The 181,028-nt window shown below is 70.1% G+C and carries 162 protein-coding genes, 2 tRNA genes and 4 pseudogenes; 103 read left to right on the forward strand and 65 right to left on the reverse strand.

The features are described 5' to 3' along the window. Positions 1-98 precede the first annotated feature (98 nt). From H295_RS0105795 to H295_RS0105805, 3 genes are all read left to right on the forward strand, one after another. The gene (locus H295_RS0105795) at positions 99-629 is read left to right on the forward strand and encodes a SigE family RNA polymerase sigma factor (protein WP_020134392.1); all 531 of its coding nucleotides are present in this window, start codon (positions 99-101) and stop codon (positions 627-629) included. Then, positions 626-1,417 (forward strand): hypothetical protein, encoded by a 792-nt coding sequence (locus H295_RS0105800; RefSeq protein WP_020134393.1) that lies wholly within the window; start codon positions 626-628, stop codon positions 1,415-1,417. Before H295_RS0105795 ends, H295_RS0105800 begins: the two co-directional genes overlap by 4 nt. 85 nt (positions 1,418-1,502) lie before the next feature. Next, positions 1,503-4,007: a non-reducing end alpha-L-arabinofuranosidase family hydrolase gene (locus H295_RS0105805; protein ID WP_106960766.1), complete on the forward strand. Its 2,505-nt coding sequence runs from the start codon at positions 1,503-1,505 to the stop codon at positions 4,005-4,007. A gap of 56 nt (positions 4,008-4,063) precedes the next feature. Here the strand turns inward: H295_RS0105805 and H295_RS0105810 are convergent, their stop codons facing one another. Continuing rightward, positions 4,064-5,773, reverse strand: a complete 1,710-nt coding sequence (locus tag H295_RS0105810; RefSeq protein WP_020134395.1) for an RICIN domain-containing protein — start codon at positions 5,771-5,773, stop codon at positions 4,064-4,066. A 275-nt stretch (positions 5,774-6,048) separates the two neighbouring features. On the opposite strand from H295_RS0105810, the pseudogene H295_RS48545 reads away from it, so the two are divergent. Further along, a pseudogene (locus H295_RS48545) lies at positions 6,049-6,166 on the forward strand (VapC toxin family PIN domain ribonuclease); the annotation flags it as partial. A gap of 192 nt (positions 6,167-6,358) precedes the next feature. Here the strand turns inward: H295_RS48545 and H295_RS47795 are convergent. From H295_RS47795 to H295_RS0105830, 3 genes and pseudogenes are all read right to left on the reverse strand, one after another. Continuing rightward, positions 6,359-6,551 (reverse strand): annotated as a pseudogene (locus H295_RS47795) (amidohydrolase family protein); the annotation flags it as partial. 765 nt (positions 6,552-7,316) lie between these two features. Next, positions 7,317-7,781 carry a DUF5990 family protein gene (locus H295_RS0105825; protein ID WP_234021567.1) on the reverse strand — a complete coding sequence of 155 codons (465 nt, stop codon included), beginning with the start codon at positions 7,779-7,781 and terminating at the stop codon, positions 7,317-7,319. 142 nt (positions 7,782-7,923) lie between these two features. Continuing rightward, a tRNA-Gly gene (locus H295_RS0105830) sits at positions 7,924-7,997 on the reverse strand. Positions 7,998-8,513: 516 nt separating this feature from the next. Here H295_RS0105830 and dcd point away from each other — a divergent pair. Both dcd and H295_RS0105840 read left to right on the forward strand, forming a co-directional pair. Then, entirely contained in the window at positions 8,514-9,089 is a 576-nt protein-coding gene (gene dcd, locus H295_RS0105835; protein WP_020134399.1) for a dCTP deaminase, read from the forward strand. Continuing rightward, on the forward strand, positions 9,086-9,601 hold the full coding sequence (locus H295_RS0105840) for a phosphoribosyltransferase (protein ID WP_020134400.1): 516 nt from the start codon (positions 9,086-9,088) through the stop codon (positions 9,599-9,601). Before dcd ends, H295_RS0105840 begins: the two co-directional genes overlap by 4 nt. 493 nt (positions 9,602-10,094) lie before the next feature. On the opposite strand, the gene H295_RS0105850 is transcribed toward H295_RS0105840, so the two are convergent. Continuing rightward, positions 10,095-11,054: a Yip1 family protein gene (locus H295_RS0105850; protein ID WP_078616576.1), complete on the reverse strand. Its 960-nt coding sequence runs from the start codon at positions 11,052-11,054 to the stop codon at positions 10,095-10,097. Positions 11,055-11,314: 260 nt separating this feature from the next. Between H295_RS0105850 and H295_RS0105855 the strand changes: the two genes are divergently transcribed. Then, the gene (locus H295_RS0105855) at positions 11,315-11,806 is read left to right on the forward strand and encodes a nucleotidyltransferase domain-containing protein (RefSeq protein ID WP_020134403.1); all 492 of its coding nucleotides are present in this window, start codon (positions 11,315-11,317) and stop codon (positions 11,804-11,806) included. 95 nt (positions 11,807-11,901) lie between these two features. Here H295_RS0105855 and H295_RS0105860 read toward each other — a convergent pair whose 3' ends face one another. Further along, positions 11,902-14,184: a (Fe-S)-binding protein gene (locus tag H295_RS0105860; protein ID WP_020134404.1), complete on the reverse strand. Its 2,283-nt coding sequence runs from the start codon at positions 14,182-14,184 to the stop codon at positions 11,902-11,904. A 233-nt stretch (positions 14,185-14,417) separates the two neighbouring features. On the opposite strand from H295_RS0105860, the gene H295_RS0105865 reads away from it, so the two are divergent. From H295_RS0105865 to H295_RS0105885, 5 genes are all read left to right on the forward strand, one after another. Beyond that, on the forward strand, positions 14,418-15,461 hold the full coding sequence (locus H295_RS0105865; protein WP_020134405.1) for an MraY family glycosyltransferase: 1,044 nt from the start codon (positions 14,418-14,420) through the stop codon (positions 15,459-15,461). Between the two features lie 94 nt (positions 15,462-15,555). Beyond that, complete coding sequence (gene dnaK, locus H295_RS0105870) at positions 15,556-17,397, forward strand: molecular chaperone DnaK (protein ID WP_020134406.1); 1,842 nt, start codon at positions 15,556-15,558, stop codon at positions 17,395-17,397. After that, positions 17,394-18,041 carry a nucleotide exchange factor GrpE gene (grpE, locus tag H295_RS0105875; RefSeq protein ID WP_020134407.1) on the forward strand — a complete coding sequence of 216 codons (648 nt, stop codon included), beginning with the start codon at positions 17,394-17,396 and terminating at the stop codon, positions 18,039-18,041. The genes dnaK and grpE overlap by 4 nt, the downstream gene beginning before the upstream one ends. Before the next feature lie 36 nt (positions 18,042-18,077). Beyond that, complete coding sequence (gene dnaJ / locus H295_RS0105880) at positions 18,078-19,259, forward strand: molecular chaperone DnaJ (RefSeq protein ID WP_020134408.1); 1,182 nt, start codon at positions 18,078-18,080, stop codon at positions 19,257-19,259. A 6-nt stretch (positions 19,260-19,265) separates the two neighbouring features. Further along, entirely contained in the window at positions 19,266-19,712 is a 447-nt protein-coding gene (locus H295_RS0105885) for a heat shock protein transcriptional repressor HspR (protein ID WP_020134409.1), read from the forward strand. A gap of 62 nt (positions 19,713-19,774) precedes the next feature. On the opposite strand, the gene H295_RS0105890 is transcribed toward H295_RS0105885, so the two are convergent. Genes H295_RS0105890 through H295_RS47800 form a run of 3 tightly spaced genes read right to left on the reverse strand, consistent with a single transcriptional unit; the run spans position 19,775 to position 25,658 of the window. Next, positions 19,775-22,207, reverse strand: a complete 2,433-nt coding sequence (locus tag H295_RS0105890) for a PA14 domain-containing protein (protein WP_028809086.1) — start codon at positions 22,205-22,207, stop codon at positions 19,775-19,777. Positions 22,208-22,212: 5 nt separating this feature from the next. After that, the gene (locus tag H295_RS0105895) at positions 22,213-23,961 is read right to left on the reverse strand and encodes a PA14 domain-containing protein (protein WP_020134411.1); all 1,749 of its coding nucleotides are present in this window, start codon (positions 23,959-23,961) and stop codon (positions 22,213-22,215) included. Beyond that, positions 23,958-25,658 (reverse strand): PA14 domain-containing protein, encoded by a 1,701-nt coding sequence (locus tag H295_RS47800; protein ID WP_020134412.1) that lies wholly within the window; start codon positions 25,656-25,658, stop codon positions 23,958-23,960. Before H295_RS47800 ends, H295_RS0105895 begins: the two co-directional genes overlap by 4 nt. A 240-nt stretch (positions 25,659-25,898) precedes the next feature. On the opposite strand from H295_RS47800, the gene H295_RS0105905 reads away from it, so the two are divergent. Next, a complete protein-coding gene (locus H295_RS0105905) occupies positions 25,899-27,005 on the forward strand; it encodes a sugar ABC transporter substrate-binding protein (protein WP_078616577.1) in 1,107 nt (368 codons plus the stop codon). A gap of 49 nt (positions 27,006-27,054) precedes the next feature. Here H295_RS0105905 and H295_RS0105910 read toward each other — a convergent pair whose 3' ends face one another. From H295_RS0105910 to H295_RS0105920, 3 genes are read right to left on the reverse strand one after another with little or no spacing between them, the layout of a single operon-like run. Continuing rightward, positions 27,055-27,894 (reverse strand): transglutaminase family protein, encoded by an 840-nt coding sequence (locus H295_RS0105910; RefSeq protein WP_020134414.1) that lies wholly within the window; start codon positions 27,892-27,894, stop codon positions 27,055-27,057. Next, the gene (locus H295_RS0105915; RefSeq protein WP_020134415.1) at positions 27,891-28,829 is read right to left on the reverse strand and encodes an alpha-E domain-containing protein; all 939 of its coding nucleotides are present in this window, start codon (positions 28,827-28,829) and stop codon (positions 27,891-27,893) included. Before H295_RS0105915 ends, H295_RS0105910 begins: the two co-directional genes overlap by 4 nt. After that, a complete protein-coding gene (locus tag H295_RS0105920; protein WP_028809087.1) occupies positions 28,826-30,367 on the reverse strand; it encodes a circularly permuted type 2 ATP-grasp protein in 1,542 nt (513 codons plus the stop codon). Before H295_RS0105920 ends, H295_RS0105915 begins: the two co-directional genes overlap by 4 nt. Positions 30,368-30,675: 308 nt before the next feature. Here H295_RS0105920 and H295_RS0105925 point away from each other — a divergent pair, with 308 nt between their 5' ends. Next, positions 30,676-31,707 carry a helix-turn-helix transcriptional regulator gene (locus H295_RS0105925; RefSeq protein ID WP_020134417.1) on the forward strand — a complete coding sequence of 344 codons (1,032 nt, stop codon included), beginning with the start codon at positions 30,676-30,678 and terminating at the stop codon, positions 31,705-31,707. On the opposite strand, the gene H295_RS0105930 is transcribed toward H295_RS0105925, so the two are convergent. The 3 genes from H295_RS0105930 to H295_RS0105940 all read right to left on the reverse strand — a co-directional run bounded on the left by H295_RS0105930 (position 31,670) and on the right by H295_RS0105940 (position 35,398). Then, entirely contained in the window at positions 31,670-32,683 is a 1,014-nt protein-coding gene (locus H295_RS0105930; protein ID WP_020134418.1) for a helix-turn-helix transcriptional regulator, read from the reverse strand. The two genes, H295_RS0105925 and H295_RS0105930, sit on opposite strands and share 38 nt — an antisense overlap. Beyond that, positions 32,680-33,675: a helix-turn-helix transcriptional regulator gene (locus H295_RS0105935; protein WP_020134419.1), complete on the reverse strand. Its 996-nt coding sequence runs from the start codon at positions 33,673-33,675 to the stop codon at positions 32,680-32,682. The genes H295_RS0105930 and H295_RS0105935 overlap by 4 nt, the downstream gene beginning before the upstream one ends. Positions 33,676-34,357: 682 nt before the next feature. Further along, the gene (locus tag H295_RS0105940; protein ID WP_420706191.1) at positions 34,358-35,398 is read right to left on the reverse strand and encodes a helix-turn-helix transcriptional regulator; all 1,041 of its coding nucleotides are present in this window, start codon (positions 35,396-35,398) and stop codon (positions 34,358-34,360) included. Positions 35,399-35,526: 128 nt separating this feature from the next. Here H295_RS0105940 and H295_RS47125 point away from each other — a divergent pair, with 128 nt between their 5' ends. Together H295_RS47125 and H295_RS0105950 are read left to right on the forward strand one after the other, a co-directional pair. Continuing rightward, positions 35,527-35,688 (forward strand): hypothetical protein, encoded by a 162-nt coding sequence (locus H295_RS47125; RefSeq protein WP_181412588.1) that lies wholly within the window; start codon positions 35,527-35,529, stop codon positions 35,686-35,688. A gap of 1 nt (position 35,689) precedes the next feature. Beyond that, positions 35,690-36,025 carry a hypothetical protein gene (locus H295_RS0105950; protein WP_028809089.1) on the forward strand — a complete coding sequence of 112 codons (336 nt, stop codon included), beginning with the start codon at positions 35,690-35,692 and terminating at the stop codon, positions 36,023-36,025. Positions 36,026-36,172: 147 nt separating this feature from the next. Here the strand turns inward: H295_RS0105950 and H295_RS0105955 are convergent, their stop codons facing one another. Then, complete coding sequence (locus H295_RS0105955; RefSeq protein ID WP_020134423.1) at positions 36,173-36,586, reverse strand: pyridoxamine 5'-phosphate oxidase family protein; 414 nt, start codon at positions 36,584-36,586, stop codon at positions 36,173-36,175. A gap of 167 nt (positions 36,587-36,753) precedes the next feature. Here H295_RS0105955 and clpB point away from each other — a divergent pair, with 167 nt between their 5' ends. Then, a complete protein-coding gene (gene clpB / locus H295_RS0105960; protein ID WP_020134424.1) occupies positions 36,754-39,351 on the forward strand; it encodes an ATP-dependent chaperone ClpB in 2,598 nt (865 codons plus the stop codon). Between the two features lie 67 nt (positions 39,352-39,418). On the opposite strand, the gene H295_RS0105965 is transcribed toward clpB, so the two are convergent. Beyond that, on the reverse strand, positions 39,419-39,907 hold the full coding sequence (locus H295_RS0105965) for a hypothetical protein (protein WP_028809090.1): 489 nt from the start codon (positions 39,905-39,907) through the stop codon (positions 39,419-39,421). Between the two features lie 141 nt (positions 39,908-40,048). Here H295_RS0105965 and H295_RS0105970 point away from each other — a divergent pair, with 141 nt between their 5' ends. Then, positions 40,049-40,576 carry a YbjN domain-containing protein gene (locus H295_RS0105970; protein WP_020134426.1) on the forward strand — a complete coding sequence of 176 codons (528 nt, stop codon included), beginning with the start codon at positions 40,049-40,051 and terminating at the stop codon, positions 40,574-40,576. 64 nt (positions 40,577-40,640) lie between these two features. Here H295_RS0105970 and H295_RS0105975 read toward each other — a convergent pair whose 3' ends face one another. Beyond that, a complete protein-coding gene (locus H295_RS0105975; protein ID WP_028809091.1) occupies positions 40,641-41,825 on the reverse strand; it encodes a membrane protein in 1,185 nt (394 codons plus the stop codon). 109 nt (positions 41,826-41,934) lie between these two features. Then, positions 41,935-42,180: pseudogene (locus H295_RS0105980) on the reverse strand (aminotransferase class I/II-fold pyridoxal phosphate-dependent enzyme); the annotation flags it as partial. A gap of 145 nt (positions 42,181-42,325) precedes the next feature. Between H295_RS0105980 and H295_RS0105985 the strand changes: the two are divergent. Continuing rightward, a complete protein-coding gene (locus H295_RS0105985) occupies positions 42,326-42,577 on the forward strand; it encodes a toxin-antitoxin system, toxin component, PIN family protein (RefSeq protein ID WP_234021577.1) in 252 nt (83 codons plus the stop codon). A 116-nt stretch (positions 42,578-42,693) separates the two neighbouring features. Here H295_RS0105985 and H295_RS0105990 read toward each other — a convergent pair whose 3' ends face one another. Both H295_RS0105990 and H295_RS0105995 read right to left on the reverse strand, forming a co-directional pair. Next, positions 42,694-44,700, reverse strand: coding sequence for a hypothetical protein (locus H295_RS0105990; protein ID WP_020134429.1), 2,007 nt, complete (start codon positions 44,698-44,700; stop codon positions 42,694-42,696). A 217-nt stretch (positions 44,701-44,917) separates the two neighbouring features. Further along, a complete protein-coding gene (locus tag H295_RS0105995) occupies positions 44,918-46,117 on the reverse strand; it encodes a pyridoxal phosphate-dependent aminotransferase (protein ID WP_020134430.1) in 1,200 nt (399 codons plus the stop codon). 129 nt (positions 46,118-46,246) lie between these two features. Here H295_RS0105995 and H295_RS0106000 point away from each other — a divergent pair, with 129 nt between their 5' ends. The 8 genes from H295_RS0106000 (at position 46,247) to H295_RS0106035 (ending at position 54,316) form a co-directional block, all read left to right on the forward strand. Beyond that, entirely contained in the window at positions 46,247-46,606 is a 360-nt protein-coding gene (locus tag H295_RS0106000; RefSeq protein WP_028809095.1) for a hypothetical protein, read from the forward strand. Positions 46,607-47,006: 400 nt separating this feature from the next. After that, positions 47,007-47,531 (forward strand): DUF2617 family protein, encoded by a 525-nt coding sequence (locus H295_RS0106005; protein WP_020134431.1) that lies wholly within the window; start codon positions 47,007-47,009, stop codon positions 47,529-47,531. Between the two features lie 130 nt (positions 47,532-47,661). Further along, a complete protein-coding gene (locus tag H295_RS0106010; RefSeq protein ID WP_020134432.1) occupies positions 47,662-49,299 on the forward strand; it encodes a polyamine aminopropyltransferase in 1,638 nt (545 codons plus the stop codon). A 92-nt stretch (positions 49,300-49,391) separates the two neighbouring features. Next, a complete protein-coding gene (locus H295_RS0106015; RefSeq protein ID WP_043217072.1) occupies positions 49,392-50,240 on the forward strand; it encodes an SRPBCC domain-containing protein in 849 nt (282 codons plus the stop codon). Between the two features lie 13 nt (positions 50,241-50,253). Continuing rightward, on the forward strand, positions 50,254-51,051 hold the full coding sequence (locus H295_RS0106020; RefSeq protein WP_020134434.1) for an aldose 1-epimerase: 798 nt from the start codon (positions 50,254-50,256) through the stop codon (positions 51,049-51,051). Between the two features lie 5 nt (positions 51,052-51,056). After that, positions 51,057-51,605: an orotate phosphoribosyltransferase gene (gene pyrE, locus H295_RS0106025; RefSeq protein WP_020134435.1), complete on the forward strand. Its 549-nt coding sequence runs from the start codon at positions 51,057-51,059 to the stop codon at positions 51,603-51,605. Positions 51,606-51,752: 147 nt separating this feature from the next. Further along, on the forward strand, positions 51,753-52,784 hold the full coding sequence (gene fbaA, locus H295_RS0106030) for a class II fructose-bisphosphate aldolase (RefSeq protein WP_020134436.1): 1,032 nt from the start codon (positions 51,753-51,755) through the stop codon (positions 52,782-52,784). 65 nt (positions 52,785-52,849) lie between these two features. Further along, positions 52,850-54,316 (forward strand): MFS transporter, encoded by a 1,467-nt coding sequence (locus H295_RS0106035; RefSeq protein WP_020134437.1) that lies wholly within the window; start codon positions 52,850-52,852, stop codon positions 54,314-54,316. A 135-nt stretch (positions 54,317-54,451) separates the two neighbouring features. Here the strand turns inward: H295_RS0106035 and H295_RS0106040 are convergent, their stop codons facing one another. Next, a complete protein-coding gene (locus tag H295_RS0106040) occupies positions 54,452-54,871 on the reverse strand; it encodes a DUF3151 domain-containing protein (RefSeq protein ID WP_020134438.1) in 420 nt (139 codons plus the stop codon). Positions 54,872-55,376: 505 nt separating this feature from the next. Here H295_RS0106040 and H295_RS0106045 point away from each other — a divergent pair. From H295_RS0106045 to H295_RS0106060, 4 genes are all read left to right on the forward strand, one after another. Continuing rightward, positions 55,377-55,580, forward strand: coding sequence for a cold-shock protein (locus tag H295_RS0106045; protein ID WP_020134439.1), 204 nt, complete (start codon positions 55,377-55,379; stop codon positions 55,578-55,580). A gap of 178 nt (positions 55,581-55,758) precedes the next feature. Continuing rightward, positions 55,759-57,228 carry a DEAD/DEAH box helicase gene (locus tag H295_RS0106050; protein WP_020134440.1) on the forward strand — a complete coding sequence of 490 codons (1,470 nt, stop codon included), beginning with the start codon at positions 55,759-55,761 and terminating at the stop codon, positions 57,226-57,228. 158 nt (positions 57,229-57,386) lie between these two features. Then, a complete protein-coding gene (locus H295_RS0106055) occupies positions 57,387-57,638 on the forward strand; it encodes a CBS domain-containing protein (RefSeq protein ID WP_324606051.1) in 252 nt (83 codons plus the stop codon). Between the two features lie 73 nt (positions 57,639-57,711). Further along, the gene (locus H295_RS0106060; protein ID WP_020134442.1) at positions 57,712-58,023 is read left to right on the forward strand and encodes an SCO5918 family protein; all 312 of its coding nucleotides are present in this window, start codon (positions 57,712-57,714) and stop codon (positions 58,021-58,023) included. A gap of 46 nt (positions 58,024-58,069) precedes the next feature. Here the strand turns inward: H295_RS0106060 and H295_RS0106065 are convergent, their stop codons facing one another. Then, a complete protein-coding gene (locus tag H295_RS0106065; protein ID WP_028809096.1) occupies positions 58,070-58,444 on the reverse strand; it encodes a hypothetical protein in 375 nt (124 codons plus the stop codon). Positions 58,445-58,657: 213 nt separating this feature from the next. Here H295_RS0106065 and H295_RS0106070 point away from each other — a divergent pair, with 213 nt between their 5' ends. The 6 genes from H295_RS0106070 (at position 58,658) to H295_RS0106095 (ending at position 65,240) form a co-directional block, all read left to right on the forward strand. After that, positions 58,658-59,500 carry a tryptophan 2,3-dioxygenase family protein gene (locus tag H295_RS0106070; RefSeq protein ID WP_020134444.1) on the forward strand — a complete coding sequence of 281 codons (843 nt, stop codon included), beginning with the start codon at positions 58,658-58,660 and terminating at the stop codon, positions 59,498-59,500. Then, positions 59,493-60,698 carry a kynureninase gene (gene kynU / locus H295_RS0106075; protein WP_028809097.1) on the forward strand — a complete coding sequence of 402 codons (1,206 nt, stop codon included), beginning with the start codon at positions 59,493-59,495 and terminating at the stop codon, positions 60,696-60,698. The genes H295_RS0106070 and kynU overlap by 8 nt, the downstream gene beginning before the upstream one ends. 174 nt (positions 60,699-60,872) lie before the next feature. Then, the gene (locus H295_RS0106080; protein ID WP_020134446.1) at positions 60,873-61,787 is read left to right on the forward strand and encodes an alpha/beta hydrolase; all 915 of its coding nucleotides are present in this window, start codon (positions 60,873-60,875) and stop codon (positions 61,785-61,787) included. Positions 61,788-61,918: 131 nt separating this feature from the next. Further along, positions 61,919-63,310 carry a histidine kinase gene (locus tag H295_RS0106085; RefSeq protein WP_020134447.1) on the forward strand — a complete coding sequence of 464 codons (1,392 nt, stop codon included), beginning with the start codon at positions 61,919-61,921 and terminating at the stop codon, positions 63,308-63,310. Next, positions 63,307-63,972, forward strand: a complete 666-nt coding sequence (locus H295_RS0106090; protein WP_020134448.1) for a response regulator — start codon at positions 63,307-63,309, stop codon at positions 63,970-63,972. Before H295_RS0106085 ends, H295_RS0106090 begins: the two co-directional genes overlap by 4 nt. A 62-nt stretch (positions 63,973-64,034) precedes the next feature. Further along, a complete protein-coding gene (locus H295_RS0106095; RefSeq protein ID WP_020134449.1) occupies positions 64,035-65,240 on the forward strand; it encodes a cytochrome P450 in 1,206 nt (401 codons plus the stop codon). Positions 65,241-65,281: 41 nt separating this feature from the next. On the opposite strand, the gene H295_RS0106100 is transcribed toward H295_RS0106095, so the two are convergent. Genes H295_RS0106100 through H295_RS0106110 form a run of 3 tightly spaced genes read right to left on the reverse strand, consistent with a single transcriptional unit; the run spans position 65,282 to position 68,016 of the window. Next, entirely contained in the window at positions 65,282-65,521 is a 240-nt protein-coding gene (locus H295_RS0106100) for a hypothetical protein (protein WP_020134450.1), read from the reverse strand. Between the two features lie 33 nt (positions 65,522-65,554). Continuing rightward, the gene (locus H295_RS0106105; protein WP_020134451.1) at positions 65,555-67,123 is read right to left on the reverse strand and encodes an ABC transporter permease; all 1,569 of its coding nucleotides are present in this window, start codon (positions 67,121-67,123) and stop codon (positions 65,555-65,557) included. Then, the gene (locus H295_RS0106110; RefSeq protein ID WP_020134452.1) at positions 67,120-68,016 is read right to left on the reverse strand and encodes an ABC transporter ATP-binding protein; all 897 of its coding nucleotides are present in this window, start codon (positions 68,014-68,016) and stop codon (positions 67,120-67,122) included. The genes H295_RS0106105 and H295_RS0106110 overlap by 4 nt, the downstream gene beginning before the upstream one ends. Positions 68,017-68,090: 74 nt before the next feature. Here H295_RS0106110 and H295_RS0106115 point away from each other — a divergent pair, with 74 nt between their 5' ends. Next, complete coding sequence (locus H295_RS0106115) at positions 68,091-68,582, forward strand: GbsR/MarR family transcriptional regulator (protein ID WP_020134453.1); 492 nt, start codon at positions 68,091-68,093, stop codon at positions 68,580-68,582. Positions 68,583-68,604: 22 nt separating this feature from the next. Here the strand turns inward: H295_RS0106115 and H295_RS0106120 are convergent, their stop codons facing one another. Beyond that, a complete protein-coding gene (locus H295_RS0106120; protein WP_020134454.1) occupies positions 68,605-70,113 on the reverse strand; it encodes an APC family permease in 1,509 nt (502 codons plus the stop codon). A gap of 149 nt (positions 70,114-70,262) precedes the next feature. On the opposite strand from H295_RS0106120, the gene H295_RS0106125 reads away from it, so the two are divergent. Together H295_RS0106125 and eutC are read left to right on the forward strand one after the other, a co-directional pair. Beyond that, a complete protein-coding gene (locus tag H295_RS0106125) occupies positions 70,263-71,654 on the forward strand; it encodes an ethanolamine ammonia-lyase subunit EutB (protein ID WP_020134455.1) in 1,392 nt (463 codons plus the stop codon). Continuing rightward, positions 71,651-72,493, forward strand: a complete 843-nt coding sequence (gene eutC, locus H295_RS0106130; protein WP_020134456.1) for an ethanolamine ammonia-lyase subunit EutC — start codon at positions 71,651-71,653, stop codon at positions 72,491-72,493. Before H295_RS0106125 ends, eutC begins: the two co-directional genes overlap by 4 nt. Positions 72,494-72,521: 28 nt before the next feature. Here eutC and H295_RS0106135 read toward each other — a convergent pair whose 3' ends face one another. After that, a complete protein-coding gene (locus H295_RS0106135; protein WP_020134457.1) occupies positions 72,522-73,367 on the reverse strand; it encodes a hypothetical protein in 846 nt (281 codons plus the stop codon). Positions 73,368-73,555: 188 nt separating this feature from the next. On the opposite strand from H295_RS0106135, the gene H295_RS0106140 reads away from it, so the two are divergent. The 4 genes from H295_RS0106140 to H295_RS0106155 all read left to right on the forward strand — a co-directional run bounded on the left by H295_RS0106140 (position 73,556) and on the right by H295_RS0106155 (position 77,918). After that, positions 73,556-74,839, forward strand: coding sequence for an adenylosuccinate synthase (locus H295_RS0106140; protein WP_028809099.1), 1,284 nt, complete (start codon positions 73,556-73,558; stop codon positions 74,837-74,839). 132 nt (positions 74,840-74,971) lie between these two features. Beyond that, positions 74,972-75,541, forward strand: a complete 570-nt coding sequence (locus H295_RS0106145) for a DUF4328 domain-containing protein (RefSeq protein WP_020134459.1) — start codon at positions 74,972-74,974, stop codon at positions 75,539-75,541. 129 nt (positions 75,542-75,670) lie between these two features. Next, positions 75,671-77,479, forward strand: coding sequence for a bifunctional metallophosphatase/5'-nucleotidase (locus H295_RS0106150; RefSeq protein WP_028809100.1), 1,809 nt, complete (start codon positions 75,671-75,673; stop codon positions 77,477-77,479). Between the two features lie 145 nt (positions 77,480-77,624). Continuing rightward, the gene (locus tag H295_RS0106155; RefSeq protein ID WP_028809101.1) at positions 77,625-77,918 is read left to right on the forward strand and encodes a hypothetical protein; all 294 of its coding nucleotides are present in this window, start codon (positions 77,625-77,627) and stop codon (positions 77,916-77,918) included. A gap of 24 nt (positions 77,919-77,942) precedes the next feature. Here the strand turns inward: H295_RS0106155 and H295_RS0106160 are convergent, their stop codons facing one another. From H295_RS0106160 to H295_RS0106170, 3 genes are all read right to left on the reverse strand, one after another. After that, on the reverse strand, positions 77,943-78,593 hold the full coding sequence (locus H295_RS0106160; protein ID WP_020134462.1) for a hypothetical protein: 651 nt from the start codon (positions 78,591-78,593) through the stop codon (positions 77,943-77,945). A gap of 149 nt (positions 78,594-78,742) precedes the next feature. Beyond that, complete coding sequence (locus tag H295_RS0106165) at positions 78,743-79,444, reverse strand: GntR family transcriptional regulator (protein ID WP_020134463.1); 702 nt, start codon at positions 79,442-79,444, stop codon at positions 78,743-78,745. Positions 79,445-79,536: 92 nt separating this feature from the next. Further along, positions 79,537-80,892: an aspartate aminotransferase family protein gene (locus H295_RS0106170; protein ID WP_020134464.1), complete on the reverse strand. Its 1,356-nt coding sequence runs from the start codon at positions 80,890-80,892 to the stop codon at positions 79,537-79,539. Between the two features lie 234 nt (positions 80,893-81,126). Between H295_RS0106170 and H295_RS0106175 the strand changes: the two genes are divergently transcribed. After that, complete coding sequence (locus tag H295_RS0106175) at positions 81,127-81,390, forward strand: hypothetical protein (protein WP_020134465.1); 264 nt, start codon at positions 81,127-81,129, stop codon at positions 81,388-81,390. Between the two features lie 8 nt (positions 81,391-81,398). Here the strand turns inward: H295_RS0106175 and H295_RS0106180 are convergent, their stop codons facing one another. Further along, a complete protein-coding gene (locus tag H295_RS0106180) occupies positions 81,399-82,124 on the reverse strand; it encodes an SLATT domain-containing protein (protein WP_020134466.1) in 726 nt (241 codons plus the stop codon). Between the two features lie 250 nt (positions 82,125-82,374). Here H295_RS0106180 and H295_RS0106185 point away from each other — a divergent pair, with 250 nt between their 5' ends. The 4 genes from H295_RS0106185 to H295_RS0106200 all read left to right on the forward strand — a co-directional run bounded on the left by H295_RS0106185 (position 82,375) and on the right by H295_RS0106200 (position 84,651). After that, positions 82,375-82,722 carry a YbaB/EbfC family nucleoid-associated protein gene (locus H295_RS0106185; RefSeq protein ID WP_028809102.1) on the forward strand — a complete coding sequence of 116 codons (348 nt, stop codon included), beginning with the start codon at positions 82,375-82,377 and terminating at the stop codon, positions 82,720-82,722. 109 nt (positions 82,723-82,831) lie between these two features. Continuing rightward, positions 82,832-83,431, forward strand: coding sequence for a recombination mediator RecR (recR, locus tag H295_RS0106190; RefSeq protein ID WP_028809103.1), 600 nt, complete (start codon positions 82,832-82,834; stop codon positions 83,429-83,431). Beyond that, positions 83,424-84,086 carry a DUF5063 domain-containing protein gene (locus H295_RS0106195; protein ID WP_020134469.1) on the forward strand — a complete coding sequence of 221 codons (663 nt, stop codon included), beginning with the start codon at positions 83,424-83,426 and terminating at the stop codon, positions 84,084-84,086. The genes recR and H295_RS0106195 overlap by 8 nt, the downstream gene beginning before the upstream one ends. Positions 84,087-84,234: 148 nt before the next feature. Then, a complete protein-coding gene (locus H295_RS0106200) occupies positions 84,235-84,651 on the forward strand; it encodes an SsgA family sporulation/cell division regulator (RefSeq protein WP_020134470.1) in 417 nt (138 codons plus the stop codon). A 57-nt stretch (positions 84,652-84,708) separates the two neighbouring features. On the opposite strand, the gene H295_RS0106205 is transcribed toward H295_RS0106200, so the two are convergent. Then, on the reverse strand, positions 84,709-85,425 hold the full coding sequence (locus H295_RS0106205; protein WP_043217158.1) for a sulfite exporter TauE/SafE family protein: 717 nt from the start codon (positions 85,423-85,425) through the stop codon (positions 84,709-84,711). A gap of 186 nt (positions 85,426-85,611) precedes the next feature. Here H295_RS0106205 and H295_RS0106210 point away from each other — a divergent pair, with 186 nt between their 5' ends. Continuing rightward, on the forward strand, positions 85,612-86,112 hold the full coding sequence (locus H295_RS0106210) for an SgcJ/EcaC family oxidoreductase (protein ID WP_020134472.1): 501 nt from the start codon (positions 85,612-85,614) through the stop codon (positions 86,110-86,112). Here the strand turns inward: H295_RS0106210 and H295_RS0106215 are convergent. Further along, positions 86,078-87,418, reverse strand: coding sequence for a sensor histidine kinase (locus tag H295_RS0106215; protein WP_020134473.1), 1,341 nt, complete (start codon positions 87,416-87,418; stop codon positions 86,078-86,080). The two genes, H295_RS0106210 and H295_RS0106215, sit on opposite strands and share 35 nt — an antisense overlap. Beyond that, the gene (locus H295_RS0106220) at positions 87,415-88,101 is read right to left on the reverse strand and encodes a response regulator transcription factor (protein WP_020134474.1); all 687 of its coding nucleotides are present in this window, start codon (positions 88,099-88,101) and stop codon (positions 87,415-87,417) included. The genes H295_RS0106215 and H295_RS0106220 overlap by 4 nt, the downstream gene beginning before the upstream one ends. 227 nt (positions 88,102-88,328) lie before the next feature. Between H295_RS0106220 and H295_RS0106225 the strand changes: the two genes are divergently transcribed. From H295_RS0106225 to H295_RS0106240, 4 genes are all read left to right on the forward strand, one after another. Further along, positions 88,329-89,606: an aspartate kinase gene (locus H295_RS0106225; RefSeq protein ID WP_020134475.1), complete on the forward strand. Its 1,278-nt coding sequence runs from the start codon at positions 88,329-88,331 to the stop codon at positions 89,604-89,606. Continuing rightward, positions 89,603-90,655 (forward strand): aspartate-semialdehyde dehydrogenase, encoded by a 1,053-nt coding sequence (locus tag H295_RS0106230; protein ID WP_020134476.1) that lies wholly within the window; start codon positions 89,603-89,605, stop codon positions 90,653-90,655. The genes H295_RS0106225 and H295_RS0106230 overlap by 4 nt, the downstream gene beginning before the upstream one ends. 353 nt (positions 90,656-91,008) lie before the next feature. Further along, a complete protein-coding gene (locus H295_RS0106235) occupies positions 91,009-91,665 on the forward strand; it encodes a SigE family RNA polymerase sigma factor (protein WP_078616578.1) in 657 nt (218 codons plus the stop codon). A 107-nt stretch (positions 91,666-91,772) separates the two neighbouring features. Further along, positions 91,773-92,795, forward strand: coding sequence for a hypothetical protein (locus tag H295_RS0106240; protein ID WP_020134478.1), 1,023 nt, complete (start codon positions 91,773-91,775; stop codon positions 92,793-92,795). A gap of 15 nt (positions 92,796-92,810) precedes the next feature. Here H295_RS0106240 and H295_RS0106245 read toward each other — a convergent pair whose 3' ends face one another. Continuing rightward, positions 92,811-93,611: an SURF1 family protein gene (locus H295_RS0106245; RefSeq protein ID WP_020134479.1), complete on the reverse strand. Its 801-nt coding sequence runs from the start codon at positions 93,609-93,611 to the stop codon at positions 92,811-92,813. Positions 93,612-93,675: 64 nt separating this feature from the next. Next, entirely contained in the window at positions 93,676-94,050 is a 375-nt protein-coding gene (locus tag H295_RS0106250; RefSeq protein WP_020134480.1) for a nuclear transport factor 2 family protein, read from the reverse strand. A gap of 151 nt (positions 94,051-94,201) precedes the next feature. Between H295_RS0106250 and H295_RS0106255 the strand changes: the two genes are divergently transcribed. Then, positions 94,202-96,016 (forward strand): prolyl oligopeptidase family serine peptidase, encoded by a 1,815-nt coding sequence (locus H295_RS0106255; RefSeq protein WP_020134481.1) that lies wholly within the window; start codon positions 94,202-94,204, stop codon positions 96,014-96,016. A gap of 148 nt (positions 96,017-96,164) precedes the next feature. On the opposite strand, the gene H295_RS0106260 is transcribed toward H295_RS0106255, so the two are convergent. Continuing rightward, positions 96,165-98,081, reverse strand: coding sequence for an NAD-binding protein (locus H295_RS0106260; RefSeq protein WP_043217159.1), 1,917 nt, complete (start codon positions 98,079-98,081; stop codon positions 96,165-96,167). A 222-nt stretch (positions 98,082-98,303) separates the two neighbouring features. On the opposite strand from H295_RS0106260, the gene H295_RS0106265 reads away from it, so the two are divergent. The 3 genes from H295_RS0106265 (at position 98,304) to H295_RS0106275 (ending at position 101,796) form a co-directional block, all read left to right on the forward strand. Further along, complete coding sequence (locus H295_RS0106265; protein ID WP_020134483.1) at positions 98,304-99,350, forward strand: permease; 1,047 nt, start codon at positions 98,304-98,306, stop codon at positions 99,348-99,350. Next, positions 99,347-100,135, forward strand: a complete 789-nt coding sequence (locus H295_RS0106270) for a TIGR03943 family putative permease subunit (protein WP_020134484.1) — start codon at positions 99,347-99,349, stop codon at positions 100,133-100,135. Before H295_RS0106265 ends, H295_RS0106270 begins: the two co-directional genes overlap by 4 nt. A 425-nt stretch (positions 100,136-100,560) precedes the next feature. Continuing rightward, positions 100,561-101,796: an amidohydrolase family protein gene (locus H295_RS0106275; protein WP_020134485.1), complete on the forward strand. Its 1,236-nt coding sequence runs from the start codon at positions 100,561-100,563 to the stop codon at positions 101,794-101,796. 10 nt (positions 101,797-101,806) lie between these two features. On the opposite strand, the gene H295_RS0106280 is transcribed toward H295_RS0106275, so the two are convergent. After that, positions 101,807-102,772, reverse strand: coding sequence for a helix-turn-helix transcriptional regulator (locus H295_RS0106280; RefSeq protein WP_028809104.1), 966 nt, complete (start codon positions 102,770-102,772; stop codon positions 101,807-101,809). Positions 102,773-102,865: 93 nt separating this feature from the next. On the opposite strand from H295_RS0106280, the gene H295_RS0106285 reads away from it, so the two are divergent. Further along, positions 102,866-103,231 carry a VOC family protein gene (locus H295_RS0106285; protein ID WP_020134487.1) on the forward strand — a complete coding sequence of 122 codons (366 nt, stop codon included), beginning with the start codon at positions 102,866-102,868 and terminating at the stop codon, positions 103,229-103,231. 138 nt (positions 103,232-103,369) lie between these two features. On the opposite strand, the gene H295_RS0106290 is transcribed toward H295_RS0106285, so the two are convergent. The 3 genes from H295_RS0106290 to H295_RS48350 all read right to left on the reverse strand — a co-directional run bounded on the left by H295_RS0106290 (position 103,370) and on the right by H295_RS48350 (position 109,252). Continuing rightward, a complete protein-coding gene (locus H295_RS0106290; RefSeq protein WP_051135511.1) occupies positions 103,370-103,915 on the reverse strand; it encodes a GNAT family N-acetyltransferase in 546 nt (181 codons plus the stop codon). A 253-nt stretch (positions 103,916-104,168) separates the two neighbouring features. Continuing rightward, entirely contained in the window at positions 104,169-104,912 is a 744-nt protein-coding gene (locus tag H295_RS0106295; protein ID WP_020134489.1) for a glycosyltransferase family 2 protein, read from the reverse strand. Positions 104,913-105,070: 158 nt separating this feature from the next. Further along, entirely contained in the window at positions 105,071-109,252 is a 4,182-nt protein-coding gene (locus tag H295_RS48350) for an AAA family ATPase (RefSeq protein ID WP_028809106.1), read from the reverse strand. 392 nt (positions 109,253-109,644) lie between these two features. On the opposite strand from H295_RS48350, the gene H295_RS0106305 reads away from it, so the two are divergent. Both H295_RS0106305 and mgtA read left to right on the forward strand, forming a co-directional pair. Continuing rightward, a complete protein-coding gene (locus H295_RS0106305; protein ID WP_020134491.1) occupies positions 109,645-110,016 on the forward strand; it encodes an ArsR/SmtB family transcription factor in 372 nt (123 codons plus the stop codon). 151 nt (positions 110,017-110,167) lie between these two features. Beyond that, on the forward strand, positions 110,168-112,789 hold the full coding sequence (mgtA, locus tag H295_RS0106310) for a magnesium-translocating P-type ATPase (RefSeq protein WP_020134492.1): 2,622 nt from the start codon (positions 110,168-110,170) through the stop codon (positions 112,787-112,789). 98 nt (positions 112,790-112,887) lie between these two features. Here the strand turns inward: mgtA and H295_RS0106315 are convergent, their stop codons facing one another. Continuing rightward, complete coding sequence (locus H295_RS0106315) at positions 112,888-113,127, reverse strand: hypothetical protein (protein WP_020134493.1); 240 nt, start codon at positions 113,125-113,127, stop codon at positions 112,888-112,890. Positions 113,128-113,218: 91 nt separating this feature from the next. Here H295_RS0106315 and H295_RS0106320 point away from each other — a divergent pair, with 91 nt between their 5' ends. Beyond that, positions 113,219-113,722, forward strand: coding sequence for a hypothetical protein (locus H295_RS0106320; protein WP_020134494.1), 504 nt, complete (start codon positions 113,219-113,221; stop codon positions 113,720-113,722). A 25-nt stretch (positions 113,723-113,747) separates the two neighbouring features. Here the strand turns inward: H295_RS0106320 and H295_RS0106325 are convergent, their stop codons facing one another. The 3 genes from H295_RS0106325 to H295_RS0106335 all read right to left on the reverse strand — a co-directional run bounded on the left by H295_RS0106325 (position 113,748) and on the right by H295_RS0106335 (position 117,626). Then, a complete protein-coding gene (locus H295_RS0106325) occupies positions 113,748-115,772 on the reverse strand; it encodes a glycosyl hydrolase (RefSeq protein ID WP_020134495.1) in 2,025 nt (674 codons plus the stop codon). Between the two features lie 618 nt (positions 115,773-116,390). After that, entirely contained in the window at positions 116,391-116,897 is a 507-nt protein-coding gene (locus H295_RS0106330) for an SMI1/KNR4 family protein (protein ID WP_028809108.1), read from the reverse strand. A gap of 255 nt (positions 116,898-117,152) precedes the next feature. Next, positions 117,153-117,626, reverse strand: a complete 474-nt coding sequence (locus tag H295_RS0106335) for a lamin tail domain-containing protein (protein ID WP_020134497.1) — start codon at positions 117,624-117,626, stop codon at positions 117,153-117,155. A 545-nt stretch (positions 117,627-118,171) separates the two neighbouring features. On the opposite strand from H295_RS0106335, the gene H295_RS0106340 reads away from it, so the two are divergent. The 10 genes and pseudogenes from H295_RS0106340 to H295_RS47130 all read left to right on the forward strand — a co-directional run bounded on the left by H295_RS0106340 (position 118,172) and on the right by H295_RS47130 (position 128,861). Beyond that, positions 118,172-118,489, forward strand: coding sequence for a hypothetical protein (locus H295_RS0106340; RefSeq protein ID WP_020134498.1), 318 nt, complete (start codon positions 118,172-118,174; stop codon positions 118,487-118,489). A 190-nt stretch (positions 118,490-118,679) separates the two neighbouring features. After that, positions 118,680-119,282, forward strand: a complete 603-nt coding sequence (locus H295_RS0106345) for a hypothetical protein (RefSeq protein WP_020134499.1) — start codon at positions 118,680-118,682, stop codon at positions 119,280-119,282. A 1,178-nt stretch (positions 119,283-120,460) separates the two neighbouring features. After that, positions 120,461-121,729, forward strand: coding sequence for a DUF4041 domain-containing protein (locus tag H295_RS0106350; RefSeq protein WP_020134500.1), 1,269 nt, complete (start codon positions 120,461-120,463; stop codon positions 121,727-121,729). 269 nt (positions 121,730-121,998) lie between these two features. Continuing rightward, positions 121,999-122,385, forward strand: a pseudogene (locus H295_RS47820) (replication initiator); the annotation flags it as partial. Beyond that, positions 122,382-122,570, forward strand: coding sequence for a helix-turn-helix domain-containing protein (locus H295_RS0106360; RefSeq protein WP_020134501.1), 189 nt, complete (start codon positions 122,382-122,384; stop codon positions 122,568-122,570). The pseudogene H295_RS47820 and the gene H295_RS0106360, both read left to right, overlap by 4 nt. Then, the gene (locus tag H295_RS0106365; protein ID WP_020134502.1) at positions 122,570-123,736 is read left to right on the forward strand and encodes a site-specific integrase; all 1,167 of its coding nucleotides are present in this window, start codon (positions 122,570-122,572) and stop codon (positions 123,734-123,736) included. Before H295_RS0106360 ends, H295_RS0106365 begins: the two co-directional genes overlap by 1 nt. Positions 123,737-125,147: 1,411 nt before the next feature. Next, positions 125,148-125,951 (forward strand): hypothetical protein, encoded by an 804-nt coding sequence (locus H295_RS45270; protein WP_158691023.1) that lies wholly within the window; start codon positions 125,148-125,150, stop codon positions 125,949-125,951. Then, a complete protein-coding gene (locus H295_RS45275; protein ID WP_158691024.1) occupies positions 125,948-127,891 on the forward strand; it encodes an NACHT domain-containing protein in 1,944 nt (647 codons plus the stop codon). Before H295_RS45270 ends, H295_RS45275 begins: the two co-directional genes overlap by 4 nt. Then, a complete protein-coding gene (locus H295_RS48710; protein ID WP_158691025.1) occupies positions 127,888-128,283 on the forward strand; it encodes a cytidine deaminase in 396 nt (131 codons plus the stop codon). The genes H295_RS45275 and H295_RS48710 overlap by 4 nt, the downstream gene beginning before the upstream one ends. Before the next feature lie 56 nt (positions 128,284-128,339). Further along, a complete protein-coding gene (locus H295_RS47130; RefSeq protein ID WP_063741182.1) occupies positions 128,340-128,861 on the forward strand; it encodes a hypothetical protein in 522 nt (173 codons plus the stop codon). 87 nt (positions 128,862-128,948) lie between these two features. Here H295_RS47130 and H295_RS0106370 read toward each other — a convergent pair whose 3' ends face one another. Both H295_RS0106370 and H295_RS0106375 read right to left on the reverse strand, forming a co-directional pair. After that, a complete protein-coding gene (locus H295_RS0106370) occupies positions 128,949-130,199 on the reverse strand; it encodes a hypothetical protein (protein ID WP_020134503.1) in 1,251 nt (416 codons plus the stop codon). A gap of 158 nt (positions 130,200-130,357) precedes the next feature. Further along, a complete protein-coding gene (locus H295_RS0106375; protein ID WP_063741184.1) occupies positions 130,358-130,729 on the reverse strand; it encodes a GntR family transcriptional regulator in 372 nt (123 codons plus the stop codon). Between the two features lie 489 nt (positions 130,730-131,218). Between H295_RS0106375 and H295_RS0106380 the strand changes: the two genes are divergently transcribed. From H295_RS0106380 to H295_RS0106450, 16 genes are all read left to right on the forward strand, one after another. Continuing rightward, a complete protein-coding gene (locus H295_RS0106380; protein WP_020134505.1) occupies positions 131,219-131,992 on the forward strand; it encodes a DUF4097 family beta strand repeat-containing protein in 774 nt (257 codons plus the stop codon). Between the two features lie 158 nt (positions 131,993-132,150). Next, positions 132,151-132,441, forward strand: a complete 291-nt coding sequence (locus H295_RS0106385) for a hypothetical protein (protein WP_020134506.1) — start codon at positions 132,151-132,153, stop codon at positions 132,439-132,441. Continuing rightward, positions 132,438-133,433: a DUF2637 domain-containing protein gene (locus H295_RS0106390; RefSeq protein ID WP_028809110.1), complete on the forward strand. Its 996-nt coding sequence runs from the start codon at positions 132,438-132,440 to the stop codon at positions 133,431-133,433. The genes H295_RS0106385 and H295_RS0106390 overlap by 4 nt, the downstream gene beginning before the upstream one ends. After that, positions 133,433-133,804 carry an RRQRL motif-containing zinc-binding protein gene (locus tag H295_RS0106395; protein ID WP_020134508.1) on the forward strand — a complete coding sequence of 124 codons (372 nt, stop codon included), beginning with the start codon at positions 133,433-133,435 and terminating at the stop codon, positions 133,802-133,804. Before H295_RS0106390 ends, H295_RS0106395 begins: the two co-directional genes overlap by 1 nt. A 90-nt stretch (positions 133,805-133,894) precedes the next feature. Beyond that, positions 133,895-136,120 carry a cell division protein FtsK gene (locus H295_RS0106400; protein ID WP_020134509.1) on the forward strand — a complete coding sequence of 742 codons (2,226 nt, stop codon included), beginning with the start codon at positions 133,895-133,897 and terminating at the stop codon, positions 136,118-136,120. Between the two features lie 141 nt (positions 136,121-136,261). After that, positions 136,262-136,519, forward strand: coding sequence for a hypothetical protein (locus H295_RS0106405; protein WP_028809111.1), 258 nt, complete (start codon positions 136,262-136,264; stop codon positions 136,517-136,519). A 13-nt stretch (positions 136,520-136,532) separates the two neighbouring features. Then, the gene (locus H295_RS0106410; protein WP_020134511.1) at positions 136,533-136,727 is read left to right on the forward strand and encodes a hypothetical protein; all 195 of its coding nucleotides are present in this window, start codon (positions 136,533-136,535) and stop codon (positions 136,725-136,727) included. A 12-nt stretch (positions 136,728-136,739) separates the two neighbouring features. Further along, a complete protein-coding gene (locus H295_RS0106415) occupies positions 136,740-137,201 on the forward strand; it encodes a hypothetical protein (RefSeq protein ID WP_020134512.1) in 462 nt (153 codons plus the stop codon). Positions 137,202-137,339: 138 nt separating this feature from the next. After that, positions 137,340-138,047: a DNA cytosine methyltransferase gene (locus H295_RS0106420; protein ID WP_028809112.1), complete on the forward strand. Its 708-nt coding sequence runs from the start codon at positions 137,340-137,342 to the stop codon at positions 138,045-138,047. Beyond that, positions 138,044-138,934: a bifunctional DNA primase/polymerase gene (locus H295_RS0106425; protein ID WP_020134514.1), complete on the forward strand. Its 891-nt coding sequence runs from the start codon at positions 138,044-138,046 to the stop codon at positions 138,932-138,934. The genes H295_RS0106420 and H295_RS0106425 overlap by 4 nt, the downstream gene beginning before the upstream one ends. Continuing rightward, positions 138,931-139,287 carry a hypothetical protein gene (locus tag H295_RS47825; protein ID WP_234021569.1) on the forward strand — a complete coding sequence of 119 codons (357 nt, stop codon included), beginning with the start codon at positions 138,931-138,933 and terminating at the stop codon, positions 139,285-139,287. The genes H295_RS0106425 and H295_RS47825 overlap by 4 nt, the downstream gene beginning before the upstream one ends. Next, positions 139,284-140,450, forward strand: a complete 1,167-nt coding sequence (locus tag H295_RS0106430) for a DUF3631 domain-containing protein (RefSeq protein ID WP_028809113.1) — start codon at positions 139,284-139,286, stop codon at positions 140,448-140,450. Before H295_RS47825 ends, H295_RS0106430 begins: the two co-directional genes overlap by 4 nt. 191 nt (positions 140,451-140,641) lie before the next feature. Next, positions 140,642-140,962: a helix-turn-helix domain-containing protein gene (locus H295_RS0106435; RefSeq protein WP_020134516.1), complete on the forward strand. Its 321-nt coding sequence runs from the start codon at positions 140,642-140,644 to the stop codon at positions 140,960-140,962. A gap of 70 nt (positions 140,963-141,032) precedes the next feature. After that, entirely contained in the window at positions 141,033-142,547 is a 1,515-nt protein-coding gene (locus H295_RS0106440; protein WP_020134517.1) for a LacI family DNA-binding transcriptional regulator, read from the forward strand. A gap of 154 nt (positions 142,548-142,701) precedes the next feature. Continuing rightward, a complete protein-coding gene (locus tag H295_RS0106445; RefSeq protein WP_234021570.1) occupies positions 142,702-143,919 on the forward strand; it encodes a DNA cytosine methyltransferase in 1,218 nt (405 codons plus the stop codon). Positions 143,920-143,943: 24 nt separating this feature from the next. Beyond that, positions 143,944-144,777: a hypothetical protein gene (locus H295_RS0106450; RefSeq protein ID WP_020134521.1), complete on the forward strand. Its 834-nt coding sequence runs from the start codon at positions 143,944-143,946 to the stop codon at positions 144,775-144,777. A 124-nt stretch (positions 144,778-144,901) separates the two neighbouring features. Here H295_RS0106450 and H295_RS0106455 read toward each other — a convergent pair whose 3' ends face one another. The 4 genes from H295_RS0106455 to H295_RS0106470 form a co-directional block, all read right to left on the reverse strand. Further along, the gene (locus H295_RS0106455) at positions 144,902-146,128 is read right to left on the reverse strand and encodes a DNA sulfur modification protein DndB (RefSeq protein ID WP_020134522.1); all 1,227 of its coding nucleotides are present in this window, start codon (positions 146,126-146,128) and stop codon (positions 144,902-144,904) included. A gap of 669 nt (positions 146,129-146,797) precedes the next feature. Continuing rightward, positions 146,798-146,871 (reverse strand) — tRNA-Pro (locus H295_RS0106460). 34 nt (positions 146,872-146,905) lie between these two features. Continuing rightward, complete coding sequence (locus H295_RS0106465) at positions 146,906-147,691, reverse strand: Pr6Pr family membrane protein (RefSeq protein ID WP_020134523.1); 786 nt, start codon at positions 147,689-147,691, stop codon at positions 146,906-146,908. A gap of 113 nt (positions 147,692-147,804) precedes the next feature. Further along, a complete protein-coding gene (locus H295_RS0106470; protein WP_028809115.1) occupies positions 147,805-148,728 on the reverse strand; it encodes a metallophosphoesterase in 924 nt (307 codons plus the stop codon). 123 nt (positions 148,729-148,851) lie between these two features. On the opposite strand from H295_RS0106470, the gene H295_RS0106475 reads away from it, so the two are divergent. Beyond that, the gene (locus tag H295_RS0106475) at positions 148,852-149,316 is read left to right on the forward strand and encodes a GatB/YqeY domain-containing protein (protein WP_020134525.1); all 465 of its coding nucleotides are present in this window, start codon (positions 148,852-148,854) and stop codon (positions 149,314-149,316) included. A gap of 220 nt (positions 149,317-149,536) precedes the next feature. On the opposite strand, the gene H295_RS0106480 is transcribed toward H295_RS0106475, so the two are convergent. Continuing rightward, entirely contained in the window at positions 149,537-151,810 is a 2,274-nt protein-coding gene (locus H295_RS0106480) for a transglycosylase domain-containing protein (protein ID WP_020134526.1), read from the reverse strand. A 508-nt stretch (positions 151,811-152,318) separates the two neighbouring features. Here H295_RS0106480 and wblA point away from each other — a divergent pair. Further along, entirely contained in the window at positions 152,319-152,657 is a 339-nt protein-coding gene (wblA, locus tag H295_RS0106485; protein ID WP_020134527.1) for a transcriptional regulator WblA, read from the forward strand. 231 nt (positions 152,658-152,888) lie between these two features. On the opposite strand, the gene H295_RS0106490 is transcribed toward wblA, so the two are convergent. Together H295_RS0106490 and H295_RS0106495 are read right to left on the reverse strand one after the other, a co-directional pair. Beyond that, the gene (locus H295_RS0106490) at positions 152,889-154,244 is read right to left on the reverse strand and encodes an ArsA family ATPase (RefSeq protein WP_020134528.1); all 1,356 of its coding nucleotides are present in this window, start codon (positions 154,242-154,244) and stop codon (positions 152,889-152,891) included. After that, on the reverse strand, positions 154,241-155,218 hold the full coding sequence (locus H295_RS0106495) for an ArsA-related P-loop ATPase (RefSeq protein ID WP_020134529.1): 978 nt from the start codon (positions 155,216-155,218) through the stop codon (positions 154,241-154,243). The genes H295_RS0106490 and H295_RS0106495 overlap by 4 nt, the downstream gene beginning before the upstream one ends. A gap of 118 nt (positions 155,219-155,336) precedes the next feature. On the opposite strand from H295_RS0106495, the gene H295_RS46565 reads away from it, so the two are divergent. The 4 genes from H295_RS46565 (at position 155,337) to H295_RS0106515 (ending at position 157,945) form a co-directional block, all read left to right on the forward strand. Beyond that, positions 155,337-155,498, forward strand: a complete 162-nt coding sequence (locus H295_RS46565) for a DUF4177 domain-containing protein (protein WP_075033571.1) — start codon at positions 155,337-155,339, stop codon at positions 155,496-155,498. Further along, a complete protein-coding gene (locus tag H295_RS0106505; RefSeq protein ID WP_020134531.1) occupies positions 155,495-155,974 on the forward strand; it encodes a RidA family protein in 480 nt (159 codons plus the stop codon). The genes H295_RS46565 and H295_RS0106505 overlap by 4 nt, the downstream gene beginning before the upstream one ends. A gap of 274 nt (positions 155,975-156,248) precedes the next feature. Further along, positions 156,249-157,118 carry an NUDIX hydrolase gene (locus tag H295_RS0106510; RefSeq protein ID WP_028809116.1) on the forward strand — a complete coding sequence of 290 codons (870 nt, stop codon included), beginning with the start codon at positions 156,249-156,251 and terminating at the stop codon, positions 157,116-157,118. Then, complete coding sequence (locus H295_RS0106515; RefSeq protein ID WP_020134533.1) at positions 157,115-157,945, forward strand: MBL fold metallo-hydrolase; 831 nt, start codon at positions 157,115-157,117, stop codon at positions 157,943-157,945. The genes H295_RS0106510 and H295_RS0106515 overlap by 4 nt, the downstream gene beginning before the upstream one ends. A gap of 39 nt (positions 157,946-157,984) precedes the next feature. Here the strand turns inward: H295_RS0106515 and H295_RS0106520 are convergent, their stop codons facing one another. Then, positions 157,985-158,812: a nucleotidyltransferase domain-containing protein gene (locus H295_RS0106520; protein ID WP_020134534.1), complete on the reverse strand. Its 828-nt coding sequence runs from the start codon at positions 158,810-158,812 to the stop codon at positions 157,985-157,987. A 282-nt stretch (positions 158,813-159,094) separates the two neighbouring features. Next, entirely contained in the window at positions 159,095-159,769 is a 675-nt protein-coding gene (locus H295_RS0106525; protein WP_015658871.1) for a Crp/Fnr family transcriptional regulator, read from the reverse strand. A 336-nt stretch (positions 159,770-160,105) separates the two neighbouring features. Between H295_RS0106525 and nth the strand changes: the two genes are divergently transcribed. The 3 genes from nth (at position 160,106) to H295_RS0106540 (ending at position 163,392) form a co-directional block, all read left to right on the forward strand. Next, positions 160,106-161,089, forward strand: coding sequence for an endonuclease III (gene nth, locus H295_RS0106530; RefSeq protein ID WP_020134535.1), 984 nt, complete (start codon positions 160,106-160,108; stop codon positions 161,087-161,089). 400 nt (positions 161,090-161,489) lie between these two features. Then, positions 161,490-162,179, forward strand: a complete 690-nt coding sequence (locus H295_RS0106535; protein WP_028809117.1) for an NUDIX hydrolase — start codon at positions 161,490-161,492, stop codon at positions 162,177-162,179. A gap of 13 nt (positions 162,180-162,192) precedes the next feature. After that, a complete protein-coding gene (locus H295_RS0106540; RefSeq protein WP_028809118.1) occupies positions 162,193-163,392 on the forward strand; it encodes a MarP family serine protease in 1,200 nt (399 codons plus the stop codon). A 51-nt stretch (positions 163,393-163,443) separates the two neighbouring features. Here the strand turns inward: H295_RS0106540 and H295_RS47830 are convergent, their stop codons facing one another. The 5 genes from H295_RS47830 to acs form a co-directional block, all read right to left on the reverse strand. Further along, the gene (locus tag H295_RS47830) at positions 163,444-163,629 is read right to left on the reverse strand and encodes a hypothetical protein (protein WP_078616585.1); all 186 of its coding nucleotides are present in this window, start codon (positions 163,627-163,629) and stop codon (positions 163,444-163,446) included. A gap of 127 nt (positions 163,630-163,756) precedes the next feature. After that, complete coding sequence (locus H295_RS0106545) at positions 163,757-164,698, reverse strand: alpha/beta fold hydrolase (protein ID WP_020134538.1); 942 nt, start codon at positions 164,696-164,698, stop codon at positions 163,757-163,759. After that, positions 164,695-165,201, reverse strand: coding sequence for a phage holin family protein (locus tag H295_RS0106550; protein WP_020134539.1), 507 nt, complete (start codon positions 165,199-165,201; stop codon positions 164,695-164,697). The genes H295_RS0106545 and H295_RS0106550 overlap by 4 nt, the downstream gene beginning before the upstream one ends. A gap of 61 nt (positions 165,202-165,262) precedes the next feature. Beyond that, positions 165,263-166,681 (reverse strand): Na+/H+ antiporter NhaA, encoded by a 1,419-nt coding sequence (gene nhaA / locus H295_RS0106555; protein ID WP_020134540.1) that lies wholly within the window; start codon positions 166,679-166,681, stop codon positions 165,263-165,265. Positions 166,682-166,832: 151 nt separating this feature from the next. Next, positions 166,833-168,791: an acetate--CoA ligase gene (gene acs, locus H295_RS0106560; protein WP_028809119.1), complete on the reverse strand. Its 1,959-nt coding sequence runs from the start codon at positions 168,789-168,791 to the stop codon at positions 166,833-166,835. Between the two features lie 259 nt (positions 168,792-169,050). On the opposite strand from acs, the gene H295_RS0106565 reads away from it, so the two are divergent. Continuing rightward, entirely contained in the window at positions 169,051-169,653 is a 603-nt protein-coding gene (locus H295_RS0106565) for an RNA polymerase sigma factor (RefSeq protein WP_043217083.1), read from the forward strand. Then, positions 169,650-170,252, forward strand: coding sequence for a hypothetical protein (locus tag H295_RS0106570; RefSeq protein WP_020134543.1), 603 nt, complete (start codon positions 169,650-169,652; stop codon positions 170,250-170,252). The genes H295_RS0106565 and H295_RS0106570 overlap by 4 nt, the downstream gene beginning before the upstream one ends. A gap of 120 nt (positions 170,253-170,372) precedes the next feature. Here H295_RS0106570 and H295_RS0106575 read toward each other — a convergent pair whose 3' ends face one another. After that, complete coding sequence (locus H295_RS0106575) at positions 170,373-172,988, reverse strand: bifunctional SulP family inorganic anion transporter/carbonic anhydrase (RefSeq protein ID WP_028809121.1); 2,616 nt, start codon at positions 172,986-172,988, stop codon at positions 170,373-170,375. A 297-nt stretch (positions 172,989-173,285) separates the two neighbouring features. Between H295_RS0106575 and H295_RS0106580 the strand changes: the two genes are divergently transcribed. Beyond that, complete coding sequence (locus H295_RS0106580; protein ID WP_020134545.1) at positions 173,286-174,563, forward strand: hypothetical protein; 1,278 nt, start codon at positions 173,286-173,288, stop codon at positions 174,561-174,563. 46 nt (positions 174,564-174,609) lie between these two features. Here the strand turns inward: H295_RS0106580 and H295_RS0106585 are convergent, their stop codons facing one another. After that, positions 174,610-175,590 carry an ATP-binding protein gene (locus H295_RS0106585; RefSeq protein ID WP_020134546.1) on the reverse strand — a complete coding sequence of 327 codons (981 nt, stop codon included), beginning with the start codon at positions 175,588-175,590 and terminating at the stop codon, positions 174,610-174,612. A gap of 101 nt (positions 175,591-175,691) precedes the next feature. Between H295_RS0106585 and H295_RS0106590 the strand changes: the two genes are divergently transcribed. After that, on the forward strand, positions 175,692-176,516 hold the full coding sequence (locus H295_RS0106590) for a Fic family protein (protein ID WP_020134547.1): 825 nt from the start codon (positions 175,692-175,694) through the stop codon (positions 176,514-176,516). A 367-nt stretch (positions 176,517-176,883) separates the two neighbouring features. Here H295_RS0106590 and H295_RS0106595 read toward each other — a convergent pair whose 3' ends face one another. Next, complete coding sequence (locus H295_RS0106595; protein WP_028809122.1) at positions 176,884-177,717, reverse strand: HAD family hydrolase; 834 nt, start codon at positions 177,715-177,717, stop codon at positions 176,884-176,886. A gap of 617 nt (positions 177,718-178,334) precedes the next feature. Between H295_RS0106595 and ssd the strand changes: the two genes are divergently transcribed. Both ssd and H295_RS0106605 read left to right on the forward strand, forming a co-directional pair. Continuing rightward, the gene (gene ssd / locus H295_RS0106600; RefSeq protein ID WP_020134549.1) at positions 178,335-179,438 is read left to right on the forward strand and encodes a septum site-determining protein Ssd; all 1,104 of its coding nucleotides are present in this window, start codon (positions 178,335-178,337) and stop codon (positions 179,436-179,438) included. 83 nt (positions 179,439-179,521) lie between these two features. Continuing rightward, positions 179,522-180,787, forward strand: coding sequence for a TadA family conjugal transfer-associated ATPase (locus H295_RS0106605; RefSeq protein ID WP_020134550.1), 1,266 nt, complete (start codon positions 179,522-179,524; stop codon positions 180,785-180,787). Positions 180,788-181,028 lie beyond the last annotated feature (241 nt).

Here is a 181,028-nt window from a genome sequence, read left to right on the forward strand (position 1 = left end):
GTTCGCATCCCGGGCCGGGCGCTGTCAGGCTGCGCCCCCCGTCGTTGCCGAACGCGCAACCACCTCGCACGTCATGGCAAGGAGAGGGCGACCGGGGGATGCTCCTCGATGACGCGTCCGTGGAGTTCCACGAATTCTTCGAACGCCACTATGCCGAGCTCGCCCGTCTGGCACACCTCCTGACCGGCGAGACCGACGCGGCGGACGACCTCGCGGCCGATGCCCTGGTCGCCCTGTGGCAGCACTGGGACCGGTTGCGGGGGGCCGACCACCCGCTCGCCTACGCCCGCGGTGTGGTGGCGAACATGGCGCGGGGACGGATCCGCAGCGCGGTCCGGGAGCGACGCCGGATCACGCTGTTCTGGTCCCGCAGCCCCGAGAAGGTGGAAGGGCCGGACACGGCGGCCGTCCTGGACGTCCGCGCGGCGCTCGCCCGGCTGCCGTACCGCAAGCGCGCCTGCGTGGTGCTGAGACACGCCCTCGACCTGTCGGAGAAGGAGACGGCGGCGGCGCTGGGCATATCCGTCGGAACGGTGAAGAGCCAGACCTCCAAGGGAATGGCCGAACTGCAGAAGCTACTGGGCGCACACGCGGCCGGGGACCTGGTGCCAGGGAGGAGGAACCGGTGAACGAGGACATCGACCGTCGGCTGCGTGAGGCCGCCGAGGCCCACCGGCCCGACCGCGCACGGATGCTGGCCCGGGTGGAACGCGGCATGGCCGGCCCCGCCGTCCGGCACCGCGCGCGACCGTTCGCGAGGTCCGGGACGAGGATCGCCCTCGCCGGGCTCGCCGCCGGAGGCATCCTGACGACCGGCGGCCTCGCCGTCGCCGCCATCGTCGCGAACCCGCCGCTGCCCACCCTGACCACACCCGCCACTCTGGCCCCGGCCGTCAGCTCCCCGCCCCCGACGTCGGCCCGCCCCACCCCGGGCACGCCGCACCCGGCCACCACCCCGGGCGGTTCCCGCCCGACCCCGTCGGCCACCGGTCCCGCGCCCTCGCCGACCGCCGACGAGAGCCGGAACGGGCCGCTGCGGTCGGCCGGCTCGGTGGATCCGAAGAGCACCGTCTACTGGACGCAGAGCGACCTCCTCCTCGAGACGACGCAGCCGCTCACCGCGCTCACCGTCGAGATCCGGATCGTGCAGGCCGGCGGGGCGAAGAGCACCGGCACCTGGCAGACCCTGCCGGGCGACGACTTCACCGTCACCGTCCAGGAGGCCGGCGGCGCGCTGGTCTACCGCTGGGTCCTCAAGCCGGGCCGGACCGTGCCGGTCGGGAACCATGAGTTCGCCGCGCAGTTCAACAACGGCGCCGACGGCGCGCACAGTGGTGCGGGCGACGGCTACCGCGTCGACGCACAGGGTGCGGGCGGTTCCGCGTCGGTCCGGGGAGGGTTCGCCCCGACGCGGTGAACGCCGCCGCGCGGCAACCTTTGTGCGCGTGGCGGCAACTGGCGGGTGACCGGGACCGGATCAAGTCCCGCCGTGCCAGAAGGACATGCCGTTGTCAGATCAGAACCGCCCTCATCGCCGCCGACCGGCCACCCGCCGTGTGATCGCCGCCGCGGTGGTCCTCGCCGCCGCGGGCGCCGCCGTACCACTGGTCGCCCTGGCCGCACTCACGCCGGACGCCGCCGCACCGGCCACGGCCGCCGACGCGGCGGCCGGCAGCGGCCGTTACTTCGGCACGGCCGTGGCCGCGGGCAGGCTCGGCGACTCCACGTACTCCGCCCTTCTCGACCGGGAATTCAAGATGATCACCCCGGAGAACGAGATGAAGTGGGACGCCATCGAGCCCTCCCGTGGCACCTTCACCTTCGGGTCCGCCGACCAGATCGTCGACCACGCCACCGCGCACGGCCAGCGCCTGCGCGGCCACACCCTGGTCTGGCACTCCCAACTGCCGAACTGGGTCAAGTCCATCACCGACGCGGGCACCCTGCGCACGGTGATGAAGAACCACATCACCCAGGAGATGACCCACTACAAGGGCAAGATCTACGCCTGGGACGTGGTCAACGAGGCCTTCGCCGACGGCGGCAGCGGTCAGCACCGCAGCTCGGTCTTCCAGGACGTGCTGGGCGACGGCTTCATCGAGGACGCCTTCCGCACCGCCCGCACCGCCGACCCCGCCGCCAAGCTCTGCTACAACGACTACAACATCGAGAACTGGTCCGACGCCAAGACCCAGGGCGTCTACAAGATGGTCAAGGACTTCAAGGCTCGCGGCGTCCCCATCGACTGCGTCGGCTTCCAGAGCCACTTCGGCGCAGGCGGCCCGCCCGCCAGCTTCCAGACCACCCTGTCCAACTTCGCCGCACTCGGCGTGGACGTGCAGATCACCGAGCTCGACATCGCCCAGGCGTCCGCCACCGCGTACACCAACGCCGTCCAGGCGTGCATGAACGTCGCCCGCTGCACCGGCATCACGGTGTGGGGCATCCGGGACAGCGACTCCTGGCGCACCGGGGAGAACGCCCTGCTGTTCGACGCGGGCGGCAACAAGAAGCCCGCCTACAACGCCGTACTCACCGCCTTCGGCGGCAGCAGCAGTAGTAGCGGCAGCAGTAGTAGCGGCAGCGGTGGCGGTGGTACGCAGACCGGCGCCGGCATCACCTCCGGCACCGTCTACACGCTCTCCAACGCGGCCGCCGGACGCGTTCTCGACGAGCCCGCGGGACAGAACGGCAACGGCACCCCGCTCCAGGTGTGGGACGCCGGCGGCGCCGCCAACCAGCAGTGGAAGGCCACCCGGAACAGCGACGGCTCGTACACCCTGACCAACGTCGCCAGCGGCCGGGTACTGGACGAGCCGGCCGGCCGGACGGCCAACGGGACGAAGCTGACGGTCTGGGACTCCAACGGCGGCGCCAACCAGCACTGGAAGGCGAGCCGGAACAGCGACGGCTCGTACACGCTGACCAACGTCGCCAGCGGCCGGGCGCTGGATCTCCCCGGCGGCCGGACCGCCAACGGCACGCCCGTCCAGATCTGGGACTCCAACAGCGGCGCCAACCAGCGCTGGAACTTCAAGCCGACCACGGCGCCGAAGAGCGACACGACCGCGGTGCCGACGAGCAACGCGTGCGCTCTTCCGTCGACCTACCGGTGGACCTCGACGGACGCGTTGGCGCAGCCGGCGAACGGGTGGGCCTCGTTGAAGGACTTCACCACCGTGACGTACAACGGCAAGCACCTGGTCTACGGCTCGAACTACTCGGGATCGTCCTACGGCTCGATGGCGTTCAGCCCCTTCACCAACTGGTCGGACATGGCGTCGGCCCGCCAGACCGGCATGAGCCAGAACGCGGTGGCGCCCACGCTGTTCTACTTCGCGCCCAAGAAGCTCTGGGTGCTGGCGTACCAGTGGGGTCAGTGGCCCTTCAGCTACCGCACCTCCAGCGACCCCACAGACCCCAACGGCTGGTCCGCGCCGCAGCAGCTGTTCACCGGCAGCATCCCCCGCACCGACTCCGGCACCGGCCCGATCGACCAGACCCTGATCGCCGACGACAAGAACATGTACCTGTTCTTCGCGGGTGACAACGGCAAGATCTACAAGGCGTCCATGCCGATCGGGAACTTCCCCGGCAGCTTCGGCTCCTCGTACACGACGGTCATGAGCGACACGGTGAAGAACCTCTTCGAGGCGCCGCAGGTCTACAAGGTCAAGGGCCAGAACCAGTACCTGATGATCGTCGAGGCCCGGGGTGCGAGCGAGCAGCGCTACTTCCGTTCCTTCACCGCCGCCGGCCTGGACGGCCCGTGGACCCCGCAGGCCGCCACCGAGTCCAACCCGTTCGCCGGCAAGGCCAACAGCGGCGCCACCTGGACCAACGACATCAGCCACGGCGACCTGGTCCGCGACAACCCCGACCAGACCATGACCATCGACCCCTGCAACCTGCAGTTCCTCTACCAGGGCAAGTCCCCGAACACCCCGTCGAACACCTCGTACGACAACCTGCCGTACCGCCCCGCGATCCTCACTCTGAAGCGCTGAGCATGAACGAAAGGCGCCCCCCTCGAAGAGAGGGGGGCGCCTTTCGTCGTCTTCACCTACCGGAGTCGTGTACCACCCGAGTTGTAGTACGCGATCGTCTTGTTGATCAGGTTTCCGCCGTCGGTCTCCGGCGTCGTCTGCTCCGACCACCCCGCGCCGAACAGCAGCCCGGCGATGTGGGCGTTCGCCACCTGGTCCATGTGGCCGAAGAACCAGTCCACCTTGTCGTCCTTGAAGTGGCCGGGAGTGTTGTTGCCCGCCATGTTGCCCACGGGGATCTGCCACAGGACGACCGGCTTGCCCACGGACTCGGCCATCGTCTTCCAGAACTTCAGCGAAGCGGCGGCCTTCTGGTCGTTCCAGAAGTGGTCACTGCCGCCGTGGGCCGGCTGCGCGTACCAGCCCGCGTCGCGGTCCGACACGTCGGTGGCCAGGAAGTCGGCGTTCTTCGCACCGATGTCCGCGTAGTCCTTCACGCACTTCTGGAGGTTGCTCTCCCAGTCGAAGCAGGAGAGGTGCAGGCCCACGGCGGTGTTCGGCGCGTACTTGTGCGCCATCGAGATCAGGCACTGGGCGAGCCCGGCGGCGCTGTTCTCCTGCGATCCGCAGTCCGTCGGGTTGGCGCCCGTGACCTGCGCGGGAACCTGGTGCAGATTGCCGAGCGACCGGGCGAAGCCCCAGAAGTCGGGCTCCAGGTCGACCATGTCGTGCGAGTTGCCGATCTTCTGGAGGAAGAACCGGTAGTCGTTCAGGTACTTGGTGAGCAGGTCACGCCTGTCGATGGCCTTGACCTCGCCCGGGCCGTCACCCTCGCCTGCCATGTCCCCGAGGTCGCGCAACGAGTACCAGGTCCACAGGTACTTCTGCGGTCGCGACTTGCCCTGGTAGGTCGCCTTGGCCGCCACGCCGTCCTGCCAGGTCACCTGGTTTCCGGGCGCCGTGCTGGTGCCGCCCCAGCAGCCCCACCAGGCCGACCACTCAGCCTTGCAACGCGATGCCGTATAAGCGTCCGACGAGGGCGCGGGCTGGCTGTGGATGTAGGCGTAGCGCACGTCGAACGGCGCGGCGTTCGCCGAGGTGTCCGTCATCGAGCCGCCGATGAGCACCTTGTCGCCGCCCATGAAACGGGTCGTCGAGCTGCCGTTGGCCGGGGTTGACGGCGTCGGCGACGACGCCGGAGCGCTGCTGCTCGGAGCTGTGCTCGCCGGAGTGCTGCCGGCGGGCTTGGGCGTGCTGCCGGAGTTCCCCGGGTTCCCGGAGCCGCCGGCGACGCTGCCGACCGCGACGAGCTTCCACTGCTGGTTGGCACCGCCCTGGTCACGGTTCTGGACGATGCCGCCCCCGTTGGCCTTGGTGGCGTTGCGGACCCCGACAGCCATGCCACTGAAGCGATTGACCAGACGCACGAAGCCGTCCGCCGACTTGGCCGGCTTGAACTGCTGGTTGCTGCCGTTCTGGTCCTTCCACTGCACGAGGGCGGAGCCGGCCGTCTTCGACCAGCCGAGGTCGTCCAGCACCTTGCCGGAGGTCCGGTTCTGCAGCCGGTAGTAACCGTCGCCCGCGTCGATGAACCGCCACTGCTGGTTGGCCCCGCCGTGACGCGCCCACTGCACCACCGCCGCGCCGTCGTTCCTGGCGGAGCCGCGGTCGTCCAGCACCTTGCCGCTGTTGCGGTTGACCAGCACGTACCACTTCTTCAGATCCAGGGTCTTCTGGTCCGCCGAGGCCTGGCTGACCACGACGGCCGAGCCGGCCACGACCACCATGGTGAGACCCGCCCACAGACCCCGTCGCGCGAGCAACCGACGCCCACGGTGCCTCGGGCGACCACCGCGCGCGCCGTCGTCGGCACGGTGACCGCCGCCGCGGGACGCCCCCGGTGACGCGGGTGAACCGGGGACATGTCTGTGCTCTCGTTCCAGGGACATGCCTGAGCTCTCTTTCAGCTGATGCATCAGACCGGACCACATGGCCGGACAGCACTCAGTGGTCCGAGAGCCCGAAAAGGTTGCCGAGAAGATCCACGGATTTTCCGCCTGCAGCCGCCGACTACGACACGGACGCGATTCTCACCCTGGATTCGAGGAGACTTCCGGGCCTTGCGCCCGCTGGGCCGTCACAAGGTGTTCCGGGTGCTCCCCGAGGACCTACCGCTCTGAGGCAGGCTTCTCCTGGACCACCGGGGTGAACTTCGCCGCGCTGCCGGCGAAGCCCTCCGTGGCCAAGGAAGTGGGCGAGCTCGACAAGTCCTCCGGCCTGTCCCTGACCGGCAAGCTGACCGAACCCCGGATGAGTCCGTGTCATGGGATGTGGCTCCGCGGCAGTGGGTCTCGCCGCGGGCCCGGAGCGGGTCAGGCCCTCCGGGCGGTCGCGTCGCCCTTCGTGAAAACGGAGGCCAGGCCGTAGAACGGTCGCGGTGCCGGCGAGGGGCGCCTGGACGTCGTCGGCGCTCCAGCCGGTGAGCAGTTCGTCCACGGTGGCGGCCCACCGGTTCCAGCCCCCCGCCAGGTTGGCGACCGGCCAGTCCGAGCCGAACATGAGCCGTCGGCGGCATGACCGGATGCACCCTCCGCTCGGCGGCCTGTCGGTCGATCGGACGTATGCCTGGAACAACTTTTCCCGCGACGTCTGCGGCGCCGACGCGCCACACGCTGACATCAGTACGACGACCGGGAGCGCCCCCGCGGGCTCGCACCATGCACTTCCCCCTTCACGAGCCTGTCGGGCAATGCCTACCGCCACAGCGTCGGGAGGGGTCCCGGTGGCCCGTCCCGACAGGCTTTGACCTGCGGGAATACCCTCCTTCCGAGTGCGTGAGGGTGAAGCGTGGACCCACGCAGGTGCAGGAGAGGGTCATTTCGAGCGGGCGCGTGAGCGGGGTGCGTGGGGACACCGAGCGCCTGCACCAGGCGGAGAAGCACAGCCGGTGATGCCATCGACTCCTGCTACGTGCAGCGCGCCACGTTTCTCCACAGCGCCCGAACGGACGCGAGTACGACGAGATAGTGGAGATGCTCACCGGCCTCTACGGCTCTGTGCCTGGCTCGGCTGGTGGGGATGCCCACCTCGGCGACACCTCGCGCGTGGGCCTTCTGGCGCAACGCGTCCTGCTACGCGATGGACTCTCGCGCTCCCTCGAACAGCGCTCGTTCCTGGCTCGCTTGTCGACTTCGGGGCGTTACCACTGGAGCGCCGGGTCGGTGATGGCGGCGATGCACTCGAAGCCCCGGTCAGCGAAGGTCCGGCGCTGCAGTGCCGTCCTCCGTCATGCCGGCGCTGATGCCGGACGGGACGGTGTGCGACCCTCTCCTAGCCGACGCGTTCGGCGGTCCAGGTGATGTGTGGAGGCTGGACTCGTGCGCACAGAGGCCCGCCCTGTGCGTCGGTCAGGCCGAGGCGTCCGACCAGCAGTCCGTCGCGCGCGCCGCTGAGTACGTCAGCGGGGATGGCGTCGAGCATCAACTTGGCGCGGCGGAACATCGTGAAGGTGCCCGAATCGTCGACTGTGCCCCAGGACAGGTAGATGAACCGATGGCCCAGACGGTGCTGCACGTAGGGGCCTTTGATCTCGATGCCGGACGGCGAGACGCTCGTGGTGCACTCCAGGATCCAAGTCGCGGACCGCGCGTCACCGGGCTGTGGTGCGAGGAGTTCGGCCGGACGGTCGCGGCGTTGCACGGCGACATGGACGTTGCGGTACTCAGGAACCTTGTCGTGGGCTGGAGCCGGGCAGGTGAGGCCAGGCAGATCGACGGCGTCGATGCGGATGCGCATGCGGGCCATCATCCCGCCAATGTCCTCGCCGGGACCAGCCGACCATGAACTGGGGCGGGCCCGGGCAGCGGTGACCGCGTGCTTGATTGAGAGTGGTCCACGAAGACACAAAAGCCCAGGTCGATGACCTGGGCTTTGCTCATGGAGCGGGTGACGAGAATCGAACTCGCACTCTCAGCTTGGGAAGCTGATGTTCTACCACTAAACTACACCCGCGCGAGACGCCGGACCGGCCGGTGTCGAGACGCACTGTCACCTTACCTCATGCCAGGCCCCCGGCGCTGAAGCCGTGGGGCCTGAGTGCGTCTCAGGGGTGGGACGGGGCTGCGGGGGAAGGGAGTTGGGGCGTACGGTGGAGGCGTGGAAGAGGGTCCTGGCGGGACCGGAGTGCCGCCTGGAGGGCCGTCCCACCCATCCCGTAATGTGGCTTTTGTCGTCAGGTGAGCAGTAGCCCGACGCGGCTCTTGGGGAAGGGACTCTAGGACTTGATGGAGCGCACCGTCGTCCGTTGTGCCGATGGGCACGTGTTCAGTACCGCTTCGTTCCCGATGCAGCAGGCCGAGCGCCTCGGCCCCGGACGGCTCGTCCGCTGTCCGCGCTGTGCCCGGCTCAGAAGCGTCGTTCCGGTGGCCTTGGAGAAGCACTGACCTAGAAAGAAGCGCTGTAGGCAGGTACCAGGCGCGCGGACCGTCCGATTGTGGTCGGTCCGCGCGCCTTGCGTATCCTCGGGACGTGCTTCTCTCAGACAAGGACATCCGGACCGAGATCGACGCCGGGCGCGTGCGGATCGATCCCTACGACGAATCCATGGTGCAGCCGTCCAGCATCGACGTACGGCTGGACCGGTACTTCCGGGTGTTCGAGAACCACCGGTACCCCCACATCGACCCCGCCGTCGAGCAGTCCGACCTGACGCGGCTGGTGGAGCCGGAGGGCGACGAGCCGTTCATCCTGCACCCGGGCGAGTTCGTCCTCGCCTCCACCTACGAGGTCATCACGCTGCCCGACGACCTCGCCTCCCGCCTGGAGGGCAAGTCCTCCCTCGGGCGCCTCGGGCTCGTCACCCACTCCACGGCCGGCTTCATCGACCCCGGCTTCTCCGGGCACGTGACCCTCGAGCTCTCCAACCTGGCCACGCTCCCCATCAAGCTCTGGCCCGGGATGAAGATCGGCCAGCTGTGCATGTTCCGGCTCTCCTCGCCGGCCGACTTCCCCTACGGCAGCGAGCGCTACGGCTCCCGCTACCAGGGCCAGCGCGGTCCGACCGCCTCCCGCTCCTTCCTCAACTTCCACCGGACCCAGGTATGAGCGCCTCCGCCGCCCGCGAGAACCTCACCTACGAGGCGTTCGGCACCGCGGTCCGCGAGCTCGCGCAGACCATCGCCGACGACGGCTACGTGCCCGACATCGTGCTCTCCATCGCCCGCGGCGGAGTCTTCGTCGCCGGTGGTCTCGCCTACGCGCTGGACTGCAAGAACATCCACCTGGTGAACGTCGAGTTCTACACCGGCGTGGGGACGACCCTCGACATGCCCGTCATGCTCGCGCCGGTCCCCAACGCCATCGACTTCTCGTCCAAGAAGGTCCTGATCACCGACGACGTCGCCGACACCGGCAAGACGCTCAAGCTGGTCCGCGACTTCTGCCTCGACACCGTCGCCGAGGTCCGCTCCGCGGTCATCTACGAGAAGACCCAGTCCCTGGTGAAGTGCGAGTACGTCTGGAAGCGCACGGACGATTGGATCAACTTCCCGTGGAGCGTTCTGCCGCCCGTGCACAAGTCGGGCGAGGCACCCAGGGAGAACAAGGAAGCCCTGTGACACCGGTCGACCACTGATCGACTCGCTCCTCCGAAGATCCCGAAGGACGATGGAAACGAGCACGCCTCGGCATGAGGAGGAATGTGGTCATGACATCGACGGACGGACACGGGGGCGTCGTTCAGGCCGCGTGGCGGGATACCGCGGCGGACCTTCAGCAGGCGGTCGACGATCTGCGCGGCGTGTACGAAGCCGCGCGGAAGCGCGTGGCGGAGCTTCCGGCTGCCCATCGTGGACCCAGTGACAGCCGGTACTGCAAGTCGTGCGAGTGTCCCGGCTACGATCCCGGGCCGCACCAGGAGTGCGCGAGGTGGTACTGCCACCATCCGGACGGCAGGCACAACCACCCGATGTGAGCCCGCGGCCGGTGAGTCGTCGGGTGGGCGCGGGGAAGCGGTCACCGCCTGACCCGAGTTGGTTCGGCGACATGACGAGGGGGCTCCCGGTTCGGACCGGGAGCCCCCTCGTCGTACGTCCCGCAAGGGCCGCGTCGCTAGAACGTGCCCAGCTTCACGATCGACAGCAGGGCGATCAGCTGGATCGCCGAGGCGCCCAGGGCCTTCGGCCAGGGGAGGTCGTGGGACTTGGAGACCATCAGGGTGAGGAGCACGCCGGCCGCCACCCAGGTGGCCCAGCCGAGGAGCTGGACGAAGCCCGCGTCGCCGCCGAAGAACATGGCCACGATCAGGCGGGGCGCGTCCGTGAGGGACATGATCAGCATGGAGAGGCCGACCGTCGGCTGCCAGGCGCCGTCGCCGCCGAGCTGGCGGGCCAGGGCGTGGGTGACCACGCCCAGGACGAAGGCGGACAGGGCCATCGCGACGGCGGTCGTGAGGACGATCGGGATCGCGTTCGACAGGGTCGCGTTGATCGCGTCCTTGCGGGCGTCCTCGAAGCCGAAGACCGCGAGCAGGCCGTAGAGGAACGTCACGACGAGGGCGGGGCCCCACATCGAGTAGTCCCGCATCCGGAGGAAGGTCTGCTGGGGCGAGAGCACGATGCCCTTCAGCAGCTCCTTCCAGTGCAGCCGGGGGCCGATGGGGCCCGCCGGGGCCGAGCCGGCCCGGTAGGTGCCGCCCTGGTTGTAGGGGTCCTCGCCGACCGAGAACGCCTGGGTGTGGCCCGGGTTGTTCGCCGCGTACGGGTCATGGCCGCCCTGCGGGTGCGGGGCGCCGCCGTCGCCGAAGTACTCCGGCTCGTCGTAGCCCCGGCCGCCGCCCTGGGTCCACTGCCCCGGGTGGGGCTGCGGCGCGGGGGGATAGCCGTACGACGGCTGTCCCTGGGGCGCCTGCTGCTGCCCGTAGGGAGGTTGTTGCGGTCGCGTGTGAGGAGCGCCGTTGTCCCGGCCGCGTCCGATCCTGAATCCAGCCACGCCTTCGAACGTACCTGGTCCCGGAGAGCCGCGTGTCCGGCCCGGGGTCTCGGGGACGGCTTTGCTGCCGAGCTGTGACATCCCCTAAGGGACAGTCAGAGGGAAGCCGGGGGCCGCTCAGGGCAGTGCCGTACGCCTACCGGGACCCCGCCGGGCATCACCGGGTGTCGCCGGCACCCCGGCTCCCTTCTGCCACGCCACCTCAGCCGATGAGCCCCGTGCCGAAGGCGCCGTACACCTGCGGTCGCACCCCTCACCCCGTCAGCATCATCCACAACGCCCCCGGTAATGATGCCCGTGTCCGACAAGCGGCGACGGCCCGTACGACCAGGAGACAAGTGGTGGACGCGGACGAGGTGTTGCGCATCCTGGACCTGCTGCGGCGGGCCCGGGCGGAGGTCTGGGTCGGGGGCGGGTGGGGGATCGACGCCCTGGTCGGCGAGCAGAGCCGGGAGCATCGGGACCTCGACCTGATGCACCGGCAGGAGCAGGAGCCGGCCGTCGTGGCGGCGCTGGCGGCCGCCGGGTACGTGGAGAGCCTCGACCTGCGGCCGGTGCGGTTCGTGGTCACCGATCCCGGCGGACGGGAGGTCGATCTGCACCCGCTGGTCTTCGGCGGGGACGGTTCCGCCGTTCAGGCGTCCGGCGTGCCGGAGCGGCCCTTCGGCTACCCGGCCTCCGCCTTCGTGACCGGGACCGTCGGTGGCACGGCCGTCCCGTGTCTCTCGGCCGGGCAGCAGGTCTTCTTCCACCAGGGATACGAACCCACCGAGCGGGACCGGCACGACATGGCCCTGCTGCGGCGCGTCTTCGGGATCGCCACCCACTTCTGAGGCGACCGCCACCCACTTCTGATGCGGGCCGCAAAGACGACGGCGCCCCCGGGTCCGGTGGGACCCGGGGGCGCCGAACGGCAGCGCCGTGACCGCTACTTCACCGGCTCCGGCTCCGGAGCGCTCTCCGGTTCCGTCGAGTCCTGCGGGTCGGCCGGGGTCTTGACGGACTCCAGCAGCAGCTGGGCGACGTCGACGACCTGGATGGACTCCTTGGCCTTGCCGTCGTTCTTCTTGCCGTTGACCGAGTCGGTCAGCATGACCAGGCAGAACGGGCAGGCCGTCGAGACGATGTCGGGGTTCACCGAAAGAGCCTCGTCGACGCGCTCGTTGTTGATGCGCTTGCCGATCCGCTCCTCCATCCACATCCGCGCGCCACCGGCACCGCAGCAGAAGCCGCGCTCCTTGTGGCGGTGCATCTCCTCGTTCCGGAGGCCCGGGACGTTGGCGATGATCTCGCGCGGCGGCGTGTAGATCTTGTTGTGGCGGCCCAGGTAGCACGGGTCGTGGTACGTGATGATGCCCTCGACCGGCGTCACCGGGACCAGCTTGCCCTCGTCGACGAGGTGCTGGAGCAGCTGGGTGTGGTGGATGACCTCGTAGTCGCCGCCGAGCTGCGGGTACTCGTTGCCGATGGTGTTGAGGCAGTGCGGGCAGGTCGCGACGATCTTCTTCGCGACGCGAGGCTTCGCCGACTCCGGCACCACCTTGCCGTCGTCGTCCAGCTCCTCGCCGAACGCCATGTTCAGCGCCATGACGTTCTCCATGCCGAGCTCCTGGAACAGGGGCTCGTTGCCGAGGCGGCGGGCGGAGTCACCGGTGCACTTCTCGTCGCCGCCCATGATCGCGAACTTGACGCCCGCGATGTGGAGCAGCTCGGCGAAGGCCTTCGTGGTCTTCTTCGCGCGGTCCTCCAGGGCGCCCGCGCAGCCGACCCAGTACAGGTACTCGACCTCGGTCAGGTCCTCGATGTCCTGGCCGACGACCGGGACCTCGAACTCGACCTCCTTGAGCCACTCCAGGCGCTGCTTCTTCGCCAGGCCCCAGGGGTTGCCCTTCTTCTCCAGGTTCTTGAGCATGGTGCCCGCCTCGGACGGGAACGCGCTCTCGATCATCACCTGGTAGCGGCGCATGTCGACGATGTGGTCGACGTGCTCGATGTCCACCGGGCACTGCTCGACACAGGCGCCGCAGGTGGTGCAGGACCACAGGACGTCCGGGTCGATGACGCCGTTCTCCTCGGCGGTGCCGATCAGCGGGCGCTCGGCCTCGGCGAGAGCCGCGGCGGGCACGTCCTTGAGAGCCTCGGCAGACGCCTTCTCCTCGCCCTCCATGGTCTTGCCGCCACCCGCGAGCAGGTACGGCGCCTTGGCGTGCGCGTGGTCCCGCAGCGACATGATCAGCAGCTTGGGGGAGAGCGGCTTGCCGGTGTTCCAGGCCGGGCACTGCGACTGGCAGCGGCCGCACTCGGTGCAGGTGGAGAAGTCCAGCAGGCCCTTCCAGGAGAACTGCTCGACCTGGGAGACGCCGAAGACGTCGTCGTCACCGGGGTCGGTGAAGTCGATCGGCTTGCCGCCCGACGTCATCGGCTGGAGGCCGCCGAGGGCCGTCCCGCCGGTCGCCTCGCGCTTGAACCAGATGTTCGGGAAGGCCAGGAAGCGGTGCCAGGCCACACCCATGTTGGTGTTCAGCGAGACCACGATCATCCAGATGAACGAGGTGCTGATCTTGATCATGGCGACCAGGTAGATCAGGTTCTGCAGCGCGGAGACGCTCAGCCCCTTGAAGGCCAGGACCAGCGGGTACGAGGCGAAGTACGACGCGTCGTAGCCGTCCACGTGGTGGATGGCGCCCTCGAGGCCGCGCAGCACGTAGATCGCGAGGCCGATGGTGAGGATGACGTACTCGACGAAGTACGCCTGGCCCGCCTTGGAGCCCGCGAAGCGGGACTTGCGGCCGGGGCGGGAGGGCAGGCTCAGCAGGCGGATCGCGATGAGCACGACGATGCCGAGCACCGTCATCACACCGATGAACTCGGTGTACATCTCGAGGGGCAGCCAGTCGCCGACGACCGGCAGTGTCCAGTCGGCCTGGAAGAGCTGGCCGAAGGCCTGTGCGAGGGTCGGCGGCAGCGTCAGGAAGCCGACGGCCACGAACCAGTGGGCGAAGCCGACGATGCCCCAGCGGTTCATCCGGGTGTGGCCGAGGAACTCCTTCACCAGCGTCACACTGCGGGCGTAGGGGTTGTCGGTCCTGCTCCCGGCGGGCACGGGCTGGCCCAGCTTGAAGTACCGGACGAACTGGCCGATGGCGCGTGCGAGCAGCGCCACGCCGACCACGGTCAGTACCAGCGACACGATGATCGCGGCGAGTTGCATTTCGGGGCTCCTCGGGCCTGCGAGGGGTCTACGGGAGGTCCGTGAAGAGCGTGCGCGTCAGCACGGTCACTCTCGTCATTACTAAGCGGTAACTTATGCAGTCCGTCTGAGACTACCCCCATCCTGCGCCGCACTGTAGCCGGGGGCCGGGTGATCTGAATCGCTGAGGGTTACCTTAAAACCCGATCGTGTTATTCGTGCTGAATTGGTGCATACGGCGCTAATTTGGCCTCGTGCTCTATGGGATCCTCGCCGCCACCTCCGCCCTGCTCCTCGCCGCCGTGCTCACCGGCCTGCTGCGGATGCCCGCCCTGCGCCTCGGGATCGTCGACCGGCGGTGGCGGCGCCCCATGCCGCTGTCCGGCGGGGTGGCGGTGGTGGCGGCCACCTGTGTGGTCGCGGCCGTCGGCGACCGGCAGGGGTCCACCCCTCTCGGCCCCGAGGCCGGGCGCCTCCTGATCGCCGGGGCCGCCGTCGCCCTGCTGGGGCTCGTCGCCGACGTACGGCGGGTCAAGGCACGGTTCCTCGTCGGCGGTACGGCCGTGGCGGCGGCCTGTGTCGTGCCGTACGAGGAGACCGGGGTGCCCGCCGGGATCCTCGCCGTCGGCTGGATCGTGTTCGTCGCCGTGGGGTTCAAGGCGCTCGACCACGCCGACGGGCTCGCCGGGACCGTCGGCGTGGTCACCGCCTTCGGCGCGGCGGCCTGTGCGGCGGCCGAGGTGATGGACGGGCTCGCCGTGCTGCTGAGCGTGCTGGCCGCCGCGCTGACCGGGTTCCTGATGCACAACTGGCATCCCGCGCGCGCGGGGCTCGGCGCCTGCGGGGCCCTGTTCACCGGGTTCGTGCTGGCCTCGGCGGCCGTCACCACCCGCGCGGGACAGGGGCTCGGGTCCAATGCCGCGGTGCTGTTCGCGCTGAGCGCCCTGGTGGCCGCCGACGTCGTCCTCGTCGTCCTCGCCCGGCGGCTGTCCGGACGTTCGCTGCTGCGTCCCGGGCCGGACCATCTCGCCCACCGGCTGCGCAGGCTGGGACTCACCCCGCAGGGCGCCGCCGTCCTCCTGGGTGTCACGGCCTTCGGCGGGGTACTCGTCGCGGTCCTCGTGCACCTCGGGTGGATCCCCGTGAGCGGGGTGCTCTGGGTGGCCGGCGGTGTGCTGGTCCTGGTGGTGGGACTGCTGCTGGTGAGGCCGAGAGTGAAGCCCGCCGCACGGTCCGGCGTGGTCCCGCGTCCCGCATCTCCGCAGGTCACGACCCAGTTGCGTGTAAGGAACGGATAAGAGTTGAGCCTCCATGACTCAGGTCTGTTGACCGAGGCGTCGGCGTCATGCACACTTGAGTCCGTTCCACTCAAGTCAGCTGGAGGAAATCACCATGGCACGTGCGGTCGGCATCGACCTGGGCACGACTAACTCCGTCGTCAGCGTTCTTGAAGGCGGCGAGCCCACCGTCATCACCAACGCCGAGGGTGCCCGGACCACGCCGTCCGTCGTCGCCTTCGCGAAGAACGGCGAAGTGCTCGTCGGCGAGGTGGCCAAGCGCCAGGCGGTCACCAACGTGGACCGGACCATCCGGTCCGTGAAGCGCCACATGGGCACCGACTGGAAGACGGAGCTGGACGGGAAGCCGTTCAACCCGCAGCAGATGTCCGCGTTCATCCTTCAGAAGCTGAAGCGGGACGCCGAGTCCTACCTGGGCGAGAAGGTGACCGACGCGGTCATCACCGTCCCGGCGTACTTCAACGACTCCGAGCGCCAGGCGACGAAGGAGGCCGGCGAGATCGCGGGCCTGAACGTCCTGCGCATCGTCAACGAGCCCACCGCGGCCGCGCTCGCGTACGGCCTCGACAAGGACGACCAGACGATCCTCGTCTTCGACCTCGGTGGCGGCACCTTCGACGTGTCCCTCCTGGAGATCGGCGACGGCGTCGTCGAGGTGAAGGCCACCAACGGTGACAACCACCTCGGTGGTGACGACTGGGACCAGCGCGTCGTCGACTACCTGGTGCAGCAGTTCAAGTCCGGTCACGGCGTGGACCTCGCCAAGGACAAGATGGCCCTCCAGCGCCTCCGCGAGGCCGCCGAGAAGGCCAAGATCGAGCTGTCCTCCTCCACCGAGACCTCGATCAACCTGCCCTACATCACGGCCTCCGCCGAGGGCCCGCTGCACCTGGACGAGAAGCTCACCCGCGCCCAGTTCCAGCAGCTGACCGCGGACCTCCTGGAGCGCTGCAAGACCCCGTTCTTCAACGTCATGAAGGACGCCGGCGTCTCCATCAACGAGATCGACCACGTCGTCCTCGTCGGTGGCTCCACCCGTATGCCCGCCGTCGCCGAGCTCGTCAAGGAGCTGACCGGCGGCAAGGACGCCAACAAGGGCGTCAACCCGGACGAGGTCGTCGCCATCGGCGCGTCCCTCCAGGCCGGTGTCCTCAAGGGTGAGGTCAAGGACGTCCTGCTCCTCGACGTGACCCCGCTGTCCCTCGGCATCGAGACCAAGGGCGGCATCATGACCAAGCTCATCGAGCGCAACACCACGATCCCGACCAAGCGGTCCGAGATCTTCACCACGGCCGAGGACAACCAGCCGTCCGTGCAGATCCAGGTCTACCAGGGCGAGCGCGAGATCGCGGCGTACAACAAGAAGCTCGGGATGTTCGAGCTGACCGGTCTGCCGCCGGCCCCCCGTGGCGTGCCGCAGATCGAGGTGTCCTTCGACATCGACGCCAACGGCATCATGCACGTGACCGCCAAGGACCTGGGCACGGGCAAGGAGCAGAAGATGACCGTCACCGGCGGCTCCTCGCTGCCGAAGGACGAGGTCGACCGGATGCGCCAGGAGGCCGAGCAGTACGCGGACGAGGACCACCGTCGCCGCGAGGCCGCCGAGACCCGCAACCAGGGCGAGCAGCTCGTCTACCAGACGGAGAAGTTCCTCAAGGACAACGAGGACAAGGTCCCCGGCGAAGTCAAGACCGAGGTCGAGGCCGCCGTCGAGGAGCTGAAGGCCGCGCTCAAGGGCGAGGACACCGCCGAGATCCGCACCGCGACCGAGAAGGTCGCCGCGGTCTCCCAGAAGGTCGGCCAGGCCATGTACGCCGACGCCCAGACCGCGCAGGCCGCCGGCGGCGACGCCGGTGCCGAGGCGCCGAAGGCGGACGACGACGTGGTGGACGCCGAGATCGTGGACGACGAGCGCAAGGACGGTGCCGCGTGACGGAGGAGACCCCGGGCTTCGACGAGAAGCCCGACGTCCCCTCCGGCGCCACCGACGACGCCGAGCCGAAGGCCGCCGCCTCCTCCTCGGAGGCGGGGGCGGCCCCGGCCGGGGACGCAAGTGCCCAGATCGCAGGCCTGACGGCCCAGCTGGACCAGTCGCGCAAGGCGCTCGACGAGCGCACCGCGGACCTCCAGCGGCTCCAGGCCGAGTTCCAGAACTACCGCCGCCGGGTGGAGCGGGACCGGATCACGGTCAAGGAGATCGCCGTCGCGAACCTCCTGACCGAACTCCTGCCCACCCTCGACGACATCGGCCGCGCCCGGGAACACGGTGAGCTGCTCGGCGGGTTCAAGTCCGTCGCGGAGTCGCTGGAGACCGTCGCGGCGAAGATGGGTCTGCAGCAGTTCGGCAAGGAGGGCGAGCCCTTCGACCCGACGATCCACGAGGCCCTGATGCACAGTTACGCGCCCGACGTCACCGAGACGACGTGCGTGGCGATTCTCCAGCCGGGGTATCGCATCGGCGAGCGCACCATCCGCCCCGCGCGGGTGGCGGTCGCCGAACCGCAGCCGGGCGCGCAGGCGGCCAAGGACGAGTCCGAGGCCGGCGAGGAGAAGGACAACAGCTCTGAAGAGGGCTGAAGCCGTGGCCGGTGACCGAAAGGAGGGGCGTCGGGGATGAGCACCAAGGACTTCATCGAGAAGGACTACTACAAGGTCCTCGGCGTCCCCAAGGACGCCACCGAGGCCGAGATCAAGAAGGCGTACCGCAAGCTCGCGCGCGAGTTCCACCCGGACGCCAACAAGGGCAACGCCAAGGCCGAGGAGCGCTTCAAGGAGATCTCCGAGGCCAACGACATCCTCGGCGACCCCAAGAAGCGCAAGGAGTACGACGAGGCCCGCACCCTGTTCGGCAACGGCGGTTTCCGTCCGGGTCCTGGCGGTGCGGGCGGCTCCTTCAACTTCGACCTGGGCGACCTCTTCGGAGGCGGCGCCCAGGGCGGGAGCCAGGGAGCCGGCGGCTTCGGCGGCGGACTCGGAGACGTCTTCGGGGGCCTGTTCAACCGGGGCAGCTCGGGCACTACGCGCGTCCAGCCGCGGCGCGGGCAGGACATCGACACCGAGGTCACCCTCAGCTTCACCGAGGCGATCGAGGGCGCGACCGTCCCGCTCAGGATGTCCTCCCAGGCCCCCTGCAAGGCCTGTTCGGGCACCGGTGACGCCAACGGCAACCCGCGCGTGTGCCCGACCTGCGTCGGCACCGGTCAGGTGGCCCGGGGCTCCGGCGGCGGCTTCTCGCTCACGGACCCCTGCCCGGACTGCAAGGGCCGCGGCCTGATGGCCGAGAACCCCTGCGAGGTCTGCAAGGGCTCCGGGCGGGCCAAGTCCTCCCGGACCATGCAGGTCCGCATCCCGGCCGGGGTGTCGGACAGCCAGCGGATCCGGCTGCGCGGCAAGGGCGCGCCCGGTGAACGCGGCGGCCCGGCGGGCGACCTGTACGTCACCGTGCATGTCGCCACGCACCCCGTCTTCGGCCGCAAGGGCGACAACCTCACCGTGACGGTCCCGGTGACCTTCACGGAGGCGGCGCTCGGCGGCGAGGTGCGGGTGCCGACGCTCGGCGGCCCCCCGGTGACCCTGAAGCTGCCGCCGGGCACCCCCAACGGCCGCACCATGCGGGCGCGGGGCAAGGGCGCGGTCCGCAAGGACGGCACCCGGGGCGATCTGCTGGTCACCGTCGAGGTGAGTGTCCCGACCGAGCTGTCGGGGAAGGCTCGTGACGCGCTGGAGGCGTATCGCGAGGCGACCGTGGGGGAGGACCCACGGGCGGAGCTGTTCCAGGCCGCGAAGGGAGCATGATTCGAGATGGACGGTCGTCGACGCAATCCGTATGAACTGACCGAGGAAACCCCGGTCTACGTCATCTCGGTGGCGGCCCAGCTCTCCGGCCTGCACCCGCAGACCCTCCGTCAGTACGACCGCCTCGGCCTGGTCTCCCCGGACCGCACGGCCGGGCGGGGCCGCCGCTACTCGGCCCGCGACATCGAACTGCTCCGCCAGGTGCAGGCCCTGTCGCAGGACGAGGGCATCAACCTGGCCGGCATCAAGCGCATCATCGAGCTGGAGAACCAGGTCGTGGCGCTCCAGCAGCGGGTGGCCGAACTCCAGGCCGCCGTCGAGGGCGCCGCCGCGGCGATGCAGCAGCGGGAGGCCGCGGTGCACGCGTCGTACCGCCGCGACCTGGTGCCGTATCAGGAGGTCCAGCAGACCAGCGCGCTGGTGGTGTGGCGGCCGAAGAAGGCCAGGGACTAGACGCACTGACCCAGACGCACTGACGACGAGAAGGGGCCCGGAGAGATCTCCGGGCCCCTTCGTCAGTACTCCCAGATGCCGTACGCCATCGGTGAGGTCGCGGCCTCCGCGCCGGCGGCGTCCAGGCGGACGACGCGGTAGTAGTACAGGCCCAGCGTGTCGTCGTGGACCGTCTTGTCCATGAAGAACACGGCGTCGTCCATCGTGCCCTCGCTCAGGGTCGTATAGGCGGCCGCGGCCGGGTCCCAGCGCTCCACGCGGTAGCTCTTGAACCGGCCGCAGTCGCCGAGGCCGGAGCTCTCGGAGCAGCCGACGTACAGCTCCGGGTACCGGTCCTCACGGATCTCGGTGCCCGTCCAGCCGGGCGGCCGGGTGTCGGGCAGGGCGACGGAGAGCTCGGCGGGGTGGTAGGCCTCGGGGCCGGCCCACCAGGGGATCAGGGGGGAGTTGTCCGTGGCGGCCACCTTGTAGGTGTGCGTGGCGCCGTCGGGGACCGTCGGGCAGAGGATCTCGGTCGGGGCCAGGGACTCGCCCGTCCAGCAGTTCTGCTGCCACTCCGTCTCGCCGGTCTCCGGGTCGGTGACGCCCTGCCACACCTTGTAGCCCGTGACGTCGTCGTCGGCGGGCGGTGTCCAGGTCAGGCGCACACCGAGCGGGATCTGCTCGGCGGTCAGGTTCTCCACCGGGGCCGGGCGCACGGTGTCCGGCGTGGTCGCGGTGGCGGCGGGGCCGGGCTGCGACTCGTGGCCGTACGGGTCGATCGTCACGACCGTGTAGTCGTACGTCGTCTCGGAGGCGCCGGAGACGTCCCAGCAGACGCCGTTGATCTGCCGGGGGCCGGCGTAGTCGGGGGCGTCGCCGGTGTTCCAGGTCCAGTACGTCTGCGGGTCCGTCAGCGGCAGGTCCTGCGAGTTGTTGGGCTTGCAGCCGGTCACCGCGCTCCTCTCACCGGTCGCCTTGTCGGTGCGGGTGATCCGGTAGGTCAGCAGCGGCCTGTCCTCGCCGAAGGTCCACGGGTCGGCGCTGCTCCACTCGATCATCACCCCCTCGTCGAACCTGGTCGCGGTGGTGCTGAACGGCGCGATCGCCTCGGGCCGGCCGGCCATGGCGAGGGTGACCTCCACCGGGGCGGCGGCGTTGCCCTTCGCGTCCACCGAGCGGACCGCGTAGCGGTAGCTGTCGGCCACCGCGACCAGTTGGCGCGACACGACGTCGGTCCCCGTGGTGGTGGTCGGGGTGTTGCCCGTGGCGCCGGGCAGCGCGTCGAGCCAGCCGCCGGTCGCCGGGTCGTACTGGAGGACCTGGTACGAGGCCGCCCCGTCGACGGCCGACCACACCACGTGCGGGATGCCCGACCGGTACTCGACGCGGGCGTCGGCGGCGGCGGCGGGCGGTGTCAGGTCGGATGTGGTGAAGGTGGTGGCCGCCGAGTACGCGGACCAGTTCCCGACGGCGTCCCGGGCCCGGCCGCGGTAGGTGACCTTGCTGCCGTCGGCGGCGTAACCGGTGTCGCAGATCGCTCCCTTGGTCCCGGTGTACACGGTGGTCCAGGTGCGGGTGACGGGGTCGAGCCGCTGCATCTCGTAGAGGGCGATGTCGGCCGCGTTCTCCGCGGTGGTCACGAGCTCCGGGGCCGCGTAGGGCTGGTCCACCGGGCACGCGTCCATCTCCAGGAACGGCGCCGCGGGCGGCGTCGTGTCCACGGTGGTGACGGGCTGGTCGGCGGTGCCGCCCGAGGTGTTGCCGGCCTTGTCGTGGGCGCGGACCTCGAAGTAGTAGGTGGCGCCGGTGGGCGGCGTGCTGTCGGTGTACGAGGTGCCGGTGGTCGTGGCGAGCGGCGCGGCCGGGAACGAGGCCCCCTTCAGCCGCCGGTAGACCTTGTACCCGGCGAGGTCCATCTCCTTGTTCTTCGCCCAGGTGACCTTGGTCTTGCGGGTGGTCTTGTCGTACGTCACCGAAGTGCCCGTCGGGACAAGGGGTTTGACCTTGTCGACGGTGGCGGTGGTGCGGGGGGTGTAGGTGACTTTGACCTTGGCGGCGCCGGTCCAGTTGGCGTAGTCGATGCGCAGGGTGTGCTTGCCGGCGGGGATGGTGACGTTGGCGGTCTTCTTGACCGTCGTCGAGACGTTCTTCCAGAGGTCGATCTTGCGAATGCCGTCGAGGTAGACGCGGATCCCGTCGAGGCCGGTGGCGTTGAGGGCGAAGGGGCCGCCGGAGCCGAAGTCGCGGGTCAGGGTCCAGCGGACGCCGAAGTTGTCCTTCGGGAGCCCGGAGACCGGGGCGCCGCTCCAGGACTGGTCGATCGCGTCGTCGCAGTCCGATTTCTTCGGGGCCCCGGAGAAGGACGTGTTCGCGTAGAACTGGCGCTGGAACACCGGGGAGGCGCAGTTCACGGCCGCGGAGGCCGAGGGCGCCGTCACGGCGAGCAGACCACCCGAGGTGGTGAGCACGACGGCGGTCGCGGCCGCCGCGGTCGTGCGTCTGGCTGACTTCATGAGGATCACGACTCGCTGGAGGAGGAGAGGGTTGTACCGCGGGCCGGGGCGGTGACCGCCCAGCCGTCCGCGGGCAGGGTCTCGGTGCCGTCGGCCAGGACGCCGGTCACCCAGTAGTAGGAAGTGGTGCCGCGCCGCACTCCGGTGTCGACGTACTGCGAGGCGGTGCCGGCGAGCTCCGCGATCCGCTCGTACGAGGAGGTGGCGGGGTTCCACCGATAGACGCGGAAGCCTTGCGCGGACTGCCCCGACCACGTGAGCTGGTTGCCCTCGTCGCCCCGGGCACCCTGTACGGAGAGGTCCAGCGGCGAACCCTCGGGGGTCGCCACACTCGGCGTCATGTCGAGCTCGGTGACGACCACGGCACGGGGTCCGTCCTGACTCCACTGGTCGGCGGAGTTGTACTCGTCGTCCACGGCGTCGACGAAGAAGCAGACCTCGTCGCCGTCCGGGAGCGTGGTGTACGAGTAGGACGTCGTATCGGGCAGGACGTACTTCACCAGGTTGCCGTAGCAGACTCGCTCGTCCCCGCCGTCCTCGTCGCCCACGAGCTCGCCCCGGTAGACCGTGTAGTACCGCAGGTCCGTCGCCGGGCTCTTGTCCCAGTTCAGTTCGAAGCCGTACTCGGTCGGGGTCACGTCGAGGCCGGTGACGAGCGGCGGCGGGTCGTTGTCCCAGATCCGGCCCTCGTACGGCGCGGACCGGGCGGACTCGTTGCCCGCCGCGTCGACGGCCGAGACCCGGTAGTGGTACACGGTGCTCTCGGCGGCCGTGGTGTCCAGGTAGGAGGGCTGCCCGGTGCGGCCGACGGCGGTGTACGTGCCGTTCTCGGTCGTCGCCCGGAAGACGCGGTACGCCGTCGCGCCCGTGACGGCGTCCCACCCGACCTCGAGACCGCCGGTTCCGGTGCCACCCGGCCGCACCTCGCCGGTCGCGCGCGTGATGGTGGGTACACCCGGCGCGACCCGGTCCACGGTGGTCACCGGCTGGTCGGCGCTGCCCGACGACTCGTTGCCCGCCTTGTCGTAGGCGCGGACCTCGTAGTAGTAGCTCTCGCCGGTCACCGGCAGCGTGCTGTCGGTGTAGGAGGTGAAGGCTGTCGTCGCGAGCGGAGTGGCCTGGAAGGAGGTGCCCTTGAGCCGCCGGTAGATCCGGTACCCGGCGAGGTCCATCTCCTTGTTCTTCGCCCAGGTCAGTTTCGCCTTGCCGGTGGTCTGGTCGTACGTCGCCGAAGTGCCGGTCGGTGTGAGGGGCTTCACCTTGTCGACGTCGGCGGTGGTGCGGGGCTTGTAGTCGAAGGAGACGTTCGCGGCGCCGGTCCAGTTGACGAAGTCCACGCGGAGGGTGTGCCTGCCGGACGGGACGGTGATGTTGACGGTCTTCTTCTGGGTCGTGGAGACGTTCTTCCAGAGGTCGACCTTGCGGCTGTCGTCGAGGTAGACGCGGATGCCGTCCTGCGCCGAGACCGGCAGCGCGAAGGGCCCACCGGAGCCGAAGTCACGGGTCACGCTCCAGCGCACTCCGAAGTTGTCCTTCGGCAGCCCCGAAGCGGGCGCACCCGTGCCCCAGTTCTGGTCGATCGCGTCGTCACAGTCCGTCTTCTTCGGGGTGCCGGAGAAGGACGTGTTCGCGTAGAGCAGGCGCTGGAACACGGGGGACGTGCACGACACGGCCGCGGACGCGGGGGGCGCGGTCAGGGTGAGCAGGGTGCCGGCGGTGGCGAGGACCACGGCGGTGGCGGCCGTGCGGATCATGCGAGGTTCTCCGGGGTGACGGGAGGTTCGACGACGGTGACGTACGAGAAGTCGTCACCGGTGAGGGGGAGGCTGTTGCCGGCCTTGTCCACGGCCACCACGGCCCAGCGGACGGTCTCGCCCTGGGGCGTGTAGCCCACGAGGTTGTGGGTGATGTTCGGTTCGTCGGCCCAGTCCTGAAGGAAGTCACCCACAAGGTCGTAGCGCCAGACACCGTCTACGAGTGTGCCGTAGTAGATGTCGTAGCGGCCGACGTCCTCCTCGGGGCTGCGCTGCCACGAGAGGAACATGTCGCCGTCCTCGTCCAGCCAGCCGCGCAGTCCCGTGACGGCGGCCGGTGCGAGCCCGGTGGCGGGCGCGGTGCCGGTGACCGGAGCGGAGGGGACGGACTCCTGGTTCTGGGTGTCCAAGGCGGTCACCGTGTAGGCGTAGGAAGTGCCCTGGACGACACGGGTGTCGGTGTAGGACACGTGGGACGCGCTCACCTCGCCGACGCGCCGGCCGTCGCGGTAGATCCGATAGCGGCCCAGGTCCTGCGCGACGGGTGAGGTCGGCGCCTGCCAGGTCAGCGTGACACCGTCGGCCATGGTCGTGGCCGTCACGGCGGTGGGCGCGGAGGGAGCCCAGTCGCCGCGCTCCTCGGTGGCGGGGACCGACTTGGCGGACCGGTTGCCGGCGGCGTCGAGCGCGGTGACCCAGTAGGTGTAAGTGAGGCGGTCCTCGACCTTGCCGTCGAGCCAGGAGGTGCCGGTCACCCGCGCGACCTGCGTGACCGGGTTGTCCTGCCCGTCGTCCTCCCACCGCCGGTGCACCAGGTACTCCGTCGCACCCGCGGTCGTGCTCCAGCTCACCGTGACCCCGGCCTGGCCGTCTGCCGTCGTGACGCCGGAGGGTGCGGCGGGGGCGGTGCCGTCGGGTGGGGTGACGGGCTGGTCGGCGGTGCCGGTCGATTCGTTGCCCGCCCGGTCACGGGCGCGCACCTCGTAGTAGTAGGTCTCGCCGGTCGCGGGTGGAGTGTCGGTGGCGGAGGTCGAGGTGGTCGTGCTCACCTTCTGCCAAGTGCCGCTCCCCTTGAGCCGCCGGTACACGCGGTACTCCGCGAGGTCCATCTCCTTGTTCTTCGCCCAGGTGACCTTGGTCTTGCGGGTGGCCTTGTCGTACGTCACCGAAGTGCCCGTCGGGACAAGGGGTTTGACCTTGTCGACGGTGGCGGTGGTGCGGGGGGTGTAGGTGACTTTGACCTTGGCGGCGCCGGTCCAGTTGGCGTAGTCGACGCGCAGGGTGTGCCTGCCGGACGGGATCGTGACGTTGGCGGTCTTCTTGACCGTCGTCGAGACGTTCTTCCAGAGGTCGATCTTGCGGACCCCGTCGAGGTACACCCGCATTCCGTCGAGGCCGGTGGCGTTGAGGGCGAAGGGGCCGCCGGAGCCGAAGTCGCGGGTCAGGGTCCAGCGGACGCCGAAGTTGTCCTTCGGGAGCCCGGAGACCGGGGCGCCGCTCCAGGACTGGTCGATCGCGTCGTCGCAGTCCGTTTTCCTCGGGGTGCCGGAGAAGGACGTGTTCGCGTAGAACTGGCGCTGGAACACCGGGGAGGTGCAGGCAGTCGCTGCCGAGGCGGGGGACGCCGTCGCCGTGAACAGGGTGCCGGCGGTGGCGAGGACGAGCGCCGTGGCGGTCGTACGGCTGGCTGACTTCATTCGATCCTCTGGTCGGACGTGGAACAGCAGTTGTGGGGCTGCTGTGATCACGACACCTGAGGTGTGAATTTGGTTGTACTAGTGTTCGCGCCAAGTCTTCACACCGTCGGCGGAGAGTGGCGTTGCGCACTCGTTAAGTGATTCCGCTTGACGCCGGTGGTCGGCCCCGCGTTGTCTTTTCAGACACATGGGCCGCAATGCCGCGCCCGCGTCCGGAGAGCATCAGAAGTGAGCAGCCCCATGCGTCGTCGTATCGCCATAGCCGTGGCAGCGTCCACGATGTCCTTCTCGCTGGCCGCCTGCGGGGCGCTCGGTGCCGCGAGCGGGAGCGAGGCGAGTCCGACCAAGGGCGACGACGTCACCGTGGGTGTGCTGATGCCGGAGAAGACGAACACCCGCTACGAGGAGTTCGACTACCCGATCATCAAGAAGAAGGTCGCGGAGCTCACCGACAAGAAGGGCCGGACGCTCTACGCCAACGGCGAGGCCAACGCCAAGAAGCAGGCCTCGCAGATGCAGGAGATGATCGACGAGAAGGTCGACGTCATCCTGCTGGACGCGGTCGACTCGCACGCCATCGCGGGCATGGTGCAGAAGGCCAAGGACGCGGGCATCCCGGTCATCGCCTACGACCGGCTCGCCGAGGGCCCGATCGACGGGTACGTCTCCTTCGACAACGAACTCGTCGGCGAGGTCCAGGGCCGCTCCCTCATCGAGGCGCTCGGTTCCGGTATCGACAGCTCCGACAAGATCGTCATGATCAACGGCTCGCCCTCCGACCCGAACGCCGGACAGTTCAAGGCGGGGGCGATGTCCGAGCTCAACGGCAAGGTGACGATCGCCGAGACGTACGACGTCGACGGCTGGAAGCCGGAGATCGCGCAGAAGAACATGGCCGAGGCGATCAACGCGATCGGCAAGGGCAACATCAAGGCCGTGTACTCCGCCAACGACGCGATGGCAGGCGCCGCCATCCAGGCGATGGAGAGCGCGGGCATGACGAAGCTCCCGCCGATCACCGGCCAGGACGCGGAGCTGTCCGCGGTGCAGCGGATCGTCTCCGGCGAGCAGTACATGAGCGTCTACAAGCCCTACCCCGACGAGGCCGAGGCCGCCGCCGAGATGGCCGTGACCAAGATCCAGGGCAAGGACATCCAGTTCGACGCCCTCGCCACGGACAGCGTCGACAGCCCCACCAACAAGGACATCCCGGCCCAGCTCGTCCAGGTCGTCGCGCTGACGAGGGACAACATCAAGAGCACGGTCGTCAAGGACGGCATCTACTCCGTCAAGGACATCTGCACCTCGGACTACAAGAGCGCCTGCGCGGCGGCGGGTCTGTCGTAGCCGGTCGGGGGAGGGGCCGCGGGACTCGTCCTGCGGCCCCTCCCGCCGTTCAGGCCACCCTCGTGAACTCCACCGTCACCTCCGGCGGTCCGCCCGGCACCCCGCGGTAGATCCCCTTGTGCGGGGTCACGTCGTCGTAGTCGCGCCCCCGGGCCACCACCACGTGGGACTCGTCGGCGCGCACCCCGTTGGTGGGGTCGTAGCCGCACCACTCGCCCGCCCAGTACTCGATCCAGGCGTGGCTCTGCCCCGCGACGGGCCGGTGCAGTTCGGCCTCGCGCTCCGGGTGGAGGTAGCCGGAGACATAGCGGGCCGGCAGGCCGACGGCCCGCAGCAGGGCGATGGTCAGGTGGGTGATGTCCTGGCACACGCCCGCGCCCTGCTCCCAGGCCTCCACCGGGGAGGTGTTCACGCTGGTCGCGCCGGGCAGGTACGACACCCGGTCGGCGACCAGCGTCGACACCGCGAGGGCCGTCTCGTGCGGGTCCAGGCCCGCCGCGGCCTTGCGGGCCTTCTTGGCCAGCTTCGCCGGGACCGTCGTACGTCCCGTCGGTCCTGCGAACTCCAACAGGCGGGAGCCCGCGACGCGCTCGGCCACCTCGGCCCAGGTGGGCGCGGTGGGCAGCGGTCCCGGCGGGACCGTCTCGACGAGGCTGGTGGCCGTGATGGTGAGCCTGCCGTGCGGGTCCATCAGGTCGAAGCCGGTGACCTGGGTGCCCCAGTAGTCCCAGTACGACCAGGTCGGGGTGGCCGGGCTGACGGTGACCCGGGCGTCCAGGGTGGTCTGGGCGGGCAGGGTCAGCGGGGTCATGCGGACCTCGTTGTGGGACGAGGAGGCGGGCTGGGCGTACGCCACCTCGGTGATGTGCTTGATCCGGAGGCGGGTCATCGTCCGGCTCCTTCCTGGGCCCACTCGACGGGCCCCTGGTACGGGAAGAACCGCTCCGCCACCGCCTCCGCGGAGGCCATGCACGCGGTCTGCAAATCCCTGAGCAGCGAGGGGAGTTGCTCCTCCAGGGCGTGCAGGTCGAGATATTCGAGCCGGGTGCGCATCCCGCCGATCGGGCGGCGCGCGGGGTCCTGACGGGGGCGGCCGAGCGCGGTCAGGCACTCCTCCGCCGTCGTCAGCGCGTGCAGTGCCGAGCGCGGGAAGTCCCGGTCCAGGAGCAGGAATTCCGCCACCCGCGGGGTGTCGCCGAAGCCGCCGTACACGCGCGCGTACGCCTCGTCGGCGCCCGAAGCGCTCAGCAGGGTCGGCCAGTCGGGCGCGTGGGCCGCGTCGAGCACCCGGACCGACAGCAGCCGTACGGTCATGTCCACCCGCTCCAGGCTCCGGCCGAGCACCACGAAGCGCCAGCTGTCGTCGCGGCTCATGGTGGAGTCGGCGAGCCCGAAGAAGAGGGCCGCGCGCCGCCGTACGAGTTCCAGATAGCCGTAGGGGCCGGTACGGCGGGCCGCGAGCCGCTGGTCGGCGAGCGCGTGCCAGGTGGAGTTGAGGCACTCCCACATCTCGGAGGAGACGGCCTCACGGGCGCTGCGGGCGTTCAGCCGGGCGGCACCGAGCGCTCCCTCGATGGAGCAGGTCGAGCGGGCGTCGAAGGCCAGCTGGTCCAGGACCTGCTGCATGTCCACCCGGGTGGCGCCCGCGTCGACGCCGAGGATCGCGTACAGCGACCGGCAGGCCGCGTCCTCGTCGCGCCAGGGGTCCTCCAGCATCCGGTGGAGGTAGGCGTCGAGGATCCGCCCGGTGGCGTCCGCCCGCTCGACGTAGCGGCCGGTCCAGATCAGGGCCTCGGCTATCCGGGAGAGGATCACGTCGTTCACTGCTGTGCCCCTTCCTGTACGACGGTGGGGGAGCCGTCGGGACCGTGCTGGCGTGGCGCGATGTCGAGCGGGGCGGTGCCGTGCGCGGGCGGCGGCGGGTCGGCGGGGCCCTCGGCGAGCACCCAGGTGTCCTTGGAGCCGCCGCCCTGGCTGGAGTTGACGATCAGGTTGCCCTCCTGGAGGGCGACCCGGGTCAGGCCGCCGGGCAGGACCCAGATGTCGGTGCCGTCGTTGACGGCGAAGGGGCGCAGGTCGATGTGGCGGGGCGCCATGCGTTCACCCGCGAGGGTGGGGGAGGTGGACAGGGCGACCGGGCGCTGGGCGATGAAGCCGCGGGGGTCCCGCCGGACCGCCTCCCGGGTTCTCTCCAGGGTCTCGCGGTCCGCCTTGGGACCGATCACGATGCCCTGCCCGCCGGCCCCGTCGACCGGCTTGACCACCAGCTGGTCGATCTGGTCGAGGACGGCCTCCAACTGCCCGGGCTCGTCCGGGCGGAACGACTCCACGTTGGGCAGAATCGGTTCCTCGGAGAGGTAGTAGCGGATCAGGTCCGGGACGTAGGTGTAGAGCAGCTTGTCGTCCGCGATGCCGTTGCCGACCGCGTTGGCGAGGGTGACATGGCCCGCCATGGCCGCGCCGAGGATGCCCGGGCAGCCGATCACCGAGTCCGGGCGGAAGTGCAGCGGGTCGAGGAAGTCGTCGTCCAGGCGCCGGTATACGACATGCACCGGCACCTCGCCGCGGGTGGTGCGCATCCACACCCGGTTGCCCCGGCACACCAGGTCATGGCCCTCGACCAGCTGCACGCCCATCAGCCGTGCGAGCAGGGCGTGTTCGAAGTAGGCGGCGTTGTTGGGCCCGGGGGTCAGGACGACCACCCGGGGGTCCTGGACCCCGTCGGGAGCGGCCGCGCGCAGGGCGGCGAGCAGCCTCTGCGCGTAACCGTCGACGGGCAGCACGTGCTGCTCGGCGAACAGGGACGGGAAGACGCGGGTCATCGCCCGCCGGTTCTCGATGACGTACGACACCCCGCTGGGCACCCGGACATTGTCCTCCAGGACCCGGAAGTCGCCCTGCTCGTCCCGGACCAGGTCGATGCCGGCGACGTGGATGCGCACCTGGTTGACCGGTTCGATCCCGTGGGCGGCGCGGTGGAAGTGCGGGGAGCTCAGCAGCAGCCGCCAGGGCACGACCCCGTCCTCGAAGGCGCGGGCGTGCCCGTAGGCGTCGGCGAGGTAGGCCTCCAGGGCTCTGACCCGCTGACTCACCCCGCGTTGTATGAGATCCCATTCCAGGGCGTCGAGGATCCTCGGCACGAGGTCCAGCGGCCAGGGCCGCTCCTCGCCCGCGAAGGCGTAGGTCACGCCCCTGTCGGTGAACGCCCTGGCCATCTGGTCGGCCCTGAACCTGAGTTCACTCGGTTCGATCGGCTGAAGCGCCGCCAGTACCGGCTCGTAGGCGGTCCTGACCTCACCCGGCCGCTCGAACATCTCGTCCCACGCGTCGGCCAACGCGTACGCGTCAAATATGTCCGCCATGACCTGACGTTAAGTGCGGCTCGTAACGAACTGATCACCGTGTGATTTCCGCACGTTGACGCGCGGAGGGAGTTGTTCCGCGCGGGGTGGGGGCCGACCCGGCGAGGGAGCAGCTTCCTGCAACCGGGTCGGCGGAGCCCGGGAAGTAGTGGGGCATACCCGCGCTTTTCCCCGCGCGTGGCGCGCGGAGCCGTGTTGCGGAGCGGGTCCGGGCCGCGCATAGTTGCGGAGCCGAGGGGGCTTCGGGGCCCCGAAGGGGAAACAGGACAAGAGGGCGGTAGACGCTGGAACCGGGGGTGGGATGGGCAATGACCGGCTACGGGGCGGACGACCATCCACACGGCGCTGACCGGCTGTGCGAGGCCGCGGACCGGGTGTACTCCCGTGCCGTACGGCGCGGGAGGGTGCCGCGCGTCGACGCCGAACCGGTGCCCTGTCTGCTGGAACTGGCCCTGCTGCACCCGGACCCCGACGACATGGACTGGCTGGTGCCCACCGCCCCGCAGGAGGTCATGACCCGGCTGCTGCGCGAGGTCCACGACGAGGTCAGCGCGAGCCAGCGCCGGGTCGGCGCCGCGGTCGCCGCCGTCGAGCGGTACGCGGGCCTGGCGCCCAGCGTCGTCGCGGGCGCCGCGGGGGAGGGCACCGCGATCCGCGTCCTCGACGGGCTCTCCCGCATCCAGGCCGCGATGGACGAGGCGACCGAGGCCTGCACGACGGAGGTCCTCACGGTCCAGCCGGGCGGCATCCGCCCCGAGCACGAACTCACCGAGGGGCTGCACCGGGCGCTGGCGCTGCGCGGCCGGGGCGTGCGGATGCGGGACCTGTACACGCACGTGGCCCGGCACGGCCAGGGACTGCTGAACTACCTGGAGCTGATGGGCGGTTCGGTCCAGGCCCGCACCCTCGACGAGGTCATCGACCGGCTGATCCTCTTCGACCGCACGGTCGCCTTCATCCCCGCCAACGCCGACCGCACCCTCGCCCTGGAGCTACGGCACCCCGCGCTGGTGGAGTACCTGGTGACCGTCTTCGAGCGGCTGTGGCGCCTCGCGATCCCGCTGACCGCCCCGCTCCCCGACACCGGCATCGAGGGCATCTCCCACCGAGAGCAGTCCATCGCGGCACTGCTCGCGGAGGGCCACCAGGACGCGGTGATCGCGGAACGGCTCGGCATAAGCGTGCGCACCTGCCGGGCCCACATCGCGCGCCTGTCGGAGACGCTGGGGGCGGCCAGCCGTACGCAGTTGGGGGTGCGGATAGCGCAGGTGGGCCTGGACGGCCCGGCCTCCGTCGCCCCGCTCACGCTTCCCGATCAAGGATCCCGGACCGTCCGATGAGGTAGCCGAGCTGGGCGCGGCTCTCGCTGCCCAGCGTCGCCGCGAGCTTGGCGATGTGGACGCGGGCGGTACGGATGTTCATGCCGAGCCGGTCGGCGATGACGGCGTCGGTGTGCCCCTCCACCAGCAGTCCGGCGATGGCACGCTGACGGGGCGTGACACCGTTCAGGCTGGGCCGGTGGACGGTCTGCGGGTACAGGGGCGTGGCCTGCCACCACAGCCGGTCGAACGTGGCGGCCAGGAACTCCACCAGCGCCGGGTGCCGGACCTCCAGCGCCACCGTGCCGTCCGCACCGGCGGGGACGAACGCCACGTCCCGGTCCACGACGATGAGCCGGTCGGTGACCTCGTCCAGGGAGCGTGCCTCGGCGTCGCCGCTCAGCTGCTCGTAGCGGGCGACGACGAGCGGCATCTGCCGCTGGGTGTGCTGGTAGAGGGTGCGGATCCGGCCACCCCGGTCCAGCAGCGCCTGGTCCCGGTCCATCGCCACGGCCTGGGCGGCGGCGCCCCTGCTGTCGCTGTAGTGCAGATTGGGCTGCACGCACAGGAGTTCGCTCACGGCGCCGGCCATCGCCCCGGTGATGGCCTCGTTGATCCGTCCGGTCCCGCTGACCACCCTGATCGCCGGGCTCCGGTCGGCCTCCCTCGCACTCCGTCCGCCGATCCGCGTCAACGGGGCGAAGGCCTCGGCCAGGCGGGCGCCGCGCCGTCGCTCCTCGAGCACGCGGTCGCTCGTGGCGCGGAGCAGGCGGTGGAGGACGAGGGCGGGGGGTACGGGGGTCAGGCGGGCGGGGTCCTGCCGCGCGGGCTCGAGCAACCCGCTCTCGACGAGGCACGGGAGGGAGGAGACGTCCCGCCTGCCGATCCCGCCCTCCCGCAGGGCGCGTTCGTAGAGCTCGACGGCGCGCGGGCACGGGTCCTGGGGGTCGTGCGGGTCGTGCGGGTCGTGTGCCGGGTGAGCGGCCGTACCGGTCACTCGCCCGTCTCCTCCTGTTCGAGGATCCCGGACTGCCCTATGAGGTAGCCGAGTTGGGCGCGGCTCTCGCTGCCCAGGGTGGTCGCGAGCTTGGCGATGTGGACGCGGGCGGTGCGGATGTTCATGCCGAGGCGGTCGGCGATGACGGCGTCGGTGTGGCCCTCGACGAGGAGGGCGGCGATGGCGCGCTGGCGGGGCGTGACGCCGTTCAGGGTGGGCTGGTGCACGGCCTGCGGATGCATGGGGGTGGCGAGGCGCCACAGCCGGTCGAAGGCGGTGACGAAGAAGGACACGAGCGAGGGGTGCCGGACCTCCAGGGCCAGCGTGCGGTCCTTGTTGGCCGGGACGAAGGCCACGGTCCGGTCCACGATGATCAGACGCTCCGTCACCTCGTCCAGGGTGCGGGCCTCGACGTCGCCGTGCAGGTGCTCGTAGCGGGCCTGGATGCTGGGGGCGTGGCGCAGGGTGTGCTGGTAGAGGGTGCGGATCCGGCCACCCCGGTCCAGCAGGGCCTGGTCGCGGTCGAGCGCCTTGACATGCATGTACGGCGGCGGCTCGGTGTGTCTGTCGCTGGTGTTGGGCTGGATCGACAGCAGTTCGGAGCTGTCGCTCATGGCCTGCCCGATGACCCGGCTGATGAGCTCGGTGCCGCTGAGCACGGCGATCATCGAGGAGTCGTCGGCGCCCGTACGACCGGCGTCGATCCGCATCAGCGGCTCGAAGGTCTCGGCCAGCCGGGCCTCACGCCGCCGTTCGTCCGCGACGCGCTCCTCCGCGATCCGCAGCAGGCGGTGCAGGGCGACGGCGGGGGCGACCGGCTCCAGCCGGCCCGGGTCCGTGACGGCGGGATGCAGCAGCCCGAAGTCGAGCAGACAGGGCGCGTCCCGGGCGTCGTCCCCGAGGACGTACCCCTCGCGCAGGGCACGCGTGTACAGCTCCGTCCCCACCGCGCACAGGTCCTCCACGCCGTGCTCGGGATGCGACGGGCTCATGGTGCGGCTCCTTCCTGCTCGGGGACGCGGGACGGCCCGATGAGACGTCCGAGACGGCCGCGGCTCTCACTGAGGCGTGCATGGAGGGCGAGGGCGCGGGACGCCCGGCGCCCTGGGCTCGGCATCTCTCTTGAGGCGTGCGGAGCGGCCGGGGTGCGCAGGGGGCTCGGAGCGTGCGTAGCGTCCGGGGTACGCAGGGCGCTCGAGGCGGGCGTGGCGTCCGGGGTGCTCGAAGTGGCCGTAGGGCCAGGGGTGCTGGAAACGGCCGTAGCGCCAAGGGCGTTCGGATCGGCCGTGGTGTTCGGGGTGTTCCGAGCGGCCGTCGCGTCGGCGGGGGTGCTTGAAGTGGTCGTGGCGTCCGGGTTGCTCGGAAGGGTCGTAGCGCCCAGGTTGTTCGGATCGGCCGTGGTGTTCGGGGTGTTCCGAGCGGCCGTCGCGTCGGCGGGGGTGCTTGAAGTGGTCGTGGCGTCCGGGTTGCTCGGAAGGGTCGTAGCGTCCGGGGTGCTCGGATCGGCCGTGGCCTCCAGGGCGTTCCGAGCGGCCGTCGTGCCAAGGGTTCTCGTAGTGGCCGGGACGCCAGATGCGGCTGTCAGGGGTCGCTTCGGCGGCTCGGCGACGGGCCGGGCGGATGCCGTCGGTGGCCGCTCCTCACGGCGTCGCGGGCCGGGCGGGTGGGCCGCGGTCACGGACGGCCGTCCCCCTGCGCCGCCGTGTGGCCCTGGTCGAGGATGCCCGACTGGGCGATGAGGAAGCCGAGCTGGGCGCGGCTGCCGCTGCCGAGGGCGGTCGCGAGCTTGGCGATGTGGGCCCGGCACGTGCGCACGTTCATGCCCAGGCGGCGGGCGATGGCCTCGTCCACATGGCCCTCGACGAGCAGCTTGGCGATGGAGTGCTGGATGTCCGTGATGCCGTCCGGCGCGGTCTCGTAGGGGGCGCCGGCGCTCAGCGGGACCGCCCGGCTCCACATGAACTCGAAGACCTTGACCAGGTAGCCCACGAGACCCGGGTGCCGCAGTTCCAGGGCGACCTGCCGGTCGTCCCGGACCGGGATGAACGCCACCGTCTCGTCGCAGATGATGAGCCGCTCCACCAGCTCGTCGATGGTCCGGTACTCCACCTTCCCGTCGGCGAACTGCTCCATGTAGGCCAGCCGCTCGGGGCTGTACCGGGCGACGTGCTGGTACAGGGTCCGGATCCGGACGCCCCGTTCGATGAGGGTCCGGTCCCGCTCCAGCCCCTCGATCAGCCGGTTCTCGGGGCGCTGGCCCCGGCTCGGCTGGACGGTGAGCACCTCCGACTGGCACTGGGAGGTCGCGAGGTCGAGCGCCGTGTTGATCCGGTCGAGCCCCTCCAGGACCGTGATGGAGTGCGCCGGCGCCACCTGCTGGGCGCTCAGCGTCATGAACGGCTCGAAGGCGTCGGCCAGCTCGATCGACATCCGTCTGCGCTCGGTGATCTCGTGCTCCAGCGGGTTGAGCCGCTGGGCGAGCGCGACCGACGGGGGAACCGGAAGCATCCAGTTCGCGTCGTCCGGGTCGGGGTGCAGAAGGGCGAACTCCAGCAGACAGGGAACCGACTCCACGTCCGCCCGCGCGACACGGCCTGTCCGCAGAGCGTTGGCGTAAAGACGGCCACCTTCCTCACACAACTCGGTCACCGCATGGGGATGTGTCGCCTTAGTCCCATTCGATACCAAATTTCCACCCCCCAGGGTCCTGAACATGCAGGAACATGATGCACCGTTCGTGTGGCCATGACGTGCCCGAATGAGCCATCGTCTTACTCGACGGGGGAAAAGGGGACCTTCAAGTGAGGACGAAGCCGACTATGCGTAACAGAATGCTTCGCTCGGTGCTTGTCGCCGCCTTCTCCGCCGTTGTGGCTCTCGGCGCCGTCGCCGGCCTTTCCGGCGCGAAGAGCGACGTTCATGGAGTGGGTGGCACCAAGACCGCGCAAACCGTGGTCGCCGGTGACGAGACGCAGGCATTCCCGGCGGACACGGTCTGGGACTGACATGACTACTCCACCCGACGACCGCTCCTTCCGCAGGGAGATGGCCACCGCCTACCGCTCCGGCTGGCACTTCATCGACCTCGTCACCGCGATCCCCCACCCCGGTGACTCGTTGATGGTGACCGTCTTCGGCGAACCGGTGGTCGTCACCCGCGACGAGGACGAGGACGTGCGGGCGTACCGGTGTCTGCGGCGGCCTCGGGGGGCGCCGCAGCCCGTTCGGTGTGCCATTCGGTACGGAATGATCTTTGTGAACCTGGACCAACGAGACCATCGGCTGGTGGAACCGGAAACCCCCACCCCGCGGACCATCTCAGCCACCCCCCGCAGTGCCTGACGCGATTCCCCCGTCGTAACAGATCGCTCAGGTGCTTCCCCCCGCAGCGGCGTCACCGTGACCTGAACACGGTGACGCCGCTGTGTTGTGGGCGACATTTCCGGGTATCGGACGATCGGTCCCCGGCTCGGGCGATCGACTCGTGGCTCAAAAACGGCCCATCGCGCCCGTCAGCGAGATCTCGATGACCACCCGCAGCGGGTTCGGCGCCGGGGTCCGCTCGTAGCGCTCGGCGTAGCGCCGCACCGCCTCCGCGATCCGCTCCGGGTCGGTGCTGACCCGCGCCCTGCCCTCCAGCGTCGCCCACCGCGGCCCCGCCACCTGGCACACCGCCACCGCCGCCCCCTCCTCGCCGGCCGCCAGCACGTGCCGCACCTTCGCGCTGGTCCGGCTCGCGATGACCCGGGCGAGCCGGCCCTCCGGGTCGTATGTCACCCCGACGGGGACCAGGTGCGGGGTGCCGTCCGGGCGCGGGGTGGTGAGCGTGCACAGATGCCGTTCCCGCCAGAAGCTGAGATACGACGGGTCCGGGGCACCCGGATCCTGGGCGTAGGAGGTCATGCCGGGACGTTAGCCCCCCGAGTCCCCCCAAGTCCGCCCGAGTCCTCCCGGAAGTCCTCCCGAGTCCTCCCGAGAATTGCCTTGAGTGGAATAGACTCAACTTTATGTACGCTGACTGAGTCAGTGCAGGAGTCGCAGGAGCTGACACCGAGGAGGAGTACGGACACGTGGATGCCGAGCTGACCAACCGGAGCCGGGACGCGATCAACGCGGCCAGCAACCGGGCCGTGACCGAGGGACACCCGGACCTCACCCCCGCCCACCTGCTCCTCGCTCTGCTCCAGGGGCAGGACAACGCGAACATCACCGACCTGCTGGCCGCCGTCGACGCGGACCAGGCCGCCGTGCGGGCGGGCGCCGAGAAGGCCCTGGCCGCGCTGCCCAGCGTGACCGGGTCCACCGTCGCGCCCCCGCAGCCCAACCGCGACCTGCTCTCCGTCATCGCCGACGCGCAGGCCCGTGCCAAGGACCTCGGAGACGAGTTCCTCTCCACCGAGCACCTGCTCATCGGTATCGCCGCCAAGGGCGGACCGGCCGCGGAGGTGCTGACCCAGCAGGGCGCCACCCAGAAGAAGCTGGTCGACGCCTTCCAGAAAGCCCGGGGAGGGCGCCGCGTGACCACCGCCGATCCCGAGGGCCAGTACAAGGCCCTGGAGAAGTTCGGAACCGACTTCACCGCCGCCGCCCGGGACGGCAAGCTCGACCCCGTCATCGGCCGTGACCAGGAGATCCGCCGGGTCGTCCAGGTGCTGTCCCGCCGTACCAAGAACAACCCCGTCCTCATCGGCGAGCCGGGCGTCGGCAAGACCGCCGTCGTCGAGGGGCTCGCCCAGCGGATCGTCAAGGGGGACGTGCCCGAGTCGCTCAAGGACAAGCGGCTCGTCGCCCTCGACCTCGGGGCCATGGTCGCGGGGGCCAAGTACCGGGGTGAGTTCGAGGAGCGGCTGAAGACCGTCCTCGCGGAGATCAAGGACTCCGACGGGCAGATCATCACCTTCATCGACGAGCTGCACACCGTCGTGGGCGCGGGCGCCGGCGGCGACTCCTCGATGGACGCCGGCAACATGCTCAAGCCGATGCTCGCCCGCGGTGAGCTGCGGATGGTCGGTGCCACCACGCTCGACGAGTACCGGGAGCGGATCGAGAAGGACCCCGCCCTGGAGCGGCGCTTCCAGCAGGTGCTGGTCGCCGAGCCGACCGTCGAGGACACCATCGCCATCCTGCGCGGGCTCAAGGGCCGCTACGAGGCCCACCACAAGGTCCAGATCGCCGACAGCGCCCTGGTCGCGGCCGCCACGCTCTCCGACCGGTACATCACCTCCCGCTTCCTGCCCGACAAGGCCATCGACCTCGTCGACGAGGCGGCCTCCCGGCTGCGGATGGAGATCGACTCCTCGCCCGTGGAGATCGACGAACTCCAGCGCGGGGTCGACCGGTTGAAGATGGAGGAGCTGGCGCTCGAGAAGGAGACCGACCCGGCCTCCCGGGAGCGTCTGGAGCGGCTGCGCCGCGACCTCGCCGACAAGGAGGAGGAGCTGCGGGGCCTGACCGCCCGCTGGGAGAAGGAGAAGCAGTCCCTCAACCGCGTCGGTGAACTCAAGGAGAAGCTCGACGAGTTGCGCGGTCAGGCCGAACGCGCCCAGCGCGACGGCGACTTCGACACCGCCAGCAAGCTGCTCTACGGCGAGATCCCCACTCTGGAGCGGGACTTGGAGGCAGCCTCGGAGGCCGAGGAGGAGGCCGCCAAGGACACCATGGTCAAGGAGGAGGTCGGCTCCGACGACATCGCCGACACCGTCGCCGCCTGGACCGGCATCCCGGCGGGCCGTCTCCTGGAGGGCGAGACCCAGAAACTCCTGCGCATGGAGGAGGAGTTGGGCAAGCGGCTCATCGGGCAGACCGAGGCCGTGCAGGCCGTCGCGGACGCCGTACGGCGCACCCGGGCCGGGATCGCCGACCCGGACCGGCCCACCGGCTCCTTCCTCTTCCTCGGCCCGACCGGCGTCGGCAAGACCGAACTCGCCAAGGCCCTCGCCGACTTCCTCTTCGACGACGAGCGGGCGATGGTCCGCATCGACATGTCGGAGTACGGCGAGAAGCACAGCGTGGCCCGGCTGGTCGGCGCGCCCCCCGGCTACGTCGGCTACGAGGAGGGCGGCCAGCTCACCGAGGCGGTGCGCAGGCGGCCGTACAGCGTCGTGCTCCTCGACGAGGTGGAGAAGGCGCACCCCGAGGTCTTCGACGTGCTCCTCCAGGTGCTGGACGACGGGCGGCTGACGGACGGTCAGGGCCGTACGGTCGACTTCCGCAACGCGATCCTGGTGCTGACGTCCAACCTGGGCAGCCAGTTCCTCGTCGACCCGATCACCAGCGAGGAGGAGAAGAAGGAGCAGGTCCTGGAGGTCGTGCGGGCCTCCTTCAAGCCGGAGTTCCTCAACCGGCTGGACGACCTGGTCGTCTTCTCGGCCCTCAGCAAGGACGAGCTCGGCCGGATCGCCCGGCTCCAGATCGACCGGCTGGCCAAGCGGCTCGCCGAGCGCCGGCTCACCCTGGAGGTCACCGACGCGGCCCTGGACTGGCTCGCCGACGAGGGCAACGACCCGGCCTACGGCGCCCGGCCGCTGCGCCGGCTCGTCCAGACGGCGATCGGCGACCGTCTCGCCAAGGAGATCCTCTCCGGCGAGGTCAAGGACGGCGACACGGTCCGCGTGGACGCGTTCGGGGACGGTCTGATCGTGGGGCCGGCGACGGGCAAGACGCTCTGATCCGACAGGTGCGGCGGGGCTTCCCTCAGATGCGGCGGGGGCTTCCCTGCGGGGCCCCCGCCGCGTCTCACGGGGTGAACGCCTTGTACCGCACCTCGGACCACTTGTCGCTGTAGTGGGCGATCGCCATCTGCACGGAGCCGCTCTGCCCGGCGGCCGGGCCCCGGCTCATGCAGGCGTAGACGTCGGTGCCGTCGCACTGCACATTGCGCAGTGCGGGTCCGTCCGGGTAGTTCGCCGCCACCCAGGCGCTCACCTCGGCGCTCCGCATCAGGAAGCGGGCCTCGTACCGGAAGCCCTGGCCGGCCTCCAGCGCGCACGTGAGGTCGCGCACCCCGGTCGGGGGTTTCGCCCCGCCGTAGGCGAACGCCTCGGCGCACGATGCCTTCCGGACCCCCGTGTCGACCGAGTCGTCCGTGAAGAGCCAGGCGATCAGCAGCGCGAGCAGGGCCGCCACCACCAGCGTCGGCACGGCCAGGATCGCCAGGAAGACCCCCCATCTGGTCCTGCCCGGCACGTCCTGTTCCGGCATGGTTTCGGTCTCTGTCTGTGTCATCCGTTCCCCCAATGGTCGGACCCCGTTCTACCGGAGCTGTCCGGATCATGTCAGCCCTGGGAGGACAGGGTCCGTCTGGGCTTGCCACCCCCCTCCCCGGATGGGGGAGGATGGCGGAATCCGTACGAAGGGAAATTCACGGTGACCATCGACCCGTCCTCGATTCCGAACTTCGGGGGCCAGCCCGAGCCGCAGCCCCAAGGACCGGCGGGCCCCGTCGTCCCGGATCAGGATCTCGTGAAGCAGCTCCTCGACCAGATGGAGCTGAAGTATGTCGTCGACGACGAGGGTGACCTCGCGGCGCCGTGGGAGCAGTTCCGTACGTATTTCATGTTCCGCGGCGAGGCCGACCAGCAGGTCTTCTCGGTGCGGACGTTCTACGACCGGCCCCACCAGATCGACGAGAAGCCGCAGCTGCTGGAGTCGATCGACGACTGGAACCGCCGCACCCTGTGGCCCAAGGTCTACAGCCACACCCACGACGACGGCACCGTCCGCCTGATCGGTGAGGCGCAGATGCTGATCGGCACCGGCGTCGCCCTGGAACACTTCGTGTCCTCCACGGTCAGCTGGGTGCGCGCCGCCATCGAGTTCGACAAGTGGCTCGTCGAGCAGCTCGGCCTCGAGGAGGAGGTCAACGACGCGGAGAAGCCCGAGGACGACGAGTAGGCGTTCCCCGGGTGTTCCGGGGGTCCCGGATGCTCCGGGTGCTCCGGATGTTCCGGCTGTTTCGCTACAGGGGCGTACCGGCCAGCACGACCAGGTACGCGCCGTAGCCGAACGAGAGCCCGGCCAGGGCAGCGGTCACCACGGCCGCATGCCAGGGCCGGGCTCTCGCCGTCCGCACCAGCGCCCGCGCGAGCGGCAGCAGCAGCGGGAACGCGGGCAGCAGGAACCGCGGCTTGGACGCGAAGAACCCCGACCCGCCGAGCGCGACCAGCAGCAGGACCCCGCTGTAGACCAGCAGCGGCAGCGGGGCGCGGTCGGCGAGCAGCAGGGCGAACAGGAGTACGGCGGCGGCGACCAGCAGCAGGGCCACCGGGAAGACCATCCGGTCGCTGTCCAGCGCCAGGTGCCGCACGAAACGCAGGGACCCCGCGCCCAGGTCGAAACGGGAGCCCCAGCGGCGCTGCACCGCGAAGTAGCCGCCGAGCAGATCACCCTCGCGGTGGCCGACCCACAGCACGTACCCGAGCCAGCCCAGCGGGGCGAGCGCGGCGCCCGTCCACAGCCTGTGGGTAACTTTTCGCTTCGCCCGGACACACCGCACGATCTCGTACGACGCCGTCGCGAGGACCGCCGCCGCGGCCGCGACCCCGTTGGGCCGGGCCAGCCCGGCGAGCGCGGCCAGGGTGCCCGCCCACACCCACCGCCCGGTCAGCACGGCGTACAGCGACCAGGCGGCGAAGGCCGTCAGGACCGGTTCGGTGTACGCCAGGGACAGCACGACCGAGTGCGGCAGCAGGCCCCACAGCAGCACCAGGGCGGTGGCCACGGCCCGTCCGTGCAGGCGCAGGGCGAGGGCGTGGATGCCGGCGGCGGCCACCGCGGCGGCGGTCCACGACACCACGAGGCCCGCCGCGCCCCCGCCGAGCGGGGTCAGCGCGGTCACCGTCCGGACCAGGGCCGGGTAGAGCGGGAAGAACGCCAGGTCGCTGAAGACGGTGCCGGGCCGGATGTGCAGGGTGCGGACGTAGCCGTGCGCGGCGATCCCCAGGTACCACCGGGAGTCCCAGGACCGCCCGAGCAGCGTGAGCGGCCCGTGGCCGGTGGCCCAGGCGGTCGCGGCGAGCACGGCGAGCCCGGCGATCCGCGCGACGGCGAACAGCCCGAGCGCGGTCACCAGGGGCGGAGCGGCGCGACCACGAGTAGCGGGCCGCGTGACACTGGAGGGCGTGAGCGTGCTGGCGTGGGTCACATCAGCACATTGCAGAAGAAGTCGGTCATAAGCGAGCATCGCGGGCGCCATGTCCGACCGGACAACCCGGCCACCAGTACTTCGGTGCGCTTGCGGAACGCGAACCGTGACAGAAGGCGAAGCCGTCGGTCTCGCCCTGGGAGCGGATGCCGGTGGTGATGAAGTAGGTGCCGGCTGTCCTGAAGACCTCGAAGCCGGCCTCCGTCAGGCCGCTTGCCAGCAGGTCCCGCTTGGCGCGCATGTCCTCGCGGAAGGCGGTGAAGTAGCTCTCCGGCAGGGCGAGGGCCTCGGCGACCGCGTACTGGAACGGGCCCGAGGAGACGTACGTCAGGAACTGCTTCGGACGGACCGCCGAGCGCGTCGACCTCATCTCGACCGCCATCGACAACGCCCCACGAACGCTGTCGCCGTACACCCAGACTGGGAGCACCACACCACGGAGTAACCGCATCGGAGATGTCTTCCCCGACGACGGTCAGGACGTTCCGGACGAGGAGTGGATCACGTACGGCCTCGACCGGGCCTGGGTACCGCTGTCGAAGGACGGGCGGATCAAGACCCGCGATCTGGAGATCCAGCCCGTCCTGGAGCGCGAGGCGGTGCTGTTCTGTCTGGACAACCAACAGCTTCGCAGCGTCGAGATGGTCGAGCGTCTCGTCGCTTGCCGTGATGCCATCCACCGGGCCGTCGAGAAGGGTGGCCCGGCGGCTTACGCCGTACGGCAGGACCGTGTTGAACGCACCTGGCCGTGACGGGAGGGCGCCCTGTGGCACCCGCCGCTGCTGGAAGCACAGTTGGGACTGCCCAAGGGCGACTGCGTACTGGAACGGCCCCTCGGACCGGCCCCCCAGCCCCGACGGCCTCCGGATCAGGTGACCTTGACCGTCCAGGACGAGGAGTACGTGTCCGTCAGAGTGGTGGTGCCGGGGCGGTAGACCCGCACTGTCCACGTGCCCGTGTGCGAGAAGGCGATCTTCGCGGTCGCCTTGCCCGTGGTGGCGAGGGTGGCGCTGGTGAGGGTCACCCATCTGCCGTCCTTCTGGCGGGCCTGGAAGCGCAGCGCGGTCCCCTTGACGTAGGGGGAGCTGGCCGCGGTGCAGGACACGGGCCTGCCGTGGATCGCGGTGGTGGCCGGCGTGCCGACCGTGAGGACGGCCTTGACATGTGAGGTGAAGGTTTTGCTGGTCGAGGACGTCCACGTCAGGTTCCTGGCCTCGGTGACGGCACGCCAGGCGCCGTTGTACCGGGCGGTCGTGACGTAGGACGCCTTGCCAGTGCCGTCCGCAGTGAGGGTCGCCCGCGTCTTCCAGGTGGTGGTTCCTGCCTGCTTGTACTGGAAGCTGACCTTGGCGCCGGCCGCGGGCTTGCCCCCGCTCTGGGCCACGGTGGCGGTGAAGGCCGCCTTACGGCCGTAGGTGCTGGTGGCGGGGCCGGTCAGCTGGGTCGTCGTGGCGGCCACGACGCGCAGCGGCATGCTGCGGACGGTGGTGTCGCCGAACTGCGAGCCGATGGTCAGCCTGACCTCGTGCACCCCGGTGGCCGCGGCCTTCCAGGCACCGGAGGGCTGCGCGGGATAGCTGCCGGTCGCGACCGCCGTACCGTCGACATCGACGGTCCAGTGCTCGGCCCGGCTGACGCCGTCGGCCGCGGATGTCGTGGCGGTGAACTTCCAGCTGCTGCCCACCACCGGGAAGTCCTCGAAGCCTTCCGTCCAGGTCGGCGTGACCTCGGAGACCACCCGTACCGGCAGGTCCACCCGGCCGTGGGCGCCCCGGTTGTCCACCGAGTCGAACGTCAACGTGTGGGCGCCGTACGGGAGTCGGCCGAGGTCGGCGAGGAAGCCCGCGGTGTTTCCCTGGTAGGTGTAGGCGTCGACCGGGGTCGTCGCCTGTGCCGTGCCGTCGAGCGACACGGTGGTGCTGACCGGGTAGGCGTAGTTGAAGTTGTACGGCATCGGCTTGTTGAGCGCCGACGGGTAGGCGTAGGTCACGCTCACCGGCGTCTCGTCCGGGTGGATGACGCCGGCCAGCTTCGGCGTGATGGTGAAACCGTGGTCGACCAGGGTGACGGCCCGGACGGGGGAGCCCGCGCGGCCGTCCTTGTCGTAGGCCACGACGTAGACGTCTCCGGCGTACAGACCGGCCGGGACAGCACTCGTGTCCAGCGTGGTCGTCCAGGTCGAGCCGCTTCCCGGGGCGGTCAGGTCGACGGGGGACGGCCAGGCGCCGCTGGTGCTGAAGTAGTGGACTCGCGAGACGCCGTTGTCGCCGGTCGCGGTGGCCCGTAGAGACAACTCGCCGTCGGCGGACAGGCCCACGGGCTGGTGATGGGTCCAGGCATCGTCGCCGGGCAGATCGGGCAGGGTGACGACCGGGCGCCCGTTGTCCACGGTCACGACGGCGTCGGCCGTGACGGTCCGGGGGCGGGGACTGTTCACCTCGACGTGGAGAGTGTTCGCGCCGTCGTTCACCAGCGGTGCGGCCACCCCGTACGCGGCGCCCGCGAACTGCCGAGTGGCGGCGGTGTCCAGGGTCGCGTGCAGGGTGCAGGAGGGCAGGCAGTCCCCCGGATGCAGAGCGAAGGTCTGCTCGAGCGTGCCGGTGCCCTGATACTCACCGCTGCCGGTGATGCTGACCACGGCCGCGGTCGGCTCGTCGCCCGGGTCCGCATGCACGGTGACGGTGACCTCTGTCGTGCCGGTGATCTTCTGCCCGGAGCTGACCGTGCCGTCGCCCCCGGCGTCCGAGGAAATGCGGTCGAACGTGATCACGGCACCGGTGTCGTCCGCGACGGCGGCCGACACGGGCGCGACGGCGCACAGCGCAGCGGCACTCGCCGCGACCGCGAACGATCTGACGGCTCGGGATATACCCACGTCTCTCCTCCTGGGCCTGACCCTGGTTCGGCGTATGCGCCGGGTGCGGTCCGCGCCAAGCGCGGACCACCCCGGGTCACGGTGCGCGTGGGGGAGTGGCTGACCAGTGCGGCAGCAGCGGGAAAAATCTTGAGTTGACGCCGATCGCGTGTCAAGGATTCCGCCCGGCGTCCCAAGGCGTGGATGGCCCGCCAGGCTTGGACGGGCCGGCCTCCGCTCAGCCGGCCAGGGTCTTCAACCGCCCTGCCGCCTCCTCCAGCACCCCCGTCTGCTTGCAGAACGCGAACCGCACGAAGGGCGCACCCGCCTCCCGGTGGTCGTAGAAGACCGCGTTCGGGATGGCGACGACACCGGCCCGCTGGGGCAGGGACCGGCAGAAGGCGAAGCCGTCGGTCTCGCCCAGGGGGCGGATGTCGGTGGTGATGAAGTAGGTGCCGGCTGTCCTGAAGACCTCGAAGCCGGCCTCCGCCAGGCCGCCAGCCAGCAGGTCCCGCTTGGCGCGCATGTCCTCGCGGAAGGCGGTGAAGTAGCTCTCCGGCAGGGCGAGGGCCTCGGCGACCGCGTACTGGAACGGGCCCGAGGAGACGTACGTCAGGAACTGCTTCGCCGAACGGACGGCCGAGACCAGTCCGGGTGCCGCCGTGATCCAGCCGACCTTCCAGCCGGTGAACGAGAACGTCTTGCCGGCGGAGCCGATCGTCACCGTGCGCTCCCGCATCCCCGGGAAGGTCGCGAGGGGCAGGTGCTCGGCCTCGTCGAAGACCAGGTGCTCGTAGACCTCGTCCGTGACGACCAGCAGATCCCGCTCCACGGCCAGCTCGGCGACGGCCGTCAGCTCCTCGCGGGTGAGGACCGTGCCGGTGGGGTTGTGCGGGGTGTTGATCAGCAGCAGGCGGGTCCTGTCGGTGACGGCGGCCCGCAGCTCGTCCAGGTCGAGGCGGAAGCGGGCGCCCCCCTCGAAGTCCGGCCGCAGGGTGACCGGGACCCGGGTGCCGCCCGCCATCGCGATGCAGGCCGCGTAGGAGTCGTAGTACGGCTCCAGGGCGACGACCTCGTCGCCGGGCTCGACCAGGGCGAGCAGGGCGGCCGCGATGGCCTCCGTGGCACCGGCGGTGACCAGGACCTCGGTGTCGGGGTCGAAGGACAGGCCGTAACGGCGCTCCTGGTGCGCGGCGACCGCCGTGCGCAGCTCCGGGACGCCCGGGCCCGGCGGGTACTGGTTGCCGCGTCCGTCGCGCAGCGCCCGCACGGCGGCCTCCCGGACCTCCTCGGGGCCGTCCGTGTCGGGGAATCCCTGGCCCAGGTTGATCGACCCGGTGCTGAGCGCCAGAGCGGACATCTCGGCGAAGATCGTCGTCCCGAACTCGGCGAGACGGCGGTTGAGCAGGGGGCGTGCGCTGGAGGTCATGCGGGTCATCCTGCGCCCAAGCTCTGGAGTTCCTCAACTCTGCTTTGGCCGTTGAGACGGAGGGGCATCTCCAGCTCACGCAACCGGCGAGGCGCCCACGGGGGGTCGCTTCGGGGGGTATCGGAAGGAGGGTGAGCCATGGTCATCGGCATCATCCTGTTGGTCTTCGTGGTCGTGTTCCTGGTGGGTGTCGCGGCCGTCGTGTTCAGGAACGGCTCGACGCGGCGGCGGGTCCGGGCCGCCGGTGGAGGCGGCGCCGCGGGCGGCGAGAGCTGGTGGGTCGGCGGCGGCGGAGGCGGCTCGGACTCCGGGAGCTTCGGCTCGGACTCCGGGAGCGGCAGTCACCACGGGGGCGGGAGCCACCACGGCGGACACGACGGGGGTGGCGGCCACCACGGTGGGCACTCCTGTGGTGGTGGGCACTCCTGCGGCGGTGGGTCGTCCTGTGGTGGCGGGTCGTCCTGCGGCGGCGGAGGCGGATGCGGGGGAGGCAGCTGACACGGGGCAGCTGAGCTCCGTCAGGGGGAACCGCATCCGCGGACGGGGGAGCGCGGGGGCGTGGGTCCGGACCTGGGTCGGGATCCACGCCCCCGCTTGTCGCACTTTCACTCCGGTGTTCCTGCGCTCCGGCGCACGCTGCGGCCGCCATGGCGTGCGCCGCGGTTGAACAGTTGAGCTGTGGAGCCCACGGAGGGATGGAAACCCGGCGAAGTTGGGTAAAAACGCTGTGTCGGCGCCTCTGTTCATGATTCCCTCTCCATCACCAACACAGCCCCTCGGACGTCCTACGGACACGTCCTGACCTGCCGACTGGGCTGACCGGGCCGATCCCCCCACAGTCGCCCGGGTGTGCCGGAACCCACACCACCCTTTCTTTGCGTGCTAGCGGAGCCGACCCATGCTCACGACCCTGAACACCTCGTACACCGACACGCGCGCGGCCGACCTCGCCTGGGCCCTGGGGCGTGAGCCGCTGCCCGCCCTCGCCACGCTCGACCTCGAACTCGCCGGGGCGAAGCTTCAGTTGAGACTCCTCGGTGCCTCCCACCAGGTGCTCCTCGAGGAGGCCCGGGGCACCTGTTCGGAGACGGTGGCCTGCATCGCCGGCAGCAGCACCCCGCTGCCGCTGGGCGTGGCCAAGCGGGTGGGCGACTGGGAGTACGAGTTCGCGGCCCGGCTGGAACTGCTGTCACCCGGTCAGTTCGCGGGCCGCGCACAGGAGTTGCTGGCGCTGGTGTCCGACCATCCGAACGGACTTGCCGGTGTCTTCCCGGGCAGCCCGCACGCGTTCACGGCGATGCTGGCCCAGCGCCACGAGGGCCAGGTGCACTGGCGGACCTGGCACGCGTACCCGCAGGACGGGCAGTTGGTGGCCACCAGGACCCGGGTGGGGGCGCGGGTTCCGGCCACGGCGTCGGGGTGAGCCGGCCGCGGCGGGGGAGTGCGGCTCGATCACGGTGCGGCGGTGTGGCAAACACCTGTTTCCCGATTGACCCACGGTTCCACACGTGTGGGTGACGAAGCGTGCCGTAGCCGTAACGTAACGTCGCACCGTGATCGAGCCGCACGCCCCCGCCCCGCCCGGCGCTCCGCCGCCCTGGGCCGGGCCCGCGCGGCTGCCGGTCCGGCAGGGGACCGGGCGGTTCCTCGTCCTGGCGTGCGTCTTCGTCTGCGCGGCCTGCGGACTGGTGTACGAACTCGAACTGGTCGCCCTGGCCTCGTACTTGATCGGCGACTCCGTCACCCAGGCGTCCGTGGTGCTGTCCGTCATGGTCTTCGCGATGGGCGTCGGCTCACTCGCCGCCAAGCGGCTGCGCGGGCTCGCGGCGGCCGCCTTCGGTGCCCTGGAGGCGCTCCTCGCACTGGTCGGCGGGTGCAGCGCGATGGCCCTGTACGCCGTCTTCGCCTGGACCGGCGGCTGGGGCGGCCCGTGGGCGAACGGGCCGCGGTGGCTCCTGGTCGCCTTCTCGCTCGCCATCGGCCTGCTCATCGGCGCCGAAGTCCCCCTGCTGATGGAGCTCATCCAGCGCATCCGCCGCCAGGACGCGGGCGGCGCCGTCGCCGACCTGTTCGCGGCGGACTACGTCGGCGCCCTGGTCGGAGGCCTCGCCTTCCCCTTCCTCCTGCTGCCCCAGCTGGGCCAGTTGACCGGCGCCCTGCTCACCGGCGCGGTCAACGCGGTCGCGGGCGGCGCCCTGGTCCTCGGCCTGTTCCGGCGCGACCTGACCCGCAGGGCCCGCTGGCTGCTGCTGGCCGCCAACCTCGCCGTGCTGGGCGTCCTCGCCACCGCCGCCGTCCTCGTCGACGACTTCGAACGGGCCGCGCGGGAGGCGGTCTACGGCACGGACGTCCGGGTCGCCGTCCAGAGCGGCGTCCAGGAGGTCGTCCTCACCGGCGGCACCGACGGCCGCCCCCTCGACCTCTTCCTCGACGGCCGGCTCAGGGTCAGCGGCCGTGACGAGGACCGCTACCACGAGGCCCTGGTCCACCCCGCGATGAACGGCCCCCACGCGCGCGTGCTCGTCCTCGGCGGCGGCGACGGCCTCGCCGCCCGCGAGGTGCTCCGCTACCCCGGCGTCCGGCGCGTCGACGTCGTCGAGCTCGACCCCACCGTGGTGGACCTGGCCCGCAGCGACCCGGCGCTCTCCCGCCTCAACGGCCATGTGTACGGCGACGCGCGCGTCCACGTGACGGTCGCGGACGCCTTCCGCCGGCTGCGCACCGGGCTCCCCGAGCCGTCGTACGACGTGGTCGTCGCCGATCTGCCCGACCCCGGCATCACCGCGAGCACCAAGCTGTACTCCCAGGAGTTCTACGGCCTGGTCCGCCGCGTCCTCGCCCCCGACGGCCGTCTCGTCGTGCACGCCGGGCCGCTCGCCGCCCGCCCCCGGGTCTTCTGGACGGTGGAGGCCACCATGCGCGCGGCCGGTCTGCACACCACGCCCTACCTCCTCGCCGGCCGCGCCCCGGACGTCCCGGCGGGCCCCGGCCGCACGGCCCGCGCGTCGAGGAGCCCGGACGACTGGGGCTTCGTGCTGGCGTCCCCGCACACCCGTCCTCCGCTGGCCCTGGGGCCCGGGGCGCCGGGTGGGCGCCTGACGCCGGGGGCCCTGCGGGAGGCCGGGAGGGCGGCGGCCGCGACGAGGATCGGTGGGCTGCCCGCTTCCACGTTGGTGCATCCGCGGTACTGAGCGGACCGCTCCCTCGGCGTTCCCGCCCGACCCGCGGTCACTTTCGACCAACGGGAGTGCCGCGGGGGTTCCCCGTAGGTAGGCTCGCGAGCATGGAGCATGAGGTGTTCGTTCCGGTTCCGGCCGAGCGGCTGAGGGAGGCCCTGGGGGACCCCGCCAGGGTGGCCCGGGCCGTTCCCGGGCTCCAGCAGGACGCCGGCGCGGAGCCCGTCGCCGGGCGCCTGAAGGTGCGGGTCGGCAGCCACTCCGTCACCTACCGCGGATCGGTACGCCTCACCCGCCATGACGACGGCTCCTACACCGCCGAGGGCGAGGCCACCGAGGCCCGCGGCACCGGCTCGGTCCACCTCACCCTCACCCTGCGCCTGCGCGACACCGACGACGGTACGACCCTGGCCTTCCAGGCGACGGCCACGGCGGACGGCCGCATCACGGAACTCCCCCAGGACGCGGTGGGCTCCGCGGTCGTACGCCTGCTGAACCGTTTCGCGGAGGGGCTGGGCGAGGCGCAGGAGCCGGAAGAGAAGGAGCGGGCGGAGGAGCCGGAAGGGGCGGAGGAGCCGGAGGCCGCGACCTCCCAGGACTCGTCGGCGACGGCGTCCGAAACCGCAGCCCCGGAGCCGCCCAACGAAGTTTCGGAGCCGCTCGAAGAGGCCCCGGAGCCGCTCGAAGAGCCCCCGCCCCCGACTCCCGCCCCCACCCCCGTCGAGGACTTCACCGAACCCCTGAACCCCCCGGCCGAGGCCGCCCACGCCCGCCGTACGATGATCGGCCGCAGCGCGGAGGAGGTCGACCACGCGCCCCCGCGCGGCCGCTACGCCCCCGTCCCGGCCCCGCAGACCGTCACCGCCGGTGCCACCCTGCGCTGGGCGGCCCCCGCCGCGGCCGTGGCGCTGGCGTCGGCGATCGTGGTCACCCGCGTGCTGAGGAAGCGGCGTTGAGTACTGTCGTCCCGTGAGCCATGAAGACATCACGCTGACCGCGGGCGATGCGGAAGTGACCTTGCAGCCGTCAAACGGCGGACGCGTCGGGGGACTTCGGGTCGGAGGCGTCGAACTGCTGCGGCAGGGCGAGCGGTTCGGCTGCTTCCCGATGGTCCCCTGGTGCGGCCGCATCCGGGACGGCCGCTTCCGCGACGGCGCCGCCATCCACCAGATGCCGCTCAACTCCCCGCCGCACGCCATCCACGGCACCGCCCGCGACGGCGCCTGGACCGTCGCCCGCAGCGGCACCGACGAGGCGGTGATGACGTACGACCTCGTCGAGCCCTGGCCCTGGTCCGGCCGGGTCACCCAGATCGCGGCGCTCAGCCCGGACGCCCTCACGCTCACGATGTCCGTCGAGACGTACGACTCCTCCTTCCCGGCCCAGATCGGCTGGCACCCCTGGTTCAACCGCACCCTCGACGGCGGCGAGCCCGCCCGGCTCGACTTCACCGCCGCCTGGCAGGAGGAGCGCGGCGACGACCACCTGCCCACCGGCAACCGCGTCGACCCGAAGCCCGGCCCCTGGGACGACTGCTTCGGCATGCCCGAGGGCGTGGACGTCACTCTCACCTGGCCCGGACAGCTGGAGCTGAAGGTCACCAGCCGCGAGGAATGGGTCGTGGTCTACGACGAGCAGGAGGCCGCCGTCTGCGTGGAGCCGCAGACCGGGCCGCCCAACGGCCTGAACACCCTGCCGCGCCTGGTCACGCCCCTGGAGCCGCTGGAGGCCTCGACGACCTGGACCTGGCGGGCGCCTCTAAGCTGACAGGCATGACTGACGCGCGTGCCGCCCTGAAGCAGCAGATTCTCGACAAGGCCGTCGTGCACGGCAAGGTGACCCTGTCGTCCGGCCTGGAGGCCGACTACTACGTCGACCTGCGCCGCATCACCCTGGACGGCGAGGCGGCCCCGCTGGTCGGGCAGGTGCTCCTGGACCTGACCGCGGACCTGGGGTTCGACGCGGTCGGCGGCCTGACCATGGGCGCCGACCCGGTCGCCGGCGCCATGCTGCACGCGGCCGCCGCGCGCGGGCGGAAGCTGGACGCCTTCGTCGTGCGCAAGGCGGCCAAGGCGCACGGCATGCAGCGCCGGGTGGAGGGCCCCGACATCGCGGGCCGCCGGGTCGTGGTCGTCGAGGACACCTCCACCACCGGCGGCTCCCCGCTCGAAGCGGTCGCGGCGGTGCGCGAGGCGGGCGCGGAGGTCGTCGCGGTCGCGACGATCGTCGACCGCGCGACCGGCGCCGCCGAGAAGATCGAACAGGGCGCGGGCGTCCCGTACCTGTTCGCGTTCGGGAAGGACGAGCTGGGTCTCGCCTGAGTTATCCACAGGCTGAGACGGCTCGGGCGAAGCATCCGGGCGAGTCTGGAAAGATGGGGCCGACGATGACGTCGAACCCCCACACAAGGTCTAGGTCAGGGCCGTAAGTACGCCGTACGCCAACCCGCAGATACAAGGAGCGGACACATGCCGATCGCAACCCCCGAGGTCTACAACGAGATGCTCGACCGGGCGAAGGCAGGCAAGTTCGCCTACCCGGCCATCAACGTGACCTCGACCCAGACCCTGCACGCTGCGCTGCGCGGCTTCGCGGAGGCCGAGAGCGACGGCATCATCCAGATCTCGACCGGCGGTGCCGAGTTCCTGGGCGGCCAGTACAAGAAGGAGATGGTCACGGGTTCCGTGGCCCTCGCCGAGTTCGCGCACATCGTCGCCGAGAAGTACCCGGTCACCGTCGCGCTGCACACCGACCACTGCCCCAAGGACAAGCTCGACGGGTACGTACGCCCGCTGCTGGCCGTGTCCGAGGAGCGGGTGAAGGCCGGCGGCAACCCGCTGTTCCAGTCCCACATGTGGGACGGCTCGGCGGAGACCCTCGCCGACAACCTCTCCATCGCCCAGGAGCTCCTGGAGCGCGCCCGCGCCGCCAAGATCATCCTCGAGGTCGAGATCACCCCGACCGGCGGCGAGGAGGACGGCGTCTCGCACGAGATCAACGACTCCCTCTACACCACGGTCGACGACGCCATCCGCACCGCCGAGGCCCTCGGGCTCGGTGAGAAGGGCCGCTACCTGCTGGCCGCCTCGTTCGGCAACGTCCACGGCGTGTACAAGCCGGGCAACGTCGTCCTGCGCCCCGACCTGCTGAAGGAGCTGAACGACGGCGTGGCCGCCAAGTTCGGCAAGCCGGCCGGGTCCCAGCCGTTCGACTTCGTCTTCCACGGCGGCTCCGGCTCCACGGAGGAGGAGATCCGCACCGCGCTGGAGAACGGCGTGGTCAAGATGAACATCGACACCGACACGCAGTACGCCTTCACGCGTCCGGTCGCCGACCACATGTTCCGCAACTACGACGGCGTCCTGAAGGTCGACGGCGAGGTCGGCTCCAAGAAGACCTACGACCCGCGCACCTGGGGCAAGCTCGCGGAGGCCTCCATGGCCGCCCGCGTCGTCGAGGCCACGCAGAACCTGCGCTCGGCGGGCACGAAGATCAAGTAAGGCCCTGCCCGACTGATCGCGGTGAGCCCGGTGCCACGGCACCGGGCTCGCTGTATACCTGTGGCATGTCCGATGTCCGGCTGGCCTCGCCGCAAGGCAAGTGGATCCTGCTCACCACCGTCCTCGGCTCCAGCATGGCCCTGCTGGACTCGACGGTCGTCAATGTCGCCCTGCCGCGCATCGGCCGCGACCTGGACGCCGACCTCGCCGCCCTTCAGTGGACGGTCAACGCGTACATGCTCACGCTGGCCGGGCTGATCCTGCTCGGCGGGTCCCTCGGCGACCGGTACGGCCGCCGCAAGGTCTTCGTGGTCGGCGTCGTGTGGTTCGCGGCGGCCTCGCTGCTGTGCGGGCTCGCGCCGAACGCCGGTGTCCTCGTCGCCGCCCGGGCCCTCCAGGGCGTCGGCGGCGCGCTGCTCACGCCGGGGTCCCTGGCCCTGATCCAGGCCTCCTTCCACCCCGACGACCGGGCCCGGGCCGTCGGCCTGTGGTCCGGGTTCGGCGGCATCGGGGCGGCCGTCGGTCCCTTCGTCGGCGGCTGGCTGGTGGACGGGCCGGGCTGGCGGTGGGTGTTCCTGCTCAACGTCCCGCTGGCCCTGGTGTGCGCGCCGATCGCGGTACGGCATGTCCCGGAGTCGGCGGACGGCCGTACGCACACGCGGTTCGACGTGCTCGGCGCGGTTCTCGGCGCACTGGCGCTCGCGCTGGTGACGTACGCGCTGATCGAGGCGCGTTCCGGATCTCTCGTGGTCGTCGTCACCGCGGTCGCCGGGCTGGCCGCCGGGGTGGCCTTCGTGTCCGTCGAGAAGCGGCGGCCCGATCCGATGATGCCGCTCGGGATCTTCGCGTCGCGGCAGTTCACGGCGGTGAATCTGGTGACGCTGTGCGTGTACGCGGCCTTCGGCGGGTTCTTCTTCCTGGCCGCCCTCCAGCTCCAGGTGGTGGTGGGCTGGTCGGCCCTCGCCGCCGGTACGGCCCTGCTGCCCACGACCGCGCTGATGCTGCTGTTCTCGGCGCGTTCGGGGGCGCTGGCGGACCGGATCGGGCCGCGCATCCCGCTCACCGTCGGCCCGCTGCTGTGTGCGGCGGGGATGCTGCTGATGCTGCGGGTCGGCCCGGACGCCTCGTACCTCGCCGACGTCCTGCCCGCGCTGCTCGTCCTCGGTACCGGCATGGTCGCGCTGGTCGCGCCGCTGACGGCGACCGTGCTGGGGTCGGTGGACGTGTCGCGGGCGGGCCTGGCGAGCGGGATCAACAACGCGGCGGCCCGGGCGGCGGGTCTGCTCGCGGTGGCGGCGTTGCCGCTGGTCGCGGGGATGGGGGAGGAGGCCTACCGGTCCCCGGGCGCCTTCGACGACGCCTTCGGGCGGGCGATGGTGGTGTGCGCGGGGGTGCTGGTGGTGGGAGCGGCGGTGGCCTTCACGACGGTACGGTCGCTGCCGCCCGGGTGCCGGCGGCCCGAGTGCCGGACGCACGGGGCGGTCATGGCACCGCCGCTGGAGGGGGAGCGGGCTCGGCGGCGGCTGTCGTAGCGCGCCTGCGACCGCTTCGTCTTCCTGGCCGCCACGGCCCGGTCTCCCCGCGAGGCACGCTGCTCCGGGTGATCGTGCACTGCGTGCCGTCGTCGCCTGCCGGTGACGGCGGCACAGTGGTCCTCGTCCTGGTGACTACCGCTTCAGCTCGGTGTAGGCCTCGGCGCTGCTGTCCTTGAGGAACTGCCAGCAGCGCTCCGTCTCGTCCTTCTCGTCGATCTCGCCGGCGGCCCGGGCGAGGGCGGCGAGGCAGCGCAGGAACCCGCGATTCGCCCGGTGGTCCCAGGGGATGGGCCCGTGGCCCTTCCAGCCGGCCCGGCGCAGCGCGTCCAGACCGCGGTGATAGCCGGTGCGTGCGTAGGCGTACGACTCGACCACTCGCCCGGCCTCGAAGGCGTCGTCGGCGAGCATCGCCCAGGCCAGCGAGAACGTGGGGTACTTCGCCGCGACCTCGGCCGGGGGCTGGGACTCCTCGCCCAGCAGGCGGTACGCCTCTTCGTTCTCCGGGAGGTACGTCGGCTCCGGGCCGCCGAGCAGGTTCTTGTGAGTCGTCATGGGTGCAGTCTGCCACCTGCGCCCCGGAGTTCGGGCAGCCGAGGAGATGGGCGGAGACCGTGCATCCCGGTGGGCCTCCGGCACCCGGATCGGCCGTCGGAGACCGGCCGTCGTGCACTGCATGACGGGTGTGACTTTTGTTGCCATGGGAGAGTCCCGGGCGTGATCGCGGCCGTGCCGTTCGCCGGCGGCGATCGCAGCCGCACACCGCCCGTCAGGGCAGGTCACAGGGGTGCGGGTGGCAGCACACGGCAGGGAAAGCCTTGCTCGCGGAGAGCAATATCTGTGCCCGTGAAATGAGATATAGGTGCGGGCCGCGGCGAGTATTCCTCGATTGCCTCGCGGATCGGAAATCAGTGATCGCACACGGCCGATCGCAGCGTGCTACTGTCGATCTCAGTTGCAGGTGTGGTTGCCAGAAGGTTTTTCCGACGGCTGATCATCACGGCGACACGGAATGCGCACAGGGCGCATTCCTGTAACCGCCTCCGAAGGAGAAACAAAAATGGCTAATGGCACCGTGAAGTGGTTCAACGCGGAAAAGGGCTTCGGCTTCATCGAGCAGGACGGCGGCGGCCCCGACGTCTTCGCCCACTACTCGAACATCGCCACCCAGGGCTTCCGCGAGCTGCTCGAAGGCCAGAAGGTGTCCTTCGACATCGCGCAGGGCCAGAAGGGCCCGACGGCCGAGAACATCGTTCCCGCCTGACGCACCGGCACTGACGCATTCTTCACAGCTGGGGCCCGCACCTTGGGGTGCGGGCCCCAGCTGGTTTCATTTCCAGGGCGCTACGGCCCTGTTCTTCGGCCCGTTCTCGCGATTCTCTGCGCCGCTCATTCTGCTGCGGAAATTCCTTGATACGCGCCCGCATCGAGGAGGTTCCCCCATGAACCGCGCACGCACCCGTCACACACCCGACCGCGCCAATCCGGTGCGCGAGCGCATCCGCACTCCGCGCCGCTCCGGCGGTCACGGAAACTGGCAGCCGGCGCGGGGCGAGTTCGCCCCGCCGAAGACGGTCACGCCCGCGTTGCCCGCCGTCGAGTCGTTCGCCGATCTCGCCATGCCGGCGCCGTTGCTGGACACGCTCCGCCGTGAAGGCGTGACCGTGCCGTTCCCGATCCAGGCGGCGACCCTGCCGAACTCCCTGGCCGGCCGGGACGTGCTGGGCCGCGGCCGCACCGGCTCGGGCAAGACCCTCGCCTTCGGCCTCGCGGTACTGGCCCGTACGGCGGGCCGCCGCGCCGAGCCGCGCAGGCCACTGGCCCTGGTCCTCGTCCCCACCCGTGAGCTGGCCCAGCAGGTCACCGACGCGCTCGCTCCCCATGCCCGCTCGGTGGGCCTGCGGCTCGCCACCGTCGTCGGCGGAATGTCCATCGGCAGGCAGGCCGGTGCGCTGCGGGCCGGCGCGGAGGTGGTCGTCGCGACGCCCGGCCGGCTCAAGGACCTCATCGACCGGGGCGACTGTCGACTGGCCGACGTCGCCGTCACGGTGCTCGACGAGGCCGACCAGATGACCGACATGGGCTTCCTGCCCCAGGTCACCGCCCTGCTCGACCAGGTGCGCCCCGACGGCCAGCGGATGCTGTTCTCGGCCACCCTGGACCGCAACGTCGACCTGTTGGTCCGCCGCTACCTGACCGACCCGGTGGTGCACTCCGTCGACCCGTCCGCCGGGGCCGTCACCACGATGGAGCACCACGTCCTCCACGTGCACGAGTCGGACAAGCACCGCACGACCACCGAGATCGCGGCCCGGGACGGCCGGGTCATCATGTTCCTGGACACCAAGCACGCCGTGGACCGGCTGACCAAACACCTGCTGAGCAGCGGTGTCCGCGCCGCGGCCCTGCACGGTGGCCGGTCCCAGCCGCAGCGCACCCGGACCCTGGCCCAGTTCAAGGACGGTCACGTCACCGTCCTGGTGGCCACCAACGTCGCGGCCCGCGGCATCCACGTCGACAGCCTCGACCTGGTCGTCAACGTGGATCCGCCCAGCGACCACAAGGACTACCTGCACCGTGGCGGCCGTACGGCCCGCGCCGGCGAGTCCGGCAGCGTGGTCACCCTGGTGACCCCGGGCCAGCGCCGTGGCATGAGCCGGCTGATGGCGTCGGCCGGGATCACCCCGCAGATCACCCCGGTCCGCTCGGGCGAGGCGGAGCTGAGCCGCATCACCGGGGCCCAGGCGCCTTCCGGGTCCCCCGTGGTCATCACCACGCCTGCCGTGGAACGCCCCCGCCGCGCGCCTTCGCCGTCCCGGGACCGCCGGGGCCGCACTGGCCGGAGCCGGCCCGCCGCCGCGACGGGCGGGCGCCGGGCACAGCGGCGGTCCGGGAACGACACGGCTGCGTAAGCCTGTGCGGCGGCGGGCCTCCGCTGCCCGGGCCGGCGCAGTCCCCGGAGCTTCGCTGCCGCCCGGGGCCGTACGAACCACCAGGACGACCATCCCCCACCGAAGGAGACCCCTTGACGCCAGCGCGGACGCCGTACCGTATGCCGCACCCCGCTCCTGTGACCGCGATCGAGGACAGCGAGGGGCACGGGCCCCGGGTGTGCGACGACATGACCGTCGAGGTGGCGCTGGCCCTCATGGCGGGTGCCCGGGTCGAGTATCTGACCGTGTGCGACGGCGACGACCAGGGCACCGGACTGATCACCCTGAGCCGGCTCGTGGTTCTCCGCGACAGTCGCGCGGACATGGACCGGATCCGCCTGCGGGACATCCTCGACGGACCGGTGCCCTCGCCCGCGCTCGCGTGCTGACCTGTCTCCCGACCTGTCCCGGCCGAGGGCGTCCCGTTCCCCGTTTCTCGCGACTTCTCCCCTGTGAGGCCCCATGCGCTGTGTCATCGCCCGGTACCCGTTCGACCTGACCGCGACCGGGGTCCTGGCCTCGATGAAGGGCGTCAGGCCCGAGCTCGTCACGGGCGCTTCCGTGACCGTCGGCCGCCGCCGCTATCCCGTCAAGCAGGTGGGCCGGGTCATCACGCGACAGGACCCGCGTGACTTCACCGAGGGTGAGGTCACCCGGGCCATGGCGCGCCTCGGCTTCACCTGTCACGGCCGCCCCGAGGGCATGCCCTCGGATGCGGGTGGCCCCGCTCTCCAGCGCACCCCGTCCGGTGGCACCGGTCCTGTGGCCGGGTGAGGACGGGCGGGAGACCGCTCTCAGGATCCCGGTGGGGGCCTGCGACTCACTGGTCGAAGTGGATGAGATCTCCGACGGTCCATGCGCTGACGTCCTTGATCGCGACTCGGTACATCCCGCCGGTCTCCGGGATCCCGAGGCTGCCCTGAAGGATCCGGGCGAGATGGAAGTGCAGATGCGTGGGCGCCTCGTCGCGACCGGCCCGGTTCTCCCGCGGACCGCCGGCGAAGATGTCCGCGAACGGTCCGAGACGGTCCGAGTCCTTCAGGACCTCCGCCACCCGCTCCCGCCACACGGCCTCGGGAGCCAGCCGGCCGGTGAGGACGGCACCGCCGACGACCACGGTCAGGGACATCTGATTGCTCCGCTCGGTCTCCACCATGGCGGAGAGGGCGACGAGCAGCTCATCAGGGTTCGACATGGCAGCAGAGCATAAGGGGCCGAGCCGTGCAGCGCCCCGGGAGGGCCGACAGCGACAGGTCTGCAGACGTGGCCGGTTTCCGGGGCGGCCCGGGTGACCAGGCGGGCCTTGCCATTTCCGCGGACGATGGAAGAGGATGCCCGGCGGGGACCGGGGCCCCGTGTCGGTAACGGCAGGGCGGACCGCTACCCGGAGTAATAGCAGGAGACAGCGATGTCGTCCCATGAGGCTCAGGAATCGCAGGAGCCCGAGACCCCGCATCTCGACTTCCAAGGCACGACGCCGTACGAGGACTACGTCAAGGCGGACGTGCTCACCCACCTCCAGCACACCCTCTCCGACGATCCCGGAGAGATGGTCTTCCTGGTCACGACCCAGGTCATGGAGCTGTGGTTCACCGTCATCGTGCACGAGTGGGAGACCGCGGCCGCCGCGCTGCGCTCCGACGACGTGCCCACGGCCGTCGCCGCGCTGAAGCGGTCCGTGCGTGAGCTGGAGGCGCTGACCGCCTCCTGGAAGCCGCTCGGCCAGCTGACCCCCGCGCAGTTCAACTCCTACCGCTCGGCCCTCGGCGAGGGCTCCGGCTTCCAGTCGGCGATGTACCGCCGCATGGAGTTCCTGCTCGGCGACAAGTCCGCGTCCATGCTGGTCCCGCACCGGGGCGCGCCCCGCGTCCACGCTGAGCTGGAGAAGGCGCTGCACGAGCCGAGCCTGTACGACGAGGTGCTGCGGCTGCTCGCGCGGCGCGGGCACGCGGTCCCGGCGGCGGTGCTCGACCGTGACGTCTCGCTCCGGTACGAGCCGTCGGACGAGGTGGAGGCCGTCTGGACGGCCCTCTACTCGGGCCCCGAGAACGACGAGCTCGCGCGCCTCGGTGAGGCGTTGACCGATGTCGCCGAGCTGGTGTGGCGCTGGCGCAACGACCACCTGGTCGCCACCCGCCGCGCGATGGGCTCCAAGGCCGGCACGGGCGGCTCCGCCGGGGTGGCCTGGCTGGAGAAACGTGCGCGCAAGAACGTCTTCCCCGAGCTGTGGACGGCGCGGTCCCATGTCTGAACTCGCTTTTAAGGCGCAGGAGTTGGACGCCGGTGACGAACTGGCGGGCGTGCGCTCCCGGTTCGTCCTCGACGACGTGGTGTACCTGGACGGCAACTCGCTGGGCGCTCTCCCGGCCGCTGTTCCGGGGCGTGTCGAGGACGTCGTACGGCGTCAGTGGGGGTCCTTGCGGATCCGGTCCTGGGACGAGAGCGGCTGGTGGACCGCGCCCGAGCGGATCGGCGACCGCATCGCTCCCCTGGTCGGGGCCGAGGCCGGACAGGTCGTGGTCGGCGACTCGACAAGTGTCAATGTTTTCAAGGCACTTGTCGGCGCGGTACGGCTCTCGGGCGGTCCGGACTCCGGTCGGGACGAGGTCGTCGTGGACGCGACCACCTTTCCCACGGACGGGTACATCGCCGAGTCCGCGGCCCGGATGACCGGCTGCACGCTGCGCGCGGTGACCCCGGCCGAGGTGCCGGGCGTGCTCAGTGAGCGTACGGCCGCCGTCCTGCTCAACCACGTCGACTACCGCAGCGGGCGCCTGCACGACCTGCCGGGGCTGACCGCCGCCGTGCACGGGGTGGGCGCGATCTCCGTCTGGGACCTGTGCCACAGCGCGGGCGCCCTGCCGGTCGGGCTCGACGCGCACGGGGTCGACCTCGCGGTCGGCTGCACCTACAAGTACCTGAACGGCGGCCCAGGTTCACCGGCGTACCTCTACGTCCGCCGCGAGCACCAGGGTCGCTTCGACTCCCCGCTGCCGGGCTGGACCTCGCACGCCGATCCCTTCGGCATGAGCCCCTCCTACGTCCCGGCCCAGGGCGCGGTGCGCGGCCGCGTCGGCACGCCCGACATCCTCTCCATGCTCGCCCTGGAGGCCGCCCTGGAGGTCTGGGACGGGGTGTCGGTCGACGCGGTGCGCGCCAAGTCCCTCGCCCTGACGGACTTCTTCCTGGAGTGCGTCTCGTCCCGTGTCGACGAGGGGCGCGTCGAGTGCGTGACCCCCGTGGCCCACGCGGAGCGCGGCAGCCAGATCGCGTTGCGTTGCGCCGACGCCGGTGCGGTGATGAAACGGCTGGTCGAGCGGGGTGTGGTGGGCGACTTCCGGCACCCTGACGTGCTGCGGTTCGGTTTCACGCCGCTGTACGTCGGGTTCGCGGACGTGGAGCGGGCGGCGGGCGTGCTGGCCGAGGTGCTGACGGAGGTGCAGGTGTAGGTGCGGACAGAGGTGCCGGCGGAGGTGCCGGCGGAGACCGCCGGTCCTCACCCAGCGTGACATCCCCATGTCCGCGCACGTCACCAGCCTGATACCGTCCCGGCCAACGGCCGAATCTCCTTCCGGGATGCTTCACGGTCCGTCAGAACCGTTCCGTCGCTGAGAGGTTGGAGCATGCCCGACGACGCCGTAGGCCGTGCCGCCGCGGAAGCCCGTGCCGCGGCCGAGGAGGAGTCGGCCTTCTCGCACCCGGTGGTCGACCCCGACGTCACCCTGGCGTACGGGGACGACCCCGACCAGGTGATCGACTTCTACGCCCCGCGCGAGACCGCGGCGCCCGGGGGCCGTCCGGTGCCCCTGGTCGTCGTCCTGCACGGCGGGGCGTGGCGGGCCCCGTACGACCGGCGGCATGTGACGCCGTTCGCGGACTTCCTGGCCCGGCGGGGGTTCGCGGTGGCCAACGTGGAGTACCGCCGGGGCGGGGCCGCCCTGCCGGCACAGCGCGGGGCGGGGGAGACCGGCCCCGTCGCCGGACGGTGGCCCGAGACCTTCGACGACGTGGCCGCCGCGATGGACGCGCTTCCGGCGCTGGTGCGGGAGGCGCTCCCGCAGGCGGACCCGCACCGCATGGTCGTCACCGGGCACTCCGCGGGCGGCCACCTCGCGCTGTGGGCCGCGGCGCGGCACGTCCTGCCGGCCGACGCCGTCTGGCGCACCGACCGCCCGGCGCCGCTGCGCGGTGTCGTCGCCCTGGCCCCGATCGCCGACTTCACGGTCGCCGACAAGCTGGACGTGTGCGGTGGGGCCTGCCGTCAACTCCTGGGCGGCCAGGAGGCGTTCACCGAGCGGGTGCCGTACGCCGACCCCGCCCTCCTGCTACCCACCGGCATCGCGACGACCCTCGTCCAGGGACGGGCCGACCTGGTCGTACCGCAGGCGGTCGCCGAGGCCTACGCGGACGCGGCGGCCAAGGCGGGCGAGGTGGTCGGGCTGACACTGCTGGAGGAGGCCGGCCACTTCCCGCTGATCGACCCGGCGGCGGACGCGTGCGCGGTGGTGGCGGAGGAGATCGCCCAGCTGGCGTGGTGACGGCGGGGCAGCGGGGCGATCCGCGGCTGTCCGCCTCCTCCCGGTGACACCCGTAGTACCTGAGACGGACCCCCGAGGACCCCCCTCAACGGGGACGACGGGGACCCCCGCCCCCGCCTACCGTTTCGACCGTGACCGAGACGACCGTGACCCATACGACCGAGACGCACACGACACTCCCGCAGCGCGGCGGCGACGGGAAAGACCCGTACAAGCCGCGCAGCCCGGAGTTCCGGGCCGCCGTGGACGCCCTGCGCGGCCTGCGGCACGACCTGATCACCGACGCGCTCGCCTACCGGCCGCTGCCGCCGACATCCGCCGACAAGGGCCTGGCCCGCGTGCTGCCCGGCCGGCTGGGGGAGTACGCGGTCTGGACGCCCCACGCGCTGATCACCGCGGCCGGCCTGCTCGCGATGCTCATCGCCTCGGACAACAGCGGTCGCGGCGCGACCACCAACCTCCTCGTCGGTGTGCTCGCCCTGGCCCCGGTCCTGCTGACCATGGTCCGGCCGGTCATGGCCTTCTGGCTGTCGCTGGCCGCGACCGCGATCAGCTACGCGCTGGCTTCGAGCCAGTGGGACGAGTGGCCCTGGCTGGCGGGCAGCTTCGCCTGCCACCTGGTGGTGCTCACCGTGGTGGCCCTCCGCACCAGGCCGCGCACAGCGGCGTGGATGTGGCTGCTGACCCTGGTCTACGGCCTGGTGTGGCAGGGCGCCTTCGGCGGCGGCGGCTGGCACTACCGCCACTCCAACACCTTGGAGCTGCTGGTCGTCTCCGCCCTGTCGATGCTCTTCGTGAGTGTCTGGCACATACGCAAGGACGCCCAGCAGTCGGTGACCGCCCAGCAGACGGTGACCGCGCACGAGCGTTCCCGGCGCACCCTGCTGGAGGAGCGCACCACCATCGCCCGCGAGCTGCACGACGTGGTGGCCCACCACATGTCGGTCGTCGCCATCCAGGCCGAGGCCGCGCCCTACCGGGTGGAGAACCCGCCCCCGGAGCTGGAGAAGGCCTTCGCGACCATCCGGGAGAACGCGGTGGCGGCCCTCACCGAGCTGCGCCGGGTCCTGGGCGTGGTCCGCGCGGAGGACTACGAGGCGCCGGACGCCCCGCAGCCCACCCTGGCCGACCTCGACGCCCTGCTCGACAACGTGCGGGAGGCGGGTCTGAGCGTGGACAAGACGGTCACCGGGGCGGTGCGCGAGCTGCCGCAGGGCGTCGAGCTGTCGGCGTACCGGATCGTCCAGGAGGCCCTGAGCAACACCCTGCGGCACGCCCCGGGGGCGAGCGCGCGGGTCGAGCTCGGGTATGTGCTGGGCGGCCTGGGACTGCGGGTGGTCAACGGCCCGTTGCCCCACGCGGCGCTGGTGAAGCCGTCGCCCGGGGCCGGACACGGCATCACCGGCATGCGGGAGCGGGTCTCCATGCTGAACGGCGAGATGACGGCGGAGGCCACGGACGAGGGAGGCTACGAGGTGACGGTGTTCCTGCCGGTGCCGCTCGTCGGCGAGGACGCGGCATGACGATCCGGGTGCTGGTCGCGGACGACCAGATGATGGTCCGTGAGGGCTTCTCGGTGCTGCTGAACGCGATGCCGGACATCGAGGTCGTGGGCGAGGCGGTCAACGGCCGGGAGGCGGTGGAGCGGGTCCGGGAGCTCGCCCCCGACGTGGTCCTGATGGACATCCGGATGCCGGAGCTGAACGGCATCGAGGCGACCCGGGAGATCGTCGCGGCGAACGGCACGTCGAAGGTGCTGGTCCTGACCACCTTCGACCTCGACGAGTACGTCTACCAGGCGCTGCGCGCGGGCGCCTCGGGCTTCCTCCTCAAGGACGCCTCGGCCCGGCAGCTCGCGGACGGGGTGCGGGTGGTGGCCTCCGGCGAGGCCCTGCTCGCCCCCTCGGTCACCCGGCGCCTGATCACGGAGTTCTCCAAGCTGTCCGAGACCCCGCGCGTCCTGGCCTCCGCCCAGGCGGCCTACGGCGACCTGACCGACCGGGAGACGGAGGTGCTGGTCCTCATCGCGCAGGGCCTGTCGAACCTGGAGATCGCCGGGCGCCTGGTGGTGGCCGAGTCGACGATCAAGACCCATGTGAGCCGGATCCTGGTGAAGCTGGGCCTCCGGGACCGTACGCAGGCGGCGGTGTTCGCGTACGAGGCACGACTGGTGACACCGGGGTAGGGGAGCGTCCTCCTGGTAGTCCCCCCTGGTCAGCGGCGGGGTTCCCGGGCTAGCGTCCCCGCATGGCAGCCTTCGATCCCTGGGACCCGGCGTTCCTCGCCGACCCCTACCCCGCCTACGCCGAGCTGCGTGCCAAGGGGCGTGTGCAGTACTTCGAGCCGACGGACCAGTGGCTCGTCCCGCACCACGCGGACGTCTCCGCACTGCTGCGGGACCGCAGGCTCGGGCGGACCTACCAGCACCGGTTCACGCACGAGGAGTTCGGGCGCACGGCACCGCCGGCGGAGCACGAGCCGTTCCACACCCTCAACGACCACGGGATGCTGGATCTGGAGCCGCCGGACCACACCCGGATCCGGCGACTGGTGTCGAAGGCGTTCACCCCGCGTACGGTCGAGCGGCTGGTGCCGTACGTGACCGGGCTGGCCGGGCAGCTGGTGGACCGGCTCGTCGAGGCGGGGGGCGGGGATCTGCTCCGGGATGTCGCCGAGCCGCTCCCGGTCGCCGTGATCGCCGAGATGCTGGGGATCCCCGAGGCGGACCGGGCGCCTCTGCGGCCCTGGTCGGCGGACATCTGCGGGATGTACGAGCTGAATCCGTCCGAGGACACCGCGGCCCGTGCGGTGCGGGCCTCCGTGGAGTTCACGGAGTACCTGCGGGAGCTGATCGCCGAGCGGCGGGGCAGGCCCGGGGACGATCTGATCTCGGGGCTGATCGCCGCGTACGACGAGGGCGACCGGCTCACCGAGCAGGAGATGATCTCCACCTGTGTGCTGCTGCTCAACGCGGGCCACGAGGCCACCGTGAACGCCACGGTCAACGGCTGGTACGCCCTTTTCCGCAACCCCGAGCAGCTGGCGGCCCTGCGCGCGGACCACTCGCTCGTGCCGAGGGCCGTCGAGGAACTGATGCGTTACGACACCCCGCTCCAGCTGTTCGAGCGGTGGGTCCTGGACGAGATCGAGATCGACGGGACGACCGTCCCGAGGGGCGCCGAGATCGCCCTGCTCTTCGGCTCCGCCAACCACGACCCGGCCGCCTTCGCGCACCCCGAACGCCTCGACCTGACCCGCGCCGACAACCCCCACATCTCCTTCAGCGCCGGCATCCACTACTGCATCGGCGCCCCCCTGGCCCGCATCGAACTGGCCGCCTCCATGAGGGCCCTGCTGGAGAAGACCCCGACCCTGACCCTGGCGACGGAACCGACCCGCAAACCGAACTTCGTGATCAGGGGGTTGGAGGGACTGTCCGTCGAGGTGGGGTGATCACTGACGTCACCTCGTACGACTCTCAAGCAGTACGTCGACTAGCTGCGGCGGGCCCGGACGATCAGGGTGAGGATCAGTACGGGCAGGAAGGCTCCCGCCAGGATCACCAGGGGCAGCTCCGTCAGGAGGACCGTGAGGTCCATGCCCTCGTTCTCGAAGCCGCCGCCCAGGTGGCGTCCGGTGCGGGGCAGCGACAGCCACAGCAGGGGGGCCGCAGTCGCCCCCGCCGCCGACAGCGCACAGCCCCCGCAGGTCACTCCGTCGACACGCCGTTTCATGTCGGGAGGGACGTCCGGGGCGCTGTCCGCGGTTCAGGTCGTCAGGTCACGGCGGCGCAGGCCCGCGAGGCCTCCCGTGACCAGGGCCGCCGCCAGCGCGAGCAGGACCAGGACCGGTCCCCACTCCATCGCCCCGCCCGGCAGCTTCGGCAGGTGCCCGAAGGGGGACAGGTCGAGGACCGCGCGCGGGGCGTCCAGCGCGGGGCCGACCCACCCGATCAGGAGGACCGCCCCGGCTACCGCCCAGGCCAGGGGAGCGATGCGGGGAGCCACCCCGTACAGCAGGACCGTCACACCGCCGATCACCCACACCCCCGCCACCTGCACCAGGCACGCCCCCAGGACCGGGCCCACCTCCTTGCCGTAGCCGACGGCGAAGCCCAGGCCGGCGAGCAGCATGATCAGTGCCGAGCCGGCGAAGGCGATCACCAGATGGCCGGACGCCCAGCGCAGCCGACCCACCGGGTTCGCCAGCAGCGGTTCCGCCCGTCCGGAGGTCTCCTCGCCGTGCAGTCGCAGGACCGCGGCGACGACGTACAGGGCGGCGACCAGTCCCAGCATCCCGGTCATCGAGGCGAGGAACGCGTCCGTGATGCCGGACTGTCCGCCCATCCGCTCGAAGATCTCGCGGGCCCGCTCGTTGTCGCCGACCAGGTCGGCCACGCCGTCCGTGAGACCGCCGTAGACCACCCCGGCGAGGAAGAAGCCGGTCGACCAGCCGAGCACGGCGCCCCGCTGGAGCCGCCAGGCCAGTGCGCCCGCCGTGCCCAGCCGGCCGGAGGCCGGTCCCGGGCGGGTGGGCAGGAAGCTCATGCCGACGTCCCGGCGGCCCGCGAGGACGTACGCCAGCGCGCCCTGAGCCCCCACCGCCGCCGCGAACAGGCCCAGTACCCACCAGCGTTCACCGGCGAAGGGGCGCAGCTGCGACAGCCAGCCGAGCGGCGACAGCCAGGTCGGCACGGACGAGCCGTCGGTCGTCGCGGCGTCCCCCGCCGCGCGCAGCACGAAGGCCGCGCCCAGGACCGCCGCCGTCAGCCCGCGTGCAAGCCGCGCGCTCTCCGTCAGCTGGGCCACGATCGCGGCCGCCGTCGCGAAGAGCATCCCCACCGCCCCGAGCCCCAGGCCCAACGCCAGGGCCCCGGCGGCGCCCCGGCCTGCCAGGCCCGCCGTCACCAGCAGCGCCAGGACGGCGTTCGCGGTCGCCGCCGTCAGCAGGGCCGCCGTCAGGGACGCCCGCCTGCCCACCACGCCGGACGAGATCAGCTCCTGCCGCCCGCTCTCCTCCTCGTCCCGGGTGTGCCGTACGACGATCAGCAGGCTCATCACGGCGGCGAGCGCGCCCGCGTAGACGCCGACGCGCCAGGCGGTGAGGGCGCCGAGGGAGTCGCCGAAGGCGGGCCCGATCAGGGCGCGGAAGGAGGAGTTGGCGGCGACCTGGCCCAGCAGGTCGGCGCGCTCGGCCCCGGTGCCGTACAGCCCCTCCAGGGTGCTCGGCATCGACAGGACCATCAGGGCGTTCACCGCCACCCACACCGGGATCGTCAGCCGGTCGCGGCGCAGGTGGAAGCGGAGCAGGAGGCCCGTGCCGGTGAGGGAGGTCATCGCGCCGCCGCCTCGTCCTGGTAGTGCCGCAGGAAGAGTTCCTCCAGCGTCGGCGGCGTCGACGTCAGCGAGCGCACCCCGGAGTCGGCCAACGACCGCAGCACGGCGTCCAGTCGGTCGGTGTCGACCTGGAGCCGGACCCGGTGGCCCCGGACGTCGAGGTCGTGCACGCCGGGCAGCTGCGCCAACCCGTCGGGGGCGCCCGTGAGTTCGGCCGTGACGCTGGTGCGGGTGAGGTGGCGCAGGTCGGCGAGCGACCCCGTCTCGACCGTACGGCCGCCGCGGATGATGCTGACCCGGTCGCAGAGTTCCTCGACCTCGCTCAGGATGTGCGAGGACAACAGGACCGTACGGCCGCGCTCGCGCTCCTCCTCGACACAGCGCTGGAAGACCTCCTCCATCAGCGGGTCCAGGCCTGACGTCGGCTCGTCCAGGATCAGCAGGTCCACGTCCGAGGCGAACGCGGCGACCAGGGCGACCTTCTGGCGGTTGCCCTTGGAGTAGGTGCGGCCCTTCTTGGTGGGATCCAGCTCGAAGCGGTCGATCAGCTCGGCGCGCCGCGTCGCCGAGAGGCCGCCGCGCAGCCGGCCGTAGAGATCGATGACCTCGCCGCCGGAGAGGTTGCGCCACAGGGTCACGTCGCCGGGGACGTACGCGATCCGGCGGTGCACCTCGACCGCGTCCGTCCACGGGTCGCGGCCGAGGACCTGTGCGGCGCCGGAGTCGGCGCGCAGCAGGCCGAGCAGGACGCGGAGGGTGGTGGACTTCCCGGCGCCGTTGGGCCCGAGGAAGCCGTGCACCTCGCCGGTCTCGACGTCCAGGTCGAGTCCGTCGAGGGCGGGGGTCCGCCCGAACGACTTGCGCAGTCCGGAGACGGTGATGGCCTTCGTCATGCTTCAGAACGTACGCTTCCTTCAGAAATTTGTGAAGTTAAGGAAGCGTATGAAGCCCGGTTAGGGTGGTGGCCATGACGGATGCGGTGCAGCGGGACCCGGAGGCGGTCTCGAAGTTCGTGGAGGGCTTCGCGGCCCAGCTCGTCGAGGCGGGGATGCAGCGCATGCCGGCCCGCGTCTTCGCCGCCCTCCTGTCCTGCGACAACGGCTCGATGACCTCGGTCGAACTGGGCGAGCAGTTGCAGATCAGCCCCGCCGCCGTCTCCGGAGCGGTGCGTTATCTCGCCCAGACGCACATGGTCTCGCGGGAGCGCGAGCCCGGTTCGCGCCGGGAGCGGTACCGGGTGCACGGCGATCAGTGGTACGAGGCCCTGACCAACCGTGAGGCTGTCATCAAGCGCTGGGAAGTCGCCCTGCGCGAGGGTGTCGCCAGTCTCGGCGCCGACACCCCCGCGGGACGCCGGATGGCCGAGACGCTCGCCTTCTTCGAGTTCGTCGAAGTCGAGGTCGCGGCCATGATGGAGCGTTGGCGGGTGCATCGCGAGAAGCTGTTCCGAACCCCCTAGAGCCTGTCCGGCGAGCGGGTGCTCACCGCTCCTTCGTCTCCTCCAGCACCGTCCGCCCCAGCAGCAGATAGCGCTCCGGTGACCGTCGCTTCAGGTACTGCGCGTACCCGATGCCCAGCGCCGCGACCGCCGCCACCAGCCACGGTGTGGCCTTCAGGACCAGGGAACCCGACTCCGGGCCGGCCGCCGCGCCCATGTTGGAGATCAGCAGGACGACCACCGCGAGCATCGCCACACCGCCGATCAGCGGGGCCGCGAGGGTCCTGAACCAGTGCCGGCTCTCGGGGTGGTGCGAGCGGAAGTACACCAGCACCGCGAACGAGCACACCGCCTGCACGATCAGGATCGCCATGGTGCCGAGGATCGCGAGCAGCACGTAGGTGCCGGTGTACGGGTCCTTCCCGGCCGCCCAGAACGCCAGCAGGAGTACGGCCGTCACCCCCGTCTGCACCAGGCCCGCGACGTGCGGCGAGCCGTGCCGGGGGTGGGTGCGGCCGACCGTGTGCTTCAGCGAGGGCAGCACGCCCTCGCGGCCCAGCGCGTACATGTAGCGGGCGGCGCAGTTGTGGAAGGCCATGCCGCAGGCCAGCGAGCCGGTGATCATCAGCCACTGCATGACGTCGACCGCCCAGTGGCCGACGTAGCGCTCGGTGGGCCCGAAGAAGAGCTCGAGGGGGTTGGCGGTGGCGACCTTGACGGCGTTGCCCTCGCCGGTGCCCGAGATCGCCATCCAGGAGACGAAGACGTAGAAGACGCCGACGCCGAGGACGGAGATCATCGTCGCCTTGGGGATGATCTTCTTCGGGTTGCGGGACTCCTCGCCGTACATCGCCGTCGACTCGAAGCCGACCCACGACCAGAAGGCGAAGAAGAGTCCGAGTCCGGCGGAGGTGCCCTGGAAGGCGTGCACCGGGTTCACCGGGTCGAGGCTGAAGCCGTCCGGGCCGCCGCCGTGCAGGGCGACCGAGATCGCCATCGCGGCGAGGATCGTCACCTCGGTGCCGAGCAGCACGACCAGCAGTTTCTCGGCGACCGAGACGCCGAACCAGGTGCCGGTCGCGTTGACCGCGAGCATCAGTGCCGCGAACGCCCACCAGGGGATGTGCACCCCGGTCTGGTCCTTGAGCGTCCCGGTCGCGAAGGTCGAGAAGATGCCGATCAGCGCCGGCTCGAAGACGACGTACGCGAAGGTGGCCAGGAGGCCCGACGCGAGGCCCGCGGTGCGGCCGAGGCCGTAGGAGATGAAGCCGTAGAAGGCGCCCGTGGAGGTGATGCGCTTGGCCATCGAGGTGAAGCCCACGGAAAAGATTGCCAGGACGACCATTGCGACGAGATAGCTCGCCGGGGCGCCGATGCCATTGCCCGCGGACACCATGAAGGGCACGTTGCCCGTCATCGCGGTGATCGGCGCGGCGGTCGCCACGGCCATGAACACCACGCCCAGCAGGCCGATGGCGTTGGGCTTGAGCCGGTGAACCGTGCCGCCCTCGTCCGTCCTCGCCGCTGGGGCGACTCCCTCGTCCACTGCCATCGGGCTGGCCCCTCTCCTTGCGTGTGCGCTGTCTGCTGGACCGGAACTCTGTAGACCGAATGAGTCGAGCAAGGGTCTCGGCGCGTTAAATGTTTGTCAACCAGACCTTTAGAAATCTGGCGGCAACATGCGGCTCGTAGCGTCGCCGCATGAGCTATTCGTCCGTCCTGGGCGGCGAGCGGTACCGCTTCGAGACCCTCGCCCGTCTCCTCGCCGCCGCGAGCCCCGAACGCTCCGGAGACCGGCTGGCCGGGCTCGCGGCCGCTTCCGAACGCGAACGGGTGGCCGCGCGCCGGGCCCTCGCGGAGGTGCCGCTCGCCCGGTTCCTGACCGAGCCGGTGATCCCGTACGAGAGCGACGACGTGACCCGGCTGATCCTCGACACCCACGACCCGGCCGCGTTCGCACCGGTGGCCGGGCTCAGCGTCGGTGAGTTCCGGGAGTGGCTGCTGTCCGAGCGGGCGGACGCGGCGGCGCTGGCCGCGCTGGCGCCGGGCATCACGCCCGAGATGGCCGCCGCGGTCTCCAAGCTCATGGGCAACGCGGACCTGGTGGCCGTGGCCCGCAAGGTCCGCGTGGTCACCGCGTTCCGCTCGACGATCGGGCTGCCGGGACGGCTGGCGACCCGGCTCCAGCCCAACCACCCCACCGACGATCCGGCGGGCGTGGCCGCGGCCCTCCTCGACGGACTGCTCCTCGGCTCCGGCGACGCGGTCATCGGCATCAACCCGGCGACCGACAGCCCGGGGGCCGTCCGGGACCTGCTGGAGCTGCTGGACGGGGTGATCCGGCGGTACGCCATCCCCACCCAGTCCTGCGTGCTGAGCCATGTGACGACGAGCGTGGACCTCATGGCCCGGGGCGCTCCGGTGGACCTGGTCTTCCAGTCCGTCGCCGGGACCCAGGCGGCCAACGCGTCCTTCGGCGTCACCCTGGGGCTGCTCGACGAGGCGTACGAGGCCGCGCTCGCGCTGGAGCGGGGGACCGTCGGGCAGAACGTCATGTACTTCGAGACCGGGCAGGGCAGCGCCCTGTCGGCGGACGCGCACCACGGGGTGGACCAGCAGACCGTGGAGGCCCGGGCGTACGCGGTGGCGCGCAGGTACCGGCCCCTGCTCGTGAACACCGTCGTCGGCTTCATCGGCCCGGAGTACCTCTACGACGGCCGGCAGATCCTGCGGGCCGCCCTGGAGGACCACTTCTGCGGGAAGCTGCTCGGTCTGCCGATGGGCCTGGACATCTGCTACACCAACCACGCGGACGCCGACGACGACGACATCGCCACCATGCTGACCATGCTCGCGGTGGCCGGGGCGTCCTTCGTGATCTGCACGCCGGGCGGCGACGACATCATGCTCAACTACCAGTCCGCCTCGTACCACGACGCGTTGTACCTGCGCGAGGTGCTCGGGCTGCGCCCGGCACCGGAGTTCGAGGCCTGGCTCGACTCGATCGGGCTGCTGGACGAACGGGGCGGGATCCGCGAGGTCTCCGGGGACGGCCATCCGCTGACCGCGATCGGGAAGGAACTGGCGGCATGAGCGACGTCGCTGTGCAGGAGGGTGGGCTGGAGGGCGAGCTCGTGGGCGGAGTCGCCGTGGAGCCGGGTGAGTTCGTGGGTGAGACGGCCGTACCGGTGGCCGCGTCCGACCTGTGGTCCGCGCTGCGGCAGCGGACCCAGGCCCGGATCGGCCTCGGCCGGGCCGGCTCCGCCCTGCCCACCCGGCACCGCCTCGAACTCCAGGCGGCGCACGCGGCGGCCCGGGACGCGGTGCACTCGCCGTTCGCCCCGGACGTGATCGCGGCGGCGCTGCCCGGGACGCCGACGGTACGCGTCCGCAGCACGGCCTCCGACCGGCTCACCTACCTCCAGCGTCCTGACCTGGGCCGCCGTCTCGACCCCGTGGACCGGGCCCATCTGCCCACGGGGGAGTGGGACGTGGTCTTCGTGGTCGCGGACGGGCTCTCCAGTCGGGCCGTGCACGAGCACGCGGCGGTGGTCGTCCGGGAGACCACGGCCCGCCTCGGGGGCTGGAACGTGGCCCCGGTCGTCCTCGCCGAACAGGCCCGCGTGGCCCTCGGCGACGACGTGGCCCACGCCATGGGAGCCGCGATGGCGGTGGTCCTCATCGGCGAACGCCCCGGTATGTCGGCGGCGGACTCCCTGGGCGCGTACCTGACCCACCGCCCGGTCCCCGGCACGACGACCGACGCCGACCGCAACTGCCTCTCCAACATCCGTCCCCCACGGGGCCTGTCGTACGAGAAGGCGGCAGCGAAGCTGGCGGCCCTGATGAGCAGGGCACGGGAGCTGGGGTTCACGGGGGTGGCCTTGAAGGACGACTCCGCCGACGAAGAGACACGCGAGCGCCTGCTCTGAAGCGGGGCCGGCCGCCAGGCTGGCGCCCTCACCGCACCGGCAGCACCAGCCCCACCGCCCCTTCCCGTACCGTCCACGTCCGCCGCCGTACCGGCCCCGCCACCCCCGCGTCCGCCCGGTAGCGGAAGTCCGTGCCCGTGACGGTCACCGTCTTGCCGGAGGCCAGCAGCGGGGACGCCTCCGCGCCCACCGACACCGGGCGCACCTCCACCGAGGCCAGTCCGCCCTGGCCCGGGGTCACCGAGACCGTCTCCAGGGGGTGGTCCAGGTCGACCAGCGTCACCCCGTCGACCTCCACCCGCAGCCGCGCGGGCCCGGGGGCCGGGACGACGGTCTCGCGCGGCGGCCTGGCCGGCACCAGGGTCCGTACCAGCGACTGACAGGTCCGCAGCCAGGGACGGACCGAGGTGTCGACCGCCGGGGCGGCCGGCAGCGCCGGGATCCGCAGCGCGCCGAGGACCACCCCGTCGCTGTCGTCCACCAGCATGTCCAGGCGCCGCTCGGCCCCGTCCAGGACCGCCCGCGCCGCCGCCACCGCCCCCGTGGGCACCCCCAGGGCGTGCGCGACGCCGAGGGCCGGACCCACCGGCACCACCGACAGCACGCATTCGGCCAGCTCCCGCTGCCGGTGCAGCAGCACCACCGCCCGCATCAGCGCACGGTCGTCACCGACCACCACCGGCCGCCGGGAGCCCCGCCGGGTCAGCGCCCTGGCGAACTCCTCCGGTCCCTCCGGCAGACACACCTTCGTCGCCGCACCCGCGCTGAGCACGTCTTTCACGATCCGTACGGACTCGCCGTCCGTCTGCCTGGCGACCGGATCGATCACCACGAGCAGCTGATCGGAAGTCGCGGAAGTCGCCACCTCGGCCATGCCTCGCTTCCTCGGGTAGCATCTTTGTGCAAGAGCCCCTTGCGCTATTGCGCCAGGGGCTTCGTCTATTCCGGGGCATCCGGGTCCGACGGGCAGCGGCCGACGACGGCCGTTGGTGCACGCGACGGAGAACCGTACGCGTCCACCCCTGACCTTGGACATGCCCCGCCCGGAAGGGGTGTACGCGCGTGCCCGCACTTGTGCTGCTCGGTGCTCAGTGGGGTGACGAAGGCAAGGGAAAGGCGACGGACCTGCTAGGTGGATCCGTCGACTATGTGGTGCGCTACCAAGGCGGCAACAACGCCGGCCACACGGTAGTCGTGGGCGACCAGAAGTACGCCCTCCACCTCCTCCCTTCCGGAATCCTGTCGCCGGGGTGCACCCCGGTCATCGGCAACGGTGTCGTCGTCGATCCGTCGGTCCTGTTCTCCGAGCTGAACGGACTGAACGACCGCGGCGTCGACACCTCCAAGCTCCTGATCAGCGGTAACGCCCACGTCATCACGCCGTACAACGTCACGGTCGACAAGGTGACGGAACGCTTCCTCGGAAAGCGCAAGATCGGCACCACCGGGCGCGGCATCGGCCCGACCTACGCCGACAAGATCAACCGCGTGGGCATCCGCATCCAGGACCTGTACGACGAGTCGATCCTGACCCAGAAGGTCGAGGCGGCCCTCGACGGCAAGAACCAGCTCCTCACCAAGGTCTTCAACCGCCGGGCCATCGAGGTGGAGCAGGTCGTCGAGGAACTGCTCGGCTACGCGGACCGGCTCAAGCCGTACGTCGCCGACACGGTCCTGGTGCTCAACCAGGCGCTGGAGCAGGACAAGGTCGTGCTCTTCGAGGGCGGCCAGGGCACGCTCCTGGACATCGACCACGGCACGTACCCCTTCGTCACCTCCTCGAACCCGACCGCGGGCGGTGCCTGCACCGGCGCCGGCGTGGGCCCGACGAAGATCAGCCGGGTCATCGGCATCCTCAAGGCCTACACGACCCGTGTCGGCTCCGGACCCTTCCCCACCGAACTCTTCGACGAGGACGGCGAGGCGCTGCGCCGGATCGGCGGCGAGCGGGGCGTGACGACCGGCCGGGACCGTCGCTGCGGCTGGTTCGACGCGGTGATCGCCCGCTACGCGACCCGCGTCAACGGCCTCACCGACTTCTTCCTCACCAAGCTCGACGTCCTCACCGGCTGGGAGCAGATCCCGGTCTGCGTGGCCTACGAGATCGACGGCAAGCGCGTCGAGGAACTCCCGTACTCCCAGACCGACTTCCACCACGCGAAGCCGATCTACGAGAACCTGCCCGGCTGGAGCGAGGACATCACGAAGGCCAAGACCTTCGCCGACCTCCCGAAGAACGCCCAGGCCTACGTCAAGGCGCTGGAGGAGATGTCCGGCGCCCCGATCTCCGCGATCGGCGTGGGCCCGGGCCGGGACGAGACGATCGAGATCAACTCGTTCCTCTGACCCCCACACCGGCCCGACCCGGCCTCAGCACCACGGAGCCGCCCCCCCCGGGGGGGCGGCTCCGTCGTCTTCAGGGCCCCTATGATCACTGCGCCCGGCGCCCGCGCATTCCCCCTGGACAGGCCGACGACCATGACGGACACCTCCCGCAGAGCTCCCCGGATCCTCGCCCGCTGCGCCCAGCTCGCGCTGGCGGCGGCCGCCGTCGCGGACGCGTTCCGTGCGGTCGCCGTCCGGGACCACCGTCTGCACCCGACGGCCGCCTCCCTGCACCGGTCCGGTGTCGTCTCCATGATCTTTCTGTATGTCATGACCTTGGCAACCGTGCTGTTCCTGGTGTGGCTCGTCCGTTCCCGGAGCGCGGCCCAGGAGCTGTCCCCCGGGGCCCCGGTGCCGAGCCGGGGCTGGACGATCGGCGCGTGGTTCATCCCGGTGGTCAACCTCTTCGTCCCGCGCCGGCTCGTGCTCGACATCGGGCGCGCGAGCTCCCCGGCCTGGGAGCGGAAGCGGGGCACGACCCTGGTGAACCTGTGGTGGGCCGCCTGGGTCGCGCACGCGGCGGTGCTCGTGGTGGCGGGCCGACTGGCTCCGGGCTCGATGGCCGCCCTCGTGGTGGCGGAGGCGCTCATGCTCGCGGCGGCCGTGCTGCTGGGCCTCGTCATCGAGCGCGTCACGGGGGCCCTTCCCGGTCGGGCGAGCTGACCCATCCTTGAACTGGACATGGCCGATTCCTGGTTCCCCGGGCGGTCCGGCACCCGGCACGCTCTACGCGAGTAGCCCCGCACCGCCTCCATGTCTACGCGCGTCGCGCCACGTTTCCAGGAGCTCTGCATGCCCGTCAGTCCCATGAACCGCCGTGCGTTCGTGAAGAAGTCGGCCGTCACCGGGGCGGCCGTCGCTGCCGCGGGCACCGTGGCCGCGACACCCGCGCAGGCCGCCGAGCACAAGCCCGCCAAGCCGCCGAAGACCTGGACGTTCTCCATCCTCGGCACCACCGACCTGCACAGCCACGTCTTCGACTGGGACTACTACCTCGACAAGGCCTACTCCGACAGCAAGGGCAACTCCGTCGGCGTCGCCCGCGTCGCCACCCTCATCAAGCAGCAGCGCGCCGCCAAGGGCGAGGAGCACGTGCTGCTCGTCGACGCCGGCGACATCATCCAGGGCACCTCCCTGGCGTACTACTTCGCCCGCGTGCAGCCCATCACCGACAAGGGCGCCCCCAAGCACCCGATGGCCGTCGCCATGAACCACATGCGCTACGACGCCGCCGCCCTCGGCAACCACGAGTTCAACTACGGCATCGAGGTGCTCAGGAAGTTCGAGAGCCAGTGCCGCTTCCCGCTGCTCGGCGCCAACGCGCTGGACGCGAAGACGCTGAAGCCCGCCTTCCAGCCGTACACCGTCAAGCGCATCTGCGTACCGGGCGCCCCCGACATCAAGGTCGGCATCCTCGGCCTCACCAACCCCGGTATCGCCCTGTGGGACAAGGACAACGTCAGCGGGAAGATGGTCTTCCCGGGCCTGGTCGAGCAGGCGAAGAAGTACGTGCCCCGGCTGCGCGCCCTCGGCTGTGACGTCGTCTTCCTCACCGACCACTCGGGCCTGGACGGCAGTTCGTCCTACGGCGACGAGCTCCCGTACGTCGAGAACGCCTCCAACCTCGTCGCCCAGCAGGTCCCGGGCATCGACGCGATCCTGGTCGGCCACACCCACGTCGAGGTGCCGTCGTACACCGTGAAGAACGAGGAGACCGGCGAGGACGTGCTGCTGTCCGAGCCGTACTGCTGGGGCTACCGGCTCAGCGTCTTCGACTTCGAGCTGGAACTCGTGCGCGGCCAGTGGAAGGTCACCAGGAAGACCGCCCAGACCCTCAACCCCAACACGGTCGACGAGGACCCGGAGATCAGGAAGCTCCTGGAGGCCGACCACGAACTGGTCGTGAAGTACGTCAACACCCCGGTCGGCACCTGTACCGAGGACCTCTCGGCCGCCGAGTCCTGCTGGAAGGACGTCCCCATCATGGACTTCATCCACCAGGTCCAGATGGACACGGTCAAGGCGGGCCTCTCCACCGCCGACGCCGCGCTCCCGCTGATCTCCGTCGCCGCGCCCTTCTCCCGCACGGCCGACATCCCGGCCGGCAGCGTCACCATCAAGGACATCGCCGGGCTCTACATCTACGACAACACCCTCTACGGCAAGAAGCTCACCGGCGCCCAGCTCAAGGACTACCTGGAGTACGCGGCGAAGTACTACTACAGGGTCCCGGCCGGGACGAAGGTCGACACCGCGACCCTCACCAACGCCAACAGCTTCTGGGACTACATGTACGACACCGCCGCCGGTGTCTCGTACGACATCGACATCGCGCAGGCCGAGGGCTCGCGGATCAAGAACCTGTCCTACAACGGCACTCCGGTCGCCGACGACCAGGTCTTCGTCGTCGCCGTCAACAACTACCGGGCCAACGGCGGCTCCGGCTACCCGCACATCGCCGCCGCCGACATCGCCTACAGCTCCACCAACGAGATCCGCCAGCTGATGATCGACTACGTGACGGCCAAGGGCGCCCTGGACCCGAAGGACTTCGCGGTGACCAACTGGCGGCTGACCCAGGAGGGGACCCCGGTCTTCTGACCGGAGCCCTGTCCGCCCGGGTGTGGGAATCGCCGGGGTCGTCGGCCACGCGCACCGGCCCCGGCGTTGCCGCGAATAAATGCCGCATACAGGCCTATTCTGGAATCGTGCATCCGTGCGTGTCGATCCGGAGAAGGTGAGTGCGATGCGCGTACTGCTCAAGGTGTCCATGGACACGGAGAAGGCGAACGAGGCCATCAGCCACGGCACGTTGTCGAAGCTGATCGAGGCGTCGATGGAGCAGATCAAGCCCGAGGCGGCCTACTTCACCTCCGAGAACGGTCTGCGCACCGCCTACATGGTCTTCGACATGCAGGACAGCTCGCTGATGCCGGTGATCAGCGAGCCGTTCTTCATGAACCTGGGCGCGAAGATCACGTACACCCCCGTGATGAACTACGAGGACGTCCAGAAGGGCCTCTCCCAGCTGGGGCGTTGACCCCTCGTCGACCCCCGGCCCGCGTCAGCTGAAGATGATCATCGAGCCCTGTGCGAGGCTCCGGGTCGCCGCCCCGTGCAGCCCCAGCCAGACATGGCGCTCCCGGGCGAACGGGCTGGGGTCGTACGGCGCGGGGACGGCCGGCTCCTCCAGTTCCGTGGGCGCGCGCGGCGGCTCGGGCGGCGCCGGCGGGTTGGCCGGGTCGATCCCGATCACCGGGGCCACGAACTCCAGCTCCCGCAGCAGCGCCTGCGCGGAACCCAACGGGCCGCCGCCCGCGAGGAGTTCGTCGTTGGCGAGAGGGTGCGGGAAGTCGACCGGGACGTACGCGCCCGCGTGGTCGTAGTGCCAGACCAGATGGGACTGCTGGGCCGTGGTCTCGAACATCTCCAGCAACTGCTCGTAGTCACCGCCCAGTTCGTCGACCGGGGTGACCGGGAGACCGCACACCTGGAGCAGATAGGCGCGGCGCAGGAAGTGCAGGGCGTCGTAGTCGAACCCGGCCACGGGGGCGACCTCGCCGGACAGCCCCGGCATGTACTGGTACACCGGCACCGGCGGCAGCCCTGCCTCGGCCAGCACCTTGTTGTATTGCGCGAGTTCATCGGCGAACGGGTTGTCCGGGGTGTGGCACAACACGTCGACGAGCGGCACCAGCCACAGGTCACAGGCCAAAAGACAGCTCCTCGGATACTCGCTGTGCGCGGATATCGTCACACGGTGGTCAGGGAAGGGTAGTCGCTGGAGACCCGGCGCGGGGCCCCCTGTGCGGGTCCGTGGTGGTCGTGGTGCTCGTGGTGGTCCCTTACCCGTGCCGGGGGCGGTCAGTCGGCGGTGAGGTCCTCGATGAGGGCCAGATAGTGGCCGTTGTACCCGGCGAGGAGTTCACGGGCCGTCTTGGTGTCGCGCTCGTACAGGGCGTCGGTGATCTCGGTGTGCCCGGCCCACAGACGGCCGCGCAGATCGGTGACGCGGCGCAGGTGCTGGACCGTGCACACCCAGGTCTGCACGCGCAGCCGGTGCAGGAAGTCGGCCAGGTAGGGGTTGCCGAACAGGACGCTCAGCTCGCGCCAGAAGCGCAGGTCGTAGCCGATCAGTATGGACAGGTCGCCCGCGGCGGCGGCCCGCCGGGCTTCCTCGCCGCGCCGCCGTACGCCCGCCACCGCGGCCGCGGTACGGGGCTCGTCGAGCTCCTGGAAGATGCGGTGCCCGGCGTCGAGCGCCTGGAACATACCGTCCGTGACCAGGCTGCGGGCCTCGATCATGCCGCGGAAGTCGCCGAGCGAGTACTCGTGGACCCGGAAGCCGCGGTGCTGGTCGGCCTCCAGGAGTCCCTGCGCGGACAGGTCGACGAGCGCCTCGCGCACCGGGGTCGCGGAGACGCCGTACTGCTCGGCGATCTCCTTCACGGTGAACTCCTGCCCCGGCTGGAGCCGCCCGGCCAGTACCTCGTCGCGCAGCGCGTCCGCGATCTGCTGCCGCAGCGTGCTGCGGGTGACGGCGCCGTAGCCGCTGCTGCCGGGCATCGTCGGGGCGCCTCCCTCGCGCAGGTGCAAATGGCGTGCTCGTACATATGTCTACGAGCACGCCACCTTACGCGTTCGAAGGCCCGGGGAGTTTACTCCGTGTGTTCGTCCGCCACGGAGAGCGCCACGTCCAGCGCGGCGAGCCCTTCCTTCAGTTCCGCCTCGCTGACATTGCACGGCGGCACGACATGCGTCCGGTTCATGTTGACGAACGGCCAGATGCCCTGCTTCTTCGCGGCGGCGGCGAACGCGGCCATCGGGGCGTTCGCCTCACCGGCCGCGTTGTACGGCACGAGCGGCTCGCGGGTCTTCTTGTTCTTCACGAGCTCCAGCGCCCAGAACATGCCCACGCCCCGCACCTCGCCGACGCTGGGGTGGCGGGCGGCGAGCTCCCGCAGCGCGGGCTCCAGGACGGCCGTACCGAGATGCCTGGCGTTGTCGACCACACCCTCCTCCGCCATGACATTGATCGTCGCGACGGCGGCGGCGCAGGCCAGCGGGTGTCCGGAGTAGGTGAGCCCGCCGGGGTAGGGCCGCTTGCCGAAGGTCTCGGCGATGGCCCCGGAGATGGCGACCCCGCCGAGCGGCACGTATCCGCTGTTCACGCCCTTGGCGAAGGTCATGAGGTCGGGGGTGACGTCGAACAGGTCGGCGGCGAACCACTCGCCGGTCCGGCCGAACCCGGCCATCACCTCGTCGAGGACGAAGACGATCCCGTACTTGTCGCAGATCTCGCGCACGCCGGCGAGGTAACCCGGCGGGGGGACCATGATCCCGGCCGTCCCCGGGATGGTCTCCAGGATGATCGCGGCGACGGTGGCGGGCCCCTCGAAGGCGATCGTCGTCTCCAGGTGCTCCAGCGCCCGCGCGGTCTCCTGCTCCTCGGTCTCGGCGTAGAAGCGGGACCGGTACAGGAAGGGCGCCCAGAAGTGCACGACCCCCGCGGAGGCGCTGTCGGAGGCCCAACGCCGGGGATCGCCGGTGATGTTGACGGCCTGCTGCGTGCCGCCGTGGTACGACCGGTAGGCGGAGAGCACCTTGGGCCGCCCGGTGTGCAGCCGGGCCATCCGCACGGCGTGCTCGACGGCGTCGGCCCCGCCGTTGGTGAAGAAGATCTTGTCCAGGTCCCCGGGCGTCCGCTCGGCGATCAGCCGGGCCGCCTCCGAGCGGGCCTCGATGGCGAAGGCGGGCGCGAAGGTGGTCAGCTTCGCCGCCTGCTCCTGTATCGCGGCGACGACCTTCGGGTGCTGGTAGCCGATGTTGGTGTAGACGAGCCCGCTGGTGAAGTCGAGATAGCGGTTCCCGTCGTAGTCCCAGAAGTACGACCCCTCCGCACCGGCGACGGCGAGCGGGTCGATGAGCTCCTGCGCGGACCAGGAGTGGAACACGTGTGCACGGTCCGCGGCCTTCACGGCGGCGCCGACCTCGGGGTGTGGCTGAGGGGTCATGCGGTGAGCGTAAATGTCCGCGATGCGGAAGCGGTATCGGCGTCCTGTCTGCGGACGGCGGCTTTCCGCGACAGGTTGTCCAGGGTGCCCGCGGGAAGCCCCGGCCCGGCTGCCCGCGACCGTGCACCGGCCGACTGGACCGGCTCTCGACGGACAGCGGGCGGGCGTGGACACTGGACCGGGTCGTGCGGGTGTGCGGCTGTGCGGGTGTGCGGTCTCGGGGGAGGGCCTGCGATGGAGGACCCGGAGGAGCACACCGCGGCCGAACCGGAACCCGACCACGGCCCCTCCCGCGAACACCTCCCGCCCGGCACCTACCTCCCGCCGTACACCCCGGACCAGGAGGGCGCCCCCGCCCACCGCAGCCGCCCCGTCACGGCGGCCCTGATAGCCGTCGCCGTGGTGGTCGCCCTGGGGGCGGGCAGCGCGGTCCACACAGCCCTGAACAGCGACAACCCGGCCCCCGCACCTTCGTCGTCCGTGCCGGCCTCACCCTGAGACCGTGGTCAGCGGGGCTCCGGTGGTCGTTGCCGGGGCATGTTCGGTCTGGTCGGGGGGGCCGGGGGGAGGGGGAAGCGGCCCTGTGCGGCGCCGGGGTCCTGGCGGCCGGCGGAGGTGACCGCGCCCTGGATGCCCATCGGGGCGGAGCCGTTGCGGAACTCCACGATCCAGTCGGCGGTCTCCACCCGGATCAGTTCCGTGACGTCCTCCGAGAAGCGGCGCAGGACGCCCAGGCAGCGTTCGGTGGCCTCGGCGGCCGTGCCCTCCGTCGGGCCGAGGACCTCCCGGACGTTCTCCGAGGCCCAGTCGAACTGGAGCACCTGGAGCCGCCGCTGCACGGCCTGCGCGGTGGCCACGTCCCTTATCCAGCCGGACGTCACCCCGAAGTAGCGGTCCACGGCGACACAGGCCACCGCCAGCAGCAGCCCGAGATAGCCCCAGGCGGCGACCCCGGTCCCGGCCACCCCCGTCAGGCCCAGCAGCGGCAGCACCGCCCCGGTCACCGCCCCCGCCGCCGCCCCGCCCCGCAGGGCCCGCGCACTGCGCCGCTTCCACACCCGGTCCGCGAGATACCAGGACGCCGTCTCCAGCGCCCCGTGCTCCACCCACCGGTACAGCTCGTCCAGCCGCACGGCGGGCTCGCCCCAGTCGCCGAGCGGAAACGTCCGCCCGGCCAGATCCGCCCTTCCGTCCTGAGGCCGGCCCTCGGGCTGCATCTCCGGCTGAGCCACCCGGCGCTCCCTACTGATCGGTCACCCTGCGTGACGCCTGATGCTGATGTGCCGGTCCTTCCTACCGCCCAATGGGTGGCGAAGGGGGTGCTTTGGTCGCTTTTCCGCTCGGAAGAGGGCCTTGATCAGGTATAGGACTCCACGTCGACTCACTCGAAAGAGTGCTGGGGCGACGCCCGTCCCGACCACGTAGGCTCGTGCCAGGGAGGAAAACCTCGCCCACACAGCCGTACCGACACAGGAGCTGATCGTGATCCCCGGTGGTGGCCAGCCCAACATGCAGCAGCTGCTCCAGCAGGCCCAGAAGATGCAGCAGGACCTGGCGAACGCACAGGAGGAGCTCGCGAGGACCGAGGTCGACGGACAGGCGGGCGGCGGACTGGTCAGGGCGACCGTGACCGGCGCCGGCGAGCTGCGTGCGCTGAAGATCGACCCCAAGGCGGTGGACCCGGAGGACACCGAGACCCTCGCCGACCTGATCGTGGCGGCCGTACAGGCGGCCAACGAGAACGCGCAGACGCTCCAGCAGCAGAAGCTCGGCCCGCTGGCCCAGGGCCTCGGCGGTGGCGGCAGCGGCATCCCCGGGCTGCCCTTCTAGGGAGCCGGCCGTCGGCGGCGCCGGTCTTTCGGCGGTGCCCGTCTTTCACAGCCGGGTGTCGGCCAACTAGCGTACGTACTGCAAGGAACCAAGGAAGGACGGCAGTCCGTTGTACGAAGGCGTGGTCCAGGACCTCATCGACGAACTGGGGCGGCTGCCCGGCGTCGGTCCCAAGAGCGCCCAGCGGATCGCCTTCCACATCCTTCAGGCGGAACCGACGGACGTACGCCGGCTCGCGCAGTGCCTGATGGAGGTCAAGGCGAAGGTCCGCTTCTGCGCCACCTGCGGCAATGTCGCCCAGGAAGAGTTCTGCAACATCTGCCGCGACACCCGCCGCGACCCCTCCGTCATCTGTGTGGTGGAGGAGCCCAAGGACGTGGTCGCGATCGAGCGCACCCGGGAGTTCCGCGGCAAGTACCACGTCCTCGGCGGCGCGATCAGCCCGATCGAGGGTGTAGGACCCGATGATCTGCGCATACGAGAGCTGTTGGCCCGCCTGGCCGACGGTACGGTCACCGAGCTGATCCTGGCCACGGACCCGAACCTGGAGGGGGAGGCCACAGCGACGTACCTCGCCCGCATGATCAAGCCCATGGGCCTCAAGGTCACCCGCCTGGCCAGCGGCCTCCCGGTGGGTGGCGACCTGGAATACGCGGACGAGGTGACCCTCGGCCGCGCCTTCGAGGGGAGACGACTCCTAGATGTCTGACGCCACACTGCACGCGTCCGCGCAGGACCCGGACGACTTCGCGGTCCAGATCGCCGACCAGGTCGAGAGTTTCCTGGTGGCCGTCATAGAGGTGGCGAAGGGCGACGAGCCCGACTCGGCCGTCCCCTTCCTGCTCCTGGAGGTCTCCCAGCTCCTGCTGGCCGGCGGCCGCCTGGGCGCCCACGAGGACATCGTCCCCGACGAGCGCTACGAGCCCGATCTGGGCCCGGAGGCCGACGTGGACGAGCTCCGCGAGAACCTCGCCCGGCTGCTGGAACCGATCGACGTCTACTCCGAGGTCTTCGACCCCTACGAGCCCCGCAAGGCCCCGGTGCCGGCCCGTATCTCGGACGACCTGACCGACGTCATCACCGACCTGCGCCACGGCATGGCCCACTACCGGGCGGGCCGCACCACGGAGGCGCTGTGGTGGTGGCAGTTCTCCTACTTCTCCAACTGGGGCTCCACGGCGTCCGCGACCCTGCGCGCCCTCCAGTCGGTCGTCGCGCACGTCCGCCTGAACCAGCCGCTGGCGGAGCTGGACGGCCTCGACACCGACCAGGCCATCGGCGACGAGACGCTGGAGTTCGAGGCGGGCAAGGTGATGGTGGAGGAGATCGCGGGTCCGCTGGGCCTGGGGCCGGCGTCCAAGTAGCGGGTCCGGACAGGGGCTCCCGACCCGATGTGACGCGGGTCATACGAACGGGCTTCTGAAACGGCGTAATGCGCGGGCATCCGGGGTGGTCTGACTGCACGACGGCCACACCCGGCCCGTGCCCCCGCCGCCCGAATCGGAGCCCCGCATGCACGTCACCCTCCAGCAGCCGACCGGCGCCCGTCTGATCACCGCCGCGGACCAGGAGATCGCGATCCCCGCGACCCTGCGCTACACCTCCGCCGACCCGCCGGCCGTGCACATCGACTTCCCGCCGCATGTCACGGTCGACGGCGAGGTGGCCACCTGGACCTTCGCGCGGATGCTGCTGGGGGAGGGGCTGCGCTCGCCCGCCGGGATCGGCAACGTCCGGGTCCGCCCGGCCGGTCCGGGCCACACGTACATCGAGTTCCGCTCCCCGCAGGGCATGGCCCGGCTCCGCTTCACCACCGCCGACCTGCTGCGCTTCCTGGCCCGCACGTACACGGTCGTCGCCGCGGACGAGGAGACGGTGGGGGCCGAACTGGACCACGGGCTGGTGGAGTTGTTCGGGGGGCGGGTGTGAGGCACGGAGCCGCGCGGGGAGCACGGGATTGCGTGAACGGAGCTGCCCGGGTGCCGGTCAGAGTCCCCACAGGCCCTTGGCCACGGCTGTGACCCCGCCCGTCAGGGCCAGCAGCAGGACGAGCAGCCGGGCCTGCTTCTCGGGTATCCGGGTCGCGAGGCCTCTGCCGACGAGGCCGCCCGCGGTCATCGCCGCGGCCACCAGGACCCACTGCACCAGGCCCAGTCCGGGCACCCCGTTCGACGCCACCGAGAACGCGTTCACGATCACGCCGTAGAACATCGCGTTGGGGACGAACTCCCTTACCGTCCAGCCCGCGTTGACGGCGTAGAGGGAGAACGGCGGGCCGCCCACCCCGGCCGCGGAGTTCATGAACCCGCCCGCCGCGCCCGCGGCCACCGCTCCCCGTGTGCCGCGCAGTGCGGGCACCGCGAAGCCGCGCATCACCAGCAGAACGGCCACCGTGACCAGGCCGCCCATGACCAACAGCAGCCAGGGCTCCGGGAGTCGGTGGGTCAGCCATGTCCCCGCCGGTACCGTGCAGGCCGCCGCCACGCAGAACGGGACCATCGCCCGCGGCCGGACCAGCCGCCACCCGCCCGCCAGCCCGACGCAGCAGATCACCCCGGCCGCGCAGTTGGCGAGGACGACCCCCTCGGCCGGCCCGAGCAGCAGGACCAGCGCGGGTACGGCGACCAGGGCGAAGCCCATGCCGGTGAGCCACTGCACGGACGAGCCGAGCAGCACGATGCCCGTCAGAAGCACGTCTGCCATCACGGCCAAGGTGTACCGCACCGCACCCCGCGTCGGGGGAACGGGCTCGTGTGAACAGGCGCTCACGGGACGTGAATTGGGCGTCCGTTGTCTTCGCCCTGTACCGCGGCTGCACGGGCCCTAACCGGTGTGAGGACAGGCTGGAGTCAGTTCACGGCACCACCTCTCACCGCACTGGAGACAGCGATGACCCGTCGTTCCATAACCAAGCGCACAGCCGTCGTCACCGCCACCGCGATCGTGGCCGTGGGAACCGTCGGCACCGTCGCCGCCACCGCCGGGACGGACAGCCCGAAGAAGCCCACCCGGAAGGAGATCGCGGGCCTGTTCACCACCTGGAACGCTGCTCTGCGAACCGGCGACGCCGACAAGGTCGCCGATCTGTACGCGAAGGACGCGGTGCTGCTGCCCACCGTCTCCAACAAGGTGAGAACCGACCGCGCCGGCATCGTCGACTACTTCGAGCACTTCCTGAAGAACAAGCCGGTCGGCAAGAAGGTCCACACGATCGTCAACGTCCTCGACGGCAACTCCGCGATCGACACCGGCGTCTACGAGTTCACCCTCACCGACCCGAAGACCGGCGCCCAGAGGGTCGTCGAGGCGCGCTACACGTACGAGTACGAGAAGCGGCACGGCCAGTGGAAGATCGTCAACCACCACTCCTCGGCGATGCCCGAAGGCTGATCTCCACCTTCAGCCCGCCCCCCGGCGCGTCCGCCAGCGTCACGGTGCCGCCGTCGTCGGTCACCAACTGCTTCACGACGGCGAGGCCGAGGCCCGAACCGGAGCGCCCGGTCAGGCCCTGGCCGCGCCAGAAGCGGTCGAAGGCACGGGACTTGTCGGCATCGGACATGCCGGGCCCCTCGTCCAGCACCGACAGCACGACCGTGTCCGCCCGGGACTCCACCTCGACGGTGATCCGCCCGCCGTCCGGCGAGACCTCCAGGGCGTTCGAGAGCACGTTGTCCAGCACCTGGTCCAGATGACCGGGGCCGGCCAGCACGGACGGCCGGTCGTCGACCACACTCCCCCTGAGCGCGATGGTGACTCCGCGCTCGTCGGCGGCCGGCCTCCACACCGTCAGCCGTTCGTCCACGATGTCCCTGAGGGCGAGCGGCTCGGCGGCCGTCACCTTCGCCTCGGCCCGCGCCAGCACCAGCAGGCCGGTCACCAGCCGGCTCATCCGGACCACCTCCGCCGTCGCCTGCTCCACGTCCTCGCGCACGGACTCGTCGTCCGTGCCGTCCGCGATGTTGTCCAGCGACAGCCGCAACGCCGTGAGCGGGGTGCGCAGTTGATGGGAGGCGTCGGCCACGAAGATGCGCTGCGAGGCCACCAGCGTGTCGAGGCGTTCGGCGCCCTGGTTCAGGGTGCGGGCGAGGGTCTGCGTCTCCGGCGGACCCGTCACGGGGGAGCGGGCGGTGAGGTCGCCGTCGCCGAACCTGCTGGCCATGGAGTTGAGTGCGCGCAGGGGTGCGGTGATGCGGCGGGCGGCGAAGGCCCCGATCGCGGCGGCCGCGGCCAGGACCAGCACGGCGAGGGCGGCCCGGAAGCCCCAGATCTGCCAGAGCCGTGTGGTCATGTCGGAGGTCGAGTAGACGATGCGTACGGCCGCGTCGCCTTCGGCGGGGACGGTGACCGTCAGGTGCTTGCCCCACACGAAGTCGGAGCCCCAGTCGGTGGTCGGCTCGTTCTTCTCCACGGCCCGTCGCAGCGCCGCGTCCGCGGTGGGGGCCTCGAGCCGCGGGTCGCAGTGGGCGGTCGGGGTCGCCTGGACGTTGCCGTACGCCTTGGCCACCTCGGTCAGCGCGTCGCAGGATGCCCGGTCGCCGTTGCCCAGCAGGAACGCCATGGTGTTCGCCTCGCGCTTGACGGAGGACTCCGTGTCGTCGCGCAGCTGGTCGGTGAGCGTGAACGCCACCGGCACGGTGAACAGCAGGATGGCCACCGCGACCAGCAGGATGTAGCTCCGGATGAGCTGCCGGTTCATGAAGCCCCGTCGTCCTTGACGATCTCCAGCCGGAAGCCGACCCCGCGGACCGCCTCGATGCTGATCGCCCCGGCGAGCTTGCGCCGCAGCGCGGCCACGTGCACGTCCAGCGTCTTGGTCGGCCCGAACCAGTTGGCGTCCCAGACCGCCTCCATGATCTGCTCGCGCGACATCAGCGCGCCCGGCTCCTCGGTGAGGAAGGCCAGCAGGTCGTACTCCTTGGGCGCGAGGGGCACCTCCTCGCCGTCCAGGCGGACCCGGGCGGCCTTGCGGTCGACGGTGAGGCGGGAGCCGTACCGGTCGGGGCCGCTGTCGGCATCAGGGGTACGAGGCCGCGCGCGCCGCATCACGGCCCGTATCCGCGCGATGACCTCACGGACGCCGAACGGCTTGGACACGTAGTCGTCGGCGCCGAGCTCCAGGCCGACCACCCGGTCCGTCTCGTCGCTGCGCGCGCTGATCACGATGATCGGCACGTCACCGCGCAGGCGCAGCGCCTTGCACACGTCCAGGCCGTCGGTGTCCGGCAGCCCGAGATCCAGCAGGACGACGTCGTAGGGCCCGGCGTGGTCGAGGGCGGCGGCGCCGGTGGAGACCCACTCCACCTCGAAGCCGTACCGGACCAGGCCGCGTCTGAGGGACTGGGCGACCGGCTCATCGTCTTCCACCAGGAGTACGCGCACGCCCGCACCCTAGTGCTTGAAAATTAATTCACAGCCGTCACGTGGGCCCCACATCGGTGTGCAGCCGGGTGTGTGACGCGGTGTGTGACGCGGTGCACTTTTCCCGGGGTGCCGAATTGGGCATGCGCTGACCTGGGCGTCCGAATCTCACGATGCGATACCGCAGGGGTGGAAACCGGACGCTCGTTAAACTGAGCCGACACAAACGGACTGAGCGAGGAGCGCACGTGGGCCTTGTCGTGCAGAAGTACGGAGGCTCCTCCGTAGCCGATGCCGAGGGCATCAAGCGCGTCGCCAAGCGAATCGTCGAAGCGAAGAAGAACGGCCACCAGGTGGTCGTCGTCGTTTCCGCGATGGGCGACACGACGGACGAGCTGATCGATCTCGCCGAGCAGGTATCGCCGATGCCTGCCGGGCGTGAGTTCGACATGCTGCTGACCGCCGGAGAGCGGATCTCCATGGCACTGCTCGCCATGGCGATCAAAAACCTGGGCCACGAGGCCCAGTCCTTCACCGGCAGCCAGGCCGGCGTCATCACCGACTCGGTCCACAACAAAGCCCGGATCATCGACGTCACGCCGGGCCGTATCCGGGAGTCGCTGGACAAGGGCAACATCGCCATCGTCGCCGGCTTCCAGGGCGTCAGCCAGGACAAGAAGGACATCACCACGCTCGGCCGCGGTGGTTCCGACACCACGGCCGTGGCGCTGGCCGCCGCGCTCGACGCCGAGGTCTGCGAGATCTACACCGACGTCGACGGCGTGTTCACCGCCGACCCGCGCGTGGTGAAGAAGGCGAAGAAGATCGACTGGATCTCCTTCGAGGACATGCTGGAGCTCGCCGCCTCCGGTTCGAAGGTGCTGCTCCACCGCTGCGTGGAGTACGCGCGCCGCTACAACATCCCGATCCACGTCCGGTCCAGCTTCAGCGGGCTTCAGGGCACCTGGGTCAGCAGTGAGCCGATCGAGCAAGGGGACAAGCAGGTGGAGCAGGCCATCATCTCCGGTGTCGCGCACGACACCTCCGAGGCCAAGATCACGGTCGTCGGCGTGCCGGACAAGCCGGGTGAGGCCGCGGTCATCTTCCGCACGATCGCGGACGCCGAGATCAACATCGACATGATCGTGCAGAACGTCTCCGCCGCCTCGACCGGGCTGACGGACATCTCGTTCACGCTTCCCAAGGCCGAGGGCCGCAAGGCCATCGACGCCCTGGAGAAGAACAAGTCCGGCATCGGCTTCGACTCGCTGCGCTACGACGACCAGATCGGCAAGATCTCCCTGGTCGGCGCGGGCATGAAGACCAACCCGGGCGTCACGGCGGACTTCTTCACCGCCCTGTCCGACGCCGGCGTGAACATCGAGCTGATCTCGACCTCCGAGATCCGCATCTCGGTCGTCACGCGCGCCGACGACGTCAACGAAGCCGTTCGCGCCGTCCACAGCGCCTTCGGCCTCGACTCCGACAGCGACGAGGCCGTGGTCTACGGAGGCACCGGCCGATGACCGTCCGTCCGACGCTCGCGGTCGTAGGCGCGACCGGGGCCGTCGGCACCGTCATGCTCCAGATCCTGTCCCAGCACGCGGACATCTGGGGCGAGATCCGACTGATCGCCTCCCCGCGCTCGGCCGGCCGCAAGCTGGCCGTGCGCGGGGAGCAGGTCGAGGTGGTCGCCCTGTCGGAGGAGGCCTTCGACGGGGTCGACGTCGCCATGTTCGACGTACCCGACGAGGTGGCCGCCCAGTGGGCGCCGGTCGCCGCCGCGCGCGGTGCCGTCGTCGTGGACAACTCCGGAGTCTTCCGGATGGACCCCGACGTGCCCCTCGTCGTCCCCGAGGTCAATCCGCACGCGGCCCGGATGCGGCCGCGCGGGATCATCGCCAACCCCAACTGCACGACCCTCTCCATGATCGTGGCCCTGGGCGCGCTGCACGCCGAGTTCGGGCTGCGGGAGCTGGTGGTGTCCAGCTACCAGGCCGTGAGCGGGGCCGGGCGGGCCGGGGTGGAGACCCTGCGCCGGCAGCTGTCCCTGGTCGCCGGCACCGAGCTCGGCACGCACCCCGGCGATGTGCGGCGGGCCGTCGGCGACCACACCGGGCCGTTCCCGGAGCCGGTCGCGCTGAACGTCGTGCCGTGGGCCGGGTCGCTGCGCGAGGACGGCTGGTCCTCGGAGGAGATGAAGGTGCGGGACGAGTCCCGCAAGATCCTCGGACTGCCCGCGCTTCCGGTCGCCGTGACCTGCGTGCGGGTCCCGGTCGTCACCGTGCACTCCCTCACCGTGCACGCCCGCTTCGAGGGCGAGGTCACCGTCCGCAAGGCGCGCGAGATCCTCGCGACCGCCCCCGGGGTCGTCCTCTTCGACGACCCGGAGGCCGGGGAGTTCCCCACTCCCGCCGATGTGGTGGGCACCGATCCCACCTGGGTCGGGCGGGTCCGGCGGGCCCTCGACGACCCGACGGCGCTCGAACTCTTCGTGTGCGGGGACAACCTCCGCAAGGGTGCCGCGCTCAACACCGCGCAGATCGCGGAGCTGGTGGCGGCCGAGTTCGGGTGACCGAACGCAGGCGTGGGCACGGAAAAAGTCCTGGCCATGGCCGAAACGCTTTGTAGGATCTATGAGCGACATGTGGTGCGACCAATAGTCCGTACCACTTGATCCCGGCGCCCGGGCGTCCGAAGATTTTCCTCCCCGCTCTCCGCAACCGTGCGAAGGGCGGGGAGCGTCTTTGCGAACGCCCTTTCAGGGGGTGTGGGATGCGCGACGAGGCGTGGGGACGCCTCGCTCCATCAGGACACAGGGGAAGAGCGGGTAGGCATGAGCGCGTTTGACGCACGGTCAGTTGTGCTGCCTGAGAGAAGACGGTCAGGCGCGTACAACCCTCACGGGGGTGAGCGTGTCCAACTGGCGTGGCTCAGGTACTCGACTTCCCTGCCGCGCCGAGCGGCGCGGCTGTCCTCCGGCCCCGCAGGCCCGGGGCGCCCGGTGGCATGCCGGTGATCGCGCCCATGCCCGCAGCGCGGCCCGCCCGCATACCCAGTCAGCGCGACGGCGCCGAGGAAGCGGCGGCGGCCGGCACCACCGTCGACCACCTGACCGAGACCTACCGGGCGCACTACCGCTCGCTGCTGGGTCTCGCCGCCCTCCTGCTCGACGACACCGCCTCCTGCGAGGACGTCGTCCAGGAGGCATTCATCCGGGTCCACTCGGCGCGCAAACGCGTCCGCGACCCGGAGAAGACGCTCGCCTACCTGCGTCAGACGGTCGTCAACCTCTCCCGCTCGGCCCTGCGCCGGCGCATCCTCGGACTGAAGCTGCTGTCCAAGCCGATGCCCGACATGGCGAGCGCCGAGGAGGGGGCCTACGACCAGCTGGAGCGCGACTCGCTGATCAAGGCCATGAAGGGCCTCCAGCGCCGCCAGCGCGAGGTACTGGTCCTGCGCTACTTCGCCGACATGACCGAGGCCCAGGTCGCCGACGCGCTCGGCATCTCGCTGGGCTCCGTCAAGGCGTACGGCTCCCGGGGCATCGCCGCGCTGCGCGTCGCCATGGAGACGCCGGCATGAGCGGCGACAGTGGATCCGAGGAACGGCGACACGAACCCTACGAGTGGCACGAGCCGACGTGGGTGTCACAGCAAGAGCACACGCAATCGCACGCTGGGAACGGAACTGTGAATCACGGCCCCGACGATCTGAGCTCCACGGGGGAGTTCGACTCGGACGAGCTGGCACTGCGACGGATGCTTCAGCAGGCGGTCCAGGAGATGGAGCCGCGGGACGGCACGCTGGAGCACCTGCGCAAGGCGGTGCCCGCCCGCCGGGCACGCAAGCGACAGGCACTGGTCGGCATGGCGGCCGCGGCGCTCTTCTTCGGCACCGCGATCCCCGCCGTCGTGCACGTCTCCTCCGCCGAAACCAGCGCCAACACCTCCAACGCCGGGCACACCTCCCAGATGCAGGGCGGCGCGGGCGACGGCAAGCACCAGGAGGGCGGCGAGTCCACCTCGGGCGGCTCCGCAGGCAAGACGGAGGACAAGGGCAGGGGCGAGACGAAGGGCGACGACAAGGGCAAGTCGGCCGGCGCGAGCGCCGGTGCGAGCAGCGGCGCCGACCCGTCCGCCCCGTCCGCCGCGAACACCCCGGCCTGTACGGCGGCGCAGCTGGGCACGCCCACGGCGAGCACGGCCGCGCCCGACGCCTCCGGGACGGTCTACGGCACCTTCCACATCACCAATGGCTCGACCGCCGCCTGCACGGTCAACGGTCCCGGCACCGTGACCGCCAGCCCGCAGGGCGCCGCCGACGGGAGCAGGATCGCTGCTCAGCGGCATGCCTCCGGTGACGCGGCGACCGGACTGCCCGACCCCTCGGCCGAGGTCTCGCAGCTGCTGCTCCAGCCCGGTTCCTCCTACGACGTGAAGTTCGCCTGGGTGCCGTCCGAGACCTGTCCCACCACGGACCCCTCGACCGACCCCACCCCCGATCCCACCTCCTCGCCGGACGCCTCCAGCAGTGCGGGTTCCTCCACCGGCGGCGACACCGGGACCTCCACCCAGCTGATGACCGCGGACGGCACCGCGGACGGCAGCGTCCTGGTGACGAACACGGGGGAGGCGGGCGGCCCGGTGATGTCCACGACGGTGTCCAACGCGTGCGCGGGGACCGTGTACTGGACGGGTGTGCTCACGTCGTGACGGTGGAGGTGCTGTTCAGGCGGGCGTCTTCTCCTGGGACTGTCCTTGCTCCGCGTCGTCCGGAACGATCCCCAGTTCCGCGTCCCGCGCGAACTCCACCTCGCGGCGCAGCAGCCGGAACCACATGAAGACCACGAAGCCGGCGAAGACGAACCACTCCCCGGTGTAGCCGAGGTTCTGGAAGGCCTTCAGGTCCAGTCCGCTGTCGGCGGGTGCGGTCGCCGGTACTGCCTTCATCCCGGAGTCACCGGTGTTGAGGGTGACCCATGCGTCGTACACGTCGTACGGCACGAGGTTGATCAGCGAGGCCGCGCTGATCGCCGCGGTCTGCCCGGCCGGCAGGCCGCCCCGCGCGCTGACGCCGTTGTCCCCCGGGGTCTCGGAGGCCTGGAGCGCGCCGGTGACGGTGACCTCGCCCTTCGGCGGGGCCGGGGCCCTCGCCGGATCGGGGGTGCCCGGCAGCCAGCCGCGGACCACGGGAAGGGCCTGGCCGCCGTCGGTGCGCAGCAGCGTCAGCACGTAGTAGCCCTCGCGGTCGCCCAGCTGCCGGTCGGGGACGAGCAGCTGCTTGTCGTACCGCCCGGTCGCGGTGACCTGCTTGCCGGAGGTCGCCTTGTCCACCGGGAGCAGCTCGGCCAGCGGCCGCGGGGTCTCCCGCACATCCGTGACGACCGCCTTCTCGGCCTCCCGGCTCTCCGTCATCCGGTCCTCGAACCGGCTCAGCTGCCACGACCCCATGAAGATGCAGAACGGGATGGCGAGCAGCACGAAGACGTTGATGCCGAACCAGCGGGGCGTCAGCAGAAACCGGTACACACTCCCACGGTACGGGGCCGCCCCGGGGCGAAGGGGCGCGGGGTCAGTACCGCTTGGGGCGGGGTCAGTACCGCTCGGTGAGGTGGTCCCGGCCCGCCGGGGGTTCGTACGGCTCCGGCCAGAAGTCCGTGACCTCGGATATGCGGCCGCTCGCGTCACCGGTGAAGAACGAGACGGCGTACATCTCCTCCAGGCCCACGGTGAAGTGGGTCCAGGTGACGACCTGGGCCGGTTCGGCGACGATCCGCTCGATCCGCACATGCCAGTCGCCCGGGTACTCCCGGTTGAACTCGGTGTACCGCGCCCGCCCGCTGATGCGCTCGCGGGTCTGCGGCAGGGTGTAGACGACGTCCTCGGCCAGGGTGTCCGCGAACGCGCTCCAGTCCCGGGCCTCGGCGGAGGCCCAGAAATTCTCCACGGTCTTGCGCAGATCGGTCATGCGGACGAGTCTGCACCCCGCCACTGACAATCGCCCCGGAGCGGGCCTGCGCGCCTGGTGGGAAGGGGTCCGGGTAAGCGGCCGGTAGAAGTTTTCCACAGGCTGGGGACCTCGTCTGCGGATTGTCTGTGAGGGCAGGCAGTATGGGGTCATGACTGAGAGCAACGGGTCCGCCGCGGCCGAGCGGAACAACGAGATGCCGGACTGGGAGAAGCGCTTCCGGGCGCCCCGGGTGTCCCTGCCCGACTGGGCGGAGGACGCCCCGGACCGCTCCTTGTTCGTGTCCAACGCCACCGGGACCTACGAGCTGTACGCCTGGGACAGAGCCACCGGCGAGCAGCGCCAGGTGACGGACCGGCCCAACGGCACCACGGACGGCGTGCTCTCCCCGGACGGCGCCTGGATCTGGTGGTTCGACGACAAGGACGGCGACGAGTTCGGCGTCTGGCGCCGCCAGCCCTTCGAGGGCGGCGCGGACGAGCCCGCCGCGCCCGGCCTGGAGGCCTCCTACCCCGCGGGCCTGGCCCTGGGCCGGGACGGCCGTACGGCGCTCGTGGGCCGCTCGACCGACGACGAGGGCACCTCCATCCATCTCGTACGGGACGGCGAGGAGCCGGTGGAGATCTACCGGCACCGCGAGTCCGCGGGCGTCGGCGACCTCTCCCACGACGGCACGCTGATCGCCATCGAGCACACCGAGCACGGCGACGCGATGCACTCCGCGCTGCGCGTGGTCCGCCCCGACGGCACCGCGGTCGCCGAACTCGACGACACCAAGGGCGGCAGCGAGGAACTGGGCCTGGAGGTCCTCGGCTTCGCGCCGGTCGTCGGGGACAGCCGGCTGCTCATCGGCCACCAGCGACGCGGCCGTTGGGAGCCGCTGGTGTGGGACGTGGCCACGTCCGAGGAGACCGACCTCGACCTGGACCTGCCCGGCGACGTGGGCGCCGAGTGGTACCCGGACGGCACCGGACTGCTCATCGTGCACAGCTTCGAGGCGCGCAGCGAGCTCTTCCGGTACGACCTGGCGAGCGGCACCCTCGAGAAGGTCCCGACCCCGCCCGGCTCGGTCTCCGGGGCGACGGCCCGTCCCGACGGCAGCGTGGAGTACCTGTGGTCCTCGGCCGCCGAGCCGTCGGCGGTGCGCTCCACGACGGGCCAGGTGGTGCTCGACCCGCCGGGCCTGAAGTCCCCCGGCTCGGTGCCGGTGGAGGACGTGTGGGTGGAGGGCCCGGGCGGCCGCATCCACGCCCTCGTCCAGAAGCCCGCCGGGGCGAGCGGACCGCTGCCGACGGTCTTCGACATCCACGGCGGCCCCACCTGGCACGACAGCGACGCCTTCGCGGCGGGCCCCGCGGCCTGGGTGGACCACGGGTACGCGGTCGTGCGGGTCAACTACCGCGGCTCCACGGGATACGGACGGGAGTGGACCGACGCCCTCAAGCACCGGGTCGGTCTCATCGAGCTGGAGGACATCGCGGCGGTGCGGGAATGGGCCGTCGCCTCCGGCCTCGCCGACCCCGCGCGGCTCGTCCTGACCGGCGGCTCCTGGGGCGGGTACCTCACGCTCCTCGGTCTCGGCACCCAGCCGGACGCCTGGACCCTGGGCATCGCGGCGGTGCCCGTCGCCGACTACGTCACGGCGTACCACGACGAGATGGAGGCGCTGAAGGCGATGGACCGGACGCTGCTCGGCGGCACACCGGAGGAGGTGCCGGAGCGGTTCGAGGCGTCGTCGCCCCTGACCTACGTCGACCAGGTGAAGGCGCCGGTGTACATCTCGGCGGGGGTGAACGACCCCCGGTGCCCGATCCGCCAGGTCGACAACTACGTCAAGCGGCTGGAGTCCCGCGGCGCGGTGCACGAGGTGTACCGCTACGACGCGGGCCACGGCTCGCTCGTGGTGGACGAACGGATCAAGCAGGTGAAGCTGGAACTGGACTTCGCGGCGAGGCATCTGGGGTAGGCGAGAGCGCAGCTTCCCCTGTCCTCGGGTGGGTGCGGTCGAAGTCGGCCGAGCCGTACCCACCCAAGGGGCGCGGGGAACTGCGCGATCAGCCCCCACCCGTCCGCGGCCGCACTACCGCCCGACCCGGCACGACCCTCGCGTACGGCTACGCTGTCGCGCGGCCCCTGCGCCCCAGCAACTCCGCCAACCCCCGCCTCGTTGCCGCCAGCACCACCCGGTCCGACGGCTGGAGCACGTACGTGTCGGGCAGGTCCCACGCCAGCCCCGGCGCGTCCCCGGACTCCTCCCGGGCCAGCACCCGCCAGGACCCGGCCCGGAACGCCTCCCCGACCGTCTTCCCCTCCAGCTGCGGATGGCCGCCCACCTCCACCGCCGCGAACAGCAGCACCCGCCGCTCGACCGGGAAGGCCCCCAGGATCTGCCGCCCCATCATCGCCCCGGCGAACGCGGGAGCCGCGAGATGCGACACGCTTCGGCTCCGCGTCGAGGCACCCGGGTGCGCGGCCCGCAGGGTCCGGTACACCGCCGTCGCGAAGTCGTCGTCGTACAGGCGGAGCACCACCCGCAGGTCGGGTCGCACGGCCCGCGCGTACAGCACGGCCTCCAGGTTCGTGGTGTCCGCGCTGGTCACCGCGAGGAGTGCGTGTGCGCGATGGATCTTGGCGGCCTCCAGGACCCCCTCCTGGGTGACGTCCCCGAGGACCACCGGCACCCGCAGCCGGCGGGCCGTGGCGAGTCCGCGGGCCTCCGGGTCGGACTCGACGCAGACCACCGGGATGTTCAGCTCCCGCAGCCGGGTCAGCACCCGGGTGCCGATCTTGCCGAGCCCGAGGAGCACCACATGTCCACCGAGACCGCGAGGCGGTTTGCGCAGGGAGGAGACGGTGCGGAAGGTGCCGAGCGCCTCCAGGACCGCCGCGAGCAGCACCGGGAGGAGAAGCAGTCCGGCTAATCCGGACAGGAGTTGGAGGACCTGCCTCCCGACGGACTGTCCGATCGCGGGGTCGTCGATCGCGAACAGATCGAGCAGGGTCAGATAGAAGGCGCGCAGCGGATGAATCCCGGTCACCAGCCACAGCGCGACGGCGAGCGCGACGACACACCCCACCATGCCGGCCAGCGACCACCGCAGCCGCCGCGAGAACAGCGAGGCGAACCAGGGCATCACACCCCGGCCGTCGGGCAGCGCGGGTCCGGCATAGGAGACCTGCTCCAGCACGACGGTCGTGCGCTCGCCGCCGTCCCGTACCGCGGCCGCGTCCGGCAGCAGCGTCGGTCCCAGGTCACCGCCGGGTCCGGTGGTGTCGGTGGGGTCGGTCGGGTCGGTCGGCGAGAGCAGGGCGAGCGTGGCAAGCCCCGGAGTGGCGCTCACCCCGGCCCCGGCCGGCGGCCGTTCGACCGCGCGCAGCAGCAGTCCGCCGGTCTGGAGCACCTTGCTGGTGCCGGTGAGGGCGGTGGCGGCCAGCGCCGGTGCGGCGGTGTCGGCGTCGGAGAGCACGGTGGTGGAGGCGTCGAAGCCGGAGCCGTCGGCCGAGTCGCCGTCAGCGTTCCCGGCGGCCAGGGCGGAGGCCTGGTCGAGGAGTGCCTCGATGTGCTGGCCGAGGCGGCGGTTGTAGAGCCGCAGGACCAGCCGCAGCCGGGGGTTGAGCCGACGGGCGGTGAGGGCGGCGCGGATGTTGGTCTCGTCGTCGTCGTACACGAGGGCGAGCGCGTCCGCCCGCTCCACCCCCGCCTCGGCGAGCGCGGCCTCGCTGGGCTCGGCGGCCTCCATCAGCCGTATGCCGCCCCGGGGGTCACCGGCGCCGCTCGCGTGTGCGGGGCTGCCGTGGCCACCGGCGGTCCCGTGGCCCCCGTTGCCCCCTGCGGTCCCGTTGCCGGTCAGGCCGACCGCCGCGGTCACCACCCGGTCGAGCAGCGCGGACGCGGCCCTGGCCCGCACCACCACCGGTGGCCGGACGGACCGTTCGGAGGCCGGTACGACCAGCGTGACCTGCTCGCCGTAGACCCCTCTGAGCTCGGCCGCCAACCGGTGCGCGAGACCGTCGTCCCCGCACACCACCATGTGCGCGGCCGTGTCGCCCGGCACCCCGGGACCCTGATTCGGAACGCTCCCCACGAGGGAGAAGACTGCCTCACCGGGGCGAGTGGTGCCACGACCGGGTCCTGACGCTCCTGTGAACTCCCAAGAAATCCCCAAACCGCCGCGCACACTGAGCAATCGGACCCGTTGTCCCGTACGCACCGGTGGGGAAGCCAGCATTTCACCACCGGAGGGATCCCGGCCGTGGCCGTCACCAAAGCACCCCCGCACCCGCGGGACACCGGCGAGGACCTCCGGCCTGCGCCGTCCCCGGCACCGTCCTCCGCGCCGGACGCGGAGACGCGGCGCCTCAACTCCCCGCTCGCGCTGACCCTGTTGATGCTCCTGGTGGTGCTCTGCCAGGGCCCGATCCGCGCGGCGCTCGGCGCGCCGGTGATGCAGAGCTGGATGACGGTGTTCGTCGCCGTGCTCGTCCAGGCGCTGCCCTTCCTGGTGCTCGGGGTGCTGCTGTCGGCGGCGATCGCGGTGTTCGTGCCGCCGTCGTTCTTCGCCCGCGCACTGCCGAGCAACCCCGTTCTCGCGGTGCCGGTGGCCGGGGTGGCGGGCGCGGTGCTGCCGGGCTGCGAGTGCGCGTCCGTGCCGGTGGCGGGGGCGCTGGTGCGGCGCGGTGTCACCCCGGCGGCGGCCCTCGCCTTCCTGCTCTCCGCCCCGGCGGTCAACCCGATCGTGCTCACGGCGACCGCGGTGGCCTTCCCGCGCAATCCCGAGATGGTGGTGGCCCGGCTGTTCGGGAGCCTGCTGGTGGCGTGCGCGATGGGCTGGCTGTGGCTGCGCCTCGGCCGCACCGACCTGATCAAGGCACCGGCCCGGCACGCGTACGAGGGCCAGGGCAAGGGCGCCGCCTTCTGGGGCTCGGTGCGGCACGACGTGGTGCACGCGGGCGGCTTCCTGGTCGTGGGCGCGATGGCGGCGGCGACGCTGAAGGCGGTGGTCCCGCAGACGTGGTTGCGTACGGCGGCGGAGAACCCGGTGATCGCCGTGCTGGCCCTCGCCGGACTGGCCGTGGTGCTGTCGATCTGCTCGGAGGCGGACGCGTTCGTGGCCGCCTCGCTCACCCAGTTCTCGCTGACCGCGCGGCTGACCTTCCTGGTCGTCGGCCCGATGATCGACCTCAAGCTGTTCGCGATGCAGACCGGCACCTTCGGCCGCGCCTTCGCGCTGCGTTTCGCCCCCGCCACTCTCGTGCTGGCGATCGTGGGCTCGGTCCTGACCGGGTGGGTGCTGCTGTGAACCGACAGGCACAGTCCGCGATCCTGTTCGTCCTCGGTGCGGCCCTTCTGCACGCGGGCCTCACCGACCTCTACCTGCGGTACGTCAAGGCGGGGTTGCGTCCGCTGGTCCTGGCGGCGGGGGTGGTGCTGATCGTGACGGCGCTGGCGACGGCCTGGTACGAGTGGCGGGCCGACGCGAGGCGGCAGCGTTCTCGTGGTGAGGAGCCTCATGAGGAGGGGACCCATCACGAGGGCGCCCATGAGGAGGGCGCCCATGAGGAGGGCGCGCACGTCCATCGCGAACCGCGCGTCTCCTGGCTGCTGGTGCTTCCCCTCTTCGCCCTCATCCTCGTCGCCCCGCCGGCCCTCGGCTCCTACAGCGCGATGCGCACGGGTACGGCACTTCAGCAGGCGTACGGCTATCAGAAGCTCCCCGCGTCCGGCCCGCTGCGTCTGGGGCTGGCCGACTACGCGGGCCGGGCGGTCTACGAGCACGGCAAGGGCCTCACCGGGCGGCCGATCACCATCACGGGGTTCGTCGCGCTGGACCACTCCGGTGCGCCCTACCTGGTCCGCATGGCCCTCAACTGCTGTGCGGCGGACGCGCAGCCGGTGAAGATCGGCCTGACGGGTCAGGTCCCGCCGGTCCTCAAGCCGGACGGCTGGTTGCAGGTCACCGGCACCTACACCGCCAAGCGCACCAAGGACACGGTCAACGGCGGCCCCATCCCCTACCTCCAGGTCACGACAGCCAAGCCGGTACCGACCCCGTCCGACCCGTACGACGAGACCTGGAACAACTGACCACCGACCGCCGTGAGCCACCGGTCACGCCGGTCCCGGCGAGCCGGCAGCCGGCCCGGCTCCCTGCGCCTGCGCGACTGGGCTGACGCCCTGGGGCCGCGCCGACTTCGTTCGCGAGGGCGGCTCGCCCGCAATGGCCGTCCCGCCCCGCTGACCTCGCCGGAGCGCCCCGCCCAGCCGACTTGGCTCGCCTTGAGCGACGGGCCCCACGACCTCGCCCGCGGTGCCTGCCCAGCCCGGCCCACCTCCCCCGGCCTGCTCGTCCCGCCCCCTTGCCATCCACCCCACCCCGTCTCACCCCACTCCACTCCACCGCCCCGCTCCCCGCGCCCCCCGTATCCCCCCAACCCGCCCCTTGCCGATGCCGATCCCTCCCCCTAGCCTGCAATCTGACGACCCATCAGATACCGGCTAGGGGGCAGGCAATGGCCGTCACCACCGAGAGCGGGACCGGAACCGGACCTGGCAGCAGGGACATTCCCAGAGTCATCAGCGTGGACGACCACGTGATCGAACCCGCGCACCTCTTCGAGACCTGGCTCCCGGCCAAGTACCGGGACAGGGGGCCGAAGCCGCTCACCGCCGGCATCGGGGAGCTCGCGTACATCGGAGGGAAGTACCGGTTCACCACCGATCCGGAAGGGCAGCTCACGGACTGGTGGGAGTACGAGGGCCTCCTCTTCCCGTACAAGCGGATCATCGCGGCCGTCGGCTTCTCGCGGGACGAGATGACGCTCGACGGGATCACCCGGGAGCAGATGCGCAAGGGCTGCTGGGATCCCAAGGCCCGGATCGAGGACATGGAGATGAACCATGTCGAGGCCTCCCTCTGCTTCCCCACCTTCCCGCGCTTCTGCGGGCAGACCTTCGCCGAGGCCCAGGACAAGGAGGTCGGGCTCGCCTGTGTGCGCGCCTACAACGACTGGATGGTCGAGGAGTGGTGCGGCGACAGCGGCGGCCGGCTGATCCCGCTGTGCCTGATCCCGCTGTGGGACGTCGAGCTGGCGGTCGCCGAGATCCGCCGTAACGCCGAACGAGGCGTCAGGGCCGTCACCTTCAGTGAGATCCCCACCCATCTGGGACTGCCGTCGATCCACTCCGGCTACTGGGACCCGTTCTTCGCGGCCTGCGAGGAGACCGGGACGGTCGTCAACATGCACATCGGCAGCAGCTCCCAGATGCCGGCCGCCTCTCCCGACGCCCCGCCCGCCGTCCAGGCGTCCCTGTCCTTCAACAACGCCATGGCCTCGATGATGGACTTCCTGTTCAGCGGGGTGCTGGTGAAGTTCCCCCGCCTGAAACTGGCGTACAGCGAGGGCCAGATGGGCTGGATCCCGTACGCCCTGGAACGCGCCGACGACGTCTGGGAGGAGCACCGGGCCTGGGGCGGGGTCAAGGACCTGATCCCGGAGCCGCCCTCGACGTACTACTACCGGCAGATCTTCTGCTGCTTCTTCCGCGACCGGCACGGCATCGAGGCCATCGAGACCGTCGGCGTGGACAACGCGACCTTCGAGACCGACTACCCGCACGTCGACTCGACCTGGCCGCACACCAAGAAGGTCGCCGAGGAGCATGTGGCCGGGCTGCCGGACGAGGTGATCTACAAGCTGATGCGGGGCAACGCGATCCGCATGCTCGACCTCGACTTCGACCGCTAGCTGCTACGGGTCAGGACGTGGGTGACGGCGCATAGTGGTGGGCAAGACTGGCGGCGAGGTCGCTGAGGTGAGCCCTGGCTTCGGTGGGGCCGTGCACAGTGACGGCGTTCCCGAACGGCAGCAGTGCTCGCACGTCCTCCAGTTGCAGGAAGCGGATCGTCACTTTGTGACCGGTGGCGGATTCTTCATGGTCGTCCCGGACGAGTCGTCGGCCGAAGATCCGTTGCGCTCGCTCGATCTGGGTCTGGTCGATGGTGGCGCTGACCTCTATCGCGTGGTTGTGTTCCCACTGATCAACGAGTGCTGCGGCGACGGTGGCCAGGGTCTGGTTCTTGCGGATCCGTCGTGGCTGGTCGACTTCTCTCCAGGCCGTGATCCGTTCGAGTCGGTACATCCGTGGCACCCGGGCGCGGTCGGCGACGAGGTACCAGGTGCCGGCCTTGGCGAGCAGCCCGTAGGGATCCACGACCAGGTCACGTGGGCATGACTCGCGTGGACTGTCGTACTCGATCCGTAGCCGGCGACCGCGCCGCACCGGGCCGATCAGTGAAGCCGGAGTCGCGCCGGACGTACGGGCCTGGAGCCAGGGACGGCTGTCCACGTGCACTACGTCGGTGAGCGGCAGGAGCTCATGAGTTCGACGTGGCTGAGCCGCGGCGATCTTGGAGAGCGCGCGTCGGCTTTCGACGGACGCGTTGAGCTCCGCACGTTGCTTCTCGTCCAGCCCGGTGAGTGACAGATGCTCACGCTCACCCGGTGTAAGTCGCGTGAGGTCGAGCCCTGACCCGGGCAGCATGGTCACGCCTCCGAGGCGGCCCCGTTGTGCGGTCACCGGCAGACCGGCGTCGCGGAGCCAGTTCAGGTCCCGGGTGATGGTTCGAAGGGACACCCCGAGCGCTGAGGCGAGTTCCTGTGTGGTCACGGCATCCCTTGATGCGAGGAGCAGCATCAGGGTGAAAAAGCGGTCTGGGGTCACACACCGATTTTTTCAAGGAATGGCGACATGATGCGGCGCATATCCCGGTCAGGCTGATGGACGCGTGCCAACGACCTGCGAGAAGGAACAACCATGACCACATCCGTGCTGTCCATCGTCTACGTGAACGACGCTCCCGCCGCTGCGCGTTTCTACGGCGACCTCCTCGGCATGAGCCCTTCCTTCGAGACTCCGGGGTACATCACCTTCGATCTCGGGCCAGGCGCCGACCTCGCTGTGTGGTCCGGCCAGTTCGAGGATCTGTCACCGGACGTGCCGCGCACCAGTGAGGTGCGCCTGGCCGTCGACGGTGGACCCGACGAGGTCGACGCGATCTTCAAGCAGTGGCAGTCCAAGGGGGTCACGATCCTGCGTGAGCCTCATGATCTGGGGTTCGGGCCGACCTTCCTCGCAGCGGATCCTGACGGGAACCGTATCCGCGTGGCACCGCGGGGCTGAAAGGCCGCAACGCGGCAGGCGCACACCATAGGTCTCGCGCCTGCCCTCGTCCGACTTCACGAGGAGGACGAGTGCCCCGCGCAGACCCGGGCCCTGCACGCCTACTTGCGGTGTCGTGACGCCGGCTGCACGGAACCGTCAGATGTCGCCCTCGACCAGGGCGTGCAAATGCTGGTCGTGCCACCCGTCCTCATGCAGCAGCGCGCTGCGCATCGTGCCTTCGACGGAGAAGCCGGCCTTGGTCGCCACTCGGCACGACGCCGGGTTGGCCGTCGAGTGGCACAGCCGGAGCCGGTGCAGTCCGAGGTCGTCAAACGCCCACTGGCTGAGGCGCTTCGTGGCCTCGACGATGACGCCTCGACCGCGTCCTGAGGGCAGGACCCAGTACAGGACTTCGGCGCTGCCACCGGCGAGATCGATATCACCCAAGCCGATCAAGCCCATGGCCTGGTCGCCGTCGGGGTGGGCGATGGCCCATATCGCGCTCTGCTCGTTCTGCCAGCGCTCGTGCATGCGCTCGATACGCCTGCCTGCTTCCTCAGGCGACGCCACGACCAGTAGGTTCCACTGGCGAATTGCCGGATCCTGCCCAGCAGCCATCAAGGCGCCGGCGTCGTCGGCGCGCCAGGGGCGCAGCTCCAGACCGCTGGAGAGAGTGAGCACGGGTTGTTCCTGCTTGGCCATGCGGCCTGCAGGAACGACGGGCGGTACGGCTGAGGCGATCACCGCGGCATCGTGCCACAGCCCCACAGCCCCACAGCCCCACAGCCCCACAGCGAAGCGCGGCTATGTCTACCCGCAGTCCGTCGCCGACGGTTTCTCAGGGCTCGGCTGCACAGAACCGCTGGGCGATCGGAACATCCTCACCAACGTCGAGCCCTCATACAGCCGGCCGCCGCACGCGCCGCCCCGGGACCGTACCAACCGCCACGCCCCCTCAGCGGCTCCACTCCAACGCCGTCAACGCCCGTGCCCGCGCCTCCGTCACCGCCAGCCGTGCCTCCAGCTCGCCCGCGTCCACATGCGCCGCCTGTCCGGTCACCTGGCCCTCCCACTGGCGGTAGAGCAGTCCCGGCTCGGCGGTGAACCAGCCGGGGCTGACCGCGTCCAGGGCCAGCAGCAGGCCGGTGTCCTCGGAGGCCGGCAGGGCCATCCAGCCGCCGAGGGCGAGCAGCAGCTCGCGGCGGACGAACAGGGTTCCCGGCACGACCCGCGGAACGGCGTGCGCCTTCCAGTGCGCGAGCAGCGCGCCGGGGGTGAGGGGGCCCTCGTCGGGGTCGCCGGGGAAGGCGACCGTGGAGCCGTCGGGCAGTTGGTCCAGCGCACGGGAGGTGGCCCAGCCGAGCGTGGGATCGGCCTCCAGCGCGGCCAGGTCACGGGCGAGCGCGCCCGGGGTGAGCAGGTCGTCGGCGTCCAGGACCTTCACGTACGGCCCGCTCGCGTGCGCGAGTGCGATCGTGCGGGCGACTCCCGGTCCGCCGGGGCGCCCCTGACGGAAGGTCACCCGGGGGTCGTCGGGGACGTACGGGTGCACCTCGTCCGTCCGGCCGTCCTCCTGTATCACCCAGCGCCACTCCCAGCCCTCGGGCAGATCCTGTGCGCACACCGAGGCGTAGGCCTCGGGAAGGAAGCGGGCGGAGGGTGCGTGGACGGCCGTGATGATCGTTATGTGCACGGCCACAGCCTAAAACGTGGGCCATGCACGAAAAGACCCGACCGCTGGCGACGGGGGATGCACCAGCGGTCGGGCTGTGGCCAAGACTAACAAGGCAAATGGAACAGCGGGAGCGGACTGCTCGGCCGGGGCGAGAAGTTGTGATCGGGATCACGTCATATGCCTCAGGCGCACGGAGGATCGTACGAGAGCCGCGGCAGGTACTCCTTCCACTCCTGGCGGGTCAGAACGTTCCCGGTGGTGGCGCAGATGCGACGGATCGCGTCGTCGACGTCGAGGTCCCACAGCCGGATCGTGTCGGAGCCGCTGGACACCCCGAGCATGCGGCCCTTGGGGCTGAACGAGAGGAAGTTGCCGGTCTTGGCGTTGGGACTCATCGACTGCCCGATGGGACCGGCCGCGGACGGGTCGGCCACGTCCCACAGCCGGACCGTGTTGTCGTTGCCGCCGCTGGCCAGCCTCGCGCCGTCGCGGCTGTACGTCAGGGACACGACCGCCTCGGTGTGCCCGGTGAGCGGGGCGCCCGTCCGCTCGGCGTGCGCGGGGTCGGTCACGTCCCACAGCCGGACCGTGTCGTCGTCACCGCCACTGGCCAGGGTGCGCCCGTCCGGGCTGAAGACCAGCACGTTGACGGGCCCGGTGTGCCCGGTGAGCGGCCTGCCGAGCGGGGTCGGACGGGCCGGGTCCGTCACCTTCCACAGCCGTATCGTGCCGTCCGCGCTGCTGCTGGCCAGGGTGCGGCCGTCCGGGCTGAACGCGAGGCCGTCGATGTACCCCCGGTGGCCGGCGATCGGACCGTGGGAGACCGGGCGGGCGGGGTCGGTGACGTCCCACAGCTGGAGTCTGCGGCTGTCGTACGCGGTGGCCAGGGTGCGTCCGTCGGGGCTGAACGCCAGCGCGTCCGGGCCCATGAACCGCGAGTGCAGGACGAGCGCCGGGCCGTAGGGCACGGGGCGGGCCGGGTCGGTGACGTTCCACAGGTGGATCCGGCCGGTGGCGAGCACCGCGAGAACACGGCCGTCGGGGGAGAACTGCACCTGGGAGTCCGGGTCGCGCACCTCGGGGGTGAACGGCTCGCCCAGGGCGACGGGCCGGGCCGGGTCCGTCACCTTCCACAGCCGGATCCGGCCGTCCCGGCCGGACGTGGCGAGCACCTTGCCGTCCCGCCGGAACGCCCCGCTGCTGCCCACCATGTCCCCCCGCGGGATCGACCACAGGCGCACCTTGCTGTCGCCGCTGCCGGTGGCGAGGGTGCGGCCGTCCGGACTGAAGCCCAGCGCGTACATCTCCCCGCTGCTCCCGGCGAGCGGCTCGCCGACCTGCGAGGGATACGCCGGGTCGCTCACGTTCCACAGGCTCGCCGTGCTGTCCGCGCTGGCCGCGGCGAGCGTGCTGCCGTCGGGGCTGAAGGCCACGGACCAGATGGGTCCGGTGTGGCCGGTCAGCGGCGAGCCGATCGGGCGCGCCGCGGACGGGTCGGCCACGTCCCACAGCCGGACGGTGTCGTCCGCGCTGCCGCTCGCGAGCTCGGTCCCGTCCGGGCTGAAGGCGACCGAGTGCACCAGCCCGGTGTGCCCCGCGAGCGCCCGGTCGTACGCCTTCGGGTGCCGCGGGTCGGTGGTGTTCCACAGCCGAATCGTTTTGTCATCGCCTCCGGCCGCCAGCGTGCGCCCGTCCGGACTCCACGCCACGGACCGCACCGCGGCCCCGGACCCGGTCAGCACCCCGAGGGGCTTCGGCCGGGCCCGGTCACCCAGGTCCCACAGGCGTACGGTCCGGTCCTCACCGACAGAGGCCAGCGTGCGCCCGTCCGGGCTGAACGCGATCAGGTAGATGGTGCCGCGATGGCCGGTCAGGGGAGCGCCGAGGGACTTCGGGTGCCCGGGGTCCCGGAGGTCCCAGAACCGGATCCGCCCGTCGTCGCCCGCACTGGCCAGCGTCCTGCCGTCCGGGCTGAACACCGCACTGCTCACCCAGCTCGTGCCACCGGCGAGGGGGGCGCCGAGCGCCTCGGGATGCCGGCGGTCGCGCACGTCCCACAGCCGTACGGTCCGGTCGTAGCCCGCGGTCGCCAGGAGCTTGCCGTCCGGGCTGAACGAGGTGAGGTACACGGCACCGGTGTGGCCGGACAGCGGGGTGGCCAGCGGCGCGTTGACGATGGAGATCAGCCGGGTGTTCGTGCCCTCGTCGTCGGGCCGCAGCCCGTGCGCGACCAGGTCGATCCGGGCGGACAGCGAGGGATCCGTGTACTGGACGCGGTCCGCCTCCGCGACGACCTGCTCGAACACGGCGTCGTTGCGCTGCTGCCAGGCGACCACCGCGGACCCCACGGCCACCATCGCGAGGACCACCAGGGCCGACACCGCGCCCCGCGCGATCAGGACCGTGCGCCGGCGCAGCCGCACCGAGGCGGCCAGGAACTCCACCGCGCTGCGGGTCAGATAGGTGTCCCCGGCGGACTTCGCCCAGGTCCGGGCCTGCTCCAGCCGCGAACCCCGGTACAGCAGCGAGGAGTCGCGGTTCGAGCCCTCCCAGAACCGGCCGTCCTCCTCGATGCGCTGACGCAGCAGATGGTCGCTGCGGTCCTCGTCGATCCACTCGCGCAGCCGCGGCCACGCCGTCAGCAGGGCCTCGTGGGTGATCTCCACGGTCTCCGCGTCCAGCGTCACCAGCCGGGCGCGCACCAGCGCCTCCAGCGACTCCTCGGTCTTGCCCGGGTCGGTGGACTCCGCGGCCAGCTCCCGCCGGGTACCGCGCCTGCGGGTCGTCTGGGTGTCCTCGCCGAGCCGCACCAGCCGCAGCAGCAGCAACCGCGCCGCCGTACGCGCCGCCGGGTCCAGACCGGACCAGGCCCGCTCCGCGGTCGCCGCGACCGCGCCCTGGATACCGCCGGCCGCGCGATAGCCGGCCACGGTCAGCCGGCCGCCCCTGCGGCGCTGCCAGGTCGCCAGCAGGGCGTGCGAGAGCAGCGGCAGCACGCCCGCGCCGTGTTCCCCCGCGGTCCGGAAGGCGGGGGAGGTGCCGCCCCCGCGCGGAGCGTCGGCGCTCACCTCGCGCACGATCAGCTCCGCGAGCCCCGGCTCCAGCTCCAGACCCACGGCCCGGGCCGGAGCGGTCACCGCCTCACGCAGCTCCCCGCCGGTCAGCGGCCCGAGCACCATGTGCCGGTGCTGGAGCGCGTCCGCCAGCTCGGGGTGGTCGAGGCAGCGCTCGTAGAAGTCGGCGCGGATGCCGAGGAGCACCAGGGCGGGGGGTTCGGCCTGCGGCCCGGCGGGGGTGCAGGCGGCGTGCAGCAGTTGGACGAAGGTCCGCCGGGCCGCCTCGTCCGAGCAGAGCGTGAACGCCTCCTCGAACTGGTCCACGATCACGACCGGCGGGGCGGTGGCGCCCTCGTGCCGAGCCCAGGAGGCCACCGCTTCCCGCGCGGCGTCGAGGAAACCGGGAGGGGGGTCGGTGGGGGTGGTGCCGGTGAGTTCGGGGGAGCGGTTGGTGGGGTCCGTCGGGCCGGAGCCGGTGAGATCGGGAGAGCGGTCCGTCTGGCCGGGGCCGGTGAGTCCGTGATGCGGTCGGCCCGTCGGGCCGGTGAGTCCGTGATGCGGTCGGCCCGTCGGGACGGGGGCGGTCGTATCGCCGTCGGCCGAGCCGATGCCGATGCCGGCGTCGGCGACGACCGCAGCCAGGTCGGGTATACGGCGGGTCAGTTCGGCGAGCGGATCGGCGCCCGGCACCAGCTGGAGCACGGTCCGGCCGCCGCCCTCCCCGTCCAGCGCACCCTCCTCCAGGGCGGTCACCAGACCGGCGTTGAGCAGCGAGGACTTGCCCGCGCCCGAGGCGCCCACGAGCATCACCAGTCCGCCCGTGCCGGTCTCGGCGGCCGAGCGAAGCAGCTTGACCAGCGCCTCCGTGCTGCGCTCCCGGCCGAAGAACCAGCGGGCGTCCTCCTGCCGGTACGGGGCCAGACCGCGGTAGGGGCAGACACCGGCGGGAGCCTCCGTCTGCTGCGGCCCCTCGTCCTCCTCCGGCGCCACCGCCCGCTCCCACAGCCGCTGCCACTGGGTGAGGTCGTACAGTCCGGCCGAGACGGGGGTGGGACTGAGACGACGGGCTTCGGGAATGAGGATGTGCAGGACGGCCGCGAGCGCGGTGAACTGCGCGGGTACGTTACGGGCCCGGCGCCAGTCGCTGATCCGCTGGGCCGACACCCGCACGGGGCGCCCGCGCTCGTCGACCCGCTGGAGCCGGCCGACGCCCTCGGACACCCGCTTGAGGGGCGGATTCCCTGCCTCTCGGTACAGCAGGGCGAGACGCTCCGCGAAGGCCGTGCGTGTCCCTGAGTCGGAACTCAAGGTCTTCCACCCCTTACTTCCCTCGCGGTTGAATCCGGACCGGAAAACTCACCCTATACGGCTGACCTGCGGCAACGCACTGCCTCCGGAACCGGAACCTCCTCATGGAGCCCCTCGGCTGGCAGGATCATGACTCCGCGGCGCAGCCCTCGGGCGACGCCCTGACACCGACCTCCAGGCCACCGTTCGGGCGCCCCGCGCGCCAACCGGCGCGCCGGAAGTCTTCCGTCGCATTCCCCCCACGATCACTCGCTTCCTCCGGTACCGGTCCCCACGAGGGGAGGGACCGGTACCGGACGAAGCGGGGCGGTCACAGTGCCGCGCCTACACTGGCCGGCACCGGTGAATGCCGGCGGGCTCATGTGGTCGACGTGGGAGGACGGGAGCAGGCTGTGGCGAAGGGCGTCGGTGCCGTCGGCGGTTTCCAGGACCCCTCGGCGGAGGTGCTCGCCGAGGCGGCCGCCGCGTTCGGACTGCTCGCCTCCTCGGCCCGGCTGCACATCATGTGGGCGCTGGCCCAGGGCGAGAGCGATGTGACGAACCTCGCCGACCGGGTGGGCGGCGCGCTCCCCGCGGTCAGCCAGCACCTGGCGAAGCTGAAGCTCGCCGGTCTGGTCCGCTCCCGCCGTGAGGGCCGCAGGCAGGTCTACTACGTCGACGACCCGGACATCGTCACGGTGGTCCGCGTCATGGTCGGCCAGCTCACGGCTCGCGAGACCTCCACCGCCACGTCGTCCCCACGGCTCCACGAGGCCGGTGTCTGACCACCCGAAGCCCCACCTCGAGCCCACACCACCGGCCCGGTCCGGAGGGGGGCCCGGTGGGCCGGGAGCGGGGGCCGCGGGCGAGCCGGACCGGTTGGAGGCGGTGGCGGCCGGGGCTGGTGGTGCGGGGGGTCCGGGTGAGCAGGCGCCGGTGTCCGCCGGGCCGCTCACTCCTGCTTCCGACACCCCGGAGTCCACCCCCACCGCCACCCCCACCCTCCTGGAAGTCCTCCGTGGGCTCGACGCCGGGCCGCGGGGTCTGACCGAGGGCCAGGCGGAGGAGCGGCTCGGGCGGTTCGGGGAGAACCGGGTGCCGGACACCCGGGACCCCTCCTGGGCCCGGCTGCTCGCCCGGAGTGCGCGCGACCCGTTCACCGCGGTACTGCTCTGCCTGGGACTGGTGTCCGCCGCCGTCTACGCCTGGGGCACAGCCTCGGTGATCCTCCTCCTGGTCGCCGTGAGCTGCGTCCTGCGCGCCTCCGGCGAACACCGCGCCGACCGCTCCACGGCCGGCCTGCGCCACCTGGTGGCGATCACCGTCACGGTCCAGCGCCGGGCCGACGAGGACACCGCCCCGGCGACCCGCGAGATCCCGGTCGAGGAACTCGTCCCGGGCGACGTCGTACGGCTGGGCCCGGGCGACCTGGTCCCCGCGGACGTACGACTGCTGCGCTCGACCGGACTCACCGTCCACCAGGCCGCCCTCACCGGAGAGTCCGCCCCGGTGCCGAAGTCCGCCGATGAGAGCGGCATCGCCGGGACCGGCACCGCCGGGACCGACCCCGCGGGCACCGGTGTCTTCCAGCAGCCCCACCTCTGCTTCCAGGGCACCAGCGTCGCCTCCGGCAGCGCCACCGCCGTGGTCACCGCGACCGGCGCCGACACCCGTTTCGCCGCGGCTCACCGCCGTACCGGCAAACCCCCGGCGACCTCCTTCGAGCGCTCGGTCCAGGGTGTCTCCTGGATCCTGATCCGCTTCGCCCTGCTGACCCCGCCCCTCGTCCTGATGGCGAACGCCGCCCTCCGCGGCCGGGGACTGGAGACCCTGCCCTTCGCCGTCGCGGTCGCGGTGGGCCTGACCCCCGAGATGCTCCCGGTCCTGGTCACGACCTGCCTGGCCCGCGGGGCGGCGCTCCTCGCCCGCACCCACGACGTGATCGTCCGCCGGCTCCCCGCGCTGCACGACATCGGCGCCATGGACGTCCTGTGCGTCGACAAGACCGGCACCCTCACCCAGGACCGCCCGGTGGTCGACCGGGCCCTGAACGCCGAGGGCCAGGACGACCCCGAGGTACTGCGCTGGGCCGCGGCCGCCGCCTGGTGGTCCCTCCAACTCGCCGACCTGCCCGCCCCCGACGCCCTCGACGAGGCCCTCCTCACCACCGCCGACGAGGGCGCCCTCATGGCGTACGACGGCGTCACGGCCCTCCCCTTCGACCCGGCCCGCCGCCTGGCGACCGTGGTCGTCCGCGCCCCCGGCCGGCTCGGCACGCACACCCTGATCACCAAGGGCGCCGCGGAGGCCGTACTGGAACGCTGCTCCCTGACCGACGAGGAGCGCCACCGCCTGCGCGCCCTCGCCGAGGCGCAGGCGGCCGACGGGCTGCGCGTCCTCGCCGTCGCCACCGCCGAACGCCCCGCCGGAACCCGCCCCCACGAACGCGGCCTCACCTTCCGCGGCCTGGTGACCCTCCGGGACGACCTCGTCCCCACCGCCGCCGAAGCCCTCGCCGGCCTCGCGGAGCGGGGCGTCACCGTCAAGGTCCTCACCGGCGACCACCCGGGCACGGCTGTCCGCACCTGCCGCGACCTCGGGATCCCGGTCGCCGGCGTCCTCACCGCCGACCGCCTCGACACCCTCACCGACCCCGAACTGACAGAACTGGCAGGCCGTACGACCGTCTTCGCCCGCTGCACCCCCGAACACAAGACCCGGATCACCCGGGCCCTCCAGACCGGCGGCCACACGGTCGGCTTCCTCGGCGACGGCGTCAACGACCTGCCCGCCCTGCGCACCGCCGACGTCGGCCTCGCCCCCCGGAACGCCGCCGGGGTGACCAGGGACAACGCGGACCTGATCCTCGCCGGGAAGGACCTCACCGCGATCGGCCACGCGGTCGCCGCGGGCCGTCACGCGGGCGGCAACATCGCCTCGTACCTGCGCATCACGCTCTCCTCCAACCTCGGCAACGTGATCGCGATGCTCTCCGCGGGCCTGCTCCTGCCCTTCCTGCCGATGCTCCCGGCCCAGGTCCTCGTCCAGAACCTGTGCTTCGACGCGGCCCAACTGGCCTTCGCCTACGACCGTCCCGCCCCGTCCGCGCTACGCCGCCCGACCGTCCTGGAACCCCGGGCGCTGCTCCGCTTCATCGTCGGCTTCGGCGCCCTGAACGCCGTGGCGGACCTCGCGACCTTCGGCGTGCTGGCCTTCGCCCTGCGCGGTCCGGGCGACGACGAGGCCCTGTTCCACTCGGGCTGGTTCACCGAGAACCTGCTGACCCAGGCCGTGGTGATGGTCCTGCTGTCCCTCGGCGCACGCGGCACGAGCGCCCGGCGCCCGGGCCCGGTCACCTGGTCCGCGGCGGCCCTGGCCGCGACCGGCCTCTTCCTGCCCATGTCCGCACTGGGCGGTCTCCTCGGCCTGAGCCCCCTGCCGGGCATCTACTACGGCCTTCTCGCGGCGGTCCTGACCCTGTACGCGGCGGGCCTGATGACGGCGAGAGCACGGCAGGACCGCAGGCCGCCGAGGGCGCCGGTGGCGCCAGTGGCCTGAAAGACGCCGGTGGCGCCAGTGGCCTGACGGACAGGGACGGGCTGCGGACCGTTCCGGGTCAGGGGGGCAGATCAGGGCGTCGGGTCAGGGACCCGGGGTCAGGGGCAGGCGATGTCGAACCCGTACCGCAGCGGTTCCTCGGTCACCCCGTGGTCGAGCCGATAGACGTAGACCCCCTCGACCCGCACCCCGGCCGCCGCACCCTCGGCCCGGCAGGGATACGTCACCTGCACCACCCGGGGCCGGTTGGCGACCTTCACCCGCATCCCGTCGGCCGGCCCACCATCGAGCACGGCGACTTCCCACCCGCTCAAGCCGCCCGACTCCACGTTCTCCACTGCTTCCACACCGAACAGTTTAGAGCTTGCGCAAGCTTTGGATCGGCCGGGAGCCGACGTAGAGTGCGCGGATGTTCCCCCAGGAGACCTCGTGAGCAGCAACGGCCCGTCGTGGTCCGACCGGAAGCTGCCGGCCTTCTTCACGCGCTGGCGCAAGGACTGGAAGGACGAGGACCTCACCCCGTCCCACTACCTCGACTTCGAGGGCGGCCTGCGCTTCGTCCTGGCGGCGGCCTGGCTGTTCTGCCCGGAGACGGTGGAGTACCGCGGCGCGATCTTCCTCAAGGACCGCTTCACCCCGTCCACCGTCGACACCTGGTTCACCACCCTGTCCGGCAACCGGGAACGCGTCGAGTCGGTCGCCAACCACGTGGAACTCTGGACCCTCTTCACCAACACCCCCCTCACCGACGACGACCACCTGGCCGAGGAACTCCCCCAACTGGCCCTCGCCCTCGGCGAGACCTGGCAGGCACTCCTCACCACCCGCTACCCCGACCGCGAGATCACGGTCGAGGTGACCGACGAGGAGGACACCGCGTACGGCCCGACGGTCACGTTCTGGACGTCGACTCGGGGCGCGGGGATCGGCTAGCCACAACTCCTGTGCCGGGGGTGGGTCATTCGGCTCTGATGTCGTCCACGTACACGATGCCCTTGGTCGCCGCCCCGTCCCCGTGGACGAGGTACAGGTTGAACGCCGTCACTTGGGCGAGGTGAGCCGCGTCGAGCACGGCTCCGGCGTGTGCGGTGTCCCAGGGCGCGGGCGTGAACTCGCCGAAAGGTGCCCTGACCTCCTGTCCGCTCGTGTCGGACAGCGGAACCTGGTACCAGAAATCGCCTCCCCCGGCGACGATCTGGAGCGCCCCGCCGTTTGCGGAACCGTCGCCCTGCATCCACAGCGCAAGGGACGTGAAGGCGGACCAGTCCGCGTCGACCGGCCTGCCCGTGCCGGTGTACTCGGCGCCGGTGAAGTCGTACGCGTAGGCCAGTCCGTAGGAGCCCGAGGACTTGTGGTCGGCCGACAGGGTGAGGGTGTGGGAGTTGACATGGGTGTACGCCTCGCTCAGGGCGGTGTCGTCGCCGGCGTATCCCTCGAAGTCGTCGACCCAGCCGGCAGGCAGGGGTGCGACCTCGCCGAGGAGGACCACGGCCGAGTCGGTGAGCGTCCTGCCGTCCACCTGCGCGCTCACGGTGAGGGTCACCGAGCGGTTGTTCCGCAAGGCCGGGTCGATCGACCAGTCGCCCGAGTAGAAGCCGTCGGCGTCGAGGTGCAGGCGTCCGGCGCGTCCGCCGTTCACGGAGTAGGTGACCCGGCTCGCCCTCGCGGGCGTGACACGCACCCGGACGGTCGTTCTGGAGGCCGTTGCGCGCTGTCGGTCGGTCGGGGTCACGAGGTGCAGGAACGGGGCGTTCCTGACAGCGGTGGTGTGAGCGGAGTACACCCCGCGGAGATCGGCGGCGAACAGGGTGTAGGGGTCCTGGTGGTAGGCGACGAAGTCCGGCAGCAGGGCGTGGCCCGGGTACGGGACGTAAGCACGCTTGGTGCCACCGAAGTTGGCCCAGGTGAGCATGTACGTCATCCGACGGGCCAACGGGTCCGCCTTGACGGCCTGCAACAGCTGCGTGAACCACTGCAGGTTGCGGATCTCGGTGCCCCCCTCCCCGAACTCGGTGAAGGCAGGCACCTTGCCCCGCTCGTTCGCCAGCCGGACCACCATCGCCAGATCCTTCACCACGCCGTCGAGCCAGGGGGTGGGTCCGGCGTTCTCGTCGTAGGAGTCGTAGCCGAGGACGTCGACGAAACGGTCGCCGGGGTAGGTCTTCAGGTAGCCGGTCGGATCGCCTCCGAAACTCGAGTTGGGCGAGTAGGCGTAGAGCAGGTTGTGGACGCCCCTGGTGTCACGCAGGTACTCGACGGTGTAGCGGAACAGCTCGGTGAACTCGGCCGAGGTGGTGTGGCCTGCGCCCCACCAGAACCAGGCTCCGTTGTTCTCGTGGAAGGGGCGGAAGACGACCGGGATGGCGGTGCCGTCCGGACGTCGCGCGCCCTTGACCGCCTTCGCGATGCGGTCGAGGAAGGCGTTGAAGGCCGCGTGCTTCGCGCCTCCGGGAAGGATCTGGCCGACCACGCGGCCCGTTGTGTCGTAGAAGTCCTTGCCCGTGACGAAGTTCGGCAGGTGAGCGCTGAGGGTGTTGATCCCGCCGCGTGCGTCCCCCAAACGGATGCACCGGCTGAGCGCGGCGATGTTCTCGGCTTCGGTCCCGCCTTCGACATCGGGGCGACCGGGGCGTTCGTCGCCGTCGAGGATGAGGGTGTCCCAGCCGAAGACCGCGGGGTAGTCGCCCACTGCCGCCCTGGTGTCGGACGCCTTGCCGTCCGGGGTGGTGAAGGTGAAGCCATAGGTGAGGTCGTGCTGGTGACCGAACAGGATGCCTTTGCCCTGCTGCCGCCTCAGATACGCGAACAGCGCGCGGGTGGCGGGGGTCGCCTTGTCGTCGACGATCCGGACCGGCGTCGGCACGCCGGCGAGCGCGGTCGGGGAGGTCGCCGCGGCGGCCACCGATGTCCGGGCGCCGGCGGCCGCGGCGACCGTGGCACCGAGGAGGATGAACGCGCGACGGTTCAGGGGAGAGCGGGGCATGTGTGTCTCCGTTTGACGTGGCGATCTCTCGCCGAGGGAGGTGAATCCCGGGGGGCGGGGTGCATCGCCCTGAGGGGGGGTGGGGGTGGCCCCTGTCGGCGGCATCAGGTGGCGCCAGGCGGCACCGGGCGTCGTCGGTACGGTGGCTGGTCGCCTTTTGCCCTCGTCGCATGCCGGACCGGGGGCGTTCAGGTGGCTGTGGACAGGCGGCTGTTCGGCCTGCTCAGTCGGCCGTCGCGCATTCGTCTCTCGGTCTTGATGTTGGCGCCAAGTCGTGGTCGTGCCTCGGGATGTCCCGTCGGATCGGGCCGGCCCACGGTCGCCCTCGGTGCGCCCCCGTGGCCTGCGCCATCGCGAAGGGTCTGTTGGTCACTTGTGGGGGGTCCTTCCCGTGACGCGGTCGGCCGCAGGTGGTTGAGGTCCTGGTCGGGGACATCCGCAACGCATGGCACACGCGTGCTTCAAGTGGCGCTATTCGACTAGAGGTTGGGGAAAAAAGAAAGACCCAGCGTGGCCGGCTGGGGCCTCACGGCGTTGGCGGCGGCGCCACGGGGAGACGCGTCGGCGGGGGTCGGTGAAGGATCAGCGGCGCTCGTCGGCAGCGTCCTTGATCCGCCCTCACGGGTTGCCGCACTCGGAGTCGGCCGGTGCGCGAAGGGGGTAGGGGCCTTCGTGAGCTGCGCCCCGCAACCACTCGGTGAGCCACTGTGCGAGGGACTGTCCGATCGGCGCAGCGGCATGCCGGATGCAGCACTGGTTGGGATCCCAGTCCCACATCTGTCCGTCGGCCGAACGGAAGTCGATCAGTGTCCACATCGCGCAGCCCCGGTCCATCAACGGGACGATCCCGGGCGGGACGGCGTCGTCGGGTCCGGTGAATCCGCGGTACGCCATGGTGATGTCCGCGCAGTCGCTGAACCAGTCGTCGGTCTCGGTCAGGGACACCACTTGCCACGGCCCGAAGCCACCGTTGGCGACTTCGAGATAGATCCGCTTCAACAGCTCGGGCATGGGATGCCCCACCACCTCCTCGAAGGCGGCAATGTCCTCAGCAGACGCAGGACCAGGCAATCCACGGTCGGCCACATGCGCACGTACCGCCAGGACGAGTTCGTCGTCAGTCACCCCAGGATCCTCAGCCACACGGCTCTTCCTGTCGATGCCCCTTCACATGGCGCTGTGCGACCTGAGTTCGGGCTCTGAGCGCGGCTGTGGCCCTGACCGGTAAGCCGGTCAGGGCCACAGCCGCATTTGTGAGGGCGAGGGGGTGTCTGCGGGGCTCAGCGCATGGCCCGGCAGGACGTACCGGCAGGACGTACCTGCTGGACCGCGCCCCTACGCCCTCGTCGTCACGTCATGCCGCGGGCGGGCAGAGAGGGGTCAGTGGTGGTGGTGACCACCGTGGTGGTGGCGGCCGCCCCAGGAGGCGGCGTCGATGAAGCGGTCGTGGTCGTTGCGCAGGGTGGCGGTGTCGGAGTAGTTGTCCCACACGTAGTTGTGGCGGTCCATGTACAGGTCGCTGTCGGTGTCGCGACCCTCGCCGGTGTGGATGCGGACGGTGGCGCGGCCCTCAAGGCGGTAGTGGTCGAAGGTGTAGGTGCGGCCGTCCTTGTTCTTCAGGGTCCAGCCGTCGAGGTTGACGGTGTGGCGGGTGGTGTTGGTGAGCTCCACCCACTCCTTGTTCAGCGAGCGCCGCGAGCGGTCCTCGGGGCCGGGGGAGTCGTACTGGACCGCGCTGATCTCCACCTTCGGCCGGTCGGGCCGGGCGTGGTCGGCCGCCGACGCCGGCAGCGCCACCGCCCCGACGATCGCGGCGGCCGCGAGAGCGGCGGCGGACAGACGACGGGCGGTCACCGTGGAAGAAGACACAAAGGCCCCCAGGCTGTACGGGCACCTGGCCGACTCCGGCCCCGGCCGTATGACCGGGCGGAACGGGCTGGTGCGGTGTGTGCGGGTGGCGGCCGGCTTGGCCGCGCATCCACACCATGGCCCCGCCGTGCAGGTTGTGAACGCGATACGGGCGCTCCGTTACCGTTCGCCCATGTTGTCGTGACTCTCGCCTGTAACGTCCATTCATGCGCCGTATGCGCGAAGTTGACGTCCCGCCACGCGAACACGCCGTACGGGGCTTGCCCGCCCGCCGCGATCGCCAGGACGCGCCACCCCGGCAGCCGCACCACCCGCCACCCGAAAGTGCGTAACAGCCTCCGGCCTCTCCCGGCGCCGTTCCCTACGGGCGGCTGGTCACGCGCAGCCGACGTGCGCTGCTGTGCTGGTCGGAGAAGACGATGAGCCGCCGAAGACGCCGTCGGCGTGATGTCATCAGGCAGCCGCAACCGCCGATGGGCACGGACGGCTCTCCCTACGCACATCCACCCGCAGCCCGCGAGGAGACCGACATGACCATCGCGCTGGATCACCACACGACGCAGACCTTCGTCGACCCCTACGCCGCCGACCCGGCACAGAACGCCTGGCCCCCGGCCGTAGCCTCGGCAGGGCAGGACATGGACTACCTGCTCCCGCCGCCCAACCCCTCCGAGCGCCTCAACACCCTCATCGCCCCTCGCGACCACCGCCGTCTGGCCCTGCACGCCGCGCTGACCACCGCCGGCATCCCCCCGCGCCCCGAGGACCGCGACGCCATCGACCAGCTCAGCGCCCTGCCCGCCAGCATCAACACCACCCTGCAACGCTGGCTGAACCACACGTCGTGAAATGGAGATGCTGACCAAGCGGCCGACACTGTTCCCGGTGCGGCTCCTACGGTGGTCGAACTCCTCTTTGGGGTGAGCGTGAGTGCGAAGATCGTAGGATCACGTCCGCACTTCCTCGACGTCCTCTGGAACGGAGGCTCTCGCACAACTCGGGTGACTGCGGGCCTCAATTGGCTCTAGCGTTGCCGCCGTGATCAGCAGCGAGGGAGTACGTCTGGGCGCGGAAGCCGCCCGCCGCCTGGCAGAGACGGGGCTCTACGAGTTCGAGCCGGGGCTGACGGACGCCGAGTTCGCCCGTATCGAGAGCGAGTACGGCTTCGAGTTCGCAGACGATCACCGAGCGTTCCTTGCAGCCGGCCTACCGGTCAACGTTCCTCCCGAGGACGGGCAGACCTGGTCCAAGCCCTGGCCGGAGTGGAGGGGCGGCGACCTGGACAGCTTGAGTCGACAGCTCGCCTGGCCGGTCGAGGGTGTCCTCCTCAGCGTCGAGCACAGCGCGTTCTGGTGGGATGGCTGGGGCGAGCGTCCGTCGGATGGGGCGACGGCACTGGATACGGCAGCGCGTCATTTGAAGGCGGCGCCGGTGCTGGTGCCTGTGTACGCCCACCGATACCTGCCGGCCGGGCGGGGAAGCTTCGGTCATCCGGTGCTCTCGATGTGGCAGACCGATGTCATCCACTACGGGCTGGACCTGGCCGACTACGTGCCCCGGGAATTCGACGAGGCACGCGGCGACGTCGACGAGGACTGGAACCCGAGGGCAACGGTCCCCTTCTGGCGAGACCTCCTCTGACTCTGCTCCTGGACCGAGCAACGCGTGCCATCAGCTTGGGAAGCTGCGGGCATTTGCAGCCGATTCGAGCGTTGACCTGGGCGAATAGGTGGTGCGTGGCCTCGTCGGGCTCGACTGCTTTCACTGTGGCTCCCCGCTGGTCCCCGCTCGATCTGGTGCGGTTGTGGCGCGGCGTCCTGAGCGCTGCCGTACAGATGCGATCGTCAGAGAAGGCGCCACTCCCAGCACCACGGCTCCCAACGGCCGGTTGGAGCCACCACGTTCCCGACCGCGCGTTGACGATCACTTGTTGACCTCAGCGATGCACTTGGTACCCGGGCATGAGCAGCAGAGGACGGTCCAGCTCGTAAATGGGCCTCGAAGCCGTAGCCGGTCTGGCACAGCACCCATGTCGTCCTCGGAGGAGTACGCCCCGGTGTGATGGATCATCACCCCGTTCACGGGCCCCAGTTGCCGTGCTGGTCGCGGTTATGGGTGCGCAAGGATCCGTGTTCGACAACGCCGAGTCGTTCTTGAGATCGGACAGGCACTTGTCCGCGCACAGAGGGGTGGCCATCCTCGCTTCACCTTCACCCGGTGCGTCAGGGGCGGTCGGCCGTGCCCGGGGTCGCCGGATCGGTCCCTCGAGGACGAAGTGCCGGCGGAGGGTCGCCCTGGCAGAGGCCGGAGTCCAACGGCTCCCTGCGGCTTACCCACCTCGTCAGATCTGCTGCCAGGAGGGCCAAAAACAGGAGATGGCAGGACGAAGGTCCACAAGGCCGAGTACGTTCGACTCGGCCCGCTGGCTGCCGGACGGCATCGGGGATACGCCGGCCGTCTCTCGCCCTCGCGACAGGAGTCGTTGCCCCATGACCTACCGGTTCAACCCGCCGCCCACCTGGCCCGCCCCGCCGGAGGGGTGGAGCCCGCCACCGGGCTGGGAACCGGACCCCGCATGGCCCACACCCCCAGGCTGGGAGATCTGGATCCCGGAGGGGGCCGCGCCGCAACCGAGCGCACCCGTTCCCCAGCAGTCCTCCTACGGTCCTCACGCGACGGTCCCGGCCACAGGTGGGGGCCTGTTCGGCCGACGCCGCAAGCAAGCGGAGTCCGAGGCGGCGCGTCTGGCGGGCGAGCTGGCGCTGATGGAAACACAGGTACTCGGGCTACAGGAGGACAACCGTCACCTGACGGAGCAATTGAGTCGGGTCATCGGAGCCGACAGCGCGCAGATCGCTGCCGAGCAGCAGCGGCTGCGCCGCGCGCACGAGGAGAAGCTCCAAGAGATCGGACGGATCGACGCTCTGCTCGACGAGAAGATAGAGCACGCCGCCGAGAGCGCCGCGCAGTCCCTGGTCGACGTGCGCCGCCAAGCCGACGACATGGCTCGCCAGACGGCGGAGGCTGAACAGCGTCTCACGGCCGCGCGCCGGGATCTGGTGCTCACCGACGAGATGCGGATGCTGCAGGAAGCCGGCATCTACGAGTACCGTCATCCGCTCGCCGACGCGCTCGCCTACAAGGGCCGGCTCGACGGTCTCAAGGCGCGCTACAAGCAGTTGGCGAAGGACGACCGGGCCGTGCTCGGAAACCAGTACTGGATGGTGGACGGTTCAGCGGCCAAGGGTCGCAAGATGGTCCGTGACTTCTCCAAGCTGATGCTGCGCGCGTACAACGCCGAAGCGGACAACGCGGTGCGCGGCATGAAGCCGCACCGGCTCGACTCGCTGATCGACCGGCTCGGCAAGACACGGGAGTCAATCGCCCGGCTCGGCGCCACCATGCAGATCCGCATCGGCGATGACTACCACCTGCTGCGGGTGCAGGAGTTGGAGCTGACGGCCGACTACCTGGTGAGGAAGGAGACTGAGCGGGAGGAGCAGCGGGAGCTACGCGCCCAGCAGCGCGAGGAGGAGCGCCTGCAGCGCGAGATCGAGCGCGAGCGTCAGCGGCTGGAGAAGGAACGCAGTCACTACGAGAGCGCCCTGCGCCGCCTGCGCTCCGGCACGGGCGATGCGGCCTCCATCGCGGAACTCGAAGGGAAGCTCGCCGAACTGGGCGCCGAACTGGAGGCGGTCGAGGCTCGCGAGGCCAACATCCGGGCCGGATACGTCTACGTCATCTCCAATGTCGGAGCGTTCGGCGAACGCATGGTCAAGATCGGTATGACCCGGCGCCTCGATCCCATGGACCGCGTCATCGAACTCGGGGACGCGTCTGTCCCCTTCCGCTTCGACGTACACGCCCTGATCTTCAGCGAGGACGCCGTCGGCCTGGAACGCCGCCTGCACCAGGAGTTCGAGTCCCGCCGCGTCAACCGGGTCAACCTCCGCCGGGAGTTCTTCTACGTCACACCGGCAGAGGTACGCGACGCCCTGCAGCGGCTCGCCGGACAGCACCTCCTGGAGTTCCAGGACGCGCCCGAGGCCCCTGAATGGAGGGCCAGCCAGACCGCGGCTGGGCACTGACGACGGTGTGTCCAGACGGCAGGCGGCGCCATCCAGGCTGACCCAGGTGACCTTGGCGGTACTTCCCGCCGAGAGGCGAGCGGCCACATCTCCGGCTGGGGTGATCGCTAGCCACACGGACACCCACACCTTGCTGATGCCCCGGTCCGAGCGCGAGGTCGCCGACGTCTCCTGTCGCGCCGGCGCCCCGCAAGCAGGGGGGACGGCCGACAACCCCCCTGCACCAGAGGAGCCTTTGGAGCCCGAGTCGAAGGCTCTGTACCTGGTAAATCCGCTTCCTCGCCGAACTGGCCCAAGCTCGGATCACGGATCATGCGAGGCGCATGATCCGTACCGCACGGTCCCTTGGCGCGCGCCGTGAGCTGGCAGACCTCAGGCTCCGTGCCTGGGCCCACATGCTCGGCTTCCGTGGCCACTTTTCCACCAAATCCCGCCGCTACTCGACCACGCTCGGGGCACTCCGTGAGGCCCGTGCCGAGTGGCGCCGTGCCCAAGCAATAGCAGCCAGCAACGGCACCTCCGAAGTTTCGGAGGTGGAATCGACCCTTGTCCTCGCCCACTGGGTCTTCGCCGGAACTGGCCTCATCGCCGCCGAGACCTGGCTAACTGCCTCCCTTGCACCCGCCCTCGGAACGGAAGGAGGGCCCACCACATGACTGAGGGGGCGCCCGAACTGCTCACCGTTCCGGAGGTCATGACCCGGCTCAAGCTCGGCCGCACCAAGGTCTACGACCTCATCCGCACCCGCCGCCTGGTCTCCATCAAGGTCGACGGATGCCGCCGCATCCCCGACACCGCCGTACGCGCCTTCATCCGGGGCCAGATGGGAGAGGCGGCCTGATGACGAAGCGTCGTAGCCGCGGTGATGGCGGCCTGCACTGGGACGAGAAGAGACAGCGTTGGATCGCCACGGCGAACCTCGGCTTTGATCCGAGCGGCAAGCGGATCGTGAAGCGGGGGAGCGGCAAGACCAAGACGGAGGCGAAGAATCAGCTCAAGGAGGTGTTGCGGGACCACGAAGACGGCCTTGCCATCGCCCCGACCAACTACACGGTCAAGGACGCGGTGAAGGACTGGCTCACCTACGGCCTGGCCGGCCTCGACCCCAGCACCGTCGAGACCACCACCCTGATGAGCGAGAAGCACGTCATCCCGTCACTCGGCGCTCGCAAGCTCCGCGACCTCAGCGCGGAGGACGTTGACCGCTGGCTGGCCACCAAGGCGAAGACGCTCAGCACACGCACTCTCCAGGGCCTCCACTCTTGCCTGAATCGTGCGGTCAAGCGGGCCATGGCGCGAGACAAGGTGAAGCGCAACGTCGTCGAACTGTGCTCGGTCCCTCAGGGGCAGGCCGGGCGGCCGTCCAAGGCGCTCACCTTCTCCCAAGCTGAGGCCGTGCTGAAGGGGGCTGAAGGGACCTCGATGTACGCCTACATCGTCCTCGCGTTGTTGACGGGCGCCCGCACCGAGGAACTGCGCGCCCTCACCTGGGACCACGTCTTCCTGAAAGGGCGACCCGACATGGACCCGCCCCAACCTCCCCACATCGCCGTCTGGCGATCAGTCCGGCGCACTGGAGACACCAAGACGCGGAAGTCCAGGCGCACCCTCGCCCTGCCGGCGCGCTGCATCGAAGCTCTCTGGCAGCAGTTCGAAGATCAGGGCTGGGATCGGCTCGCCGCTGACGAGAAGTGGGAGGAACACGGGCTCGTCTTCTCCTCGGCCGTGGGCAAGCCACTCGACGCAGCGAACGTCCGCCGCGCCTTCCGCCAGGCGCTCAAGGACGTCGACGGTGTCAACGCCGACGAGTGGACACCCCGGGAGCTCCGGCACAGCTTCGTGTCTCTGCTCTCCGACCGTGGCGTCCCGCTGGAGGAGATCTCCCGGCTCGTCGGACACTCCGGTACGGCTGTGACAGAGGAGGTCTATCGGAAGCAGATCCGGCCCGTGATCCAGACAGGGGCGAAAGCGATGGATCAAATCTTCCAGAGACGCAAGGGCCAATAGGGAGTCAGCAGGTGTGGGCGGCGGTCGTTGGTGACCGCCGCCCACACCTGTTCGTGGTCTCGTGGGCCATTAGGTGTTATGTCTGTCGTCTCCGTTACCTCCGCGCAAAAGGTCTCGCAGATCTCGGACAGCCTTAATCACGGGAGCGAATGCTCCTAGCAGTCCTGGCAGAAGGAGGAGGAAGAGCGTCACGACGCCGAAGAGGCTAAGTAGCCACAAATTGACGCTGTCGTCCCAAGCCACTGGCCATGTTCCCTTTCTGGATGACACAGCCAGACTGGGCATTAGAGCAGGCTCAGCCCGACCGTGTTCGCGGTCGAGGTGAGTTCTGCCAGCGCCAGAAGATCACAACAGGTACAGGGGGCTGCCGGTGTGGTGGCACCCACACCAGCGACTCTCACGGAGGGGGCTGGGTGATTCGCGGAACCTCGGCAGCGCGGCGCCGGACGAACCTCGAAAGACACCCGTCGCGGCCGACCTAGTCGGTCAGACGCTCGCGAACTACCCAGCTAGCCTCTCCTGGTAGCCGGTGGCCGACCTGGTCGGTCAGACGCCTGAGTCCCTGGAACGTGAGGGCATCACACTAGCGCCATGCGTGCCTCAGCGGGACACGAACTTTCAAGGCACACGCCCTGATGAGGGGCGCATAGTCACGCAGTTAGTCACGCGACGCATCAGGGGCCTGATCCACTCTCGCGGATCAGGCCCCTGACCTGGTACTTCACTGTCGGGGTGGCGGGATTTGAACCCACGACCTCTTCGTCCCGAATAAGGTCCGGGCAAGATCGATACCTGCTCTCGGGAGCGTTCGCGCAGGTCAGAGGGTTGGTGTGGGTTGGCATTGCAGGGTGGCTGAGAGGGCATGGGAGAAGATCTTCTCCCAGATTTCTCCCACTCCTTGGGGCGCAGCCCCGATCCCCCGCGTGTACGACCGCAGGCGTAGATCGCATACAAGATCGATCTGACGCTGCCAACCACAACGCCGATGCCGAACACCACAATCGTCCCTCGCGGTCGGGGAGAACGACCGGTGGAGGCGGGGTCACTCTTGCCTCGACTCGTTTCGCGATGTCTGTGAGCGATCTGGTCCCCTGCTTGAGCCTGGCCGGCCGTCTGAGTGTTGTCACGCTGTTGCAGACCGGCCGTGGCTGCGTGCCGCGCGTAGGCACATGTAGCGCCCCAAGGGCGCACGCAAGTGAGGATCGGTGCAACGCTTCGCGAGCGGGGTGACAGGCCGTCAGTCTCTCGGGCTGCGGCAGCAATGAGGGCGCCGTCAGTTTCCCTTGCTCTCCCCAGCATCTGCCGGCCCAAGTAACATCAACACCCACGGCGCGCAAGCGTCGTTCTGTGCCAGGCCGGGACTCAGGGGGGCGCTGTGCCATTTACGAGAGGCCGACGCGGTCATGCACGTGTGGCGGTTCTGACTGCTGTACAGGAAGAGAGTGAATCCTTCAGAAGTATTGGAGGGCTCACGCAACGCATTGACGGAAGTCCTTACTACATCTCGCCTGAAAGCAACCCGGAACTTCCAGACGTCATCCACCGGGAGATCGACAGGAACAATATCCAGTCTGGCGAGAAAGTGCGAGACGTAATTGAGCACTGGCAGCCTGAGCTGTTGGTCCTGAGTGGGATTGCGGGTGGTATCAGCGGTCATGCAGAAGTTTCTGTCGGTGATGTAATCATCCCGCCGTACATCCACTATTGCTCGTTCGCCAAACTAAGCAACTACGGGGCCCGGCGACGTTACATTCCATTTGACTATCCGTCGATCAATCTGCACCAGGATTATGTAGCCCCTTTAAGGGATGACCGTTCCTGGATCACTGAGTCGCTCAGGAGCTCTCTGCCTGATGGTTGGGAACCCACAGTGCATATAGAGAGCCTTGTGGCTGGTGACAAGATTTATGGTGATCCAAATTCCGAGGAACAGCAGCGGATCGTGCATGAGTATGACGAAGCCGTTGCAGTCGACATGGAGTCGGTCGGACTCTGTCGGGGGGTAGCCGCGTCTAGGAATAACCCCCAATACAACCCGCGCCTCTTGATCGTCCGAAGCGTGTCAGACATAATCGATGATCCGCACAATGACGAAACGCGCAAGGTGTGGCGACCGCACGCCTGTGCAATCGCGAGCACCTTCACATGGCGAGTTGTCACCGATATTGTAGCTATGGAACCAGATCCTCGGCGCACCCCGGAGGCTGCAGCATGACCGCGATCGAGAACGAAGCGGCTGCCCGGGAGCGTATGAGGTCGGAAGCGGAGCAGATCTTTACCGCGATGGGAGGCGATCGCACGCCTTTCAATCTGAATATCGCTTTCCCTGAATCCTATGATGAGCTTATCTCTGGCCAATGGGAAGATGTGACTCCCGAAAGGGAACTTGCGCGGGTCGCCATAGAGCGCGGCAGAGTTCTTCTTTCCGCAGAGGCGGGGAGCGGTAAGACGCATGTCCTTGCCCGAACTGGCATTTCCGTGACCAGAAGCAGCGAAGACATCATCCCTATCTGGTTGCCTTTGAGGGATCTTCCGTCCGCTATGCGTAGCGCTGAGCCTGAGTCTTTCGTTCAGGCCCTGATTAGCTTGAGCACACCCTCACTAAAGCCAGTATTGACAAGCTCCGCACGCGCTCCAAGGCTCCTCGTTCTGGCCGATGGCCTGAATGAGATCCCTCGTGAGATTTCGCAGCCCGCGTTGGACGCCCTAGACGAACTTGCTCGGCGCTATCCTTTCATCAGTGTCATTGTGAGTGAGCGTTTGGTTAGACGCCCCGTTGCTCTCGATCGTTGGAAACTTGCAACAGTGCTTCCTCTGTCCGAGGAACAGGTAGCCGAAATTTGGGAAGCAACACAAAAGGACCGCACTCCATCACCCGATGCCGCAAAGTTGTTGAGTAATCCATTCTTCCTCGATAAGGCGACTGCATTTGATCTTGTTGAGGGCAGCGCAGCAAAGGTGATCGAGGCTTACTTCTCCAAGCTAGCCAATGTAAGGAAGGAGGGCCTCGATAGGCTCAGTAAAGTCTGCTATGAGTCTTACTCCCGCGAGCGTGGGATGCTTATTCCTCGGTCAGACTTTGTCGCGCAGGTCGATCTTTCCCTCTATCGATCGCTGGAAGGGGCAGAGCTTGTCCGTGCGAGCGAGACCTTTGTTTGGTTTTCTCACCATCTATTCCATGACTACCTTGCGTCACGATATCTCGTTCAACACAAGATGCTGTGGGGGCCAGACGCTTTTGATGTAGTGACGACCGGCGCAGCGTCGTTTGACTCCCTACGTCTTGCAGTGGACCAGATTCACGACCCCGTAGTAGCCGATGACTTCGTGCGGATGGTCTATAACTGGAACTACTTTGGCGCCGCCTATTCTCTGGTTCCTGGGCGCGTCACAAGCGAGATGCAAGTAGCACTTCTTGCGATGCTCGCAGATAAGCGTTGGGACCCCGTAGCGGCGACTGTCGAAGCGGTGACGGATGCCTTGAGATTGAATAGCACTAAAACGGCGAAAGCTATGCTAGGGGCCCCGACGAGAGATCGATTGTTCGATGTCGTGGAAGAATTTCCCTCGTTGAATCCCTCCTTCATTCGATGGAGGACTATTTTCACGATTGGGGATGGAGAATATGTCGGTCCTGACATAGTCCAGAGCCTAGCGTCGGATGATCCGATCGAAGCTTGGACGCTGGCCAATGTCTTGCGAAGGTGCAGACTTACGGCAGCAGGAGAGAGGAAGCTCGTCGATATCGCCCGTAGCGAATCATCGGTCACACGGTGGCGTGCGGTACACGTGCTGGGTTTACACCCAAGCTCCGAGACTGCCCGCGTGGTGCAGACTCTAATGTTCGATAGCGATAAGTGGGTGAGGTATGGAGCAGTTAGAGCTCTCATCGAAGTCGCTTCCAACACGCACGATCTAGGGTTGCGGGAAGCCATCGTCTCGTGGCTTGAGGAACAGCTCTCCTCTAAAAAACTGGATGAGAAAATGCTCTATGAACTCGGTCGAGTGCTCAACGTACGTCCACAGCCGGCTAGCTGGCCAGAATCGGTCGCACCCCTCGTTCAGCAACTTGCCAGCATGTCACGTAATTCTTTCCAGCAGGATAGGTGGAACACGTTGATGGCCAGCATCTCTTCCGGTCAGGCGTCCAGGTGACCGGGCTGACTGAGCAGCAGCGTGCTGCTCTCTCTCAGGCAGCCTGGGAAGCCCGCTCACGCGCGCGGGTTCACGGTCCCACACCTGTTGGTTGTGGCGCCTTGGCGGACGATGGGCGCATTTTCCAAGGTTGCAACATTGAGCACAGGTTTAGGTCTCATGACATTCATGCTGAGACAAATGCAATTTCCACACTGGTCGGAGCCGGCGCTCGCAAGTTGGTAGCTGTCCTTATCGCGGCCGAAAGGGAGCGGTTTACCCCCTGCGGGGGCTGTATGGACTGGATTTTCGAGATAGGGGGGGATGACTGTCTCGTCATAAGCGAAAAGAGGCCTGGTGAAGTTAACCATGAGCTTCAAGCCATCGAACTGATGCCGTTTTACCCCCATTGATCTGACGGTTCCGTTACTAGCGTGAGAGTGGCTGGCAGACTGCAGTGAGTGAAGACATGCTGAAAGTCGAGTATGAGCGACTCAAAGAAGAACAAGTGCGCCGGATCGGATTCCGCGACAATCTGATCTATGTAGCTCTCGGCGTGGCTGGCGCTATCTTCGCCTTCTATTTCGGCAAAGAGGAGCGCCAGTACGTGCTCCTTATTCCGCCGTTCGCGCTGTCGGTATTGGGCTGGACCTATCTCGTCAATGATGAAAAGATCTCATCTATTGGCAGATATATACGCGAACGCTTGTTGCCTGATATCAGGAGTCGCAGCGGTAGTAGCGCGACGACCCTTGGATGGGAGAGCTATCACAGGTCAGACAGTAATCGCGTCTGGCGGAAAATCGCTCAGAGTGTAGTCGACATCGGCACTTTCTGTCTGCCGTCGGCAGTCTCTCTGGCGATTTTCTTTGGAAAAGGTGATGCGGGCACTTCCGGGTGGCTTTTGGGCTCATGCGAAGCTCTGGCGGTAATTGCACTAATTGGAGCATTCGTGCATATCTCTGACTACTCTCGCGACAACACTCCGTGACTTAACGTGCAGAGTTGTGCGTTCGAGTACGAGATTTCGCAAACCCCAAATCGAAACTCAGGATTGCGCCAATTGGCCAATTGAGACTCATTGGTTAGGTAGAAATCCAGGCTTCTCCTGTCCTAGGGCCTGGAGCCTCGCCAGATAGTCTTGGGCCGCGGGTTCCGAGGCATACCGGCGCCTCATTTCGGCAGCAAGCTCCCGGCTGGTCATGATGAGCGACGGCACCGACTGCCGGTCCCCTTCGAGGGCGCGTTCGCCCATGACCAGTGCCTGTTCCAAGTCGCCCTCACGTGCAGCCGTGACGCCCAGCGTGACGCGAGCTTCAGCGTTACGCATCGGCGAGCGGTCGGTGCCGTCGAAGTCCGTTCCTACCCTCAGCACCTCCTCGGCGAGCGTGCGCGCGAGCTTGTCCTCGCCGACCAGGCGGTAACAGTCCATCGCGTAGAAGTCGAACTTGGCAGGGTCTACCACGAAGTGGTTGTCCAGGTTCTCGGGGTGCGGCATCGCTTCGAGCATTCGCCGCCCCTTGTCCAAGGTGACCTCGACCTGCCGGCGGTCTCCGAGCCGCGCCCATGCCTTGGCTTCTTGGGCAGCGAGTTGCACGGCCACGCCGTGGTGCGCCGCCGTCTCGGCTCCGGCCCGCGCGGCCGCGATGACGCCGCGGTAGTCGCCGGTGGTGAGGGCGAACCATGCCCGCATCTCGTGCGCCCACCCGGCAACCTCTGCATGGTCTGCCTCGGTCGCGAGGGAGAGCGCGGCCTGTCGCGTCGACTCGGCCGCGTGGCGGTCGCCCGTGTCGTACTCGACACATCCGACCAGTAGGGCGAGCCAGCCGGACAGCGCGAGAACTTCGCGGTGTTGCGCGAGCGTGAGGCTTTTCGAATGAAGTTCGACGACACGGCGAAGCCACTGCCGTCCCTCAACGAGAAGCTGCTCGCTCGGCATGAACGGGTATTCCGAGGCGAGTCGGTCCGTCGTGATCCGCAGAGCGTCAAGCGTGGCGTTGTCGACGTCGGACCGGTTGAGACGGCTCACGATCTCCAGTGTCTCCATGCCGGACGCTGCCAAGATCTCCTTGTCTCCGTCCCGCCGTGAGGGCGCAGGGAAGAGCGCGTGCGTCACGGTGCCGAACGTGGCCGCGATGATCGGTTGGTAGAAGTCGTTCGGTGCCTGGCCCGACTCCCAGCGCTTCCACTGGCGAATCATGCTCTCTTCCGCGGGCAGCTCCGTGGGAGCGTGCGCGCGCAGGGCCCTGACTGCGTCACGCTGCGACCAGTCGCGCGCCATCCGCTCAGCCGCGATACGCCGCGCCCATGCGGGCCTGTTGTCGGTCATGCGCCCTCCTCCGAGTGCCTGCTCCGAGTCTCGCGCGCGAGCCGGGGGGACAGGGAAGGTGACAGGCCGGTGTCACCGGACATGTCCCCTGCTCCGTTCTTCCGTCCCCTGGCTGTCACTTACCTCTCAACTCCCGTTCCGCGCATGCTGGTTGCAGATCACGCACCACCCGGCACGGAGCGGCTTTCGAGCGCTTCGAGCCTGCCGCGAAGTTCCGAGACTTGGGAGGTGAGATGTTCGAGCTGACGCAGGACTTCGGGAAGGTCGACGTCTGCGTCGTCTTCGGTGGCTTGCTGTGGATCACGGGCGTAGCTGCCGCGCGAGGTGGTCAGGATGAGCCCATCCTCGCGAAGGATCGTGAGGGCTCGCTGCACCGTCATTCCCGAGATCTTGAACCGTGTGGCCAAGTCTCGCACGGAGCCCACATGGGCCCCCGGCTTGATGTCGCCACGCAGGATCTCTTGCCGCAGGATGTCGGCCGCCTGCTCGGACTCCGGTCTGGGGTCGTCTTTCGAGATTTCAGCGCTCATCACGCCATCGAGCGTACCCACCCCTAGTACGGCCTAGCACGAATCTCCGCGACCCTCTTGCGCCGTGCTACGTACTAGTACATGCTGTTACACGTCAGTACGGCGAATCCGGAAGGGCTCGGCCGGCTGTGTCTGAAAGTGCTTGGCCTGCAAGACCCGCACGACCAGGAGCCCCGCATCGGACGGGGGGAGGCGACCCGGCGCCTTGGCATTAACCGGAGGGCTTAGACCGAAAGGTCACGTCTCCATACGCCTACTTCGAGGCCGGACAGCTCTACCTGATACGGGAGCGCGGTCGCGATGAAGGAGACATGCACTACCGCCTCGATGGTCGTACGAGCCGTTCGACTCGGTTCGGGGGCGCCGCCCCGCCGCATCGCGGCATGAGGGCTTCGCGGTACGGCCGCCGTCTCACCACTTCAATGCCGCGGCCGTCCCGCTCCTTCGCTCATCCCGTGCTCCACTCCAACAAGCCTTGGGAGCTTGACCATGACTGAGCGCACCTTCGTCTCCGAGGCCTCCGGCCCCATCATGCTGGGCCTGTCGCTGCCGGTCGGCAGCGTCCGCGTTCAGGTCCTCGACAGCTTGATCACCGCCCGCGTCGTGCTGCGTACCGACGACGCCACCGGACCCGCGGCCGACGCCATCAACCGCGCCCGCAGCATGCAGAGCGGGCAGGCGTTCGGCATGGAGGTGCCGGAGATGCCCGGCAATGTGATGGTGCATAGCCGGCGCGGCAACCGCATCGTGCAGAACGTCGGCACGGTCTACGGTTCGGTGACCGGCTTGACCATCGTCAACGGTCGCGTCATCACCGGCGGCACGAACACCATGCCGACCGTCAGCCCGATCGAGGCCACGGTGTGCCTGCCCCCGCACTCCTCCCTCGCGGTCGTCTCCCAGTCTGCCGACGCGGAGGTCTTCGGCTATGTCGACCGGATGGAGTTCCGTTCCGTGTCTGGCAGCGTCGACGCCGATGGCGTCCGGGAACTGCGCGCCAACACCACCTCCGGCGACATCCACGCCGGGCGCGTCACCGAGCTGATCAGCGCACAGTCGGTCTCCGGTGACATCGAGGTCGACCTGTACGACGGTCGCGGCGCGACCCTGGGCACTACCTCGGGGGACATCAGGGTGCAGGCGACTGATGGCGCTGCCGGGCCCGTCAGTGCCAACAGCGTCTCCGGTGACGTGCGTATCTCCGGCGCCCGGCACCTGAACGTGTCCGCCAACACCGTCTCCGGCCGCGTCCGCAACGGCTGACCCAGCACCACTGCCCCGATGGTCGTAGACCGGGTTCGACTCCTGGTCGGGGCACTTTGCCCTGCCGTGCTGCGGCTCGGGTTCTTCCGGAGTTGTCGCCGTCTCACCAAACGCCTGCGGCTCTTCGGCTCTGTGTCCCTCCCACTTCAGGAGCAGTCATGCGTACGTACATCGGCCACCAACAGGCCATCTCTGCCGCGGACTTCGCGGAGCTGGCGCTCGGTACCCCGGTTGAGCTGTGGCTTGGGGTCGAGGGAGAGACGGACGAAGAGCGCGCGGCCCGTGAGGACGCGGCGCGCGACATCCTCGCCGACGACCCGAACCTTCCCGACGACCTGATCCGCATCGCCGCGCAGGTCATCGAGGAGAATCCGGACCTGTTCGACGTCATCCCCCTGACCCGCCCCGCCCGGCGCCGCCGCGCGGCACGCAAGGGGGCAGCGGCATGACCACCAACCCTGCTCCCGAGGCGCCTGCGTCCGGAGTGCCGCCGCTGACGAAGCCGGAGATGGGACTCGCCGGAGTTGGCGCGCTCGCTGCGGCCGGCGTCGGCGCGCTCGGTCTGATCTCTTCGTTTGACGCTGTGTCGGCCGCCGCTGCCCGATGGGGCTTCCACGTTCCGTGGATGCTGCCGGTCGGGATCGATGTGGCCATCCCGGTGTTCACCGTCGCCAACCTGCTGTTGATCCGGATGGACATGGCGCTCGCGTGGGTGCGGTTCGTGCCGTGGGTGCTCACCCTGATCACCTGCGGGCTGAACGTCGCCGCGGGACAGGGCATGTGGGCCAAGGTCGCCCACGGCACGATGCCGCTGCTGTGGGTGGTGTTCTCCGAGATCGGCGCGCACATCTACGCCGTGAGGATCGGCGCTGCCACCGGCCGCCGCATGGAGAAAATCCGGTTCTCCCGCTGGCTGCTTGCCTTCCCCTCTACATTCGCGCTGTGGCGCCGCATGACGCTGTGGGAGATCACCTCCTACTCCGATGCCTTGGCGCGCGAGAAGGAACGGCAGTTGGCCCGCGCGGACCTGCGCGAGCGCTACGGCCGTAAGTGGCGCTCGAAGACCCCGCGGCGCGAGCGCGTGATGCTGCGGATGGGCGACCTGGCCCCCGCTGCCGAGCAGGAGACGCCCGCGCCGCCCCCGGCAGACAATCCGCTGGCACCGGTCGACGCCAAGCGGCGCCCTCGTCGCCGGACCCTCGCCAAGGGCAAGGCCAAGACACAGCGCACCTTCGAGGAGGCGCTGACCGAGGCGCGCACGGTCACAGCAGAGTGGTCCGAGGCGGAGCTGACCGCGGACCGTCTGCGCACCACGCTGCATGTCTCGCAGGCCAACGCCCGCAAGCTGCGGGAGCAGTTGAAGGCCGAGCGCGCCGACGGTCGTCCGCTGCACTCCGTGGACGACGCGGAGGGCGACGGCACGACGGCTGAGGCTGCCTGATGTTCGCCAAGTGCTTCGACCCGACCGGCGCGAGGCACGGACTGCCCACCTACCCGTGGCGCTATGCCCCCGACGGACTCGCTACCAAACGGCAGTTACGGGCCCGCGGCTTACGGCCCGGTGGGCAGTCCATCGCGGCGCAGATCATGCGCCCGCGCTACCGGCGCGGCCCACTGGTCGCCTACCTCTACCGCGTCGACCGCGCCAAGCCCGTCCGGCCGATGACGCCGGGCAAGTGGGCCGCGCTCGCCAAGGCGAACCGTGCCCGCCGCACGTGCCCCGCCTGCCGACAGGACGCCGGATACGTCATCCCCACGTCGCTCGGCATGTGCGTGCCCTGCGCCTACCCCGAGGAACAGCGCACCGCCTGACCTGCACATCACGATCCGGCGGGGCCCGTCCGCCCACCTCCTACAGCGACGGCCGGACCCCGCCTTTCCTCCCCTTGGAAGGGACTTTCAGTGAAGCACCCCGACGACGACAACGAACTGTTCAACCGACTCGAAGCGGAGATGAGCGCCGACTCCGGGGGTGAGGTAGTCGACCTAGACAAGGCGCGGTCGGCCCGTACCGAGTCGGCCGACCCGGCTGCTCGACCCGACTCCGACCCGTCGGCCGACTCCGAGACCGGTCGGTCGGGTGCCGAGTCGGGCGACCCGACCGCGCGCGTGATGGTCGACCTGCCGACCCCGACGGCCGCCGGTCCGGGCTACCTCGGTCGGCTGCTCGGTGCCCAGCGCCGTGCGGTCGTTCCCGTGTGGCTGCGGTCGGTGGCGGAACTGCGGACTGCCACGGCGTGGGTGGCCCGTCACTACGCCCACGCTGCCGGGTATCACGCGCTGCGTGCCCCGGTCTACGCCGCCCAGCTCGCCCTGCAAGCCCCGGCCGCCGCCGCCCGATTCGTGGGCGGCACGATGCGATGGGTGGCTGACCGTGAGGGCGAACCGGTCCGACTCGCCGCGGTCCGGCGTGAGGACGCCGCGGAGTACCTGAAGCTGTCGCGGCAGCGCGATGGACGGGTCCGACTGCGCACCCTCGTTGCCGTGCTCGCCATGTTCGTCGGACTCGGCTCCGCGCTAGCCATCTACGTGCTCGCCCCCGACTGGCTTCAGGCGGTGTCGGTGAGCGCGGTCGTGATGGCGCTCGGGTTCGCCGGACAGCAGGCGGATGCCCCGGTCATCCACCGCGCGGTGGAACTGCCCAAGGCGGTCAAGCTCACCAGCGACATCGTGCTGCGGGCGCTGGGTGCTCTCGGCATCCCCGCCATCAACCAGGCGCAGGCCAAGGGGCGCGATGGGTTCGAGTTCACCGCCCCGATCACCCGTGACGGTCCCGGTTGGCGTGCGGAGGGCAACCTCCCGTACGGCGTCACGGTGACCGACGTCATCGAGCGTCGCGACCGGCTCGCTTCCGGCCTGCGCCGCCCGCTCGGGTGCGTGTGGCCCGAGGCGGTCCCGGATGAGCACACCGGTCACCTCGTGCTGTGGGTGGGGGATCAGGACATGTCCCGCGCCAAACAGCCCAAGTGGCCGCTGCTCAAGTCGGGTTCGGTGGACCTGTTCAAGCCGGTCGCCTACGGCACTGACCAGCGTGGACGCTGGGTTGAGGCGACGCTGATGTACATCGCGGGCGTCATCGGCGCCATCCCGCGCATGGGCAAGACCTTCCTGCTCAGGCTGCTGCTGCTCATCGCTGCGCTGGACCCCCGCGCGGAGCTGCACACCTACGACATGAAGGGCACCGGCGACCTGGACCCGGTCGGTGACGCCGTCTCCCACCGCCACGCCGCGGGCGACGATGACGAGTCCATCGAGTACTGCCTGAACGACTTCCGGGCACTGCGCGAGGAACTGCGGCGCCGCACCAAGGTGATCCGCTCGCTTCCGCGGGATGTCTGCCCGGAGTCGAAGGTGACCAGCACTCTCGCCGACAAGCGCTCCCTGGGTCTGCACCCGATCGTGATCGGAGTGGATGAGTGCCAGGTTCTGTTCGAGCACCCCGAGCACGCCAAGGAGTTCGAGGAGATCGCAACCGACCTGGTCAAGCGCGGTCCGGCCACCGGCATCGTGCTGCTGCTCGCCACGCAGCGCCCGGACGCCAAGGCGCTGCCCACCGGCATCAGCGCGAACGCGTCGGCGCGTTGGTGCCTGAAGGTCATGGGTCAGCTCGAGAACGACATGGTGCTCGGCACGTCCGCGTACAAGCGGGGCGTGCGCGCGACCATGTTCGCCTGGGGTGACAAGGGCATTCACTACTTCGTCGGTGAAGGCTCGGACGCCAGGATCGTGCGCGCTATCTACGTCGACGGCCGTGCCGCCGAAGACGTCGGCGCCCGCGCTCGCCGTCTGCGTGAGGAAGCGGGCACGCTGTCCGGGCACGCGCTCGGGGAGGCACCCGAGCCTGTCACCAGCGCGTATGACCTGCTGCGCGACATTCTCGCCGTTGTGCCGGCCGATGAGCCCAAGGTGTGGTCCGAGACCGTCGTCGCCCGACTCGCAGAGCTGCGCGAGGAGGTCTACGACGGCTGGGACCCCGAGGGACTGGCCGCGGCCCTGAAGCCGCACGGCGTCTCCACGATCCAGGTGGGCCGCCGGGTCAAGGGCAAGGTCGTCAACCGGCGCGGCATCGACCGCTCCCACATCGTCACGGCGATTGCGGAGCGTGATGGAAAGCGAGACGCGGGCTGAGGATCCGTGGCCGCTAGCGCTAGCGGCACATCCCGCTAACGTTAGCGGCCCCGCTAGCGCCCCAAACCCGCTCTGATCAGGCCGCTAGCGGATAGCGGCCCACCTGCGGAAACCCCTGAAACCCGCTTGGGAGGGCCCGTCATGACCCCTGTCCTGCTCGCTATCACCCTGATTCTAGACGTAACGCTGTGTTACGTCGCCGTGTGCGCTGCCTCGCCATTCGGTAACTGCCGCAAGTGCAACGGCTGGGGCTTCGCGATGAAGACCGACCGCAAGGGGCGCATGAAGCGCGGCAAGGACTGCCGCCGCTGCAAGGCCACCGGCAAGCGCATACGCGTCGGCCGCTGGCTCTACAACCGCTGGGCCCGCATCTACCGCGCGGGCACCGACACCCCCTGACCGGAAGGCTCCGATGATCCTGAACATCTCCGCCGTGCTGCTGTTCGGCGCGGCGTCCGCCCTCGCCGTCAAGACCAAGTCCGCCGGAGGAGGTTCGGCCATCGTGCTGTTCCTCTTCGGGTTCTTCGTCGCCGGGACCGGCGCGTACGAGCCCATCCACAACCTCGTGCAGGCGTCCGCCGACGCCCTGTCCGCCCTCGGGAACTGAAGGAGGCTCGCTGTGTACGAGCACACCAACCTCGTGCCCGGCCGCCGTGAGGCGACCGTGGAAGTCCACCGGCCCACTCCGCTCGCTCCGGTGCCGTCGGCGCCGGTCGTACCGGTACAGCCGGGCGCCATCCCGTCGGTGACGAGTGTCGTCCTGTCGGACGGTCGCGTCGTCACCGGCTACGCCCTCGAACCCGCCAAGCCCGAACCCGTCGCGGCCAAGCCGCCCGTCTCCCGCGCGGCGGTGAACATCGCCCTCGGGGGCATCGGATTCGGTGCCGTCTGCGGCGGACTGTTCCTGCTGACCGCGTTCATCACCGCGCTGACCGCGCTCATCACTCAGCTCATTACCCTCGCCGCCGTCATTTTTGGCGGCTGGGTCGCCATACAGGTCTTCAGCGCGAGCGGCCACGGCAGCGGGACCACGGTCAACATCCGCAAGGCCGTCTTCAAGCGCAACCACTTCCACGGCTAGCTACGCCCGAGGCGGGCGCCGTCTCACCACAAGCCTGCGCCCGCCCCGGTTCTCCTGTCCCTCCAACAGAACAAGGAGACCTCCAGCATGACCGAACGTCGTGCATTCGGCGAGGGCCATCCGGCCCATGCCACCCCGATGGGGCGCGGCCGACTCCGGCCGCGCCTGCTGGATCTGTTCTCGTGCGCCGGCGGCGCCGCCATGGGCTACGCCCGTGCCGGATTTGTCGTGGACGGTGTCGACATCGCCGACCGGCCGAACTACCCCTTCCCACACCACCGGGGCGACGCGCTCGAGCGGCTCGCCGCGCTCATCCTCTCCGGGGACATCGAGCGGTACACGATCGTGCACGCCTCCCCTCCGTGCCAGGACAAGTGCGCCTTGACCGTGGGCACCAATCGGTCCCAGGGGTGGGGCGGAATCCACGAAGACCTCGTAGCGCCCACCCGAGACCTGCTCGACAAAACCGGTCTGCCGTACGTCATCGAGCAGCCCAATGGCCGCGCTGGGATCCGCAAAGACCTCACGCTGTGCGGCGAGATGTTCGGGCTCGGGGTGATCCGGCACCGTAACTTCGAGTTGGGCGGCTGGACAATCGAGCAGCCGGCGCACGTCCCGCACCGCGGGCGGGTGCGCGGGTACCGGCACGGCCGCTTCTACGACGGCCCGTATGTGGCTGCGTACGGCAACGGCGGGGGCAAGCCGTCCATCCCGGAGCTTCAGGCCGCGATGGGCATCACGTGGACCGACGTACGCGAGGAACTCACCGAAGCCATCCCGCCCGCCTACGCGGAGTGGATTGGCCGCGCGTTCCTCGCGACCCGCGCCCTAGGGGTGGCCGCATGAACCGCCACCTCCTGTACGCCGCGCTGGACGCTGCGGAGCGAGGATGGGCTGTCCTCCCGCTGCGCCCCGGTGACAAGCGTCCGGCCCTGCATGGTGAGGATGTCTGCCCCGGCATCGGGGACTGCGCCGGCGGTCACCGCAAATGGGAAGAGCGCGCCACCATCGACCTGGACCGCATCCGCCGCGCGTGGGGCGACCTGCCGTTCAACGTCGGTATCGCGACAGGCCCGTCCGGGCTGGTCGTTGTCGACCTCGACATGCCCAAGCGGAAGAGCAGTACGGACACGCCTAACGGCGTGACGACCTTCACGGCGCTCTGCGAGCGCGCCGGGCAGGCCGTGCCCACCACCCGCACAGTGCGGACCGCGAGCGGCGGGGTCCACCTGTACTTCACCGCCCCGCCTGGTGTCCGGCTCGGCAACACGGCCGGACGGCTCGGCAAGCGCATCGACACCCGCGCGTGGGGTGGCTACGTCGTCGCCCCTGGCAGCATCACCCCCACGGGCGCCTACGCGGTCGTCAACGACATGCCGCCCGCACCACTGCCGGAATGGCTGTACACCCGCCTGACGGTTCGTCAGACTTCGCGGGCACTAACGGCTGCACCGTCGTCCGTACGGGCGTCCAGCTACGCCGCAGCGGGCTTGAACGCGGAAACGGCGTCCGTAAGGCAGGCCCCGGAGGGCGAGCGCAACGCCACGTTGCTGCGGGCGGCGCGAGCCCTGGGGCGGTTCATCGCGTGGGGCGACCTCCCCAGGGAGCAGGTCGAGGAGGCTCTTCAGTGGGCGGGGGAGCAGGCCGGCCTGTCACCGCGGTCGTGTGAAGCGACCATTCGCAGCGGTCTGAACTGGTCGATTGCCCGCAACGGTCAGGGGAGGGCGGCATGAGCACCCGGCCCCGCCATGCACTGAAGAGCCTTCCCACCGCCCCGACCGGTCCGGGCGCCGCCGCACAAGCCGCGCTCGGTCCGGCCGTGGGCGAGCCGAAGGGCGCCGCCCGCAAGGGCGTCCCTTCTGCTCTTCGTCCTGACCCGCACCGGGGCGACGGCCGGTACCCGATTGCGTGGCTGTGCATCTGCGCACCGCGCGGTGCCGTGCCTACGGCCACCTCGAAGTGCCAGTGCGGCAGGGACCGCAGCGCCGTTGGCCACACGAAGGTGCTCGCCCTGATCGAAGACCACACCACCCACCGCGACGCATGCCCGCTCCGCACCAACCAGGAAGGGAGGCAGGCGGCATGAGTACCAACCCGCCGGCACCCGCTTTGGACGGCTCCGCACTGCTCGATGAGGTGGAAGCCTTCCACCGCCGTTTCAACATCTTTCCCTTCGAAGCCGCGTACGTCGCCGTGACGCTGTGGGACGCACACGCGCACCTGCTCGACTGCTTCGACTCCACACCGCGGCTCGCGTTCCTTTCCCCGGAGCCGGGTTCGGGTAAATCCCGCGCGCTGGAGATCGTGGAAACCCTCGTGCCGCAACCGATGGTCGCGGTCAACGCCTCCGCCTCCGCGCTCTTCCGCGCGGTGTCCGGGATGGAGGGACGACCCACGATCCTGTTCGACGAGATCGACACCGTCTTCGGCCCCAAGGCCGGAGAGAACGAGCAGCTCCGAGGCTTCCTGAACGCCGGTCATCGCCGTTCCGGCGTCATGTGGCGCTGCGTGGGCGACGGCTCCAATCAGCAGGTACAGGAGTTCCCGTCGTTCTGCGGGGTCGCAGTCGCCGGTCTGGGTTCGCTGCCGGACACGATTCTGACCCGCTCGGTCATCGTCCGCATGCGCCGACGTGCACCGAACGAGCGGGTTGAGCCGTTCCGGCAGCGCATCCACGAGAAGGAGGGACACGAGCTGCGTGACCGGCTCGCCGCCTGGGCACAGTCCGTGCGCCACTTGGTCGACGGAGTGTTTCCGGCACTGCCGGAGGGCATCAGCGACCGGCCCGCGGACGTGTGGGAACCCCTGCTTGCCATCGCGGACGCCGCCGGTGGCGCGTGGCCGGAGCGGGCCCGCACCGCGTGCATCGAGCTGGTGAACGCGGCCAAGACCAGCGACAAGGGAAGCATCGGCATCCGCCTGCTCACCGACCTGCGCGACTACGTGTTCAACGGCATCGACCGCCTGCCCACTGTCGCCGTCCTCGACAGGCTGCACAGCCTCGAGGAGGCGCCGTGGGCGGACATGAGCGGCAAGCCGCTCGATGCCCGCGGGCTGTCGCGGATGCTGCGGGAGTACATGACCGCGGACAACACACCCATCGCGGCCCGCAACATCAAGGCAGGCGGGAGCGTCATGAAGGGCTACTACGCGAGCGATCTGCACGACGCTTGGCAGCGCTACTGCCCACCCCCCGCGGAGAGTGCGCTACTTCCGCTACCTCCGCTACCGGGCAGGTCAGAGCTCTGACAGCGGTAGCGGATGTGCGTTCCGCATCCGCTACCGCAACCCCCCATCCGCTACCCGCCCCGCGGCCACGAACCCAGGGCAGGTAGCGGCTCCATCCGCTACCGCTACCTCTATCCGCTACTTGCATCAGGCCCCTGACCAGGGCGGTAGCGGAGGTAGCGGAAGTAGCGGACCTGAGAGGAAGAGGAGCCATGAACTCGGGTGAGACGAACTCCGCCCTTCCCAAGTCGTACTCGGTTGCGGAGGTAGCCGAGGCGCTCGACTGCTCCGAGTGGTGGGTGAAGGAGCAGGCACGGCGGCGCCGTATCCCGTTCCTCCGGAGCGGGAGCGGCTACCGCTTCACACGGAGCCACGTAGAGGAGATCTTCCAGATTCTCGAGGAACGTCCCGGCCCGGTGAACATGCCGGAGACCAGCGCCGCTTCGACCCGCCGGCGCACGTTCGTCCCCTTCGACGTACCCGCGGTACAGCTCAAGGCGCGGCGCCCGCGGCGCGCTCGGAATGCAGTCTGACAGCAGGAAAACCATGGCGGGCGAGAGTCGAACACCGGCTCTCGCCCGCCTCTTTGTGATGAGAGGGAGCATGGGGTTCGTCGAGAACCGAGGCACGTACTGGCGTGGCCGCTACAAGATCTCGCCGGGCAAGTACGGCACTGTGGCTGACGAGAACGGCAACGTCATCCGCTTCCGTACGAAGCGCGAAGCCAAGAAAGCCGCTGATGCCGAAGAGGCCAAGGTGGAGAGTGGCACTTGGAAGAACCCGGCGGCCGGACAGATCACCTTCGGCGAGTACGCCTCACGGTGGTATGCCGCGCAGGACCTAGCCGCATCCACGATGCAGAATTACCGCCGTCACCTGGAAGAGCACCTGCTTCCAGAGTTCGAGGATCACCCGCTTGCGTCGATCCAGCGCGCGGACGTCGATGTCTGGGAGAAGAAGGAGAAGGCGCTCTACGCCGTATCGAGCGTGAAGACGTGGAGAGGCACGCTCCACCTGGTCCTCGAAGACGCGGTGGACGAGGAACTCATCAGTTCCAACCCCGCCACCAAGCGACGCGGCAGAGGCAAGCGCGCAGGTCGTTCGCGTGACCGAGGGCCGGAGAAGGTCGTCACGGATCCACTCGGCATCCTTCTGTGTGCCGAGCGCGCGTCACTCCTCTCTGGACGCGATGACGAGTTCGTAGCTCTCGTCACCAAGGGCTACACCGGGATGCGGTGGGCAGAAATCGTGGGCTGGGAGACCGAGTTCATCCGTCCGCAAGCCGTGCGCGTGGAATGGCAGCTCTACGAACTCGACTCGGGACAGTTTGAGCGCTGTCCGCCCAAGGACGACAGCTATCGCACCATTGACGCCCCACCGTGGCTCACCCGCCTCTGGGCCGGTCACATAGCCCGTACGCAACCGATTCCGTGCGCTTGCCACGGCAAGACCTACATGTTCCGCGGACAGGGCGTGTCCCGTACAGGGGAGACCGGAGCGAAGGTGGTGGACGTGGCGAGACGTGCCAGCGTTTCCACGGGCACGGTGTCCAACGTCCTCAACCGGCCGGACATCGTGGCCGAAGCCACCAGGGCTCGGGTGCGCGAGGCCATCGACGCTCTCGGGTTCACCCGCGGCGGGGGTGCCGTCAACCAGGCTGCGCACTGGCGGAGGAACGGATTCGCCACGTGGCTCTTCACACCGGCCACCTCCGGCTGGTACCCGAAGAAGGCGCCGCAGGAAGCGCGGCCTGTACCCGTGCTTGCCCACCCCTGGCCCGGCGTGCCGACGCGGGGGAGAGGTGCCCAAGAGCGGGCGGATGCCTGCTGGGTGTCGATCGCGAAGGGGCTTACGCCCCATGGACTGCGTCACACGCACAAGACGCGGATGGAGTGGTTCCGCACCCCGCCGAAGCTCATGGATGAGCGCATGGGACACATCGACGGCTCGGTCCAGGCGCGCTACACGCACATCACTCAAGAGATGCGCAAGGAGCTGTTGGCGAACCTCACCGCGGATTGGGAAGCCTCTCTCGACTCCCGGCTTGATATGTGGCCTACGTCACCGGTTGCGGCGCTCAACAATCTCTTGAAGGAGAGGCTGAGCGTGCGTCGGTAGGCGACACCTGGGGCTTCTCAGGGGCTGCGCATCCAATCGCGTAGCCCCTAAATGCCGAGCCGCACAACGTGGCCCATTCAAGACAGCACCCTCCTGGCAGGCAGTCCCGAACCTTTCGGCCTGCGGTGTCAGACCTCTATGACAGGATTCCGACGTGAGCAATGAGGTAGACGTGAGCCAGTCATCCCTACGAGTCGCGGGTCTCTTCGCCGGTGTCGGCGGGCTTGAGCTCGGTCTCAAGAGGGCTGGACTCGAGACCGTCCTGCTCTGCGAGGTGTGGGCTCCCGCTCAGGCAGTTCTCGCCAAGCAGTTCCCGAGTGTCCCTCTTGAGGAAGACGTACAACACCTCAAAGCCCTGCCCAGTGACGTTGACGTCGTCACCGCGGGCTTCCCGTGCCAGGACCTATCACAGGCCGGCCGCACTGCTGGTATCGCAGGAGAGCAGTCTGGCCTCGTCTCACATGTCTTCCGTCTCCTTGAACAGCACCACCCGACGTGGCTCGTGCTGGAGAACGTGCGGAACATGCTGGTGCTCGATAAGGGCAAGGCGATGCTCCACCTCGTGCAAGAACTGGAAGCCCTCGGCTACGCATGGGCATACCGCCTCGTGGACTCTCGTTTTACGGGAGTACCCCAGCGTCGTCAGCGTGTCCTGTTCGTGGCCAGTCGTACCGAAGATCCTCGTAACGTGCTGCTGGCTGACGACGCCGGTGAGCCGGACGGGCAAGGTTGGGCGAACGACGCTCATGGCTTCTACTGGACAGAGGGCTTGCGCGGCTTGGGCTGGGCTCAAGACGCGGTGCCCACGGTCAAGGGAGGGTCAGCTCTAAGCATCCCCTCTCCGCCAGCTATTTGGATTCCCAGCAACCCAGCGGGTCATCGGATCGTGACACCGTCGATCACCGATGCCGAGCAGCTTCAGGGCTTCGACAGGGATTGGACCTTGACCGAAGCCACGGCCGACAAGAAGAGCGGCCGGGACCGCTGGAAATTGGTCGGCAACGCGGTCACGGTTGGCGTTTCGGAGTGGCTCGGTAAACGACTCCTGACCCCGGGGCAGTACGACGAGTCCGAAGCCGACCTCATGGCGGACGGCGCTCGCTGGCCCACCGCAGCATGGGGTGGCGGTGGAAAGAGATGGCGTTCGTACGTCTCCATGTGGCCGGAGCACCGCGATTACGTCCACCTCATGGACCTTGTCGACCGGGGCGGACTGACGGCGCTCAGCTACCGTGCAGCCGCGGGGTTCTACTCGCGCACCCAGAAGGCCAAGCTCAAGTTCAACGAAGACTTCATCCTCCACATGAAGGAGCACGTTGAGCTGATGGACCCTGCGGGAAAGCCTCCGGTTGCTGTCGGTGTAGGCCGATAGGGTTACCCCTGAGAGGGGTGAGTCTTGGAAGCCGTAGACATTCTCACTAAGAGCCTGAGCAAGGCCGTGCCCATTAAGGGCAACATGCTTCAGTACCACGGTCGCAGTGACCGGCACGGTCAGCTCATCTGCTGGGGGATCTTGTTCGACCTGATGCTGACGAGCGATCTGCTGCGCTCACATGTCGAGTTGGGCAAGGTGGTCTTCGGCATCAACCACACCTTGAGGAGCTTCTCCCCTGAGAAGAAGAAGCGTCTTGACCTCGTGCTCTGCCGCCCGAAGGCTGGTGCGCCTGCTCCGAAGCGGCCTCAAACTCTGCAGACGCTCGTGACGAAGCACGGCATCGAGCTCACAGCCAAGCAGCAAGGGCTTCTGGATGATCTTCCCGAGATAAAGGAAGGGCCGGTTGGCAGCGTGCTCGTGGCGCTGGAGGCGAAGGCGTGCATGACCGAGCACATCAAGGCGCTGCCGCGGCTCTACGACGAGCTCAACTCAAGCCATCAGATCGTGCACGGGCACTCAAGTCAGGCACTCTCTATCGGCTTCTTCATGGTGAATGCGGCTGAGGAGTTCTACAGCCCGACCAACACGGCCAATCCGGGCCCGAACAAGCACAACCAGCCTCACGCATTGAAACGAGCTGTTGCCCAGGTCACCGACCTTCCGAGGCGCAGTCACCACAGCTCGCAGGGCTTTGATGGCTTGGGCATCGTCGTTGTGGACATGAACAACGACGGCACTAGTCCGTGCGCATTGGTCACCACGCCGCCGGCTCCGGCGGAAGACGACGTGCTCCACTACGACTCGATGGTGCAGCGCATGGCGCACGAGTACGACACGCGGTTCTCGATGATCTGAGCTCGCGCTCCTTTCCGTGATCCTCCCAGGCGGGGGCGCCGGGGAAGTACCGTGCGAAGATGGCGATGCCCCCTCCCCGGCGCAAACGGGGAGGGGGCACCTGTCTATCGGCCAGGTGCAATACCTACACGGTGGTCTGGTTGGGCACGAGGCCACGGACCTGCTGGCCAGCGACAGAGGTCGGGTCGCTGAGCGCGTCGTACACCTTGTGTCCCGAGTCGCGGGCGCCGCCGGCCCAGGAGACAACGCCCTTGCTGTTGACCTTGGCAGCGATGCCGCCCCAGTAGGCCGCCTCACGCTTCCACTGCACGTTCTTCAGCAGGCCATCGACCGTCTGCCCGGCGGGGAACGGTTCCTTGGTCCATGAGGTCTCACGGTGCATGACCGCCCCAAGCCCGGCCAGTACGGCGGGCGCGACGATGGCGGTCTTGGTGTTGAACAGGTCGGCGTTGGCACGCATGAACTCGGCCAGGAGTTCGACCGTCTCCCGCTTCACCGTCTGGGGGTCAGGCTCCCCGGGGATGTCCGTGGGCTCCACGTCGCCGGACGCCGCGTGGATGCCCGTCTTGCCGAGGATGGTCGTCACGACCAGAGTTCGCAGGCCGGAGAGCGTAAACCACTCGGGGGCGCTGGGGCTGACCTGACGCTTGCCCGTGAGGATGAGCTTTGAGAGGGGGGTCTCCACGCCATCCAGGGTGACGGTGGTGGAGTCGACGAGCGTCTGCGTGACGGAGGTGCCGAAGTCGCGCATGTCCATGGACATGGCGAGCGACTTGTCCACGGGGGCGCCCTTGAGGTTGCGGTCGTGGAAAATCTGCCGGGCCGCCAAGGGGCTGATGCCGTGATAGACCTCGAAGGCGATCACAGCACCGTCGAAATCGAAGTCAAGAAGGTCGAACGCGCCGGGGTTCTTTTTGATGCGGTGCATGGCGGTGATCTGAGTCTCGCCGTCGATGGTGATCAGGCCATCTCGGATGGGGAAAAAGGCGCTGCCGTCCTCCTGGATGTCCAGCGGCCGAGGGCACCAGAGGGTGATCGGGGGGATCGACCAGGAGTGGCCGAGGTCGCCCCTGAGACCAGCGGCGATGTAGTCGGCGTAGCTGCCGATGTTCTTGGCCTTGGGGCTCGCGGCGGTACCGATCATCCGCTGAACCATGGCCCGGAGCTTGGCGTATTCGTCGGGTTCGTGGCCCGCCTTGGCGTCCTTGGCCGCGTCCTGCTCCACCTTCACCGGGTCATTGACCATGTACAGCAGGTTCTCGATGTCAAGCGTCCCGATGGCGAGTGTCTCGCGCACCACGGTGAGCTTGAGAGGGAAGCCCGTGGTGACGGGCTTCAGGGTGCTGGGCATGAAGGTCCTTCCCTTTGGGCGCCGGATACGCCGCAATGAGCCGTTACCGTAGACGACGGAGCGTCAACTTTCAACCGCGGTTGGAGTTTTGGTGGTCCCTCACTCGCCGCAGATGCGTTTAAACGAGTTGCGGAGAGAGGTAGAGGTTCTGATGGCATCTGCGGCGGAGTTCGTGGTGCGATGTCCTCGACCGCGGAATCTTGTAGTCCGCCTCCATGGGGCAGTTGCATCTGTGCGCGTGCTGCGAGTAACCGGCTGCGGACACCGTTCAGTGGACTTGGCCGCCTGTGGGGCACTCACTCGTGGAGGGCTCGGGTATGCCTTCGGGCCGAGGTTTCGCCGATCGCGGCGCGCTCAGGTGAAGGGAGCGGCGTGAGCGCGCGTCTCCCCTTCGTCGCCTGCAAGTCATCCGGTGAGGCTTGATTGAAGGCGTGCTCACCGACGTCTGCTCCGGAGGGCCGGCGTTGATGGCGTTCGGATCGCTGTGTGTCCAGCGGCATGACTGCCGCGCTAGCGACAAGGTGAGGGGGCTACTTACGCTGGAGTGAGCGAGGCCCTCTGGGAGCAGAAATCCGAAATTTTCTCCCAGATTTCTCCCAAGGGTCCCTGGAGACCACTCAGGGGCCTGATCCGCGATGCGGATCAGGCCCCTGACCTGGTGTTTCACTGTCGGGGTGGCGGGATTTGAACCCACGACCTCTTCGTCCCGAACGAAGCGCGCTGCCAAGCTGCGCTACACCCCGATCGTCGCTGCTTGTCGCGGCGACGTCGTTTACTTTAGCCCACCGGTGGCTGGAGACGAAATCCGGTTTTGGCGCGGTGGCGGATGGGGTTCGGGCGGGCGTGGTCGAGGGCGACCAGGAGGATCGCGAGGGCGTAGAAGGAGAGTCCGAGGAGGAGGGCGTTGCCCAGGACGCTCTTGTAGCCGTGAAGGTCTACGTCGAGGAAGGGGTAGAGGTAGCGGCCCCGTGTGCCCGGGGGGATCAGCTCGCCTCGGGTGAAAGTGAGGAGCAGGTAGGCCAGGGGGTAGAGGAGCCAGGTCGCCGCCTGGCGCAGGTGCAGGCGGCCCGGTGCCGTCAGGAACAGCCAGTCCGCTGCCGCCGCTGCCGGGATCGCCGTGTGCAGCAGGTGCGTGGTCACGGCGTGCCAGCCCGTCGGGTTCGCCGCCGCGCCCGTCAGGGCGAACGGGCTCGACGTGTTCGTCAGGAGCAGGTGGTACACGCCCGCCGTGATCGCGGCGTAGAGGAGTGTCGCGCCTGTCAGGGCCGAGGGAAGGGGGCGGCGGGCCTTCCATGCCCTGCGGGCCGAGAGCAGGAAGACGCCGGCCAGCAGGACCGCGCTCTGCACCGCGAAGTAGCTCAGGGCGCGGACCGGGCTGCTCAGCAGTATCTCCACGGTCACGGTCGCCAGGGCGGCCAGAGCCACCAGTACGCGGTACACGGCGGCCACGGGATGGCGTACGGGAGTCACCACCGCTGTCGCGGGGACGGCGGACGGGAGGAAAGCGGGCACACCCTGGAGGGCGGGGAGGTCCGGGATGTCCCTGGGTATCGGCGCGGTCATGCCCTCACGCTAGACAGAGAGGGCAAAAGGGGCGATACGGGCGGGCCGTGCGGGTTAATCCGCCGACCGATCCCACCTCGGGTACGCCTGGGCGGCCCGCGCCGGCCTCGGCCTCAGCGTCCCACCAGCGTCAGCAACGTCACCTCCGGCGGGCATGCGAACCGTACCGGTGTGTAGCGGCTCGCCCCGCAGCCCGCCGAGACGTGCAGGTACGACGTCCTGCCCTCCGCCGTGTGCCGGGACAGGCCCTTCACCCGGTCGGTGTCCAGGTCGCAGTTCGTCACGAACGCGCCGTAGAAGGGGAGGCAGACCTGGCCGCCGTGGGTGTGGCCGGCCAGGATCAGGGGGTAGGCGTCGGCCGCGAACGCGTCCAGGACGCGCAGGTACGGGGCGTGTACGACGCCCATGGAGAAGTCCGCCGCGCTGGACGGGCCGCCGGCCACCTCCGCGTAGCGGTCCCGCTTGATGTGCGGGTCGTCCAGGCCCGTCAGCTCCACCGACACGCCCTCGATCTTCAGCATGCCCCGCGTGTTGGTGAGGTTCTGCCAGCCCGCAGCGTCGAAGCCGTCCCGCAGGTCCTCCCACGGGTTGTGGACGACGCCCACGGCGGGCGGGTTGCCGTTGAGGCCGTGGCGGCCCTGGGCCTTCTCGAACAGGTAGCGGACGGGGTTGCGGAACTTGGGGCCGTAGTAGTCGTTCGAGCCGAAGACGTACGCCCCGGGGAACTCCATCAGCGGGCCCAGCGCGTCCAGGACCTCCGGGACGCCCTCCGGGTCCGACAGGTTGTCGCCCGTGTTGATCACGAAGTCCGGGCGCAGACCCGCCAGCGAGCGCAGCCAGCGCTGCTTCTTGCGCTGGCCGCCGACCATGTGGATGTCGGAGACCTGAAGCACCCTGATCGGGCGCATGCCGGACGGCAGGACGGGGACCGTCACCCGTCGCAGGCGGAAGGAGCGGGCTTCGAAACCCGCGGAGTAGGCCAGTCCGGCGGCGCCAACCGCCGCGATTCCCAAGGGGACTCCGTATCGCGCGCGCATGCCTCCATCGTGTCAGATCGCGGAGGCGTCCTTGACCGGCCGCCGTCCGCACGGTAAGCAGGCCGCCGCCCGCGCGGTAAATACGCGGGCGCCCGTCGCCGCACACCTGCGACAATCGACCCCATGACCACGCTCAAGTCGAAGCTCCAGGAAGACCTCAACGCCGCGATCAAGGGGCGTGACGAGCTGCGCTCCTCGACGCTCCGGATGACGCTCGCCGCGATCACCAACGAGGAGGTCGCGGGCAAGGAGAAGCGCGAGCTCTCCGACGACGAGGTCCTCAAGGTGATCACCAAGGAGGCGAAGAAGCGCCGCGAGGCCGCGGACGCCTTCGCCAAGGGTGGCCGCGCCGAGTCCGCCGAGCGGGAGAAGGCGGAGGGCGTGGTGCTTGCCGAGTACCTGCCCAAGCAGCTCGGCGACGACGAGCTGAACGCCATCGTCGCCCAGGCCGTCGAAGAGGCGAAGGCCGCGGGTGCCGAGGGGCCGCGGGCGATGGGTGCCGTCATGAAGATCGTGAACCCGAAGGTCGCGGGCCTCGCGGAGGGCGGCCGCGTCGCCGCCGCGGTCAAGAAACTCCTCGCGGGCTGATCGCGCCGACGCCCACCTGCCCGAGCGACGACGCCGGCCCGAGCGCAGACGCCGCTCCGAGCGACGACATCGGCCCAAGCGTCGACGCCGGGCTCTGGGTGGGTGCGGCGCCGGGTGGGTGATCGTGGGTGCTGGGTGGCGGAAGGGCCCCTTGGCTGTCGTAGAACATCTTCTTCTACGGCGGCCGAGGGGCCCTTTTCATGGGGGTGGCCCGGTGGGGTCAGCCGCGGCCGCCTCCGTTGCCGTTTCCGTTCCCGTTCTGGCCCTGGATGAAGCCCTCGGGGATCGAGAAGGTCGGGTTCGGGAAGGTGGTGTTGCCGTCGCCGCCGTTGTTGCCGCCGTTGTCGTTGCCGCCGTTGTCGTTCCCGCGGGTGTCGCCGTTGCCCCCGTCGTCGCCCTTCCCCGGCTTTTCCTTCTTGGGCATGTCCGGGATGTAGACGGTCTTGAACTGCGGGGCGTCCATGCCCTCCAGCGCGCCGGTCATCATGTCGCGCCAGATCGGGCCGGGGACCTGGCCACCGAAGACCTTCTCGTTCCAGACGCCGCCGATGCTGATGTTCTTCATCTGACGCTTGTGCGCCGGGTCGCCGACCCAGACCGCGCCGGCCATGTTCGGCGTGTAGCCCACGAACCAGGCCGCGTAGCGCTCGTCGGTCGTACCCGTCTTGCCCGCGCTGTCACGGCTGGGGCCGAGGCCCGCCTGCGAGCCGGTGCCGTCCTCGACCACGCCCTTGAGGAGCGTGTTGATGGTGTCCGCGGTGTTCTCCGACATCGCCCGCGAGCAGGTCGACTTCGGGACCTCGAGGGACTTCGACTTCTCGCCGACCCGCTGGGTGATCGACTCGATGGCGACCGGGGTGCAGTACATGCCGCGCGAGGCGAAGGTCGCGTACGCGTTCGCCATCGTGAGAGGGGACACCTCCTGGGTGCCCAGGGCGATTGACGGCCGCTGCTGGATCTTGCCGCCGTCCGCGCGTTCGACGCCCATCTTCGCGGCCATCTCCGTCACCGGGCAGACGCCGATGTCGCTGATCAGCTGCACGTAGTACGTGTTGACCGACTTCGCGGTCGCCGTCTTCATGTCGTACGGGCCGACCTCGGACTCGTTCTCGTTGGTGAGCGAGACGCCCTTCTCGTTCCAGACCTTGTTGTCACAAAGCTGGACCGGGCTCGGGTAGTCCATCTTGTACGGCGAAGGGTAGATCTGTGTCGCCGGCTTGCCGCCCTCTATGGCGGCCGCCGCCACGATCGGCTTGAACGTCGAACCGGGCTGGTAGCCGGCGCCGCCGCCCATGTCCGAGTTGACCGAGAGGTTGAGCGTCGTCTCGTTCTTCTTGGTGTCGATGCCGTACGGCCGCGACTGGCCCATCGCCAGGATCCTGCCGGTGCCGGGCTGGACGATGGTCGCGGCGGTGGCCACCTGGTCCTTCTGGTAGACGTGGTCCTTGATGGACCTCTGGACCGACTTCTGGGCCTGCGGGTCCATCGTGGTGCGGATCGTCAGACCGCCCTGGTTCCAGACCTTGGCCCGGTCCTCCTTGCTCTTGCCGAAGACCGGGTCGGTCAGGAAGACCTCACGGACGTAGTCGCAGAAGAACCCGGCGCCCTTGACCGCGGTGATGCAGCCGTTCTTCGGCTTGCTGACCTTGAGGCCCAGAGGCTGCTTCGCGGCCTTGTCGGCCTCCGCCTGTGAGACGTCGCCCACCTCGGCCATGCGCTGGAGGACGGTGTTGCGCCGCTTGGTCGCCTCGGCCTCGTCGTTGACGGGGTCGTAGCGGCTGGGGGACTGGACGATGCCGGCGAGCAGCGCCGACTGCTCCAGGTCGAGGTCCTTGGCGTGCCGGGAGAAGTAGCGCTGCGAGGCCGCCTCGATGCCGTACGCCTGCTGGCCGAAGAACGTGATGTTCAGGTAGTTCTCGAGGATCTTCTTCTTGCCGAGTTCCTCTTCGAGCTGGATCGCGTACTTCAGCTCGCGGATCTTGCGGCCGATGGTCTGCTGGGTGGCCTGGGCGACCTTCGTCGGGTCGTCACCGGCCTCCTCGATCGCGACGTTCTTCACCAGCTGCTGGGTGAGTGTGGAGGCGCCCTGGGCGACCCCGCCGCTCTGGGCGTTCTTGTTGAGGGCGCGCAGCACGCCCTTCAGGTCGACCGCGCCGTGCTGGTAGAAGCGCGAGTCCTCGATCGCGACGATCGCCTTCTGCATGTACGGCGAGATGTCCTTGAGCTCGACCACCGTGCGGTCACGTGAGTAGACCGTGGCGATGGTGCCGCCCTTGGCGTCGAGGATCGTGGTGCGCTGGCTCAGCGGCGGGGTCCTCAGGTTGGCGGGGAGCTCGTCGAAACTCTCCACCGACCCCTTGGCCGCGAGCCCCAGCGCACCGGCCGCGGGCAGCGCGATACCGGCCATCACCGCCCCCGCGAGGACACTGACACCGAGGAACTTGGCGGCCTGCTGCGTGGACGACAGACCGCCGCCCGAGCGCTTCTTCGACATAGAGGGCAGCCTAATCCGTACTCATGAGCGTTCAGAGGGAGCCCATGTCACGGCATGGCGACGGAAGAGGGCACGACCGCGTCGGAGCGGGCATGGCGAGGGCAGCGCCCTACCTTCTCATTCGCCGGACACGCGCACAGGCCTTGGCCTAAGCTGCTCTCAACTGTCACAGCAGTAGGGCCACGTATCAATACGTCCGGCGACCCCGAATCGTTCCGGTCGTTCCCCGACTTTTTTGGTGGGGGCGTGTCCGAATCCGCCTCGTGTGCCATCAGGTGCCCGTTGTGACGCAAGACAAGTGTCCTGGTTTGCCGGGATAGTCATGTATGTCGCAGCCTCACTCCCCCGGGTGATCTGCCGCTTACGCATAGTCCGTTCGGGCCATTCAAGATTGGGCCCGAAGGGGGTGTTGCGCTGTGCCTGCCTTCCGTAACGTCCTCAACTGGCGGCGGTGAATATGCCGCTGCCGCCGTGGGGGAGCCTCGATTCGGGAGAGGACGGCGCCGGTATGGGCTGGGTAGTCGACTGGAGTGCGCAGGCGGCCTGCCGCACTACCGATCCGGACGAACTGTTCGTTCAGGGAGCAGCGCAGAACAGGGCGAAGGCAGTGTGCACCGGATGTCCGGTACGCACGGAGTGCCTCGCCGACGCGCTGGACAACCGCGTCGAGTTCGGCGTGTGGGGAGGCATGACAGAGCGCGAGCGCCGCGCCCTGCTGCGGCGGCGGCCGACGGTCACGTCGTGGCGCAGGCTGCTGGAGACGGCGCGCGTCGAGTACGAGCGAGGGGTCGGCATCCTGCCCCTCGATGACGACGAGATCTACGAGAACTATGCGGCGGTCAGCTGAGGGTTGCCGGCCGCGGGGCGTTCAGGGGTGACGGTTGCCGGCCGCTGAGCGTCCACGGCTGAGGGCTGTTGGACGCGAGGCGTTCGCGGCTGAGGTCTGTGGGCAGGGCTGAGGGCTCGCTTCTCGGTTCGCCGTGCTCTCGGTTCGCTGTGGTCTCGGTTGCCTGTGCGCTGGGTCGCCGTGCTCTCGGTTCGCTGTGCGCGGGGTCGCCGCGGTGCGGCGGGGGTCGGTTCAGCCCGCGTCGGTGCCGGGTTCGGGCAGCTCCGGCCGTCCGGCCGCGAGTCGGTTTCCGATGTCCCGCAGCCCCGCGAGGTCATGCACATCGCCGGGCAGCGCGGCCACTTCGGCCACCGCCACCTCGGGGTGGCGTGCGGTGAAGCGGTCCCGTGTGCGCTGTTCGCGGGAGAGCAACTGCATACGATCGGCGTGCAGCCTCAACAGGCCTGCGGTGAGCAGGTCGGCGGTGCGCTCCGGGTCGACGGGGGAGTCCGGCTCGGAAGCGCGCGACGAAGCGGGCGAAGAATCGGGAGAATCTGAACTGCCGTACGTGTCGGGAGAGTTACGAAGTCCAGCTTTCCCGCCCTCCTGATCGACAATGCGGGGCTCTTCAAGATTTTCGAGGGTCTCGGCGGCGGCGAGTGCCCGTTCGGCCGAGAGGCGGTCGGCGTCGCTGCCGTGGACCCGGTTGAGCACCAGGCCGGCGAGCGGCATGTTCTCCGCGGCCAGCCGCTCCACGAAGTACGCGGCCTCGCGCAGCGCGTCCCGCTCCGGGGCCGCCACCACCAGGAACGCCGTCCCGGGCGCCTGGAGCAGCTTGTACGTCGCGTCCGCGCGTGTGCGGAAGCCGCCGAAGGTGGTGTCCATCGCGGCCACGAACGTCTGGACGTCCTTGAGGAGCTGGCCGCCCAGGAGCTTGCCGAGGGTGCCGGTCATCATCGACATCCCGACGTTCAGGAACTTCATCCCCGCCCGTCCGCCGAGCTTGGCCGGAGCGGTCAGCAGCCGGATGAGCCGGCCGTCGAGGAACGACCCCAGCCGCTTCGGGGCGTCCAGGAAGTCGAGCGCCGAACGCGACGGGGGAGTGTCGACGACGATCAGGTCCCACTCGTCCCGGGCCCGCAGCTGCCCGAGCTTCTCCATCGCCATGTACTCCTGCGTGCCCGCGAAGCCCGCCGAGAGCGACTGGTAGAAGGGGTTGTTCAGGATGGCGGCCGCCCGCTCGCCGTCCGCGTGCGCCTCGACGATCTCGTCGAAGGTGCGCTTCATGTCCAGCATCATCGCGTGCAGTTCGCCCTCGCCGTCGACGTCCTTCACCCGGCGCGGGGTGTTGTCGAGGGAGTCGATGCCCATGGACTGGGCGAGGCGGCGGGCCGGGTCGATGGTGAGGACCACGACCTTGCGGCCCCGCTCCGCGGCGCGCAGACCGAGCGCGGCGGCGGTCGTCGTCTTGCCGACACCGCCCGAGCCGCAGCACACCACGATGCGGGTCTTCGGGTCGTCGATCAACGGGTCCAGGTCGAGCCTCGGGGCCGGGGAGAGACGGTGGGCGGGGGAGAGACGGTGGTGCCGGTCCTGGTCCGGACTCATGAGATCTCCTGCTTCCGCAGCTCGGTGGCCAGTTCGTACAGACCCGCCAGGTCCATGCCCTCGGTCAGCAGAGGCAGTTCGTGCAGGGGGAGACCCAAGTCGCCCAGAACCGAGCGCTGTTCGTGCTCCAGCTCGTACCGGACGGCGTACTCCTCAGCCTGCCGGACCAGCGGGTCGACCAGCTTCTCGGCGTTGCCCCCGCGACGGGCGCCACCGAGTCCGGCCGAGGACAGCGCCTTCGCCACGGCCGAACGGGGTGTGGTCCGTACGAGTTCCAGGTCCTCCCCGTCCAACACCTCCGGGCGAACCATGTTCACGATGATCCGGCCCACGGGCAGGCGGGCGGCCCTGAGTTCGGCGATGCCGTCCGCGGTCTCCTGGACCGGCATCTCCTCCAGGAGGGTCACCAGGTGGACGGCCGTCTCCTTGGACTTCAGCACCCGCATCACGGCCTGTGCCTGATTGTGTATGGGGCCGATCTTGGCGAGCCCGGCGACCTCGTCGTTGACGTTCAGGAAGCGGGTGACACGGCCGGTGGGGGGTGCGTCCATCACGACGTAGTCGTAGGCGAAGCGGCCCGACTTGTCCTTGCGGCGGACCGCCTCGCAGGCCTTGCCCGTCAGCAGGACGTCCCTGAGGCCGGGCGCGATGGTGGTGGCGAAGTCGATCGCGCCGAGCTTCTTGAGGGCTCTGCCGGCGCCGCCCAGCTTGTAGAACATCTGGAGGTAGTCCAGAAGGGCCAGTTCGGGGTCGATGGCCAGTGCGTACACCTCCCCGCCCCCGGGAGCGACGGCGATCTTCCGCTCCTCATAAGGCAGCGCCTCCGTTTCGAAGAGCTGCGCGATTCCCTGGCGGCCCTCTACCTCGACGAGAAGCGTCCGCTTCCCCTCGGTGGCGAGGGCCAGCGCGAGGGCTGCGGCGACCGTGGTCTTTCCGGTCCCGCCCTTGCCGCTGACGACCTGGAGCCTGCTCACGTATTCGAGCGTAACCAGTCGGGGGCGAACCTAAGCAGGAGGCTGTGGATAACGCGGGTGGGGGCTGTGGGGGGCGAGGGCTGAAAGCAGGGGGTGAGCAGGGGCTAGAGTCGGCCGCATGACCAAGTGGGAATACGCAACTGTGCCGCTGCTCGTCCACGCCACGAAGCAGATCCTGGACACCTGGGGCGAGGACGGGTGGGAGCTCGTCCAGGTCGTGCCCGGGCCGAACAACCCCGAGCAGCTGGTGGCGTACCTGAAGCGGGAGAAGTCCGCGTGAGCGGGGGCGGGACCGTTGAGGCGCGGCTCGCGGAGCTGGGGCTGACGCTGCCGGAGGTCGTGCCGCCGCTGGCCGCGTATCAGCCGGCCGTGCGGTCGGGGGTGTACGTGTACACCGCGGGACAGCTGCCGATGGTCGACGGGAAGCTTCCGGTCACCGGGAAGGTGGGGGCGGAGGTCACGGCCGAGGAGGCGAAGGCGCTGGCGCGGACGTGTGCGCTGAACGCGTTGGCGGCGGTGAAGTCGGTGACGGGTGATCTTGATCTCGTTGCGCGGGTGGTGAAGGTCGTGGGGTTCGTGGCTTCGGCGTCGGACTTCACGGGGCAGCCCGGGGTGATCAACGGGGCGAGTGAGCTGCTGGGCGAGGTGCTCGGCGAGAAGGGGGTGCATGCGCGGAGTGCGGTGGGGGTTGCCGTGCTGCCGTTGGATGCGCCGGTTGAGGTTGAGGTGCAGGTGGAGTTGGTTTCGGGGGCGTGACGGGTGCGGCTGGGTGGGGGCGGGCGTTTTTGCGCAGTTCCCCGCGCCCCTGAGATGCCTGCGGCGGCCCGCGCGGCTTCGGTGGGGGCGTGCGTAGCGTGTGCGGTTCGGTGGGTGGGTCGGTTCCGGGGTGGCGCAGGTGGACTGCAACTCCTCAGGGGCGCGGGGAACTGCGCGACCAGCCCCCACCGGGCCGCACCCGCCAGACAACCGCACCCGGCACCCCATTAGCCGCCCCCTCGAACATCCGCCCGTCAAGAGTTAGCCTCCGGCCATGGCAAACGGGCAGTGGTACCCAGCGGATTGGCCGGACCGTATCCGTGCGCTCGCGGACGGTGACCTCGTGCCGGTCGAGCCGCGGCGGGCCGCGACCGTGATGCTGTTTAAGGACACGGCGACCGGGACCGTCGTGCACATGTTGCGCAGGCGGGCCTCGATGGCCTTCGCGGGCGGTGCGTACGCCTATCCCGGCGGTGGCGTCGACCCCCGGGACGACGAGCACCAGATCCACTGGGCGGGGCCCACGCGCGCGTGGTGGGCGGCGCGGCTCGGGGTCGACGAGACGGCGGCCCAGGCGATCGTCTGCGCGGCCGTGCGGGAGACGTACGAGGAGGCGGGGGTGCTGCTGGCCGGGCCGACGCCAGAGTCGGTGGTGGGGGACACCACGGGGGCGGACTGGGAGGCCGACCGGGCCGCCCTGGTCGCCCGGGAGCTGTCCTTCGCCGGGTTCCTGGAGCGGCGCGGGCTCGTGCTGCGGTCGGATCTGCTCGGGGTCTGGACGCGCTGGATCACTCCCGAGTTCGAGTCGCGCCGCTACGACACCTGGTTCTTCGTGGCTGCCCTCCCGGAGGGGCAGCGCACGCGCAACGCCTCCACGGAGGCCGACCGCACGGTGTGGATCCGGCCCCAGGACGCGGCCGAGGGCTACGACAAGGGCGAGCTGCTGATGATGCCGCCCACCATCGCCACGCTGCGTCAGATCGCCGGGTACGGCAGCGCCGCCGACGCCCTCGCGGCGGCACCCGGGCGTGACCTGACCCCCGTGCTCGCGCAGGCCCGGCTCGTGGACGGGCAGATCGTGCTCTCCTGGCCGGGGCACGACGAGTTCACCAAGCACATCCCGACCGGGGGAGCCTCCCGATGACCGACGCCGCAGCACTTCCGGGCCGGCCGCGGGGCGGGGTTCTCTCGGGTCCTGCCACCGCACGGGCCGTGAACGTCCTCGCGCCCAACGCCTCCGCGATGACCCTGGACGGGACCAACACCTGGATCCTGTCGGAACCGGACTCGGACCTGGCGGTCGTGGTCGACCCCGGTCCGCTCGACGAGGGTCATCTGCGGGCCGTCGTCGACACCGCAGGGGCCGCCGGAAAGCGTGTCGCCCTCACCCTGCTCACGCACGGCCACCCGGACCACGCGGAGGGCGCCGTCCGCTTCGCCGAGCTGACCGGCACCAAGGTGCGGGCCCTCGACCCCGCGCTGCGGCTGGGGGACGAGGGGCTCGGTGCCGGGGACGTGGTGCGGGTCGGCGGGCTGGAGCTCCGGGTCGTGCCCACGCCCGGGCACACCGCGGACTCGCTGTGCTTCCATCTCCCCGCCGATCAGGCCGTCCTGACCGGCGACACCGTCCTGGGGCGCGGTACGACCGTCGTGGCCCACCCCGACGGCCGCCTGGGCGACTATCTGGACTCCCTGCGCCGTCTGAGGTCCCTGACGGTCGACGACGGCGTCCACACCGTCCTGCCGGGCCACGGGCCCGTCCTGGAGGACGCCCAGGGTGCCGTCGAGTTCTATCTCGCCCACCGCGCCCACCGGCTCGCCCAGGTCGAGACGGCCGTGGAGGACGGACACCGGGCGCCCGGGGCCGTCGTAGAACATGTGTACGCGGATGTGGACCAGTCGCTGTGGCCGGCCGCCGAGCTGTCGGTACGGGCACAACTGGAGTACCTGGAGGAGCACGGGCTCATCTAGGGCCCGTCCGAAGGACCACAGGGTCCGCGGCTGTGGGGATCAGGGTCTCGGTGTCTTCGTGCCGTGCACGCGCGTGTACTCGTCCGCCAGCCACGGGCCCAGATCGTCGACGTACGTCCGCAGTACGGTCGTGTCGGCGGTCGGGGTGCGGCCCAGGACGGCCGCCCGGCGGGCCTGGTCGGCGCGCTCCGGGTAGTACGCGGAGAAGACCTCGGCCATTTCGGCCAGGTCGCTCGTCCAGCCGTTCCAGCGCGGCATGACCAGGGTGAACGCGGTGCGGACCAGGTGGCGGGACATGAAGCGGACCAGTCGGCGCCGGGTCTCGTCGGAGTCCGCCGCCTCGATCCGCTCGCGCCAGCGCGGGAGCAGGAGGGCGAGGTCGCCGTTCGTCTCGCGGGCCAGGAGGGAGTCGGGGCGGTAGCGCGGGAGGTACTCCGCCAGGTCGTCGCCGAGCAGCGGGGTGCACAGACAGGCCACGAACCAGCCCAGGTCGTGCCGCTCCGGCTCGCTCAGCAGCTGCGTCCGGCTGTACAGGAGCGTCCCTGTGCCGTCGATCTGCGGGAACTCCTCGTCCAGTGCCTCCCCGAACCTCCGTACGTCCTCCCGGTCCGCTTCGGTCGGCTCCTCGTTCAGGGCGAGCAGCAGGTCGAGGTCGCTGCGGCCCACGCGCGCGGTGCCGCGCGGGATCGAGCCGTAGAGGTAGGCGCTGTGCAGCCTCGCCCCGAACAGGCCGAGCACGCGGTCGCGCGCGGCCGCGACGACCGGGCGGAACGGGTGCGGGAGGCGTCCCAGGGATCCCTCGCGCTCGATGTAGCCCTCGGCGTCGAGTCCCTTGGCGGCGACAGCGGGAACGGTTTCGGCGGCCATGGGGCCACTGTGCCCGGGTGCGGGCCCTGGGACAGCTCATTTACGGCCCTGGGCGGGCCGTGTGGGGCCGAACGGGCCCGGAGGGGGAGGTCCGTCGTCTGTGGTGGCCCGCGTGCGGCTGGGCAGGGGCTGCTGGAGCTGCTGGAGCTGCGGGACCTGCGTGGACTCCGTGGGCGAGCACCGGAATGACCTGGCGTCATGCCCGGGTCGTGCCCGCGCGGGGCAGCGCGAAGGGCCCCGCTGTGCGGCGGGGCCCTTTCGAAGTCGTACGGCTGTCCGCGCTCAGCGCGAGCGCTTGGCGAGCCTCTCGACGTCCAGGAGGATCACCGCGCGGGCCTCCAGGCGCAGCCAACCGCGCTGGGCGAAGTCCGCGAGGGCCTTGTTGACCGTCTCACGGGACGCGCCGACCAGCTGGGCCAGCTCCTCCTGGGTGAGGTCGTGGACGACGTGGATGCCCTCCTCGGACTGCACGCCGAAGCGGCGGGAGAGGTCGAGCAGGGCGCGCGCGACCCGGCCGGGGACGTCCGAGAAGACCAGGTCGGACATCGCGTCGTTGGTGCGGCGCAGGCGGCGGGCGACGGCGCGCAGCAGTGCGGTGGCCACCTCGGGGCGGGCGTTCAGCCAGGGCTGGAGGTCGCCGTGGCCGAGGCCCAGCAGCTTGACCTCGGTCAGCGCGGTGGCGGTCGCCGTGCGCGGGCCCGGGTCGAACAGGGACAGTTCGCCGATGAGCTCGCCGGGGCCGACCACGGCGAGCATGTTCTCGCGGCCGTCAGGGGAGGTGCGGTGGAGCTTGACCTTGCCCTCGGTGACGACGTAGAGCCGGTCGCCCGGGTCGCCCTCGTGGAACAGCGAGTCGCCGCGCGCGAGGGTCACCTCACTCATGGAGGCGCGGAGCTCCGCGGACTGCTCGTCGTCGAGTGCCGCGAAGAGCGGGTTGCGCCGGAGGACGTCGTCCACGAGTTCTCTCCTTGTCGACCTGCTCAGGGGATCTTGTTCCCCCTTGGTACCAGGGGAACCCGGTGCCCATTTTGCCGGACGGTCCAAACAGTGTGATCTGTCACAAGGATGCCGCACACATGTCCCGGGGTAAGCGGCAGGGGTCCAATTGGGGGCCGGTCCCCGGGGTCCGGGGCGGATGTCAGTGCCGGGCCCTAGGCTGGCCGGGTGTCCAAAACGCCGGTGAGAGCACAGGCCGAGGGGGCTGGGCAGGTGGTTGCACGTCGGGATTCCGCTGTGGGCGAACAGGACGCCGGAGGTGGAAAGAAAACGGCAAAAGCGGCAGGGAAGGCTCCGGTGAACCCGGTGAAGAAGAGCGCTTCGGCGAAGAAGGCTGCCCCGGCCAAGGAGGCTGCCGGGAGCAAGAAGACTGCCGGGAGCAAGAAGGCCGCTGCGGTCAGGAAGGCCGCTCCGGTCAAGGAGGCGACCGTGGCTCCCAAGAAGGCGGCTGCCGCGGTGAAGAAGGCGTCGGCTGCCAAGACGGTCGCGCCGAAGCCGCCGCGGAACGAGTCGCACACCGCCCTCGTGCGCCGCGCCCGGCGTATCAACCGCGAGCTCGCCGAGGTGTTCCCGTACGCCCACCCCGAGTTGGACTTCGAGAACCCCTTCCAGCTGATCGTGGCCACCGTGCTGTCCGCGCAGACCACCGACCTGAGGGTCAATCAGACGACTCCCTCGCTCTTCGCGAAGTACCCCACCCCCGAGGACCTGGCCGCGGCAAACCCCGAGGAGGTCGAGGAGATCCTGCGGCCGACCGGGTTCTTCCGGGCCAAGACCAAGTCGGTGATAGGGCTGTCGAGGGCCCTTGTGGAGAACCACGGGGGTGAGGTGCCGGGGCGGCTCGAAGACCTCGTCAAGCTGCCCGGCGTGGGCCGCAAGACCGCCTTCGTGGTGCTGGGCAACGCGTTCGGGCGGCCCGGCATCACCGTGGACACGCACTTCCAGCGGCTGGTCAGGCGGTGGCAGTGGACCGAGGAGAGCGACCCCGACAAGATCGAGGCCGCCGTCGCCGCGCTCTTCCCGAAGAGTGACTGGACCGACCTCTCGCACCATGTCATCTGGCACGGCCGCCGTATCTGCCATGCCCGCAAGCCCGCCTGCGGCGCCTGCCCCATCGCGCCCCTCTGCCCGGCCTACGGCGAGGGCGAGACGGACCCGGAGAAGGCGGCCAAGCTCCTCAAGTACGAGAAGGGCGGCTTCCCGGGGCAGCGCCTGAACCCACCGCAGGCCTACCTGGACGCCGGTGGCAAGGCCGCGCCGCCGTTGGGGGCCGCCGGGTGAGGGTGAGGGCGTGGACCGGGTTGTCGGCGGAGCAAGGAGCCGGGGCGCGGTGTGCGCGGTGGCCGGTGCGGTCCGGTCGGCGGGGCGGGGTTCGCGGGGCGCACTCACCGGCCCCGGAGCGCTCACCGCGGCGGACGGCTGAGCCGGGGGCGGAGGTCGGGAGCCGGCGGTTGCCGCGGCCTCTGCCGGCGCCGGGCGCTGCCTCCGTTCCGCGGCCCGCGGGGGCCTCGGTGGAACCGACCGCCATTCCGCGGCCCGCGTCGGCCCCGGCCGAACCGGCCGCCACCGGCACCCGCCGCCCTGAGCGCCCCGGACCCCCGCCACCGCAAACACACACAGCCCGGACGGAACGATCTAGGGCCCTTCGGGCGTTGAGTGGTGCAGGACGACGGGGGTGGCGATGACACGGGCGAGCCATACGGAGGGCGTGACGCTCAGCAAGGAAGGTCTGCCGGGCTGGCTGGACCCGGTGGTGCACGCCGTGGAGACGGTCGAGCCGCTCCAGCTGAGCCGCTTCCTGCCGCCGAAGAACGGCGCCGGGCGGCAGTCCGCCGTGCTGGTGCTGTTCGGCGAGGGCGAGCGCGGTCCCGAGCTGCTGCTCATGGAGCGGGCGAGTTCCCTCCGGTCGCATGCCGGGCAGCCCTCGTTCCCCGGCGGTGCCCTCGACCCGGAGGACGGCGACCCGCAGGGCGACGGTCCGCTCAGGGCCGCCCTGCGGGAGGCCGAGGAGGAGACCGGCCTCGATCCGCGCGGTGTCCAGCTGTTCGGGGCGCTGCCCAAGCTGTACATCCCGGTCAGCGGCTTCGTGGTGACCCCGGTGCTGGGCTGGTGGCGCGAGCCGAGCCCGGTCGGCGTCGTGGACCCGAACGAGACCGCCCGCGTCTTCACCGTCCCCGTGGCGGATCTCACGGACCCCGACAACCGTGCGACGACCGTGCACCCCAGCGGCCACCGAGGTCCGGCATTTCTGGTCGAATCGGCCCTTGTCTGGGGCTTCACCGCCGGGATCATCGACCGGCTCCTGCACTTCGCGGGGTGGGAGCGCCCCTGGGACCGCGAGAAGCAGGTCCCGCTCGACTGGCGCGCATGACAGGGTGGCGTTCGTGAACGTGCTGGACATCCTGTTGCTGGTCGCCGCCGTGTGGTTCGCGATCGTCGGCTACCGCCAGGGCTTCGTCGTCGGCATCCTGTCGGTGATCGGGTTCCTGGGCGGCGGCCTCGTGGCCGTCTACACCCTGCCCGTCATCTGGGACGCGGTGACCGACCACGCGGAGGTCGGCACGGTCGCCGCCGTGGTCGGCGTCGTGGTCGTCATCGTCTGTGCCTCCGTCGGGCAGGCCCTGACCACCCACCTGGGCAACAAGCTGCGCCGGTACATCACGTGGTCCCCGGCCCGAGCCCTGGACGCGACCGGCGGCGCCCTGGTCAACGTCCTCGCGATGCTCCTGGTCGCCTGGCTGATCGGGGCCACCCTCGCGCAGACCACCATGCCGACGGTCGGCAAGGAGGTCCGCGGCTCCAAGGTGCTCCTCGGCGTGCAGGAGGCCCTGCCCGCCGACGCGGACACCTGGTTCAAGGACTTCACCTCGGTCCTCGCGCAGAACGGCTTCCCGCAGGTCTTCAGCCCGTTCTCCAACGAGCCGATCAAGGAGGTCCAGCCGCCCGACCCGAAGCTCGCGAACAGTGCGGTCGCCACCCGGGCCCAGCGCTCCATCGTCAAGGTGATGGGCACCGCGCAGAGCTGCGGCAAGGTCCTGGAGGGCACCGGGTTCGTCTTCGGCGACCGCCGGGTCATGACCAACGCGCATGTCGTGGGCGGGGTCGACGAGCCCACCGTCCAGATAGGCGGCGAGGGCAGGAAGTACGACGCCACGGTCGTCCTCTACGACTGGCAGCGCGACATCGCCGTACTGGACGTGCCCGATCTCGACGCGCCCGCCCTGAAGTTCACGTCCGAGGACGCGGCCAGCGGGAACAGCGCGATCGTCGCCGGCTTCCCGGAGAACGGCTCGTACGACGTCCGCCCCGCGCGGGTGCGCGGGCGCATCGACGCCCACGGACCGGACATCTACCACCGCGGCACCGTCAGCCGCGATGTGTACTCCCTCTACGCGACCGTCCGCCAGGGCAACTCCGGCGGTCCGCTGCTCACCCCGGAGGGCAAGGTCTACGGCGTGGTCTTCGCGAAGTCGCTCGACGACCCCGACACCGGGTACGCGCTCACCGCGGACGAGATCCAGCCGGACATCGCCAAGGGGCGCACCGCGAACCAGCAGGTGGACAGCGACAGCTGCGCGCTGTGAGGGGTTTCAGAAGCGGCTACGCGCTCTGAGGGGTTCGGGAAGGGGGCCGCGTCAGCCTCGGGGGTGACGCAGGCGCACCGAGACCCAGCGGGCCCGGCGGCGCAGGATGCGCGGGATCCCCACCCTCAGGTCCGTGCCGCCCGCGAGTTGCGGGGAACCCCCCTGGTGGCGGGAGCTCAGGGCAGCGCCCGAGCGTCGATTGCGTGCTGCGTCACCGTAGTCGTGCGTCCAGCCCATACCCCGACGTGTGCCCCTGCCCCAAGGTCGATAACCTCCCCCACGCCCCCCAATTGGCCTATGCGCCGGGCAAGTGGCCGTTCGTAGGACAGGTGTTCAGGTCCGGATACCGGGCGCGACGGAAAGGTCACCGATCGGGTTCGGGATCCTTCAGCCAATTGATCAGTTCGGTCGAGAAAGCGACCGGATCCTCTTCGTGCGGGAAGTGCCCGAGACCGTCGAACAGCCGCCAGCGGTACGGCGCTTCGACGTACTCCCCGGAGCCCGCCGCGCTCCTGGTCCGCATCACCGGGTCGAGCGAGCCGTGCAGGTGCAGGGTCGGCACCCGGACGGGCCGCTTCATCCGCCGGTTGAACTGGATGCCGTCGGGCCGCGCCATCGACCGCACCATCCACCGGTACGGCTCGATCGAGCAGTGCGCCGTGGAGGGGATGCAGACCGCCTTCCGGTACGTCTCCACCGCCTCGTCGTCCGGCAGGCGCGGCCCGGACCAGTCCCGGATCAGCTCGGCGACCAGCGCGCCGTCGTCCGCGGTGAGCTGCCGCTCCGGGATCCACGGCCGCTGGAACCCCCAGATGTAGGAGCCGGCGCGGGTCTGGCGGACGTCGGAGAGCATCGCGGAGCGCCAGCGCCGGGGATGCGGCATCGAGGAGACCGCGAGCCGCCGTACGAGCTTGGGACGCATCGCGGCCGCCGTCCACGCCAGATAGCCGCCCAGGTCATGGCCGACCAGGGCGGCGTCCGGCTCGCCGAGGGAGCGGATCACGCCGGTGACGTCGAGCGCCAGGTTGGCGGGGTCGTAGCCGCGCGGGGTGCGGTCGCTGCCGCCGACCCCGCGCAGGTCCATGGCCACGGCCCGGAAACCGGCGTCGGCGAGGGCCTCCAGCTGGTGTCGCCAGGTCCACCAGAACTGGGGGAAGCCGTGCAGGAACATCACCAGCGGTCCGTCGCCCATCTCGGCGATGTGGAAGCGCGCGCCGTTGGCGGCCACGTCCCGGTGCGTCCAGGGACCGTCGGGCCGTACGAGGGACGCGGGCTGCTGCGCCGGAGAGGCGGCGGGATCCGTCATGACGATGAGCGTGCCACAGCCTCGATGGCCTTGGTCTCCCGGACTCGCTCCTCCAGGACCTTGTTGTCGTTGCCGGGCCGCGGGTGCGGCTTGGCGTTCTGGAGGACGCCGGCCGTCTCCTTCATCGACGCCGCGACCTTCTGCGGGCCCTTGCCCTTCTGTGCCTTCTTCGCGAAGACCACGCCGATCAGCGCGAGGACGAGTGCGACGAGGACGTTGGCCGCGAAGGACAGCAGGAAGCAGACCGCGAGGTTCCAGTCGCTCCAGGTCCGGATGCCGTACGCCAGCGCGAAGCTCAGCATCGGCAGGGAGAACACCAGTACCGCGCCGGCCACGCTGAACATGCCGCCGCTCACGGCGCCGCGCTTGACGTCCTGCTTCAACTGCGCCTTGGCCAGCGCGATCTCGTCGTGCACCAGCGCGGACATCTCGGTCGTCGCCGAGGCGAACAGTTGGCCGATGCTGCGTTCGGCGCCGACCGGGCTGCCGTCGGGTGCGCTCATCGCGGTCTCCCTCTCCATGGGACTGCTGGGTGTGCCGTGTCTTTTGTACCGTCCCGTCAGATCATGCCCGACGGTCGTCGTCCTCGCCTGCCCCGCCCGTCACTTCGGCACGCCGCTCGGCCGCCTTGAGCTCGGCGATCCGCCGGTGTTCGGCGGCCTTGCGCTCGTGGATGGCAGCCATGCGCAGGTGGTACGCAGGGTCGTCCTGCTCGTAGACGTCCGGGATGCCGTCGAGGTCCTCGTCGCGCTCCTCCGTGTCGTACAGCGTGCGGTACTTGGCGTTGCGCAGCTTCAGCAGCACGGTCGCGAGGGTGGCCGCGATGAGCGATCCGACGAGTACGGCGGCCTTCACCTCGTCCGTCGTGGACGCGTCGCCGTCGAAGGCGAGCTCCCCGATGAGCAGCGACACCGTGAACCCGATGCCGGCCAGGGTCGCCACCGCGAACACGTCGGCCCACGCCAGGTCGTCGCTGAGCGAGGCCCGGGTGAAGCGGGCCGTGAGCCAGGTCCCGCCGAAGATGCCGAGCGCCTTGCCGAGGACCAGCCCGAGCACCACCCCCAGCGTCTCCGGCCGGGTGAACACATCGCCGAGCGCGCCGCCGGAGACGGAGACGCCCGCGCTGAAGAGGGCGAACAGGGGGACGGCCAGGCCGGCCGAGAGCGGTCGTACGAGATGCTCGATCCGCTCGCCGGGGGACTGCTCCTCGTCGTCCCGCCGGGTGCAGCGCAGCATCAGGCCCATCGCGACGCCCGCGACCGTGGCGTGCACCCCGCTGTTGTACATCAGCGCCCAGATCACCAGCGCGAGCGGGACATAGACGTACCACCCGCGTACGCCCTTGCGCAGCAGCAGCCAGAAGACCGCGAGGCCCAGGAACGCGCCGCCGAGCGCGGCGAGGTCGATGTCGGCGGTGAAGAAGACCGCGATGATCAGGATCGCGCAGAGGTCGTCGACGACGGCGAGGGTGAGCAGGAAGGCGCGCAGGGCGCTCGGCAGCCAGGTGCCGATGACGGCGAGCACGGCGAGCGCGAAGGCGATGTCGGTGGCCGTGGGCACGGCCCAGCCGGACAGGGAGCCGCCGCCGGTGAGGTTGGTGAGCGTGTAGACGAGCGCCGGTACGGCCATCCCGCACAGGGCGGCGGCCACGGGCAGCGCGGCCGCCCTGGGGTCCTTGAGGTCACCGGCGACGAGTTCGCGCTTGAGTTCGATGCCGGCGACGAAGAAGAAGACGGCGAGCAGGCCGTCGGCCGCCCAGTGTTCGATCGACAGATGGAGGCCGAGCGCCTCGGGACCGAAATGGAAGTGGCTGACGCTCTCGTAACTGTCGTGCAGTGCGGGGACGTTCGCCCAGACCAGCGCGGTCACCGCGGCGGCGAGCAGCAGGACTCCGCCGACCGTCTCGGTGCGCAGCGCGTCCGCGACGAAGGTCCGCTCGGGGAGCGAGAGCCGGCCGAGGACTTTACGGGTGGGCGCGGGCATCGGGGGGACCTCCGGTCGGTGGGCAGGACTGAGCTGTCGCCGACCAGACTTCCCGGCACACCTTGAGGGTCACGCTGTTTTGCTTAGTTTACCTAAAAGGGGCGCCCGGCGCGTTCTCGCGCCGGACGCCCCCCCATGCCGTGGCGGTTGCTCAGTCCTCGCTGGGCGCGGCCGGCAGCTTGGCCTGAATGAGGTCCATGACCGTGGAGTCCGTCAGCGTGGTGACGTCTCCGAGCTGGCGGTTCTCGGCCACGTCCCGCAGCAGCCGGCGCATGATCTTGCCGGAGCGGGTCTTGGGCAGTTCCTGCACCGGCAGGACCCGCTTGGGCTTGGCGATCGGGCCGAGGGTCGCGCCGACGTGATTGCGCAGGTCGGCGATGAGGTTCTCGTCCTCGGCGTTCGCCGTGCCGCGCAGGATCACGAAGGCGACGATGGCCTGTCCGGTCGTCTCGTCGGCGGCACCGACGACGGCGGCCTCGGCGACCGACGGGTGGGAGACCAGCGCCGACTCCACCTCGGTGGTCGAGATGTTGTGGCCGGACACCAGCATGACGTCGTCCACACGGCCCAGCAGCCAGATGTCGCCGTCGTCGTCCTTCTTCGCGCCGTCGCCGGCGAAGTACTTGCCCTCGAAGCGCGACCAGTAGGTGTCCAGGAAGCGCTGGTCGTCGCCCCAGATGGTGCGCAGCATGGACGGCCACGGCTCGGTGAGGACGAGGTAGCCGCCCCCGCCGTTCGGGACCTCGCCCGCCTCGTCGTCCACGACGGTGGCGGAGATGCCGGGCAGCGGGGTCTGCGCGGAGCCGGGCTTGGTCGCGGTGACACCGGGCAGCGGGGAGATCATCATCGCGCCGGTCTCGGTCTGCCACCAGGTGTCCACGATCGGGGTGAGGTCGGCGCCGATGTGCTTGCGGTACCAGATCCACGCCTCGGGGTTGATCGGCTCGCCCACCGAGCCCAGCACCCGCAGGCTGGACAGGTCGAACTTCGCGGGGATGTCGTCGCCCCACTTCATGAACGTCCTGATGGCGGTCGGGGCGGTGTAGAGGATGGTCACCCCGTACTTCTGGACGATCTCCCAGAAACGGCCCTGGTGCGGGGTGTCGGGGGTGCCCTCGTACATGACCTGGGTGGCGCCGTTGGCGAGCGGGCCGTAGACGATGTAGGAGTGCCCGGTGACCCAGCCGACGTCGGCGGTGCACCAGTACACGTCGGTCTCCGGCTTCAGGTCGAAGACGGCGTGATGGGTGTACGCGGCCTGGGTGAGGTAGCCGCCGGAGGTGTGCAGGATGCCCTTCGGCTTACCCGTCGTACCGGACGTGTACAGGATGAACAGCGGCTGCTCGGCGCCGAACGCCTCCGGGGTGTGCTCGGCGGACTGCCGCTCGACGATCTCGTGCCACCACACGTCCCTGCTGTCGTCCCAGGCGACCTCCTGCCCGGTACGGCGCACCACGAGCACGTGCTCGACGTTGCCGGCCTTGCCGACCGCCTCGTCGACGGCGGGCTTGAGCGCGGAGGGCTTGCCGCGGCGGTAGCCGCCGTCGCTGGTGATGACCACGCGCGCGTCGGCGTCCTGGATGCGGGTCGCGAGCGCGTCCGCCGAGAAGCCGCCGAAGACCACGGAGTGCGCGGCGCCGATCCGGGCGCACGCGAGCATCGCGACCGCGGTCTCGGGGATCATCGGCATGTAGACGGCGACCCGGTCGCCCTTCCGGACCCCCAGCTCCAGCAGCGCGTTGGCCGCCTTGGAGACCTCGTCCTTGAGCTCGGCGTAGGTGAGCGCGCGGCTGTCACCGGGCTCGCCCTCGAAGTGGATGGCGACCCGGTCGCCGTGGCCCGCCTCGACATGCCGGTCGACGCAGTTGTACGCCACGTTGAGCTCGCCGTCCTGGAACCACTTGGCGAACGGCGGGTTCGACCAGTCCAGCGTCTCGGTCGGCTCCTTGGCCCAGCTCAGTCGGCGGGCCTGCTCGGCCCAGAACCCGAGCCGGTCAGCCTTGGCCTGCTCATACGCCTCCGCCGTGACGTTGGCGTGTGCGGCCAGGTCGGCGGGGGGTGCGAACCTGCGCTCTTCCTTGAGCAGGTTGGCCAGGCTTTCGTTGCTCACGGCATCTGCCTTTCCCAGGGTGTCCGTTGTGTCCCAGGCCACAGCTCATCAGACCGGGGGTGCGATGACAAGGGCCGATCTGCAATTGGTTTAGACCTGTGGACGGGTCGAGTCCGGCGGCCGGCCCATCCGTACCCACGGACGCCGACCAGGCGGAGTTCAGCATGTGTCCGGCGGAGTTCGGCACGTGTAACGCCTTTCACACTCCCGCCCAAGTACGGGTGCAGCGCCATCGACGCCTTACGTGAAGGGAGCCCGAGTGGACGGGATACGGGGTGGGCCGCGGGCCGCGGCTCGCGACCCACAGCTCTTCGAGGAGTTCTACCGACGCCATGTGGATGCGATGACGTCCTTCCTGGCCCGGCGTGTCGCGGACCCGCACACGGTGGCCGACCTGACCGCCGAGATCTTCCTCGCGGTCCTGGACTCCGCCCACACCTACCGCGCGTCCCGGGGCAGTGAACGGGCCTGGCTGTACGGCATCGCCCGCAACGTCGTCTCCTCCGAGCGCCGCCGGGTCGCCCGCGAGACCGACCGCGACCGGCGCATCTCGGGGCGGCGGCTGCTGGAGCCCGACGACATCGCCCGCCTGGAGGACAAGCTCGACGCGGAGAGCCCGGGCCGCCGCGCCCTGGCCGCCCTGGAACGGCTCCCCGCGGGGGAGAGAGCCGTCCTGGAACTCGTCGCGGTCGACGAACTGACGGTCGGCGAGGCCGCGACGGCGCTCGGCATCAGCCAGGTCGCGGCGCGGGTACGGCTGCACAGGGCGCGCAAGTCGCTGCGCGAGACGGGTGAGTTCACCGACGGGGCCCGCGGCACATCTCTGTCCTACGTCACCGGCGGAACCGGGGGAGAGGCATGACCACCAGGACGACATTCGAGGACCGGCTGCTGGCGGAACTGCGCCACGAGATCGCCCTGCGGGCGGCGGACCGTACGGCGGCAGCGACGCCCGTGTCCGTGTGGCGGCGCTGCCGTACGGCCCTCACCGTGCCGAGGCTCGCCGTCGTCGCGGTGGCCTGCGCCGCCGTCGCGGGCGCCTGGGTGCTGACTCCGGGCTCCCCGGCGGAAAGCCCCGCCTACGCGGTGGTGTCGCACTCGGACGGGAGCCTGACGGTCACCATGAACGACTTCGGCCTCGGTGGCACCCTGCCGGAGGGCCTCGTCGAACGCCTCCAGGCGTACGGCGTCCACGTGGTCGTGGACGAGGTACCGAACGGCTACGAGTGCACCGAGCCCCGGGGCAGGGGGGTCGTGGGCCGCTCCTCGAGCGACGGCCCCAGCCAGGTGTTCGACCTGCGGCGCGGGGACTCCCTGGTCGTGGAGAGGCTGGGGCAGCGCGCGCCCGACGGGAGTTTCCAGCCGGTCACCGGTTTCGGCTTCGTCCGCGGTGACGTCGCCCCATGCCGTCCGGTGCCGGCCCCGGATCCCCGCCCGGCGGAGACGTCGGGGCTCCGCTGAGCGGGGGTGGGTGGGGTGCCGGGTGTGGGGTGCTGGGGCGCGGTGCCGGGCGGGTGAGTGCCGGACGGGTTCCGGGTGTGTGGGCGCTGGGGCGGGGTGCCGGGCCGCCGGGGCGCCTGTTTATGCCGGACTGCGCAGACCGTCCGCGTCGGTCACGCGGTCGAACACCCCCTCGCTGGAGACCTTGGTGAGCAGGTACGCCTGCGCCTCGCCCACGTGGAAGTACATCCCGTGCAGCTCCAACTCCCCGTCCCGCAGGGCCCGGGCGACCGAGTCGTGCGCCCGGAGGTGCTCCAGCTGCTGCACCACGTTGGTCAGGCACAGCTGCTCGACGGCGTCAGCCGGCGCCCGCCCGGCCAGCTTCGCCCAGGCACGGCTGTCGTCGGCCATCCGCTCCAGGCTCGGCTCCCCGTGCCGCAGCCACCGCTTCAGCGGGGTCCGGGCGCCGCCCGGCTCGGAGTCGAGCAGCGCCTGCATGGCCCCGCAGCCGGAGTGCCCGCACACCGTGATGGACCGCACCTTCAGCACGTCCACGGCGTACTCGATCGCTGCCGCCACCGAGTCGTCCCCGCTCTCCTCGCCGGGCAGCGGTACGAGGTTGCCCACGTTGCGCACCACGAAGAGATCGCCCGGGCCACTGGAGGTGATCATCGAGGTGACCACGCGTGAGTCGGCGCAGGTCAGGAAGAGCTGGGCCGGCTGCTGGCCCTCGCGCGCCAACCGGGCCAGCTCGCCCCGCACGATGGGCGCGGTGTTGCGCTGGAACGCGCTGATCCCACGGGCCAGTTCATGCCCGCCCGGCCCCGCGGGGGCGAGGGGACCGCTTGAGCCGGCCGGTCCACGTGACGTGTCGGGTCCGCCGAGTCCGCCGGGTCCGCTTGAGCCTGTCGGCGCACTTGAGCCGCCCGGGCCACCGGATCCGCACGGTCGGACGGGTCGACCTGCTTCATCGGGGCCGCCGTTCTCGCCCGATGCACGCGAGGCGCCCGACGCGCTCGATGAAGCCGCCGTGGCCGCCGCGCCCGCCGTGCTCGACGCCCCGGTGTCCGAGACGGCCGTCGGGGCCGCCGCGGGATGGGGAAGCTCGCACTGGTGGTTGCGCCAGGCCGTCCAGGGGCGGCAGCGGCAGTCGGCGGCACCGGAGGGCTCGGCGATGCTCGTGCCCGGGCTGCGCCCGGTCAGCTCGACCGAGCCGCCCTGCGCGGTGTGCGTCTTCTGCCAGTCCTGGAGCGACTCGTACGCCGCGTGGTCCATGAAAGACCCGTCCAACTCCACGACGGCGTCCGCACCTTGGGGTACCAGATGGAGGGCCCGGCTGAGCCGCGGCACCGCGAGGAACGTCAACTGGCCGCGTACGTGTACGTGATGGACTCCCTCTCTCTCGTGGTGCGTGATGCGGGTGCGGGTGAGGCGGTGCAGGGAGACGCCGACGGCCACGGCGATCCCGAGGGCGACGCCCTCCAGGACGCCGAAGACGACCACGCCGAGGGTGGTGACGGCGTAGACCAGCACTTCGCGATGGCGGGTCACCGTACGGATGTGGTGCAGGGACACCATCTGGATGCCCACGGCCATCACCAGAGCGGCGAGCGAGGCGAGCGGGATGAACTCCAGGACGGGGACCATCAGCAGTGCGGCGATCACTACGAGAACGCCGTGCAGCATCGTGGAGTTCCGGCTGACGGCACCGGCCTGGACGTTCGCCGAACTGCGCACCGCCACGCCGGCGACCGGCAGTCCGCCGAGGGCGCCGGAGACGATGTTGGCGGCGCCCTGTCCGAGCAGTTCGCGGTCCAGGTCGGAGCGGCCGACCCGGGCCCCCCGGCCGGAGCCGGGGCCGCCGGCGAGCAGGTCGGGGCGTCCGGCCGCCAGCTTGTCCACGGCGACCGCGCCGAGCAGCGACTGCACGCTGCACACGAGCGTGGTCGTGAGCACGGCGGCCACGATGCCGAGCGCGGGGCCTTCGGGCAGCCCGGCCAGTGCGTGACTGCTCCAGGACGGCAGGTCGACCTTGGGCAGGGTGAGCCCGGTGAGGCAGGCGATGGTGGTGGCCCCGGCGACGGCGACGAGCGCGGCCGGGATACGGCGCAGCAGCAGGCCTGCCCGGCCGGGAATGCGCGGCCAGAGGAAGAGCAGTGCCAGGGTCAGCGCGCTCACCGATAAGGCGGCGGGCTGGACCCTCGCCAACTGGGCCGGCAGGGCGCGGAGGTTGTCGAGGACGGAGCTCTGGGGGGTGCCGCCGAGGACGATGTGCAACTGGGCGACGGCGATGGTGATGCCGATGCCGGCGAGCATGCCGTGCACGATCGCGGGGCTGACGGCGAGCGCGGTGCGGGCCACGCGCAGGCAGCCGAGGCCTAGTTGGACGACTCCGGCCAGCACGGTGATGGCGCAGGTGGTCCGCCAGCCGTAGCGGTGGATCAGGTCGGCGGTGACCACGGTGAGTCCGGCGGCGGGCCCGCTGACCTGGAGGGGGCAGCCGCCGAGCCGGCCGGCCACGATCCCGCCGACGGCGGCGGCCACGAGGCCGGCCTGGAGGGGCGCTCCGGTGGCGAGGGCGATGCCGAGGGACAGGGGCAGGGCGATCAGGAAGACCGCGATCGAGGCCGACACGTCGGCGCTCGCGATGCGGAAGCGGCGCGGCGGTGACGGCGGCGGGCTGTGGGGTGGGTGGACGTGACTCGCGCGGTGCGAGTCGCTCGGGTCGGTGGCTCGGGTGGGTACACAGGCTGACATTTTTCCCGTCTCCTCCGGGGCAGCGCGGTCGCGGAACAGGTGGTCCCCCGTCGATGGCGGGGGCGGGTCGCGGCCGTGGGTCACGGCGTGCAGCGGCGGGATGAATCAACGCTCGGTAAATGGATCGTAATGCAGAGTAAAGGCCAGGCATAGGCTTTCCGGGCAAATGGGTTATCGGCTCACCTAGATGGGTGAAGTGGCAATTTCATCGGCTTGTCGTACTAATTCCTTCTCGGTCCCGTGCGAGCTTGGCGGCGCTGTCGTTGGCCCCGAGAGAAGGAAGAAGGTGGGCGGAAGATGGCCGCCACCCAGAGGATTGCCGCGGGAGCCGTGGTCGCCGCGGTCTGCGCCGCCTCACTCGCCGGTTGCGCGACCGGCAACGACGACTCCGAGGGAGGAGCCGCCGGCCCGCAGAAGGCGAAGGCCGCCGCCCAGGCGCCGCCCAAGCGGGTGTTCCGCCTGATCGGCGACGGTTCCACCGCCTACACCGGAGCCCAGCCCCATTTGCCCCGAGCCGAACGCCTCAAGCCCGGTGAGAAGCCTCCGCAGTTCGTGGTCTTCTCCTGGGACGGCGCCGGTGAGGACAGCCAGAAACTGTTCTCCCACTTCCGCGAGGTCGCCAAGGAGAACCACGCGACCATGACGTACTTCCTCAGCGGCGTGTACATGCTGCCGGAGGACAAGCGGGCCGAGTACCGGCCGCCGCAGCACTCCCCGGGCCGCTCCGACATCGGCTTCAACGACGAGCAGGGCATCGCCGACACCGTCAAGCAGCTGCGCCTCGCCTGGCTGGAGGGCAACGAGATCGGCACCCACTTCAACGGCCACTTCTGCGGAAAGGGCGGCGGCGTCGGCGAGTGGTCCGTGGCGGAGTGGAAGGACGAGATCGCCCAGGCGAAGAAGTTCGTGAAGTCCTGGAAGACCAACACCGGGATGACCAAGGCCTCACCCCTGCCCTTCGACTACGACAAGGAGCTCATCGGCGCCCGCACGCCCTGCCTCGAGGGCCAGCGGAACTTCATGAGGGCCGCAAGCGAGCTCGGCTTCCGCTACGACACCAGCGGGGTCAACGAGCAGCTGTGGCCCAGGAAGAAGCAGGGCCTGTGGGACCTGTCGATGCAGCTCGTGCCCTTCCCCGGGCACTCGTACGAGCAGCTCACCATGGACTACAACTTCATGGTCAACCAGTCCGGCACCAGAACCCAGGGCGACCCGGCCAAGTACCGGTTCTGGGGCGACCAGATGCGCGAGGGCCTCCTCAAGGGCTTCTACCGGGCCTACGACGGCAACCGCGCGCCCCTGATCATCGGCAACCACTTCGAGTCCTGGAACGGCGGCACCTACATGCGCGCCGTCAAGGAGACCATCGAGCAGGTGTGCAACAAGTCCGACGTGCGCTGTGTCTCCTTCCGGCAGCTGGCCGACTGGCTGGACGCCCAGGACCCGAACACCCTGGACAAGCTCCGCACCCTGAACGTCGGCGAGGCCCCGAAGCAGGGCTGGCAGGACTTCCTGAACGGCCACCCGGCCCCGGCACCGAAGGGCGTGCCGGGGGCGCCGGCGGCCAAGCGGTAGCCGTCCGGCAGGCGGCCAAGGAGCGGCAGGCGTCCGGCGGTTGTCCTCAGACCGCCGCCACCGCGCTCTCGCCGAGCACGAACGCGGGGTCGACCTGGGCCGCCAGGTCGGCCCCCGTGCGCTCGTTGCCCCAGGACTGGGCGTTCTTCAGGTGGAAGTGCACCATCTGCCGGGTGTAGCGCCCCGGGTCCCGCAGCTCGTACGTCGCGTCGACGGCCGTCCGCATCCGGTGCAGGGCACGGCGGTTGACGTCCTCCAGGAGCGCGAACCGGGGCGGCCGGCCCTTCTCCAGGGCCCGCACCCAGTCCGAGTGCCCGACCGTCACCAGCAGGTCGTCCCCGACTTCGGCGCGGAGGAAGTCGAGGTCGTCCTGGCCCTGCACCTTGTTGCCGACGACCTTCAGCGTGACGCCGAAATCGCGGGCGTACTCCTTGTACTGGCGATAGACGGAGACCCCCTTACGGGTCGGCTCGGCGACCAGGAACGTGATGTCGAAGCGGGTGAACATGCCGGAGGCGAAGGAGTCGGAGCCCGCCGTCATGTCCACCACGACGTACTCGCCCCGCCCGTCCACCAGGTGGTTCAGGCACAGCTCCACCGCTCCGGTCTTGGAGTGGTAGCAGGCGACCCCCAGGTCCGCGTCGGTGAAGGGGCCGGTGACCATCAAACGGACGACGTCGCCGTCGAGTTCCACCGGCCGGGCACAGGCGTCGTAGACCGGGTTGTCCTCGCGGACCCGCAGCAGTCGGGAGCCCTCGCCGGGCGGGGTGGTCTTGATCATCTGTTCGGCGGAGGCGATCCGCGGGTTGGAGCCGCGCAAGTACTCCTTGATCAGCGGAAGCCGCTCGCCCAGGGCGGGCAGCGCGGCCGCCTCCGCCTCGTCCAGGCCGAGGGCCGGGCCGAGGTGCTGGTTGATGTCGGCGTCGACGGCGATCACCGGCGCACCGGTGGTGGCGAGATGGCGGATGAACAGGGAGGACAGGGTGGTCTTGCCGCTGCCGCCCTTCCCGACGAAAGCAATTTTCATGTTCACGAAGGGTAGTCGCCTGATAGCTGTAGGTGGCAGGCGGGCGTGAAGAAGACCACTCCATCGTGGGGTGCGGGCCAGGGGTGCGTAGGGTCGTACTCATGAGTACGACAGGCGCGACCGCCGACCCGCTCGCCGCCCTGGGCTCGCTGCCCGGCGTGGCCGATTCCGTGGAGTCCGTGCGCAAGTCCGTGGACCGGGTCTACGGGCACCGTGTCATGCGGCGCCGCAGCAACGAGATCACCTCTGAAGCGGCCCTGCGCGGCGCTCGCGGCTCGGCCGCGCTGTCTGGCGCGGACTGGGCGCTCGAGGAGGTGCGAAGGCGCTCCGACTTCGGCGTCGACGACGAGGCGCGGGTCGTGGGCGCGGCGCTGCGGCTGACCGCCGAGGCCGGCCAACTGCTGTCCATCTGGCGGCAGTCGCCCCTCCGGGTGCTGGCCCGGCTGCACCTGGTGGCCACGGCGAGCGAGGGCGACGAGGTCGGGCGCCCGCGCCAGGCCGGCGAGGACGTCCACGAGCCGCTGGTCGAACTGCCGCTGCCCGGCGCGGCCGAGGTCTCGGGTCGGCTGGAGGGGCTGTCCGAGCTGATCATCGCGGGCAGTTCCGCGCCCGCCCTGGTCACGGCGGCCGTCGTGCAGGGCGAACTCCTCGCGCTGCGGCCCTTCGTCTCGCACAACGGCCTGGTGGCGCGCGCGGCCGCGCGGATCGTCCTGGTGGGCAGTGGCCTCGACCCGAAGTCGGTGTGCCCGGCGGAGGTCGGTCACGCCGAACTGGGGCGCGCCGCCTATCTGGCGGCGCTCGACGGCTATGTCTCCGGGACTCCCGAGGGCATGGCCGCCTGGATCGCCCACTGCGGCAGCGCGATCGAGCTGGGCGCGCGCGAGTCGACGGCGGTGTGCGAGGCACTCCAGCGCGGGGCGGCATGAGCGCGATTGCAGAAAAGGCCCTCCCGCAGGAGGGCCCCTGAACAGAGTTGCGGCGGTACGAGGATTCGTACCGCCGCTGGCATGTTCACCGGGTTACCAAGCGTCCTCGATATGTTGCCCATCAGGTCGGGAACTTTGCCCGTCACCTGGTGCGGCTGGCCCGTAATCGACGGGTCGACGTCGCGTGGGTGCTCGATGTCCATGCTCGGTCCGTGGGGCCAAATGCGTTGTTAAAGGTGATCCTCTCGGATGTCCTTGGTCTCGCGGGCCGTTAAACCCTTTGTACTCCTGGCCCCGGGCAAGCGGAACCCCCGTCGGCAGTTCTTTACTTTTATCCTCAAATAGGCGCCAAGTGTGCTGAATCGCCTCACGCCACCGTCGACCGCCGCCGGTTCGCGTACCAGACGAGACCCGCCGTGGCCGCCGCGGCTCCTATCGCGGCGACCGCCACGAGCGCCGGGCGGGGAGGTACGGCGAACCCGGGCAGCCGCTGCTTGAGCCGGACCGGGCGGTTGAAGTCGAGAATCGGCCACCCGCGCGCGAGAGCCTCGCGGCGCAGGGTCCGGTCCGGGTTGACGGCGTGCGGATGTCCCACGGCCCCGAGCATCGGCAGGTCGGTCGCCGAGTCGCTGTAGGCGTAGCAGCGCTCCAGGTCGTACCCCTCGGACTCGGCCAGCTCCTTGATCGCCTCGGCCTTCGTGGGGCCGTACGCGTAGTACTCCACCTCGCCGGTGAAGCAGCCGTCCTCGCCGACGACCATGCGGGTGGCCACCACCCGGTCCGCGCCCAGGAGTTCACCGATCGGCTCGACCACCTCGGCGCCCGACGTGGACACGATGACGACGTCACGCCCGGCGGTGTGGTGCTCCTCGATCAGGGACGCGGCCTCGTCGTAGATGATCGGGTCGATCAGGTCATGGAGGGTTTCCGCCACGATCTCCTTGACGTGCTGGACGTTCCAGCCGCGCACGAGCGAGGAGAGGTACTCGCGGGTGCGCTCCATCTGGGCATGGTCCATACCGCCGACGAGGAAGACGAACTGGGCATAGGCGGTCCGCAAGGCGGCCCTGCGGTTGATCAGGCCGCCTTGGTAGAACGACTTGCTGAACGTGAGCGTGCTCGACTTCGCAATGACCGTCTTGTCCAGGTCAAAGAAGGCAGCTGTGCGGGGCAAGGAGTGGTTATCCACGACCCCGAGCATAGGCGCAGCCCATTCGGCGTAAGGTGGGGCGCGTGGGTTTGCCTGAGAGGGCTCTCGGGTACACCATGGAAGTCACGGATCGTTCGCGACCGTGCTAACCCGGCCCGGCTCCTCCCCCCCCGAGTCGGCCGTGGAGACGACCCCCACTCTCCCCCCCGGTGGGGGTCGTCGCATGTCCGGGTGTGTTTTTCCCCTTCCTGTCGCGGTCTCGCGGCCCCTGTGAGGCGGTTTCGGCCGCCTCTTTCGCATGTCCATGATTCGTGACCGTGCGTAGTCGTTGTGCTGCTCTGCGGAGGTCGCACACGGGTACCACCGGGCTCACCGGTATGGGTGACGGCGATATTCACAACCGCTGAGTTGTCCACAGTTATCGACCAAGATCCACACGATTTCCGGGATCGCTGCACCGTGATTCCCATGCATCCCGCTCGGGCCGACTTCATGGCCGGTTCCGGTTAGTCGGGTGTTTTTGGCCGGTTCGTATCGGCCGCTCATATGGAGGCCGCTTGCCGGTTCTTCACATGTCTGGGAATCGCGGGGCCGAAGGGGCCGCGTGAGAAAGACGACGCGCGGGCCGCCTGAGGCCTTCGGGCGTCGCAGCGAAGGGGGATGAGGACGTGGCCGCAGCCGTCACACACGATCCGCAGCCCGCCGCCGGAGGGCGGCAGGGGCAGCCGTTGATCGTCACGGAGGACGAGGACCTGCTGGACGACCTGCTGCGCCTGTGCGCGGCGGCCGGGGCGAAACCCGAGGTGCACCACGGGCTGCCGGAGCGCAGGGGCAGCTGGGAGACCGCCCCGCTCGTCCTGGTCGGCGACGACGCCGCCCGGCGCGTACGCGGAGCCGCGCGCCGGCGCGGAGTGGTGCTCGTGGGCCGCGATCAGGACGACTCCGGAGTGTGGAAACGGGCCGTCCAGATCGGCGCCGACCACGTCCTGATGCTGCCCGATGGCGAACAGTGGCTGGTCGACCGCATCGCCGACGTCGCCGAGGGCGTCGGCCGGCCCGCCCTCACCGTCGGCGTCATCGGCGGCCGGGGCGGGGCCGGAGCCTCCACGCTCGCGTGCGCGCTCGCCGTCACCTCCGCGCGGGAGGGACTGCGCACACTGCTCGTGGACGCGGATCCGCTGGGCGGCGGACTCGACGTACTCCTCGGCGGCGAGAGCACCGAAGGGCTGCGCTGGCCCGCCTTCGCCGCCTCCCGCGGGCGGGTCGGGGGCGGCGCCCTGGAGGAGTCGCTGCCGAGCCTGCACTCGCTGCGGGTGCTCAGCTGGGACCGCGGGGACCGTATCGCCGTCCCACCCCCGGCCGTCCGCGCGGTGCTCGCCGCTGCCCGGCGCCGTGGCGGCTCCGTCGTCGTCGACCTGCCCCGCCGCCTCGACGACGGCGTCGCCGAGGCCCTCGCCCAGATCGACCTCGGGATCCTCGTCGTCCCCGCCGAACTGCGCGCCGTCGCCGCGGCCGGTCGCATGGCCTCCGCCGTCGGCATGGTCCTGCGCGATCTGAGAGTGGCGGTACGCGGCCCGTACGCCCCCGGCCTCGACGACCGCGAGGTGGCCCGGCTGCTGGGTCTGCCCCTGGTGGGCGAGGTGCCGGTGGAGTCGTCGCTGCAACGCCCGCACGGGGGCGGGCCACCGCCGGGCGGGACCGCGCGGGGGCCGCTCGCACGGTTCTGCAAGGAGTTCTGGGAGCGTGCCCTGGCCGAGGCGGGCGGCGCATGAGCGGGGAATTCGAGGGGGCGTGGGCGGACCGGGTCGGGACGGTGCGTTCTGGACCGGGGCTCCGGTCTCGGACTCGGGGCCGGTTGCGTGAGGGTGCCGGCGGGGCGGCGGTCGGTGCGGTCGGGGCCGGTGAGGACATCGGGGCGCTCGGGGCCGTCGTGGACGGCGAGGCCATCGGGGCCGTCGGGCTGTTGGACGGGGTGCGGCAGTGGCTGGCCGAGAGCGGCGCCGAGCCGACGCCCGCGCGGGTGGCGCAGGCACTGCGGGAGCAGGGGCGGGTCCTGGGCGATGCCGAAGTGCTGGGCGCGGCCGCGCGATTGCGGTCCGAGCTGGTCGGCAGCGGCCCCCTGGAGCCCTTGCTCGCGGACCCGTCCGTGACGGACGTCCTGGTCTCGGCCCCGGACCGGGTCTGGGTGGATCGGGGCGGCGGACTCGAACTGACCGCGGTCACCTTCCCCGACGCGGCTGCCGTACGACGACTCGCGCAACGGCTCGCCGCGGTGGCCGGGCGGCGCCTCGACGACGCCCGGCCCTGGGTGGACGCCCGGCTGCCCGACGGGACCCGGCTGCACGCGGTGCTGCCCCCGGTCGCCGTCGGCTGCGCCTGTCTGTCGCTGCGGGTGGTCCGGCCGCGCGCGTTCACGCTGGACGAGCTGGTCGCGGCCGGCACCGTGCCGCCGGGCGGGGACCGGGTGCTGCGGGCGCTGCTCGACGCGCGGCTGTCCTTCCTGATCAGCGGCGGGACCGGGACGGGCAAGACGACGCTGCTCAGCGCGCTGCTGGGGCTCGTCGGGCCGGGTGAGCGGATCGTGCTCGCGGAGGACTCGGCGGAGCTCAGGCCGGACCATCCGCACGTCGTACGGCTGGAGAGCAGACCCGCCAACCAGGAGGGCGCGGGACTCGTCACCCTCGAGGACCTGGTGCGGCAGGCGCTGCGGATGCGGCCCGACCGGCTGGTCGTGGGTGAGGTGCGCGGGCGCGAAGTGGTGGACCTGCTGGCCGCGTTGAACACGGGCCACGAGGGCGGCTGCGGGACCGTGCACGCGAACGCGGCGGCCGACGTCCCTGCCCGCCTGGAGGCGCTGGGTACGGCGGCGGGACTCGACCGGGCGGCGCTGCACAGCCAGTTGGCGGCGGCGTTGTCGGTCGTACTGCATCTCGTGCGTGACCGGACCGGGCGTCGGCGGATCGCCGAGGTGCGGGTGCTGGAGCGGGACGCCTCGGGGTGGGTGCGGACGGTGCCGGCGCTGCGGTGGGGAGCGGAGGCGTTCGTGCACGAGCGGGGGTGGGAGCGGTTGCGGGGGCTCCTCGGGGGTGCGTTGCCGGAGGCGGCGGGGGAGGGCGGGTGACGTGACCGGGGTGACGGTGAGAGACGCCGGGCGGCTCGGGTGGGGGCGGGAGTGGCGGGCCGATGGGGACGCGCGGCTCGGACGAGGAGAGGGCGCGGTGAGAGGGATGGGCGAGAGGCATGGGGGAGAGGCATGGGTGAGATGTCGGTGGACGGGATGTCGGTGGGTGTGGCTGTGGGGGGTCTGGGTCTGGGGCTGGCCGTGTGGCTGTGGGGGCGGAGGCGGTCCGGGTTGCGGCGGG

This window comes from Streptomyces sp. 351MFTsu5.1 (assembly GCF_000383655.1).
GTDB classification, from domain to species: Bacteria; Actinomycetota; Actinomycetes; order Streptomycetales; family Streptomycetaceae; genus Streptomyces; species Streptomyces griseorubiginosus.

Coding starts and splice junctions, on each gene's coding strand:
- H295_RS0106135 (WP_020134457.1), bottom strand. CDS start 73,367: ATGGCCGAGGTGGCGACTTCCGCGACTTCCGATCAGCTGCTCGTGGTG.
- H295_RS0106545 (WP_020134538.1), bottom strand. CDS start 164,698: ATGACGGATCCCGCCGCCTCTCCGGCGCAGCAGCCCGCGTCCCTCGTA.
- dnaJ (WP_020134408.1), top strand. CDS start 18,078: ATGAGCACCAAGGACTTCATCGAGAAGGACTACTACAAGGTCCTCGGC.
- H295_RS0106125 (WP_020134455.1), top strand. CDS start 70,263: ATGAGCTATTCGTCCGTCCTGGGCGGCGAGCGGTACCGCTTCGAGACC.
- H295_RS0106585 (WP_020134546.1), bottom strand. CDS start 175,590: ATGAAAATTGCTTTCGTCGGGAAGGGCGGCAGCGGCAAGACCACCCTG.
- H295_RS0106515 (WP_020134533.1), top strand. CDS start 157,115: ATGACCGACGCCGCAGCACTTCCGGGCCGGCCGCGGGGCGGGGTTCTC.
- H295_RS0105950 (WP_028809089.1), top strand. CDS start 35,690: ATGACTACTCCACCCGACGACCGCTCCTTCCGCAGGGAGATGGCCACC.
- H295_RS0106210 (WP_020134472.1), top strand. CDS start 85,612: ATGACCCGTCGTTCCATAACCAAGCGCACAGCCGTCGTCACCGCCACC.
- H295_RS0106375 (WP_063741184.1), bottom strand. CDS start 130,729: ATGAGCGCTGAAATCTCGAAAGACGACCCCAGACCGGAGTCCGAGCAG.
- H295_RS0106250 (WP_020134480.1), bottom strand. CDS start 94,050: ATGACCGATCTGCGCAAGACCGTGGAGAATTTCTGGGCCTCCGCCGAG.
- H295_RS47130 (WP_063741182.1), top strand. CDS start 128,340: ATGCTGAAAGTCGAGTATGAGCGACTCAAAGAAGAACAAGTGCGCCGG.
- H295_RS0106490 (WP_020134528.1), bottom strand. CDS start 154,244: ATGAGTCCGGACCAGGACCGGCACCACCGTCTCTCCCCCGCCCACCGT.
- H295_RS0106155 (WP_028809101.1), top strand. CDS start 77,625: ATGCGCGTACTGCTCAAGGTGTCCATGGACACGGAGAAGGCGAACGAG.
- H295_RS0106465 (WP_020134523.1), bottom strand. CDS start 147,691: ATGACCGCGCCGATACCCAGGGACATCCCGGACCTCCCCGCCCTCCAG.
- H295_RS0105840 (WP_020134400.1), top strand. CDS start 9,086: ATGAGCGCCTCCGCCGCCCGCGAGAACCTCACCTACGAGGCGTTCGGC.
- pyrE (WP_020134435.1), top strand. CDS start 51,057: ATGACTGACGCGCGTGCCGCCCTGAAGCAGCAGATTCTCGACAAGGCC.
- H295_RS0106070 (WP_020134444.1), top strand. CDS start 58,658: ATGTCGTCCCATGAGGCTCAGGAATCGCAGGAGCCCGAGACCCCGCAT.
- H295_RS0105905 (WP_078616577.1), top strand. CDS start 25,899: ATGCGTCGTCGTATCGCCATAGCCGTGGCAGCGTCCACGATGTCCTTC.
- H295_RS0106470 (WP_028809115.1), bottom strand. CDS start 148,728: ATGCGCGCGCGATACGGAGTCCCCTTGGGAATCGCGGCGGTTGGCGCC.
- H295_RS0106040 (WP_020134438.1), bottom strand. CDS start 54,871: ATGACGACTCACAAGAACCTGCTCGGCGGCCCGGAGCCGACGTACCTC.
- H295_RS0106275 (WP_020134485.1), top strand. CDS start 100,561: ATGGCCGTCACCACCGAGAGCGGGACCGGAACCGGACCTGGCAGCAGG.
- H295_RS0105910 (WP_020134414.1), bottom strand. CDS start 27,894: ATGACCCGCCTCCGGATCAAGCACATCACCGAGGTGGCGTACGCCCAG.
- H295_RS0105965 (WP_028809090.1), bottom strand. CDS start 39,907: ATGACACAGACAGAGACCGAAACCATGCCGGAACAGGACGTGCCGGGC.
- H295_RS0106550 (WP_020134539.1), bottom strand. CDS start 165,201: ATGAGCGCACCCGACGGCAGCCCGGTCGGCGCCGAACGCAGCATCGGC.
- H295_RS0105805 (WP_106960766.1), top strand. CDS start 1,503: ATGCCGTTGTCAGATCAGAACCGCCCTCATCGCCGCCGACCGGCCACC.
- H295_RS0106535 (WP_028809117.1), top strand. CDS start 161,490: ATGACACGGGCGAGCCATACGGAGGGCGTGACGCTCAGCAAGGAAGGT.
- H295_RS0106405 (WP_028809111.1), top strand. CDS start 136,262: ATGACCCCTGTCCTGCTCGCTATCACCCTGATTCTAGACGTAACGCTG.
- H295_RS0106290 (WP_051135511.1), bottom strand. CDS start 103,915: ATGGCCAAGCAGGAACAACCCGTGCTCACTCTCTCCAGCGGTCTGGAG.
- fbaA (WP_020134436.1), top strand. CDS start 51,753: ATGCCGATCGCAACCCCCGAGGTCTACAACGAGATGCTCGACCGGGCG.
- H295_RS0106480 (WP_020134526.1), bottom strand. CDS start 151,810: ATGTCGAAGAAGCGCTCGGGCGGCGGTCTGTCGTCCACGCAGCAGGCC.
- H295_RS0105850 (WP_078616576.1), bottom strand. CDS start 11,054: ATGTCACAGCTCGGCAGCAAAGCCGTCCCCGAGACCCCGGGCCGGACA.
- H295_RS0106590 (WP_020134547.1), top strand. CDS start 175,692: ATGAGTACGACAGGCGCGACCGCCGACCCGCTCGCCGCCCTGGGCTCG.
- H295_RS0106000 (WP_028809095.1), top strand. CDS start 46,247: ATGGTCATCGGCATCATCCTGTTGGTCTTCGTGGTCGTGTTCCTGGTG.
- H295_RS0106120 (WP_020134454.1), bottom strand. CDS start 70,113: ATGGCAGTGGACGAGGGAGTCGCCCCAGCGGCGAGGACGGACGAGGGC.
- H295_RS0105920 (WP_028809087.1), bottom strand. CDS start 30,367: ATGGCGGACATATTTGACGCGTACGCGTTGGCCGACGCGTGGGACGAG.
- H295_RS0105885 (WP_020134409.1), top strand. CDS start 19,266: ATGGACGGTCGTCGACGCAATCCGTATGAACTGACCGAGGAAACCCCG.
- H295_RS47825 (WP_234021569.1), top strand. CDS start 138,931: ATGAGCACCCGGCCCCGCCATGCACTGAAGAGCCTTCCCACCGCCCCG.
- H295_RS0106110 (WP_020134452.1), bottom strand. CDS start 68,016: ATGACGAAGGCCATCACCGTCTCCGGACTGCGCAAGTCGTTCGGGCGG.
- H295_RS0106115 (WP_020134453.1), top strand. CDS start 68,091: ATGACGGATGCGGTGCAGCGGGACCCGGAGGCGGTCTCGAAGTTCGTG.
- H295_RS0106360 (WP_020134501.1), top strand. CDS start 122,382: ATGACTGAGGGGGCGCCCGAACTGCTCACCGTTCCGGAGGTCATGACC.
- H295_RS0106060 (WP_020134442.1), top strand. CDS start 57,712: ATGCGCTGTGTCATCGCCCGGTACCCGTTCGACCTGACCGCGACCGGG.
- nhaA (WP_020134540.1), bottom strand. CDS start 166,681: ATGCCCGCGCCCACCCGTAAAGTCCTCGGCCGGCTCTCGCTCCCCGAG.
- H295_RS0106145 (WP_020134459.1), top strand. CDS start 74,972: ATGACGGACACCTCCCGCAGAGCTCCCCGGATCCTCGCCCGCTGCGCC.
- H295_RS0106595 (WP_028809122.1), bottom strand. CDS start 177,717: ATGCTCGGGGTCGTGGATAACCACTCCTTGCCCCGCACAGCTGCCTTC.
- H295_RS0106440 (WP_020134517.1), top strand. CDS start 141,033: ATGGGGTTCGTCGAGAACCGAGGCACGTACTGGCGTGGCCGCTACAAG.
- H295_RS0105955 (WP_020134423.1), bottom strand. CDS start 36,586: ATGACCTCCTACGCCCAGGATCCGGGTGCCCCGGACCCGTCGTATCTC.
- H295_RS0106015 (WP_043217072.1), top strand. CDS start 49,392: ATGGAGCATGAGGTGTTCGTTCCGGTTCCGGCCGAGCGGCTGAGGGAG.
- H295_RS47800 (WP_020134412.1), bottom strand. CDS start 25,658: ATGAAGTCAGCCAGCCGTACGACCGCCACGGCGCTCGTCCTCGCCACC.
- H295_RS0106090 (WP_020134448.1), top strand. CDS start 63,307: ATGACGATCCGGGTGCTGGTCGCGGACGACCAGATGATGGTCCGTGAG.
- H295_RS0106195 (WP_020134469.1), top strand. CDS start 83,424: ATGTCTGACGCCACACTGCACGCGTCCGCGCAGGACCCGGACGACTTC.
- eutC (WP_020134456.1), top strand. CDS start 71,651: ATGAGCGACGTCGCTGTGCAGGAGGGTGGGCTGGAGGGCGAGCTCGTG.
- H295_RS0106365 (WP_020134502.1), top strand. CDS start 122,570: ATGACGAAGCGTCGTAGCCGCGGTGATGGCGGCCTGCACTGGGACGAG.
- H295_RS0106520 (WP_020134534.1), bottom strand. CDS start 158,812: ATGGCCGCCGAAACCGTTCCCGCTGTCGCCGCCAAGGGACTCGACGCC.
- H295_RS0106035 (WP_020134437.1), top strand. CDS start 52,850: ATGTCCGATGTCCGGCTGGCCTCGCCGCAAGGCAAGTGGATCCTGCTC.
- H295_RS0105890 (WP_028809086.1), bottom strand. CDS start 22,207: ATGAAGTCAGCCAGACGCACGACCGCGGCGGCCGCGACCGCCGTCGTG.
- H295_RS0106175 (WP_020134465.1), top strand. CDS start 81,127: ATGGAGGACCCGGAGGAGCACACCGCGGCCGAACCGGAACCCGACCAC.
- H295_RS0106340 (WP_020134498.1), top strand. CDS start 118,172: ATGACCATCGCGCTGGATCACCACACGACGCAGACCTTCGTCGACCCC.
- H295_RS0106170 (WP_020134464.1), bottom strand. CDS start 80,892: ATGACCCCTCAGCCACACCCCGAGGTCGGCGCCGCCGTGAAGGCCGCG.
- wblA (WP_020134527.1), top strand. CDS start 152,319: ATGGGCTGGGTAGTCGACTGGAGTGCGCAGGCGGCCTGCCGCACTACC.
- H295_RS0105795 (WP_020134392.1), top strand. CDS start 99: ATGCTCCTCGATGACGCGTCCGTGGAGTTCCACGAATTCTTCGAACGC.
- H295_RS0106395 (WP_020134508.1), top strand. CDS start 133,433: ATGTTCGCCAAGTGCTTCGACCCGACCGGCGCGAGGCACGGACTGCCC.
- H295_RS0106325 (WP_020134495.1), bottom strand. CDS start 115,772: ATGCCCCGCTCTCCCCTGAACCGTCGCGCGTTCATCCTCCTCGGTGCC.
- H295_RS0105825 (WP_234021567.1), bottom strand. CDS start 7,781: ATGCGCATCCGCATCGACGCCGTCGATCTGCCTGGCCTCACCTGCCCG.
- H295_RS0106285 (WP_020134487.1), top strand. CDS start 102,866: ATGACCACATCCGTGCTGTCCATCGTCTACGTGAACGACGCTCCCGCC.
- H295_RS0106455 (WP_020134522.1), bottom strand. CDS start 146,128: ATGCCCAGCACCCTGAAGCCCGTCACCACGGGCTTCCCTCTCAAGCTC.
- dnaK (WP_020134406.1), top strand. CDS start 15,556: ATGGCACGTGCGGTCGGCATCGACCTGGGCACGACTAACTCCGTCGTC.
- H295_RS0106390 (WP_028809110.1), top strand. CDS start 132,438: ATGACCACCAACCCTGCTCCCGAGGCGCCTGCGTCCGGAGTGCCGCCG.
- H295_RS0106575 (WP_028809121.1), bottom strand. CDS start 172,988: ATGTCAGCCTGTGTACCCACCCGAGCCACCGACCCGAGCGACTCGCAC.
- H295_RS0106420 (WP_028809112.1), top strand. CDS start 137,340: ATGGGGCGCGGCCGACTCCGGCCGCGCCTGCTGGATCTGTTCTCGTGC.
- H295_RS0106475 (WP_020134525.1), top strand. CDS start 148,852: ATGACCACGCTCAAGTCGAAGCTCCAGGAAGACCTCAACGCCGCGATC.
- H295_RS0106580 (WP_020134545.1), top strand. CDS start 173,286: ATGGCCGCCACCCAGAGGATTGCCGCGGGAGCCGTGGTCGCCGCGGTC.
- H295_RS0106260 (WP_043217159.1), bottom strand. CDS start 98,081: ATGGTGGTGTGCGGGGACGACGGTCTCGCGCACCGGTTGGCGGCCGAG.
- H295_RS0106215 (WP_020134473.1), bottom strand. CDS start 87,418: ATGAACCGGCAGCTCATCCGGAGCTACATCCTGCTGGTCGCGGTGGCC.
- H295_RS0106435 (WP_020134516.1), top strand. CDS start 140,642: ATGAACTCGGGTGAGACGAACTCCGCCCTTCCCAAGTCGTACTCGGTT.
- H295_RS0106150 (WP_028809100.1), top strand. CDS start 75,671: ATGCCCGTCAGTCCCATGAACCGCCGTGCGTTCGTGAAGAAGTCGGCC.
- H295_RS0106050 (WP_020134440.1), top strand. CDS start 55,759: ATGAACCGCGCACGCACCCGTCACACACCCGACCGCGCCAATCCGGTG.
- H295_RS0105995 (WP_020134430.1), bottom strand. CDS start 46,117: ATGACCCGCATGACCTCCAGCGCACGCCCCCTGCTCAACCGCCGTCTC.
- H295_RS0105925 (WP_020134417.1), top strand. CDS start 30,676: ATGACCGGCTACGGGGCGGACGACCATCCACACGGCGCTGACCGGCTG.
- H295_RS46565 (WP_075033571.1), top strand. CDS start 155,337: ATGACCAAGTGGGAATACGCAACTGTGCCGCTGCTCGTCCACGCCACG.
- H295_RS45275 (WP_158691024.1), top strand. CDS start 125,948: ATGACCGCGATCGAGAACGAAGCGGCTGCCCGGGAGCGTATGAGGTCG.
- H295_RS0106410 (WP_020134511.1), top strand. CDS start 136,533: ATGATCCTGAACATCTCCGCCGTGCTGCTGTTCGGCGCGGCGTCCGCC.
- H295_RS0106200 (WP_020134470.1), top strand. CDS start 84,235: ATGCACGTCACCCTCCAGCAGCCGACCGGCGCCCGTCTGATCACCGCC.
- H295_RS0106165 (WP_020134463.1), bottom strand. CDS start 79,444: ATGCCCGGCAGCAGCGGCTACGGCGCCGTCACCCGCAGCACGCTGCGG.
- H295_RS0106205 (WP_043217158.1), bottom strand. CDS start 85,425: ATGGCAGACGTGCTTCTGACGGGCATCGTGCTGCTCGGCTCGTCCGTG.
- H295_RS0106045 (WP_020134439.1), top strand. CDS start 55,377: ATGGCTAATGGCACCGTGAAGTGGTTCAACGCGGAAAAGGGCTTCGGC.
- H295_RS0106080 (WP_020134446.1), top strand. CDS start 60,873: ATGCCCGACGACGCCGTAGGCCGTGCCGCCGCGGAAGCCCGTGCCGCG.
- H295_RS47830 (WP_078616585.1), bottom strand. CDS start 163,629: ATGGGCTGGACGCACGACTACGGTGACGCAGCACGCAATCGACGCTCG.
- H295_RS0105895 (WP_020134411.1), bottom strand. CDS start 23,961: ATGATCCGCACGGCCGCCACCGCCGTGGTCCTCGCCACCGCCGGCACC.
- H295_RS0105940 (WP_420706191.1), bottom strand. CDS start 35,398: ATGTTCAGGACCCTGGGGGGTGGAAATTTGGTATCGAATGGGACTAAG.
- H295_RS0106430 (WP_028809113.1), top strand. CDS start 139,284: ATGAGTACCAACCCGCCGGCACCCGCTTTGGACGGCTCCGCACTGCTC.
- H295_RS0106425 (WP_020134514.1), top strand. CDS start 138,044: ATGAACCGCCACCTCCTGTACGCCGCGCTGGACGCTGCGGAGCGAGGA.
- H295_RS0106510 (WP_028809116.1), top strand. CDS start 156,249: ATGGCAAACGGGCAGTGGTACCCAGCGGATTGGCCGGACCGTATCCGT.
- H295_RS0106100 (WP_020134450.1), bottom strand. CDS start 65,521: ATGAAACGGCGTGTCGACGGAGTGACCTGCGGGGGCTGTGCGCTGTCG.
- H295_RS0106385 (WP_020134506.1), top strand. CDS start 132,151: ATGCGTACGTACATCGGCCACCAACAGGCCATCTCTGCCGCGGACTTC.
- H295_RS0106005 (WP_020134431.1), top strand. CDS start 47,007: ATGCTCACGACCCTGAACACCTCGTACACCGACACGCGCGCGGCCGAC.
- H295_RS0106370 (WP_020134503.1), bottom strand. CDS start 130,199: ATGACCGACAACAGGCCCGCATGGGCGCGGCGTATCGCGGCTGAGCGG.
- H295_RS0106230 (WP_020134476.1), top strand. CDS start 89,603: ATGACCGTCCGTCCGACGCTCGCGGTCGTAGGCGCGACCGGGGCCGTC.
- H295_RS0106380 (WP_020134505.1), top strand. CDS start 131,219: ATGACTGAGCGCACCTTCGTCTCCGAGGCCTCCGGCCCCATCATGCTG.
- H295_RS0106570 (WP_020134543.1), top strand. CDS start 169,650: ATGACCACCAGGACGACATTCGAGGACCGGCTGCTGGCGGAACTGCGC.
- H295_RS0105810 (WP_020134395.1), bottom strand. CDS start 5,773: ATGGTGGTCGTGGCCGGCTCGGCCGTCGTGGTCAGCCAGGCCTCGGCG.
- kynU (WP_028809097.1), top strand. CDS start 59,493: ATGTCTGAACTCGCTTTTAAGGCGCAGGAGTTGGACGCCGGTGACGAA.
- H295_RS0106095 (WP_020134449.1), top strand. CDS start 64,035: ATGGCAGCCTTCGATCCCTGGGACCCGGCGTTCCTCGCCGACCCCTAC.
- H295_RS0106065 (WP_028809096.1), bottom strand. CDS start 58,444: ATGTCGAACCCTGATGAGCTGCTCGTCGCCCTCTCCGCCATGGTGGAG.
- H295_RS0106255 (WP_020134481.1), top strand. CDS start 94,202: ATGACTGAGAGCAACGGGTCCGCCGCGGCCGAGCGGAACAACGAGATG.
- H295_RS0106105 (WP_020134451.1), bottom strand. CDS start 67,123: ATGACCTCCCTCACCGGCACGGGCCTCCTGCTCCGCTTCCACCTGCGC.
- H295_RS0105935 (WP_020134419.1), bottom strand. CDS start 33,675: ATGAGCCCGTCGCATCCCGAGCACGGCGTGGAGGACCTGTGCGCGGTG.
- H295_RS0105860 (WP_020134404.1), bottom strand. CDS start 14,184: ATGCAACTCGCCGCGATCATCGTGTCGCTGGTACTGACCGTGGTCGGC.